212 protein-coding genes, 1 tRNA gene, 4 pseudogenes and 2 riboswitches (2 of these 219 cut by a window edge) are annotated in these 230,686 nt (G+C 45.3%); of the genes and pseudogenes, 64 read left to right on the top strand and 153 right to left on the bottom strand.

All coding sequences use genetic code 11. The annotated features are described in order from the left end of the window. The 6 genes from FO441_RS01650 to FO441_RS01625 all read right to left on the bottom strand — a co-directional run. On the bottom strand, positions 1–1,233 hold the 5' portion of the coding sequence (locus tag FO441_RS01650; RefSeq protein ID WP_145284856.1) for a metal ABC transporter solute-binding protein, Zn/Mn family. 381 nt of this gene lie to the left of the window's left edge; 1,233 of the gene's 1,614 nt are visible here — the first part of the coding sequence; its start codon is at positions 1,231–1,233; its stop codon lies off the left edge, out of view. Positions 1,234–1,415: 182 nt separating this feature from the next. Beyond that, entirely contained in the window at positions 1,416–2,153 is a 738-nt protein-coding gene (locus FO441_RS01645) for an SDR family NAD(P)-dependent oxidoreductase (protein ID WP_145284853.1), read from the bottom strand. 102 nt (positions 2,154–2,255) lie between these two features. Continuing rightward, positions 2,256–3,179 (bottom strand): AEC family transporter, encoded by a 924-nt coding sequence (locus FO441_RS01640; protein WP_145284851.1) that lies wholly within the window; start codon positions 3,177–3,179, stop codon positions 2,256–2,258. Between the two features lie 84 nt (positions 3,180–3,263). Next, on the bottom strand, positions 3,264–3,821 hold the full coding sequence (locus FO441_RS01635; RefSeq protein WP_145284848.1) for a pentapeptide repeat-containing protein: 558 nt from the start codon (positions 3,819–3,821) through the stop codon (positions 3,264–3,266). Continuing rightward, positions 3,761–4,231: a hypothetical protein gene (locus FO441_RS01630; protein WP_186365445.1), complete on the bottom strand. Its 471-nt coding sequence runs from the start codon at positions 4,229–4,231 to the stop codon at positions 3,761–3,763. Before FO441_RS01630 ends, FO441_RS01635 begins: the two co-directional genes overlap by 61 nt. A gap of 8 nt (positions 4,232–4,239) precedes the next feature. Next, positions 4,240–4,704 (bottom strand): hypothetical protein, encoded by a 465-nt coding sequence (locus FO441_RS01625; RefSeq protein ID WP_145284842.1) that lies wholly within the window; start codon positions 4,702–4,704, stop codon positions 4,240–4,242. A gap of 186 nt (positions 4,705–4,890) precedes the next feature. Continuing rightward, a riboswitch (TPP riboswitch) is annotated at positions 4,891–4,990 on the top strand. Between the two features lie 72 nt (positions 4,991–5,062). Here FO441_RS01625 and FO441_RS01620 point away from each other — a divergent pair. Beyond that, positions 5,063–5,653, top strand: a complete 591-nt coding sequence (locus tag FO441_RS01620; RefSeq protein WP_145284841.1) for a YkoF family thiamine/hydroxymethylpyrimidine-binding protein — start codon at positions 5,063–5,065, stop codon at positions 5,651–5,653. 43 nt (positions 5,654–5,696) lie between these two features. Here FO441_RS01620 and FO441_RS01615 read toward each other — a convergent pair whose 3' ends face one another. Together FO441_RS01615 and FO441_RS01610 are read right to left on the bottom strand one after the other, a co-directional pair. Then, positions 5,697–6,356, bottom strand: a complete 660-nt coding sequence (locus FO441_RS01615; protein WP_145284838.1) for an O-methyltransferase — start codon at positions 6,354–6,356, stop codon at positions 5,697–5,699. A gap of 108 nt (positions 6,357–6,464) precedes the next feature. Continuing rightward, on the bottom strand, positions 6,465–6,986 hold the full coding sequence (locus tag FO441_RS01610; protein WP_145284835.1) for a DUF1572 family protein: 522 nt from the start codon (positions 6,984–6,986) through the stop codon (positions 6,465–6,467). A 481-nt stretch (positions 6,987–7,467) separates the two neighbouring features. On the opposite strand from FO441_RS01610, the gene FO441_RS01605 reads away from it, so the two are divergent. From FO441_RS01605 to FO441_RS01575, 7 genes are all read left to right on the top strand, one after another. After that, positions 7,468–8,172, top strand: coding sequence for a class F sortase (locus FO441_RS01605; protein WP_145284833.1), 705 nt, complete (start codon positions 7,468–7,470; stop codon positions 8,170–8,172). Positions 8,173–8,268: 96 nt separating this feature from the next. Next, positions 8,269–8,847, top strand: a complete 579-nt coding sequence (locus FO441_RS01600; protein WP_145284830.1) for an RNA polymerase sigma factor — start codon at positions 8,269–8,271, stop codon at positions 8,845–8,847. Next, the gene (locus tag FO441_RS01595) at positions 8,837–9,562 is read left to right on the top strand and encodes an anti-sigma factor (RefSeq protein ID WP_145284827.1); all 726 of its coding nucleotides are present in this window, start codon (positions 8,837–8,839) and stop codon (positions 9,560–9,562) included. The genes FO441_RS01600 and FO441_RS01595 overlap by 11 nt, the downstream gene beginning before the upstream one ends. 119 nt (positions 9,563–9,681) lie before the next feature. Continuing rightward, the gene (locus FO441_RS01590; protein ID WP_145284825.1) at positions 9,682–11,013 is read left to right on the top strand and encodes a copper amine oxidase; all 1,332 of its coding nucleotides are present in this window, start codon (positions 9,682–9,684) and stop codon (positions 11,011–11,013) included. A gap of 184 nt (positions 11,014–11,197) precedes the next feature. Next, positions 11,198–11,380, top strand: coding sequence for a helix-turn-helix transcriptional regulator (locus FO441_RS01585; RefSeq protein WP_145287285.1), 183 nt, complete (start codon positions 11,198–11,200; stop codon positions 11,378–11,380). A 23-nt stretch (positions 11,381–11,403) separates the two neighbouring features. Next, complete coding sequence (locus FO441_RS01580; protein ID WP_145284822.1) at positions 11,404–11,901, top strand: hypothetical protein; 498 nt, start codon at positions 11,404–11,406, stop codon at positions 11,899–11,901. A 54-nt stretch (positions 11,902–11,955) separates the two neighbouring features. Then, entirely contained in the window at positions 11,956–12,297 is a 342-nt protein-coding gene (locus tag FO441_RS01575) for a hypothetical protein (RefSeq protein WP_186365443.1), read from the top strand. A gap of 34 nt (positions 12,298–12,331) precedes the next feature. On the opposite strand, the gene FO441_RS12555 is transcribed toward FO441_RS01575, so the two are convergent. Both FO441_RS12555 and ric read right to left on the bottom strand, forming a co-directional pair. Beyond that, positions 12,332–12,490, bottom strand: a complete 159-nt coding sequence (locus FO441_RS12555) for a hypothetical protein (RefSeq protein WP_186365442.1) — start codon at positions 12,488–12,490, stop codon at positions 12,332–12,334. A 61-nt stretch (positions 12,491–12,551) separates the two neighbouring features. Continuing rightward, positions 12,552–13,244: an iron-sulfur cluster repair di-iron protein gene (gene ric, locus FO441_RS01570; RefSeq protein ID WP_145284817.1), complete on the bottom strand. Its 693-nt coding sequence runs from the start codon at positions 13,242–13,244 to the stop codon at positions 12,552–12,554. A gap of 176 nt (positions 13,245–13,420) precedes the next feature. Between ric and FO441_RS01565 the strand changes: the two genes are divergently transcribed. Next, a complete protein-coding gene (locus FO441_RS01565) occupies positions 13,421–14,281 on the top strand; it encodes a PPK2 family polyphosphate kinase (RefSeq protein WP_145284814.1) in 861 nt (286 codons plus the stop codon). Positions 14,282–14,349: 68 nt separating this feature from the next. Here the strand turns inward: FO441_RS01565 and FO441_RS01560 are convergent, their stop codons facing one another. Continuing rightward, positions 14,350–15,132, bottom strand: a complete 783-nt coding sequence (locus tag FO441_RS01560) for a glucose 1-dehydrogenase (RefSeq protein WP_145284811.1) — start codon at positions 15,130–15,132, stop codon at positions 14,350–14,352. Between the two features lie 157 nt (positions 15,133–15,289). Here FO441_RS01560 and FO441_RS01555 point away from each other — a divergent pair, with 157 nt between their 5' ends. The 5 genes from FO441_RS01555 to FO441_RS01535 all read left to right on the top strand — a co-directional run bounded on the left by FO441_RS01555 (position 15,290) and on the right by FO441_RS01535 (position 20,205). After that, positions 15,290–15,952 (top strand): DUF1028 domain-containing protein, encoded by a 663-nt coding sequence (locus tag FO441_RS01555; RefSeq protein WP_145284809.1) that lies wholly within the window; start codon positions 15,290–15,292, stop codon positions 15,950–15,952. A 288-nt stretch (positions 15,953–16,240) separates the two neighbouring features. Beyond that, the gene (locus FO441_RS01550; protein WP_145284807.1) at positions 16,241–17,335 is read left to right on the top strand and encodes an iron-siderophore ABC transporter substrate-binding protein; all 1,095 of its coding nucleotides are present in this window, start codon (positions 16,241–16,243) and stop codon (positions 17,333–17,335) included. A 46-nt stretch (positions 17,336–17,381) separates the two neighbouring features. Then, complete coding sequence (locus FO441_RS01545) at positions 17,382–18,365, top strand: FecCD family ABC transporter permease (RefSeq protein WP_246095032.1); 984 nt, start codon at positions 17,382–17,384, stop codon at positions 18,363–18,365. Then, on the top strand, positions 18,362–19,393 hold the full coding sequence (locus tag FO441_RS01540) for a FecCD family ABC transporter permease (RefSeq protein ID WP_145284804.1): 1,032 nt from the start codon (positions 18,362–18,364) through the stop codon (positions 19,391–19,393). The genes FO441_RS01545 and FO441_RS01540 overlap by 4 nt, the downstream gene beginning before the upstream one ends. Further along, positions 19,393–20,205: an ABC transporter ATP-binding protein gene (locus FO441_RS01535; RefSeq protein ID WP_145284801.1), complete on the top strand. Its 813-nt coding sequence runs from the start codon at positions 19,393–19,395 to the stop codon at positions 20,203–20,205. The genes FO441_RS01540 and FO441_RS01535 overlap by 1 nt, the downstream gene beginning before the upstream one ends. Positions 20,206–20,269: 64 nt before the next feature. On the opposite strand, the gene FO441_RS01530 is transcribed toward FO441_RS01535, so the two are convergent. The 3 genes from FO441_RS01530 to FO441_RS01520 all read right to left on the bottom strand — a co-directional run bounded on the left by FO441_RS01530 (position 20,270) and on the right by FO441_RS01520 (position 23,234). Beyond that, complete coding sequence (locus FO441_RS01530) at positions 20,270–20,824, bottom strand: GNAT family N-acetyltransferase (RefSeq protein WP_145284798.1); 555 nt, start codon at positions 20,822–20,824, stop codon at positions 20,270–20,272. A gap of 83 nt (positions 20,825–20,907) precedes the next feature. Then, positions 20,908–21,462 (bottom strand): DUF6241 domain-containing protein, encoded by a 555-nt coding sequence (locus FO441_RS01525; RefSeq protein WP_145284796.1) that lies wholly within the window; start codon positions 21,460–21,462, stop codon positions 20,908–20,910. 119 nt (positions 21,463–21,581) lie between these two features. Beyond that, positions 21,582–23,234: a YhgE/Pip family protein gene (locus FO441_RS01520; RefSeq protein ID WP_145284793.1), complete on the bottom strand. Its 1,653-nt coding sequence runs from the start codon at positions 23,232–23,234 to the stop codon at positions 21,582–21,584. 159 nt (positions 23,235–23,393) lie between these two features. On the opposite strand from FO441_RS01520, the gene FO441_RS01515 reads away from it, so the two are divergent. Then, positions 23,394–23,990 (top strand): TetR/AcrR family transcriptional regulator, encoded by a 597-nt coding sequence (locus FO441_RS01515; RefSeq protein WP_186365441.1) that lies wholly within the window; start codon positions 23,394–23,396, stop codon positions 23,988–23,990. 37 nt (positions 23,991–24,027) lie between these two features. On the opposite strand, the gene FO441_RS01510 is transcribed toward FO441_RS01515, so the two are convergent. Next, entirely contained in the window at positions 24,028–24,585 is a 558-nt protein-coding gene (locus FO441_RS01510) for a GIY-YIG nuclease family protein (RefSeq protein ID WP_145284787.1), read from the bottom strand. 160 nt (positions 24,586–24,745) lie between these two features. On the opposite strand from FO441_RS01510, the gene FO441_RS01505 reads away from it, so the two are divergent. The 3 genes from FO441_RS01505 (at position 24,746) to FO441_RS01495 (ending at position 27,263) form a co-directional block, all read left to right on the top strand. Continuing rightward, a complete protein-coding gene (locus FO441_RS01505; RefSeq protein ID WP_145284785.1) occupies positions 24,746–25,024 on the top strand; it encodes a DUF5052 family protein in 279 nt (92 codons plus the stop codon). A 125-nt stretch (positions 25,025–25,149) separates the two neighbouring features. Beyond that, the gene (locus tag FO441_RS01500; RefSeq protein WP_145284781.1) at positions 25,150–26,283 is read left to right on the top strand and encodes a M24 family metallopeptidase; all 1,134 of its coding nucleotides are present in this window, start codon (positions 25,150–25,152) and stop codon (positions 26,281–26,283) included. Between the two features lie 143 nt (positions 26,284–26,426). Further along, positions 26,427–27,263 (top strand): YsnF/AvaK domain-containing protein, encoded by an 837-nt coding sequence (locus tag FO441_RS01495; protein ID WP_145284778.1) that lies wholly within the window; start codon positions 26,427–26,429, stop codon positions 27,261–27,263. 61 nt (positions 27,264–27,324) lie between these two features. On the opposite strand, the gene FO441_RS01490 is transcribed toward FO441_RS01495, so the two are convergent. From FO441_RS01490 to FO441_RS01410, 18 genes are all read right to left on the bottom strand, one after another. Beyond that, positions 27,325–27,513: a CBS domain-containing protein gene (locus tag FO441_RS01490; RefSeq protein WP_281287268.1), complete on the bottom strand. Its 189-nt coding sequence runs from the start codon at positions 27,511–27,513 to the stop codon at positions 27,325–27,327. 54 nt (positions 27,514–27,567) lie between these two features. Beyond that, positions 27,568–27,759: a hypothetical protein gene (locus FO441_RS01485; protein WP_145284772.1), complete on the bottom strand. Its 192-nt coding sequence runs from the start codon at positions 27,757–27,759 to the stop codon at positions 27,568–27,570. A 123-nt stretch (positions 27,760–27,882) separates the two neighbouring features. Further along, positions 27,883–28,038, bottom strand: a complete 156-nt coding sequence (locus tag FO441_RS12550) for a hypothetical protein (protein ID WP_186365439.1) — start codon at positions 28,036–28,038, stop codon at positions 27,883–27,885. A gap of 112 nt (positions 28,039–28,150) precedes the next feature. Beyond that, the gene (locus FO441_RS01480; protein ID WP_145284769.1) at positions 28,151–28,972 is read right to left on the bottom strand and encodes a PhnE/PtxC family ABC transporter permease; all 822 of its coding nucleotides are present in this window, start codon (positions 28,970–28,972) and stop codon (positions 28,151–28,153) included. Then, a complete protein-coding gene (locus FO441_RS01475; RefSeq protein ID WP_145284766.1) occupies positions 28,972–29,784 on the bottom strand; it encodes a PhnE/PtxC family ABC transporter permease in 813 nt (270 codons plus the stop codon). The genes FO441_RS01480 and FO441_RS01475 overlap by 1 nt, the downstream gene beginning before the upstream one ends. Positions 29,785–29,795: 11 nt before the next feature. Further along, on the bottom strand, positions 29,796–30,677 hold the full coding sequence (gene phnC, locus FO441_RS01470; RefSeq protein WP_145284764.1) for a phosphonate ABC transporter ATP-binding protein: 882 nt from the start codon (positions 30,675–30,677) through the stop codon (positions 29,796–29,798). A 52-nt stretch (positions 30,678–30,729) separates the two neighbouring features. Then, positions 30,730–31,767, bottom strand: a complete 1,038-nt coding sequence (locus FO441_RS01465; protein ID WP_145284761.1) for a PhnD/SsuA/transferrin family substrate-binding protein — start codon at positions 31,765–31,767, stop codon at positions 30,730–30,732. Between the two features lie 100 nt (positions 31,768–31,867). After that, positions 31,868–32,674, bottom strand: coding sequence for a PHP domain-containing protein (locus tag FO441_RS01460; protein ID WP_145284759.1), 807 nt, complete (start codon positions 32,672–32,674; stop codon positions 31,868–31,870). Continuing rightward, positions 32,671–33,369, bottom strand: coding sequence for a phosphonate C-P lyase system protein PhnL (phnL, locus tag FO441_RS01455; RefSeq protein ID WP_145284756.1), 699 nt, complete (start codon positions 33,367–33,369; stop codon positions 32,671–32,673). The genes FO441_RS01460 and phnL overlap by 4 nt, the downstream gene beginning before the upstream one ends. A gap of 2 nt (positions 33,370–33,371) precedes the next feature. Then, positions 33,372–34,565: a phosphonate metabolism protein PhnM gene (gene phnM / locus FO441_RS01450; protein ID WP_145284753.1), complete on the bottom strand. Its 1,194-nt coding sequence runs from the start codon at positions 34,563–34,565 to the stop codon at positions 33,372–33,374. Positions 34,566–34,580: 15 nt separating this feature from the next. Next, a complete protein-coding gene (locus FO441_RS01445) occupies positions 34,581–35,423 on the bottom strand; it encodes an ATP-binding cassette domain-containing protein (RefSeq protein WP_145284749.1) in 843 nt (280 codons plus the stop codon). Next, the gene (locus tag FO441_RS01440) at positions 35,420–36,262 is read right to left on the bottom strand and encodes an alpha-D-ribose 1-methylphosphonate 5-phosphate C-P-lyase PhnJ (RefSeq protein ID WP_145284746.1); all 843 of its coding nucleotides are present in this window, start codon (positions 36,260–36,262) and stop codon (positions 35,420–35,422) included. The genes FO441_RS01445 and FO441_RS01440 overlap by 4 nt, the downstream gene beginning before the upstream one ends. Then, positions 36,259–37,335: a carbon-phosphorus lyase complex subunit PhnI gene (locus FO441_RS01435; RefSeq protein ID WP_145284743.1), complete on the bottom strand. Its 1,077-nt coding sequence runs from the start codon at positions 37,333–37,335 to the stop codon at positions 36,259–36,261. The genes FO441_RS01440 and FO441_RS01435 overlap by 4 nt, the downstream gene beginning before the upstream one ends. Next, a complete protein-coding gene (phnH, locus tag FO441_RS01430) occupies positions 37,336–37,893 on the bottom strand; it encodes a phosphonate C-P lyase system protein PhnH (protein ID WP_145284740.1) in 558 nt (185 codons plus the stop codon). Positions 37,894–37,904: 11 nt separating this feature from the next. Then, positions 37,905–38,324: a phosphonate C-P lyase system protein PhnG gene (locus tag FO441_RS01425; RefSeq protein ID WP_145284737.1), complete on the bottom strand. Its 420-nt coding sequence runs from the start codon at positions 38,322–38,324 to the stop codon at positions 37,905–37,907. Between the two features lie 144 nt (positions 38,325–38,468). After that, complete coding sequence (locus FO441_RS01420; RefSeq protein ID WP_145284734.1) at positions 38,469–39,140, bottom strand: hypothetical protein; 672 nt, start codon at positions 39,138–39,140, stop codon at positions 38,469–38,471. 365 nt (positions 39,141–39,505) lie between these two features. Continuing rightward, on the bottom strand, positions 39,506–40,246 hold the full coding sequence (locus tag FO441_RS01415; RefSeq protein ID WP_145284731.1) for a GntR family transcriptional regulator: 741 nt from the start codon (positions 40,244–40,246) through the stop codon (positions 39,506–39,508). Positions 40,247–40,357: 111 nt separating this feature from the next. Beyond that, a complete protein-coding gene (locus FO441_RS01410) occupies positions 40,358–41,149 on the bottom strand; it encodes a LolA family protein (protein ID WP_186365438.1) in 792 nt (263 codons plus the stop codon). 322 nt (positions 41,150–41,471) lie between these two features. Here FO441_RS01410 and FO441_RS01405 point away from each other — a divergent pair, with 322 nt between their 5' ends. Further along, complete coding sequence (locus FO441_RS01405) at positions 41,472–42,368, top strand: phosphotransferase family protein (protein ID WP_222927797.1); 897 nt, start codon at positions 41,472–41,474, stop codon at positions 42,366–42,368. Positions 42,369–42,423: 55 nt separating this feature from the next. Here FO441_RS01405 and FO441_RS01400 read toward each other — a convergent pair whose 3' ends face one another. From FO441_RS01400 to FO441_RS01385, 4 genes are all read right to left on the bottom strand, one after another. Next, complete coding sequence (locus tag FO441_RS01400) at positions 42,424–42,786, bottom strand: hypothetical protein (RefSeq protein WP_145284723.1); 363 nt, start codon at positions 42,784–42,786, stop codon at positions 42,424–42,426. A gap of 12 nt (positions 42,787–42,798) precedes the next feature. Beyond that, complete coding sequence (locus FO441_RS01395) at positions 42,799–43,323, bottom strand: acyl-CoA thioesterase (RefSeq protein WP_145284720.1); 525 nt, start codon at positions 43,321–43,323, stop codon at positions 42,799–42,801. 117 nt (positions 43,324–43,440) lie between these two features. Continuing rightward, positions 43,441–44,319 (bottom strand): LysR family transcriptional regulator, encoded by an 879-nt coding sequence (locus tag FO441_RS01390; protein ID WP_145284717.1) that lies wholly within the window; start codon positions 44,317–44,319, stop codon positions 43,441–43,443. A gap of 158 nt (positions 44,320–44,477) precedes the next feature. Further along, a complete protein-coding gene (locus tag FO441_RS01385; protein ID WP_145284715.1) occupies positions 44,478–44,903 on the bottom strand; it encodes a CBS domain-containing protein in 426 nt (141 codons plus the stop codon). A gap of 201 nt (positions 44,904–45,104) precedes the next feature. Between FO441_RS01385 and FO441_RS01380 the strand changes: the two genes are divergently transcribed. Then, positions 45,105–46,421 (top strand): S8 family peptidase, encoded by a 1,317-nt coding sequence (locus tag FO441_RS01380; RefSeq protein WP_145284711.1) that lies wholly within the window; start codon positions 45,105–45,107, stop codon positions 46,419–46,421. 94 nt (positions 46,422–46,515) lie between these two features. Here FO441_RS01380 and FO441_RS01375 read toward each other — a convergent pair whose 3' ends face one another. The 3 genes from FO441_RS01375 to nadX all read right to left on the bottom strand — a co-directional run bounded on the left by FO441_RS01375 (position 46,516) and on the right by nadX (position 48,741). Next, positions 46,516–47,250, bottom strand: a complete 735-nt coding sequence (locus FO441_RS01375) for an MBL fold metallo-hydrolase (RefSeq protein WP_145284707.1) — start codon at positions 47,248–47,250, stop codon at positions 46,516–46,518. 84 nt (positions 47,251–47,334) lie between these two features. Further along, positions 47,335–47,892, bottom strand: coding sequence for a dihydrofolate reductase family protein (locus tag FO441_RS01370; protein WP_145284704.1), 558 nt, complete (start codon positions 47,890–47,892; stop codon positions 47,335–47,337). Between the two features lie 69 nt (positions 47,893–47,961). Next, a complete protein-coding gene (gene nadX / locus FO441_RS01365) occupies positions 47,962–48,741 on the bottom strand; it encodes an aspartate dehydrogenase (RefSeq protein ID WP_145284702.1) in 780 nt (259 codons plus the stop codon). A gap of 169 nt (positions 48,742–48,910) precedes the next feature. Between nadX and FO441_RS01360 the strand changes: the two genes are divergently transcribed. Beyond that, complete coding sequence (locus tag FO441_RS01360) at positions 48,911–49,951, top strand: acyltransferase family protein (RefSeq protein ID WP_145284699.1); 1,041 nt, start codon at positions 48,911–48,913, stop codon at positions 49,949–49,951. Positions 49,952–50,003: 52 nt separating this feature from the next. Here the strand turns inward: FO441_RS01360 and FO441_RS01355 are convergent, their stop codons facing one another. The 30 genes and pseudogenes from FO441_RS01355 to FO441_RS01210 all read right to left on the bottom strand — a co-directional run bounded on the left by FO441_RS01355 (position 50,004) and on the right by FO441_RS01210 (position 81,768). Beyond that, positions 50,004–51,938, bottom strand: coding sequence for an aconitate hydratase (locus FO441_RS01355; protein WP_145284696.1), 1,935 nt, complete (start codon positions 51,936–51,938; stop codon positions 50,004–50,006). Positions 51,939–52,290: 352 nt separating this feature from the next. Continuing rightward, positions 52,291–52,713: an RDD family protein gene (locus tag FO441_RS01350; protein WP_145284694.1), complete on the bottom strand. Its 423-nt coding sequence runs from the start codon at positions 52,711–52,713 to the stop codon at positions 52,291–52,293. A gap of 142 nt (positions 52,714–52,855) precedes the next feature. After that, a tRNA-Thr gene (locus FO441_RS01345) sits at positions 52,856–52,926 on the bottom strand. A gap of 220 nt (positions 52,927–53,146) precedes the next feature. After that, positions 53,147–54,175, bottom strand: a complete 1,029-nt coding sequence (locus tag FO441_RS01340) for a M42 family metallopeptidase (protein WP_145284691.1) — start codon at positions 54,173–54,175, stop codon at positions 53,147–53,149. A gap of 292 nt (positions 54,176–54,467) precedes the next feature. Beyond that, positions 54,468–54,716 (bottom strand): helix-turn-helix domain-containing protein, encoded by a 249-nt coding sequence (locus FO441_RS01335; RefSeq protein WP_145284688.1) that lies wholly within the window; start codon positions 54,714–54,716, stop codon positions 54,468–54,470. 90 nt (positions 54,717–54,806) lie between these two features. Then, a pseudogene (locus FO441_RS12740) lies at positions 54,807–54,998 on the bottom strand (type II toxin-antitoxin system RelE/ParE family toxin); the annotation flags it as partial. A gap of 155 nt (positions 54,999–55,153) precedes the next feature. Beyond that, positions 55,154–56,203, bottom strand: a complete 1,050-nt coding sequence (locus tag FO441_RS01325; RefSeq protein ID WP_145284685.1) for a type II TA system antitoxin MqsA family protein — start codon at positions 56,201–56,203, stop codon at positions 55,154–55,156. Between the two features lie 91 nt (positions 56,204–56,294). Continuing rightward, positions 56,295–56,639 (bottom strand): type II toxin-antitoxin system MqsR family toxin, encoded by a 345-nt coding sequence (locus FO441_RS01320; protein WP_186365437.1) that lies wholly within the window; start codon positions 56,637–56,639, stop codon positions 56,295–56,297. Between the two features lie 197 nt (positions 56,640–56,836). Beyond that, positions 56,837–57,976, bottom strand: a complete 1,140-nt coding sequence (locus FO441_RS01315; protein ID WP_145284679.1) for a M24 family metallopeptidase — start codon at positions 57,974–57,976, stop codon at positions 56,837–56,839. Then, positions 57,969–59,384 (bottom strand): sodium:solute symporter family protein, encoded by a 1,416-nt coding sequence (locus FO441_RS01310; RefSeq protein WP_145284675.1) that lies wholly within the window; start codon positions 59,382–59,384, stop codon positions 57,969–57,971. Before FO441_RS01310 ends, FO441_RS01315 begins: the two co-directional genes overlap by 8 nt. A 223-nt stretch (positions 59,385–59,607) precedes the next feature. Then, the gene (locus tag FO441_RS01305; protein ID WP_145284672.1) at positions 59,608–60,177 is read right to left on the bottom strand and encodes a YdcF family protein; all 570 of its coding nucleotides are present in this window, start codon (positions 60,175–60,177) and stop codon (positions 59,608–59,610) included. A 118-nt stretch (positions 60,178–60,295) separates the two neighbouring features. Continuing rightward, the gene (locus FO441_RS01300; RefSeq protein ID WP_145284669.1) at positions 60,296–61,300 is read right to left on the bottom strand and encodes a GNAT family N-acetyltransferase; all 1,005 of its coding nucleotides are present in this window, start codon (positions 61,298–61,300) and stop codon (positions 60,296–60,298) included. 55 nt (positions 61,301–61,355) lie between these two features. Then, positions 61,356–62,510, bottom strand: a complete 1,155-nt coding sequence (locus tag FO441_RS01295) for an aminotransferase class I/II-fold pyridoxal phosphate-dependent enzyme (protein WP_145284666.1) — start codon at positions 62,508–62,510, stop codon at positions 61,356–61,358. A gap of 169 nt (positions 62,511–62,679) precedes the next feature. Further along, entirely contained in the window at positions 62,680–63,849 is a 1,170-nt protein-coding gene (locus FO441_RS01290) for a glycosyltransferase family 4 protein (protein ID WP_145284663.1), read from the bottom strand. A 78-nt stretch (positions 63,850–63,927) separates the two neighbouring features. Further along, entirely contained in the window at positions 63,928–65,229 is a 1,302-nt protein-coding gene (locus tag FO441_RS01285) for a hypothetical protein (RefSeq protein WP_145284660.1), read from the bottom strand. Positions 65,230–65,241: 12 nt separating this feature from the next. After that, on the bottom strand, positions 65,242–66,450 hold the full coding sequence (locus FO441_RS01280) for a lipopolysaccharide biosynthesis protein (protein WP_145284657.1): 1,209 nt from the start codon (positions 66,448–66,450) through the stop codon (positions 65,242–65,244). Then, a complete protein-coding gene (locus tag FO441_RS01275; protein ID WP_145284654.1) occupies positions 66,440–68,287 on the bottom strand; it encodes a polysaccharide biosynthesis protein in 1,848 nt (615 codons plus the stop codon). Before FO441_RS01275 ends, FO441_RS01280 begins: the two co-directional genes overlap by 11 nt. A gap of 558 nt (positions 68,288–68,845) precedes the next feature. Further along, positions 68,846–69,562, bottom strand: coding sequence for a CpsD/CapB family tyrosine-protein kinase (locus FO441_RS01270; protein ID WP_145284651.1), 717 nt, complete (start codon positions 69,560–69,562; stop codon positions 68,846–68,848). 12 nt (positions 69,563–69,574) lie between these two features. Further along, positions 69,575–70,249, bottom strand: coding sequence for a YveK family protein (locus FO441_RS01265; protein ID WP_145284648.1), 675 nt, complete (start codon positions 70,247–70,249; stop codon positions 69,575–69,577). A 249-nt stretch (positions 70,250–70,498) separates the two neighbouring features. Then, complete coding sequence (locus FO441_RS01260; protein ID WP_145284645.1) at positions 70,499–71,152, bottom strand: PIG-L deacetylase family protein; 654 nt, start codon at positions 71,150–71,152, stop codon at positions 70,499–70,501. A gap of 13 nt (positions 71,153–71,165) precedes the next feature. Beyond that, complete coding sequence (locus FO441_RS01255) at positions 71,166–72,071, bottom strand: methionyl-tRNA formyltransferase (RefSeq protein ID WP_246094973.1); 906 nt, start codon at positions 72,069–72,071, stop codon at positions 71,166–71,168. A 4-nt stretch (positions 72,072–72,075) separates the two neighbouring features. Continuing rightward, positions 72,076–72,669: a sugar transferase gene (locus tag FO441_RS01250; protein WP_246094971.1), complete on the bottom strand. Its 594-nt coding sequence runs from the start codon at positions 72,667–72,669 to the stop codon at positions 72,076–72,078. A gap of 45 nt (positions 72,670–72,714) precedes the next feature. Further along, entirely contained in the window at positions 72,715–73,482 is a 768-nt protein-coding gene (locus tag FO441_RS01245; RefSeq protein WP_145284642.1) for a formyl transferase, read from the bottom strand. Continuing rightward, entirely contained in the window at positions 73,482–74,453 is a 972-nt protein-coding gene (locus tag FO441_RS01240) for a polysaccharide deacetylase family protein (RefSeq protein WP_145284639.1), read from the bottom strand. Before FO441_RS01240 ends, FO441_RS01245 begins: the two co-directional genes overlap by 1 nt. Positions 74,454–74,850: 397 nt before the next feature. Further along, positions 74,851–76,407, bottom strand: coding sequence for a hydantoinase/oxoprolinase N-terminal domain-containing protein (locus tag FO441_RS01235; protein ID WP_145284636.1), 1,557 nt, complete (start codon positions 76,405–76,407; stop codon positions 74,851–74,853). A gap of 15 nt (positions 76,408–76,422) precedes the next feature. Further along, entirely contained in the window at positions 76,423–77,490 is a 1,068-nt protein-coding gene (locus FO441_RS01230) for an S-methyl thiohydantoin desulfurase family protein (RefSeq protein ID WP_145284633.1), read from the bottom strand. 4 nt (positions 77,491–77,494) lie between these two features. Further along, positions 77,495–78,565: an S-methyl thiohydantoin desulfurase family protein gene (locus tag FO441_RS01225; RefSeq protein ID WP_145284630.1), complete on the bottom strand. Its 1,071-nt coding sequence runs from the start codon at positions 78,563–78,565 to the stop codon at positions 77,495–77,497. Continuing rightward, positions 78,552–79,913 carry a purine-cytosine permease family protein gene (locus FO441_RS01220; RefSeq protein WP_145284627.1) on the bottom strand — a complete coding sequence of 454 codons (1,362 nt, stop codon included), beginning with the start codon at positions 79,911–79,913 and terminating at the stop codon, positions 78,552–78,554. Before FO441_RS01220 ends, FO441_RS01225 begins: the two co-directional genes overlap by 14 nt. Before the next feature lies 1 nt (position 79,914). After that, positions 79,915–80,502: a TetR/AcrR family transcriptional regulator gene (locus FO441_RS01215; RefSeq protein ID WP_145284624.1), complete on the bottom strand. Its 588-nt coding sequence runs from the start codon at positions 80,500–80,502 to the stop codon at positions 79,915–79,917. Positions 80,503–80,610: 108 nt separating this feature from the next. After that, a complete protein-coding gene (locus FO441_RS01210) occupies positions 80,611–81,768 on the bottom strand; it encodes an iron-containing alcohol dehydrogenase (protein ID WP_145284621.1) in 1,158 nt (385 codons plus the stop codon). Positions 81,769–81,945: 177 nt separating this feature from the next. Here FO441_RS01210 and FO441_RS01205 point away from each other — a divergent pair, with 177 nt between their 5' ends. Beyond that, positions 81,946–82,836, top strand: a complete 891-nt coding sequence (locus FO441_RS01205; protein ID WP_145284618.1) for a LysR family transcriptional regulator — start codon at positions 81,946–81,948, stop codon at positions 82,834–82,836. 32 nt (positions 82,837–82,868) lie between these two features. Further along, positions 82,869–83,996: a M20 family metallopeptidase gene (locus FO441_RS01200; RefSeq protein WP_145284615.1), complete on the top strand. Its 1,128-nt coding sequence runs from the start codon at positions 82,869–82,871 to the stop codon at positions 83,994–83,996. A gap of 197 nt (positions 83,997–84,193) precedes the next feature. On the opposite strand, the gene nhaC is transcribed toward FO441_RS01200, so the two are convergent. From nhaC to FO441_RS01180, 4 genes and pseudogenes are all read right to left on the bottom strand, one after another. Further along, positions 84,194–85,621 (bottom strand): Na+/H+ antiporter NhaC, encoded by a 1,428-nt coding sequence (nhaC, locus tag FO441_RS01195; RefSeq protein WP_145284612.1) that lies wholly within the window; start codon positions 85,619–85,621, stop codon positions 84,194–84,196. Between the two features lie 24 nt (positions 85,622–85,645). Further along, positions 85,646–86,740 (bottom strand): NAD/NADP-dependent octopine/nopaline dehydrogenase family protein, encoded by a 1,095-nt coding sequence (locus FO441_RS01190; RefSeq protein WP_145284610.1) that lies wholly within the window; start codon positions 86,738–86,740, stop codon positions 85,646–85,648. 113 nt (positions 86,741–86,853) lie between these two features. Beyond that, positions 86,854–86,955: pseudogene (locus FO441_RS01185) on the bottom strand (2-keto-3-deoxygluconate permease); the annotation flags it as partial. Then, entirely contained in the window at positions 86,952–88,103 is a 1,152-nt protein-coding gene (locus FO441_RS01180; protein ID WP_342782179.1) for a glycerate kinase family protein, read from the bottom strand. The pseudogene FO441_RS01185 and the gene FO441_RS01180, both read right to left, overlap by 4 nt. A gap of 150 nt (positions 88,104–88,253) precedes the next feature. Here FO441_RS01180 and FO441_RS01175 point away from each other — a divergent pair, with 150 nt between their 5' ends. Then, positions 88,254–89,342 carry a CdaR family transcriptional regulator gene (locus tag FO441_RS01175; protein WP_186365436.1) on the top strand — a complete coding sequence of 363 codons (1,089 nt, stop codon included), beginning with the start codon at positions 88,254–88,256 and terminating at the stop codon, positions 89,340–89,342. Between the two features lie 70 nt (positions 89,343–89,412). On the opposite strand, the gene FO441_RS01170 is transcribed toward FO441_RS01175, so the two are convergent. From FO441_RS01170 to FO441_RS01090, 17 genes and pseudogenes are all read right to left on the bottom strand, one after another. Next, a complete protein-coding gene (locus tag FO441_RS01170; RefSeq protein ID WP_145284601.1) occupies positions 89,413–90,273 on the bottom strand; it encodes an NAD(P)-binding domain-containing protein in 861 nt (286 codons plus the stop codon). 11 nt (positions 90,274–90,284) lie between these two features. Then, positions 90,285–90,557 (bottom strand): YciI family protein, encoded by a 273-nt coding sequence (locus tag FO441_RS01165; protein ID WP_145284598.1) that lies wholly within the window; start codon positions 90,555–90,557, stop codon positions 90,285–90,287. Between the two features lie 280 nt (positions 90,558–90,837). Further along, complete coding sequence (locus FO441_RS01160) at positions 90,838–91,527, bottom strand: sugar transferase (RefSeq protein WP_342782173.1); 690 nt, start codon at positions 91,525–91,527, stop codon at positions 90,838–90,840. Continuing rightward, the gene (locus tag FO441_RS01155; RefSeq protein ID WP_145284592.1) at positions 91,454–92,386 is read right to left on the bottom strand and encodes a hypothetical protein; all 933 of its coding nucleotides are present in this window, start codon (positions 92,384–92,386) and stop codon (positions 91,454–91,456) included. The genes FO441_RS01160 and FO441_RS01155 overlap by 74 nt, the downstream gene beginning before the upstream one ends. Positions 92,387–93,315: 929 nt before the next feature. Beyond that, positions 93,316–94,458: a glycosyltransferase family 4 protein gene (locus FO441_RS01150; RefSeq protein WP_145284589.1), complete on the bottom strand. Its 1,143-nt coding sequence runs from the start codon at positions 94,456–94,458 to the stop codon at positions 93,316–93,318. Between the two features lie 668 nt (positions 94,459–95,126). Continuing rightward, a complete protein-coding gene (locus tag FO441_RS01145) occupies positions 95,127–96,401 on the bottom strand; it encodes a nucleotide sugar dehydrogenase (RefSeq protein ID WP_145284586.1) in 1,275 nt (424 codons plus the stop codon). Further along, positions 96,391–97,542 carry a glycosyltransferase gene (locus FO441_RS01140; protein WP_145284583.1) on the bottom strand — a complete coding sequence of 384 codons (1,152 nt, stop codon included), beginning with the start codon at positions 97,540–97,542 and terminating at the stop codon, positions 96,391–96,393. The genes FO441_RS01145 and FO441_RS01140 overlap by 11 nt, the downstream gene beginning before the upstream one ends. Then, positions 97,539–98,555: an NAD-dependent epimerase gene (locus tag FO441_RS01135; protein WP_145284579.1), complete on the bottom strand. Its 1,017-nt coding sequence runs from the start codon at positions 98,553–98,555 to the stop codon at positions 97,539–97,541. The genes FO441_RS01140 and FO441_RS01135 overlap by 4 nt, the downstream gene beginning before the upstream one ends. Before the next feature lie 2 nt (positions 98,556–98,557). After that, entirely contained in the window at positions 98,558–99,655 is a 1,098-nt protein-coding gene (locus FO441_RS01130; RefSeq protein WP_145284576.1) for a glycosyltransferase family 4 protein, read from the bottom strand. Beyond that, positions 99,652–101,001: an O-antigen polymerase gene (locus tag FO441_RS01125; RefSeq protein WP_145284573.1), complete on the bottom strand. Its 1,350-nt coding sequence runs from the start codon at positions 100,999–101,001 to the stop codon at positions 99,652–99,654. Before FO441_RS01125 ends, FO441_RS01130 begins: the two co-directional genes overlap by 4 nt. Before the next feature lie 246 nt (positions 101,002–101,247). Then, positions 101,248–102,074, bottom strand: a pseudogene (locus tag FO441_RS01120) (IS30 family transposase). A 144-nt stretch (positions 102,075–102,218) separates the two neighbouring features. After that, the gene (locus FO441_RS01115; protein ID WP_145284571.1) at positions 102,219–103,442 is read right to left on the bottom strand and encodes a lipopolysaccharide biosynthesis protein; all 1,224 of its coding nucleotides are present in this window, start codon (positions 103,440–103,442) and stop codon (positions 102,219–102,221) included. Further along, positions 103,426–104,667, bottom strand: a complete 1,242-nt coding sequence (locus FO441_RS01110; protein WP_145284569.1) for an asparagine synthase-related protein — start codon at positions 104,665–104,667, stop codon at positions 103,426–103,428. Before FO441_RS01110 ends, FO441_RS01115 begins: the two co-directional genes overlap by 17 nt. Beyond that, positions 104,667–106,472 (bottom strand): polysaccharide biosynthesis protein, encoded by a 1,806-nt coding sequence (locus tag FO441_RS01105; protein ID WP_145284566.1) that lies wholly within the window; start codon positions 106,470–106,472, stop codon positions 104,667–104,669. The genes FO441_RS01110 and FO441_RS01105 overlap by 1 nt, the downstream gene beginning before the upstream one ends. Before the next feature lie 20 nt (positions 106,473–106,492). Further along, on the bottom strand, positions 106,493–107,287 hold the full coding sequence (locus FO441_RS01100; protein ID WP_145284564.1) for a tyrosine-protein phosphatase: 795 nt from the start codon (positions 107,285–107,287) through the stop codon (positions 106,493–106,495). Continuing rightward, positions 107,284–107,994: a CpsD/CapB family tyrosine-protein kinase gene (locus FO441_RS01095; protein ID WP_145284560.1), complete on the bottom strand. Its 711-nt coding sequence runs from the start codon at positions 107,992–107,994 to the stop codon at positions 107,284–107,286. The genes FO441_RS01100 and FO441_RS01095 overlap by 4 nt, the downstream gene beginning before the upstream one ends. A 21-nt stretch (positions 107,995–108,015) precedes the next feature. Then, a complete protein-coding gene (locus tag FO441_RS01090; protein WP_145284556.1) occupies positions 108,016–108,687 on the bottom strand; it encodes a YveK family protein in 672 nt (223 codons plus the stop codon). Positions 108,688–108,947: 260 nt separating this feature from the next. Between FO441_RS01090 and FO441_RS01085 the strand changes: the two genes are divergently transcribed. From FO441_RS01085 to FO441_RS01065, 5 genes are all read left to right on the top strand, one after another. Beyond that, positions 108,948–110,018 carry a YkvI family membrane protein gene (locus FO441_RS01085; RefSeq protein WP_246094969.1) on the top strand — a complete coding sequence of 357 codons (1,071 nt, stop codon included), beginning with the start codon at positions 108,948–108,950 and terminating at the stop codon, positions 110,016–110,018. A gap of 102 nt (positions 110,019–110,120) precedes the next feature. After that, on the top strand, positions 110,121–110,738 hold the full coding sequence (locus FO441_RS01080; protein WP_145284553.1) for a flavodoxin family protein: 618 nt from the start codon (positions 110,121–110,123) through the stop codon (positions 110,736–110,738). A gap of 96 nt (positions 110,739–110,834) precedes the next feature. After that, positions 110,835–111,275, top strand: coding sequence for a YtoQ family protein (locus FO441_RS01075; protein ID WP_145284549.1), 441 nt, complete (start codon positions 110,835–110,837; stop codon positions 111,273–111,275). After that, on the top strand, positions 111,275–111,757 hold the full coding sequence (locus FO441_RS01070) for a pyrimidine dimer DNA glycosylase/endonuclease V (protein ID WP_145284546.1): 483 nt from the start codon (positions 111,275–111,277) through the stop codon (positions 111,755–111,757). Before FO441_RS01075 ends, FO441_RS01070 begins: the two co-directional genes overlap by 1 nt. Positions 111,758–111,913: 156 nt before the next feature. After that, entirely contained in the window at positions 111,914–114,583 is a 2,670-nt protein-coding gene (locus tag FO441_RS01065; RefSeq protein ID WP_145284543.1) for a CDP-glycerol glycerophosphotransferase family protein, read from the top strand. Here FO441_RS01065 and FO441_RS01060 read toward each other — a convergent pair. Together FO441_RS01060 and tagD are read right to left on the bottom strand one after the other, a co-directional pair. After that, the gene (locus tag FO441_RS01060; protein WP_145284540.1) at positions 114,580–115,743 is read right to left on the bottom strand and encodes a CDP-glycerol glycerophosphotransferase family protein; all 1,164 of its coding nucleotides are present in this window, start codon (positions 115,741–115,743) and stop codon (positions 114,580–114,582) included. The genes FO441_RS01065 and FO441_RS01060 overlap by 4 nt on opposite strands. Next, complete coding sequence (tagD, locus tag FO441_RS01055) at positions 115,736–116,131, bottom strand: glycerol-3-phosphate cytidylyltransferase (RefSeq protein WP_145284537.1); 396 nt, start codon at positions 116,129–116,131, stop codon at positions 115,736–115,738. Before tagD ends, FO441_RS01060 begins: the two co-directional genes overlap by 8 nt. Before the next feature lie 154 nt (positions 116,132–116,285). Between tagD and FO441_RS01050 the strand changes: the two are divergent. The 4 genes and pseudogenes from FO441_RS01050 to FO441_RS01035 form a co-directional block, all read left to right on the top strand. Beyond that, positions 116,286–117,446, top strand: a pseudogene (locus FO441_RS01050) (CDP-glycerol glycerophosphotransferase family protein); the annotation flags it as partial. Positions 117,447–117,482: 36 nt separating this feature from the next. Continuing rightward, positions 117,483–118,304: an ABC transporter permease gene (locus FO441_RS01045; protein ID WP_145284531.1), complete on the top strand. Its 822-nt coding sequence runs from the start codon at positions 117,483–117,485 to the stop codon at positions 118,302–118,304. Positions 118,305–118,315: 11 nt separating this feature from the next. Then, entirely contained in the window at positions 118,316–119,650 is a 1,335-nt protein-coding gene (gene tagH / locus FO441_RS01040; protein ID WP_145284528.1) for a teichoic acids export ABC transporter ATP-binding subunit TagH, read from the top strand. 43 nt (positions 119,651–119,693) lie between these two features. Then, the gene (locus tag FO441_RS01035) at positions 119,694–120,479 is read left to right on the top strand and encodes a WecB/TagA/CpsF family glycosyltransferase (protein WP_145284525.1); all 786 of its coding nucleotides are present in this window, start codon (positions 119,694–119,696) and stop codon (positions 120,477–120,479) included. 3 nt (positions 120,480–120,482) lie between these two features. On the opposite strand, the gene FO441_RS01030 is transcribed toward FO441_RS01035, so the two are convergent. Continuing rightward, a complete protein-coding gene (locus tag FO441_RS01030; RefSeq protein WP_246094967.1) occupies positions 120,483–121,628 on the bottom strand; it encodes an O-antigen ligase family protein in 1,146 nt (381 codons plus the stop codon). Positions 121,629–121,779: 151 nt separating this feature from the next. Between FO441_RS01030 and FO441_RS01025 the strand changes: the two genes are divergently transcribed. Continuing rightward, the gene (locus FO441_RS01025) at positions 121,780–122,736 is read left to right on the top strand and encodes a hypothetical protein (protein ID WP_145284522.1); all 957 of its coding nucleotides are present in this window, start codon (positions 121,780–121,782) and stop codon (positions 122,734–122,736) included. A gap of 120 nt (positions 122,737–122,856) precedes the next feature. Here FO441_RS01025 and FO441_RS01020 read toward each other — a convergent pair whose 3' ends face one another. The 3 genes from FO441_RS01020 to FO441_RS01010 all read right to left on the bottom strand — a co-directional run bounded on the left by FO441_RS01020 (position 122,857) and on the right by FO441_RS01010 (position 126,389). Further along, positions 122,857–124,881: an acyltransferase family protein gene (locus tag FO441_RS01020; protein WP_145284519.1), complete on the bottom strand. Its 2,025-nt coding sequence runs from the start codon at positions 124,879–124,881 to the stop codon at positions 122,857–122,859. Between the two features lie 373 nt (positions 124,882–125,254). Continuing rightward, positions 125,255–125,887, bottom strand: a complete 633-nt coding sequence (locus tag FO441_RS01015) for a P-loop NTPase family protein (protein ID WP_145284516.1) — start codon at positions 125,885–125,887, stop codon at positions 125,255–125,257. Between the two features lie 10 nt (positions 125,888–125,897). Next, entirely contained in the window at positions 125,898–126,389 is a 492-nt protein-coding gene (locus FO441_RS01010) for a hypothetical protein (protein ID WP_145284513.1), read from the bottom strand. 323 nt (positions 126,390–126,712) lie between these two features. Here FO441_RS01010 and FO441_RS01005 point away from each other — a divergent pair, with 323 nt between their 5' ends. Then, positions 126,713–128,701, top strand: a complete 1,989-nt coding sequence (locus FO441_RS01005; RefSeq protein WP_145284510.1) for an acyltransferase family protein — start codon at positions 126,713–126,715, stop codon at positions 128,699–128,701. A gap of 154 nt (positions 128,702–128,855) precedes the next feature. Beyond that, complete coding sequence (locus tag FO441_RS01000; protein ID WP_145284507.1) at positions 128,856–129,965, top strand: glycosyltransferase family 4 protein; 1,110 nt, start codon at positions 128,856–128,858, stop codon at positions 129,963–129,965. Positions 129,966–129,987: 22 nt separating this feature from the next. Here the strand turns inward: FO441_RS01000 and FO441_RS00995 are convergent, their stop codons facing one another. The 5 genes from FO441_RS00995 to FO441_RS00975 form a co-directional block, all read right to left on the bottom strand. Then, entirely contained in the window at positions 129,988–131,220 is a 1,233-nt protein-coding gene (locus FO441_RS00995) for a hypothetical protein (RefSeq protein WP_145284504.1), read from the bottom strand. Between the two features lie 11 nt (positions 131,221–131,231). Beyond that, positions 131,232–132,896: a heparinase II/III family protein gene (locus FO441_RS00990; RefSeq protein WP_145284501.1), complete on the bottom strand. Its 1,665-nt coding sequence runs from the start codon at positions 132,894–132,896 to the stop codon at positions 131,232–131,234. Between the two features lie 355 nt (positions 132,897–133,251). Next, complete coding sequence (locus tag FO441_RS00985) at positions 133,252–134,307, bottom strand: ATP-grasp domain-containing protein (RefSeq protein WP_145284498.1); 1,056 nt, start codon at positions 134,305–134,307, stop codon at positions 133,252–133,254. A 41-nt stretch (positions 134,308–134,348) separates the two neighbouring features. After that, the gene (locus tag FO441_RS00980; RefSeq protein WP_145284495.1) at positions 134,349–135,947 is read right to left on the bottom strand and encodes a heparinase II/III domain-containing protein; all 1,599 of its coding nucleotides are present in this window, start codon (positions 135,945–135,947) and stop codon (positions 134,349–134,351) included. A 23-nt stretch (positions 135,948–135,970) separates the two neighbouring features. Beyond that, the gene (locus FO441_RS00975; protein WP_145284492.1) at positions 135,971–137,815 is read right to left on the bottom strand and encodes a hypothetical protein; all 1,845 of its coding nucleotides are present in this window, start codon (positions 137,813–137,815) and stop codon (positions 135,971–135,973) included. A 184-nt stretch (positions 137,816–137,999) separates the two neighbouring features. Between FO441_RS00975 and FO441_RS00970 the strand changes: the two genes are divergently transcribed. After that, positions 138,000–139,478 carry a hypothetical protein gene (locus FO441_RS00970; protein ID WP_145284489.1) on the top strand — a complete coding sequence of 493 codons (1,479 nt, stop codon included), beginning with the start codon at positions 138,000–138,002 and terminating at the stop codon, positions 139,476–139,478. A 206-nt stretch (positions 139,479–139,684) separates the two neighbouring features. Here FO441_RS00970 and FO441_RS00965 read toward each other — a convergent pair whose 3' ends face one another. The 4 genes from FO441_RS00965 to FO441_RS00950 all read right to left on the bottom strand — a co-directional run bounded on the left by FO441_RS00965 (position 139,685) and on the right by FO441_RS00950 (position 145,911). Then, on the bottom strand, positions 139,685–141,241 hold the full coding sequence (locus tag FO441_RS00965) for a hypothetical protein (protein WP_145284486.1): 1,557 nt from the start codon (positions 141,239–141,241) through the stop codon (positions 139,685–139,687). A 56-nt stretch (positions 141,242–141,297) separates the two neighbouring features. Beyond that, the gene (locus FO441_RS00960) at positions 141,298–141,999 is read right to left on the bottom strand and encodes a hypothetical protein (RefSeq protein WP_145284483.1); all 702 of its coding nucleotides are present in this window, start codon (positions 141,997–141,999) and stop codon (positions 141,298–141,300) included. Positions 142,000–142,043: 44 nt separating this feature from the next. After that, complete coding sequence (locus tag FO441_RS00955; protein WP_186365435.1) at positions 142,044–144,500, bottom strand: CgeB family protein; 2,457 nt, start codon at positions 144,498–144,500, stop codon at positions 142,044–142,046. 157 nt (positions 144,501–144,657) lie between these two features. Then, positions 144,658–145,911 (bottom strand): nucleotide sugar dehydrogenase, encoded by a 1,254-nt coding sequence (locus FO441_RS00950; RefSeq protein ID WP_145284477.1) that lies wholly within the window; start codon positions 145,909–145,911, stop codon positions 144,658–144,660. Between the two features lie 282 nt (positions 145,912–146,193). Between FO441_RS00950 and FO441_RS00945 the strand changes: the two genes are divergently transcribed. Then, positions 146,194–147,408: a hypothetical protein gene (locus FO441_RS00945; protein WP_145284474.1), complete on the top strand. Its 1,215-nt coding sequence runs from the start codon at positions 146,194–146,196 to the stop codon at positions 147,406–147,408. 31 nt (positions 147,409–147,439) lie between these two features. Here FO441_RS00945 and FO441_RS00940 read toward each other — a convergent pair whose 3' ends face one another. The 13 genes from FO441_RS00940 to FO441_RS00880 all read right to left on the bottom strand — a co-directional run bounded on the left by FO441_RS00940 (position 147,440) and on the right by FO441_RS00880 (position 167,779). Continuing rightward, positions 147,440–150,070, bottom strand: coding sequence for a glycosyltransferase (locus tag FO441_RS00940; protein WP_145284472.1), 2,631 nt, complete (start codon positions 150,068–150,070; stop codon positions 147,440–147,442). An 11-nt stretch (positions 150,071–150,081) separates the two neighbouring features. Further along, the gene (locus tag FO441_RS00935) at positions 150,082–151,110 is read right to left on the bottom strand and encodes an SH3-like domain-containing protein (RefSeq protein WP_145284469.1); all 1,029 of its coding nucleotides are present in this window, start codon (positions 151,108–151,110) and stop codon (positions 150,082–150,084) included. Between the two features lie 12 nt (positions 151,111–151,122). Beyond that, positions 151,123–153,930, bottom strand: coding sequence for a glycosyltransferase family 4 protein (locus tag FO441_RS00930; protein ID WP_145284466.1), 2,808 nt, complete (start codon positions 153,928–153,930; stop codon positions 151,123–151,125). A gap of 137 nt (positions 153,931–154,067) precedes the next feature. Further along, positions 154,068–155,246: a glycosyltransferase family 4 protein gene (locus tag FO441_RS00925; protein ID WP_145287262.1), complete on the bottom strand. Its 1,179-nt coding sequence runs from the start codon at positions 155,244–155,246 to the stop codon at positions 154,068–154,070. Positions 155,247–155,436: 190 nt separating this feature from the next. Next, positions 155,437–156,624, bottom strand: a complete 1,188-nt coding sequence (locus tag FO441_RS00920; RefSeq protein WP_145284464.1) for an ATP-grasp domain-containing protein — start codon at positions 156,622–156,624, stop codon at positions 155,437–155,439. A gap of 32 nt (positions 156,625–156,656) precedes the next feature. Then, positions 156,657–157,472 (bottom strand): alpha/beta hydrolase, encoded by an 816-nt coding sequence (locus FO441_RS00915; protein WP_145284461.1) that lies wholly within the window; start codon positions 157,470–157,472, stop codon positions 156,657–156,659. A gap of 68 nt (positions 157,473–157,540) precedes the next feature. Further along, positions 157,541–159,259, bottom strand: a complete 1,719-nt coding sequence (locus FO441_RS00910) for a hypothetical protein (RefSeq protein WP_145284458.1) — start codon at positions 159,257–159,259, stop codon at positions 157,541–157,543. 133 nt (positions 159,260–159,392) lie between these two features. After that, positions 159,393–160,304 (bottom strand): ABC transporter ATP-binding protein, encoded by a 912-nt coding sequence (locus FO441_RS00905; protein ID WP_145284455.1) that lies wholly within the window; start codon positions 160,302–160,304, stop codon positions 159,393–159,395. Between the two features lie 26 nt (positions 160,305–160,330). Next, positions 160,331–161,617 carry a glycosyltransferase gene (locus FO441_RS00900; RefSeq protein ID WP_145284453.1) on the bottom strand — a complete coding sequence of 429 codons (1,287 nt, stop codon included), beginning with the start codon at positions 161,615–161,617 and terminating at the stop codon, positions 160,331–160,333. A gap of 45 nt (positions 161,618–161,662) precedes the next feature. Beyond that, positions 161,663–163,408: a heparinase II/III domain-containing protein gene (locus tag FO441_RS00895; RefSeq protein WP_145284450.1), complete on the bottom strand. Its 1,746-nt coding sequence runs from the start codon at positions 163,406–163,408 to the stop codon at positions 161,663–161,665. 4 nt (positions 163,409–163,412) lie between these two features. Further along, positions 163,413–166,034 carry a glycosyltransferase gene (locus FO441_RS00890; RefSeq protein ID WP_246094965.1) on the bottom strand — a complete coding sequence of 874 codons (2,622 nt, stop codon included), beginning with the start codon at positions 166,032–166,034 and terminating at the stop codon, positions 163,413–163,415. After that, on the bottom strand, positions 166,034–166,954 hold the full coding sequence (locus FO441_RS00885) for a hypothetical protein (protein WP_145284448.1): 921 nt from the start codon (positions 166,952–166,954) through the stop codon (positions 166,034–166,036). The genes FO441_RS00890 and FO441_RS00885 overlap by 1 nt, the downstream gene beginning before the upstream one ends. Before the next feature lie 15 nt (positions 166,955–166,969). Beyond that, positions 166,970–167,779 carry an ABC transporter permease gene (locus FO441_RS00880; protein ID WP_145284445.1) on the bottom strand — a complete coding sequence of 270 codons (810 nt, stop codon included), beginning with the start codon at positions 167,777–167,779 and terminating at the stop codon, positions 166,970–166,972. A 286-nt stretch (positions 167,780–168,065) separates the two neighbouring features. On the opposite strand from FO441_RS00880, the gene FO441_RS00875 reads away from it, so the two are divergent. Then, positions 168,066–170,726, top strand: a complete 2,661-nt coding sequence (locus tag FO441_RS00875; RefSeq protein WP_145284442.1) for an N-acetylglucosaminidase — start codon at positions 168,066–168,068, stop codon at positions 170,724–170,726. 33 nt (positions 170,727–170,759) lie between these two features. Here FO441_RS00875 and FO441_RS00870 read toward each other — a convergent pair whose 3' ends face one another. Beyond that, positions 170,760–171,929, bottom strand: a complete 1,170-nt coding sequence (locus tag FO441_RS00870; RefSeq protein WP_145284439.1) for a glycosyltransferase — start codon at positions 171,927–171,929, stop codon at positions 170,760–170,762. A 197-nt stretch (positions 171,930–172,126) separates the two neighbouring features. On the opposite strand from FO441_RS00870, the gene FO441_RS00865 reads away from it, so the two are divergent. The 8 genes from FO441_RS00865 (at position 172,127) to FO441_RS00830 (ending at position 180,377) form a co-directional block, all read left to right on the top strand. Then, positions 172,127–173,596 carry an LCP family protein gene (locus FO441_RS00865; protein WP_145284436.1) on the top strand — a complete coding sequence of 490 codons (1,470 nt, stop codon included), beginning with the start codon at positions 172,127–172,129 and terminating at the stop codon, positions 173,594–173,596. Positions 173,597–173,608: 12 nt separating this feature from the next. After that, a complete protein-coding gene (locus FO441_RS00860) occupies positions 173,609–174,073 on the top strand; it encodes a DUF2538 family protein (protein ID WP_145284433.1) in 465 nt (154 codons plus the stop codon). Between the two features lie 11 nt (positions 174,074–174,084). Continuing rightward, entirely contained in the window at positions 174,085–174,513 is a 429-nt protein-coding gene (locus FO441_RS00855) for a GNAT family N-acetyltransferase (RefSeq protein WP_145284430.1), read from the top strand. Between the two features lie 120 nt (positions 174,514–174,633). Then, positions 174,634–174,732: riboswitch (TPP riboswitch) on the top strand. Between the two features lie 112 nt (positions 174,733–174,844). After that, positions 174,845–175,846 carry an ABC transporter substrate-binding protein gene (locus FO441_RS00850; RefSeq protein WP_145284427.1) on the top strand — a complete coding sequence of 334 codons (1,002 nt, stop codon included), beginning with the start codon at positions 174,845–174,847 and terminating at the stop codon, positions 175,844–175,846. 16 nt (positions 175,847–175,862) lie between these two features. Then, on the top strand, positions 175,863–176,645 hold the full coding sequence (locus tag FO441_RS00845; RefSeq protein ID WP_145284424.1) for an ABC transporter permease: 783 nt from the start codon (positions 175,863–175,865) through the stop codon (positions 176,643–176,645). After that, complete coding sequence (locus FO441_RS00840) at positions 176,635–177,393, top strand: ABC transporter ATP-binding protein (RefSeq protein WP_145284421.1); 759 nt, start codon at positions 176,635–176,637, stop codon at positions 177,391–177,393. Before FO441_RS00845 ends, FO441_RS00840 begins: the two co-directional genes overlap by 11 nt. Then, complete coding sequence (locus FO441_RS00835; RefSeq protein ID WP_186365434.1) at positions 177,386–178,462, top strand: acyl-CoA dehydrogenase family protein; 1,077 nt, start codon at positions 177,386–177,388, stop codon at positions 178,460–178,462. Before FO441_RS00840 ends, FO441_RS00835 begins: the two co-directional genes overlap by 8 nt. Positions 178,463–178,643: 181 nt before the next feature. Next, positions 178,644–180,377, top strand: coding sequence for a CotH kinase family protein (locus tag FO441_RS00830; protein ID WP_145284415.1), 1,734 nt, complete (start codon positions 178,644–178,646; stop codon positions 180,375–180,377). 44 nt (positions 180,378–180,421) lie between these two features. On the opposite strand, the gene FO441_RS00825 is transcribed toward FO441_RS00830, so the two are convergent. Both FO441_RS00825 and FO441_RS00820 read right to left on the bottom strand, forming a co-directional pair. Further along, positions 180,422–181,111 carry a DUF4956 domain-containing protein gene (locus tag FO441_RS00825; RefSeq protein WP_145284412.1) on the bottom strand — a complete coding sequence of 230 codons (690 nt, stop codon included), beginning with the start codon at positions 181,109–181,111 and terminating at the stop codon, positions 180,422–180,424. Further along, entirely contained in the window at positions 181,108–181,851 is a 744-nt protein-coding gene (locus FO441_RS00820; RefSeq protein ID WP_145284408.1) for a polyphosphate polymerase domain-containing protein, read from the bottom strand. Before FO441_RS00820 ends, FO441_RS00825 begins: the two co-directional genes overlap by 4 nt. Before the next feature lie 121 nt (positions 181,852–181,972). Here FO441_RS00820 and FO441_RS00815 point away from each other — a divergent pair, with 121 nt between their 5' ends. Then, positions 181,973–182,911 (top strand): leucine-rich repeat domain-containing protein, encoded by a 939-nt coding sequence (locus tag FO441_RS00815; RefSeq protein ID WP_145284405.1) that lies wholly within the window; start codon positions 181,973–181,975, stop codon positions 182,909–182,911. Between the two features lie 23 nt (positions 182,912–182,934). Here FO441_RS00815 and FO441_RS00810 read toward each other — a convergent pair whose 3' ends face one another. The 9 genes from FO441_RS00810 to FO441_RS00770 form a co-directional block, all read right to left on the bottom strand. Next, positions 182,935–185,085 carry a glycosyltransferase family 2 protein gene (locus tag FO441_RS00810; RefSeq protein WP_145284403.1) on the bottom strand — a complete coding sequence of 717 codons (2,151 nt, stop codon included), beginning with the start codon at positions 185,083–185,085 and terminating at the stop codon, positions 182,935–182,937. 8 nt (positions 185,086–185,093) lie between these two features. Further along, complete coding sequence (locus FO441_RS00805; protein ID WP_145284400.1) at positions 185,094–185,306, bottom strand: hypothetical protein; 213 nt, start codon at positions 185,304–185,306, stop codon at positions 185,094–185,096. A gap of 23 nt (positions 185,307–185,329) precedes the next feature. Further along, on the bottom strand, positions 185,330–186,238 hold the full coding sequence (locus tag FO441_RS00800; RefSeq protein ID WP_145284398.1) for an ABC transporter ATP-binding protein: 909 nt from the start codon (positions 186,236–186,238) through the stop codon (positions 185,330–185,332). An 11-nt stretch (positions 186,239–186,249) separates the two neighbouring features. Then, positions 186,250–188,343 carry a hypothetical protein gene (locus FO441_RS00795; RefSeq protein ID WP_145284395.1) on the bottom strand — a complete coding sequence of 698 codons (2,094 nt, stop codon included), beginning with the start codon at positions 188,341–188,343 and terminating at the stop codon, positions 186,250–186,252. Further along, entirely contained in the window at positions 188,343–188,978 is a 636-nt protein-coding gene (locus FO441_RS00790; protein ID WP_145284392.1) for a hypothetical protein, read from the bottom strand. The genes FO441_RS00795 and FO441_RS00790 overlap by 1 nt, the downstream gene beginning before the upstream one ends. Continuing rightward, positions 188,971–189,351 carry a hypothetical protein gene (locus tag FO441_RS00785; RefSeq protein ID WP_145284389.1) on the bottom strand — a complete coding sequence of 127 codons (381 nt, stop codon included), beginning with the start codon at positions 189,349–189,351 and terminating at the stop codon, positions 188,971–188,973. Before FO441_RS00785 ends, FO441_RS00790 begins: the two co-directional genes overlap by 8 nt. Further along, positions 189,338–190,489 carry a glycosyltransferase family 4 protein gene (locus FO441_RS00780; RefSeq protein WP_145284386.1) on the bottom strand — a complete coding sequence of 384 codons (1,152 nt, stop codon included), beginning with the start codon at positions 190,487–190,489 and terminating at the stop codon, positions 189,338–189,340. Before FO441_RS00780 ends, FO441_RS00785 begins: the two co-directional genes overlap by 14 nt. 13 nt (positions 190,490–190,502) lie before the next feature. Further along, a complete protein-coding gene (locus tag FO441_RS00775) occupies positions 190,503–191,312 on the bottom strand; it encodes an ABC transporter permease (protein ID WP_145284383.1) in 810 nt (269 codons plus the stop codon). 238 nt (positions 191,313–191,550) lie between these two features. Continuing rightward, positions 191,551–192,309, bottom strand: coding sequence for a MerR family transcriptional regulator (locus tag FO441_RS00770; protein WP_145284380.1), 759 nt, complete (start codon positions 192,307–192,309; stop codon positions 191,551–191,553). A gap of 158 nt (positions 192,310–192,467) precedes the next feature. Here FO441_RS00770 and FO441_RS00765 point away from each other — a divergent pair, with 158 nt between their 5' ends. After that, positions 192,468–192,695, top strand: a complete 228-nt coding sequence (locus FO441_RS00765) for a spore coat protein (protein WP_145284378.1) — start codon at positions 192,468–192,470, stop codon at positions 192,693–192,695. Positions 192,696–192,722: 27 nt separating this feature from the next. After that, positions 192,723–193,022, top strand: coding sequence for a spore coat protein (locus tag FO441_RS00760; RefSeq protein ID WP_145284376.1), 300 nt, complete (start codon positions 192,723–192,725; stop codon positions 193,020–193,022). 45 nt (positions 193,023–193,067) lie between these two features. Here FO441_RS00760 and FO441_RS00755 read toward each other — a convergent pair whose 3' ends face one another. The 4 genes from FO441_RS00755 to FO441_RS00740 form a co-directional block, all read right to left on the bottom strand. Then, positions 193,068–193,484, bottom strand: coding sequence for a MarR family winged helix-turn-helix transcriptional regulator (locus tag FO441_RS00755; protein ID WP_145284373.1), 417 nt, complete (start codon positions 193,482–193,484; stop codon positions 193,068–193,070). A 192-nt stretch (positions 193,485–193,676) separates the two neighbouring features. Next, positions 193,677–194,471 (bottom strand): hypothetical protein, encoded by a 795-nt coding sequence (locus tag FO441_RS00750; protein ID WP_145284370.1) that lies wholly within the window; start codon positions 194,469–194,471, stop codon positions 193,677–193,679. After that, a complete protein-coding gene (locus tag FO441_RS00745; protein ID WP_145284367.1) occupies positions 194,449–196,002 on the bottom strand; it encodes a hypothetical protein in 1,554 nt (517 codons plus the stop codon). Before FO441_RS00745 ends, FO441_RS00750 begins: the two co-directional genes overlap by 23 nt. A gap of 95 nt (positions 196,003–196,097) precedes the next feature. Next, a complete protein-coding gene (locus FO441_RS00740; RefSeq protein WP_145284363.1) occupies positions 196,098–196,604 on the bottom strand; it encodes a competence protein ComK in 507 nt (168 codons plus the stop codon). Positions 196,605–196,813: 209 nt separating this feature from the next. Here FO441_RS00740 and FO441_RS00735 point away from each other — a divergent pair, with 209 nt between their 5' ends. The 4 genes from FO441_RS00735 to FO441_RS00720 all read left to right on the top strand — a co-directional run bounded on the left by FO441_RS00735 (position 196,814) and on the right by FO441_RS00720 (position 198,284). Then, on the top strand, positions 196,814–197,293 hold the full coding sequence (locus FO441_RS00735; RefSeq protein ID WP_145284360.1) for an RNA polymerase sigma factor: 480 nt from the start codon (positions 196,814–196,816) through the stop codon (positions 197,291–197,293). An 84-nt stretch (positions 197,294–197,377) separates the two neighbouring features. Further along, positions 197,378–197,584: a spore coat protein gene (locus tag FO441_RS00730; RefSeq protein ID WP_145284357.1), complete on the top strand. Its 207-nt coding sequence runs from the start codon at positions 197,378–197,380 to the stop codon at positions 197,582–197,584. A gap of 18 nt (positions 197,585–197,602) precedes the next feature. Continuing rightward, a complete protein-coding gene (locus tag FO441_RS00725) occupies positions 197,603–197,953 on the top strand; it encodes a spore coat protein (protein WP_145284354.1) in 351 nt (116 codons plus the stop codon). A gap of 139 nt (positions 197,954–198,092) precedes the next feature. Continuing rightward, complete coding sequence (locus tag FO441_RS00720) at positions 198,093–198,284, top strand: YkvS family protein (RefSeq protein WP_145284350.1); 192 nt, start codon at positions 198,093–198,095, stop codon at positions 198,282–198,284. Between the two features lie 516 nt (positions 198,285–198,800). On the opposite strand, the gene FO441_RS00715 is transcribed toward FO441_RS00720, so the two are convergent. The 7 genes from FO441_RS00715 to FO441_RS00685 all read right to left on the bottom strand — a co-directional run bounded on the left by FO441_RS00715 (position 198,801) and on the right by FO441_RS00685 (position 207,209). Next, positions 198,801–199,655 carry a bifunctional UDP-sugar hydrolase/5'-nucleotidase gene (locus FO441_RS00715; RefSeq protein WP_145284347.1) on the bottom strand — a complete coding sequence of 285 codons (855 nt, stop codon included), beginning with the start codon at positions 199,653–199,655 and terminating at the stop codon, positions 198,801–198,803. A gap of 36 nt (positions 199,656–199,691) precedes the next feature. Further along, the gene (locus FO441_RS00710; RefSeq protein ID WP_145284344.1) at positions 199,692–201,047 is read right to left on the bottom strand and encodes a TrkH family potassium uptake protein; all 1,356 of its coding nucleotides are present in this window, start codon (positions 201,045–201,047) and stop codon (positions 199,692–199,694) included. A 217-nt stretch (positions 201,048–201,264) separates the two neighbouring features. Beyond that, positions 201,265–202,824, bottom strand: a complete 1,560-nt coding sequence (locus FO441_RS00705) for a S1C family serine protease (RefSeq protein WP_145284341.1) — start codon at positions 202,822–202,824, stop codon at positions 201,265–201,267. 44 nt (positions 202,825–202,868) lie between these two features. Next, a complete protein-coding gene (locus FO441_RS00700) occupies positions 202,869–203,672 on the bottom strand; it encodes a TerC family protein (protein WP_145284338.1) in 804 nt (267 codons plus the stop codon). A gap of 256 nt (positions 203,673–203,928) precedes the next feature. Next, the gene (locus FO441_RS00695; RefSeq protein WP_145284336.1) at positions 203,929–205,485 is read right to left on the bottom strand and encodes a peptide chain release factor 3; all 1,557 of its coding nucleotides are present in this window, start codon (positions 205,483–205,485) and stop codon (positions 203,929–203,931) included. A gap of 10 nt (positions 205,486–205,495) precedes the next feature. Further along, the gene (locus tag FO441_RS00690; protein WP_145284333.1) at positions 205,496–205,735 is read right to left on the bottom strand and encodes a YueH family protein; all 240 of its coding nucleotides are present in this window, start codon (positions 205,733–205,735) and stop codon (positions 205,496–205,498) included. Further along, positions 205,722–207,209 (bottom strand): UDP-N-acetylmuramoyl-L-alanyl-D-glutamate--2,6-diaminopimelate ligase, encoded by a 1,488-nt coding sequence (locus tag FO441_RS00685; protein ID WP_145284330.1) that lies wholly within the window; start codon positions 207,207–207,209, stop codon positions 205,722–205,724. Before FO441_RS00685 ends, FO441_RS00690 begins: the two co-directional genes overlap by 14 nt. A 160-nt stretch (positions 207,210–207,369) precedes the next feature. Between FO441_RS00685 and FO441_RS00680 the strand changes: the two genes are divergently transcribed. After that, complete coding sequence (locus tag FO441_RS00680; RefSeq protein ID WP_145284328.1) at positions 207,370–208,566, top strand: MFS transporter; 1,197 nt, start codon at positions 207,370–207,372, stop codon at positions 208,564–208,566. Positions 208,567–208,650: 84 nt separating this feature from the next. Further along, entirely contained in the window at positions 208,651–209,796 is a 1,146-nt protein-coding gene (locus tag FO441_RS00675; RefSeq protein WP_145284325.1) for a CapA family protein, read from the top strand. A gap of 738 nt (positions 209,797–210,534) precedes the next feature. Here FO441_RS00675 and FO441_RS00670 read toward each other — a convergent pair. Continuing rightward, positions 210,535–211,521, bottom strand: coding sequence for a nuclease-related domain-containing protein (locus FO441_RS00670; RefSeq protein WP_145284322.1), 987 nt, complete (start codon positions 211,519–211,521; stop codon positions 210,535–210,537). A gap of 355 nt (positions 211,522–211,876) precedes the next feature. On the opposite strand from FO441_RS00670, the gene tatC (FO441_RS00665) reads away from it, so the two are divergent. After that, positions 211,877–212,695 carry a twin-arginine translocase subunit TatC gene (gene tatC / locus FO441_RS00665; RefSeq protein WP_145284320.1) on the top strand — a complete coding sequence of 273 codons (819 nt, stop codon included), beginning with the start codon at positions 211,877–211,879 and terminating at the stop codon, positions 212,693–212,695. 71 nt (positions 212,696–212,766) lie between these two features. On the opposite strand, the gene galU is transcribed toward tatC (FO441_RS00665), so the two are convergent. The 4 genes from galU to FO441_RS00645 all read right to left on the bottom strand — a co-directional run bounded on the left by galU (position 212,767) and on the right by FO441_RS00645 (position 217,178). Beyond that, positions 212,767–213,651, bottom strand: coding sequence for a UTP--glucose-1-phosphate uridylyltransferase GalU (galU, locus tag FO441_RS00660; protein WP_145284317.1), 885 nt, complete (start codon positions 213,649–213,651; stop codon positions 212,767–212,769). Between the two features lie 126 nt (positions 213,652–213,777). Next, positions 213,778–214,647: a twin-arginine translocase subunit TatC gene (tatC, locus tag FO441_RS00655; RefSeq protein ID WP_246094963.1), complete on the bottom strand. Its 870-nt coding sequence runs from the start codon at positions 214,645–214,647 to the stop codon at positions 213,778–213,780. 9 nt (positions 214,648–214,656) lie between these two features. Beyond that, positions 214,657–216,387 (bottom strand): GMC family oxidoreductase, encoded by a 1,731-nt coding sequence (locus FO441_RS00650; protein WP_145284314.1) that lies wholly within the window; start codon positions 216,385–216,387, stop codon positions 214,657–214,659. Next, positions 216,387–217,178: a gluconate 2-dehydrogenase subunit 3 family protein gene (locus FO441_RS00645; protein ID WP_145284311.1), complete on the bottom strand. Its 792-nt coding sequence runs from the start codon at positions 217,176–217,178 to the stop codon at positions 216,387–216,389. Before FO441_RS00645 ends, FO441_RS00650 begins: the two co-directional genes overlap by 1 nt. An 82-nt stretch (positions 217,179–217,260) precedes the next feature. Between FO441_RS00645 and FO441_RS00640 the strand changes: the two genes are divergently transcribed. Beyond that, positions 217,261–217,665 carry a hypothetical protein gene (locus FO441_RS00640; protein WP_145284308.1) on the top strand — a complete coding sequence of 135 codons (405 nt, stop codon included), beginning with the start codon at positions 217,261–217,263 and terminating at the stop codon, positions 217,663–217,665. A gap of 108 nt (positions 217,666–217,773) precedes the next feature. On the opposite strand, the gene FO441_RS00635 is transcribed toward FO441_RS00640, so the two are convergent. After that, positions 217,774–218,565, bottom strand: a complete 792-nt coding sequence (locus tag FO441_RS00635; protein WP_186365433.1) for a M23 family metallopeptidase — start codon at positions 218,563–218,565, stop codon at positions 217,774–217,776. Positions 218,566–218,686: 121 nt separating this feature from the next. Here FO441_RS00635 and FO441_RS00630 point away from each other — a divergent pair, with 121 nt between their 5' ends. Genes FO441_RS00630 through FO441_RS00620 form a run of 3 tightly spaced genes read left to right on the top strand, consistent with a single transcriptional unit; the run spans position 218,687 to position 221,762 of the window. Further along, entirely contained in the window at positions 218,687–219,310 is a 624-nt protein-coding gene (locus tag FO441_RS00630; RefSeq protein WP_145284302.1) for a TetR/AcrR family transcriptional regulator, read from the top strand. A gap of 2 nt (positions 219,311–219,312) precedes the next feature. Next, positions 219,313–220,203, top strand: coding sequence for an ABC transporter ATP-binding protein (locus FO441_RS00625; protein ID WP_145284299.1), 891 nt, complete (start codon positions 219,313–219,315; stop codon positions 220,201–220,203). Further along, positions 220,200–221,762: an ABC transporter permease gene (locus tag FO441_RS00620; RefSeq protein ID WP_145284296.1), complete on the top strand. Its 1,563-nt coding sequence runs from the start codon at positions 220,200–220,202 to the stop codon at positions 221,760–221,762. The genes FO441_RS00625 and FO441_RS00620 overlap by 4 nt, the downstream gene beginning before the upstream one ends. Positions 221,763–221,851: 89 nt before the next feature. Here the strand turns inward: FO441_RS00620 and FO441_RS00615 are convergent, their stop codons facing one another. Both FO441_RS00615 and FO441_RS00610 read right to left on the bottom strand, forming a co-directional pair. After that, the gene (locus FO441_RS00615; protein WP_145284293.1) at positions 221,852–222,586 is read right to left on the bottom strand and encodes an MBL fold metallo-hydrolase; all 735 of its coding nucleotides are present in this window, start codon (positions 222,584–222,586) and stop codon (positions 221,852–221,854) included. Between the two features lie 121 nt (positions 222,587–222,707). After that, complete coding sequence (locus FO441_RS00610) at positions 222,708–223,808, bottom strand: AI-2E family transporter (RefSeq protein WP_145284290.1); 1,101 nt, start codon at positions 223,806–223,808, stop codon at positions 222,708–222,710. 155 nt (positions 223,809–223,963) lie between these two features. On the opposite strand from FO441_RS00610, the gene FO441_RS00605 reads away from it, so the two are divergent. From FO441_RS00605 to FO441_RS00595, 3 genes are all read left to right on the top strand, one after another. Beyond that, positions 223,964–225,523: an alanine/glycine:cation symporter family protein gene (locus FO441_RS00605; RefSeq protein WP_145284287.1), complete on the top strand. Its 1,560-nt coding sequence runs from the start codon at positions 223,964–223,966 to the stop codon at positions 225,521–225,523. A gap of 66 nt (positions 225,524–225,589) precedes the next feature. Then, positions 225,590–226,315, top strand: a complete 726-nt coding sequence (locus FO441_RS00600; protein ID WP_145284284.1) for an alpha/beta hydrolase — start codon at positions 225,590–225,592, stop codon at positions 226,313–226,315. Between the two features lie 64 nt (positions 226,316–226,379). Further along, positions 226,380–226,892 carry a YjcG family protein gene (locus tag FO441_RS00595; protein WP_145284282.1) on the top strand — a complete coding sequence of 171 codons (513 nt, stop codon included), beginning with the start codon at positions 226,380–226,382 and terminating at the stop codon, positions 226,890–226,892. A 111-nt stretch (positions 226,893–227,003) separates the two neighbouring features. Here FO441_RS00595 and fabI read toward each other — a convergent pair whose 3' ends face one another. From fabI to mgtE, 3 genes are all read right to left on the bottom strand, one after another. Then, positions 227,004–227,771 (bottom strand): enoyl-ACP reductase FabI, encoded by a 768-nt coding sequence (gene fabI, locus FO441_RS00590; RefSeq protein WP_145284279.1) that lies wholly within the window; start codon positions 227,769–227,771, stop codon positions 227,004–227,006. Positions 227,772–227,952: 181 nt separating this feature from the next. Next, complete coding sequence (locus FO441_RS00585) at positions 227,953–229,812, bottom strand: cation:proton antiporter family protein (protein ID WP_145284276.1); 1,860 nt, start codon at positions 229,810–229,812, stop codon at positions 227,953–227,955. A gap of 10 nt (positions 229,813–229,822) precedes the next feature. Beyond that, on the bottom strand, positions 229,823–230,686 hold the 3' portion of the coding sequence (mgtE, locus tag FO441_RS00580) for a magnesium transporter (protein ID WP_145284273.1). 510 nt of this gene lie beyond the right edge of the window; 864 of the gene's 1,374 nt are visible here — the last part of the coding sequence; its start codon lies off the right edge, out of view; its stop codon occupies positions 229,823–229,825.

Below are 230,686 nucleotides of genomic sequence, written 5' to 3'. Positions count from 1 at the left end.
CTCTTCAGCTGTCATGTCGCCTTCTTCAGCTTTGTGCTCGAATACTTCATCCAGAGTGCCGTCTTCAAGGTAAGGGTATACGGACTGCCAGTCGCCGGACCAGTCGGACAGTTCACGGTCTTCAACTTGCGCGTCTTCGAAATATCCATTATAGACATCTTCATCGATATGCGCGTGTCCATGGCCGTCATGGGAATGATCGTGTCCATGGTCATGCGAATGGTCATGTGCTTCTGCATTTTCAACCATCTTTTCAGCTTCTGTTTCATTATAGTCATTCAGTGCCTGATCCAATACTTCGATGTTGCCTTCCATCAGCGACTGGTAGGTCGCATCGGTATTATCTTCATCAATCAGTACAGCGAGGTTATGGAACTGCAGCGGTTCGATGTCTGCTTCATTCTGGATTGTATCTGTCAGGTTGGAGGAAATATTCTGTTCAAGCAGCAGATACTTGGCACCGTCTGATTTTACCCCTTCAAGAATATCAATCAGTTCCTGCTGGGATGGCTCTTCATTATTGATGCCTGAAACACCGACCTGCTGGAAACCGTAGCGGTCGGAAAGATAACCGATGGATTCGTGTGAAATATATACATTTTCAACCGGTGTATCTGCAGTGGCATCCTGCAGTGAACTGTCGAGATCTGCAAGGTCTTCTTTCAGTGCATCTGCATTGCTCTGGAAATTTTCCGCGTTATCCGGGTACATTTCGCTCAGCTTCGCTTCAATATTATCGACCATTTCACTGGCAATGACCGGATCGAGCCAGATGTGCGGATCCATGCTGCCGTGGTCATGGCTGTGGTCATGGCCTTCACCTTCTCCATGACTATGATCGTGTGCGAATTCAAGCAGCTGATCCGTATTTTGAATTGCTTCAAGGCTTTCAGTCTGGTCGCTGATTGTATCGAGGATGCTTTGAGATACTGTGTCCAGCTCACTATTTGTAGTTACGAAAAGGTCGCTTTCTGCAAACTTGATCATGTCCTGCTGTGTTGGTTCGAATGTATGTATATCCGTACCATTCGGGTAGATGGACTCAACTTGTGCAAAATCGCCTGTAATCTGTTCTGTCAGACTCTTCAGCGCAAAGACAGTTGTATAGATGGTCGCTTCGCCTTCGGCAGAAGCACTTTCCGTTTCAGTATCTGCAGTTCCTGTTTCTCCGCCGCCACAGGCAGTCAGAAAAAGCAGCATGAAACCGAAAAGGCCAAAATATAGTTTTTTCATATTTAATATCCTCCTTGATTCAATTCGTAATAGTTACGCTTTAAAATTATAGTCGTAATCGTTCCGTTTTGCAATAGGTATCGTAAAGTTTTTATCAATATTATCAATAGAGTAGATATACATACTAAAAAAAGCACCGGATCAAAGCAGATCCAGTGCATCTTTCAATTTATTCCATCTCATTACTGGGTAGTATAGCCGCCGTCAACGAGAAGTGTTGTACCTGTAGTAAATTCATTTTCAGCCAGGAATATAACCGCGTGCGCAATCTCATGCGGTTCGCCGAGTCTGCCGATCGGGTGCTTGTCGACCAGCTTGTCATAATAGTCGCCGAGTGCATCCCTGTTGACCATGCCGGATTCAACGTAGCCTGGTGCGACTGCGCTGACACGGATATTATCTTTCGCATACTGCAGTGCTACGGATTTCGTCATCAGATTGACTGCACCTTTGGACGCGTTGTACGCAAATGCTGTCGGCTCACCGACACTGCCGAGAATGGAAGCCGTATTGATGATGGCACCGCCCCCGACTTTCTGCATTTCAGGAATCGCATGCTTCGAACCGAAGAATACGCTGTCCTGATTGACTTTGATCACCTTATGGTAATCTTCATAGGACAATTTGTGCGTCTCGCCCTGCACACCGATACCGGCATTGTTGAACATGACATCCAGTCGGCCGAACTTATCGACTGCTGTCGCGATGACGTTCTTGACCTGCTCCTCGTCGGATACGTCCACTTTTTCAAATATTACATCGCCGTATTGGGAAAGATCCTCTGCTGCCTTGCTGCCCGATTCTTCGTTATAGTCCGCGATGACAACTTTCGCACCTTTTTCAAGGAATGCCTGCGCTGTTGCCAGACCAATTCCTGAACCGCCACCTGTAACAATTGCAACTTTGTCTTTAAGATCCAAATCCATTTCCTCCTTTGATGACCATGAATGTTTCATAATACATATACCTCGGAAACAGGAAGATGAAACGATGCAAGTATGTCCAAATTGAGGCAGAACCCCCTAGAAAAGCTGCATGGAAAGATAGATGACGAACGTCACTGTAATGCTGCTGAGTATTGTGGAATACAGTACCACCTGCGCATGCAGTTCCGGTTCCACGTCATATTCAAGCGCCAGAGTTGCAGTGTTCCTTGATGTCGGAAACGCACTGGCAATAAACAGCGACTGCGCGATGATACCGTCGATGCCGAGCAGCATGATCAGCAGCAGCGCGACTGCGGGGCCCACAATCAGCCGTCCGAGCGCACTCCATGCGATGACCCTGTGGAAGGAACGGATTTCGATCTGTGCCAGCTGCATGCCGAGCAGAAGCAGTGCCAGTGCCGCAAAGCCGCCAGCCAGCTGTTCGATCGGCACCATGACGAATCTCGGCACCTCCGCTTGGAACATTTTTAAAATGAATGCAGCGGCCAGTGCATATATGACAGGCAGCCTGAGCAGTTCGCGCAGGACTTCCAGCAGTGATTTCGAGCTTGATCTCAAGTTGTAAAGTCCATATGTAAATGTCAGCAGGTTCTGGACGACAAGAACGATGATCTGGACCGATACCCCGACCGGATTGGCACTGAAGACCAGCTGACTGACCGGCAGCCCATAATTTCCCGAGTTCATCAGCGAGATGCTGTTCTTAAGCGCCGCCTGCTCCCCGCCTTCGAGTCTGAGAAACCGGGACAGCCATTCACCGAACAGGGCAATCACAAGCACAAACAGCGCCAGATAAACCACAAGCTGCCCAAGCAGGCCTGCGTCAATTTCCGCCCGATAGAGATTCAGAAACACTGCAGAAGGCAGAAAACAGTATGTCAGCAGGTTCGCAATCGGCCTCAACCGGAATTCGAACTTCTTCTGAAGCAGCACACCGATGCCGAGCAGAATCAATAGCGGCACAATGACGTCCACGAAAATAAGAGAGATGTAAGCCATGATTCCCTCCTTTCACAATTCGTTAACCATATATTACATTCTACCATTAATTCTGTTCATCCAGACCGCTTTGATAGGAAAAAATCAGTCTTTGACAACCAGTCCAAGCATCGATGCAAACTGCAGCAGCTGCGCGCTCGAAACGATGCACCCTTCGAGATCCTCCCGCTTGATATCAAAAGTGTTGAAGTGTGAAGTACTGATATCGATGCCTTTCAGCGGGGTGTCTACAAACCGCGCTTCATTCAGGTCGCAACCATCGTATACCACCTTTTTCATTTTGCAGTCGTAGAAGTCGATACTCCCCATTCTGCAGTTTTCAAAGAGCGTATTCTCGAGCTTGTCTTCTGATAGTACTGCCAGATTCAATATGGAATCTTTGAACAACAGGTTTTTAATGGAGCATTTATCAAAACCGCTGCCGACGAGCTTGCAGTTGGTGAATTCCACCCGATGGATGGACGCTTTGGAAAAATTGACGTTCGACAGATCACAATCCATAAAATGAACATCCAGCAAATCTGCATCTGTGAATGTACTGCCTGAAAAATTGCATCCTTTGACGACAGAACCATATATTTTCAAGCGGTCCATTGTTTCATTGATGTATTCCGAATCAACCACCTCTCGATTTTCGAGCATCTGGTCTTCATCTTGGTGTCATCATAAATATAAGCGGATTCCGGGTCTTCCGGATCCGTGTAGAGGAAGTTCTCAAGCAGATGGTCGATTGTGAGTTTTGCCCACTCTATCCCTTTTTTATCGTTCAAATACTCCAACCCTTCAAGAAGGGAGTATGTTGTGGAAGTATGTCTGAGCACGTTATAGAACCCAATCCGTTTATCGAAATGGGGAAATTTGCCGTATTCATATCTGCCGTCAGTGTCTATCTGAACTTTCAAATACTGAGTTGCGGTCTGTATCAGTCTGCGATACTCGGACTTTTTCTGATGGCCACCGATCTTTCTGATGCCATGCATACTGCCTCCGGCATTCAGTTCGAACATCTTGTCCCCTTCAACGAGATAGCCTCTGGTCTGAAAACGGATCACGGATTTATTCATGTATTTTTTGTGAAAATAAATGCCTTTATAGGCCTTGTACTTCTTAAAATATGTATTGATATTCCTCTCACATACAAACAGGTTCTTTTCTTATCTCCCGGGACTGGTCTGACAAAAGCATTCGCGTTGATTTCTTCGGGCAGGAAAGCCAGACTATAGTGCTTGTCATAGGCAATGCCATAGTCGATATAATTGCGGCGTGTCTGCTGAATACTGCTAAGCACTTGCGAGAAAGGCACCTCTTCTTCCGAAATGATGAAGTCGGCTTTAAGCCACTCAGTAGAATGTCCAAGGTCAGATAGTTTCTTCATCTCATCCTTAATTTTCTTCTGGAAAAAATTATTGTTCTTCACCTTGAAAACATGCGCCCTTCTGTTCTTGAATCCGAGCGATATGATAATCCATTCAGAAGTCAAAAGGTCTTTTCTAATGCGTAGATCCTCTATCATTTCAATATTCACTGCTTCTACCTCTCTCCTGCGAAATATAGTCAGAATCTTTATTTTTTTGAACACGCCCCATTATATGCATAATAAGTAAAAATTGTAAAATATATCGGTGGAACCGCATTCAGTAAATCATTGCGTTGCGCTTTACATTTTTCGCCGGTTTCCCTATCATTGAAGGTGAAATGAAAACTGCATACCGATGTGCACTAGGGGAGCTGTCAAAGGCTGAGACGGAATTTCCGGACCCTCAACACCCGATCTGGATAACACCAGCGTGGGAAAGTGCGGCGGGTATGAGCACCATACCTCTGCTGCATTCCCTCGGGGAGTGCAGTTTTTTATTTTCAATCAGACTTTGGAGGTATGATGTATGGCAACAGAATGCGGCACGGAAAGAATAGCAGGCTGCCAGTTCAACTTGAGTGTAATGAGCGATGATTTTGTGGATGTCATCCTGGGTTCGCTGGATGCGGTGGACATGTCGAAAGTCTGGCGGGATACGGATGATGTCACAACATGTGTGCGGGGACGTGTCGAGCATGTATTCGATGTGGTCAAGGCGGTATATCTGCATGCGGCAAAGACCGGAAAGCATGTGGAGATGAGTGGCACATTCTCAATCGGATGTCCGGGCGATTCCTCCGGTGATACGTATATGGATGCTTCGGCAGAACGCATGAATGAACCGGCTGTTGCAGATATCCAGCAGAAGGCCGGCTGCAAGTTCGCGCTCTACCCGATGAACACGACCAGCTACATGGATGTCATCTATGAGCAGATCGACCTGTCGAAGGCGCGCGGCGTAGAAGTCAGTCCGAGCCACTATTCCACTCGATTGGATGGGGAAGTGAATGATATATTCGGTGCGATCGAGGAGGCTTTCACCAAGGTGCAGGAAGTGGTCAGTCATACGACGACGACATTCACCATCTCGGCGAACAGCCCCTCAAGCAAGAAATAGATGCACGATGAAAACCCTGGGTGAATGGTCACCCAGGGTTCCTTTATTTTACGACGCCCATCAGAAATCCATCGTAGCCTTTCTGGCCGACAGTCTGGATGGCAGTCGTCTCGATACGGTCGTCCTTCGAGAGCTGGTCGAACATGTCGCGGATCTGCGGCACTGCTTTTTCGTCTGTATCTTCGATGATTTTTCCGCGGCGTACCACATTATCCACGATGATGGTTGCGCCTTTTTTTGACAGCTTCAGCGCCCAGTCGAGATATTCGGAATTGTTCTCCTTGTCCGCATCAATGAAAATGAAGTCAAAGCGTGGGTAGCCTTTTTCAAGGATTGAGGGCAGCGTCGACAGCGCCTCGCCTTCAATGACTTCGACTTCCGCTGAAATACCAGCGGATTCGATATTTTCCCTTGCCATTTCGGCATGCTCCGGATTCACTTCAAGCGTTGCCATGCGACCTTCCTCGGGCAGTGCGCGTGCAAGCCATACAGTACTGAATCCACCGTGCGTACCGATTTCAAGAATTGTCGTTGCCTTCGCCATCTTGGCCATGAGATGAAGCATCTTGCCATGCGCACGCGATACTTCGATCGACGGCATCTCTGCTTCCTCATTCTTCTTCAGAATATGCTCCATCGTTTCATCCGTCGTCGCCAGCTTTTCCTCGAAATAAACATCCACTGCCCGCCATGTCTCTTCCATTTGAGAAACCTCCATCAATCGATTTCTGTACACTTACCCGCCCAGACGGTGAAAGGAAACGTTTAATTGGGCTGTTCGACTTATTTTTCTTACATGCATGCTGCTTCTTTATTTTCCAGGGTTCAGATACTGTTCAGACTGCCCTTTCGGAATGCTCAGCGACTGCCAGTCCGACCCCTTGATCTGCTTGCCGATGAACATCATCTGGCCGATATGCATTGCGTAATGAGAATGCTGGCGTTCGAGTGCATCAAGAATCATGTGGTCTTCGCCGCGGATTTTCTGGGTTCTGAGCAGATCTTCCACATTGAATCCATCCAGTATATCGAAAAATAACTGCCAGCCATCCTCCCACGCTGCTTCAACATCTTCCATTGTCTGCAGATCATCCTCAAATTCATCATCCCGGTTCCGATCCGGCTTCTCGCCATCCGTGGTGAACACATCCGTCCATCGGGAATACATGTTTCCTCTCAGATGCTTGACCAGCACCGCAACCGAATTAGAATCTTCATTATACTGCCAATGCAGATCTTCATTTGATAGCTGATCAAGAGTACGATCGCCCAGCCGCTTTATTTCTCGGAACCTTGATTTGATGACAGTGAGATATTCCTGTTCAAATTTCATACGTTCTCCCCCTTATATGTAGAAACTGTTACTTTTAATATAGATGATTTGTGACGATGTGCCAATGAAATGATTTATGACAGGTTAATTGACGCTCGTAATGTGGACGAATGACAATTAGGCGTCCAACTGACACTCGTGATGCCGACGAATGGCAATTAGACCTCCAACTGACGCTCGTGATGACAACGAATGACAATTAGACCTCCAACTGACACTCGTGATGCCGACGAATGACAATTAGACCTCCAACTGACACTCGTGATCCCGACAAATGACAATTAGGCGTCCAACTGACGCTCGTGATGTCAACGAATGACAATTAGACCTCCAACTGACACTCAACCAATCACTCAGTGCACGTTGGACACAGAATGTTCACGGATGTATGCTGAATGCATCTCAAAATGTGATCCGATCCCGCACAAACTGCGTATACTGGGCAAATACTAATCGAATCTACAAAAAGGAGCGGATCACAATGCGCTATTTGATTTTTCTGATGATATTCCTGCTTGCCGCCTGCGGCAGTCAGGCAGACAACAATGAAACCAGCACAGAGGACACTGTCGCTTCAGACGGAGCTGTCTCTGAACCATCAAGCGAGGAAGCGGCCCCGACCGAGTCATCGGAACAGACGGCAGAACCGGTTACAGAGCCTTCTGAAAATAAATCGAGTGAACCGATTCCACCTTCAGAAAAGGTTGAAATCATCAAGGATGAGCGTTCAGGCATCGTCCCTGAAAGAATCGAAATTCCGGCCATAGATGTGGATGCATCGGTCAAGCACCTGGGCCTGTTGGATAATGGGGAGATGGCCGTACCGGAATCACTGCATGACACATCCTGGTTCGAGCCGGGCTATAAGGTCGGCGCCCCAGGCAACTCAGTCATTGCCGGTCATGTGGACGACACGGTCAATCCGGGTGTCTTCAAGCAGCTCCATACACTGGAACCTGGGGATGAGATTATTGTCCATGGTGAATCCGGTAAAAAACTGACATTCAAAGTATATGACAAGCAGCTGTTCGATGCCGATAAGGCACCGGTGCAGGAGATATTCGGCTACTCGCATCGCAGCCTCCTTAATCTGATCACTTGCGAAGGCCCGTACAACTACGATGTCGGCGGTACACCAAACCGCTGGGTAGTCTATACTGAACTGGAACCTTCTCAGGAAAGCTAGACTTCATGTGTCTTGGCTTTCTTTTTTATTCCTTATTCACGCGCGTTCCATTGTATGTATATAATAGTGGGAAGACTTCAAACAAAGGAGAATACTATGACACGGATCGAAGCGGAACTGTACGAGCGGATTCAGTCGGGGGATCGCAATGCACTTGAATCGCTCTACATTAGATATGAAAAACTGCTGTTTTCCTATGCATACAAAATGACATCGAACCGGGAGATGTCGGAGGAGATCGTGCAGGATGTGTTCATCAAAGTATGGCGTAAGAAAGGGGCCTATGACCCAAGTAAGGGCAAGCTGTCCACCTGGCTGATTACATTGACGAGAAACTCCACCATCGATGTTCTAAGACGACAGAAAATGGAAACCTATGAATACGATGAACGGGATGACATCGATCCCACGCAAAGTGAACAGAACTCACCTGTCGAGGCCGCGGTTGAAGCGGGAGAAGACAAGGCAATGATAAGGCGCGCAATGGAAGGATTGAGCCGGGAGCAGCAGCGCATCATTACTCTATTCTATTTCAGAGCATGTTCACACTCGCAGATAGCAGAGTCGCTCGACCTGCCGATCGGTACCGTAAAGAGCCGCATCCGTCTTGCACTGCAGCATTTGAAGAAAAATATTGAAACCGTTAAGAAAGGGGGGACAACAGATGAATCATAATGAAGCATACGATCTGCTGATCGACTACTATAATGACCAGCTGGCACCAGAAGAAAAAGCAGCATTCGAACAGCACCTGAAGACATGTGAAGCATGCCAGGAAGAACTGGCTGAATGGGAGGCGCTGAATGCTGAACTGATAGATACAATTCCACTTGTCGATCCCCCGGAAGGCATGAAGGACCGTGTACTCGGCAACGTATTCTCCGAAGAAGCGACGGAACAAGAACAGAAAGTGCAACCGATCAAAAAGAAACACCGATCATTCAAAGTACCGTTCATCGCTGCTGCGGCTGCCCTGCTCCTTTCAGTTCTCGGCAATGTCTACATGCTGGCCGGTCGTGAAGAGACTGCGGACCTTGCAGAAGTGCTGCTTGAAGAAGAAAGTGCGATTTCACTGTCCCCCACTTCAGAAACACTCGATATGGATGCGAAGGTCGCACTGCATGAAGGTGAGGACGGCCAGACACTCGTTCTTGAAGCCAGCAACTTCACCAATCTCAATGAAGACGAGGTCTATCAGGTTTGGCTGCTTGAGGAAGGAAAGCCATATCGTGCAGGTACCCTGGTTCCAAATGAAGAAGGCAAAGGATATGTCGTATTCAATCTCGATGATAAAGCTGAGATCAACTGGGATACGGTCGCTATTACAGTCGAACCGTCCCCACACAACCAGCTGCCTGAAGGCGATATCGTCATGTCGGCAGAACTATAGACAGGACCGTTCCGAAAAATTTTCGGAACGGTTTTTTATTTTTTTTATAAAAATAGTGATCCAAATAAAAACTGCCCGCGTATACAGGGTGTAAACAAAACAAAGGAGTGTGATTTTGAATGGATTTCAAGAAATTGCTTGTCGTACCGACAGCAGCAGCTCTACTCGCAACGAATGCGGGTCTTGCACAGGCCGATACTCACCAGGAAGAGATGATGGTGACTGTAGACACTGAAGCCGCAGAACTCAGATCGACACTGGATCATCTACTCAGTGAGCACGCCTTCCTCGCAGTCGAAACAATGAGAAAAGGTGCTGACGGTGCAGAAGATTTCGAAGAAAGTGCCGCTGCATTGAGTGAGAACACGGACGAACTTTCCAGCACAATCGGCTCTGTATACGGTGAAGAAGCCGGACAGCAATTCAAGACAATGTGGAGCGAACACATCGGCTACTTTGTTGATTATGTAAACGCGACAGCTGCAGGTGATGAAGGTGCCAAGGAAACTGCACTGAATGAACTTGCACAGTATCGCCAGGACTTCTCCCAGTTCCTTGAAACAGCAACCGATGAACGCCTTGAAGCAGGTGCATTGGCAGACGGTCTGCAGATGCACGTCAACCAGCTGATCGGTGCCTTTGATGCGTACGTCATGGGCGACTATGAAACAGCCTACCAGTATGAAAGAGAAGCAATCCACCACATGTACATGGTGAGTAAAGGACTTTCTACAGCCATTGCCGACCAGTTCCCGGATCAGTTCAATAACACGGATCCAGCAACAAAAGCAGCTGACCTCCGTTCCGATCTGAACTACCTGTTCAGTGAACACGCTGGCCTTGCAGCCATGGCCATGCAGAACGGCATTGACGGCGCTGAGGACTTCGAAGCATCCGCCCAAGCTTTAAGCAACAACACACAAGGTCTGACAGAAGCAGTTACAGGTGTCTACGGTGAAGAAGCCGGACAGCAGTTTAAAGCAATGTGGGCTGAGCATATCGGCTACTTCGTCGACTACGTTAATGCCACAGCTGCAGAAGACACAGCTGCACAGGAAGAAGCACTGAATAATCTCAATATGTATAAAGAAGAATTCTCGAAATTCATGGAAACAGCAACAGAAGGCAACCTGGCAAGTGACGCGCTTGCAGAAGGACTCGAAATGCACGTCAACCAGCTGATCGGTGCATTCGATGCCTACTCCAGCGGTGATTATGAAGTCGCATATGACCAGACTCGCGAAGCATATCATCACATGTTCAATCCAAGTAAAGGGCTCGCCAGTGCAATCGTGACACAAATGCCAGACATGTTCATGTCCGAAATGCCTGAAGAAATGCCGAATACCGCAATGGCTCCAGAGCAGAACAACGCACTATTGATCAGCATCATTGCTGGTATCGCACTGCTCTCAGCCGTACTGTTCAGACTCAGAGCAAGAAACCAGTAATCAAGCGTTCCAACCCATACCAATAGATTGAACCATCAGCCGTCCCTCCCTCCAGGGGCCGGCTGTTTTATATTTACATATTCGAATAACGTCTATATATAAATTAAAGTAATATATATTTTACTTTTAGAATGGTATAATATACTTATAAAGAAGAGGTGATTTCTTGGCAAAAAATTTGAAAATGAAAAGCGCACGTGCCGCCCTGGATCTCACCCAGAAGGACCTGGCACAGAAAACAGGTGTCAGCAGGCAGACCATCAACCTGATAGAAAAGGGAGAATACAATCCTTCGCTCGCCCTGTGCCTCAAAGTCTGCAAAGTCCTCCACTGCACACTCGACGACTTATTCTGGGATGAAGAATAAAACGATAAAGGATGGGAATTTTCATGGAAAAGCTGCTTGATCGTTTCATAGGGGATGAACGTAAAAGGAAATCCGCAGGTAACGCCGCACTCATCACCCTGCTGCTCATATGGAGCTATATGATCATCCGCATGCTGCTTGTCGCAATGGATATCTGGAATACGAACATGGTTCAGAATGATCTTTATTTTGTTATGGTGTCATTCATAGTCTTCTCCGTAATCGCATTCAGAAATGAAACCGATGATCTGATCTACTCACCCATCTCAAGAAAAGAACTGCCTTATAAGAAAGGGCGCTTCGCCGGACGATTCGGCATCTACCTTATGGAATCCATTGCCGGTGCGATCTTCATTACCATCGTTGAACTACTGGTTAAAAGCCTCATCGACCGCAGTTTCAACTTTAATCTGTTGATGTTCATAAGCAGCATACTCGCATTCACAATTATTCTGATTTTTTTTAATATTGTATCAGGTGAAATACGCATCAGACGCTTTCGAAAAATGGAAGACGAATAAGGGGATGATGTCATCAGGATTCACAGTATACTTACATTGTTGAGTATCGTTTTCTTGTCGCTCATGGTTATCATGGATCAGTTCTCTGGACTCTCCATCTCCACCCGGCAAAGCCAGACAGCCGTCTTCGCGCTGCTCATCATATTGGCAATCGCAGATATCATCGCCAACCACATCCATTACAAAGAGACCGGCATAAAAAGACAGGAGTCATGGCGGTTTGTTCTTCTCTTCGAGATGTACATTCTGTCCCTGGTCGTAGTACTGGATCAGTTCGGCGGCGCGTCCCATATCGGCTTTCATCCGGGTTCAGGCATGTTCTGGATTGCGATGGGCACCGCAATAACAAGCACGTTTTTTACGTATCGCAGAAACCAGAAAGCCGCTGCACAGTAAAAGGGAAGGCTGAATGCCTTCCCTTTCTTGTTCTCTAGCGGATGATCAGGTGTTTGATGAGCGTCCACATTCCCCAGAATGCAAACTCCATGATCGTGTCGGGTTTTCTTTGAACGTTCAGCTGCAAAGGTTCGTAGTCGTTTTTGCGATACTCCATCAAATAGTCCTCTCGCCCAGTGTAGTGTCTATTCATTCATCACACCCCTTTTGACCATCATAACATTAACTGAATATTCCAACAAATAATATGGAAGCTAGATTGCCTTTCTTACTCTTTCAAACAGTACATTATTTTCAAGATGCACATGCTCGAATGTGTCCTTCTCAAGCTTTTCCAGTCTGGCATATACAAGTCTATACGTGCCACATGCCGATTCATGTGGTGTGAAATCATCCGTGATGTCCCGCATCTCCTTCAAAATATCGCCGACCGCTTCATGGTCCGCTTCAAGCCCTTCAACATGCGGTTTTACTGTTTCCACAAGATCAGAAGTCGTATCCTTCATGAATTCCATGATCAGCGGAAATACATTTCTATCCTCATCTTCCGTATGTGCCAACATTTCATTTTTCAACGTCCGGTACAGTTCCTCAAGTCTCACGAGGTGCGGCTCGTCCGGTCCATGCTTTCTGGCAAGTTTCCTCACATAAGGTGCCAGTGCTGAAAGTTCATTCATCAGCTCCTTATGGTATCTGTTCTGGATAAAGGTGATGATGGCTGCCGCATCCAGATATTTCACATCGATGCCACCGCCTTCATGCTGATCGATATTATCGATCTTCTCCATCATGCTCTCGAGATCAAGACCCCGTGCTTCCACCGCTTCTGCCATCGGCATCCTGCCACCACAGCAGTAGTCGATCCTGTTTTTCCTGAATATATCTGCGCTCTTGGGAATTTCCTTGACGATATCACTGACCCACATCTTTTCACTGACTGCTGTCATAATAACACTCCCACTTAAACATATATTTTTTATACATGTTTACTGTATCACACTATTCTGATTTTTAGTCACAACGATCATGTCAACTATTGAACGTTTAGTGACAGATGGTTCATATGTATTCTGCGTTTAATTGGAACCCTTATGGGTACTACTCTAAAAAGGAGCGGATAGGGATGGATCTTAATTATTACAAAGTAACAGGTGATGAAAAAATAAAGCTCAGTGACTACCCGACGACTGAGAATAAGACGAATGACAATGAGAAGATCAGAGATGAAATCATCCCCCCATTGGTAAAAAAGCTCAAGGACCTGCATATGAAAATGAATGCCGAGGAGAAGCACGGAATCCTCGTTGTGCTGCAGGCGCTGGATGCTGCCGGGAAAGATGAATCGATCAGCCATATATTCGTAAACCTCAACCCCCAGGGTCTGAAGACGACGACTTTGAGCAAGCCGACTGAAGAGGAAATGAAGCATGATTATTTGTGGCGCCTGCATAACGCCCTGCCGGCGCGCGGTGAAGTCGGCATTTTGAACCGTTCCCATTATGAGGAAGTCATTGCGCCCCGCATCCATGATGTTCTGCTCGAAGGAGATTATCCTGAGGGTGCAGATGAGACTACAATCTGGTCCCTCCGTTTTGAGCAGATCAGAAATTTTGAGAAATACCTTTACCAGAACAATTTTCATATCGTCAAATTCTTCTTTCATATGTCTAAGGATGAACAGAAAAGACGTCTGCTGGAGCGGATGAAAAATCCGGATAAACAATGGGAATTCTCCTTCTCGGATGTTGAAGAGCGGGAGCACTGGGATGAGTATCAGAAAGTATTCGAGGATATGCTGAACGAAACATCAACCGATTACGCGCCATGGTTCGTCTTGCCAGCAGATGACGAATGGCACAGCCGCCGCCTGGTGAACGAGATCATGCTCGATCTGCTGGAGCGGCTTGATCCGAAATATCCAGAAACGACCGGTGAAGACAAGGAAAAGCTCGAGGAATATATCAAGAGGCTTGAGAAAGAGTAGTACTCAGCAAAATAAGAAACCCGACTCCTTAACTGGAATCGGGTTTCATCTGCATCATCGTTTACTGCTTAATATTTATAGGATTGTCCACCATCGATCGGAATCGTTGCACCATTGATGAACTGGGATTCCTGACTGAGCAGGAAGGATACGAGGGCAGCGACTTCTTCTGGTCTGCCGAAGCGTTTCATCGGATTGACGCTGACGAATTCCTTGCCGGCTTCCTCCCAGTTGTCGCCGCCTATCTGACGCAGTGATCCTTCGACCATGGCTGTCATGATGGCACCCGGTGCGATGGCATTGATGCTGATACCGAATTCACCATACTCCACTGCGGAGTTGCGTGTCAGACCGACGACACCGTGCTTGCTTGCTGCATAGCCGGACTGGTTGCCGACACCGCGGATGCCCCCGACGGATGCAGTGTTGACGATGGATCCTGAGCCCTGCTTCTTCATCACTTCAAGTACGTACTTCATACCATAGAATACGCCGTTCAGGTTGATGCCGACGACTTTGCCGAATTCGTCACTGCCATAGTTCTCTGTCAGATTCTGTTTGCCTTCGATACCGGCATTGTTGAAAAATCCATCAATGCGTCCGAAATCGGATACCGTCTGGTCGACATAAGTTTTCACTGCCGCTTCATCGGAAACATCAGCGGTGATCATCAGCACTTCTGCATCGGATACACTATCCTTGATGATTTTCTGTGTCTCTTCCAGTGTTTCTGCATTCAGATCGACAAGTGACAGTTTTGCGCCTTCTTTGGCTGCCTGGATGGCAGCCGCCTGTCCAAGTCCACTTGCTCCGCCAGTAATCAGAATAACCTTGTCCTGCAATCTTCCCATTGTATGACCTCCTATAGTTGTGTAACCGTATTCAAACAGTTTCAACTACTACGTTAGGGCAAAAGTTACAAAAAGTAAACTGATTGGCACTTGTTACAATCTAGTGTAGATTGGTAATAAGAAGAATATCAAATAAACACATAGAGGTGGATGATCCATGCTGGAACTAAATACTTTCTCCATTACAGCCAGATGTCCGAAAACGGGGCAACTGGGTGTGGCTGTCTCAACAAAACTGCCGGCTGTCGGTATGCTGGTCCCATTTGTAAAGGCTGGAACGGGTGCGATTGCGACACAGTCATTTGTCAATCCGTATATCGGTATCAGGGGGCTTCGGTACCTCGGCTCCGGGATGACTGCTGCGGAAGCGAAGAACAAAATCATTTCTGAAGAACAGGACTTGGAGTACAGGCAGTTTGCGATTGTGGATGCCGATGGTAATACTGCTGCTTTCTCGGGTGATGAATGTGAAGGCTATTACAACCACTTGGAAGGGGACGGCTTTGTTGTTGCCGGCAATATGCTCGTAAATGAAAAGACGCTCACCGACATGCAGCGGACGTTTGTCATCCATTCCGACCTGGAATTATCGGAAAGACTGCTTCGTGCACTGCAGGCAGGTCAGAAAGCAGGCGGAGACAAACGCGGCAAGCAGTCTGCGGCACTCAAAGTCTACGATACGGAGGACTACCCGCTTGTGGATCTCCGTGTGGATGAGCATGAGGATCCGGTAGCGGAACTGACGCGTGTGTATGAAGTGGCAAAAGAACAGCTTCTGCCTTTCATCCCGGACATGCCGAAGAAACATAATTTCAAGTAGTATAGCAAAATATGTACTGGACGACTCGCCACCATTTCCATGGTGGCTTTTATTTTTCCTTCTATATAAATGCACTTTACATCTATATTTGCCTTCTATTCTGAAATATTCAAACTTTCGCCTTAAGATCTTCTCCTCATCCTTGACAGACGATTGGGAAAGTTATAGATTAAACTTAATTGGAAATGAGAATCATTTTCAATTAAGTTTCAGATGCTACATATCACAAGGCGGACAACAGTTAGAGGGCAGTTTTCGCCCCATTATAGAACGGAAAGGAAGAATAGAATGCACACATTTGGTAAACGACCATTTCTCCCCCTACTTATCGCTGCGTTGATTTTCGTATTCATTGTCGGTTGCTCCAACCAGGAAGAGGCAGCCTCCACTGAGGAAGCAGGCAGTGGCAGCGCATCAAATGAAGAAAGTACTGAAGAAAGCACAGAGGCATCATCTGAGGAAAGTGCGAGCTATCCAATCACGGTTGAACATGCATTCGGCGAAACAGTGATCGAAGAAAAGCCTGAGCGTGTTGCGACCATCCAATGGGGCAACCAGGATGTTGCGCTTGCTCTGGGTGTCGAGCCTGTCGGTTTCTCCGCAGCGAACTTCGGCGTGCAGGATGACAGCGGTCTCCTCCCTTGGACGAAGGAGAAGCTCGATGAACTCGGTGTGGAAGACCCCAATGTCTTCCAGGATACGGACGGTCTTGATTTTGAAGCCATCTCCGATTCCAATCCGGATGTCATCCTTGCAGCCTACTCCGGCATTACACAAGAAGACTACGACCTGCTGAGTGAAATTGCACCGGTTGTTGCATATCCTGAAGCGGCATGGGCAACATCTTGGCGTGAACAGGTGACGATGAATGCCAAAGGCATGGGCATGGAGGCAGAAGGCCAGCAGCTGATTGAAGATACTGAGGCTATGGTTCAGGAAAAAGTTGCAGAATATCCGCAGATTGAAGGCAAGCAGGTCGTCTGGACGAACTTCTCTGCAGATGATCTGTCCCAGATGCACATCTACACACCTGCTGATTCAAGAGTGAAATTCCTCGAGGAACTCGGCATGACAGTCCCTGAAAGTGTCACTGACATGATTGAAGATCCGGAAAGCTACTCACTCAACTTGAGCAGTGAAAATGCACAGGCGCTATACGATGCAGACATCCTCGTCGGATACGGCAACCAGGAACTGCTTGAAACATTGCAGGCGGACCCGCTGCTCGGTGAGATTCCAGCGATCGAACGTGGTTCTGTCGTCTTCATCGAAAGTGATTCTCCAATTGTAGCTGCCGGCACACCAACACCCCTTTCAACCTCATACACCATCGATGAGTATCTGCAGATGATTGGTGACGCAGTTGACAAGGCGGCCGAGTAGCGCCCTCCCACTGATACGAAAACAGAAGACACATGTTCCCGCACTCCTGATCAGATGGTCATTGATATTTTCCATCCTGCTTGTCCTCTCCTCCGCCGCTTCGCTGGCATTCGGCTCGCGCATGGTCGGCATGGACGGATTGGTGGATGGCCTGTTCAATCCATCGGTGGAAACATATGAAGCAAATATCGTCAGAAAAAGAATCGCAAGAACAGTGTTCGCCCTGCTATGTGGGGCGGCACTTGGCGTTTCCGGGGCGTTGATGCAGTCAGTGACCCGCAATCCGATTGCCGACCCGAGCATACTCGGCGTCAATACGGGCGCCTCACTTTTCATCGTCTCCGGCATTGCATATTTCAACATCAGCAGTGCAGCGAGCTACATGTGGTTTGCTTTGGCAGGAGCAATCATCACTGCTGTTTTCGTATTCGGTATCGGATCACTCGGGAAAAATGGCGCAACGCCTCTGAAACTTGTGCTGGCAGGTGCGGCGACAAGTGCCGCGCTGTCTTCCCTGGTGACGGCAGTCATGATTCCCCGCTCACACGTCATGGACCAGTTCCGCTTCTGGCAGGTCGGCAGCGTCGGATCGGGCAGCTGGGATAACATCGTATTGTTCTCCCCGTTCCTCTTGTTCGGCATCATCATCGCAGTGATCTGCTCTGCTGCACTGAATGCAATGGCACTCGGGGATGAAGCGGCGAAAGGACTCGGTGTGCGCACCGGCCTGATTCGGCTCGTTTCGTCACTCGGGGCAGTGATACTGTGTGGTGCGGCAACTGCACTGGCCGGACCGATCGGATTCATCGGACTGCTGTCGACACACCTTGTCAGGCTGATTTTGGGACCGGACCTCAGAATGGTCATTCCCGGAGCTGCGCTGCTCGGCGGTGTCATATTGACCGCCTCCGATGTGATCGGCAGAATACTCGGCAGTCCGGGCGAGCTTGAAGTCGGCGTGGTCACTGCATTTGTCGGTGCGCCATTGCTTATTGCGCTCGCCATCCGCTCGAAAGTAGGTTCATTATGACACACGACACCATTACACTGATCAAAGTAGGCAGACGAAAGCGACAGCGCCGCTGGCTGATTGTCACCGGGCTGCTCACGATCATGACGCTGGCACTTTCGATGATGATGCTCATGCTCGGCAACACCATCCACCCTGTCGGTGAAGTCATCCGGGCATTGTTTGGTGAATCCATCGAGGGTGTATCGTTTACAGTAACAACGCTGCGACTCCCGAGAATGCTTGCCGCCATACTCGTCGGATTTGCATTCGGCATCGCTGGTGATGTATTCCAGACGATGCTGCGCAACCCGCTCGCCAATCCGAATGTACTCGGCGTCACTACCGGTGCCAGCATGGCGGCGGTATTCTGCATTGTCATACTGGGGGCGAACAACTCCGTAATCTCTACGGCATCCATCATCGGCGGACTTGCCACAGTCATCGTCATGTATGTATTATCAAGAGGAAAGTCATTCTCGATCGGCAAGCTGATCCTGATCGGCATCGGCATCCAGGCCATGCTGAATGCAGCGATCTCCTACATGATGCTGATCAGTGCAGAACAGGATATTCCATCGGTACTCAGATGGCTGAACGGCAGCCTGAACGGCGTGACCATGTCGGCGATCCCGCCGATTGCGATTGCGGTCGCCATTCTCGTCCCGCTCATCCTGCTCTTTAGCAGAAGTCTCAGCATGCTTGAGCTCGGCGAACAGATGGCGACGACACTCGGTGTCAGAACAGATTTAACGAGAGTCATCCTGATACTCGGTTCAGTGGCCATGATTTCCATTGCCACCTCCATTACTGGTCCGATCGCCTTCATATCGTTCCTCGCAGGACCGATCGCAAAACGGCTCGCAGGACCAGGATTTTCAAGCCTTCTGCCGGCGGGGCTCGTCGGTATCGTGCTCGTACTGGCTAGCGATCTTGTCGGCCAGTTCGCCTTTGCGACAAGATATCCGGTAGGCGTCATCACCGGCATCATCGGCGCCCCCTACCTGATCTACCTGCTTATAAGAATGAATCAAAAAGGAGAATTATAATGCCAGAACATATATATAGAGCCAATGGCCTTGTCGCCGGCTATGAAAATAAACCGATTCTTCACGATATCAGTCTTGAGATTCCGAGCAATAAGATCAGCGTCATCATCGCCGCCAATGCCTCCGGCAAATCGACATTGCTAAAAACGATGGCCAGGCTGATCAAGCCGTCGCAGGGCGCACTTGAACTCGATGGCAGGCCGGTATCGAAGATACCACCGAAGAAGTTCGCGCAAGTACTCGGCATGCTGCCCCAGTCACCGATCGTGCCTGAAGGCATCAAAGTATCGGACCTCGTCGGCCGTGGCCGATTCCCCCACCAGTCCATGTTCGGCGGCTGGTCGAAGGCAGACTATGAGGCCGTCGCAGATGCGATGGAGGCGATGAACATCACGGAACTCGCAGACCGCAGCATCGACGAACTCTCAGGCGGACAGAGGCAGCGCGTCTGGATTGCCATGGCACTCGCCCAGCAGACCGATATCCTGTTCCTCGACGAGCCGACGACATTTCTCGATATCACCTACCAGATCGAGATTCTCGACCTGCTGATGGACTTCAACAAGATTCACGGTACAACCATCGTCATGGTGCTGCACGACATCAACCTGTCGGCACGCTACGCCGATCACATCTTTGCGATGCAAAAAGGTAGACTGGTTGCGGAAGGTGCACCGGACGATGTCATTACATCCGACCTCATCAAGCAGGTCTTCGAACTCGAATCCGTCGTCGTCGAAGATCCGATCTCAAGCACACCATCCGTCGTTCCAGTCGGCAGACACCATACGAGAAGTGCCGTGATGGTGTAGAAAATTTTCATACCATATATTATAAGAGCGGACATCCAAGGCTAGGATATCCGCTCTTATTTTGCTACTCCAGATAGTCGCTCCGGATCATGCCGTAAAGTGCCGAATCGCATATCCCCTGATTGTTCACATCAGACCCACGCGTCGTTCCTTCATACAGCAGACCGCACTTCTCCATCACTTTGCCGGAACCGGTGTTTCTGACATCATACTTCGACTCGATGCGGTTTACACCCACTTCATCGAAGAAGAAGCCGATGAGATGACGGAACGCCTCCGTCGTATATCCTTTGCCCCACCAAGACCGGCCGATGCAGTAGCCGATATGGACCATGCCGACCGAATCATCATGATCCACCACGCTGATGGTTCCGATGGGGGTTTCCATGCCTTCCGGCACAATGCCCCATTGGTAGAAATCCTTCCTGTCATACTGGGAGATCCAGTACTTCAGGCTCAGTCTTGTGACATCCATCGACTGGTGTGCCGGCCATGTCAGATACTTCGTCACCGCGGGATCCGATGCCCAGTTGCCGTACATTGCTTCCGCATCTTCAATCAGAAGTGGTCGGAGTAGCAGGCGGTCGGTCTTCATGGTTTTTGTACCAAGGTGTTTCATGAGCATCTCTCCTTCAGTTTGTTAAGAGCATTATACCGATTCTGAAGCTTTAATGTAATAAAAAACAGGCCTTTCGGCCTGCCCTATTCAAAATGCGCGTTCTTGTATTCCATTTCTTCTTTCGGTGACATCAATCCGGTCGCTTGGCCGACACTGCCGTTGCGTTCGTTCCAGATGACATTATGTACTTCGACGGCATTGGAGAAATCCCCATTCATCCATGCTTTCAATGTCTCCATGTAGAATGCCCTATACTCATAATCGGATGTCTTCGCTGTTTCGTATTTCTGCTTCAGCCGTTCGTCGGTGATCTCCAGATGGCCCCACTTTTGTGCTGCCTCGACTTTCTGATGGGTCATATGGTGGATGCTGTCTGCAAACATCTTCTCACTCGGTATGCCTGTGCTGGTTGCCTCGTCTGATACTTCAAACTCCTCCTCGGATGCTTTTAATGAATCCAGTTCTTTGGAGTCTGTATCGCCTTGTGAAGTTTCATCAGAATCATTTCCAGCGGCTTCTGATGAAAACAGATTCTGTGCGTTGTCTGAGAACATCAGCACGATGACACCTGCCGCAATCAGGCCGATGACAAATATGGATGATAGCCCCCACATGATGATTCTGGTCGATTTTTGCAAAATAAAACGTCCTCTCCTGATGTATAGTAATATAATGAACTAAATCCATATAATGGTTTTTATTTTACCATCATTCATTATTACTATGAAACCCCATCAGAAAAGAACGGTTCTAATTTCTAATATTCCACACGACTCATCGTACGTGTAATGTTCTCGAACTTCGTGTATCTCCATTTCAATGCTGTGATGACTGCAAATAGTACCAGTCCGAGAGCGATGACCACAATCAGGTAGATGAGTGCATCACTTGTTGCCAGTGCGGCTTCGAAATCGAAGACGGCTTCGCGCATGGCGGTCACAACGTAGCTCATCGGAAGTAGCGAGTGCAAGTACTGGTAGAGCGGCCCGGTCGTCTGGATCGGAAATGTGCTCGCACTGGAAGATATCTGCAGTATCAGAAATACAATGGCGATGAATTTACCCACGTTGCCGAGCAGTGCCACCAGTACACTGATAAACATCATGGCAGCCAGGTTCCAGAGTACAAGAATCCATAGAAACATCGAGAGGTTTTCGATTTCGAGGTGAAAACCGAATATCAGTACAGCACTGAGCAGCAGTGACGTGACCAGTGTCTGGGTCAGTATCAGCAGCAGTTTGCTGACTGTCATATGCATGAAGCTTCTGTAGTGTTCAGCAGCACGGTTGATTGGATACAGGACACTGAAAGCGACACTGCCGAGAAACAGGCTGACAGAAATGATGAATGGTGCAAATGTCTGTCCGTAGTTGCCGATGTGCGTCAGTTCGGATTCCACCACTTCCACTGGATCTGTGATGGAGGATGCATTTTCCTCATTCAGTGACAGCGCTTCGAGCTGCGCATTGCCGTCTGCCACTTCTTCGATCATCTGTGTCAGGGAATCATCAAGCTCATTCAGACCGTTTGTGACAGAAGTGTTGCCCTGAGCCAGTTCATCTGTGCCGGAAGTCACACCATTGCCGAGGTCTTCTATCCCCGTCTGGACGGACTGGTTGCCTGAAATCAGTTCAGATACGCCTGCCTGCATGGCGGCAACCGGCTGGGCCAGCTGTGGTGGCACCTGATTTTCGTACCCGGTCAGGTTTTCATCCAGTGTGTTCAATCCATCCGTCACCTGCTGGTTGCCTGCTGCAAGGTCTGATGTGGACGTATCGACTGTCGAGCCGATATCTTCAATGCCGGTTTGGACTTCTTCAGTACCCGCTATAAGCTCATCGACACCCGACTGCATTTCTGTCAGTGCATCAATCAGTTCATTATTGCTTGTTCTGATATCATCGAGGGTTTCAAGCAGATTTTCAGTATAGAGACGTGTAATCGACTGGCCGATCTCATCCTTTATTGCCGTCCCTGCCTGGCCGCCCATGACAGATCCGAGATAGTTGTACCCTGGATTGGTCTCTATTTCGATGCCCACCTTCTTCGGTGATGCATCCAGAAGTGTTGCAGCGTCGCTCGAGGCAGTTTCCGGAATGACAACAACCGCGTACGATTCGCCTTGCTCCAGTGACTGGTCGGCGGCTTCCCGGTCTGCCATCTGCCAGTCGAAGTCATCGTTTTCTTCCAGTGCTGCTTCAATATCTGCACCAAGATTGATATCTTCTCCGTTCACAGTGGCCCCTTCATCATGGTTGACCACCTGTATCGTCAATTCATCCGTATTGGAATACGGATCCCACATCGATCCAAGAAATATCGAGGTATAGATGGCAGGAATTGTCGCTATTGCCAGTAGTGAAATAATCAGTATGGGTCTTTTCATCAGATGCCTGAAATCTTCGAACATTGCTTTTCCTCTTTCCAAAGTTTAATATGTTAACAAACACCGTGTTCATTATTCTACTCGGTACAGCTTATAATTCAATCATCAATAATTAGCAGATAGTTGCTTATTCAACACATGATACCCAACTGTCGCTTATATGGAAAGAAGAGAAAAGTTATGATGAATGATAAAAAAGACCTGAGAACTATAAAGACGAAGCGTGCCATCGATGCCGCTTTTACGAAACTGATCCGTGAAAAGGGATTTGAAGCGATGACCATCAAGGATATCGCAGAGGAGGCACTAATCAACCGGGGCACCTTCTACAAGCACTACCTGGATAAATATGATCTGCTCGAGTCATATGAAAACACCCTGCTCCAGGGACTTGCTGAAATTCTGACACGCAATATTGAAGACGAACAGCCGCTCGGCATCGGCATGCCAAAGAAGATTGCCACTGAAACATTCCGCTATGTCGATGACAATGCCGATAAGATCATCACCCTGTTCAACAACCATGGCGGCAACCAGTTCGAATACAAGGTGCGGACGTACATGTTCGACTACTACCAGACCCACAGCCACCAGCTCATTGATGAAAGCAGACTCCGTGTCGACAGGGAGTATCTGATTGCCTACATTACGAACGCCCACGTTGGTCTCATCCGGACATGGCTGGAAAATGGCAGAAGGGAATCTAGTGAAGTACTTGCTGATGTACTTGAAACACTGACCGTCAAAGGCCCTTTCTATGCTGCCGGCCTGATCGATTAGAAAAAGGAGCCGGATTCGGCTCCTTCATTTATAGCAGTTAAGCGGTTGTACGCTTGTGGCTCGTGCGGGTTCTCCGTGTAGTGGTCCGCTCATCCTCCGGGTTGCCAAGCGTCTGTTTCAAGTATTCAGGCACCTGGGTATACGTAATGATCCGATCCAGCGTCTTTCTGAACATATAGTTCTGCTCATCCGTAATTCTGTAGATGGCAATGCTCATATTTCTTTTCTCCAACACTGTAGTGAATGGTTTATTCCGCTTCTCCTCACGGCTCACCTTCTTTTCGAACGGTTTGCTGAAATGCCGCTTCAGACGTCTCGCAATATTGGTACTATGTCCGACATAGAAAAGATCCGATCCTTTGAAGATCAGATAGACACCGGTCAGTGCCTCCTCTTCCGACAGATTGAAAGCCTTCTGGACCTTCTCGTCCAGGTCCTTGTGGTCGACTGCCCTTCTGCCATCATTGGTTTTAAGAATGGAAGGGGAAATCTGTTTGGATTCGATCCCCTTTTTCCAGATGCGGTTCGCATCCTTGCCGAACGCTTTCATGATACCGTCGAGCTGCTTATTCATATTACGTAGTTGCCTTGCCATTTATAATCACCTCACTGCTACTATTCCCCAAAATCATAGAATGATACATTTCACTTCCAATTGGGAAATATATGAAGAACGCATTCATGAATTGACACTTCCTATGATAGAATAAAAATGTAATATTCAATCATATCGCATACATAAAATGGAGGAAATAATGAAGAAACTAATAGTATCTACAGTTCTGGCAGGCAGTATGCTGCTTAGCGGTTGTACAATGTGGGACGACACTGTCACCAACTTCAAGTCCAATACGGAAGGCCTCGATCGCAAGATTACCGTCTACAGCCAGACCGGTGAAGTCATTGCGGAGTACGAAGGTAAGAATGTACGGACCGAAGTCAATGACGGCGGACAGCTGATCATCAATCTGAATGGCAAGCGCGTCCAGGTGCTGAATGCCAATGTCATCATTGAAGAGAATACAGCAGAATAAGATTAATACCTACAGGTGCAATTGCCGATTTCGGCGGTTGCACCTTTCCTGTATTCGATAACATGCGATAAACATATGATAATATTTCCGTTTATTGTTACAATTCAGAAAAGGAGATGATTACATTGAATATCAAACAACGGACACAACGTCTGAAATCGTTTATGAAAGACAATGCCATTGACGTCGCTCTCATTTCAAATTTCGAAAACCAGTTCTACTTCAGCGGATTGAAAGCCATCCTCTACTCAAGACCCATCCTTCTGGTTATCGAGAAAGATCAGGAAAGCCTGATCATCCCGGCACTTGAAGAGGAACATGCCAAGGAAAAGACAAATGCAGATCATCTGTATATTTATAACGAAGTGGAAAACAGAACAGGTGGCCGTTCCTATCTTGAGCAGGTCGATACTGTCCTGTCGAAGCTTGAAAAAGGCAGTACGGTCGGCATTGAATATAACGCCCTACCGACGGATATCACACTGAAACTGATGGAAAGTGGATTCGATATCCGCAACATCCAGGATGAAGTTGCGACAATGCGTGCAGTGAAAAGTGACGAGGAGATCGAAGCGATGCGCCATTCCGGAAGACTGGTCAGCAATGCACTTGAAAAGACGATTACAAATACAAAGATTGGCATGTCTGAACTTGAAATCGACTACTACGGTAATGAATACCTGTTCAAGGAAGTGCCGAAGCATTTTCCGAACTCCACACTCGACTATTTCGTCATGTCCCCTTCCGGTGTGGAACGGACGAATATGCCACACGTCTTCTCCAATACCAGACAGCTCGAAAACAAGGATATCATCATCCATAGCCGGCAAGTAGGTCTGAACGGCTATCGCGCAGAATGCGAACGTACATACTTCGTCGGGGAGCCCACGCCAAGACAGCGGGAAACATTTGAAGTCATGGTACAGGCCCAGCAGGCGGCGCTCAATTTCATCAAAGTGGGTGTCACGGCAAGAGAAGTGAACCAGCAGGCACTGGATGTCATCAAAAAGGCGGGGCTTGAGGAGTATGTCGTCCATAGGACCGGTCATGGCATCGGCGTCGGCTTCCACGAAGAACCATCACTCCGGTTCGATAACGACCTTGTCCTTGAACCCGGCATGGTATTCTGTATTGAACCCGGCATCTACATTCCAGGTGTCGGCGGCTTCAGACATTCGGATACAGTGGTGCTCACAGAATCAGGCACAGAAGTCATTACGGACTATCCAAGAGATCTTGATTCATTGGTCATCAAGTAGCATGAACACAATCCGCATCAAGCAGATGTACTGATCGACACCAAGCAGTCTCACTCCCTTGCATCCAATCGTTTAACAAATAGCTTCAGGGGTATTTAACTATTAAATCAGATAAGCACTAGTAGACATTGGAGGCGTAATATATGGGAAGAATAGAATCATTCGCAAGTGAGACGGATCTGCTTGGCAGAATAGAGCACCTGAAACTTAATGGCACGCGGGAAGATCAGATGACTGTAATCTCCCGGGAGAGCCTCGAGGGCACGAAGCTCGAGTATCTGGAAGTGAACAAGAAAAGTACTGAAGCGGACACCTGGGACAGGATTGTTGCCTGGTTTGCTGATGAGGACCCTGAACAGCAGGTGATGAACAGCATGCAGCTGTCGCCAAAGGAGCAGGAGGAGTACAAGTCTGCACTGATGGATGGCAAACTGCTGCTGCACATCGATGAGCGGACAGGTGCTGTAGATGAGAATCCAAGAACCACAGGCAGCAGCTATACCTACAGGGATGAGGACACCCATACAGCAGATCACACAACAGCGGATCTCACTGCCGACAGGTCTTCATCATCTGCGGAAGAGACAATGCCGCTTCATGAAGAGAGATTGAATATCGATAAGCGGAATGTCAAAGTCGGCGAAGTCGGCATCGATAAGCATGTGGTGACTGAACTTCAGGAATTCGACGTGCCGGTCGATCGTGAAGAGGTGACTGTGGACAGACTGCCGGTTGAAGGCGCACCGACACTGGAAGCATACAGCAGGGATGATTCAGATGACGAAGATGGTGTCATGCGCATTCCGCTTACTGAGGAACGGGTACGCATCATCAAAGAGCGGGTCGTCACGGAAGAGATCGTCGTCCGCAAGAAGATTGTTACCGGTAAAGAGCACATTACAGAAGAAGTCCGCCGTGAAGAAGTGGATATTACAGAGACGGATGACAGCTCCATGCACTACGATGACCGGAGAAGATAGATTCTGAATATTAAAGGGCAGTGCCAATTCATCTGGCACTGCCCTCTTTCAATTGATCGACCTATATTTTCGAGTCTGGATACCTGGAAATCTCTCCAAGCGCAATGTCCGAGCCGAATAGATCATTTTCATCCACTGCTACATTTCCAAGTGATATGATGCCGACAAGACGGTCTTTTTCAACAATCGGCAGACGCCGGACCTGATGCACTGCCATCAGGTTCGCCACTTCTCTGCAAAGGCTAACCATTGGAGCAGCAACCATAAAAGCACCCGAACCTTCATGGTCCGGGTGCTGGTAAACCTAGTCTTCTTCGTCCTCGTCGCTTTCTGTTTCATCTTCACTTTCATTATCTTCCGTTTCTTCTGCATCACCTTCACTTTCTTCCACTCCGGCGCCACCCGAATCCGGATTGAGTTCGACATCCTCCTCGGAGCATGCAGAGAGTGCGAAAATGAATACAGGTATCATCATGAATCTCAGTATTTTGGACATTACATTCACCTCTCGTCGTAAAAACACTCTGATATGAAATGTACCCGTCCCATATCCATATAAACACCCGAATCAGCTGATCCGGGTATCCAAGACTCTCTTTCGGCTTTAATGAAGGACATTCTAGTCTTCTTCACTGCCTGCATCGGTCTCTTCCATTTCTTCCTCTGCTTCTTCTTCTTCCACTTCCGTCTCGTCCACTTCGACAGTTTCTCCATTGCATGCTGCGAGTGCAATCGCAAACAGCGGTACCATCATGAACTTCATTTTTCTGGACATCGTGCTCCCCCCTCGTTATAGCTGCTTTTGTTTAGAAATACCCTGAATTCTTACGAATAAACCCCCGGCCACAGGACGTGACGAGGGGGATATGAAAGGTTCCGTTATAGTATCAGGCTGCTGCCTTCAGCTTGTTGGCTATGACTTCGAGGATGATGGCAACAATCAGAATCATGTAGGTGATGGCTCCGACTTCATTCATATCGTAGTAGAATCCACTCGACATGAACAGCTCATATCCAATGCCGCCGGCGCCTGCTGCTGCGCCCATTGCGACGGCAACGCCGAAGTTGATTTCAAACCTCAGGAATGTCCAGGCGATGAGGAAGGACTTCGTCTGCGGAATCACCACGTGGAACAGGATGTGGGTATAGCTGGATCCCGTCGCTCTAAGCGCCTCGATCTTGCCTTCATCTATCTCCTCGAATGCTTCCGAGTAGGCCTTGACCAGATAGGCGATGGAGTGGAAGACCATGCCGATGACGGCTGCGACGGAACCGAGTCCGGCCGCAATCGCAAATATGAGTACCCACAGCACTGTCGGTACGGCTCTGACAACGGTGATGAATGCCTTGATGGTATTGCTGAGCCACGGCTTCGACAGGTTCATCGCAGTACCGAATGCCAAGAATAGCGACAGGACGGCACCAAGCACTGTGGACAGGAATGCCAGCGACAGTGTCACGATGACCTGCCATACTGCATTGCCGAAAGTAGTCTGGTTGAACTGCGGCGAAAGGAACATATCCTTGATGTTCTCGATGGTTCCTGTAATCGCCGGCCAGAGTTCGAGCCCCTTATAGTCCATCATGAAAAATCCGGCGATAGTGAAAAGCACGGTTGCGATGAGTAGAATGCGGAATCGCATCTGACCCTTGTTCGGGCGGCTGATCTTGATGTTGCCTTTACTGTTGCGGTCGACGTATGTGCTCATTACAGGATTTCCCTCCTTATCCAGTTGGAGACGACTTCAATGGCAAGCACCGCAACGACAATCGCAAGCGTGATGAGCGATACCATCTCATAGTTCAGCTGCTTGTAGTAGAGGTCGAACAGATAGCCGATGCCCGTACCGGTCAGGAGTCCAACGAGTGTGGCACTTCTGATGTTCGTCTCGATCATGAAAAGGACCCAGCTGAACATCTGCGGCATGCTTTCCGGGATGACAGCTTTCGAGATGACTTGCGGATATGTCGCGCCGGTCGCCTTCAGTGCTTCGACCGTATCTCCGGAAGTTTCGTCGATGGTTTCGATGAATGCCCGGACGAGGAATCCGAATGTGCCGAAAAACAGCGCCAGAAATCCGGTCGCTGCATTCGTACCGAAGCTGAGTACCAGGATGAGCGCCCAGGCGACAACCGGAATGTTACGGCTGATGGATGCCACGAGCTTTGCGAAGTACATCAGAAACCCATTGACGCTCGTACGTTTCGATCCGACAATCGCAAAGAGCATCGCAAAGAATGCTGCGGTTGTCGTCGATACGATCGAGATGAGGACCGTTTCCCAGAGCAGACGCAGAACAGTCGGCAGACGGCTCAATGTACTGCCGCTGAAATACATGTTGGCAAACAGCCACTGCAGTGCCGCCGGTACCGATACGAGACCGTCGATATGGTTGTAGTTCGTGATGGTGCCGGTCACGACGATCAGAGCAAGCAGAATAAGACCCGCAATGAAGAGCCGCATATGCTTCTTTCTTATAATATTGATATCACTTGCGTGAATTGAACTTGTTTTTTCCATCCGTATCTCACCTATTCCACAATCAGCTCATCGAGTTTCGAGCCGTATATGCGATTGATTGATTCAGCGGTAATTGCCTCTGGCGCATCATTGAAGACGATGCTGCCATCGTTCAGTCCGATGATCCGGTCCGAATACTGCTTTGCGACATCCAGCTGGTGCAGATTGACGATGATCGTGATGTCCCGCTCGCGTGAGATGCGTCTCAAATACTCCATGATGATCTTGGAGGAGTTCGGGTCGAGTGAGGCGATCGGTTCATCACACAGGATGATCTTCGGATCCTGGATCAGGGCACGGGCGATGCCGACACGTTGCTTCTGTCCCCCACTCAGTTCATCACAGCGCTTGTAGATCTGCTCCTCGATGCCAAGTTCCGAAATGATTTCGACAGCCTTCTCCTTCTCCGCTTCCGAGTACATGGAGAAGATGCCCTGCAGGCTGCTCTTATAGCCGAGGCGGCCATGCAGTACATTTTCAAAGACACTCAGGCGATCGACAAGGTTGTAGTGCTGGAAGATCATGCCGATGTCCGTACGCATATTGCGAAGCGATCTGCCCTTCATGTTGAGCGTATCCTTATCCTGGAAACGGATGCTGCCACTATTCGGTTCGATCATGCGGTTGATGATCCTGAGCAGTGTGGATTTTCCGGCACCTGAAGGACCGATGATGGAAAGCACTTCACCTTTTCGGATATCGAAAGAGATATCTTTAAGTACTTTCTTATTTGCTGAATACGACTTGTCGATGTTGCTGATCTCCATGATGACCGGTTTGTTTCTGTCGGCCTGTCTGGTGTCATCCGCCTTTTCCTCGGGAAATGGAAAGACGACTTCCTGCGTCTTCTTCCCGGTCGTCTGCTCCGGTCTGGTCAGCGTTTCTACGTTCATCTGTTACCCTCCAAAATAAAGAAGAGAGGCGTGCCCCCCTTCAAAAGTTTTATTATTGTCCAAGCTCTCTGATTGGATCGAACCATGCGTCGTCAACGTGTACAAACTGCTCATCCGCTGTTTTTGAGAACAGGCCGTTCGCTTCGGAATCTTCCGGCAGGAAGATGTCTTCGTTGTTTGCCACTTCTTCAGCTGTGAATGCTTCCGTGATGGCTGTAATCGTTTCTTCGTCCACTGTATTGCCGTTGGCGATGAATGGTGCATTCAGAACTGGTGTTGCAGACAGGATACCGAACTCTTCGCCAGCAAGATCCTCAAAAGGTGCTTCTGCATTTTCAGCGACTGTGTAGATGGAACCTGGCGCATTTGCTTCGCCTTCTGAAAGTTCAACGTAGTTGGCAACACAGCTGTCACAGAATGCTGCGACATCCGCTTTTCCTGTAAGCAGGTTGACTGCTGAACCCTGGTGCGTGTTGCCGAACATTACTTCTCCGAAAAGTGTGCCGCTTTCAGCAAGCTGGTCGATTTCAAGGTTTTCATAGCCTTCCTTTTCGCTGAAGTGGCTGACAAGTGTTGTTCCTGGTACTTTGAAACCGGAAGTGGAGCTTGTCGATACGAATGAGAAGTTCTTGCCTTCAAAATTGTCCAGACCGTATTCGCCTTCAGCAGTTTCATATTCACTCATGTTTTCAGGCGTTGTTGCGAACCAGCTGTGGTAGAGGGCATCTTCTTCCGTACCACTTGGGCCGGAAGCAACAGCGATCGGTGTCAATGCGTCATTTCTTTCTTTTGCCTGTATGTATCCTTCAGCACCGGTGAAGGCAATATCTGCATTGTCGTTGACCAGACTTTCGATTGCGATTGCGTAGTCGGTAGTCAGTTCATGTTCAACTTCGCGGCCTGTCGCTTCCTCGATGATGCCGCCGATTGCGTCACGTGCGCCGGAGAGTTCATTACCGGATTCATTCGGGTACCAGACCATCGTCAGCGGTTCTTCGCTTGATGCGTTTGCTTCTCCTTCGCTGCTTTCACTATTACATGCGGAAAGGACCAGAGTAAGTGATGCCAGACCTACTAACCATTTTTTCATCAATTGACAACTCCTAAGTTTTATTTTCATATCCATTTAACCTGATTCATTTCACTTGGTAAACATGATTTACATACTATTAACACAACTTTGCACAACGTTAATCAAACAGATCATCCATTAACAAATCCTTATCGATTCCAACATTGACTTTATCCCCGAAATCGCCATGATAGTCTGATCCGCCGGTGGAAAATAAATGATGCTTCCGGCACAGTTCGGCCACTCTTCCAATGTCTGCTTCATCATGATCCGGATGGTACTGCTCGATGCCGTCAAGCTGATCAGCCGTTTCCTCGATCAGGTCATAGCTGTCGAGCTGGCCGGGATGGGCGATGACCGCCTGACCACCGTCCGCCCGGATGGCGCGGAGGGCATCATGGATATCGATATACCGGATATCGCCAGAAGCCGCGCCCTGTCCCTTGAACAGGCTGCGGTACAGTGCCTTGTATGCATCAGAAGTATAATGTGCGTCTGTAATGTCCGCCATGATGTGCTGCTTGTAGATCGACTGGCCGGGCTCGAGTCTCCCTCTTATGCGCTTTGGATCGACATCGAAGCCGGCTGCTCTGATCTGCTCGATCTGCCATACGGAATGAGCATCCCTGCGCTCGAGCAGTGGCCTGCACAGCTCGTGGATATGCGGTGCATCCAGATCATAGTTGTAGCCGAGCACATGCACCTTGCGGTCCCGTTTGAAATCATATGCAGAGATCTCGATGCCGGGAATGAGCGCGATGCCAAGCTGTCTGGCATATGGCAGTGCCTTCTTAAAAGTGCCGGTCATATCATGATCGACGAAGCTCAGTATGCGGACATCATTCCGGACCGCCTGATCAAGCACCGCCTGGTAAGTATCCGAGCCGTCGGACAGGCTGCTGTGGACGTGCAGATCGACCTTCATGCCAGTGCATGCCTCATTTCCTGATTCGTCATGTCATAGACGGAATCACACAGTCCTTCCATGAATTCGAGATCATGGAAGATGCCGACCAGTGTCGTGCCCTCCGCTTTCAGTTTGGCAATGGCTTCGCGCACCTTCACTTTCGATGCATTGTCGAGGGAGGCGGTCGGTTCATCGAGCAGCAGCAGCCTCGGTGCCTTGACGGTCGCCCGTGCAATATTGAGCCTCAGCTTCTCCCCGCCACTGAATGTATTCGGATAGTTGTTCCATAGCGATTCCGGAATATCATAATGTTCAAGTGCGGCTTTCGCCTGTGCTTGCGCTTCGACGTGACCGACACCCATTTCAAGCAGAGACTGGGTGACGAGTTCGAGGCTTGTTGTTCTCGGCATGACCTTCAGGAACTGGGAAACATAGCCGATCTCTGTCTTTCTCAAGTGGATCAGTGCATGATCGCCGATCTCCATGATGTCGATTGGGCCATGATCTCTCGAATCATAGAGGATTCTGCCTGTATCGGGACGGTATGTGCCGTAGATGCTTTTCAGAATCGTCGACTTGCCGCTGCCGCTTCTGCCGACGATGCCGAGGAACCCGCCCTTTGCCACATCAAGGTTGATGCCGCTGATGGCTTCCCGTGTCTGGCCGAGGTGGTGGATGGTGAATGATTTCGATAGATTTTCAACACGCAGCATGGTTACGCCTCCTCGTCGATTCTGTAGTGGTACTGCGAAATGATCGCCCCGTCCACAATGCATTCGGTGATGACCGGATAGTCATTGTGGAACTGGATGACATTCAGATCCGCCTTCTTGCCGATGGCAACCGATCCGATTTCGTGGTCCATATGGACGGCTTTCGCCGGATTGATGGTGATCAGCTTCATCGCGTCTTCAAGCGGGTGATTGTATTCCCTGTGCAGCTTGTAGATGGAATGGAGCATCGCTGCCGGATAATAGTCGCTGCACAGTATGGAGATGCAGCCGGCTTCGATTGCGTCCTTGGCGTTCAGATTGCCGGAATGGGACCCGCCGAGCATGATGTTCGGTGCACCAGCCATCGTATGCTGGCCTTTTGCATGTGCATACTTCGCCACTTCCATCGTGATCGGGAACTCGCTGATTGTCGTGCCGATGGTTTCATTGAAGTCGATGCGTTCCGTCCGGTCATCATCATGTGAGGCCACAGCGATATTGCTGGCGAGAGCGAGGTCCGCGACTTCCTTCATCTCGTCATAGCCGATCTGCGCATAGCCCGCCTTCTCGACGATCTTCTGCTCGATTTCCGTATCACTCATATTCTGATAGCTTTTCATCGTATCGCGGTAGATGGACAGGTTTCTGTACTGCCCCTGCCCCGGAGTATGATCCATGAAGCTGAGCAGATGGACATTCCCGTCTTTGATGTGCTGCTTCAGTATCGGCAGCATATCGATCGCATCGAGTTCGAAGCGGGTATGCAGCCGGTGCCGGATCAGGTGCTTCTCGTGATGCGTGCGGGCGATGGCCTGGATCAGCTTTTCCACATTGCGGGGTTCGCGGATCGGCTTATGCCCGAACAGATCCTCACGGTAGATGGACAGTGAATGGAACATGGTCGTTATGCCGTGTGAGCTCAATATGCGTTCCGATTCACGGATGCCCATGTTAACGTCCATCAGCGAGGTCGGCCGGGGTGCCACAATGCCTTCGATGTAGTCCGAATGGATGTCGATGAATCCAGGGGACACGTAGCCGCCCCTCGCATCGATCACTTCCGTGACCTCGGAGAGTGCCTCCTGAGATTCCGCCATCGGCACGATATCGACGATGTACGGTTCATCGATGATGACTGCCGAATTTTCAAGAATCTCGTCTTCTGTAATGATATTGCCGTTGATGATTGCCTTCATAAATAGTGTCCTCCCTTAAAGGATTGAATATACCAGCTGCTGGGTGTAGGCGTGCTGTGGGTCTTCCAGTATCTGATCGGTGATGCCCGCTTCGATGACGGAACCGTTCAGCATGACCATCGTGCGGTCGCACAGCATGCGGATGATGGCCAGGTCATGCGAGACGACGACCATGCTGATGCCGAGTTCGCGTTGGATCTCCTTGATGAGCTCGAGCACATCCGCCTGGACGGACAGGTCGAGACCTGTCGTCACCTCATCGAGCAGCAGGATGGGTGGATAGTTCGACAGTGCCTTGGCGATCTGCACACGCTGCTGCATGCCGCCTGAGAAATTGACCGGTGGATCAAACTTGCGGTTCAGCGGAATATTCACCTTACCGAGGAAATGGTCACCGGTCGCTGTCATGTCACCGACATTGCGCGAACCGCTCGCAATGAGCTTCTCTGCGATATTGCTGATGGCTGAGAAATCCATCTTCAGTCCATAGACCGGATTCTGGTACACCATGCCGAGAATTTCATTTCTGATCTGTCGCTTCTGGCGGCTCGACAGTTTCAGCACATCCGCTTCGCCATCCAGGAAATCCGCCAGGTGGTATTCACCGGAAGATGCCTCCTGGTCGAAATAGAGCATCTTCATCAGTGTGCTCTTGCCGCTGCCACTCTCACCGACGATGCCGAGAATCTCCCCTTTATGGAGATCGAATGAGATATCGCTGCATGCATGGATGGTGCCGCATTCGGGGCAGATGTTGCGGTCCAGTACCGCATCACTTTCCATGCAGTAGGCGCATCCCTCTCCGTAGTGCTTGCTGAAGTTTCTGACACAAAGTGCCACATTATCCGCTGTCTTCATTTTACAGATCCTTCCTTGTTCATTTCTTCGATCATATAGCTCGTATCGTTCGTCATATAGTATGTCTCACCTGTCGTCTCATCGATCAGCTCATCCATATAGACACCAGTCAGTCCGGACTCACGGCACGTGACATCATCGAATGATTCGACTTCGAATGGATGATCTTCAAATGCCAGGGAAGCAACCTTCGTGTAGGGCGGCACGGCATAGATCTTCTTTTCACGGCCGGCACCGAGCAGGATGAGTCCGTCGTTGTCTTCAAGTTTCGGGTTGTCGAACCTCGGAATCGGGCTCGGTGCCATGACATAGCGGCCATCGACAAGGACCGGATAGTCGGCATCATCCGTAATGGAACCGTAGCGCATGATCTGCTCGAAAAGCCTCAGCCAGGCACCACTGTATTCCTTATCTGCATGAAGCTGCTTGGTGATCCGTTCGGATGGCTCCACCGGCCTTAGTGGTTCAGGCAGCGGCACCTGCAATACGAGAATCTGGTACGGCTTGAGTGGCACTTCCGGTATCCGGTGCCTGGACTGGATCAGTGTCGCCGCGTCTGTGTGGATGGTGTCCTTGACGCCTGTCGTGTCCTGGATCAGGCGTCTGATGTTCACCGCGTTGACCGATTCATCCGACCCCTGGTCGATGACCTTCAGTATGTCCGCCTGCCCGATCAGGGACAGTGTCAGCTGCAGTCCACCCGTTCCCCAGCCACGCGCAATCGGCAGTTCCCTTGAAGCGAACGGCACCTGGTAGCCCGGGATGGAAATGGCCTTCAGCGTCTTTCTTCTGATTTCCTTCTTTGAATGCTCATCAAGAAAAGCGAAATTCTGTCTCATTGTCCGTGCTCCCCTTTCGTCTGGCGTACCCGGTCCAGTACAGACTGGAATGTGACGTAGTGCGGCAGCTTCAAGTGTGAAATGAACCCGGTGGATTCCACACTGTCAATGTGCAGCAGCACAAACTCATCATCACTGGTCGCGGCGTCCCCTACCGGGTGCTCGAGACTGTAGTCGAGTACACTCATGGCAATCGCCTTTGTCTCGTTCTGGCCGAACGTCAGTCCGTAGCCGATCTTGAATGTCTTCTCCGTATTGCCCAAATCATCCATGTCATCTTCATCCGCCGGCATGAATGCTTCCACTTCCGTCAGTTCAATGTCGCCGATATAGTATGCGTCGCCCGTATCGAATGGATCGATGTGCACCGGCTGCTGGCCGACACGCACTTCCCCGATATTCGGATGGGAGGAATAGCCGTACCCACGGATCTCGGCATACCCCAAGGAGGTGACAGCACCTGTCTGCCCCCGGGTCAGCGACTGGAGCCGCTCGCTTCTCGAGCTTGGAAACTCGATCGACTGCTTCGTGATGTCATCCGGTTCCCTGTCATCTTCCGGCTTTTTGGAAAATAGACCTTCCTGCTCGAGATAGTCGATGACTTTCGGCAGTGCATCGAGTGCATGGGTGTGCGGAATTTCCGTATAGGCTTCCGCTGTTTTATTTCCAGCAAATGACTGGTCGTCATCCAGCAGACGATGGGTGAAGTCCGGTGACGCACCAAGAATCTGGCCACCCGGGATGTCCTTGAAGCTCGCCGACACCCTGCGCTCGACAAACATGTCACGCGTATTCGTCACTGTGGAATAATGGAGTCGCGGCAGTGTCGAACGGTGCGCGCGGAGCAGGAACACCGCCTCCTCCATATTGCCTTCCGCCTGCAGGATCGACAGCGCAGCGAGATCGCGGTCATACAGGCTCGCCTCCGACATGATCTGGTTGATCAGCTGGTTCATGTTCGCCTTGATGTGCTCCACTTCGATTTCATATCCTGCTGCATGCTGCTTGTCCTTGTACATGCGGACCGACGCCTGGATGGCCTTCGTGCCACCTTTTACTGCAACATAACCCATCTAGACCACCTCCACAGTTGTTGTTCTTGGAATGACTGTCATATGGTTCTCCCGGTCGACCAGTATCAGATCGATGCCGATCGGGAACTCGGCACAGCGCACGTCGCGGAGTGCCATCCATTTCGGATCGAGCGTCATGCCGAGTGCATTGACTGCCTTGATGCCCGGCCCCTGCAGCTGGTAGGCATGTCCGCTTCCGATCGCCTCCACTTCGATGATGAGTGTCGCCGACTTTTCGGGAGAAGCCAGCGTACCCACCTTCATTGTCTCCATCATCTCCGCGGTCAGTTCACTTTCCTTCACGACAATAAAATCCGCCTCGCTGTTTTGAGCAGCCTTTGCACCGGTCAGCGTCATGAACTCCTCGCGGTCACCTTGCTCAATCGTAGAAAAACTGACTTCGTTATCGAACAGTGTCAGCACCGTTGCCAGCACCGCATCAGAGAACCGGGTGAAGTTCGGTATTCCAAGCGTCCCCGCTTCCATTTCACCGGGTCTTGAAAAGAGATCGATCAGCTTTCTGTAATGCTGCTGTGTTTCATGTACCATCGTTGTCATGGAATTGCCTCCTATTCCGCCATCATGTCGAAATCGACTTTGGTCTTGAGAATTTCATTTGTCCTGCTCTTTATGAATACAGATTCCTTCAATTCCAGCTTGGCCAGAATATCTTCGAGCGCTTCAAGAAGTACTTCGAGTTTGAAGCACAGGTCGATGAAACTGAGTGCCTCGCTCAACTTTGCATTCGAACCCTTCACAACACCGAGCCCGACCGTCTGCCCCTGCCTGATCTTCGTTTCCGTCACGAGCATCTCGCCGATGTAGAACAGGCTGTTCTCCGCATGCTCCCTGACCTTGATCATCGTCAGCCCTTCAGCCGGTTCGGAAATGATGTCGAAATCGACCTGGCTCTGATATGTATTGAAAAACTCAATTGCTTCCTGTTCTCCATATTTGATGAATAAAGACGTCCAGCGTTTTCTTTCCATTGTCATCCCTCCATAACTCCATCCTAACTTGTTGCCAAGCTGGCGAATTTTAAAAACCTGTAAAGTAAGTAAAATAAAAGTAAAATAAAAGACTTTCTGTTAATTGTTTAACAGAAAGTCTTTTATCTAGGCTAGAAGAGTATACTATGCCTTTTTATTTTGGTTATATCTACTTACAAACTTATTAAAGTAATCCTCAACGTCTTTAGGAGTATTAAATGCAGTGCTTTTCCATTCGGAATCTGAGTAAAAAGTTTCTAACTTATCATAATTTATATGGCAGCACTTAATAACACTTAATTTTATTTGATTTTTGTATTGTTGTGGTATGTACTTATAAAAACTTAACTTTATCCAAATCAATTCATATATTGAATAAACTAGCAGACAATATATGAAAGGGATGACCCATATACTAAAAACTATAAGCATTAAATATTCTTGAAGTATATCAATAAAGACAATTAACTCAAAATTCACTACAAATTTAATACTAGAAAATGTCACCAGAGTTAACCCAATAATGGAAAGTACTAAATTAAAAAAATTTAATTCTCTAGTGTATTTCTTACCTTTATAATTTCTCAGAAAACCTGCAAAAAATGAACAACAAAGCAACATAAATATTAATATCAATTCAATAAAATAATTAAAGTTATAGGTGTTTATAATTATAATTAACAAAGCAGAAATTGATATTGTTTTTACTACAAAATATTTAAAGTGACGTTTTAAGTCCATTGCCTTTTTAAATTCACTTGCAGTAAATATAAGAATAAAACCCTCAAATAAGAACCATAAAATTGTCATTTTCAATAAATGAAGATTCCATAAATTAATTTGATAAGATATATAAATGATTAGTAGGAACCATATCAAATACATAATATTCGGTATTAGTAATTTATAACTAAAGAAAATCTTAAACACAGAACTAACTGTGTGTAGTTCATTCTTTTTTATAAGTGCTAAAACACAAAACAAAACAAAAATTAAAACCCACGTAATAATGGCCCACTCTCTTGTTGTTGGGGTTAGGGTAGTTAAAATATCGTTTAAACGGTCGTGACTTAGTGTAGACTGTATAAATATTTCTTGTATGCTTTCACCTTCTCATGAATAGGTTGACTAATAAAACGTGAAGAAATAACGATTAGGTTCAAGTATATATAATAGCAAATTCAGTTCACAGAACCAAGGGAGTGCTTGAACAAGTCACTTCGATATAGAATCCTCGTCTGCTCGAGCATAATATCTCTGTCGACATCCGCTGTATGGGACTCGTAGACGATCAGCGGCACCAGTTCAAGGCACTCGAGCTGCCTCTGTTCATTAAGCGTTGGAAATGTCGTATGGATCTGCGTGCCACCGGACGTCAGATTGGTATACCCTTTACTACTGTAGTAGTTGAAAATGGAAGACAACTGATCCGTCTCCCTGCTGATATCCGGCACCATATCCTCCCTGATGAAGGAGATGTGGATGGCACACGGGACGTGGTTGACGATGCGCAGCCGTGCGACCTTATATATGGAAACATCCGCCCCAACACCTAGCGTAGCGCGGTACTTCTCCTGCTCCTTGCCACTCGCATAATCCGCGAAGATTACCCGACTTTCATACGGTACACCCTGCTCCTGCATCTTGCCGGAGAAACTGCGTTTTCCCGTCATATCAAGTTCAATGACCGGCATCTTCTCCTTCACGAAACGGCCGATGCCCTGCCGGCTGTCAAGCAGTCCCATCTTCTCCAGCTGAAGCAGCGCATTCCTGACGACAATGCGCTTCATTTTAAAAGAATCCGCCAGTTCGTTTTCACTCGGCAGCTTGTCACCCGGCTCCAGTTCGTGGTTCATAATCATCTCCTGGATGGCGTTCCTTACGATGCTTTCGTTGGATACGCTGAAATCAGGCTGGGTCATAATGTGCCTCCCTCTGTACTCTAGTCATAAGTAATCATATAACATTCATAGGCACACTCCAACTGTTTCCCATAATGATGATAATACGATGCAAAAACCGATCAGACCATCCTATTGGTCGATAACCTCCACGCCTTCGGGCAGATCCATCTGGAACAGGTCCATCGGCGGTTCAATGCCCTCCACCAGTGCAAGCACCTCGTACTCCATCGATCGCTCCCCCTGATTCAGCACTTCCTTCAAGACCAGCCAATGCTCGGAATCTATCCATAGATCTATTGTAGTCCCGCTTTCAATTGCCTCTTTTTTCGGAGTGAACCTCATATGATGAGCATTTCTCCCGTTAACTTCATCTTTCCCCACTACACTGACATTATGGGATTCTTTATAGCTCGCAATCCTCTGTTGTACAACGTCCGCCTGAGATGGCAGGTCGATGCTCTGCACCAAGGTCTCACTCCGTATCGCCATCTCATCCCCTTCCGTGTAGATGATCGAATCCCGGTCATTCCCTACTATATAATGGGTGGGTGCATCTTCCCGCTCTATTTCCTTGCGAAGATGCTGCTCTCCGTTTCTCCAGTAGAACCATTCCCTGGACACCGTTTCATCTGTTTCATCCCCCGCATACATAGTCACTCTCGATTCAATATAATAGTTCTCCAATAGCTGCCCCACCTCCGATGCGTTCTGCAGCAATATCTCCTTGGTGATGCTCCCAGTCCCCTCCATCTCTACTTTTCTGTTCTCCAATGTCGCTGTCTGCTCAATGCTCTTTACTACTTCAACATCCGGCTTACTCTTTGTCACCGGCTTTTCGCTCTCATTCTGAGTAGTGCACCCGACCATCATGAGCAGTAAAATCCCAATCACCATAATCTGCGATACGGCATATCGTTTCATTCCACTGCCCCTTTCAATAAAAGCAAGTTCATTAATCCCTCTGATAGCTTCCCGCTACCCCTTAATTTTTCTGACTATTCTATTTATTTTCATTATACATTAAACCGTGTTACATATTACAAAATATAGAAAATAAGTATGCTTTATTATGTAATTTATTGATTATTGATCAGTAATACCAGTATCCATTATGAATTTAAATATAAAAGCACCCCCAAAATTGAGATGGACTCAACTTCGGGGAATCACATACTGACTATATGATTTTGGACTATGCTATAATTTTCTGTACTATTTTCAAATTGGCATGGGGGCGAAAATATTGAACATAAAGAACCATTTCACCCATCTCGGCATAGTTTCCATTGAGAAACTGAACAAGGGCTGGTCGGGTGATGAAAAATTCATTTTGACGGATGATAAGGGGAAAAGGTACCTGCTGCGACTGGTTGACATCAAGAAGAAGGAACGGAAAATAAAAGAATATGAGCTGATTGAAAGATGTGACTCTGCCGGCGTCCCGGTTCAGAAACCACTGGAGCATGGTGCATTGGATGACAAATACTACATACTGGTGGAATGGATTGATGGTGCGGAGGCTTCTGAACTGCTGCCGGCACTTACGAGTCAGCAGCAGTATGATCTGGGAGTTGAAGCCGGGGAGTATTTGAGAAGAATCCACGCGCTGCCGAATGGGCAGCCGGAGTCTCAGTGGGAGGAGAAGTTCAATCGGAAGATCGACAGTAAAATCCGGATGTATGAACAATGTGCATACAAGTATGACAAAGGGCACCTCTTCATCGAATACATAGAAAATCACCGGCATCTCCTTGATGACAGAGAGCAGGTGCCCCACCACGGGGATTACCATTGCGGCAACATGATCATAGACGATGAGCTCGATCTGCATATCATCGACTTCAATCGCCATGATGTCGGGGAGCTGTGGGAGGAGTTCAATCGGATTGTCTGGTGTGCGGGCAGGAGTTCTCGATTTGCAGCGGGACGTGTGGATGGCTACTTCGACGGACATGTCCCGGATGATTTCTGGAAGCTGCTGCTACTGTATATCAGCACAAACACACTCTCGTCACTGCCGTGGGGCGTGCCATTCGGCGAGAAGCAGATCGAAGTCTTCATGAATCAGGCCAAAGAGATACTGTCCTGGTATGATGATATGAATACAGTGGTACCAAGCTGGTATCGTGAAAATAAATAGCCGGATACAAAACAAATGACAGACCAGGGAGACGCTGGCCTGTCATTTATTTATTTCAGCTTATAATCGCATTATTCACAACGGATTCAGGCTTTGCACCCAAGATGAGCAGGAAGATTTCTGGTGCATCAGCATGGTCGTGCCGATTGAGCAGATCGAGGAATGTCTCAAACCCTTCCATGGTCTGCAGTTTCTGAACTTCCTGGATAAGAATGTCCAATACAGATCCCTTGATGAACTTCGGATCGGGTTCGCGATTTCCGCCTGTAATGAGGTCAGCCAGATAGCGGTACTTCACCTGCAGCTGCCGGGACAGGCTCGTGACGTGGACGATTTCTTCGTAGAGTGCCGGGTTTTTGATGCTGATCGTTTCAAGTTCCTGCTGGACTTCGGTGATGGTTTTCTGATTGACGTACATATGATCGACCTCCTATTGATTCCACGGTTTTTCGATGCTGATCTTCGTCGTAAGCTCCTTGCTGTGTTCGCGGCGCTCCCGGCGCATCGTTGTGCGCTGGGCGTTGGATTCGAACAGATACTTTTCCTCGTCCGTCTCCGGAATGATGCCGGGTACTGCAATCGGCCGCTTCGTCTCTTCGTCCAGTGCAACGAATGTCAGAAAAGCGGTGGCGGCGACTTTGCGTGCTTCGGTTACGAGGTCTTCCGTAATCACCTTGCAGAATATTTCCATGCTCCGCTTCCCTGTTGAAGAAACGAATGCTTCGATGCATACGGATTCCGACTGGGTGATCGGGTGCAGAAAGTCGATCGAATCGATGGAGGCTGTCACACACTCCCGCACCCTTGCATGCCGTCTTGCCGCAAGGGAGGCGACATTGTCGATGCGCTTCATCAATACACCACCAAATAGCGTGTCATAGTTGTTCAGGTCATTGGCAAATACCTGGTCGATACTGATTACCTTGCTGTCTTTCGGATTTTTCGCTTCCACCATTATTCTCATACCTCTCAATCACTTGATGGTTCCATCATACGACGTCGACATCCGGGTGAAAAATAGCGGTTATTCATGATGTCCATAGATAAAAACTATGATAGCGGTATCAGCGCCCTACTCATAGTACTGCTGGAAGAACTTGAGCCACTCCTTGACGATGAAACTCATGTACCTGTCGCGGTTCCATATGACACCGAGCCGCCACTTGAGCACAGGGTCCGTAATCTCCAGTGTGACCGAATCCCCATTGAGCAGGGAGGCGACACTCTTCGGCAGGATGCATATGCCAAGTTCTGCACTGACCATCTCCTCGATGAAGTGCCACTGCGCGGTCTCGGATATCACTTTCGGTGTGAATCCTGCGTTCTTGCATGCCGAAGTTATGATTTCATTCAGATAGAAATCTTCGTTGAACATGATGAAATGTTCATTTTCAAGTGCAGCCAGTTCAACCGACTGTTCACCGGCAAACTTGTGATGCTTATGTACGATGAGGCTGAGTGATTCGGTCAGAAAATTGAATGAATCGAAATCATCCCCTTCCGTCGGCAGGACAGCAATGCCGATATTGATATCATCCTGCCTGAGCCGCGTTTCGATCGTGCCGCTGCCACTCTCGATCAGCTGGAACGTGATTTCCGGATAGAGCGTATGAAAGTCCTTGATGATCTTCATCAGCCGGCTCACATCCATAATGGGTGGCAGGCCCATCTTGATCTGGCCCTGGCGCATGCCGACCATGTTTTTAAGATCACTGTGCAGTTCGGCATGGCGGCGCAGTATTTCCTCACACTGTCCGTGGAACACCCTGCCCGCATCCGTCAGTACAAACCGTCTGCGGTTGCGGTCGAACAGCTGCATGCCGAGCTCCACCTCCACATCATGGATCGCCTTGCTGATGGTGGGCTGCGAAATATACAGCCGGTTCGAGGCTTCCGTCATGCTGCCATACTTTACAATGGCGGAAAAATACTTCATATGTTTGATGTCCATGTCGAGGCCCCTTTCCATATAGTATAAAAGACTGGTCTACCAAGCGGTATTTCTTCATTTTAAAACAATATCAGTGTAGGCACATCATATTATTTTAAAGATACGCAATCACAAAAAAATTCCGGGGTGCTTACCCCGGAACGCTCATGCATACGATTCTATTTATCTGGTTCAGCCGGTTTGGAAATTTCCTCGAGGGCGATTTCAGAGTCCTCAGGGTCTTCTTCGTCCACTGCTACGTCACCAAGGGACACGATGCCTACGACTTTGTTATCTTCAATGATTGGTAGACGGCGAATCTGCTGCTGTGCCATGAGGTTTGCCGCTTCTTCCACGTCCATATCGGGCGTGCCGGTTATATTGTCGGATGATATGATGCGGTTTACCGGTGTGTCGAGTGAAAACTGGGCAGCAATACCGCGTATGACCAGATCCCGGTCTGTGATGATGCCTCTCAGGTTGCCACCTTCTGTAACAGGGATGGAGCCTACATCCAGTTCCATCATTTTTGACGCGACTTCCTGGATTGTCGTTTCAGGTCCGCATGTTTCGACTTCAGTCGTCATAATCTCACTGACTTTCATCAATAATGCCTCCTTCTGATCTGCATTCATCTTGCATGTTTTATATGTACCACGTTCCAAAAGCACTTAACCATTTTTTCAAAGCCTCATCAGTTTTCAGAATGTTTGATTAACTGTATTATGAAAATTAACGAGAAACACTTATCCATACTAAAGATTCAATGGCTATTCGTAGCCATCGGATACAGGGAGGAACACAAAATGAACAGAAGACAAAGAATCTGGTTCGAAGAGAGTGGCAGCAGACTGGATCCCGGTCTGATCGAACAATTGCGCATCAGCCGAAGAAGCACCGTCCAGACAGCAAGCAGCAACGAAATACCCGTCATCATAAAGTACAGAAGTCGCTGCGGCGAAGATGAAAAAGATGATCTGCTCAAGCAGTGCAATATCGATTCCCATAATCATCTGGAGCAGGAGATCCGCATCATCAACAGCACAAAAGGCCGGCTGACGCCCGAGAAGATCAAAGAGATCAAGGACCATCAGGCCATCGAAAGAATCTATTATGACCGGCCTGTTTCGGCGTATCTTGATATTACGGATTCCCAGATCGGAAGCGGTAAAGTCAGGGAAGAACACAATCTCAGCGGGAAAGGTGTCACCATTGCGGTGCTTGATACAGGCGTCCATCCCCATGCCGATCTGACGACTCCTGACAACCGCATTATTGCATTCCATGATGTAATCAATGGACAGACTGAACCTTATGACGACAATGGACACGGGACTCATTGTGCTGGGGACGCAGCCGGCAATGGTGCACTGTCTGATGGACAATTCAAAGGTCCGGCACCTGAATCTGCCATCGTTGGTGTGAAAGTGCTGGATGGTACCGGCAATGGCAACCTGTCCCACATCATTGCTGGCATCGAATGGTGCATGAACAATAAAGACGCATATGATATCCGGATCCTCTCCCTTTCTCTCGGTTCCAAGGCACTTGAGTCCTACCGGAACGATCCGCTTTCACTTGCAGCCCAGGAGGCATGGCATGCCGGCATGATCGTCTGTGCTGCTGCCGGAAATGATGGACCGGCGCCATCGACCATCGGCACACCGGCCATCAATCCATTCATCATTACAGTCGGTGCAGCAGACGACCGGGATACGGTCGAACGCGCTGATGATACAATCGCCGATTTCTCCAGCCGTGGACCGACCATCGATCAGCTGATCAAGCCTGATATTTATGCACCCGGCAAGAATATCATCTCCCTGCTTGCACCAGGGTCTGCTGCCGAAACGCAATTCGCCGACCAGGTCATTGAGGAAAATTATATCCAGATGTCCGGCACCTCAATGGCAACACCCGTATGCGCCGGTGTCATCGCCCTGATGCTTGAAGCCAATCCCAGTCTCAGTCCAAATGATGTAAAGAGCATACTGCAGATGACCGGTGAGCCGGTATTCGGCAATCAATGGGGATATATCAATGCAGAAAGCGCCGTCGAAATGGCACTCCGGTACGCGGAAAACCGTCGTCAATCCGCTTCAGTGGACAGTCAGTCATCATAATCCCACTGCTCTCGAAAACTAATAAGCCGATCGGTTGAATTCTCAACCGGTCGGCTATCTCCATTATCCATGGTTACCATAATACAGCTTCGTTTTACACTTCTATCACCATGCCCGCTTTCGCAAGAGAAACGTTCTCCCCGCCGGCTGCTTTTGCTGATGCGGCAAGGTCATCCAGGTTGCCATAGTGTGGCAGATGGGACAGAATCAGTCTTTTCACGCCTGCTTTGGCCGCCAGTCCGCCGACTTCCTCGGCGTTCATATGCCCCATCTTCTCCCCGTCTTCACCAGCGTACAGACTGCATTCGGATATGAGCACATCCGCATCTTCAGCAAAACGGACAAGGCTCTTCCGGTAGCTGGTGTCTGCGGTGTAGACCAGTACATGCCCCTCATCATCCGTAACCCGCATGGCGTAGGTTTCGACCGAATGGGCATTCTTATGGAACGTGATAGAGAACGGGCCGATTTTGAAGGTGCTGTCCCTACCGTATGGATGGAACGTACTGTTCTTCACTTTGTTCACCTGATCCTTCACACCTTTGTCATCGGGACCATAGAAGTTGAGCGTCTTATCCACTTTGCCGAGCTGCGTACTGATCATGCGTCCGAACAGGAATGATCCGATGTCGACAGAATGGTCGTAATGATAGTGTGTAAGGAATATATGGTGCAGATTATTCAGGTCGATATAATTCTGTACATGTGCTGCCACCCCGCTCCCTGCATCAAGCAGTATCGAAAATCCGTTCTTCTCGACCAGATAGCCTGAAGTCGGTTCGTTCTTTTTCGGGAAACCGCCCCACATGCCGACGACTGTACATTTCATAACACTGCCTCCGCTTCATCAATATAGTATATTTTCTTCTAACCTCATGGGGCGGCGTTCAAACTTTTCCCCATCGAGCGTGCGCTACCCCCTGGCATAGATCAGCTGTACGACACCGGATTTGAATACACGTGTATCCTTCAGTTCCAGGTTCAGACGCTCATCAAGATTACTGAATAGCGGCTTGCCTGTACCGAGCACCACCGGATGGACGGACAGCCGGTACTCGTCGACAAGGCCTTGATTGATGAATGCTGTAATCAGTTCAGCACCCCCATACAGCCAGAGGTCTTTTCCAGACTGCTGCTTCAATTCATCGATCATCTCAGGAATGCTCTCATTAATATATTCTACATTATCGTGTGAGTGGTCCTGTGTTCTCGAAAACACGTACTTCTCCATGCCGTCCATCATCCGCCACATTTCAACTTCCTCTTCATCAGCATCCGTTCCGGGTCTGAGTGCTTCAGCCAGTTCATAGCTCTTTCTCCCATAAAGGATCGTATCGATCGAGTCCAGAAAATGTGTGAAATCCATATCCGGGTCCATGATGCACCAGTCGATCTCCCCATTCTCCCCTTCAATAAACCCATCGAGCGTTACAGCCAGATCAAGCACGACCCGACGCTTTTCATTTTCCATATATGAACCTCCATCCAGTTTCATTCTAAAAGAGACCAGCCCCTGCTGGAGCTGGTCTGAACAACTGTGCTATCCACCGATAACAAAATTGCGGTTTATTCTTTCCAGTGTGCCAAGTATGCTGATGGCAGCAAGATAACTCGTTTTCGGGTTTTCAGGAAGCGGATTGTTTTCTATTGTAAATGAAGCTTTGCCGAATGCGCCTTTCACCTCGATATGGTGAGTATTTCTATCGGTACGCGGATCGGCAATCAGCAGAACCTGGGTCCGCTCCATACCGATGCCGGCCATGGCCAGGATGACTGCAACGTTCATGTTCTTCGGGAAATGCTTGATGGCATCGATCGCCTTCCCTTCAAAGACCGCTTTTTCCGCCTCCGTCGTCTCATAGGTCAGCGAAGCTGCCGGTTTCCGAGAGGTCAGTTTGACACTCTCCAGTTCTCCGTAAGCCTGGGCATTCTGCAGGAGATCGAGACCTCCGATGGCACCGGACGGCAGATGCAGTGTCGTATCATGTTTCTTCGCAATCTGCATCAGCTGAGCGACAAATTTTCCTTCGGCCAGTGCACCGACACTTATCAGCATCGCATCTTTCTCGCCCAGCACTTGCGGCAGCACCGATTTTGCCACTTCAACATTCGCCGCTTCAACAACAATATCCATGTCCGAGGCCAGAAATGCATCCAGATCGGCATGGAGCTGTACATCAAAGTCCTTCTCAAGATGCTGGTACTTCTCCTTATCTCTGACAAGCACATTCGTAATCTTCAGATTTTCATGCGCGTCATGATTGACCCGTTCAAGCATTACGTTCGCTATCGCACCTGCCCCAATGATTCCTATATTCATGGCAATCATCCTTTCGTCATTTGAGTATCCATTTCTACTCTACCCAAACTGGATGAAGGCATACATTTAAATCGAAGGACCTGCCATCAGATTGTAATAATAATGAAATGTATAGTTATCTTGTTCGCGGGTATAAACTCTAAATCACGAAATGATGAGAGGTCATTCCATGTCACAGCGTAAAAGATTTACTGAGCTGGATTCAATGCGCGGTCTAGCTGCTCTGATTGTTGTTTTCTATCATTATACCGTCTACTACGATGAAAAATTCGGTCATGAACAATGGGGACAGATCGACCTGTTCACCTTCGGCCACTATGGCGTACAGCTTTTCTTCATCATCAGCGGTTTCGTCATATATATGTCTTTGATGAAAGTGAAATCCGTGTCCGATTTTGCCATAAAACGGTCAATCAGACTGTACCCGGCATACATGTTTTCTGTTGCGCTGACATTTCTCATCGTTTCCCTGGCTTCAGCGGAATCCCTTCGAACGACATTCCCGGAAGCAATGGTCAACCTGACGATGCTGCAGGACTTCATACCGACTGTAAAAAATGTCGACGGTGTATACTGGACACTCAGAGTCGAGATGACCTTCTATGTCATCATGGCCATTCTCCTGTCCATGGGACTGGCAAAGAAAACAATGTCGATTGCGATTATTTGGCTTGCTGCATCTGCTGTGATCCAACTGGCAAACACCGTTCTTGCAACGGATATGACGGCTTTCATTGAAAAATATTCAATGTCCAACTACAGTCAGATGTTCATCATCGGCATGATGTTCTATGGCATATGGCAAAATGGTAATCACAAAAAGTATTTTTACATGATCGGCCTGGCCATCGGATACGACTTCATCTTTGAAGGGGTCACAAATGGGCTGTTCTCCATACTGTTCGTCATCCTCTTCCAGCTGATACTGATGAACAGGATGCAGTGGCTGAACTCCCGGATACTGCTATTCTTTGGTGCCATATCCTATCCCTTGTATCTGGTCCACCAGAACATCGGCTATGTCATCATCTACAAGATGGAATCCGCCGGATTCCTGAACATCTCTTATATCCTTGTCCCATTCCTGGCGAGTGTCCTGATCGCCTACGGCATCCACCAGTACATCGAGAAGCCAAGTCAAAGTGTACTGCTCAGTATGCATAAGGACAGACGGGAAGGATATTTGAAACATCCTTTAGTAAAAAAATAGCGTTCATGCAAGGTGAGATATCCCACCGCGCATGAACGCTTTTCATTTTATGCTACTGGCGCTGCTTTGCCCAGTTGATGATGCCGCCGGCCAGCAGTATATCGAGATGGCGACTGGTCATACTGTGCCTGACGGTAATCTCTTCGCCGGAGTTCTTCAGCCGGATGGTGAATGTGTTCCCATCCCGGATGGCCTGATGGACATTTCTGAACTCGATGACATCTTCCTGTTCAATCTTCCCATGGTCTTCTGCGTCCACAAAAGTCAGCGGCAGAATACCGAAGTTGATGAGGTTCTGCAGATGGATTCTGGCAAAATTCTTGACCAGCACCACTTTCAAGCCGAGATACCGGGGGGCGAGTGCCGCATGCTCACGACTGGATCCCTGCCCATAGTTGTTGCCGGCTACAATCATGTGCCCGCCTTCTTCGAGCTTCTCCTCCGCCCTTTCCGTATATGTCTCATCGATGCCTTCAAATACGAACGTGCTGATTTTTGGAATGTTGCTGCGGAATGGCAGTACCCTCGATCCACCGGCGAGTATTTCATCCGTCGAGATATTGTCCGCCATCTTGAGCAGCACCGGCATATCGAAGTTGTCCTCGATCGGATCGAAATCAGGAATGGATGTGACGTTCGGCCCCTTCGTGATTTCTACACTGCTCGTATCTTCCGGAGGAGCTTCGAGCATTTCTTCCATTTTGATGGCTGCCGCCTCCGCTATTTCGGGATGCTCCATATCAAGTGTGCGCGGATCTGTAATGACACCGCTCAGTGCAGAGGCGGCCGCGGTTTCGGGACTGCACAGGAAGACACTGTCCTCCTTCGTGCCGGAGCGTCCCGGGAAGTTCCGCGGCGTCGTCCTGAGACTGTTCCGCCCTGTCGCCGGTGCCTGGCCCATGCCGATACAGCCGTTGCAGCCTGCCTGGTGCAGTCTGGCACCCGATGTCAGCAGGCTGCCGATATGTCCGTTCTCCACCAGCTGCTGGAGCAGCAGGCGTGATGTCGGATTGATGTCGAAAGAAATGCCGTTCGCAATCTGCCTGCCTTTGACAATCTCTGCAGCAATCGCGAAGTCCCGGTATCCCGGGTTTGCAGAAGAGCCGATGTATGACTGGTAGATCTCCTCCCCGGCGATCTCCTCGACCGGCACGACGTTATCCGGACTGGTCGGCTTCGCAATCAGCGGCACCAGTTCGGACAGGTCGATCTCATCATGATCATCATATTCCGCACCTGCGTCGGCCTTCAGTTCATTCCACTCATCCACGCGACCCTGCGTACCCATGAAACGCTTCACTTCCTTGTCTGATGGGAACACCGATGTCGTTGCACCAAGTTCTGCCCCCATGTTCGCGATGACGTGCCGGTCCATTGCAGAAAGGTCATCGAGACCTGGGCCGTAGTATTCGATGATCTTGCCGACACCACCATTTACCGTATGACGGCGCAACATCTCAAGGATCACATCCTTCGCACTGACCCAGTCCGGCAGTCTACCTGTCAGTTTCACTCCCATGATGCGGGGCATCTCCACGTAGTACGGCTCTCCCGCCATGGCCATCGTCACATCGATGCCGCCGGCCCCCATCGCAAGCATGCCCATGCATCCGTTCGCACATGTATGGCTATCCGAGCCGAGCAGCGTCTTGCCGGGTATCGCCAGCTCCTGCATATGCACAGGGTGGCTGACCCCGTTCCCCGGTCTGCTGTAGTGGACGCCGAATTTCTGTGCTGCACTCCTTAGGAATAGATGATCATCCGGATTACGATGATCATTCTGTATCAGGTTATGGTCGACATACTGTGCAGAAACTTCCGTCTTCACCTTGTCTATCTCCATCGCTTCCAGTTCCAGCATCACCATCGTCCCTGTAGCATCCTGCGTCAACGTCTGGTCGATCTTCAGACCAATCTCTTCCCCGGGCGTCATCTCTCCCGAAACCAGATGTTCCTGGATCAATTTCTGAGTCACATTCAATGGCATGTTCCCGTCCCCCTTGTAGTGTTTTACCGTTCTGCTGTAAACATCCTCTACAGATACTATTACACCAATCGGGTAATTATAAACTGAATATTCCAAACACTGTTGCTGAGCTCTCAAAAATACTGTCTGTCCCAAACTCATCGGCTCCTCGAGCTGTAGACTTTTTTAGCACAGTATATAATGTAATAAAAGACGGCGATTAAAATGGGCAGGCACTTGCGGCTTTCGAAGAGTGGATAAAATAGCTTCAGAAATATAAAAATGCGGCGAAGGTCCTGTCATAGACCTTTGCCGCATCTTTCTCTAAATTAATAAATCATATAGTGTTCATAAAGATTTCCATCTTGCTATTCTACTCCCAATGTTCCGCCCTGTCATGCGTGACATATGTGCCGGCAATGAGATCATGAATGGCGCGCTTGTCTTTTCTCAATCCCACCATGAATGCTGAGACGATCAGCGCAAGACCGAAAGTTACCGCGTATATGATACCGCCGAGAACTTCACGCAAAACCATCGTACTAAGATTTACATCCGTTCCGTCCTTTTTTACGATTCTGATATTGAGCAGACGCTTGGCAACTGTATAGCCATACACAAATGTTGGAAACAGTACGAAATAAAGTATGCTGGCCACACTCTCGATTGCCTGTGTCAACCGACTCTCTGTATCCATCCGAAACACGAAAACAAGCGTTCCGATGACCATGCCGATCAAGAGCGCATCAAGCACTCTCGCCCCAAGTCTGACCCAAAATCCTGCTACGTTTGACATTTCTGAACCTCCACACTATTTCTCTTTCTTCCATTGTAGCATTGACACACTGTAAATATATACATTACTACAACAAAAAAAGTCACCGCTTCAACCACTGCTGGTGCAATGATTGAAACGATGACCATCGTGTAGCTATCTAAGCCGACAACGAGAATCGAACTCGTATTGCAGCCTTACCATGGCTGTGTTCTACCATTAAACTATGTCGGCGTATTGGAAAAGAATCGAATTTCATAATATCATACTTCGATCACTTATGTATAGAAGATGAGAAAATCACGATGCAAATCTATGTCGAAATTCTCTTCTTCTATAATACTACACTGCAATCAGATTTCCACCGTTTTCTTGTATAATATTTCACCATGAAACAAAACCTCCAGCAACCCGGATTCACCTTCGGATTTCTGGAGGTCTTAATATTTGCTGCCTAATCTTCTATATACGCCATGATCAGTTCAAACGTATTTCTTATCGCATCCGTATGTGTCCGTTCCATGCCATGGCTGCTTGCGACACCCGGGCCGATCAGTGCGGCTTTGATGTTGGCGCCGGCACCGAGTGCTGCGGAAGCGTCACTGCCGTACATCGGATATATATCGACGGCATAGTTGAGCTTCTTATCTTTCGCATGATTGATCAGCTCTGTCGTCATACCATAATCATAAGGTCCGGACGAATCTTTGGCACAGATGGAGACGTCGTACTCCGTACATTCCAAATCGAGCCCGATGCATCCCATATCGACAGCGAGCAGTTCCGTAATGGCTTCCGGAATCCAGGCTGCCCCGTGGCCGACTTCCTCATAAGTGGAGAAAATGAACTTCAGGTTGGTCGCAGGCACAATGTTCTCCGTCATCAGTGTCTTCAGCACACTGACCAGGATGGCGACGGATGCTTTATCATCCAGGAACCTGGATTTCACAAATCCTGATTCCGTAACGACAACTTTCGGATCATAGGCAATGATATCGCCGTTCTGGATGCCCAGCTCTTTCACATCCTCTTTGCTTGTGACACGCTCATCCAGCCTGACAACCAGATTATCGATGTCCCGCTCCTTCGTCGATGCATCCTTATAGACGTGGATGGATGGTGACTTTGACAGGATCGTTCCAGTGAATACTTTATCATCACGTGTAATAATATCGCAGTACTCACCATCAAGTGTCGGTGTAAGTGGTCCACCGAGCTTGGTCAGTGATAGTGTGCCGTCGTCATTGATGGAACGCACCATCAGACCGAGTGTATCGATATGACCACTGAGCCCGCGGGTACGTGTCGTATCCTGCCCTTCAACACTGACAACCAGGTTGCCCTTCGGCGTTGTTTCGGTCTCATAGCCCACCGCTTCAAGCGTCTCACACACGAAGTCCACCGCGTTTTTCGTATACCCTGACGGGCTGTTGATCGACAGCAGTTCTGTCAGAAATGAAATCGTCTCTTCTTTTTTAAACATATTAGTATGTATGAACAAAACACAATTTGTTCATACCCTCCCCTCTTTATTATGTAAAACTTCGACAACTAGAATATTACCATACTCGCACTGAAGAGAACCTTGAAGAATCCAATTACGAATTTATTTACTCGAGAGATACCATGTATCAGCAGGATATCTACTCTTAAAAAATAGCACAGTATCCGCGTGATTCAGCAGATACTGTGCTTTCTTGTCCAGATGGTGTATAGATATCAGTTGTTTTAATTTATACATACTATTTTTCGTCTAGCTTTCGTTTTAAATTCGTTTATGAAAGTATAAGTTCTTTATTTAATGCTCTAGCTATTTTATTTATCGTTCCAAATGAAGGGAGGCTTTCCAGGTTTTCAATTCTTGATAATTGACCTTGAGTAATACCCGAGAGATCCGCGACTTCTTTTTGAGTCATTTTCAAACGTTTGCGTTCACTTTCAAGCTGAGTAATGAGTTCGATGATTTTCTGATCTTCATCGCTTACACCCCATTCTTCAGGATTGAATACTTTTCCTACCTCCATGTTGATCCTCCTCTTTAAGTTATTTTATTTGTATAACCCTACAGGGGGAAATATATTGTGGAGTTTCAATCTCCCCTGTATAGTTAAAGCTTATTTGTTTGAAATCTTTTTCGAACGCTTAATTGCCAAGTCTATGCATCTGCGTGGGATTTCGGATTGCTTCTTTTCACATAGTACAAGCACAACCGCCATGTCCTCTACATATGTGTATAGCACCCTATAATACAAAGGCCTTAATTCATATATACCCTTTTCTACCTGGTCGGCTTTCGGTCTTGATACATCATGACCTTGCTACCTCAAATAAACCAGATAGTTAATGATCACTTTGGCTACTTCCGGATCTATATCGCAACAAGTGAATATAAAGAAAGCTCTGGAGAACTCATATTCTCCAGAGTTTTAGTCAATTTAGTTTTATACTTGTCTTAAATTATTCAATCTCTAAGTGAGTCTGCAAACTCATAGGATATATAGTCTTTATCTTCTGTTTCAGTATATGCCTTTTCGGTATGGGAATACTCTGATATATCAGTAGCATTCATATTTTTGAAATCATTGATTACGCCATCCAGTATTTCCAATTCATCTTCATCAAATGAAGAAAGGTCAGGTTGGCCTACCGGAATAAGGTATTCACCTTCATAATCAGCAAATGGCTCCAATTTTACATGTTCCATTTCTGACAAGGCATCGAGAATAAGGTAATGGTGATCAGGTACTGGTCCATAAGGAAGATGACGGTAGGTCAAACCACTTATGGAGAGCCCTGTCTCTCTGAAGTTCCTGAAGTCAGAGTAGAACAGAAGTTTCATCAATTTAGTCTTTGATACCTTATCCAGTTTGTCGGTCAGATAAACGACCATTCCAACCAGTTTATTAAAATCAAATTCAGCGTAACCATGAAGTACCGGGTCATCATCGGATTTTATCTTCTTCGACAATAAAGCGATTGTATCACGCTCTTCAGATTTCTTTTGCTCGTCTTCCAATCTATCATGCATTCTTTGAAGATCCAGCTTCTTAAGCTTATCCTTGTTCTCATTATATAATTTATGTGCAAAATCAATATCATTTCTTAAATTAAGCAGCATTGTATGGTGGGAATTTGAAGGGATTGCTCCAGACTCATATCGGCCTACTGTAGCCATGCCCCATCCCAGTATGGTAGCCAAGCCCCGTTGAGAAAGACCATACCTTCTTCTGAGTTCTACAATTTCTTCAGAAGACATGATATTGTTCTGTTCCCGGTAAACTTGAAAAGCATTATTGATATTAAGTGAATCAAGTTGTTCATCATAGATTGCTTCATTGCAGACACCACACACTCTTACTTCGCTTTCAATCTCAATGTTTTTGCCTCTTATATTATAAACTTCACTTCTGATTTCCGTATGTGTCTGTCTCACCTCATTACAGTTATCACAATAAACACTTCTCTTCGCTTCTCTGTCATGTCCTTTACTTTGTTTTTTGGTAACAGTCATTGCTGCTCCCCTCTTTTCTAGCTATATAAAATCTTAGATTATCTTCTCTTAACTTATTTTAATCTTTCTTAGCTTATCTTCTTTTTATCTACTACTTCTTGTAAGGTAGGAGCATCGGTTTCTCAGCTGGTTTAAACGACAAACATTTACAAAGACCATCATTTGAAATCTTCAATTTTATATATGCCATTTCACCATCGATCAATTTGCCGAATACCCAGATATCGGTACCATCACCATTATGGTCGGGAGATGGTCCTTTATAGTAATCCGTGTACTTCAAAGTACTTACAATACTTTTTGCCTGCACCAGTGTCAGACCCAGCATTGTAAAATCGAATTCTCTCCGCACGAACCTGAAGTTGTGCGGCTTGTGCATGTACTTTCTAAAACGTTTCAGAAAATGGTTGATTTCATCTTTTGATGCATTCCGCACTTGATCACGACCTTGTAATATTACGCTTAAAATTATCTTCCATAAAACCACATCCTTGTTTTGATGTAAATTCATTATAAGAGCTATTCTACATTTTTGCAATCAATTGATATCAAAAATAAAGTGATTTATAAGATTATGTACTTTAAAACATAATAAAACCAGCCGAATATTTTAATCCGACTGGTACTATGGTTTTACTCTCCAACAATCAAACTCTCCAGATCTCTCGGATAGTCCGTAATGATATCTGCGCCGTCTTCTGTCAGTACGACGGTATCGGAGTGTCTGAATCCGCCGATGTCCGGGATATAGATGCCGGGTTCGACACAAAATACCATGCCCGGTTCGAGCACAAGATCATTATCGAATCGGAGTGATGGTTCTTCGTGCTGTCCGATGCCGATGCCGTGACCGGTCCTGTGTGAGACGGATGACTCATACCCCTCTGACCGGATGACGGCGAGGGCCGCTTCATTCACTTCTTGTGCTGTCACGCCGGGTTTGATGAAATCGAGTGCGGCAAGATGGGCTTCCAGCATGACCTTGAACGCCTTCTCCTGCGCTTCTGTCGGCTGGCCGACGAAGTATGTCCGTTCGCATTCTGCCCTGTAGCCATTCAGACCGACCTGCCGGCTGTGAATGATGACATCCCCCTTTTCCAGCTTCCGTGTGTTGGAGAAGATATGCGGCATGTTGGTCCGCTCCACCCCTGAAGGGGACATGACGAAAAAGTCCAGTGTGGAATCTGAATAGCGTTCCGACACCATATCGAAAAGGTACTGGTTGCCGTGATAGTCGATTTCAAGTTCCGACTTGCCGGCGCTGGAGTTTTCAATCGTATGCTTGAGTGCGCCACTTACCAGTTCTCCGGATTTCCTGATCAGTTCAATCTCCGCGTCACTTTTGATGGCGCGCATCCGGGCGACATCCTTCTGGATATCAACACATTCAAGACCCCGTTTCTCCATACTGCGTCCGAAGTCGAGTGGCAGTGAGCCGGATTCGACACCGACCCTGCTGCCAGTCTCAAACCCTGAAAGCACTTCGTCGAACAGTTCGTGGTAATCCGTACTGCCACCGTCATTACCTGCGACTTCATGATAGACATGGATATGATCTGCATCCGTCTTCTCTCTGGCATGCTTTTCTTCGAGCTTCGGAATGATCAGGCTGTGCTGGTCCGTCTCGACGACCATGATGATGGGCCTCGAATAGGTGATCGCCCGGAGGCCACTGAAATAGAACTGGTTCTCGAAGTTGAAAATGATTGCTGCATCGAGCTGCTTCTCTTGCATGATGGCTCTCAAGTGCTCAATTCTCTTCGCTCTATCCATTTTCAGGCATCTCCTTCATTTCGTTATGCTGGCCTTTCGTAAACATTGCGACGACGAACAGTACAATGAAGGCAACCGGTACGGAAATGATTGCGGAGTTGATGCCTGTCGACTGGACGTAGAAAAATTCCCAGAACAGTGTGGAGACGAGACCCGATGCCATGGATGCAAGTCCTGCAGCCTTGGTGACTTTCGGGAACAGGAAGACTGCGAGCAGTGCTGGCGTAATGCCGGCTCCGTATACAGTGTACGCATACATCTGCACGGACAGTACCGTCGGGAAATACATCGTCAGCAGGAATGAGATGATGCCGAGAACCGGAATCAGAATTCTCGTATAGATGAGCTTCTGATGATCATCGATGTCCTTCTTCATGTACTTTCCGACAAGGTCATAGACGACACTTGTTGCGGCGGACAATAGATAGGAGTTTCCTGTTGTGACGATGAATGCAGTCAGTGCCGCAATCAGTATGCCGCCGATGACGACCGGCAGGACGCTCGTGATGGCGATCAGTGCCATGCCCGGTTCAATTTCGGGAAACATGGAGCGTGAAATGAATGCCAGAATGGAGATCAGCGGTGTCACGATGATCAGACCGATGATCCAGCCGGCCGTACCGAGCTTGGTCGATTTGTCATTCATTGAAGAGGACATCCGCTGATAGATGTTCTGGTCACCGAGCAGCAGGAAGAGCGTCGGGATATAGTAGCCGAGCAGCTGGATGAAGCTCAATGATCCCGTTGCGCTCAGATGGCTTTCCGGTACATTGGATGTAATCTCTCCCCAACCGCCGCCGACAGACAGTGCGATCGGCAGTGCAATGATGAGCCCGAATATGACGAGGAATGCACTGAATGCATCCGTCGGCGCAACCGACATCAGACCGCCGATGCCGGCCAGAAATATGATGATGACTGCAGCAATGATTGTTGCTGTGCCGACAGGGATGCCGATTGATATATTCAGGATGTATGCCAGCCCCTGGTACTGGTATGAAACGATGCCGACAAAGGCCAGGATGATGATGAAGGCAGCGAGCAGGCTTGCCGCCTTGCCGTATTTGACTTCGAGTATTTCTGCGACAGTGTATTTACCGTAGTTTTTGATCTTTGATGAAATCAGGAAAATGGTCCCGATACCGATGAGTGATGGCAGCGTCGACATGAGCGCCGGCCATATGCCGTATGAATAAGCCAGTGAGTTCTGTCCACCCGTGACAGATCCGCTTCCCACCCATGTGGCAAGCAGCGTTCCCATCAGAACGACAGGGCCGAGCGACTTTCCGGCGAGTATGAAGTCCTCGCTTGAACTGATCTTCTTCGAGTAGTACATGCCGAGCAGCAGCATGAACACACCGTAACCAACGACAAACCAGATGAGTACAGGTTGATTCGTAAATTCCATTTATAGTTCCCCCTTTGTTTTGATGCTCCCTATAACAACCTAACACATCGGCATTTTTATTTCACCCTGTGATCTAGTCATAAAATTCATAAACCCAGCAATGTCAACGGATACGCTCAGAAAAATATTTTGGAAAACATGATTACAGTAAAATATTTACATGCACAATAAAAAACATCCTGAAATTGTATGCCAACTTCAGGATGTCCCGTATTCAAATGTACTACTCACTGAACCAGTATATGCCCATCCGGTAGACCCATAGCTTGGTATATTCATTGGCCCAGACATAGAATGCACTGTCGTCTTCATGCCATCTCGTATCCTGCTCCGATAGTGAAGAGATATACCGGAAGTCGAAGCTGCCGTCATTCAGCCTATCATAGATGTATTTCGACCGTTTCACATGGTAGTCACTTGTGACGATGAGTGCAGATGTCATATCCCGGTCTTCCATGATATCGATCGTAATGGTAGCGTTGGTGTACGTGCTCACGGCCTCATCCTCCAGTATCAGTGCTTCTTCCGGGATACCATATTCCATGGCGAGTTCGGAACTCTGAGAGAGCAGATCGGACTCGACGACCGGAGTGATCAGGACATGGTCTGCATAGCCTTCCTGATACAGTTCGGCAGCTTTCTGCATCCGTGCTTCATCGCCCCCGCCCAGCATGACAATCAGATCACTCTCTACAGGATCATCTGAATAGTTGTGATTGAAACTTTCAATCAATGATATGACAAACAGCATCAGTACAATGCAGACCACAATAATGATGATTCTTATTTTCATAAGTCCTCCCAGGTCGAGCAGAATGGTGCAGATGCATCCTGTGCCACTATCAGCCCAATCACTTTAATGACAATCAGAACTGCATTCTAAAAAACGTTCTGGAATGCAGTCTTTAATATCAATTCTTTTTTACGGCGATTCGCGGTGCACGATAGGCAGGGAAGTAGTCTATCTCACTATCAATCCCCTTCTTCCGGCACAATGCCTCGTATACTGCCGGATTCCATATTTTCCTGCCGATATGGAAATCGAAAGCGGTATGGTTCGAGAAGCGCTTTTTGAATTTCAGTACGGAATCGTCTTCCGCATTCGTGACACCCCCACCATAGTGGATGAGGGAATAACCATTCACTTTCGCCCAGTTCATCATTGTGTATTTCAGAAGGTAGGCGGGAGAATGATGCAGATGCGTGGCCAGCGTACCATTCAGATGATCGTGGATGATATCTTCTGAAATAAAGTACAGTCCCATCGCAATGATCTGGCCTTCATAATAGACGCTCGTTGTCACCAGCTTGTTTCCGAATTTCCTTTTCAGACCTTCGAAATAGGCACGGTCGAAATAGTAGAAATCGGTCGCATCAAGGCGATTCATCGTATCGTTATAGATTGCGATGAAATCTTCGATATCATTGAAGCCCCGGGCGACTATGCAGGAGAATTTCTCATCTTTAACCAGTTTCCTTACACGTCTGCGTGCCGTTGCACAGAACTCCGTCTGGAATATGTCCTCCGAGCTGAGCAGGTCTGTACCGACCGTCTTTCTCATATACTTCACATCATAGACACTTCTGAATGGCTCCTGGTTCTTGAATACAGGATGGAACCTCACAAACTCGGATACGATATTGTGTGTGCTGCAGTAGTCCATAAGTGTTTCTTCGAAAACTTCAATCAGTTTTTCCAGATTCACATATTCATGCACGACTGGTCCTCCATACCCATATGGAGTGACCAGATCATAGTACTTTTCCCCATCTATTTCAGTATCGATTTCTCTTTTGATGGCCGTATGGGTGATATGTCCATACTGGCACTCGATGTCAATGGAAATTGCTTCTCCATGCTCTATCAGTTCATTGACCTGTGCATATTCTTTTGTAAAATAGATATCTCTATTCACTGTCCGCCCTCCAAATAAGTAGATTTACCGTTTATCATTTCCATAAGTTCCGTCCTCAGGCGAAAAGTTCCTGGGCAAGGATGCGTTCCCTGCATAGGCTGATGACTTCATTGATCTCCGCCTCGGTCATCTTCGTATCCGATGGCAGGCACACGCCATGATCGAACAAATATTTCGCATTGTCCGCTTCACCATGGAAATACTCGGAGCCATCAAACAGCGGCTGCATATGAAGCGGCTTCCAGACGCGCCTTGCTTCGATGTTGCTCTCTCCAAGATGTTCGATCAGTTCGCTTGCGCGGACGCCCAATTTCTTCGGGTCGATGAGCATTGTGGACAGCCATCTTGTATGGTATGACCCTTCAATCTCCGGCATGAATTCGATGCCATCGACGTCCCCGAGCCCTTCCACATACTTATCAAAAATATTACGTTTCTGCTGGATGCGCTCCTCCAATACTTCCATCTGACCGCGTCCGATACCTGCACAGACGTTGCTCAGGCGATAGTTGTATCCTACCGATTCATGCTGGTAGTAGGTCGCATTCTCCTTGCACTGGGTCGCCTTTTTCAACGCTCTTTCTACGAGCATCTCATCATTCGAGATGATCATCCCGCCCCCTGATGTCGTGATGATCTTGTTGCCGTTGAAAGAGAAGATGCCGAACCTTCCGAAGGTCCCGCTCATCCTTCCCTTGTATACTGCACCCAGTGATTCCGCTGCGTCCTCGATGATGGGGACGCCATACCTGCTGCATATTTCATCGATTTCATCCATGCGGGCCGACTGGCCGTATAGATTGACGACAATGACCGCTTTAGGCTTTTTGCCGAGCATCTTATAGTACTTGAGAGCCTTCTCCAGAGACTTCGGACACATGTTCCAGCTGTCCAGCTCCGAATCGATGAACACCGGCTTCCCGCCATGATAGAGAATCGGATTCGCGCTGGCGACAAACGTCAGGGATGAACAGAGTACGATATCATCCTGTTCAACCTTCAGCAGATCAAGGGCGATGTGGATGCCCCCCGTCCCACTGCTCAGCGCACATGCTGCATTTGCTCCTGTATATTCCTTGATCTGTTCCTCGAATATATCAACATTTTCTCCCAATGGTGCAATCCAGTTTGTACTGAACGCTTCCTGGACATATTTCGTTTCAGTGCCACCCATATGAGGTGATGACAAGAGGATTCTGCGCTTCGACATAATCTGGTCACCTCTCCCTTAATTGAATTGTCTTACCCGTTCAATTCCGCATGCCATCAGCTTCCCGACAAAGCCGATGATACGCACCTTATAAATATATGGGGCGTCCGCGTGACCTGGTTTCATCTCTCTATTCAAGCACGCCTTCCACCGATCAGAGCCCCATGCCCTATGCTTTGAGATACGCCACTTCTTTGTCGTCTGCTCTACCCAGTGTATTATAGAAGTCGAGTACCTTCTGCTGGATGAGTTCCCTGTCAAAGTTCTCTTTGACGAATATGCGGGCATTCCGTCCCATCTGCTCTCTTTTTTCAGGGTGGATGACCATGTCTTCGATGGCTTCTTCCAGGCCTTTGGCATCGTTTGTTCTTACGATCAGGCCTGTTTCGTTATCTACAATCGTGTCTTTGACACCTGTGGAATCAAAGCCGATGACCGGTACATGCATCGCCTGCGCCTCGATACTTACAGTACCGAACCCCTCGCGATACGTAGGAAATGCAAATACGTCCATCATGCTGTAGTAGTATTCCGGTTCTTTTGTATATGCACAAAGAAGAATCCGCTCATGTGTCTCTATGATCTTCTTGTTTTCCGGTCTGATCGGATCACCCGATTCGATATCTCCCACGAGGAGCAGTTTGACATTGTCATGTCTCGTGCTGAGTCTCATGAAAGCTTCCACAAGTTCATTGGTCCCCTTGTCTCTTGTGATTCTTCCCATATAACCGATGACGAAGTCCGTCGGCTTGATATTCAGATCTTCCTTCATCCGTGTCAGCCGTTCCTGGTCTATCACATGCGGGCTGAACCGCTCCATATCCAGACCATTGACACTCCCCTTGCCGATTCGGACCACTTTTTTCGGGTCTACGAGCTTTCTGCCGACCATCTCCGCTTCCAGACTGTCGGACAGTATGATGACATGCGTACTCAGCAGACACGTCAGCTTCTCTGTCGTCTGCAGGATCAGTTTTTTTACCCCTGTCACTGTCTCCAGACGCAGCCCCCACTGGGCGAAGATCCGTGTTTCAGTACCATTCAGGTAGCCGGCGATCATGCCGAGCAGTCCTGCTTTCGGTGTGCTGAAAACAATGATATCCGGTTTTTTTCGTTTCAGATATCGATACAGCGCATAAAGTGTGGTCACATCCTTATGGATGCTGATTTCGCGCTCGAAAGGAATATGCGCGAGCTTTAGACCTTCATAATGTCTTTTTGGTATATTGTTGCATACCACTTCCACCTGGTAGCCATTCTTCTCAATGAAGTGTATCTGCTCATGGATGAACAGTGCACTCATGGAAGAGGTCACCCCATGAATAATTTTTTTCTGCATAAGCTACATCTCCCAAACCCTTGTTTTTTGCAGCCGCACCCCTGTGGCTACTGGCAAGACGTCAATTAATGCTGATGCTTATACTTGCTTCCCCTTTATCGGCAACCCCGGACTTTTCTTCTCTTTTTCTTTTTTCGACCATATGACACCGAGTGCTACGATGATGATATAGAATATTTTGAAGCGGTGTCTGAGTGCCGTCCCGGCGTTTGAAATACCGATGCCAAAAATGATCCAGGTCACAACAATACTCAGCAGGATAACACCAAGTATCGGACGTCTTTTGATGAGCCCGAAATTTTTGATGAATACAGCAAGTGCCAAAAGATAAAAAGTACCATCGAGCAGGAAAGCGATCACATCATTCATATTCCTGATCGTCCACGGCATCGGTGAACCGATGAAATAGAGCATCTTGATCGGTGAAAATGCAATCGCCTGGTAGATGTTGCTGACCACAAGACTGCTCAGGTAGGCACTGCCGCCGATATCATCCGTAAATGCATCGAAAAGGCTGTCATTGCCCCTTTGGACCTGGTCGATCTTGTCATAGATCGGCAGTGCTTCTATACTTTCCGGAAAGACCAGAACATATGTCGTGGCCAGTGCAAAAAGGCTGAAAGGAATCGTCGATTTCAGTGTAAACCTGAACGCATTCTGCTTATGCTGGTAGAATATGAAACCGAACATATACCCGACGATGACGCCGATGACTGCCGTATGGAATGATGCGCCGATCAGAACGATGATTACACTGAAAATCGCACTGCTCCACTCCCGTTTCTTATACCATCTGACAAAAAAGTAGAGTGACAGGGCCATCATCAGCGTAATGACAGCTTCCCTGACCAGTATGCTCGAGAATAGTATCGAATGCGGGAAGAATGACATGACCCCGACCAGTATGATCTGCACTTTTGGCGGAACATCCAGCATTCTGAATATGTGTATGACGAGCAGTATGGCGGACAGTGTCATCAGTACATTCAGAAACTGTGCGAACAGCCGGTCGTCGCCATACATATTGAAGATGACTGCCAGAAATTTCGTATATATGCCGCCATACATTTCCGCATTCATCAGGTCCATCTTCTCGCTGATATACTGCGCTGTCTTATAGTAGTTTTCAGAATCGATGCCACTATGCGGCAGTTTCGGCACCTTCGGCTGCAGGTCGTAGAGTACCGTCCCGAGCCTTACAAGGAATCCCGCATAAATGATCATGAGAAACTTCGTATATTTCAGATACAGTATGAAGAACAGCATCAGTGCTGTGATGACGATGAATGAAACAGTCAGTAGATTTGTATCTGCGATATAGAATCTGAACAGATAGCCCATTACCACGTATACCAGTGCGATCAACCAGATGATCAGCATATGCTCCGCCTCCTAGGAACTTACTTTGTATTTCCAATGGTAGACCAGCACGCCGATCTGGCCTAAAGCCAGAATCAAATAGTTGATGATCACCACGATAAATGCGCCGGATAAGCCGTATGGAATAATGATGATGAATGAAAATATGATTGCTGCGATGAAGGTGGTCCCTTGCAGCAGCAGCTGAAGATTATAAATATTGAATATGCTCAAGGCCATCTCGAACAGTTTCGTATAGACGGTGAAGATCAGCAGGATGCCAAGGAGCAGCATCTCCTTCTCGAATCCCATGAACTGTTCCCCATAGACGAGCACGAGTATATCGTTGCCGAAAAGGAGAAGTATCACTTCCCCTGCGATGATGATGAGGAGAAACATGCCGCATAGCCTGAAGAATGAACAGTAGAACTTTCCAGCACTATTCTGTGCTTCCTTCGCAAGTCCTGCCACCACACTCTGGTTGATGGCGACGACGACATTGTTCGTGATGATCACGAAGTACATGATTGTCGCGAAAATACCGAGTGTTTCAACAGCGTGGTAGTGTTCAAGAATATACCTTGGTATGTTGGAAACAAGCGAGTTGAGCAGTTCGACCGTGGATAGGCCGATACCAAGTATGAAAATGTTTCTGAACTCCATCCATCTGATGCCGATTTTCACCCGAGTCGCCGAAAATGAAAATCTGCGATCATAGAAGTAGTAGATGAGCATCTGCGACACAAGCAGGCTCAATACCGTCAGCAGAAGCGATCTGAACATGAATGAGGCTGCTGTAAACAGAACGATGGTGACGATGCTTTTATAGATCTTTGATTTTGCCATGAAGCCGATTCTTGCCTCTGCAATATTCTCCGTATAGATGAACTCTTCCTTGTTCTCATAAAACTTGAAGAGCACAAAGATCATGAGACATAGACTTTCATATACGTTCAGGTCGACAAACAGCATGACGACGACTGAACCTAGAATAAAAGCATAGTTGGTGATTTTCCTGAACTCGTGAAATATCACGTAGTCATAGGACAGCTTCCTCTGCGTCGGTACCAGTACCGACAGCATGAAGCGGCTGAACAATACAAGCGGGCCTGTCAGAGCCAGAAAATATGAGAACAGGCCCACTTCGTAGAGACCGAGCAGACGCGTAATCAAAATGACCTGTACCCACTGGTTGATGGCAAACAGCAAGGTCCCTACGATGTTCATGATTTTAGCTTGCATGTTCCTGACCGATTTCTTCCGGATTCATATTCTCCTGTTTGACGAACTGGATGATACGCTCCTTCATTTCCTGCTCGTCGATGGAGAGGAATGCTTTGATCTGTGTTTCAATCAGACTGAGCGATGATTCGGAAACCCTGCCACGGTAGATCTTTTCATAGACCTGCTCCGGATGGATCTCCTCTTCCTTCAGCAGCTCTTCATACAACTTCTCTCCTGGACGAATACCGACGAATTCAACACCGATGTCATCTTCTGCAAACCCGCACAGTCGAATCATATTTTTGGCCAGGTCGACAATCTTGACCGGCTCTCCCATATCGAGTACGAATACTTCGCCGCCTTCTGCGATGGTTCCCGCCTGGATGACGAGCCTCGACGCTTCCGGGATGGTCATGAAGTATCGTGTCATTCTCGGATCCGTCACTGTAACCGGACCACCCGCCTGGATCTGCTTCCTGAACTTCGGAACTACCGATCCACGGCTGCCGAGCACATTGCCGAATCGTACCGCAACAAGTGTCGTATCCTTGCATCCGCGGTCCAGCGCCTGAACAATCATTTCAGCCATCCGCTTCGTCGCTCCCATGACGTTCGGTGGGTTGACCGCCTTATCAGTCGAAATCATGACGAACTTCTTCGCCTTGAAATGGCAGGCCGCTTCCGCTGTGTTCTTCGTCCCGATGACGTTATTCTTCACCGCTTCGCGCGAGTTGTACTCCATCATCGGTACGTGCTTGTGCGCGGCTGCATGATAGACGATGTCCGGCTTATATTTCTCGAACAATTCGAACATCCGCTGACGGTTCTGGACATCTGCAATGATCGGCACGTAGCTGATGTCATCGTTCTTATTCTGCAGCACTTCTTCGAGTATCGTATAGATACTGTTTTCGCCGTGACCGAGCAGCAGTATCTGCTTGGGTTTGAACTTGCCGATCTGCCTGACGATCTCGGAACCGATACTGCCGCCGGCCCCTGTCACAAGAATCGTCTTGTCCGTCACCTGGTCCTCAATGCCTTTGATGTCGAGTTCCACCGGTTCACGTCCGAGCAGGTCCTCGACCTGGACTTGCCTCAGCGCATTGACTTCGAGTTTTCCTGAAAGCACGTCTTCAATATTCGGCATTGTCAGCACATCGACATCTTCCGTTTTGGCGAGTTCATGAATCTCTTTCAGCTCAGCCTTGCTGAGGGAAGGAATGGCAATGACCACTTTCTTGATATCGTATGTCTTGATCAGCCGTCCAATATCATGGCGATCGCCCTCCACTTTGACACCGCCGGCAAGTTCCATGTTCCTTTTGGCAGGATCGTCATCTGCAACAACGACCGGGTTCATTCCCATCTCCGGATTATCCAGCATCTGCTTGATCAGGATGGATCCCCCTTTGCCACTGCCGAACACAAGTGTCCGTGTCATCTTGATCCCATGTGATCTGCGGCCATTCATCTCGTAAGTAATGATCTTCCAGAACAACCTGGATCCACCGATGAATATCAGGTGCATCATCCATGTGACAAGCATCAGTCGCATGAATACTGTATCGAACAGCAGGTACGTCAGAATGATTGTCGCCATAAGAGATCCGCTGACGGCCTGCGTGACCGAAATCAGTTCCCTGACACTCGCGTATACCCATGCCCTATGGTAAAGGTTGAAAATGTAGGCAAACAGGTGATGGTTCACGAGCAGTATGACGGATGTGATGCCGAGCATTGTCAGTGAATTGTCCGGGAAAAATGGTATGAGAATATAGTAGCCGATGAACACTGAGAAAGTGACGATCAGCGAGTCGATAAGTAGAAAGAGAAAGTAACGCCTTCTAGCATCCATAGTATCCTCTTCTTTCCTTTTTGGATTACCCTATATTAAATTGTCCTTGTACTGCACCTTTTGTACTGTCTGGACTTCAAACTCCGACTCCACCATGACCTCCCAAGGTGAAATCATCAGTCCATCTGAAAATTTTCCCACTCCGGTTCATTTTCAATATGCTTTAATACTGATCTGCTTCCGATCATCCATCTGCCATCCCGTCGGCAGCACCCCTGTTGCCAACCGGATGTATCGCAATGGCATGATCGTCTGCTGCCGATATCCCGTATCACCTGGTAAGGATGATCCGGTATCGACTGTCTGAACCACTGTCCAGTAGTGCTTATTAGGGAGATGCGTTCCCTCAACCTAATAAATTCATGCTTTCCTACCCAATTACGCCTTAATTTAACGATGGTCATGTCTAAAACAGTGCTTCCACGTTTTCGACCACCCCCTTTAATATTCCGCTGGCAGCACCCCTGTTGCCAATCGAAAGTATTGTTGTAAAGGTCGTGCATTCTTGTCTGTACCCGTCTCATCTGGTAAGGATGATTCCGGCATCTTTTGTATGAATCAGCTTTCAGCAACTGCTTCCGTATAGTAGTACTGCTCCTCTGCGCCGTGCTTCAGTTCACGATGGTTCAGCACGACCCCGATGATGTTGGCCCCCGCCTTATCCAGCAGATCCTTCGCTTCCACCAGCTGATCACGGTTGTTGTTCTCGACATCCGTCACAAGCACTACACCGTCCGCCTGCTTGCATAGAAGCTGAGGATCCGTTACGGACAGTATCGGTGGCGAGTCCATGATGACCATTTCGTAGCTTTCGTTCAGTGAATTCATGAACTGTGCCATCTTCTTCGAGGACAGGAGTTCCGATGGATTCGGTGGAATCGGTCCTGAAGTGATCAGATCGAGTGTATCGAATTCCGTCTTTCTGATCAGATTTTCAAGTGGTATGTCATTCACCATCGCTGAGGAGAGCCCGACTCTGTTTGATACTTCGAACGTGTAATGGCTCGTCGGCCGTCTGAGATCTCCATCGAGCAGCAGCGTCTTGATGCCGGCCTGTGCATAGGCAATGGCCATGTTCGCTGCAATGGTCGACTTGCCTGCTCCTGATATTGCGGAAGTGAATAGTACCGACCGGATGGGATCATCGACACCCGCGTACATGATATTTGTCCGTATGGTCCGGAACTGTTCGCTTGCAGTGGCGTGCGGCTTGTTGGCAACGATGACATTCCTTGGTTCGACAACTTCGCTTTTCTTCTTTTTCCTCTTGAACATGGTGTTTCCCCCTTAATCCTCGAATTTCGCGATTGACCCGACCACTGGTAAACCGAGAACGTTATATACATCGATTTCATTCTTGACCGACTTGTCGAAGTAGGCTTTTGAGAATGCCCATATCAAGCCGAGTATCAATCCGGCCACAAGACCGATTGCGATGTTGATCAGAGGCTGAGGAGACACTGGTTCAGCATTTGCTGGCACATCCGCTGGTGCGTAGATGGAAAGGTTGTCAACGTACATGATTTCTACAATGCGCTCCTTGAAGACGACCGCAACTTCATTCGATATCCGTTCTGCTTCCTCGGGAGATTCATCAGTGACGACAATCGAAAGCACTTGCGACTGGTCCTGGTTGGTGACGTTAATCTGCTTTGATAGTTCCTCCACAGTCTGGCTGAGTTCAAGATTGGTGATCACATCTTCAAGTATCGTCTTGCTGAGCATGATGTCCCTGTAGGTGTGGATCAGCTGCAGATTGGTTTCGATGTTCTCGAAGTCCACGATTACACTGTCTCCCGGCGAACTGACAAGCATCTGCGTCTCTGCTTCATATTTTGGCGTCATTACAAAGTAGGTGATGAGCGTAGCGAGTACACCGACCAGCAGCATCGAAGAAATGATCGATAGCACATTCCGCTTCATAATGTCCAAAACTTTTTCAACATTTACAGACTCTTCCATATTTTCCCTCCCAAAAATAAAATCAACTTTATCTATCTCTATAAGTTTCACCAAATATACCACGCTTCTATAATTTTTGGAATATTCAAATTGAAGTTTTTACAAATTTTATGTATTTTTTCACTTGAATAGACACCTTTCAAATAACGATGAATGTCGTCAAACCCTTGATAAATAAGACAAAACGCCTCGCTTTCGGAATAAAAACCGGGCATAAGGCGTTTGTAAAGATTATATGAATTTTGAATATTATCTTCTGATCGAACGGATCATCATGAAGCTTTCGGCATGCTCAGTGCAGATGGTCGACCCCCGGACCATGGACAGAGCCCGGATGGCTTCAAGTGATCTTGGATGTGGATAGATTCTGAGCTGGGACTGGTAGCATTCCATTGCTTCGAGTTTCCTGTCGATTGTGCTTGAAATGTCGATATAGACGTTCGGAATGAAAAGGTTGTCCACTGTCGGCGTATTCCACTCCGTTTCGGACAGCGTTTCATACACCAGAATTTCACGCAGAGCCGGCACATTGAATGGACGCAGTGCTACCATGGCTGCATAGGTCGTCTCCGCGTGGTCAAAGTTCATGTCCCCTTTATGCGGCAGGAAGACGACTTCGGGATTGATCCGCGTGACAACGTCATGGATTCTGGCATTGATCTCGCTTGTCTCCATATGGCGCAGTCCGATCATGGGCAGGTGAAGAAAGAACGCTTCCTTCACACCGAGCACTTCATGGGCTGTCTTCGCCTCGCTCCGGATCGTCTCAATCTCCTCGGGATCCGGTCCGCTGGTGACGCCGCATAAGTACACATCATGCCCTTCGTCTGCATACTTGGCGATGACACCGCCTGCCCCCAGCACTTCATCATCATCATGTGGTGCAAAAACAAGAATGTTCATTTCCCCATCTCCCCTATTTGAATTTGTTTCCATCGACGAATTTGAAGTCCGCGACCGTCTCATAGTCCTCAATACGCAGTATGCCATCGGTGCACAGGACATCGATCACACTGGCATCCGACTGGATGATCTGCCCGGGCATGCCGATATACTGCGTATTTTCATGCACACTTGCTTCCCAGATGATGATCTTATGATCCTTGTAGAATGAGAACGCACCCGGGTACGGCCTTGAAGTAGCACGCACCAGCCGATATATATCGTGAGCCGATGCATTCCAGTCGATTCTGCCATCTTCCGGCGTCCGCTTCAGCAGATAGGTGGCTTCATCCGCGTTCTGCTGGGTCGCTGTGACCGCGTCATGCTTCATTTTCTCAAGCACCCGCCCGAGCATCCGTTCGAGTGCTTCGTTGGATGCATGATAGACATCATGTGCGTAATCCTTTTCACCGATCAGATACGTCTCCTGATCGATGATATCACCGGAATCCATGCCTTCATCGATGAAAAAGAGGGACGACTTCGACTCCTGTTCACCGAGAAGCACAAGCCACGGCAGTGCCGCCCTGCCCCGGTACTTCGGCAATGCTGTCGGATGATAGCCGATCACTCCCCGCTTGGCTGAATCGATAATATCGGCTTTGATCAGCTGGGAGATACCCACGACAAATATATAATCGGGCGCAATCGCCTGGATCTTTTCCACACACTCCGCATCATTGATGTTCTTGAAAGTCATATACGGCATATCATTTTTTCGGGCTATGATGGACAGGTCCACGTAGCCTGAAACATTGGTTGAATACTGTCGATCGAGACCAAATACCATCTCCGGCAGATAGTCGTTGCTGATCATCGCATCGAGTACCACTCTGCTTGATTCCACAGAGCCGATCAGCACTGTCTTTATTTTATTCATGCCTTCACCCCTTCGAGACCTTTCCCGCTGTTTTCTTAAAATTGCCCTCTCCAAACAGGACGATCAGAACCGTCTTCAAAATGATCATCAGATCGAGCTTCGCAGAATGCGTGTCCACATACTGGATATCATATTCGATACGTTCTTCCCAACTCAGATACGTATTTCCGTTCACTTGGGCAAGACCGGTCATGCCGGGCTTTACATCGAGTCGCCTCCGCTGATGCGCATCATATTCAGCCACCTGCTGCTCGATGGTTGGACGCGGCCCGACCAGACTCATATCCCCCTTCAGCACATTCAACAGCTGCGGCAGCTCGTCAATTTTAAGACGTCTGATGAGTCTGCCGAAAGCCGTAATCCGCTCTTCGTCCTTGTCGAAATCGAAACGCTCCTCTGCCGAGCGGTCCACCTTCATGCTTCTGAACTTCAAAATGTCAAACAGCCGCTCATGCATGCCGACCCGGCGCTGTCTGAAGAAAAGCGGCCCTGGCATGGTCACTTTGATGATCAGTCCTGTGATCAGCAGGAGTGGCGAGAGTATGAACAGGCAAAATGAACTGACGATAATATCCATGGATCTTTTGATACTTGGCAAGACTACCCCCTTCTTTCATCGTTATTTTTCGGCGTGTGCGACATACTACTTGACTTTCCGGACAACCCTTCCATAAAAATAGCTCAGTATGGTCGGATGTGACCAGAGCGCACTTTCTGCTGTCAGCGGCTGCTTGACCGTAAACCGGTTGTTCAGTACGGACTGGATGGTCTTGTTGTAGTCCTTCAGTGCATGCCCGAGCTGAAGGTGCGAGTATGTCAGAAAGTTATCATCCTCCGTCACTCTGACAACTTTCTGATCCAGTACCGCACCGGAATCGATACCCTTGTCCACGAAGTGTGTCGTCACACCGACCAGATCCTCATCTTTGTTGTAGAGCGCCCAGTATGCTCCGTGCACCCCTCTGTATTTCGGCGTAATACCGACATGGATATTGATGAACTTCGCATCAGTCGCATCAAGAATATCCGCTTTGATGATCGGCGTTCCATTGATGATGATCAGGTCAGGATCCACTTCTCTGATTTTCTGTTTCATCTCTTTAGAATTCACCGAAGAAATATGTGTGATCTTCTCTTTCGGAACATCGTCAGGATCCAGATTGAACTGCCGCTGTATCGCGCGTATTCTTGAAGCCACCCGCTTCGCCAGGAAGACTTTCGAATAGAGCACAAATATGACCTGCCCGATCACCTTCCAAAGACCGAGCCGCTTTATCCGCTTCTTCAGGAATACCAACCTGTCCTCCTTATTGACGACGATGACGTCATTCACATCAAAGTCCCTGCTGACATGATTATAGACATAGCTGGTGCTTGGTCCTAAAGTGCAGATCATCATTATCTTCTCCATTACGCATTCACCTTCTCTACATAGGACTCCATACTTTCAGAGCAGAACCCGTACTTCTCCTCCAGTACTTTGTAATGGGCGATGATTTCCTCGAGGAACTTGAAGTTCTCCTCCGGTGAAACCGTAAAATTATGCGGATGCCACCACAAGTGATAGTAGTGGTTGTTCTTCGCAGCTGCAGTCATCTCCTGCCTGATCCTTCTCAGCTGCAGACTTCTAGAAATTCTGTTCGTCCGGTTCAACGGTCTGAGGAAGCGGCTCGCCTTGATATCGTACAGTGCCTCGGAAGGCACAGCATGCGGATGCGTATGGTTGCCGGTAATATTGAAATACAGATCCACCAGCCGCAGTCCCCTGATGAAATAATTATGCTTGCCCCGGGGCTTGTAGATAAAATGCTCAGGCGTCCCCCTGAAAATATCGATACCAAACTTGCTGATAATCTCAAGATGCTTCTGTTCGAACTGGTTTCTTGGGAATACGATACTCCTGAACGCTATATTCCGATCATCCGCAACCGCTTTGGCCATTTTCATATCATTATAGAACTCCGCTTCACTCTGTCCCGACTCCAGACAAAGGTAGTGGGAGAAAGTATGCGTGCCTATCGTCTGGTAGCTGCTGTTTTTCAACGCCTCGACAATATCGCTCGCAAAAAAGACACCTTCACAGAAGTTCTCTTTTTCAAGAAGGTTTTCGTAGTTATGGTAGTTGTCTATCACCCGCCGCGTGTAGCTCGGCTTAAGGATGCGCGGCATCATACGGTTCAGTTCATCATTGCCTTCAAGCATCAGGAAACCCACTGTCGCCCATGTCACCTTCATTTCATTTTCTTCAAACGTTTCTATCATCCTTGAAGCAACATCCCGCGTCAGATGGAACCGATCGACACATTTGTCATAGTCCGTGAAACCCAAATAGCCCCAATACAGTTCAAAATCCACTGAGATAATAAACGTACCATTCTTCATTGAACACCCCTATTGTGTCGTATTGAATTGTACTCAACTTCCAGTGTGATTCCACTCTGACCCCTCGGAGTGAAACCATGTTCCGTTCTAATAAATTCATGCTTTCCTACCCGACCGCTTTCTGTAATGCACCCTTGTAAAGCATTAATACTTAAACAGTATCTCCCTATTCCACCACCCCCTTTAGTGATGCTACTTGTAACAGATACAGTAAATCTTTTTACAAATATATCATGCACTCTATTTTTTTGGAATATTCAAAAATAAATTATTACAAAAATAATATAATTTTTCACTAGGGAGAAGCCCAGCCATGACAAAATAAAAACCGTACCAGACTCGTTTGAGTTGGTACGGTTTAAGGGATTCAATGCTATTTTTGATACGTCTAATTCCATTAGTCTTCCTTCAGTGGCCCTGCTGCCTTCACCTTGATCCTTGTGGCATTACCAGGCAGGTATGCAAGCGGAATATCCTCGAAGCTGATGATTTCTGTCCTGTCCTTGTCAGCGCCTGCATTGACTGCTTCGTCAATGGCGAACTGCTTGATTTCATCCAGAATCTCACTTCTTCTTGCCGGATCGATGTTGTAGATTTTCTCCACTTCACCACTGATATCGGAAATGGCAGATCCGATGGCATTGGCGACGCCGCTGTTTTCTGGATTGATGACTTCGCTTGCACCCTCGATGTCTCCTTCTATCAAGGTACTGCCACCGCCAACCAGCACGACCGGGACTTCCTTGTCACTGGTCTTCATGCGCTCTATCGCCACTTCGATCATATTGATGATTTCATCATATATACGGTCGACAAGTTCTGTATCCAAGTCATTGACTTTTTCTGCATCTCCAAGTGAAAGTACACCTTTGGCGACTGCAATATCCGTTACAGTCAATGTATCTCCACCGAAAACTTTTGCCTTCTCCGGCAGTCTGTAGCCGACACTGTCCGGCCCAATCTTGAAGTTTTCACCTTCCAGTGTAATGATTGTACCGCCTCCGAGTGCCAGTGAGTAGATGTCCGGCATTCTGAAGTTGGTCTGGACACCTCCAAGTTCCACTGACAGCGAGGACTCCCTCGGGAAACCGTTGTTCAGTACACCGATATCCGTTGTAGTACCGCCGATATCTGCAATGATGGCATTGTCGTGACTGGAAAGGAAGCTTGCGCCCCTCAGGCTGTTGGTCGGACCACATGCCACAGTAAGAATCGGATACTTCAGCGTATACTCCTTCGACATCAGTGTGCCATCGTTCTGGCAGAAATATACTTCACAGTCGACGCCATGCTGTTTGAGCGCCTTTTCAAAGCCTTCCGTCGTCCGTTTGGCTACGTCGATGATGGCTGCATTCAGGACAGTTGCATTTTCACGTTCGAGCAGGCTGATGCTGCCGATCTCGGAAGAGAGTGAGAAAGCGACATCTTCCCCAACAACTGCTTCAATGATTTCCTTGGCACGTGTTTCATGCGCCTTGTTGACCGGGGAGAAAATGGAGGAGATGGCAATGGAGTTGACTTTCCCTTTCAGTTCCCTGGCGATGTCTTCAAGGTGTGCCTCATCGAGCTCGGCAATCAGTTCACCATTGAATTCATGTCCGCCCCTGACCTGATATATATGCTGTCCGATGATGGCCTTCAAGTCATCCGGCATGCTGTAGATCGGTTCGATAGCTGTACCGGCAGGTGCCCCGATGCGTATGACCCCGACGTCGTTCAGACTCTTGCGTGTGACAATCGCATTGGTACACTGCGTTGTACCGAGCATGCCATGGTCGATCAGTGATTTGTCGAGCCCCGATTTTTTGAGCAGTGCTTCCACTGCGCCGGCAATACCTGTTTCAATATCATCTGTTGTTGGATGCTTGAATGCAGTCAGCACGTTCATATCGGAATCAAGAATCACACCATCCGTATTTGTACCGCCCACATCGATGCCCAGTTTATATCTCATTTAAAATTCTCCTTTTCACTGATTTAATGCTTCAATCGTCTGATATTCGAAGTCATAGCCGAAGTAGCCGGGACCCACCGTTTCTATGCCTTTGTCCGTACGCCATTTCGGATCGCACGGCATGCCGAGTATGACGACACGCATGCCGAATTTCAGACCTTCTGTTGTAATCGGCATCCCGGTTTCCGCATCGAGTACAGTGATGAGGTCCGGTGTGAGGCATTTCGGCTGTCCATCCACAAGACAGATCAGGTTTTCATTCTGGAACTCGAGTGTACACTCGGATGACTTGTTCTGATTCATCCCTTCAAACACGGCCTTCCCTCGCACAAAGCCGCCATCCGTGGCGCGTTCCACATCACGGATTTTCCCTTCAAACAGGATGTAGCCATTCGTTGCCTCGACCAGGTCATCGATCGGCTGCTTGGAGGTCATGATGATGTCACCAAGTTTCTCTTCAAACGATAGTGAACCGATGATGGATGATTCCCTTGCCTGCTTTCCACTCATCGGATAGATGGCATTCATCAGGGAACCGCCCATCGTCATTGTCGCGGCACGTGCAATCTTCTCCGTCCATACACCGTCAACAGCATTCAGCACAATCGAGTTGTCCTTCTCATCCGCCAGCACCATTGGTGAGGCATTGATGCCATCGAGATAGTATGTCACCATCTGCAGTTCAGGGAATGCACGGCCCATGCCGTCTGCATCCACTACCGGCAGACCGACTCTCGCTGCCAGTGCAAAAGGCAGCAGGGAGTTGACGCCACCTGCTTCAATCGGCATGGTTGCTGTAATTTTCCTGCCAAGGTATTCTTCAAGTGCATTGAACGCAGCAATCGATTCATTGCCGCTTGGCACCTTTTCGACCATGACCGTCGGTGCACCCATCATTGCTGAAGGAACTACGAGTGCTTCATCATCGAGTTCATCTGCACTGAGCAGTTTGACAGGGCCATACTTTTCAATGGCCTGCAGTGCCATCAGCTTGCCGATGAACGGGTCACCGCCACCCCCTGTTCCAAGAAGTGCGGCGCCAATTGCCATCTTTTCTATTTCTTCTTTACCGATATAACGCATCATGTCACCCTTTAACTGTTTTTTCGAGTGGGATATAGTCATAATCATAGCCGAAGTATCCGGGACCCACTGTCCGGATGCCCGCTTCCGTCTTCCATTTGTCGTCTGCCGGCTGTGCAAACACAACGCAGCGTGCGCCGAATTTCAAGCCTTCGGTCGTAATCGGCATGCCCGTTTCGAGATCAAGCACTGTAATCAGATCCGGTGTTGTACAGCGCGGCACATCATCCACCAGACATACCAGATTTTCGTTCTGGAATTCAATTTTGCATGTCGCATCCTTATCTGCATCGAGACCCGTCAAGGTGGCAGTACCTTTTACAAATCCACCATCCGTCCTGCGCGCCACATCCTGGATCTTGCCTCGGAATAGAATCGTGCCGCCAAGCAATACTTGCAGATCTTCAATCGGCTGCTTGGAAGTCATCAGCGTCTCACCAATCGCAATGGACGTCGATACAGTATGATGGATGGCATAATCGTGGAGTTCCTGCCTGCTGAGCAAGTAGACACCATTCAGTATGGATCCGCCCATGACAGTCGTCAGACTGCGTGCAATCTTCTCCGTCCATAGTCCGTCACTTGTATTCAGAATGGCCGTATTTCCCTTTTCATCAGCGAAGACAGCCGGTGTATTGTGGATGCCATTGACGTTGAATGTATCCATCTGCATTTCCGGGAATGCACGTCCCATGCCATCGGCATCGACGAGCGGTACCCCTTTGATGGCTGCGAATATGATCGGGATCATGGAATTGACCCCGCCCGCTTCGATCGGCATGACAGCATCGATCTTATCACCATTGTATTTGACAAATTCGTCATAGAGGATATCAAATGATTCGAAGTTCGGTATCTTTTCAACGAGCACAGTCGGTGCACCTACCATCGCAAATGTCGCAACAGTGGCATCCGTTGCCAGTTCATCGATTGTGATCATCTGTACCGGCCCGTATTTATCGATGGACTGCTGGGCCATCAGTTTACCGACGTACGGATCACCACCCCCGCCGGTGCCAAGAAGCGCTGCACCGATTGCAAGCTTATCCATATCCTGCTTATCAAGATACTTCATTGCCGACCTCTTTCCCGTCATCCATCAGCCATTTGCTCGCACCAATCTGAAGAATGAAGGCGACGATGAAGGCATCGATTGCCGGTGCATTGGTCAATGTGAACCATGCAAAGCCAAGTGGTGGCGCTGAAGTTGCGAAAGCTAAGAATATGGCGATTGCCCATATGCCGATACTATAATAGTTCACCTTCTTGATCAGGTCGATCTTGGCAAAGTCATAGGCATGTCTGCGCATGATGAAGTCCGCTGCATAGATGCCGCCGACCGGCGGAATCATGATGCTCAGTACATTCAGAAATGTGATGAAGTTCGTATAGATGCCGGTGATGGCAAAGACCGTACCGACAATGCCGGCAAAGATGGTGATGATGTATTTCGGTACCGATCTGAATACAACCGAGAAGCCGAGTGCTGATGAATAGAGGTTCGTATTATTTGTCGTCCACTGGGCCAGTATCAGTACAAGCATGCCGCCTGTACCCCAGCCGATGCCGATCATGATGGCCACTACGTCGACTTCTGTTGTTGCTTTGGCCAGGAGGATCGCAATCAGCAGGACAATCGAATAGCCGATGAAATAGCCGAGCAGTGAAGAGATGACTGTGTCCTTCGTCCCTCTTGCATACCTGGAAAAGTCCGGTGCGATGATGGCACCGACAGCCAGTGAACCGATGACGAGCGAAATGCCTGCACCGAGTGTGATCGGTTCTGCAGCCAACGCCGCGCTGTTCAGTTCAGACAATGAGTAGTTGTTCAACACGATGATGGTGGAACCGACAAGTAGGATGCCGAGAAGCGGCACTGCCACGATGCTCAGTTTCTCAATCGCCTTGTATCCGATCATCGAGGTCACCGTCATCAATATACCTCCGATGACCATAAGTAACGTACGATTCACTTCAATCCCGAAGACCGACTGGATGACGTTCAGCAGACTCGATCCGAAAAGGTCAAGCTGGACGCCGAACCATCCGAACAAGGAGATCGCGATGACGACGGATACGAGATAGGCACCGTAACGCCCCATTGCGAAAGACGAGATCATAGATGTCGATAAGCCGGTCTTGTTTCCTGGAATACCGCACAAAATGTTCAGGATGGCGAGCAGGAATGTTCCGACAAGCGATACGATAATTGCCTGGGAAAGGCTCATGCCACTGCCAAGTGCGCCGCCAAGTGCAGTCGCTGACAGAGCGATGATGCCCGCAATCCACACCATTGTAAGCTTTAACCAGCCCTGCCTTTCCGATTCCGGTACCGGGCGTACTTCATAATCCTCGATCAGACGCTGTGCTTCCTTGTTTCTTACATTGCTACTAATGGTGCTATCAACTGCTTGTGTTTTCATATTATGCCTCCTTCAGCATGGCTCGAAGAGCCAGATTCATCAGTTTTTTTGCATGAGCGATTTCCTTTTCCATCCGTGCATCGGAATAGATGATGCTGCCCCAGAAGATCCCATTCCCAATCAGCAGGAACGTTTCAAGCAGGTCGCCGGCAGATGTATCATCCACTTCCCTGTACTCGGCTTTGATATCGGCATACAGTTTGTCGTAAAGCCAGTGGTTATATTGTTCCAGGTACTGCTCCACTTCCATCTTGAAATCGTCGTTTGTACTCTCCATCAGTCTGAGATAGACCGATGTCTCTGAGCGGTTTTCACGGTGGTGGGCTGCAATCTTTGCAAGCATGGCTTCCAGACGGACTTCGAGGCTTGCATCCTCATGCTTGAAATACTCGTCCGTCATCGCTTTGAAATGGTTGGATAGCACTTTCAGCAGTACATCATTGACAAGCTCATCCTTGTTCTTGAAGAAGTAATAGATGGAAGCGGCCTTGATATCGCAGTCCTTTGCGATGTTCTTCATTGTCGTCCCTTCATATCCATAGATTGAAAGATGCTTGAGCGTTGAAGCGAGAATCTTGTCTTTGGTCACATCATCACCTACCTAATATTTGTTAGGTAGCATACCACAAAAAATTAGATTAGTAAATATTTTCTGACATATTCGAATTAAAAAAAGTCCTGTCAATCATCCGATACCTTAGAGAAATGCCTGTTCCAGTATGTTCAGATAGTCCACTTTCGCAATCGGACGTACATTGCTTGGCGTCGATCCGTTCCGTTCTGCAATTTCCGCCATGTGTTCAAGATCCGACGCTTTGACATACGATAATTCTCCAAGCGTTGGTATATCGAGTTGTTCTGTGAATGCATAGAGTCCCCGTACCATCTTATCGATCGCCACCGTCTCGGAATCCAATTCATCTGCAAAGTTCATGATTCTTGAGAGTTCGGCGTGCAGTGCCCTGTCTTCTTCGGCATTGTACTGGACGACGTATGGCAGGAATATGGCATTGGCAATACCATGCGGCGTATCATACAGACTGCCCAGTGCCTCGGCCAGGCAGTGGACCGCAGCGACATCGGCAGAACCGAAGCAGAGTCCAGCGAGCAGGCTGCCTTCCTGCATCTTCGATCTGGCTTCAAAATCTGCACCATTCCTGTAGGCTTTCGGAAGATATTCCACAATTTCCTTCATTGCCGCTGCACCCATCGCTTTGGACACCGGATTCGTCAGCTTGCATGTATAGCCTTCAATCGCATGAACCAGTGCATCGACACCGGTTGCTGCGGTGATGGACCCGGGCACCGATACCGTCAGTTCCGGATCAAGTATCGCTACGTCCGGTCGTAGCAGTTCATGCTTCAGTGTAATTTTCGTATGCGTTTCAGCCAAAGTGATGACAGCGGAACGGGTGACTTCGGATCCAGTACCGGCTGTTGTCGGGATGCAGATGAGCGGTGCGACATTGGCATATGTCACCCTGCCTTCAATATAGTCCTCAAAGCTGCCGCCATTCGGGCCGAGAAGTGCAATGGCCTTGGCAACATCCATCGGACTGCCTCCGCCGATCGCGACAAGTGCAGTGGTACCTTCCTGTCTGAACACTTCCGCTCCTGCAAGACATTCGTGATCTCTCGGATTCGGTGACACTTCATTGAAATGAACAACTTTATATCCTGAACCTGTCAGATGCGCCTCTATCGGATCTACCAGTCCTATTTTTCTGACCCCCGGGTCACTGACAATCATCACCGTCGCATCCGGATTGATCATATCAGCCATGATGGGTGCAAGTGCATTCGACGCCCCAGCTCCCATCTTGATTCTTGTATTGCAGAAATACTCGAAATTCATATAAGTTTTCCTCCCTGATCATATTTCCATTTGGAGGATCGCTTTCATCCTCAAATCTTTCAATGTAATGGATGCGTAAAAGTGATATAGTCATTATATTCAAATAATTTAAATAGATATATAGAAACTTTTCGATCAAATCAATCGTCTAGACCGATTATGAAAGGAGATAACCGCATGGAAATTAAACAGCTTCTCATATTTCAGACTGCCGCCAAGGAACTGAACTTCACCCGGACAGCCCAGATGCTTGGATATGCTCAGTCGAGCATCACGGCAAACATTACAGCACTCGAAACAGAGCTTGGGGTACAGCTATTTGAAAGGCTCGGCAAAAGAGTCATTCTTACGGAAGCAGGTAGAAATCTGCAGAACTACGCAGACAGGATTCTCGATCTGACCATGGAAGCTTCCGCCATCATCGGCAATAACAGCGAGCCAAGCGGTATTCTGACAATATGTGCTTCGGAGACCCACTGTACATACCGTCTGCCTGCAATTCTCAAGGATTTCCAGGAAAAATATCCGAAAGTGGAACTGATATTCAGGCCTGCTGTCTATGAAAAGGAAATCCTCTCCCTCATCTCTGAAGGACAGATCGACGTCGCTCTCCTGTCGATGAAGACGCTGACAAGTGATTCCCTCATTGTGAAAGAACTGAAAGAGGAAACGATGGCACTCATCTGCAGCACAACCAATCCGCTAGGCGATCAGAAAAGCATCCGCAGTGAGGATTTGTCCGGCCAGCAGCTGCTACTGACAGAAGCGTGCGACTACCGTACTGCATTCGAAGAAATGCTGCTAAAGATTGGAGTAGAAACGAAGCGCAGGCTTGAACTCGGAGATATAGAAGCCATCAAGCAATGTGTCATGGCGGACCTTGGTGTGGCAATGATTCCGGAGGTTGTGGTAAGAAAGGAAATCCAGGAAGGACGTATAAGGAAACTGGATTGGGAAGGGAACGACCTGGACATAGTAATCCAGATGTTCTGGCATAAGAACAAATGGATATCGCCCGCACTGAAGGCTTTTATAGATGTTGCACACGAGCATATTCAAAGCGTATGAATGACGCATTCCAAAACAAAGGAGCAGTACATATGGATGAAATAAGAACATTCATGGAAGAGAACAAGGAACAGATTATCAAGGATATCAAATTTATCGTGGAAGCTGATTCCCCCACCGACAACAAGACACTTGCGGATGAATGCAAAAAGAGAATCCAGTTGCTGCTGAAGGACTACTTCGGGTATGAGGCGGAGGAAATCGTACAGGATGAGTACGGCGACCATCTCAGATTCGAGTATGGTACAGGAGATGAGACGATCCTGATCCTCTCCCACTACGACACTGTGTGGAATAAAGGCGATCTGGAGCTGGTGGAGGAGAAGAATCGTATATATGGTCCAGGCATACTGGATATGAAAGGTGGACTCGTCCAGACAATATGGGCCTTAAAAGCCATTAAAGATCTGGAACTGTCCTTAAACAAAAAAATCGTCTTTCTCTGTACAAGCGATGAGGAGGTGGGCAGTCCTTCTTCTGAAGAACTGATCACCGATGAAGCATTGAACAGTACTGCCACGCTTGTAACGGAACCCCCTGTAGCTGGAACCAAAGCGCTTAAGTCCGGCAGGAAAGGTTCTTCCAGATACTATGTCGACATCTACGGCAAAGCAGCCCATTCCGGCAACAACCATGAGGATGGCGTCAATGCGATCAAGGAAGCGGCACAGCACATCGTGAAACTCGAGTCGCTGACCGACTATGACAAGGGAACGACGATCAACGTCGGCAGCATCGAAGGCGGTGGGAAGCTGAACGTCATCCCGGACCATGCCAGATTCGGTGTTAACGTACGCGTGGAGACGGAAGAAGAGCAAAAGAGGATAGATGACTACATGAACAGCCTGTCCGCCTACACGGAAGGCATCGCGGTGGAAGTGTTTGGCGGCATAAATAGACCTCCCATGACGAAAAATGAAAACACTGTCGACCTGCTCGAAGTTGCACAGGAAGCCGCTGATGACATCGGGATGGGTGAAATTAAAGACGAATTCGTCGGTGGCGGCAGTGACGCCAACTTCACTGCAAACCTGGGCGTGCCCACTCTTGACGGTCTTGGAGCAGTCGGCGCAGGCATCCATGCCCAGAATGAACATATTGTAGTGGATGAAGTACCCGAAAGAGCGAGCTTTCTATGCAGTTTGATTGTTTCACTGTAAAGAGAAAGATATGAAAAGTAAAAGGCTTACTCGCAGAAGTTGGTTAAATATCAAATGATTAGTGAACAGCTAAAAGCCCCTTCAAAAACTCCACTTACCAAGTGGCCATTTTGAAAGGGCTTATAAATTCTAAAACTTCTCTGTAAGGTTATTATTTTTTCTTCGAATCAGACAAGCAGCTAAAAAATCTTTTCGGATCATTTTGTATCTAGCACTTCATTACTACTTCGTGATTTGGCAATCCCAAGACCCGTGGATGCGTTAATCATGGCGAATACGATACATAAGTAACATGGTATTGCCCAAATCCAGTAATCTGCTACTGAAACCTCGAGCACTTCCATATAGTATATTCCGGAAACGCCCCACGGTACCAACGGCAGGATCATAGTACTCGAATCCTCGAGACTCCTGGACAGATTCTTATGATGCAATCCTTTTTCAGTATAGGCATCCTGCAGGAGAACTCCCACCATGATGATGGCCACTGATGCCACACCCGCCGTAAGGACAATAATCAGACTGCTTAGAACCGTAATACCGACCAGTTGCCATGTCGATTGGATGGAGGAAGAAAACGTTGAAAGAATTTTATTAAGACATCCCGAAGCTTCTACAATGCCCGCAAAAGCATATCCACAAAATATCGTCACCACGATGGTGGTCATTGAGAATAAACCACCTCTTGTAATAAGTGAGATTACACTTTCCGATAAATTGTCCGGATTAAAATTTGCCGCTTCAACCATTCCAATGCTGAATCCGTCGGCCATGGCTGTAATACCGTTAACTAAGGAAAATCCATTAGAAAATATTCCTATCAGGACTGCAACGACTGAAGATAAAAGCATCATGGGTACTACAGGTTTTTTGGCCATTGCACCCCACAGCACGAAAATGAAAGGAAGTAGCATGAAAATGTTCCAATCGAATATCATAGACAGTTCTTCGGTCAGCCCTGTCCTGCCACCCGTTGATCCGGTGGAATAATCGATGTTTATACCGACAAAAAACCAGACGATCAGACCAACAAGCGAAGCAGGCACCGTTGTCCATAGCATATGTTTGATGTGATCGTATAAATTCACTTGGACTACCAGGGCAGCCAAGTTAGTGGTATCCGACAGGGGTGACAGTTTGTCCCCAAAAACACCTCCGGAGATGATTGCTCCAGCAGCAATACCGAGTGGTACATTCAATTCCATTGCTATGCCGATCAGCGCCACACCAGCAGTTGCCACCGATCCCCAGGCAGTACCTGTTGCAACAGATACTACTGCCGTAATTATGAATGCAGTAACCAGAAAATAAGCAGGATCTATGATCTGTAAGCCGTAATAGATCAACATCGGTACAGTGCCAGAGTATATCCATGTGCCGATGATGATGCCGACCGTGAAAATGATGAAAATAGCGGGCATGGCAGTCGTCAGTCTTTTGATTATGCCTTCCTCCATAGCTTTCCATCCCAACCCCACACGGTAGGCAATGAATGCAGCATATGCTGCAGAAATTAACAATAGTGGCTGAATCGGAATACCATATATCCCAAAACCTACACCAATGACTATTCCTAGAACGATAAAACATGAGATTGCTTCAAAAAATGTCGGTTCCCTTTTCATGTATGCATCCCCTTTATGGTTGAGTTATACGGTACTGATCAACTGACTCAATGTAAAATCACCGAAACCCAGTTTGTCCAAATTGATTCCGGTTTCAAAGAAGTCCTCTTCCAATATGGTGCTACCCAAAGTGATAACAGAATCAATGTTGGGCGTTTTGACACCGGCCACTCTTCCCAAGTCGGACCATAAAACCAGTCCGGTGGAAATGTCTTCAGTGAAATACCTTGAATTGACAGCTACAGGTCCTTTGATCTTGGAATAAACCTCACTTGTATTGAAAAGAGTTTGTAAATCCTTACCATTATCGGAAAAATAACCTCTCCCAGCTCTGCTCTCTATAGCATTCTCCAGCCTAAATCCGAAAGCTTTGCCGATGGCCAGCCGTTCCTGTTCGATTGCTCTCAACACTTTGACGGTATGTTCCGTAATGCCTTCTTTGTATAAATAAAAATCCCCGTTTGAATAATCAATCCGGCCTGCATTCAAAAGCGCTGGTCCGGGATGCACTTCGGGATTCCCATTTTCCAAAGTCGTATGCCATATATTTTCTGCAGGAACAAGGCAATCGTATATTTGCGAACATATATTCATCAGTTCCTCTGTTTCAGTTGCAGGAAATGCGGAAAAGAAAATTTTCTTCACATATAATGATATTTCAACCCTGGCCTCCTCGGGAAACGCGCGGGTGCCATAAGTCAGTGAATTAGTTTCACATATCCTGTACGTTTTATGTATTCCCATCTGTTCTGCTTTGTTTAAAAACCTCAGTGACCCCATGGTACCGGCCCCGTTGATAAAAATGACCTGATGCTCTTTCACATGTTGCGCAAGAATTTCCGCAATATCTTCAATTGCAAAACTTGGCACAGTCAACATGATGACTTCCGCATCTTGAACGGCTTCTGCAATATTGGTGGTCACACTGGAGAATTCGATGAACTTCTCACGGTTTTCATCTTTTAAATTTATCCCTCCCTGATGTCTGATACCCTCGAGATTCTTCTCATATAAAGGAATTTCGAATAACTGAATATCGAATCCCCTGTCCGTTAAGTCAGCTGCAGCAGTAATTCCACCGTTGCCAGCGCCAATAATCGTCACCTTGTTAACTTTCATAAAATACTCCCCTTTGATAGTAAAGACTCATAAAATAAATACTAGCACAGTAAATATTCTGAATAAAACAAACAGCTTAATTTGTATATTAAACTGTTCTTTATAAATGTTGATGGCAGATGCAGCTGATCGATCGTATTCAATGTCGCTCCGAGCAAGAGTGGTACTACCATCAGTCCGCCTGGTACTTTTTCAACAGTGTCTTTAATATTCATACATGTAATCCCCCTTTTTCTACTGTTTCCTTATAAAAATGAGAGCGCGTCACTTGAAATGCTGTATTCTCCAATAATCGGCTTGTATTCTCCATCGCCTGTTCCAACGTCATGGGTTCATTGATGATGCTGTGGATGCCGATGACTCCAAGGTCGTGCAGAATATCTGCCCCTTCACCGACAGATCCTGCAACAATTACCGTCGGGATATCCAATCGCTGTGCTCTTTGTGCCACACCCATCGGTGTCTTGCCGAAAATGGTCTGGTGATCCACCCTGCCTTCCCCGGTGATGACCAGGTCGGCAGATTCAAGCTGTGCATCAAGTTTGATCTGATCAAGCACAACGTCGATGCCACTCTGCAGGTCACTTGGAAAGAAAGCCTGGAAGGCACCGCCGATGCCACCGGCTGCTCCTGCACCGCGACGGTCATGCAGTTTCACTCCCGTAGTCTTGAGAACACAGTCAGCCCAGTTCGACATGCCTTTATCCAGTGCAGCCACATCCGCTTCCGTTGCGCCTTTTTGAGGTCCAAAGATATGTGAGGCGCCTTCCGGTCCGATAAGTGGATTCTGTACATCCGAAGCAATAATGAAGCTGCAGCCACTGATGCGGTGGTCTAATGTTGACGGGTCCAGTGTCTTTACTCTATGTAGCTCTCCCCCGCCGAAACCGATTTCAGAATTCTGTTCGTCGTAGATCTTCATACCGAATGCCTGCAACATGCCGACACCACCATCGTTTGTCGCCGAACCTCCGATGCAGATAACAAAACAAGAAAAACCTTCGTCAAGTGCGTGTCTGATGAGTTCCCCCGTACCGTAGCTTGTCGCTTTCAATACGTCCATATTGTCTGGTGAAACGAGATGCAGTCCTGAAGCAGATGCCATTTCAATGACACATGTCTCTCTGTCTCCCATAATGCCGTAAGACGCTTCTACACTGTTACCCAAAGGACCTGTTACCTCCAGTGTCCTTATCTCGCCGCCAGTCGCTGCTACGAGAACGTCCATCGTACCTTCACCACCGTCACCGACTGGCAGTTTCAATGTGTCGGCTTCGGGATATGCCCGCCTGACGCCTCTTTCAATCGATTCTGCGACTTCTATTGCGTTTAAGCTGCCTTTGAACGAATCCGGTGCTATCACAACCTTCAAAATACCCCTCCTAGAAAACGCTTACAAACTAATGTCTAAATTATATAAATATTGACTAAAGTTGTATATGGACATAGTATATGAATTAATAGCGATGTAAATATCAATTTTCGTATACTATGACCAATGAGGAGAAATACTATGGTGATTACGAGAAAAATAGCAAAGGAAATTGTCAGAGAGACATCCAACCGGCTGGATCGAAATATCAATATTATGGACACTGAAGGCATTATCATCTCTTCCATTGATAAAAAGAGACTTGGTAGCATTCACCAGGGCGCGCTGGAAGTGCTAAGAACAAATCAGACACTCGTCATCCATTCCAACGAAGAGTGGGAAGGCACACAGCCTGGCATCAACCTGCCTATTGTCTTCATGGAAGAGACCATCGGTGTAATCGGCATTACAGGGGATCCTAAAGAAGTGGGAAATATCGGGGAGCTGGTCAAGATGACAACAGAACTGATGATCAGGCAGGACTATCTGGATCTGCAGACAGAGTGGAAGCAGCATGCGAGAGATACACTGATCGATCAGCTATTGAAACAGGCGCCTTCTCAAAGTATCATCGATCAGAACCAGAAACTGCTCGGCCTGAAGCTGGATCCACCATTCACTTCCCTGACCGTCCAGATGGAAGAGAGGGATATATCCAACAGGCAGATTATAGAAATGGTGGAAAAGAACATCAATCTGAACCGAAGCATCATTGGCTTTACCAACCTCAATCGTCTGCTCATCACAGTCAACAGCGAAGCAGGCAATAATATAGATGATGAGATAGAGGTCATAGTCAATCTCTTCAGAGAGAACAGCATTACATTTAGAATCGGTATCAGCCTTCCCTTCCATACACTTGCTGACTTCAACCAGGCGTATAAGGAATGCGAAATCGCTCTGGATATCGGCAACCCGAACCATCAGGTCATTCCCTTCTCTAAAATAGAAGCAAAGTCAATCTTCTATCAAGTAGATCAGGACATCGGTGAAAGATTTTCAAACCGGGTGCTCGGTAATCTGGATGAACGGCAGATTGATACGCTTGAAACCTTTTTTAGGAATGATTTGAATATCCAGAAGACATCTGATAAAAATTACATGCATAGAAACTCGCTGATCTATCGGTTGAATAAGATTATCGAGGATACGGGCTATAATCCCAAAGTATTTGAAGAAGCGCTCGTACTGCAAGTTGCGATATGGATATATAGACGATCCAATAGATAGCGGAATACAAAAAGTACTTATCAGGTTCAAACAAACTTGATAAGTATTTTACTCATACTACGTGACAGTCTCAGTCCTTCTCGTAATATCTATACAGCGCACCATGGTCGAGTTCCTGCATGTCTTCGTCAAGAAGGGCATTCATTATTTCACTTGTCTTATCGGTTACAGGAAGATTCACATCATTGTCATCCAAACTTTCGAAAACGTTATTCAGGTCTTTCATATGTAGCTTCATCTTGAAACCGGGACTATAGTCGCCGCTGATGATTCGATGCGTTTTGGCGTCCATTACACTACTGCCCGCCAGGCCACCACTGATGGCATTGTAGACTCGTTCCAGATCAAGCCCGAGTGTTCGAGCGACCGACATCCCTTCCGACAGAGAAATGATGTTGTTGGCAACAATAATCTGGTTGACCAGTTTCGTTGCATTGCCAGACCCGACCGGTCCCATGTGTGTGATGCTGCCACTCATAATTTCCAGTAGAGGCTTCACTTTACTGAATGCATCTTCATCACCGCCGGCCATGATTGATAGCGTCCCTTCAATCGCCTTTTCCTCTCCCCCACTGACAGGTGCATCGATGTACTGGTGACCTAAAGGACTGACGACGTCTGATACTTCCATACTCATCTTAGGCGTGATTGAACTCATATCCACAATGATGGTTTCAGGATTCAACGATTTATACAGACCACTTTCCATAATCACTTCGTAGACATCTTCGGAATTCGGCAGCATGGTAATAAGCACATCCGAATTCTCGGCAACCTGTAGTTGACTCTCCACTACGACTGCACCGTTCTCTTCGAGCTCACGATTTGTTTTGTCTTTGCTACTGCTTATAAATACTTTTATCCCCTCAGACAGTAAATTGGCACACATCGGCTTTCCCATGATACCCAGTCCGATAAACCCCACATTCATAAGAACACCCCTTAGAAATTATGATTTGATACCATTTCCCATTCATGAATCTCATAATCTCGCGCACCATGGATGATGTAAGGATCCGTCTTAACAATCTTAGTCACTTCTTCCAGACTGTCTCCAGTGTAAATTACCAGACCCCCTGCACCATCAGAAAACTTGCCGTTCATAAAAACAGTCCCTTTGTTTCTAAGATCAGACAAAAAGTTGAGATGGTCGTTTCTAAACGTACTGCTTTTCTCCTGATCTTTCATAGGTAAAAAAACTGCAAAGTACTTCATATAAGTTTCCTCCTTATAGTTGATACATGCTAATAATAACAGAAATTTTAGTATTATCTATTATATTGTTTTTATAAATAAACATAATAAAAAAACTCTAGTATGAGTAAATGCACTGAGAAGTACAATGTTCATAAAAGAGATTGGTAAAGAACTATTATTGTATATAGTATAATTGGCCTGTCACAAAGAGCGTTTAAAATCCGATTAAACATACTAAAAATTCGATAATTTTAAAATGTATATGTAGTGATTACTTACTAGTCTATCCGTCTTACTTCTATACAGACCCTTTACCTTTGACCACTTGGACAAAAGTGAGCCATAAAATTTTTATATCTAACCAAAAGTTTTCATTCTCTATGTACCATAAATCATAATCAATTTTTTTTCCATGGTTCATATCACTTCTACCATTTACTTGAGCCCATCCGGTTATCCCTGGTTTTACTTCGAGGCGCCTTTTCTGCTCTTCATCATAGTGATTCGTTATTTGTATTATCTCAGGTCGCGGACCCACAATGCTCATTTCGCCCTTCAACACATTAATAAGTTGAGGCAATTCATCAATGGAGTACTTTCGTATAAACTCCCCTGTCTGAGTTACATTAGGGTTATGCCCAGAGGCACTTTTAAAAACAAAATTATCAGGCACTCTACCTTTCCAATCTGCATAAGGATCTTCATTCCGAGTTGAGTGTGTACCTATTATTTTATTATTGACCTTCATTGAACGAAACTTATACATCTCAAATGTTTCATCATTTAGACCGCTTCGCTTCTGTTTAAACAAGATTGGACCATGATCTTCTTTTTTTATTTTAAATGAAGTATAAGCTACTATAGGACTTACAATTACAAGGGCTACTGCACTAACTCCTACATCAAGCAGTCTCTTAGATGCCCTGTTCAATATACGATTGAACTGCTTTGATTTTCTCTCTTTCTTCATTACTGAGATCTGCATCATTTTTAACCCCCCCTATACCATTTGCGACACCTACAACCTTCGATGGCTTTGTTATTCTATCGACAATCAACTCTCCATCAAGACCCATTATGCCACCCGCTACTACTGATATACCTTTTATTCTATCTCTACCTATTATATTGTTAAATCTTGAACTGAAACGTGACTTGATGTAACCCTCCATAATTTCCTGTGACTGTCTAACATCAAGTCTCCTCACTTCATGCCCTACTTTTAATGCTGTTTTAATAAATTGCTTAGAAAAGTTTCCTATACCGCCATCAAGACAAATAGATGTTTGATTAAGAATAGCTAAAAATTCTTCGCCAATAATTTCCTCAGCACTTACAAAACTAAGTAAACCATCTACTTTCGTTTTATTGTTTCCGTATTCTATCAAACTCGAATCAAAGCTGACCTGTTTCAAAGCATCTATACAAACCCTAATTTTATCCTTGTTCCGACCATAAAGAAAAACCTTGATATTTCTTTCAGAGAGTCTGAGCGCCACTTTAAAAGCAATATTACCAGTCCCGTATATTGCCACGGCTTTACTCTGAATATTATCTCCAAAATAATTAATTACAGCTAGGTCTGCCGCTTCCATTGTTAAATCGTTAGGTTTATAATCAATTTTATTAGAAATATCCGCTTCGTCATATAATGATAAACCTTGTTTCTTTTCAGTATCTAATAAAAATAGGGTCTCATTTTTATCATGTTTTTCTATTATCTCTTCAAGTACTTCTAGATTGCTAACAAGAAAGTTTAAACTCGCTCCTTCAAAAACCATTTTATTCGGTAATTCTAAATACTCTTTATTATGTTTTGAAGTTGTACTAACAAATATAAAATTCATTGTTTAACCACACTTTCAAATATTGTTAGTTGACGACTTATAATATGTTCCTTGTTATAAAATGCGTGGACTCTATTATAGCTACTTTCCTGCATTTTATTCAATTTTACTTTATCATTATATAAATCTAATATTATTCAGATATTACTCTTGTTTTGCCGTCAATAAGGAAACCAGAATCTCTATCATTACTTCTTCTCTTGAACCTCGGATTTTCGTGGCTATAATAGCATTTTTCATTGGCATTGCTTCTATTATGAATCTATGCATTCATTCACGATACGAAGGGAAGCAAAATACATCACTTGCATAAAATATTCATTCATATGCTAATTTATTCTGCGAAAACTAGATTTTCACTTCTCTTATATTACTTTACCTTCTCATTAACAGTTGTATCCCATTCTTTTTCAGGCAATACTCCTATAATGACTACTTTGATATTATCAGGTAGGTTCATATAGCTTCAAGTAGATTCAGAACGCCTTTGCTTTTACAAGTCTTTCTATAAACGTCACTATAGAGTCATTATCGTTGAATTATAAGTCTTTTTTCTCAAGTTACTATTTGCAAATTTAGCATACTCGAATTTACCCTTTAACTCTATACCATTACTTATCCATAGCATTCTCCCTTCGGAGCGAAACTTGGGTTTCACAGCTAGATTATAATTCTCTTTACTTTGTATAAGAATTATAATCTAGCTGTGAAATATCTCAATCATTTTTTCTACTGAAAAGAAGAATTTGCAGTTATTTTTGGACACATCATCATGAAAGGAAATCCATGAGCAGTATATATAATAGATTGAAAATCAATTCAATCAAAACTAACATAATTAAATAAGTTTTGACCAAAAATATTCTTATCCACCGTTTTTAAGCTTTACGTATTTGGAGGTAGTATTAACAACTAAGAGTTGTTTCATGTCACTTCACTTCATTGATTCTTTTTTGATAGAATTGATCCATCTCATCCCAAACCACTTCATTACTAAAATTATTTAATACGAATTCCCTTGAATTTTCACCATATTTCTGTAGTATTGCTCTATTATTATAGAAATAAATAGCTTTCTCAAGAACTTCTTCAACGTTGCCTTTGTCTATAATAAAGCCGGTCTTTCCATTTTGAATCGTGTCTTTTGCTCCAGTGACATTATAAGCTATCACAGGCGTACTTGCAGCTTGCGACTCTATACTAACATTGCCAAATCCTTCTCTGGCTGTTAGAAAAAGAAAGACATCAATTAAATAATAATATTTACTAGGATTATAAAGATGAGGTAAATAAACTATGTTTTTGTCCTCTTTTATAGCATCATAAGATTCTTTACTTATTGGATCGCCTTCTTCTATGCTTCCCACTAGTAAGAGTTGGCACGAATATCCAAGATTTTTAAAACTTTGGTAAACTTGTATTACATCATCAATACCTTTGTCTTTAACTAGCCTTCCAATGTATCCCAAAGTGAATAGATTGTGGTTATAATTATCTATAACTAACTCCTTCGTGTTAAACTTCTCAGGATAAAGACTTATATTAATTCCATTACTGCTACCATTACCTAGTACAACTGTTTTATCTCTAGTTACCAGCTTCAACTTTATAACTTCTTCTTGAATGCTTTTCGATATACATAAAACATCTGTTGCTAATGTACAACACAATTTTTCCATCAACCATAGGACATAAAACTTAACACCTTTTGTTGTTTGTAATTTCAAACCTCTCATAGTATATATTCTAATTGGCACATTAGTTAAGTAAGCACTTAATATCCCCAGCAAACCAGCTTTTGGAGTACCACTGTTGACAATAAGAGGTTGCTTGTTCAAAAAAAGTTTTAATAACCGAATGAGTGAAAAGACATCTTTAAAAACACTGATTTCTCTTTCCATTGGTATAGTATATTTTCTAGATGTCTCATTAAAATCCGTAAGTTCCTTGCCCGGACTGGAAGCAAGTGATATTTTATATCCTTTATTTTTTAGGTATTCTAATTGGCCTCTTAAAAGATATAGACTTTTTGAAACAGTTACTAGATGTATAACTTCATTTCTTTTTTTCATAATTGAAATACCACTCCATATTTGTCTTGCAAATGTATAAATAGAAACATTTTTAAATTTAACTTTTTAATACAAAGCTATATTTTAAATAAAACCTTGATGCTATTATAGCTACGCAAATTATAAGTTAATTTGCCAATAAGGTATAAACTTAAACCAGAGCTTATGAAAGTACTATGGTGGCTGAATTCTCCTATCTAGAGAGGGAATAGAAACATTTAGCGCATGACACTTTGTACCTGTTTTATATTTTGGTTACATTGACGAAACACTCATGTCATTTTTAGTAGTCAAAAATTTTCTTGGATTACCACTTGTCGTTTGATGCGTTATATCTGTAAGTCATGAAATAAATTTAAGTGAGTCTTCTTGCCACTATTGCTAATTGAGAGACAATCGGTATAGGTAGATGAAAGTATAAGTCCCTATTCTTTTAACCTTTCTAGATAAATTTTTCATAGCTTTTAAGTTGCTTATGGGTTTTACTTGCCTATCGATATTAACTTCATGAATCATATAACCTTGAGACTCTAATAAATTTTATGAGGGTCTCGACTAGTTATAATATGAACTTCATCGATCGCATCATTTAGAGCTTTAATTAGATTACTCATCAGTTTACTTATTGAGTAATCCATAGCAACAACTTGTATCACTTTAGACTTCATTTAAAGTCTCCAGATAGACTGTTTTTCTTTTATATCTGCATCTGCAACAATACCTTTTATATCAAATATTATTCCATTTTCGTTAACTTGATCTAAATACTCTCTTATGTTGTTTCTATACTCATTGTGTGGTACTGCAAATAAAAGAATATCTGTAGTTGCTAGTTCGTTTTTTTCCTTTAAATCGATATTGTAATACTTCTTTGCTTCCTTGGAATCTGCTTCGGAATCGTGGACTGCTACGTTTAAACCGAAATCTTTAAGCTCATTTATAACATCTATAACTTTAGTGTTTCTTAAATCAGGACAGTTTTCTTTAAATGTTAAACCAAGGACGCTTACTGTATTATTGACAACACTAATTCCTTTTTTCAGCATTTCTTTAATTATTGATGATGCAATGTGATTTGCCATATTATCATTGATTCTTCTACCAGCGAGTATTACTTCTGGGTGGTGCCCAAGTTCTTCCGCTTTATGTGTAAGATAGTATGGATCGACACCGATACAATGCCCACCAACTAGACCAGGAGTAAACTTCAAGAAGTTCCATTTCGTACCTGCAGCCTCTAGAACGTCCTTTGTGTCTATTCCTACTTTGTTAAAAATCACAGCCAACTCGTTCATTAGAGCAATGTTCAAGTCTCTCTGTGTATTTTCTATAACTTTTGCTGCTTCTGCTACTTTGATATTTGCTGCTTTGTGTACTCCAGCTTCTACAACAGAACTATACACATCTGCCACTATTTCTAGTACTTCTGGCGTCTGTCCACTAACAACTTTAGTAATCGTTTCAAATGTATGTTCTTTATCACCTGGATTAATACGTTCAGGAGAATAACCTACAAAGAAATCTTGACCACATTTAAGTCCCGAAGCCCTTTCCAAAACCGGCATACAATCTTCTTCAGTAGCCCCTGGATAAACAGTTGATTCGTATACGACAATGGTACCCTCTGTAAGAGCAGATCCAACTGTTTCACTCGCTTTAAGAAGCGGTGTTAAATCTGGCTGGTTATTTTTATTTATTGGAGTTGGTACAGCAACTATAATAAAATCAGCTTTCTTTAGATCTTCAGTATTAGCAGTGTAATTAACATTCGTTATTTCCAAATCTTCTTTTTCTACTTCATTTGTACGATCATAACCAGATTGTAGCTCTTTTATACGATTTTCATTGATATCAAATCCGATAACCTCTTGAGTTTTTCCAAACGCCACCGCAACTGGTAACCCTACATACCCCAATCCAACTACTGCAATTTTACGTTCCATAATATTGAGACTCCTCATAAATAGATTTGATAAATCTTTCTCTTTCCGCTTGTATATTTTTACTTAAGTAATTATTCGCCTTTAGTATATTTTCTAATGACATTTCTTCTCTCAGATTTTTATTATTAAGTACTTTATCAATTTGTTTAGCAAAACTTTTAAAATCTTTAATTTCATGAATATACTTCTTATCTAGTAATTCTGGAATTCCACCTGCTTGAGACCCAAGACAAGGAACACCATTTGACATTGCTTCAATTAATGCCCTTGGCAAACCTTCTGTATAACTAGGTTGGATATATAAATCTAAAGAAGATAGCCACTCATTAACCATATTCCCGTTTTTTAAAGTGCCTTTTAACTGCACTTTGTCTTTTAAGCCACGTTTATTTATTTTTCTTTGCCATTTATCTTTAGGACCATTACCAACGATCTCAAATACAAAGTTGCTTTCTACTATAGATAAACTTTTTAAAGCAGTATCAATGCCTTTATACTTGGTATCTAGACTTCCTATCAATCCTATTTTTTTAACAGTTCTATCATAAACTTGATAATCTTTTCTTATTTGGTTTATAAAAACATTAGAGGCGATAAAATTTGACCCTTTTGAAGGATACCTTTTTTGCAAGTATTCTCTTGTTACATATATATTATTTTTAGATTTTTTTAAGCTTTTCTTCACTTTATTTTTGTTAGTAAAAGCCATTAATTTACCTATAAGAGAACCATGAAACCATAAGGCATCCCAAGGATCTCCAACTAATTCTATTCCATAAGGAATATTTCCTTCTTCCATTATCTCTGCTGCAATATAACCTATTTCACTTGGAAGTCTAATAACAACTACATCTTTATCAGATATATTATTTCTTAAAAAACTCTTTATAGCTCTTTTTTTGGTAATAAAGTGGCTCTTCCTTTTTAAAAATTTCATTGGATTCACCTTTATATTATCGCTTGACGTAACACTTAAAGAACTAATATCATACAAATTTTCTTGGACTCTTCCGATAAACTGTATTTCACTTACTGGTCCTACCATATATCTTTCTAACATCTGTTTAGAAAATTTTCCTGACGAATAGTAATGCCCATTGTCAAAAACAAACTTATGATCATGGATAAATGTCAATCTCATTGATTATCATTTACCTCGTAGTACTCTAAGTACCAATCCACAAAGTTGTTTACTCCATCCTGTATCCTAGTTGATGGCTTAAATTCGATATCGTTGTATAAGTCTTCGACGTTTGCATAAGTTTCAGGAACGTCCCCTGCCTGAAGATCCATATAATTTTTCTTCGCAGTCTTACCTATTCTGTTCTCAATAGCTTCTATAAAATCCATAAGACGTACAGGTGAATTATTACCTATGTTATAAACTTTATAAGGAACATAACTATAACTTGGATTAGGATTATCTCCGCGCCATTTAGGATTAGGTTGTGCAGGGCGATTTACTAGTCGAGTTATTGATTCGACAATATCATCAACATATGTGAAGTCTCTCATCATATTCCCATGGTTATAAACATCAATTTCTCTATCATTTACAATAGCATCAGTAAATTTAAAGAGAGCCATATCAGGCCTACCCCAAGGACCATACACAGTGAAAAATCGTAAACCTGTTGTAGGTAAATTGTATAAGTGACTATAAGTATGAGCCATTAATTCATTGGACTTTTTAGTTGCTGCATATAAACTGAGGGGGTGGTCAATGTTATCTGAAGTTGAGAATGGCTTAGAAGTGTTAGCACCATAGACAGAGCTCGACGATGCATAAATTAAATTGCCAACGTTATTATGTCTACAACCTTCAAGAATGCTCATAAATCCATTTATATTGCTCGTAATATACGCATGAGGGTTTTCCAAACTGTATCTCACACCAGCTTGTGCTGCAAGGTTAACTACTACTTCTGGTTTTTCCTTATTAAATATTTCCATTACTTCTTCACTATCTGAAAGATTCGTCTCATAATTTTTTACACTATCTTCAAGTAGAGTATTTAGGCGGTTGCGTTTTAAATTTACATCATAGTAGTCGTTTATATTATCAATACCTACGACATCATGATTTTCTTTAAGTAATCTTTTTGCAAGATGTGATCCTATAAAGCCCGCTATTCCGGTAATAAGTATTTTCATAATTAGTTTTGCACCTCTTCTATTATTGATACTGCTCGTTTATCCCATGTATAGTTTTCAACCAAGGTATTATATGCATTACTTTTTATTTCAGCATGTGTGCTTTCATCTTTATACAGTAAATCAATTTTTCTTGACCATTCTTCGATATCGCTTGGATTAGCTATCAACCCATTAAAATTATCTCTAATTACTTCTTTTAAGACTGGTAAATCAGAAACTATAATTGCCTTCCCATATGACATATATTCGAATAGTTTGATTGGAGACATCCACCTAGAGGTATCTATTCCTTTTTTAACAACTCCAACTTTTTCTTGATAAGGTGCTAAAACAACATAAAATTTCTCAACTAGTGTTTTCACTTTTTTTTGAGATAAATAACCATGACAAATGAGATTTTTAGGAATCATATCTATTTCAAGTTTATTTCTCAAATCATTTTCAGTGCCTCCAACAATGTGGAATTTTTTATCGGAATGTATTGTCGCTAATTCTACTATCAATTCAATACCTCTACCTCGATTCACACTTCCAATGTATCCTATTTGATTTTTATCTTCAAATTTTGAAAAAGAGTGAATATCTGATCCATCATGCAAAACAATTATTCTATTTTCTTCAATTTTTGTGAGATTAATTAAGTCCCTTTTTAGAGAATCAGTTATAACGACCACTTTTTTAAACTTATTATACTTTACTGCTTTTTTTAAAATAAACTTCTTAATTAAAGATTTAGGAATATCATGAACTTCAATTGCTATATTTCTTGTGAATAATGATAAACCAGCTAATGACAAAAGATCTCTACCAAAAAAGTATGTATCTTGCTCCTTTGTTAATTTATAAAAATTAATAAACACTTTGGACATATACATGAAAGGTGCCAATATTTTGTGCTTATACACGTTAAAATTTATCACTTTAAAATTCTGTGTTACATCATAGTATTCATAATAGTTTTCTTTATTAAGAACACCTCTTACTACTAAAGTAACATTATTAACATTTTTAGAAAGACTGTTGGCCATTTTCATAACATGAAGTGAGTTCGCACTTCCAGAAAATAGTATCGAGCTTGAAATATACACTAACTTCATATTTTTATCCTCCTAACAGATATGTATTTCCTGAGAATTTTTTCACTTATTTTATATAATATAATAAATGTTAAAAGTACAAAAATATCTAATCTTAGTTTACCTAGCCATGCTTCAATATTTATTCTAATCATATAGAAAAGATCAATATAAAATATTGTAGATATTACAAATAAACTTATGCTTCGTGAAGTTAGGATATTAATTATGAAAAATGCTATTAAATAGATTAAAGGAATTATTATTACGGATAACTCTATATAAGGTAACATACTCACAGGTAAAGTCGGAACATAAGTACTATAAGAAGAAACAGCAAAAGAATTATCTATTAATGTCGTCATTGGTATATGTTCATAATTGATAAAATTCAGGATTGACCCAGGGAAAAGTCCTAATACAAAATCTATCAATCCATAGCTTTCTATAATGTAATCTGAATTCAAAAGTATCAATCCTGAAATAAAGCCAGTGACACTTTCAAAAGTAGTTAAATCAGGTAAACTAAATATTGTGAAGTTATCGGTTAAATTTAATTTGTATTCTCTATATGTTTCAGAAACATTCATTAGGACAAAGAAGATAGGTAGAATAACAATAATATACTTAATCGTTTTAGCTACGTTAACTTTATCGAAAGCTTTTCCGATGTAAACAAACGCTATTATCATTAATAATACTTGAAGAGTAGTTCCCATATAAAAAACTACTAGACTAGCTACTATAAAAAGAAAAATAATGCTTGTTTTAAGCCCTTTATTATTGGAATTAAAAAACGCAATAAATAAGAAAATAAAAGAAGCCATATATAGATTTATGTAGCTAATTAAAGAGCTAATGTTATTGCTTTCAATTCTTTCAACTTTATCGAAAATTAAATTGGCATTTATATTTACTAAGCTATTATAACTATAAATAAACATTACAACAGCCAGAGCAAATAAGAAAAATCCTATATAGAGAACTGCTAAACTTTTTGAGAGATTTATCTTCAGCTTTAATTTTTCTTCTTTCTTATCTTTTAAATAATATAAAATAAATATTTCGCATAATAAGATGAGAATTGCAACAAAAGTATATAATAAGTATATTTTCAAAAAGTCATTAAAATTATATAGCGAAAGAAAAATTTGATTAGAAATATTAGTAATATTAACAAATAATAAATATATAGGTGTAATCTGGCTATAAAGAAAAAGGGATACTAAAATAATCCAACCAGGGTGAAGAAATTTTAATTTACTTTGTGATTTAAGTAATAAATTTCCTATGATTAAAAAAATAAGAAAGTTAAACATAATCACACAAAATAAAATTATTTTTTCATTATTTTCTAATAAACTCATTATTAAAATCCCCTTTAAATCTTATTAATTATATCATTTAGCACTTTCTACTATTTATATAGACCTCCTTATACAATATATATTATAAATTAGCGTGATAACAATTCTTAATAACTAGTATTTTCATTAAAATTATAATCCATATAATTATAAAACTATAAAACTTGTTTTATAAATCAGAGAACACCATCTTATTTCTCATTATATAATTGCTAATATACTCTCTTTTTTGTGTCTTTTCGTTTGTCAAAATAAGCTAGATAGTTGCTTATCACCCATGTAACTAAAAAACACTTCCAACGGTAACGGTAGGTAGTCCAATGATTTCTCGGTACGTAGTTTCTTCTTGCAACTACGGACGAGACAAAAGTCTCATCGGCCGTGGTGAAATCCATGTCTTTAGGCAGTTCGGCTTTTCTGAGCAGTCCATTGGAATATTCATCCAATCCTCGGTGTGACGGCATTCCCGGATCAGTAAAGTAGATGGATAGATTATTCTGGTTGCTCATCGAGTGCCAGTTTGAGAATTTCTTACTACAGTCGAAGGCGATGAATATGAACAAATTTCTGGTAATTCCGTGTCAGCAAGCGTTGATGGCGGTTTTGATGGCCTTGCCCGTCCGGCTTTGGGGTTTTATCGTGATAATAATCTTGGATTGGCGTTCAACCAGTGTGATGACAGCACTCTTGTGTCGCACCCTGACAATGGTGTCGCCTTCGAGTTGGCCAAATTCCTTATTATTCGTCGCATAGTCATTTATTCTTTCGGAGATGTTTCGTCTGAAGGCCTGACATCCCGCCGATGACATCCGGCGTCCAGTCCTGAGCCACCTACTTAAATAAATTTTTCTGGTCGATTGGTAGGATAATCCGTTTTCTATCACAGCGTTTTTGTTTTTCTTTTGACGCTGATAGCATTCTATAACGATGCGCCCCGCCTTGAAATGCATGGTGACAGTGTGGACTATCTGCCGGGCACGACTACGTCGTTTCGCAATCTAGTACACGGGGGTGCCGTGATAGAAATAGGCTTCTATGAATACCAGTTCATCAGTAGCAAGATAGGTGGGTATGGGTCGTGCATGATCACTCCTCAGATTTCTTTTGTCGGAAAATCATTTTGAGTGTATCATACGCAAACCTTTTTATGTTTATAGGTTAATTTTACAATCGTCATTTATTAAAAACTTTTTTAAGCTAAATAATATTGGAAGAATTCATTTATATTTTTTATAAAGTTCTTTTACAATAAAATAGTGTAAAAGAATATAAAGACAACTCATTAAAATAGAATATATTAGTATTAGATTATTAAATTCTATAAATTTAATCGAAGCCATGAAAAATAGGGCTAGTGTTATAAATAATTTAATAATATCCCAAGCTAGTTTAATATTTTGCTTATTCAAAATAGTTAAGATTTCTGAGAGAGGTATTACAGAAAATTGAAAAATCATCATAAATAATAAAGGGGTTATTATTTTGTTAACATATGCCCATTCTTCACCAAAAAAGAAGGTAAATATATTAATTTTAACACTAAGAAAAATCAAAAGTATTAAACTAATAAAAATTGCAATAGAACTTGCCGTAATTAGATATACTTTTCTCAATTGATGAATATTACTATCATGCGAAAATTTATAAAGCGCATTATTGAAACTTTTACTGATTAACTGAGAAGGTGCATTTATAATCCTCATAACAAACCCGTATATACCAGCGTAAAACCCGCCATAAACTACTAAAATTAAAATAACAACTATGTTTGAGGTAAACGCATTTATCAGCGAAGATGGTAATACATATAACGGAAATCTTCTAAACTTATATGCAACTTTTTTTAACTCTTTTTTGCTAAGAAGTTTTATATTAAGGTGGCTATAAGTTTTATTAGCTAATAAGGTTAGACCATTTGCTTTTCCGAAGGTATATCCTAAAAAGAGAAAAAATGAGTTTTCTTTAAAAAAATATCCTACCAATTGTATTAAAACTTGTGTAAAAGATTGGGAAAACTTTGTGAATGAAACTACCTTAAACTCATTGTAACTCACCCCGATATTTGTAAATATTTGTAACAATCCGATTAAGAAAACACTTATTACTATATAAAATATTATAAAATAACTAAACATTGAAAAGAGAAAGTTTACAAGAAGTAAGATGATTGCAAGTGCTATAGTAAAAAGTACATTTACAATTAATGAAAGTGAAAATAATATGTAGCGTTCTTTGAGATCTTTACTAATAGCTATTGCTATTTCGTACCTTAATGTTGTAGCTACTGCAATAATATTAATTATCGCAACTGTGGATGAATATATTCCAAAGCTTGCAGGTGAATATATTCTACTAATAATTGGCATAGTCAATATTATTATAGCTTGACCGGCCAAAGTACCGGTCATTAACGTAAATAGGTTTTTAATGAATACTTTCATCTAAAGTCATTCTACCTTGTTTTAAATATATCTCTAGCGAGCATAGTAATAAATAATTATAGGGATGTGTGATATTGTTCGTGTTAATTTCCTCAATTGCTCTTTCTATTTCACTATTATAATTATTCACACCTCTTTCTCTTAAGTCTCCTAATAGTCCTAATAACAATCTTTTGAAATTCTTGTCTAATATTATTTTTTTTCTGAAATCAACATAGTTTATATAAGGACTATTAAAGTGGTTAGACTTTTTGCTAATCCTATGTTTGATTGCATTCTTAGTTCTATGGAAATAGCGAGAATAATTTTTAGAGTAGTATTTTGTTCCATAGAAGTTTTTAAGAGGAACTTCATTTAAATACGTAGACGCTTTTTCGAATATTAATTTTTTGTAATAGCTTTGATTTTGTCTATAAGAAGCTGGTAGTGATAGTAAAAAATTCATGAAGTCCGTGTTATAAAAAGGAGTATATACTTTATCCATATCAATGTAACCTAAAACATGGTTGTAATTAGATTTAAGATTATAGTCTAATATGTATAGCTTTTCAAACTCAGTTAAATTATCTAAATCCTCGTAATTTGTATTCTCGGACAAATAATTTATGATATCTTCATTTTCAACATCAAACTTATTTCGTAGTGTCATATTTCTAAAGTATCTTTTTCTGCTTTCTAATTTACTTTCGTCGAGGAATTCTAGACGTTTACCGCTTACCACATCACCCAAAAATCCACTTACTAAAATTGAACTTTCACTTAAATCCATAAGACTTAAAGATAAATTATGAAACATTACTGTTGGATTATCGACTTTCTGACTGTAATCTATTAAATCTTCATATTTGTATTCAGCACTTGATAAGTCTAAGTTTCTATGGTTAGTACCTGTGGTAGCAGCAATTTTATTGCCTATTTCGTAGTCTAGTGTACCAGGAGTTCCATAAGTATAAGTTTTTATACTATCTGCATTTTTAAATTCTAAAATTGCAGATAGTATAAGCCTACTGTCTAAGCCTCCACTAATAGGAACAACTAAATCCTTACCCACGTTTATTTGCTTCTTAATATCCTTACGTAAGATATCGTATCCTTCGTTCAATAATTTTCTTTCATCCATTTCACTAAAATTGCCATTATATTCATAGTTAAGACTGATATTGTCTTTAACACTGTATGATTTTGAAATAAATCCAAGCTGTAAAAACTCATGATATTTCTTCATTATAATCTCCTTTCATTTGCAAAACTAATTAAATCTTCTTTGTTTAGTTTTTTTGAGTAAAACGCGTTAATTTTTTTTTCTAAGACCTTATATGGTATTTTCGGTGACTTACCTCGATATATCTTTTCATAAACTTGTTGAGGATGAACTTCTTCCTCATTTAATAGCTCTTCGTATAGTTTTTCTCCTGGCCTTATACCTGAAAAATTGATGCCTATCTCTTCTTCTTTAAACCCACTCAAATGTATCATTTTTCTAGCAAGAGTTACTATTCTAACTGGCTCTCCCATATCCAAAACAAATACTTCTCCTCCTTTAGCAAGCATGCCAGCTTGTATAACGAGCCTTGAAGCTTCTGGTATAGTCATAAAATACCTTGTCATTCTCGCGTCTGTCACAGTTATAGGACCACCCATTTCAATTTGCTTTTTAAATTTAGGGATTACTGACCCACGACTTCCTAATACATTTCCAAACCTCACTGCCACAAGCGTTGTATCTTCGTACTCATCATTAAGCGATTGAACAACCATCTCAGCAATACGTTTAGTAGCTCCCATTACATTTGGAGGATTAACTGCTTTATCTGTTGAAATCATCACAAACTTACTAGCTTTATGATAACACGCAGCTTCTGCTGCATTCTTCGTTCCCATAATATTGTTCTTTACTGCTTCTGTCGGATTAAATTCCATTAATGGAACATGTTTATGGGCAGCTGCGTGATATATAATATTAGGTTCATACATTTCAAAAATTGCAAAGATTCTTTCACGATCTTGTACGTCAGCAATTATAGGTATATATTCCGTATTATTTTTGAGGAGTATCATTTCTTCCAAAATTGTATATATACTATTTTCTCCATGTCCAACTAAAATTATCTTTCTCGGCTGAAACTTAGTTATTTGTCTAACTATTTCAGAACCTATGCTCCCCCCAGCACCAGTCACCAATATAGTTTTATCTCTAATCTCGTCTTCAATACCTTGCGCATCCAACTCTACTGGTTCACGACCAAGTAAATCTTCTACTTCTACTTTTTTCAGTTCATTAACCTCTATACGGCCAGACATTACATCGTCAATATTTGGCATAATCATTACTTCTACACTTTCGTCATTTGCCATATCATATATGTTATTAAGTTCAGTTTTACTTAAAGATGGAATTGCAATAAGGACCTTCTTAATCGCATATTTTTTAATGAGATGGGCAATATTTTCTCTAGCCCCTTCAACTTTAACCCCCCCAGCAAGTTCCATTTTTTGTTTTGATGGATCATCATCTACCGCAACGACAGGTGTCATTCCCATTACTGGAGTATCAAGCATCTGTTTAATTAGTAGTGACCCACCCTTACCGGCACCAACTATTAAAGTCCTTTTCATTTCTTTATCACCATTTGTCTTACCAGTCACGCGATGTCTTGCCACTCTCCAAGAAAGCCTAGATCCACCTATTAGTATAAGATGCATCATCCATGTAATAATCATCAATCTAGTAAATGTCGTTTGAAATAGTAATATATTTAAAATATATGTAGTAATAATTGAGGCTGTTACTGCTTGAGCAATCGCCATTAGCTCCCTTACACTCGCATACTCCCATGCTCGGTGGTATAAGTTAAACACATAAGCAAATACATGATGACTGATGAGGAGAATTAATGATGTAACCAGCAATACAGGCCAAGTGTATTCCAAGAAAAAGGGTGCCAATATGTAATAACCGATAAATACTGAAAATGATACTATGATTGAATCAATGATCAGGAGAAGAATATAACGTTCTTTCGCTCCCATAACTTCACGCTTCTTTCCGTTTAAAATAGTCCTAAAAACTTTTTCTTCTTTTGCTTCTTGCCTTTCTTCTGTTGTGTTTCCATCTTCTGTGGTGGCTTTACTCTCACTTCCTTATTATGAAGGATAGCGTCAGCATTAAACTGTAAAACTTCTGTAAAGTTTTCTCCGAGCTCTTCAGATACCACATCATATGCTTTTTTTAGAAGGAAAGGCCTTATCTCGGCACTATGTGCATCACTGGATATGACGTGTGCCAGATTGTTTTCAATCATTTTGAGACTCACTTCTTTCAAATCATCTCCTAAAGCTCCTGTAATGGATGAGGCGGTTATTTGGGCAATCGCCCCTTTCTCTACAATTTCGTAAAGTCTATCAGGATTCTTAATGATTGGCTTACATCGTTCTGGGTGTGCAATCACAGGAATGTAGCCCTTCATCTGCAAATCATATAACAGGCTCTCCACGTAATTAGGTACATCTGTAAATGAAAACTCAACCAGCACATATTGCGATTGGTTGAGTGAGAGACTGACACCAGACTGCAGTTCGCTCACCATATCTCCGTTGATACGTATTTCCTGACCTGGATGCACTTTGATGTCTAGTTGATGTTTTTCTATTATCTTTGTAAGCTCTTCCATTTTTTCTATAATCTTACTTTCGGAATTAAAGAAAGCCCCACTGTGATGGTGGGGAGTTGCAATGATGTCTGTTATTCCATTATCAATGGCTTGCTTTAATAATGCGACTGCCGCTTCTTCAGTCTGCGGTCCATCATCAATACCAATCAGTACATGGTTATGAATATCTATCAAGATTCATCACTTCCATAATAGTAGTAATAGTTATCATTTTTAGTATTCATCTTCTTGTTGTTCATGACGACACCTAGAATGTTCGCATCTGCCTTTTCCAACAACTTTTTAGCATCCTGCAGTCGGTCTCTATTATTGCCAGTCACATCAGTCACCAGTATTGTACCATCTACAACTTTACTCAGCACCTGAGCATCCGTTACCGCAAGAAGCGGCGGTGTATCTATGATGACCATATCATAGTGCATGGAGAATGTCTTCAACAGATGTGCCATTTTCTTCGAAGATAGAAGTTCTGACGGGTTCGGTGGTATGGGCCCACTCGTCACGACATCCAGATTTTCTATGCTGGTTTCCCTGAGAATGTTCTCCACTGGCATATCATTGACGATTGCTGTTGAAAGCCCACGCTGATTTGTCAATTCAAATGTGTAGTGCATTGTCGGACGACGCAGATCCGCATCTACTAGTACAGTTCGCTTACCCGACTGAGCATATGTAAGCGCAATATTCGCTGCAGTCGTCGATTTGCCTGCACTTGGCGTTGCAGAGGTGAAAATTACCGTCTTAATTTCTTTATCCACACTTGAATACATGATGTTTGTTCTGATGGAACGGAACTGCTCACTGACGGGTGATTTCGGTTCTTTTTCCACAATCAATTGTCTGGGACCGGACGTATATGAATGCTTATCTCTTCTGAACATAACTCTATTTCCTTCCTACTATTAGAATTTGGCGATGGTTCCGAGTACCGGCAGATCCAAGTGTTTTTGAATTTCTTCTTCTGTCTTCACGCGCTTATCCAGGAATTCTCTCAAGAACGCGATTCCGAGTCCGAGCAGTGCGCCGAGGATCATACCAATTGCGACGTTGATCAAAGGTTGTGGAGATACTGGGGAAGGATCTTCACCGATGTCAGCAGGTGCAAGGATGGAGACGTTATCGACGTTCATGACTTCCGTCACTCTCTGCTGGAACACATTTGCCACTTCATTGGCAATCGTTTCCGCATTTTCCGGACTGGCATCTGACACTGTAACAGTTACAACTTGTGACTGGTCCTGATTGTTGACGGTGATCTGTTCAGATAGTGCACTGGTCGATTGTTCCAGATTAAGGTTTGCGACAACATCATCAAGCACGGTCGGACTTTTGATGATGTCTCTATATGTATTGATCAGTTGAAGGCTGGCTTGAATGTTCTGGTTATCCACAGCTACTTCGGAATTGTGTGACTGGCTCACAAGTATTTGTGTGTTGGCTTCGTATTGTGGAGTCATTAGAAATGCAGTGGCGAATGCGGCGATGGAACCGAAAAGCAGTACAAGGGCGATGATCATCGCCAGGTTTTTCTTGATTACTTCCAGAATGTCTTCCAGATTCAATGTTTCTTCCATATTGGCCTCCATAATTTATATGTATATATGTTATGTATGTTTACATTTCCTTACTATATCAGAATATGAAAGATATTGGCATAAATATTTCAAACTTTTTGGAGAAAGCGCTACCTTGTTCTTATTAGTATTAATCGAAGATAAATGAATTGCCGTGGACACATTGTTGCACGGATCTGCACCATTATCAAAATATTGTTTAAGTTTTCGGAAAGTGTCTATAGTTATAGAGTGTCAAAACAAAATACGGAGGAGATTTTTTGAGCTATCGACGTGAATCGATGATTATTGGATTTGCCTACACAGGTGTCATTGTAGGTGCTGGTTTTTCTACTGGACAGGAAATGCTCCAGTTCTTTACCAACTATGGTACGTGGAGCTACGCTGCCATACTGCTCTCTGCACTGATCGTCATATTTGTTGGACGTCAGGCGGCTAAACTCGGCTATCGACTTAAAGCCGATTCCCACGAGGTACCCATCAATACAATGTTTGGAAGTATTATCGGAAAAGGCATCGACTACATACTCGTCTTTTTCCTATACGGCATTGCGGTCATCATGCTTGCCGGTGCAGGCTCGGCATTCTATGAAAGTTTCGGCGTGGCGCCATGGCTCGGTGCACTGATCATGATGATTGCGGTATTCGCCACGCTGCTGCTCGACTTCAACAAGATCATTGCGGTGCTTGGTGTGGTGACGCCATTCCTTATTATATTCATACTCATCATAGCTGCATTCAACATATTCAACCCTGATATCCCATTCAGTGAAGTCAATGCGCATACGGACATCGACCGGACGCCTTCAGGTCTATGGTGGTGGGACGCAATTACTTATAGCGGACTTGTACTGGCCAGTGCTTTCAGTTTCCTGTCCATCATGGGGTCTGAGGCATCCAAACACAAAGCTGCAAGACGGGGTGCGCTTGTCGGCGGCATCATCATCCTGTTGCTGATGCTTCTGATCAATGGCGGACTGCTCGCGAATCTGGACATCGCCAATGAAGCCGCACTGCCTACACTTGTGCTTGCCGAGAGCATCCATCCGATACTCAGTCTTGGGCTGTCGATTGTCATGCTGCTCGTCATCTATAATACCGCAGTCGGTCTGATGTATCCATTCCTGACACGGTTTTCAGCACCCTATTCCAAAAAGTATAAGATCATGCTTACTGTTGGACTATTATTCGGCTATGCACTGAGCTTTGTCGGATTTGTGGATCTGGTCAACATCTTCTATCCGATATTCGGCTATATCGGACTGTTCATCGCAGCCGGCTTGACCGTCCGCTGGGTGATGAACAAGTTCACCCAGAAGAAGCTGGTATGATTCTTTGGGCACTGAAGATTTCTCTCCAGTGTCTTTTTGTGTTTCCATTCCGGCAACTTCGGGCATAGTAATATGTATAGCTAAACGAATGGAGGAATATTTGTGGCATTGAAAGCACTGATACTCAACACAACATTGAAGTATGGAGATGAAGCATCCAGTACAGAAGTCCTTGCGAGAGAAGTCATGGATATACACGAGAAGGAAGGTGTCGAGACGGAAATCCTTAGGGTGAACGACTACGATATCAGATACGGGATTGCGGATGACATGGGCGATGGTGATGAATTCCCCCATATTCTCGAGAAAGTGAAGGCAGCGGACATCGTCATCATCGGCACACCGATTTGGCTCGGCGAGAAGAGTAGTGTTGCGACACTGCTGATTGAACGTCTCTATGGCAGCGCATCATTGACGAACGACAAAGGTCAGGCCATCTTCTACAACAAGGTCGGCGGCGTGGTCGTCACCGGTAATGAAGACGGCGCGAAGCATGCTGCCCAATCCATCCTTTATGGACTGTCCCATATCGGATTCACCATCCCACCGAATGTCGATACGTACTGGGTCGGAGACGCTGGTCCAGGCCCTTCATATATCGATACGGAACGGGACAACGACTTCACGAAGACACACGTACAGATGCTTGCCTATAATACGATGCATCTGGCAAAAATCTTGAAGGAAAATCCGATTCCAGCAGAAGGCAACACGATGTAATATGTGAGGTATCGCCCCGCTTCGGCGGGGCTTCTTTTATTTTAAAGGCTATCGATTTACGGTATCATTGATGGAAACAGCACTAGGAGGATGATTATGGAACTTACAGTATACTTGGCAGGCCAGATCCACGACGACTGGCGCGAGGAAGTCAAAAGTCTGGCGAAGGATAGGAACCTGCCGCTCACTTTCGTCGGCCCGCAGACGAACCATGACCGTTCGGACAATATCGGAGAGGTTATCCTAGGCAAGCAGCCGGGGCCTTTCTTCAAGGATGATGCCGCTTCCGCCGTCAACAATCTGCGCACACAGGTGCTTATGCAGAAGTCGGATGTCGTCATTGCGCTCTTCGGCGAGAAGTACAAGCAATGGAATACGGCGATGGATGCGAGCGCTGCTGTGACACTCGGCAAGCCGCTCATCATCGTGCGTCCGGAAGAACTGATCCACCCGCTTAAAGAGTTGTCCAACAAGGCGAACATCACGGTGGAGACCGTGGAACAGGCGCTCGATGTGCTCGCCTACATCTACGAATAATGCAAGTATTCAGAGTCAGCCCTTCGCATGAAGTGAGCGCGCGGTATCTCGACAACCGCAGGTTGAGCAAGCAGGTGCTCGAACTCTATCAGATTCTGCGGGTCAATCTGAGCCTGCTTGAGATACTGGATACGAATACGCGCTATCGGCACCACCCGATTGTGAATCATATATACAACAACGGCTATCCTTATATTACCGACACATTCGAACTGCTTGTTGCATGTGACCTCGAGCACCAGCGCCGTGGCGGCAAGCGGAGTCCGAAGTTTCGTGAGGACCTCGAAGCACTGAAGCAGCTGATCACCCACTTCTCCCATGAGGACCTATGGAGTGACGAACCATTGCCACCCTTCTATGTATTTGGAGAGGATAAGATCTATGGCAATGCGGCATACGATCTCTATGTCCAGCTGCTGAATGACAAATGGATGAATGATACCATTCCGCCAAGGTGTGGGGTAAAGTTCGAAATTGAATAGTATCGTCTATAAGGAGCATCTGGTAAGCCAGTTGCTCTTTTCTAATGTATGGATTGGGGTGGTCGTGCCACTCTCCTATTTTCAAACTGCTTTGTACTTGAATCGTGAAATGAAGTAGAATATGGATAAGACACCATACATACAGGAGGTGTGGCTATGAACACATTCAGGAGAAAGATGGGCAGCAGGCTCCGGAAGCGGGTGCCCCGCAATATACGGGAGTATCTGATCAAGAAGGTGACACTGCATGATGTGGAAACCCATGCACACCACTTCACCGTCAACCTGACATTAAAGAATTTCATGAAGTATCAACTGGAGCATAAGCTGGAGATAGAGCTGTCCTCTGCTGGTACAAAATACGGCCTCGATTACCGTATCGAGCAGAACCGGCTGCAGATCAAGGTCCCCTACATAGTGCTCGATGATATGGACGGTCGAGCATCCATCGAGGTGAAACATAACCAGAAGCAGATGATTGTTGGACTGGATGGGAATGAAGAGCGCCAGAAGCTGTCCTTCTTCTCAAACGATAAATACTTCAACGTATCGACACAAGGCAGTCTGGTGATCGAGAATTTGTTACCTGGCTACCGCTTCAATATGGCACAGCCGGCAGAGGTTGAACATCTATCTGCAGCTTATGGGCATCTGAAGTTGGAAGTTAAAGAGACAGTGGATTCAGAGTGTCGCCTGGCATGTCTCTACCAGAGCAGGCTCAGAGTGCTGGAGCATGTTTCTCATGATGCCAACACTATGGAAGTCGAAAATTTCAACATACTAACTGAGGGGCATCCGACGCTCTACCTGCTTCATGGCCATGAACTGGCACCGCTGACCTTCAGCGGAGATGCTCTGACGATGGATACAATGAACCATGAGATTACATATCTTTCCGAGGATGGATATTTGACTGCAGAGATTACGAAGCATGAGATTGAGCTGACCCGGTTTGATGCCAGTGTGGAAGATGATCATATTAATATGCAATTCGCATTCAATTCACCCGCCACATTGCAAACACTGATGATTGTCGATGCCACTACGGGCGAAACGGTTGAAGTACCGTTTTTAAGCTCTGAAGAGACAATGGCGACTGAGATCCAGGTGCCCCTTTCCGCCCTGATCGATACTGTTTCAAGAAAGCGGCTGGTACTAGAAACCAGTGGGCCGGAACCGATTCGTCTTCAGCCGAATATCAGCAACCTCAACGCCATCGGGTTTCCCGGTCGGATTCAGGCGGAATATCAGCACGAGATTTTTAAAATCTGGTTCTATGGACGCCGCGATGGACTACTCGGCTTCAATGTGGCACAGCGTCCACTCAGACGGCAGGTGGTACAGGTGGATGACTTTACGATTCATGGCTATATAAAGGGGCAGGATGCATTTATCGACTGTACACCCTACCTTGCATTCGTCGACCGGTATTCACAGGAATATGCCCGGGTGGAGATTGATGAACGATTTCGGGTGGACTTGAGATCAGTTGATATCATCGACATCAAAAGCAAAGATAAGACGGTCATCGACCTGTTCGTTGAAATCGTCCATTCCAGTGGGAACGTGCTGCGGAAAGAGAAGATCAAACTGAAAGATGCCGTCTATAAGAAGGATACCCACTACGGCCGGCAAGAAGTAATGGATTCTCTTGGGAACACGCACTATCATCTGATTACAATCACGCCATTCAACAATCTGAAACTCGAGAGCTTCATGATTCCCGAGAGCATCGAGCTGCCTAAAGGTTCAATTGAAAAGGATATGAATATGTGGCTGCTCGGCGAGCGGTATGATACCGCCCAGGATAATGGCTATGCCATGTTCAGATGGCTGAAGGCACACACGGATATTGAGGCATACTACGTCATCGAGGATACATCGGAGGACTATCAGAAGATCAGGGAGGAATCAAACGTCCTCCGCTTCGGTTCAAAGATGCATTTCGATGTGGCATTTCGTGCAGGCGTGCTGCTCGGTACTCATGACCTTGAAAATCTGCTGCCCTATAAGGCAGCTCGAGGATTCTTCGGATATGAAGACACGGTCAAAATCTTTCTCCAGCATGGCGTACTTGGCCGCAAGCCGGTGGAATACCATCGGAAATACTATGACCTGCCGTTCAATCTGTTCATCGTCAGCAGTGAAGTGGAGAAGCAAGATGTCGTCATGAATAAAATGGGGTACAGTGATGAGGAAGTGGCTGTTACAGGACTCGCCCGCTTCGACCTGCTCCCTTATGATGATCATCCTAAGGACATTCTGCTCATGCCGACATGGCGGGACTGGATTAATACGGACGAGGCGTTTCTCGCGAGCGAGTATTTTTCCCGCTATAACAGCTTCATCCACAATGCACGGCTGAACCGGCTGCTTGAAGAAAACGATGTACAACTGAACTTCTATCCGCACTACCGGGCACAGGGCTCTTTCAACAATGAACATATGGACCTTGGTCCGAACATCCGCTTCATCCGGCTCGGTCAGCAGACGGTCCAGGACCTGCTGATACAGCATGCCTTACTTATTACCGACTTCTCAAGTGTCAGCTTCGACTTCACTTTGATGCAAAAGCCGGTCGCCTACTATCATTTCGATGCGAAGCGGTTCTTCAGACAAGGCAGTCTCAGGCCAATTCCGGAAACTTTCATCGGAGATATTGCCCATACGGAAGAGGCACTGGTGGATGCGATTGAGACATACATTCATAACGGCTTCCAGCCGAAGACCAATGATTTGTCGGGAATATTCACTTATCAGGATCATAAAAACCGCAGACGAATTTATAATGCAGTCATGGATAAAATAAATAGCATCGGGGATTAATCTCCGATGCTATTTTTGTATATTGATTGAACCAGCCGGCGCGTGGCATTGCCATCGGCGTAGGTGTTCCATTTCCGGTCGAATGCTTCGATTTCTTCATTGTCGAATGCCTGGTTTGTGATGGATTCGATGATACCTTTTGTATTGTGAACAACCGGTCCAGGGACAAAGGATTCGTAGTCGAACCAGATGCCCCTTTTCTCTTCATACTGTTCAAGGTCATACGGATAGAAGATCATCGGTCTTTTCAGTGTGCTGAACTCGAATGGAATCGATGAATAGTCCGTAATCAGAATATCCGTAATGCTGAGCAGTTCGAATATGTCATACCCCTTTGATACATCCGTCGCAAAACTGGTATTGTCGAATCCTTCGAAATCCACTGCCGGATGCAGATGGATGAGCAGATGGTACGTGCCACCCAGTGCAACCTCCATGGCATCGATATCAAGCGGCAGTGTACAGACTTCAAAGTCGTCATCCCGGAATGTCGGTGCATACAGGATGACCTGCTTGCCCTCTATTTGCGGCAGCCTTCCAGTTACCTTGTCTTTCGCAGCATCGAGCGCGGTCTGTGAATGGAAGAAGTCCGTCCGTGGAACACCGGCTTTAAGCATATTGTCACCTTTCAGGCCAAATGCAGCCTTGAAGATCTCCGCCATGGCATCGGAGCTGACCGCCACCTTATGGAATCTTTGGTACACGCGTCTGAACCGTCTATGTGCGGATCTCGACCGCTCCTTGATTGTCTTATCCCGAAGACCGAACAGCTTGACCGCTCCATTGGCATGCCACAGCTGGATGCATGTCACATCCTGTCTGAAATCGCATGATGCGAGGATGACGTGATAGGAATCGACAAACACCACCTTCGATGTGGCAAGATGGTAGATGCCCTTAAAATGATTTGTTATGGACTTCGGCGAAAACTGGATGATGTCCGATTCCGGCACATCGTGGAAGGTGCGTCTGCATCCCGGTTCCTTCAGCACGATGATCCGGGACGATGTCTCCCGTGATACTTCACTGATCACCTGCTGGATATTGTCCCCGAATGCCGAGAGCATGACGGTCTTATTTTTCAGCGGCAGTACACTGCAGACAGTGAACAGGACGCGCACCACAGCCAGGTAGAGCGAAAGCCCTGCTTCCCTAAACATTTCTGTGCGACAGGTCCGTTTTGGTCTTCGTCGTGGAGATGCCTTCAGTACGTGGCAGGTACTTCACTTCACAGTATTCCTTGAGGAAGTCGAACTCCCCTTCCCAGTCGCCACCCATGACGAAGAGATCGATGTCATACTTCTTTATGTCCTCGATCTTCTGGTCCCAGCTGCATTCGGGAATCACTTCGTCCACAAAACGCAGGGATTCGAGTATCTCTTTTCTGTCCTCATAGGAATAGTATGCCTGCTTATGCTTCAGTGTATTGAAGTCATCCGACGATACTGCCACGGTCAAATGGTCTCCGAGCGCCCTTGCCCGGCGCAGTATATTGATATGGCCCATATGAATCAGATCGAATGTGCCATAGGTGATTACTTTTTTCATGCTTTGCCCCCTGATATACCCCGTTGATGATATAATGTTGAAGTTATGGTTAATATGGTAAAGATAACGTAAAGATTATACCATAAATACGCAAATTAACATTAATACAGGTGTGGTGAAAATGAAAACTTTGAAAATCTTATCTCTGAAAATGTATAAAATACTGTTCCGGCTGCTCGGCAATTCATTCCATAAGGACTATCGGCTGATCATGTTCGAGAGCTTTCTCGGCAAGCAGTACAGCGACAGCCCGCGGGCGATCTACGAGTACATGTCGATCCAGTATCCGGAGTACCGGCTGATGTGGAGCGTCGACCGCAAGCATGCACGGATCTTCAGAAAATATGGCATTCCCTACGTCTCCCGCTTCACGCCGAGCTGGATGATCTACATGAACAAGGCGACGCTGTGGGTGACCAACAGCCGCCTGCCGCTATGGATCCCGAAACCGGAAGGCACGACGTATCTGCAGACGTGGCATGGCACGCCGCTAAAGCGGCTCGGTACAGATATCGATACGGTACATATGCCGGGGACGGATACTGAGCGGTACAAGCGGAACTTTACGACGGAAGCCAGCAAATGGGACTATCTGATTTCGCCGAACCGCTATTCGACGGATATATTCAGACGGGCGTTCCAGTTCGATAAGGAGATGCTCGAGACGGGCTATCCAAGGAACGACCATCTGTTTACAAACAACGACGAAGCGGCGAGGGAGAACATACGAAAGAAGCTCGGTCTGCCGGCTGATAAGAAGGTCATCCTCTACGCACCGACATGGCGCGATGATTCCTATCACGAGCGCGGCAAGTACAAGTTCGACCTGCAGTTTGATACGGAGAAGATGCGCCGTGAGCTGTCCGATGACTATATCATCATTCTGAGACTGCATTACCTCATTGCGGAGAATCTGGATCTGACTGGATATGAAGGCTTCCTCTATGACCTGTCACAGTATGAGGATATCCGCGACCTCTATGTCATCTCCGACATGCTGATCACCGACTACTCCTCCGTCTTTTTCGACTATGCGAACCTCGAGCGTCCGATGATCTTCTATACGTACGATATCGACAACTACCGCGACAAGCTGCGCGGCTTCTATTTCGACTTCGATCAGGAAGCACCGGGACCGCTTGTGAAGACGACGGATGCGCTGATCCATGCGGTGTATGAAGGCGAATCCGGAAGATTCAATGAAAAGTACAACACGGCGGCCTTCAGGGCGCGGTTCTGTGCGCTTGAGGACGGGAATGCTACAAAGCGTGTGTGTGACGAGATTGTTTGTCATTTGAATGATAAAATTGTATAATTCAACAACGATGAATGAATGGTTGTGAAATAACAGATGAAATCCATATGGATCATTTTGCGTGAGCAGCTGTCCCACCTCTATCTGGTGAGACGGCTGTCCATGTATGACATAAAGAGCAAGAACCAGAACAACTACCTCGGTATCGTGTGGGAGATCCTCACACCGATGATCAGCATACTGATCTACTGGTTCGTATTTGCGACACTGAGACAGCGGGAGCCGATCGAGATGGGCGGCATGGAAGTGCCCTTCTTCTTCTGGCTGTTCATCGGCTTCGTCGTATGGACATTCTTCTTCCAGGGCAGCATCGAGGCTTCAAAGTCGATCTACAAGCGCCTGAAGATGCTGTCGAAGATGAACTTCCCGCTCAGCCTGATTCCGAACATTACGATATTCTCTAAATTCTATACGCATATCCTCATGCTGGTGATCGCTTTCGTTGTCTTCCAGTTTGCCGGATACTACATCAATATATACTACGTCCAGCTGCTCTACTTCGTGTTCGGCACATACGTGCTAGTGTTTTCATTTTCACTGATCACGTCAACATTGTCGACACTCGTCCGTGACGTGCACTTGCTGCTCAATTCACTGCTGCGCATGGCACTCTATCTGTCCGGTGTACTGTGGCCGCTGTCACTGCTGTCGGACTTCCCGACACTGATGAAGATCATGCAGCTGAATCCGCTCGTCTACCTGATCGAAGGCTACCGTTCCGTATTCTTCGGCACCGAATGGTACCTCGTCACCCACTGGGAGCTGACACTCTACTTCTGGGGGCTGATTGCCGTGCTGCTTACAATCGGCTCGGTACTGCACGTGAAGTTCAGACGGAATTTCATCGACTACCTATAAGAGGGATATAAATGACTAAAGCAATCATTACCAGAAACCTGACCAAGCAATATACATTGTATGACAGCCAGAAGGCACGCATCATGGGGCTGCTCAGTCCGCGCAGTCATGGCCGCACATTCCATGCATTGAACGGTGTCGACTTCGAAGCGGACAAAGGCGATGTCGTCGGCTTCATCGGCATCAACGGCTCCGGCAAGTCCACCCTGTCGAACATCATTGCCGGCATCGTACCGGAATCCGGCGGCGAAGTGCACGTCAATGGACAGACAGCACTGATTGCGGTGGCCTCGGGGCTGAATGATGAACTGACGGGCCGGGACAATATCGAGCTGAAGTGCCTGATGCTCGGCTTCTCCAAAAATGAGATCAAGGCACTCGAACCGGACATCATCGCCTTCTCGGAACTCGAGAGTTTTATCGACCAGCCGGTCAAATCCTACTCGAGTGGAATGAAGTCGAGGCTTGGCTTTGCCATCAGCGTCAATGTTGACCCTGACATCCTGATCATCGATGAGGCACTGTCGGTCGGTGACAAGGCATTTGCCGAGAAGAGCCTCAGGAAGATGCTTGAATTCAAGGAACAGGGCAAGACGATGATCTTCGTCAGCCATTCGATCAGCCAGATGAAAAGTTTCTGCGACAAGATCCTGTGGCTTGAATTCGGACGTGTCAAGGCATTCGGTGAAGTGCGGGATGTCCTTCCGCTCTATGAATCGTTTCTGCTGAAATGGCAGGCGATGTCGAAGGAGGAACGCGACGACTACCGCACGCGTGTAATGGACCGGGATCCGAACGCATACAACTACAAGCAGTATGGCAACCTCAAGATTCTCGATGACGGGGATGAGCTGTCTGCGGCACACGGCTACACTGTGGATCCCGTCAGCCGGCTCGCGCACCTCAAAGCCGACTGCACCGACATATACGAGACACCCGACAGCAACGCCAACATACGCGATGCTCAAAAGTATAAAAACCGGGTATATTATGTAAAAAGGGTCGCCACCTACCAGTTCGAAAGCTACTACCTGCTCAGCACAAAACCGAGTGGCACCGAAGGCGTCATCGGCTGGATCAAAGCCATCGAGACGACGTCCCACGTCCACATCCTAGTCGACTACGACCAGAAGGATTTCATATTACGCGGCAGAGGCTACGCATCCACCGACCCGTGGGGCGGACACAGGCAGTACGTCCATGAATCACTGGCAGATTACGCGGGCACTTCATTTTATGTCTCGGAAACAGTACTGATCGGGAACAATGTATGGTACAGAGGCCGTATTAAAGGGGAAGATGCGGACGTCTGGATCCACAGCAACAACGTCATCAATAAAGGATAACCGGTCTGTGACCGGTATTTTCCTATGAACAGAGGGGATTAATATGACAGACCAATTCAAGAACGTCCGGGTGATGGATATCGACTTCACGAGTACGACCATGGATCTGTTTCTAAGCAATGCAGTCTATCCACGTCTGGCACAGTCGCAGAAATGTTTTATTGTCACTGCCAATCCGGAGATCGTCATTGCCACGCGCCACAATGCCCGATTCAAGGAGACCGTCCAGTCCGCCGACTACGTATTGCCCGATGGCATCGGCATCATCAATGCGGCAAAGATGATGGGCACACCGATTGACGCGCGACTGTGTGGCGTCGATGTCATGCATCATATGCTCGGCCATGCTGCTGAGAAAGGCTACAGTGTCTACTTCATCGGTGCCAAAGAAGACTCGAACAGAAAAGCCGTTGAAAATGCACTGAAAAAATACCCGGGACTGATCGTCGCGGGCAGACAGCACGGTTACGCAGATCTATATGACGAAGCGTTTATCAGAACCGTCGTCGAGGCGAAGCCCGATATCGTTCTTGTGGCACTTGGCATGATGAAGCAGGAAGGCTGGATCAGAGATCATATCAATCGGTTCGACAAAGGCGTCTTCATGGGGGTTGGCGGCAGCCTGGATGCATTATCCGGAATGAGCAAGCGCGCACCTTCCATCTGGATCCGATTCCAGCTCGAGTGGCTATACCGGCTGATCAGACAGCCGAAACGCATCATCCGTGTCGTCAAGGTCGGCCAGTTCATGCTGATGCATATCCCCATCATCCGACACCTTGGAAAAATCATTGGCTACAATAGAAGCCGGGCACGCAAAAAGCGCTGAGATCTAATCAAATCTCAGCGCTTTTTTCAGTTCTATAACATTCGTATGGGCTTCCCTCAATGTCAGCAGATAGGCAGTCAGTATGAAGAACAGGACAATCGGTGAGAAGTAGACGAACATGAACAGATAGTTGTACTCGAACATGCCGATCAGCATGTAGGCACTCATGAACAGGAAGATGCTGACTGTATACTTCGTGATGGACAGGACCCAGATGCTCGCGAGTACCAGGATGAACAGGATCACCGCAATGATGCCGTAGCGTCCGAGTGTATCGAAGAGGATGTTATGGGCATGCAGCAGATCGGTGAAATCGAAGTAGCTGTGCCCCTCCCCGAACCATTGTCTATTGTGCCACACCGTTGCCCATAGTTCGTAGCGTGATGATGTCAGTTGGTTCCAACTAAATCCGCCACTACCGAGATTTCCACCGATGAAAAACTGATAGATGCGTCCTGCAAACAGGACCAGTACAGCCGCTACTGCACCAATTGTGACCCATAAGAACCATCTCTTCTGTCTTCCTGGTGTCTGATACAGGTTGATCCAGGCCAGCTGGAATACTGCAATCAGCAGGAATACTCCCATTGCGGTCCGGCTTGTTGTTATCAGGTTGAGTACCAGGAAGGCAGGCAGCAGATAGAGGATCATCGCACGGTTCGTTCTCGGTACAATCAGGAAGCCGGCTGTGATGACCATCACCAGTGTTGCCCCCGACTCATTCAGAGTATGATCGATGATGAGCAGGGATGGCAGACTGATCAGTGCAGCGAGCACCAGATAGATGATCAGCTGCTTTGGTATCTTATAAGCAAGGATAACCGTCACCATAAGCAGTATCAGGGCTTCTGTAGCAACGAAGTGGTCGGCGATGAACATGCTCAGGAATACAAAACCGATATAGAGTCCCCAAAGAGCAAGGAAGGCTTTTCTGAGTGGCGCAAATGACAATTTGGAATTCTTATATAAGTAGGCAAGAATCGCCCCCAGTATCAGAATCATGAACGGATCCTGTGAGGAGATAAGATTCTGTATGCCACGGTAGTCCATCATGACAATGTTCGTCATTGTAAACAGCAGTGTGAACACAATGGTGAACAGCAATGCTTCATATGTAAAATAAGAACGTTCCATTTCTATTCTGGCCATTACTGTCCCTCTCCCATTTGTCTGATACGTTATTCTATCATGTCTTGATGGAAAAGTAAGTTGAAAAGGTATTTTGAAAACTTATGGTGAAAAATGTATCTTTTATTTTCTCGTTCCATTACACTGAGAAAAAGGAAATAAGGGGGGCATAATGAATAATCTGAGCTTCTATTTGAAGATGATGTTACTGGTAGCCAGCATTCTGCTTTTCATGACTGCCTGTAACGGTGACAACGAACCAGAAGCATCTTCCGAAAGTGAGCAAGCTGATACATCCATGGCAAGTTCTGAAGAAAGTACACTGGAGGATACTGACGCAGAAAGTGTGGAAGAGATTACATCGGAAGAACCGGAGCCTACAGAAGAGACAACTGAGGAACAGTCAGAAGAGACAACTGAAATGGAATCGGAGGAATCTGCTGAACCATCCACAGAAGCTTCTTCCGAGGAAACAGCCGAGCCATCGACGGAAGAAACAACAGAAACATCGACGGAAGAGACGGTTCAACCACAAGAATCATCTGCATATACCGATGCTGAACAGTGCATCATGTCCCAATTGACTGAATGTGAGAATGTCCCGTTGAATGCACAATTTGACGCATATAAAAAGCTGGTGGCTGATGGCACGCTGCCGCAGGCGCCAGGGAGTGGATGCCTGCCATGCGCTGTTAAATATTCATTCGAGATGAAGTACGGTGAATCACGTGACATTGTGAGCCAGGAAGGCGAAGCTGTACCCGACACGGCACCGGACGCTGAATACCCAGAAAACTTTATAACCGATTATCTATTTGCCTTGCCTGGTTATTTCGGTGGTGTGAGCAACCAGGCAGAGAGTTACTTCTATCCTGGATCAGAAGGACATGAACGCCTTGTTGCCAACAAAGCTTCCGGCCAGTTCGCAAATCATATGACCTACTCCGTCCAGATTGATAGAGTTGAAGAGGCTGCAGATGGCACCCTACACGTCTACGCCTATCGAGAGTACTCCCATGCAACATCCGATGGTGTAAATGAGACCTACATGAGATATGACGTGATTGAGCAGGATGGACGCTATTACATCGTCTCCTATGAAGAATTGGACAATGTACCCGTCCAATAACTGAAATAAGTGATGCAGCATGTTGGCTGCATCACTTATTTATTTTCCCCAAATAATTCCATCATTTTTCAATATGGAATTACTGGAAAGTGTTCTACAAAACTATCATTCATCAAACAACTAGCGATCCATCTCCTCGAGCTTTGCCACCAGATCCTCTCTTACAATCGGTCCCAATGATTCAGCATAGCTTCTCGACATATGGAAGCCGTCGAAGTATACGATCCGCTTCCCGATGATGGCTGGACATGTGCCATCCGGGCAGAAGTATTCGGAGTAGTCATATTCTGTGACATTCGGCGGCTTATTTTCCACCCTGTCCCATTTGCTTGGCATGGGCACGTATTCCTCTGCAACAATCGAACATTCTTCATGATCTATATTTGCAGGATCTGCACACACATTCATATCGAACAGCGGACGCGGGTTGTTCCTGATGCCGAATATTTCAAGATCGTGGGTATCGAGTTCCCTGTACAGCTCCACCCGCTCAGGCTCGACGACCGGGGAAGTCGGTATGCCGATATCCGTATTGACGATGACCAGATCAGGATCGAGTTCGATGACCTTCTCCTTGGCCATCTGGTTCCACTTGGGACACTCCTCCGACATATCTTCTCCTGTGCCTGTGCCGTTGAAACGGCAGCTTATTTTAGTGATGTTGTATATCTTGATCTTTTCCTCTTCTGCGAAAGTTTGTATGGTGCTCAGCCAAGGGACAACATGGGACCCGCCCACCAGCACCACTTCGTATTCCGGATTCTCCAGTTCCCCGTATTCACATACCGGCAATTCTTCCTGGCCCTCTTCATGGTGGCATCCGACTTCGTAGGTGATCGCCATATTGATATCCAGGTTCGCAGGACTCGGCAGCAATTCCGTATTTTCATCATAGGAGATGTCCAGATCATTCACAATGGCCAGCGCTCCTGGAAATTCCTCCGATCCCTCGGCAGTACTTGCAGCCACATCCTCCTTGATGGAACCACTCCATAGTGTATTGGCAACGAAAACAGGAACAGCCACTATGACCAGCGCGGCAATTGCTTTCGAATGGTAGCGATTCTTTTCCTTGATGCTCCTTATCGGCTTCTCGATGATAGTTGTCACTGCAAAGGACAGCATGAACGATGCGAGAATGATCAGGATGCCATGGTGGACCGGTACATTTCTCGTTTCCATCACGGCATAATAGAATGCCAGTATCGGCCAATGCCATAAATACAGCCCATATGAATAGCCGCCCAGTTTCATCATCGGTTTTGAGCCGAGGAACTTCTCCACCCCGAACCTTGTCGGGTTCTGTCCGGCAACGAGGACCAGGATGGCTGCCAGTACCGGCCAGAGGGCGATGAGTCCGGGGAACTGCCCGCCCACATCAAGCAAGAGACCACAGCTGATCAGAGCGATGAAGCCGAGCCACCCCGCTGCACTGCTCAATGCACTTGAAAGCTTGATTCTTGTAATGAACAGGAACAATATGCCGCCAAGTGCGAACTCCCATACTCTCGCACCCGTGTCGAAATATGCCCACGGCTGGTTTATCGCTGTAATATGGACCGAGTAGCTGAGAGAGGCGACCGTCAGCACCGACAGAATGATGAATAGCGTCTTTCTGATGTTTCTAGTGAACTTCTGGCTGATCCAGAGTGCAGAAATGATGATGAAGAACCAGATGATATAGAATTGTCCCTGGATGCTCATCGCCCAGAAATGCTGCACCGGACTCTTTTCATTGGTCTGATCCAGGTAATCGGTATTCGATAAGGCAAGCTGCCAGTTTTCGTAATAGAAGAGTGACGCAAATACTTCCCCTATCGTCTGGTTCCATTGCGTCTCGGGCAACAGGAAGTAGCTGGCTATGATGACGGTAAGCAGTACGATCAGCGCCGCAGGGAGCAACCGTTTTGCGAGTCCCAGTATGAAGTCGAAGAAATTGACTGTACCATTCTTCCCTGCTTTGGATAATAGGGAAGCTGTAATAAGAAAACCGGATACGACAAAGAATACATCCACGCCACCAGATACCCTCTGCATCCATATGTGATAGATTGCAACAAGTAGGGCTGCGACAATACGCAAGCCTTCAATTTCCGGTCTGAACTGCTTTTGCTGCATGTCCAACTGCACATTTGATTTTGACATAATATGACCTTCTTTAAAGTTTTCTATAAACTCGATCTGTCATTATATCGTCGACTGGAAATTCAGCATCACTGTTATATGGAATTCAATTATGGCCCTTGGCTTGCCATCCTTCAATTACATATTTTTAAATATTTTGAAAATGTAATATGTTATTTTTATAATATAGAATAATATGTGAGGTGGCAATATAAATCTTAGCCTACTAAAAAATTGCAATGACCAGCATCTACTGTTTCAGCAATGTCTCAACATATGGTCGACAGCAAATGAAAACAGCAGATTGATCACTGCAATAGTATTGAGTGTGTATTAAGCGAACAGAAAATGATAATGCAGAATAAAACACTGGTAGATTGGTTTTAGCTACTCTCTACCTATGTCGAATCACGCCCAGGCTATAAAGTTTGAACAAGTCCGATTCATTCAAATATGTTCTGAGTTTTCTATAATCACTGGTATTATCTTTTGAAATTGTTACGAGACTGTCTGCAGTTTCAAATATGCTTGAGTAACGCTCATACCTTTCATAGTCGGGGCCGATAATGATAATGGTGTCGAAGTAGTTTCTCAAAGGATTGAGTCTGGAATCAAGATTACTACCATCGATTATATCCATCAATTCTTTATCATCTACATCTTCTATTCCAATATAATTCAGCTCATCGTACTGTGTCTGCTTGATTGCTTCGCTCATGTAGGGGGAACCAGCCAAAGTTTTAAGAAGCTTGTCCCCTTTTTCAGGTTGCAGTCGTGACACAACATGTTCTTCCATTGTACAATCCATGTTGATCAGTAATATTCTCTGCCCCAACTGCACCATCAGATAAGCAATGTGAGTGGCGGCTTCGGCTACTCCAGAACTGTCATTAACAGAACTGACCAGTAATGTCTGCAAGCCATTCCTGCCCATGGTATTCCTAATGACCTTGGTGGCAGTCTGCAAGTTTTCCAGTATTTCGTGATCCACACCTTGAAAGTTGTCGACCTCACTTTGCTTTCGCATAATTTTCCTCCTAGAATGTACCAAGAGTCTTCTGTCCCAGATAATGCTTTACATCTTCGTCACTCATTACTCTACGGTTGCCTAATGCATACACTACTCCAATAATTGTACCTATAAGTATCGAAATGATAATCGTCACTACTTTAGGCAGAAAATTATTTATTGGATTCCACTGCGTCCCATTATCATCTGTGAATGATAGTCCCATGGTGCTCAATATTTCATCAAATTCAGTTTTGACACCTTCTATTGTCCCCTTATTGGCATCATTGATTTTCAACTCAATGGTATTCGATCCTTCCCTATGGACGGTCTCAGCGAGTCTGGTCTCATCATTATTGATCATCTCATTTACTTGAATGGAAATATTAGAGTACTGTTCTGCTGACAGTTCATTATCGAGTAGATAAAATTCTTCATAGTCAAATGTTTGCGGAAAGACAAGGGCACTTATGAATGTTCCCGCAGAACCAACAATCAATGCAAAAACAAGAATGTCCATCCAGTTTCTCTTCAGAAAATACATCTAATCTTCCTTTCGATTTTACATCGCTCTTCTATATACAATAACGTATGGAAAACGTTTATTATAGTTTTCAGTATAACGTGCTCTTTAAATGTATAAGAAAATCTCTTACCAGTATTTTATCATTCAGCCTCATCCATTTCTCTCAATTTTTATAAGTATTGAAAGGATTTCTTATATTTTCTGTTGTGGATCATGTGATTTTCCGTATATTTTCCGTTTACATAAGAAAAACATGTAAAATCTTATACATTTCCAGTATAATGGATAGCTGAATTCAGTTTAAGGAGTACAGTGCTATGCATCAGACAATTGATATAGAAAGAAAGTTTCGCCCTGAGATTGAAGGACTGCGCATCATTGCAGCTCTGCTTGTTGCGATCTATCATATCTGGCTTGGCCGGGTTTCCGGGGGTGTGGATGTCTTCTTCGTCATCTCAGGATTTCTGATTACAACATCCATCGTTTCAAAGTACAACAAAACAGGAGAATTCAAATTTTTCCCTTACATCATCAACCTATTAAAGCGTCTCTTACCTTCAGTTGTTACAGTCGTACTAACTGTTATCATACTTAGTATCTTCTTTCTGCCAAGGTCCATAATGGACAAGACTTTCCAGGAAGTATTCGCTTCCCTATTCTACTATCAGAATTGGCAATTGGCATTATCAAATACGGATTATCTCGATCGTGAACAGATGAAAACGCCACTCGAACACTTTTGGGCAATGTCCATACAAGGACAGTTCTATATTATATGGTTCATCCTGTTCACTCTGGTTTTCTTCATTTTGAAAAAGAACAGCAGAATTAATGGCGTGAAACTGATCAATATATTTTTAACCATCCTTTTTGCTGCATCCTTGATATATTCCATCTATTTGACGGAAGTCAACCAGCCTTGGGCATACTTTGATGTCACTACACGTGTATGGGAGTTCTCCCTTGGGGGACTGCTCGCCATCAACCTGTCAAGAATCAACATACCAGGAGTTCTTGCAGATATCATCGGTTGGCTTGGACTTGTCGGTCTGATACTGACAGGCATCATATTTGATGTCTCTACTTTGTTCCCTGGCTATATAGCCCTATGGCCAATGCTTTGCGCGGTGGCGATACTTGTCTCCGGCAACATGGATACGAAATATGGCGTAAAATCCTTCCTTGGCAGGTCATGGATGATGAAAGCAGGCGGGCTTGCTTTTGGCCTCTACCTCTGGCATTGGGTTCTGCTATCATTCTATCAGTACCATCATGAAGAAATACCGACTGTGTGGATTGGTACAGGCATCATACTGCTTTCATTCATATTGTCATGGTTTGTTACCCGCTTTATAGAAAAACCGATTCGTTCCATGAGTATCAGCATAAAACCTGTAATCATAATCGCAACCGGTCTCCTCATAAATGCAGCAGTCGCATCGAGCCTATACTACTATTATGAGACTACGATACCAAGCAATGATGAAAACTTCAGTTTTGAAAATTATCCTGGCGCCTATGCTTTAAAAGAAAATCGGCCAGTCAATACAAATCCGGAGGAATATATCCCTTCTGCAGCCCAGGCCCAGGAAAACCTTGCTGATTCCTATGAAGATAAGGTCCACCAGCCAAAAACCAAAGGAGAGCTTGAGATTGCCGAATACGGGGTAACTGAAAACTACGCGCACACGATTGTTCTGGCAGGGAGCTCTCACTCTGCCCACTGGCTGCCAGCCCTCCAGCAGTTTGCTCAAGAGGAAAAGATCCGGATCATCAATATGACTCAGCTCGGCAGCCGATTTTCAACGCGCCATGAAAGTGGCCCTCAGGCGGAATGGAACAAGAATGCAATCAACTATCTAAGAGAAAATAAAGACCAGATAGACCTGGTAGTTGCGACTGCAGATCTTGGATTGGCCGATTATCCAAAGCCACCCGAAGGCATGGTGAAACAGCTGAATAAAATCGGAGATGACGTAGGATTGCCAGTGCTGGCAATAAGGGACAACCAGCGTTTCGGTTTCAATATACCCGAGTACCTTGACCAGTATGGATACGAAGCCACTAAAGAGAAAATGCTCAGTGTAGAACCGATGGATGAAACAATGCCATGGAAACGCGTCGAGTACAAGTCCCCTAATGTCCATCCCGTAGACTATACGGAATATTTCAAAGTTGATGGCGTATATGAACCGATTATCGGTAAAGTGCTTATCTACTATGACGGAGGCCACATCAACGAAACCTACGCCACTACAATGGGACCAGTAATAAGAGAAGACGTAATGAAAATAATAGAAAGCTAGATGAAGCGCACTCTGATGTCGTATGGACGTCAGAGTGCGCTTTGTTTGGAACTATAATGGTATGGGGGAGATTAAGAAAAATCGATTTTCTTTATCCACCTTAGTTTTTATAGTTTAATAGAACAAAGCAACAAAATCATTCAAGGGGGATATTATGAAACTTCTATACATTGTCTTTTTTAATGCACCGATGGGCGGATTACATGAAAACGTATATGCCTCTGCCCTATATATGAAAAAACATGGGTGTGAAGTACATGTGGTTTCAAAACCCGGACTTCTGCAGGAACGTCTGGAAAGCCATGGAATCAACACGATACCAACCGACTTCTCCAGTGTCGAAGAGACTCTGGAGAGTATAGAAAATACCAGTGTCAATTTTGACCTGATCCACTTCCATCCTGGGCGCTCAAAACATGCCGCTCTGAAGTACGGCAGAAAATATGAAATTCCGATGGTCGAAACCTACCATGGTATGTGGGCAGATGAATTAAGAAAACATATACGCCACCTGAGTGCAGTTATCACTGTTTCAGAAGGTGTTAAAGGCTATCTTCAAAATAGCATCAGCAAATACCATGAGAGGTATTATGTGATGCCTAATGGCTATGATACAGAACGATTCAATCAACCAATATTCCACACAAATGACTCGAGCGAACTCAACATCGGATTGATTACACGACTTGACCAGGATAAGCAATTCATCATGGATATAATGCTTCTCGCGGTCAATCACTTAAGAAAGAATACAAGATTCAAGTTGAACATACATATCATTGGTGACGGCACCCTGAAAGACGAATTTGTGGAACTTTGTACAAGCTTGTTGAAAAATAGTAACCATGAAATCATATTTAAAGGCTGGCTCGTTGATAAGGCCTTGGAGAAAGCATACCTCGACTGCGATATCATTATTGCGCCAGGGAGATCAGCCATCGAAGGAATGGCATGTGGTAAACCAGTCATTTCTGTGGGCAGCAAAAACTATGTTGGTCTGATCAAAAATGATAACTGGCAGAAAGGTGTCCATAATAATTTCGGCGGCGCTGGACAAAGGTTTCTAAACTATGAAATTGGCCATGTTGAAAACGATCTGGATCACCTGTTGGAAGCTCCCGAAAGAATCAGAACACTAGGCGAATTTTCACGCAAGATTGCTTTACAGTTCTTTGATGCTGATAAGATCAACCAGGAGTTATTTGATCTTTATAAAATCATTTTAAAAGCAGAAGAAGTCAAAAAAACTTTGGGATATGATTGAATACTATCTCTTATACATTAATCTATAATTCATCAACATTCCCAAATTGGTCTAACTTGTTCTTCAATTCTTCGTTTTCTTCCAATAAAGAACGGATGCTATTTTCCTGGGACTTCTGTTTCTCATAGAGAAATCTGTACCGTTCTTTGATGACCTCCAAATCATCTGAACTTACATTGCTTGCCGATATTTTGTCTCGTAAAACTCTACTTTCAATAAAAAAACTATTAAAAATACTATATAAAGGATTTCTTGGCTCTCCAATTATAGGATAGTAGGTCATTAAAAACTCTGGTGCCTTATTAACTTCAATAACCGTTCCTAACTCGTCACTAAAATCATCTATCATGATGTCTATTCCAGCTGTATGTAAACCTGGTAAAGCTAAGACAGCATTTCTGGCTTGCTCGAGCACATTCCGATTGAGTAGATTTGTAACCTCATAATTTTCTCCACCTTGTACCATATTGGATTGAGGATATAAGACGCATAACTCCTCGTTTGCTAAAACGTATTCCAATGATCTACCCTTCTGGTTGAGAATATTTTCGAGATGGCTGTTGATTTTAATTAGTTTGTTTTTAAGAAAAGGGTCTTTTTTTCTCGCAGCATTCTTAAGATTTATAAGTTCTTTTATCGTACGATTTCCATCCCCTTTTACATGTGACGGTACGCGTAGTGTCGAAGAATAGATTTTCCCTTCAGTAATGTTAATCCTTACTTCAAATCCTGATACCTGTTCCTGAACTATCATTCTAGGTTCTTCTACCTTTTTGTCTTTCTGTATACTACGACATTGGTTCCAAGCGTACTCGAAATTTAGAGCGGTAACATTCAAATGGACACCCAATCCTCCCATAAGATTAAGTGGTTTTACAACCATCGGTCGACTTCTTTCTAAAACGTATTTATATGCCTTATCGAAATCATTTTCAGAAAAAAGTCTTGAATTGGTTGTAGCTATGTTGTTGTATTTCATAAATCTTTCTGTCAACAACTTGTCGTTGGCAATTTTAAAACCCAACTTGCTATTGTTGTGATAGAAGCTCCTGTTATATCTATAAAGAAATTCATCTCCATCGTAGAGGTCTAGTCTTTCTTTCCCTCTATAGTCAACGGTTTTATATTTTATTCCGAGTCTTTCCAGTTCTCGCTTGGTAATATCTATGAGATTTACTGATATATTCTCAGAGTATACATTTCTATTTTGAGTCTGGAATTTCTCATAGATTCTTCTCAATGTTTTTTCATCCATTCATAACACTCCTAAACGAGATTTTGTGCTTGTAAATACACTGTATGCTTTTCGCCATTGACTTCTATTGAAAGCACTTCATCAACTAGTTCTAGGTTCGCAAAGTGAATTGCTTTCTCTTCATGCAATGTAGTAATAAACTGGTTTTTGTATGACTTTTTAATAAATTCTATTTGTTGAGTTTCTATAAACTGACCGAATTTTCTAGAAATGAATCCTCTTTCCTTATGGCTATGACCGTAGTATCTATTAACTGTACGAGGTGTGTGCTCTTTCAAAACGAGTTTCACATTATTAGGTGTAGATATCTTATATTCGTTACCTTCTCCTTTTTTAACAGTCAATTCTTCATGAAGGTTGAAATTCTGAGCTACCAAGCGTGCTGTATCAGTCAAATACCTGTCTATGACGATAAAGCCCTTTGATTCGAAATATATTATATCTCTCCATACATTCATGTTTTCATATAAATGGTTAATTGCTGCCATATGTACGAATGCTGGTGTCTCTTTTATAAACACTAATCTCAGATAATCTATGTCATCAAGTGGATTAGTTAATGCATAGATTTTTTCTTTGGACAAAAAAGTAGAATGCGCTATGGGAGACCTTACATACTGTTTCATCGGATCTTTTCTATCATAATTGTACTTACCGGAGTCAACCAGTATATCCTCTCCTTGGTGATAATAATTAATAGATAGATCATCCAACTGTTTATGAGATTTGCTGACATAACCTGCCTTGAAAGAGAGCCATGAAGAGTTGATTTCTTGCTCTTTGTTTAAAGTATTTATGATGGCCAAGCCTGCCTGATAATCTATAAAATTATCATAGCTTTTTTTAATATGGAGTGTTCTGAGTCCCGTATCCCCTATTAATGGATATGTATTATTTGGCTTGATAATCAAACTGTCTATTTTTAGACTGTTCGCTATGATATCTTTGCATTTTTGGTCAAATTCTATTCCCATGATTTCTGTCAATTTTATAAATTTTCTTGATAATATTTGTGTCAACTTATGATATTCAGGTGAATTTTCCAAATTCATACCTTTGGAAGAAAAAAGCTTGTAAATTATGCGTTCCATTCTAAGAACAGAAATCTCCTTGAATCGTGCTGATAACTCAGGAGATTCAATAAAGTTACTTATAAGAAGAAGTGCTTCATCGCTCATCATCCCATGATTATTCTCAGAATAATGCTCTCTATCGCTTAAATAATCGCCATGAAGTTTTAATTGAATTTCTATTGTACTCTTTTCAAGTTTCAGATTATCCGGTGCCAGTAGCTGATAGAATATAATATTTTTTACACGGCTTGCCACACTATGATCTTTCCAGCTGGCATTTTTAGTACTATCATAAGTATTCTCCTCAGAATCAATCCAATCTTTAAGAATGTCACGTGCCTTACTTATGTACTCTATTTTACTTGTTTCATAGAAGCTATTAGTTAAAAAACCTACTATGTTTAAAGTATGCATATATACTTGATATGTATTTTGACTATGCAGATGCTTATAATTCCAGTTGAATTTGTTTGAAAATATCACTTCGTCAAAATTTCCAAAAAAAATGTATTTATTTTTTAGAGCCAAATTGGCAATTTTATTATTCTTTCGGCTTTCACTTATATACTTTTTCAGCTTATCTTTCTCTTTTAAATTCTCCATGCCTTGCTCCCTTAAAATTTTTTTTATTAATTTTAGTATTATCGTTCATAGCCATTATTTACTATCATTATATCGGAAATGACAGAAAAGTAATGATTTTGAAAGTAGGTTTTTATTTATATGAGTAAATTCAGAGTGAATCTCAATTTTCACCTTCACTATATTAATAAAAGTACCAATAAAGCAATCTATGCTTTTTAATTTTCTTTGCCTAATTCAATTAAACAATATAGTTAAATATTTACTATTGGTAGATACAATTTTGCCCCCTGATCATCAAGTTAACATCTGATTCAAGGGGCAACTCATATTAAAACATTATCTTTGTATACCACAATACACATACACTACTAATTTATTTCAATCCACTTTTATAGCTCGAAAGCATGCTGTCTATTAAATCATGTACAGGAGATTTTGGCGTACCTTTCCATGGATAGTGATGCATTCTCAAGTTTGCGCCTGGATTAATCTCCAAAACTGCCGGCTCTTCATCATGAAACGATCTGAATAGAATGTCTACTCCTGCAGTAGATAATCCCGAAATAGCGGCTACTGATTTTTCTGCCAACTTTTTCATACTGTCGTTTATCAGATGACTAACTTCATAACTGTCGCCTCCAAGAGATATATTGGAAGAGAAGTGCAAAAAAATCAATTCGTTTTTTTCTGGAACTGTGTGTAGATTATTTCCATTTAATTCAAGGTTGTATTCTAATGTTTCACTAATTTTAATGGGGAGGAGTTTTAAATGTGGATTTACACGCCTTATATTGTTTTTCTCATCAATCAGCTCTTTAATGCTCAGTTTCCCATCCCCTATAATATTGCTCGGAACCCTTAAAATAGCTGAATTAAAATGTCCTTCAACTATCAGCATTCTTGTTTCAATACCAGGCAGCATAGGTTGTATCAGAACTTTGAATTTTTGAGTGGTTTTCTCATATGCTTTCAAAGCTTGCTTCCACGCAAAATCAAAGTTGGTAGGATCTACATTCAATGTGATACCCCGTCCTGCGTTCAGGTTATATGGCTTTATTACCATAAGGTGCTTACTTTCATTGACCATAGACTTGGCCTTTTCGTATTCTTCCATTTCGAATATTGTAGAACGTGTCGTATTTATGTTTCCATCAGCTAGTATCTTTTCTGTTTTCAACTTATTGTTGGCAGTGCGTATAGCTTTTGTGGTATTGGTTGAGGGACTCTGTCCATGTAAGAAACCAAATGGCTTATTCCTATAAATCATCTCAATAGAAGCTTTTTCCACCCTTTTGGAAGAACAGTATTCTAGATTACTCAGATACTTTTCAGCCAAGCCAAGCGTTCCACTCGTACCTTTATCATAATGATTGATTTTCATATCAAGCAGTTCATTTTGTAGAACTTGCCTCAAAATATTAAAGTCCATAAGCCCCCCTGATTGGTGTCAATTTTTTTATATTCACTTTTTTATACATGAACTTTACGGTATTCCTTCAGATAGGTGTAACTCAGCACTCCATTACTCAGATTCACATTAGTAACGGAACCTTTATTGCAGTTGTATAGAGCGGTTATAAAAACATCTTTCTTTGTAACCTTGCTAAAAGACACTTTATTGATTTTATCATAATTTGAAAAACTTCTAGAAACCTTGCCTTCTAATAATTCAGTGCCACTGCTTTCTTCGTTTAACATAAAGGACTTCAATATATATTTATCGTTCCCAATATGTATTTCATATGCGAAATCTTCGACTTTATCTACATTCGCTTCAGTATTAAAGTGAAAATTCTGCTTGAATATTTCGACCTCTGAGCCCGAAACATGATCTATGATAAATAGTATATTGTCTTCAGTAAAGACAGAATGACGGATGATGTTTATATCAGTATAAAGCTTATTTACACCTGATATAATTTTATGCTTCCCTTTTTTCATGTATTTACTGATTTTCAGCCCGAATTGCTCTTCCATGGGATTACTCAGATGATAATCTTTTCCGCTGACACTAACGGTATTATGAGCATCAGGAGATACAAGGTACTGCCTGATTGGATCATCCTTTTTATAGCTGTATTTTCCCGAGTCAATCAAAACATCGTGTCCATCCAAGTACAAGGTAACAGAAAGATCGTCCCTATGCTTATGCGTCATACTGTGGTAACCAGATTTAAAAGTCATCCATCCACTATTAATTCGCTTTTCATTATTTTTATTTTGAAGTATAGCTATACCTGCATCATAATCTATAAAGTCTGCATAGTTTTTAGTGACATTCTTTTCTTGGATCGTTCCTGTGTCGCCGATAAGAGGATAACTACAGTCAGGTTTCATGATATAAGTTCTATATAATCTTGCTCTTTTTAGGAGTGCAGTTGCATCTTTACCCAAAGAAAGAGCCAACTTATCTAGCGTCTTTTCTATATTGGTTAGTAGTATAAGAGCCACTCTATGGTACTCAGGAGAATTTTCCAGATGTACACCTTTTCTTGAGAAATCTCTGTATAAAGCATATTTAATTCTATACAGAACTTTATCGACATATGCAGTTTTCAAATTCTCATCGCGTAAATGACGACTTGCGTATAACAAAGCATTATCCATCATCAGTCCATGGTTATTTAGTTTATAGTTCTTTTCATCATTCAGGTATTTACAGTGTGCAAGCAACATATCATTGAACATATTTCTTTCAAGACCTTCGCTCTGATGGCTTTCTTGAAAATCTATAATATTTATGATTCTGGATGACACTGCATGCTCATTCCAGGCGTGGTTCAGACTGTTTTCTTCTTTATTATTCTCAATCCAGTTTTCTATCAAGGCTTTTCCATATTGCGTATAATTGTTTACCCCAGTGCTACAAAGTCTTGTAAAGTCCTTTAAAATATTTAAACTGTGCAGATACGTCTGATAAGTATTTGAATTATGAGAATGGACATAGTCCCAGTCAATTCCATCAGTTACATCTATAGTGTCCAGGTTATATTTTACCGTTAAAGCCCCCTTTAAATATGAATCTATTCTTTCTTTGGATATCTTTACATTCTTATCATATTGTGACATGGCTAACTCCTATTTGAAATGGCCTAATTATTAAAATCCAGATAGAGCCGTGCTGCCTTTATCCACGATGCTTTTTCTTTTCTTGTATGCACTTTGATTTCAATATCAAAGTATTCTTCCGAAGGTAGGTCATATTGTCTAGAGTTGAAGAAATCCAAAACATCCCTCTCCACTTTATCGATTTCAACACTGACGTTTCCTCGACCTTTTTCGTTCTCGTACATCGAGTTTATAGAGATAGACACTTTTTTCACACTGAAGTTAATTAGTTTTATCTTGTATGTCTTGTTTGGATCTAGTGGTAATTCTTCAGGCTCTATCACATACATATTATTTTCCTGATAAATTTTGACTCCTTTTGAGTCGGCTGGTAGTACTTTGTAGTGATCAAACATTTTTTTGCCAACTTGATTACTACCTCCTCTTTTAAGAAGATAATATTTTTCTTCAAGTCCTGGGGCAGAGTTTAAAGGGAAATAATTCAATACTGGCCAATATGACGATATTAGATACTTGCCCACGCTCTGGTTTTGTCTATCTTCAAGTGGTACAGATAACAATAATTCAATCAATTTTCGAGAATTGAATAAATTAAATACTTCCATTGTGTTGTCCGTTTCCTGAGTAATATTGCTTTGGAAATTCCCTAACCTTGACTCCAGAAAAACGAGATCTAATAAGTGATAATTCTTCGAAGTATTCTGGTTTAAATCAACCCTTTTCAGGTAGTCGCTTATTTCATCAAAATACTTACTATAATTCTGCTTCTTCTTAAATTCTTCCGGAACCCATTTTTTTATTCCAGATAGTAAATTTTCCATATTATTAGCACTATAAAGCTTTGTAGGAAACGATGATTTACCTATAGATTGAACTGTAGATTTTATATGTAATGCACCGTCAAATTCACTTGTTCTATTCAACAAATAACTTAGTTGATAAGAATGCTGGGAAGACATGGTCTCTTTAAAAGTTCTAATATAATGCAACTGTTCGATTTCATCATTTGTAGGTATAATATACTCTTTATGTTTGAGGTTGAGGTTATGAGCGATATTTGAAGTGATCTCTCTATCTTTTTGATAAGCGTTTAACATAGACTCGGATTTAATGCTCTTTTGCTGCTTTATGTACGTAAAAAATTCCATATCGTATACCAAAGGTTTCAAGATGGCTAAACTTATCCTTGAATCGACCCCACCTGTTATACTGACCTTCTTATTTGGTTGCAATGAAAGCCATTTTATTGTTTCTTCTAAGTATGGTTGCATTGTTTGTACGACATCTGCTACAGGTTTTATACTTTTATTAGTTCGAGGAAAAATTCTCTTCATTTTGAATGCATGGTACTCCAGCTCAATAGAGGGATTAAGCTTGTAAATACCCTCTGTGTCTGTCCAATCCATCGCATTTTTCCTAACATAAGAAGAAGTCTCGATTTTTTCATTATAATGTTGAGATAAAGCCTCCTTTATAATATATTCGTGACTTGAAACAATTTTATGTGTTTTATTATAAAATATAGGTTTCATACTTGTTGCATCAGGATAAATCAATAATTCATTGCTAGTAAAAATAATTATGATATATCTACCATTAAGATAATTCATATAGTCATACCAATCATTTTTGCCATCTAATTCAGTCATATTTTCTATAACCTTATAGTCAAAAATATTTGAGTCATTAATATCAAAACAATAACCTAATAAGAATATTGTAATATTGTCTTTCTGTACCATATGGTAGTTATAGTCTGAGGAAACAAAAAAATTTACCTTCCCGAATTTGTATTTGCCAAAACCATTAAGTTGTTGTATTTGTGAAGAGATAACAAAAGCCTTATAAGTTTTTCTATCTAATTCCATAAACTTTCCTCACTTGTCAATTTGTTTAGCACATTTTTAAAACTGTAGAATTAATCTATAAACTTAATATTCATATAGAAATTGCAAGACTATTATATCAAATATATAGGATATTTTAGGAAGATAGCAATCATTAGTCATAAGTGTTAGTATCTTATATATAATCTTATAAGGAGTAGTTAAAATGCTCTCAAAACCACCAATTTATCCATTCGGATACATCTTTTCCGACGAGGTTATAGAAACTGTCCCTGAAAATTACGACTATATTATGCTATTGGAGAAATACTATTATTACTATGATGAAAGTATGACTACAAATATTCTTGAAAAACAAGATTACTTTATTATTATTCATGGCGATTTTGTACATGTTGGTATAAATAGTGAAATGAGCAAACAAGTATTGCTTAATCATTTATTAATAAGTTATGAGAAAAATTATGATGAGTTCCTGGATACATTAGATTTTATAGGTGGACGCTTTGTAGTCATTGTGGGTAATCGTGAAACTGTTAATATCTATCCCGATGCTACAAACACTAGATCTACCTACTATACTACCAAAAAAAATATTGTTGCGTCCCATGCATTTATATTACAAGATATATTCAAGTTCGATCGGGTAGATTTTTTTAGTACACTGCCTTCAGCTACAAATGCATTATTAAACACCCCTTTTAAGGGTATAAAGAGCCTTATTCCTAATCATTATTTTAATTTTTATAGTAAAAAGCATAAGCGATTTTTCCCCAGGAAAAACAATAAATATTCCGAATTATCAGAAGAGAAGAAACTTGAACTTCTTGAGCATTTTTTAAAAGGTCAACTAGATTACTTCTTTTCAGAAGACACTAACTTTATCCTATCTCTTACAGGAGGTGGGGATAGTAGAGTATTCCTAGCTCTTACGAGAAGCTATATGGATAGAATACATTACTTTACTTATGCTACCACAGACGGAACAGATAACAGTACTTTCACATCAAGTACGTTGAGTATGGATTACAATATTGTAAAAACAATACTAAAAGACATTCCGATAAATCATACATTCTTTTTTTACAAAGACGATAATAAGCATCTTACTACCGCTGAAGAACAAGCTTTAATCAAGAATACTATAGGAAGACACTCAGCATTTTTAATACCTTACCTGCGCGATATGTATCCAACAGATAATCTCAAACACATCAGAGGTAACTTGATGGAAATAGGGGAGACCTTTTATTTTAAAAAGGACTATCAAAATAGTAATATAAAGAACGCAAGAAAAGTGTTTAAAAATGAGCATAGAACTGAGAGTGCTCACAATCAAGAAAAGACTTTGGATGAGATGTTTAATGAGTATATTTCAGAAATCCAATATGACCAGAATTTGTTTGATTATCATATTTTAGACATGCAATATTGGGAGTTAAGAATGGGGCGTTGGCACACAGAAATACTTAATACTCATGATATAGTATGTGATACCATTAACCCTTTTAATCATAGAGCAGTAATTGATCTATCACTATCTTATTCTTATCCAAAACGTAGAAGCAGATATTTTCAATATGAACTTATAAATAGAAATTATCCTGTGTTAAATTTTTATGGCTTGAATAATAATAAGAATTTATACGAACAATTCAGGGACACCATTCTGAATCTTAAATAGCGATAATATAAAGCAGCCTATTAAGAAATTATATATTTAACATAGTTAAATTATTTTATGATTTCTTCAATATCTACATGTTCAGATATTGAAGAAATTATTTGTATATACATCTTTCGCATCTAAGATTAATATATTTATTCATTAATATTTAGAAGACAAAGTAAGATAATAGTAAGTAAGATACAAATTTTAAACTTCCGGTGCTAAATAGAAAGAAAAGTCTGCGGATCATGATGTGATTCTATATTGGCATTTTTCATGAATTCTAAGTCAGTTATTTTCCAAGTATGTGATTCAAGATTGTTAGATCTATATATACAGAAATTATAGGGGTGATCTGCATAAATCACAGCTTTATCCTCTTTTATTCTTCTTAAAAAGTCACTATCTTCACCAGTAGGTAAAAAGGAAAACATATATTTTTTCATAGTGCTGCTTTTGCAGAAGAATGTAGCTCCCATTACAAAATCATAATATTTTCTTCTAGTGTTTTTATGCCTACTTACTACTAATCCACTTCCCTCAAAAAATGTATAAGTAGAAAACTTTCCCACCAAGTCAGCATTACTATATTTAGCTGATATCCATGAGTCTATTAAATAGTTGCTGTAATAGTAATCGTCATCATCCATTTTGGCTACATATGGATATTTTGTTCTTGCAATAGCACTATTTAAGCAATAACCTAAAGGCATTTGATTAGGCACTTCAAGGATCTCCAGGTCAATATCTTTTGCCTTTTTATATATACTACTTTTTTCTTGTTTACTAAGTTTAAAACCATGCGTAACAAGAATAACTTGTAGTTTGACAATATTTTGTGAAACTAGACGCTTGATATAATCATTAAGATTACTTTTTCGATTTGTAGACGTAATTACACTTACTTCTATTTCTCTTTCTGTCTTTAAAGCCAATTCATATAATGAGTTATAATGAATAAATGTATTATTAATAAATACTTTCCTTTGTAATGGTAACAATGCTTTATCCATATAGTATTCGTCTTCTTTCATAATTGTAACAAAGTTCAATATAGCTTCTTCCTCATCAACAAATGAGAATTCCGTTGACACTCTGTTATCAAAGTAGAATACAACAGTATTTTGTAATATAGCTATTAACTCAAGGTATTTTAAAAAAACCTTATCAAATTGATGAGCGTTGTAAATATACAAGCATTTGGATTGTTTTATTTTTTCAAATATTTCCAATAGAAGTTTACGTGAAAGATTATCAAAAACTATTTCTTCTCTTTTGGGATTTAGAACACTATGAAATTTTTGTATATTCTCTGTTCTGCTTAGCTTACCTTTATTTAAATAGATGACGTCTATTTTTTTTATGGATTTAATGGGATTGAATTTATGCTCATTTAGAGCAATAGGGATTGTTACACTGTTATAATTCTGAGTTTTTTCTTTGTGATCAATATCAATCTCTATAATAGGATATTCATAAAATAAATTAAGTATACTCTTTTGAGAATTTTTAATAACAATCACTTTGATTTCATGTAATTTAAGATGAGCAAGAAAGCCACCAAGCTCTTTGCCAAACCAAATGTGATCATTTTCATATATATCATTATCAATAAGTAGTAACTCTATCTCGTTAATTTCCATATATTCTCTAAAATTTGAGTTGGGAACCTGAAAAATATTAAAATCCTTTTCTAAAAATTGTTTGCTTAGATAGTTAGCGATAATACCTATATTTTTATAGTTCTCTTTAAGTTCTTTTAGAAAACTTGGATTCACTCAAATCAACCCTAACCTATAAATAGTTATTTTTAAAGCGCATCGTTACCGTGGGTTTAACATTTTTCACTATTAAATATTCGCATTATATGCTTATTCAGGAAAGCATGATATTCCTCTTCTTTTGAGTACCCATCGTGCAAATCACTGATAGATTTATATTCTGGTATAATATAAACTTTTTTCAATTTTTGACTTAATAAGTCTTCAAAAGTTTCTGTATAAAAATTCAAAAAGTTAATTTCTTCTATGTTTTTCTTTAAAGTCCTTTTACCATCGTCATTTAATTCATATTTAGGAGATCTAGACTGATTAAGTATTATCAATTCATATGAAGATAGATAATCTACAAGAATGTCGACATATTGATTGATATTTATAATTTTCTCTTCATATGAAAGGGTTTTGCCATCGCTCCATTGATAACCGTACCTTTTTAGAACCGCTCTTTTAGTCAACACTCCTTCTTCAAACTTAATTAGAGGTTTTCCTTCATGCAATAAATCTAAGACAATAATGCTACTTTTAGAAAATTTATGAAACCTTCGTAACCTCTTATGGAAATCAGTTTTGATTTCCAAGAGTTCGTAGTTACTTGTAAAGCTATTAAGTTTACTGTTATCAACTCTTACGGCTTTTTTTACCTGACTATCTATAGTAGTACCTATAAAGGCATTATTTATTTCAACATTTAAGTCAAATCTAAGATTAAGCATATTTATTAGTAATAACCGGCTTCCATATACATCAACCTTCATTATTTACCTCCTTATTAGAATAACATTTAAAACAGATAAGCACATTAATGGAAAAGCAAATCACTTATTTCATTATATTTAATATTTCCACTCTTATAATATGGTTTATATATTTGGTGTATTTTCTCAATTAGACAAAATGCTTCTGCTTTATCTTCCTTTGCAGTTTCTCTAAAATAGCTAATATAATCTTCCATAAAACTTGTTGGGTATATATTGTTGGCATAGAAATCAATTAAGTCAATGACTAGCAATTTCTCTACACGCTTTTTCTCTTTTTCAAATGCTATATGAAGTTTTACCAGATTTGATTTAGTACTTTGCGTGCCAAGTGATTTAAAATTAGTATAATATCCTTTATCAAATTTGAAAGTCTTTGGACTTTTTTCTTTCATATTTAATAAGAAAATTTCATCATCATTTTCCAAATCTGTGTCGAATTTAACATTATTGTTTCTTACAAACGAAGTTTTTAATATCATTCCTTCGATAGATGTGTTAAGGAAAAGTAAATCATCATTTAATTGGTAGCTTATCTCTTGTGAACTATTATCATTTTCTGCATATACCAAATCCGACCAATTGTCTTCCTTTAAATATTTATATAAACGTTTGAAGTTATCAATATGAATTTGATTCTGCTCACTCATAAATGTAAAAAACTTTGTTTCCATATTATCAAGGAGGACATTATTAACAGAATTTAAGTTCATGCTTTCTTCTTCCAATCTATGTACATGCAAGTTATTGTACCTAGTAAGCAATCTATTTAAAATCATATTTTGCTGTTTATCCAGAACTTGATTATTAAGTAAAACCACCTTGATAAGCTTATCTAATCCAGCATTCTTTAAACTTAAGAGTAGTTTATCCTCAATATATTTATACTCACCATCCATCCTAATAATTATTGTAAGTAATCCCTCTGGCTCAATATCTTCATAATTATTTATTTCATTAATTTCTGTAGCTGGTACATTAAAATAACTTAAGCTAGAGCTCGAATCTAAATAGGTATTCAATGAACTTGATTTAAACATAGACTTGCTTTTATCAAACTCCGCATTAGTTACATACTGATACTTGTCTTCGCCCATGAAAACGATATCTGCATTAGTGTAAGCGAAGGTAGAAAGTAAATTTTCAATATAGTATTCTCGATAGCTAATATTATTATTAAAAAAAGCTACAAAATCATATCTTGAGTTATCTACTGTGATATCATTGAATTTTTTTCTATCAATGTAACTTACATGTTTATAACTCTGTCTGTTATAAGACTTCTTTGCATTTTCTCCATCACCTACGATTAATACCGAAGCATTTTTTAAACTAGTTGTCATACCTAAACTATCCAACATTTTTTTTACTCTGTGAAATGCAGAGTGGTTGAGCATTACATCACTTATTCCTTTGGCTATCAAACGTTTCTGTTCTTGAAAACTTATCGTTGTCAGAAATTTCTCTACATCTTTTCTATCGCTAGGAAATTGAATATGCGGAAAATTACTATGGACACCTTTATTAAAGTTACTTATTATTATGTTACCCATCGCTTGTAATTCATAGACTCTATTTGCAAACATAGTAGAAGAATCTTTAACAGAATTAAGATTGATGCCCCACATAGTCGCTTTATGTAACTTCATAAGCCTTTCATGAGGTAATGTTGCAGAAATGTTTCTTATTAGATATGAGGGGAAATGATATCTTTCCATCTTTCTTTCATACTGACGATCAATAATACATAGATCGTAATTTGTTTTATTTACTCCTTCAAATATATCTAAAGCGTCTCTATTTCTTTCTGGATATCTTTTCATCCAACTGCCCGCAAAAGTAATTTGTTTATTCAAGTAGTCATTGGACATGTCTTTACCTATAGGATTATGATATAAGGGATTGACACCAAATTCTAAATAATCTACATTCTCATTTTGTGTATCTCTTTTATAATCATCGACTGATTCAATTGCTGATGTAAATATAAAATCACATTCTTTTGCTAGAGATAAATACTGGTTATAGCTTACCGGATCCTCTTTAGAGTAAAATACAGTTACAATGTTATTCTCTTTATAGCTTCTAACCAATTCTATTAAAGCTTTTCTCTTCTGACCATTAGGGTTTGCAACATAGTCCCAAGAGTAATCTAGACCTCTCCAACTTGAAACTACTAAAAGAATATCAAAAGTTTTATTTACTTGAATATCACCAGTATATGGAACATAAAAAAAGTTCGCGGTATCTTTTAATGAATAAAACAAAAATTCATCACATATTATACCAATGTTAATATTGTTTTTCTTATATAATCCTGACTTCACTGTATCTGGACTTTCAAAATTGTCTATTATTTTATTTAGTTTATCAGTAATTCCAAATTTAGTAATAGATGAATAGTATAAGTCAGAATTTTGTTCAGCTTTAGCCATTCCAACTTCTTCTTCAGTATTCTCAAGGATTTTTCTCATCACTTGTTTATTAGACATATTATTCATAATTTCCACCCTTTTAATATGACCTTGTTAATTTTTCTCACCAGCTTTAGAAAGTAATTAGTACAATTATCTTAAATTAAATCTAATAGATGGAAGATATATATTGGTTCTTATGTAAAAAGACAGTCATAATAAGACTGTCTTTTTAACTTTATTTTTAAAGTTTTTGTATGTTGCCATAATTATAATATTTTACTTCACTGAAGTCATTCTTCATAACATTTTTAGTATCAAAAATGAACTTGTTTTTCATAGTAGAAAAATCTGCATCGTTCATATCTCTAAATTCACTGTGATCACTCAGTACAAGCACAAGTGAGCTATCCTCAACAGCTTTATTCACATCTTTTTCTACCCAGTCGAGTTTGACATGAGGATCATATGCGACGACTTCAAGTCCTTCTTCTTTTCTAAGAAGTTCATAGATGTCGAATGCTGGAGATTCACGAATATCATCAACATCCCCTTTATATGTCAATCCGAACACAGTGACTTTATCGCTATCCATCTTGCTGAGAATCTCTTTCGTATAGTCCACAACATACTGAGGCATGGAGACATTAATATCACGTGCGAGTTTGATAAGTTGAGATTTCTCAGGTGCTTCTGCAATGATAAAGTATGGATCGACTGCCAAGCAGTGGCCGCCTACACCAGGCCCTGGAGTATGAAGATTTACACGTGGATGCTTGTTAGCCATCTCAATCACTTCATGAACGTTGATGTCCAGCTCATTACAGATCTTGGCCAATTCGTTTGCAAGTGCGATATTTACATCACGGTAAGTATTCTCCATGAGTTTGGACATTTCTGCCGTTTTAGCATTTGTCTCAATCATTTCGCCTTTAACAAAAGTACCATAGACTTTCTTACCTGCCTCAACACACGCAGGTGTCATACCTCCTACAATCCGATTATTGTAGATTAACTCATGCATGATTTGACCTGGCAATACACGCTCTGGGCAGTGTACCACAAATATATCTTCACCGATTTTGAAGCCCTGCTCTTCCAGATAAGGTGCAACGTGATCATCCATTGTTCTTGGAGCTATCGTTGATTCTACGATTACCGTATCCCCTTTTTTCAGAAGTGGTACAATACTTTTAACACCTGACATCACTATGGAAATATCGCAGGATTTAAATTCATCATCCTTGTTTGGTGTAGGTACTGCGATGATATATGCATCTGCCTCTTCTGGTGTAGTTGATGCCTTGAATGTACCTTTTTCAATCACTTCTTCCAAAGCTTCCTGCAGTCCTGGTTCTTCGATATGGATCTGACCATTGTTCAGGCTATCTACTGCTTCCTGTTTAATATCCACTCCAAGAACTTGTACGTCATGTTTGGCGAACATGATGGAGGTTGGAAGTCCGATATACCCAAGACCAATTGTAGTTAGTTTCAAATCGTGACACCTTGCTTTCTCAATATTATTTGCTGATTACTATTATACCAAAACTGTTTACATTAAAAACCCCTAAATATGCTAAGGTATCAAGTTTACAGTAACATTCAGAGCTCCAATACAGATACAAAATTATTTGCAATAATTGCAATTATAAGATACTCATCTATCCAAGTAAAATGTAGTCTAATCTTCAGCAACTACTAGCCACATGATGCTTCTTAATATAGTATAGAGTGACAATGATTATATCATTTAACCCAAAAATTTAAGAGGTGCACAGTGGATATAGATATTATTGGCAGTTCTCTTACTAAAGAACTTACAGATTTTAAAAATTTTCCTTATAAAGTAAAACATATTATTGAAAATCAGAGTATCAATTCTTTGTTCTCCAAACCATTCAATATAGAGATGGCTGAATTGAATACGGATGATCTGGCAGAAATCACTAATGCATATAGAGATTTGAATAAAACTCACGTTAAAAAATTGGAAAATGATCCAGCTCAAAATATGATGATCGATCTGACAAGTGAATTGAATGATATATGCGAAATCAACGGCTCATTCTACAACGTTTCTTCGGTATCTTTACTTTCACAGCCTCCTGAGTATTGGAACCTTGCGAGGATACAGAAGTTCAGAAATCTTAAGTTATACTTGGATAAACTGGTCAATCTGCTTGGCAACTATGAAAAAGTAATATTATTAAAAGTTTCAGTTCATTCAAAAGAGGACCAGGAATTCCTTGATTCACTTTATACATTATTGCAGAACAAATTGGATAATTTGCTAGCAATTACACTACCCGAACTACCTGAAAATAGAAACTTGTTTGATGCACCACTTGAATACTACAATGATATAAATAACATGATTAGAAAGCTGGCATCAAATAACTATAACGATCAGCTATTATTTGATGAAATTCATAGCGATGATCACTTATCCGTCTTTATAAACTATATTGAGTCGAGAGAATATATTTACGATATATACAAAGATGGTAAACCGATATTCTCATCTGCACCAACAACTTCAAGGACTTTTGGATTTACATTCGAACAACCTGGAAAGTACAGAATCAGGGTCAACCCTGTAAATAGCAATGTTGAACCCAGGTTTTCCAGTACTTATGACTGGCCAGGCAAAATAGATCAGCTGCAGAAATTCAATTACATCGAATTACCTGAAAAAAATAATGACTGGAAGATAGATATCTTATGCTATCATTATGATATTCTTGGACTAATTGGCAATCCATATAAGTATCCTGAGGGTTATAATAATATCCCTGTCTATTTGGAAGCGGAAGTTGAGCAGCAAGATATACTCTATTCAAGTCAGATTACCGACCAAGTCCTGGTAATGGCAAATGATTTAGATAGCATCTCTTTTAAAGTTATCATGGATAAGTTTACTGGACAGAGTCAAGATGAACCTCTTGTAAAATACCTGTACCATTTAATTGAAAACCCTGAAGCTGATGTATAATCCAGCTTTCAGGGTTTTCAGCTTATATTACTTACAAATATTGTTTAATTTGGGTTTCAATCAGTTCGTAATCAGTCCCCAGGTATGGTTCATAGAGCTTATAGATATCCATCAGCTTTTCTGCTGCTGCTGACCTATTCTCTCCTTGCATTCTTTTGAGTCTTGGCAGATACCAATTCAGCATATAGTATTCAAAACGATTCTCAATGTACTCGTCGAGCAAATCATTAGATTTTAGGAAATCAATTCTGTATCTTTCAAGTTTCATATACTTCTCAAAAAATGAAATGCTGATTACATTAGTGACAGAATCTGCCACGGCACCATAGTACATATGAACCACTTCATCAATTGCTTTTACTTTCGATGAGTTTATAAGCAGTTCCTGGTAATAGATTGTATCCTGTCCAATTGCACCTTCAACCATTTTAATATTATTGTCTATGATAATATCTTTTCTTACGACTAAAGCTTGTATGCTTTGTGCTTTTAGGAAAGAGCGTTTCAAAAAGCCTTTGGCATCTTCAATAATATCCTTTTTATAGTTGTAAAGCTTTACCACTTTATAGTAATCAAATATGCTTCTTTCATTTTGGTCTTCTTTGACCATGTTCCCCACTACCATATCCAAGCTATCATCCGCTTCAATTGTATTAAGTAGTGAGGCATATCCATCTCCAGTTGCTTCGTTATCAGGATCCAGGAAGGAGATGTATTCTGTTGTAGCAATTTCAACACCCTTATTCCTTGGTGTCGATGCACTACCAGAAGGATTTTCAAATTCGTAATACAATATATCAGGATTCCTTCTTCTCAGTCGGTTTATGATATCAATAGTTTCCTGATCTGTAGAACCATCATTGACGAATACAATTTCCATATGCTCGAATACAGAAGAACGCTGCAGGCTTCTGAAACATTTGCTCTCCAGATACCTACCATTGTTATGGATGGGGATAACTATGCTCATTTTGAATTCATTTGAAGCTTTCACTGTATTAGTACCTTTAATGGATACTATTTCTGTATCATCAATATTCAGTCCATTGAAGTTTCCAGGTACTACATTTAAAATATTGTTAATCTGCTCACCAGAACTTTGAATTTTTGCACCATCTACCATTGATCTGTCGAGGCCTGGATAATTGGAGGTGAAATTGTATTTTTCGTCCTCTCCATTCTTACTCACATAATCCACATCAGCGTATTTAAACCCACTTACAAGTTCTTCAAGGTAATATTCCTCATAGTAGTACTTGGTAGTGTCAAAATACGCAATAAACCTGTATGAGTTGAGGTCAACTTCGTCAATATTATCTCGAGGAATCAGTTTCTTATTCCTATACGATTGGTGGTTGAACATTTCTCTGGCCATTTCACTATCTTCGTTTACAATGACAAGAACAGATATTTCGTCCATTACACTTCCTTTGCCAAGTATTTGATTCAAGTATTGAATACGGTGATACGTAGTTTCATAGTTCATTGTCTGCCTGATGCCTGCGGCCGAAATTTCTCTCAATGTCTTGTCATCAGTATGATTTAGGAAATGAGGCAAGTCGGTCTTATGATTAAATATAAATACATTAGGAAACTTGGAATTGACGCCTATTGAGAAATTGGATAGAAGGATGTTTCCGAAAGCTTGCAATTCATATACTCTATTCGCAAACATGGTGTTTGAGTATTTTACGGAATTTACATTAATAGCGTATTTGAACATCTTATGTGTTTTCATAAGAAGTTCATGTGTTAGCGGATAAGAGAGATTTTCTATATACTTTGGCGGAAAGTGATAGCGCTTGTTTTCCAACTTCAAGTTCCTATCAAAAATTTTTAAATCTCTTCCTGCTTTTTTAACACCTTCGAATGCCATGGCGGTTTCTTTATTTCTAATTGGATACTTGACCATCCAGCTTCCAGCAAAAATGACTTCATCTCTAAACTTCTTGAATGCTGGGTGATCAGTTCCTATTGGATTATGATAATGCGGGTTAATACCAAATTCCAACTTGTGGACATTCTTATGCCCTACTGCTTCTTTATACTTTGGAATCATTTCTTCTGCAGATGTGAATACATAATCACATTCTTTTGCGATGCCGATAAACACATCATAATTCACAGGGTCTTCTTTGGAATAGAAAAGAGTTGGTATATTTCTATCTCTCAGGTATCTTATCAGTTCATAGAGTTGGTATCTCTCTTCCGTTTTTTCCTTTGATATGCCTTGCCAGCTGCCATCAATTCCTTTCCATGTAGATGCAATAATGACAAAGTCATACTCATGATCCTTTTCCTCCCACTGCCTTCCAACGTATTTCAGATTGACAACATCTTTATATGACTGATAGAGAAATTCATCACAAATAATACCAATATTCAAATCAAGCTTCTTATAGATGCGAGAACCGTTGGAATGGTTTACATGTTCTGAAAGCTGTTCCAACTCGTTAACGAGATTCGGATGCCCTTTTTTATTGAATAGGTTGTAATATTCACTGATGGAGAGATCATGGTATTTGTCTGCGGCACTTACATCTTTTTCAAAGAGGTTATCATATGTATCAAGATCATGATGTTTTGCCATGTGGTACAAACCAAGTAGGTAATTACTCGACATTTTGACATTAGGAAGTATTGTTTCATTTTCTTTTGACATTATATATACACCTACTTACGCATTTGCCAATATTTTGTTTGCATTTTTCCCAGCGTGGAGTTCTTCAAATTTTTATACTTCTGTTCCAAAGCCATATTCCTCTTTTTCAATTGCTCATTTTCTTTCAACATCTGTTCTTTTTCTGTTTCATCAATTATCTCAGGAATATGCTTTAATTGTTCTTGTTCCGATTTGAATTGATCACCTGGTTCGATCTGTACCTCACTATTAATATATTGGTTATTCAATCTTTCTACGAGATTCATTATCATTTTACGCTCTTCAGAAATATTTTGAATAAGATCATAAACAACTGTTTCATCAAAATTATAGGCAGGTTCATAATCTGGGATATCAGAAAGGTTATATTTCAAATAAGTCATATCAGTCCAAAAACTTCCCATACCTGTCTTGACTTTTGCGAGATTAATTTCTCTAAACATATGCACGATAGTTATTGGAAATATCTTATCCTCGTCGATTTTCACTTCACTCGTCAAGTTGTTGAACTCGAATAACTGAAGTTGTTTATCGTAATCGTTTACTTTTATATTGGCCTTTTCCGATCTTATCAGGGTATCCGAAGAAAACCATCCTTGATGTCGGTTTTTTTTGAATAGCGCTTCATACTGAACACCATCTTTAATCATCGTAAATCTTGAATCCAGCATTTGATCTTTAATCAGACTGAGATTATTTTTAGAAACGATGAAAATCTGCTTCTCCTGGTTTTCCATAAACTTGTCGATATTCAACTTGACGTGCTCTTTCGGTTTGGAGTAGATGACTGGTGATGTTTTTAGTTCTGCCCATCCAATTTCTTTACCATCTGCTTCAAGATAATAATAGTTCTTTTTTTTGTGAGATTTAAATGCGAGTACCCTAGCTATTTTCTTTTGATAATGCTTAAGGTCACCAACCTTCTTTATTGAATGGATAGATTGCAACAGCGGTCTGTTTTGAGATTCGTATATCCATACATGATGACTTACATTGAAATTTCTTATAAACCGGAAGTATTTATCAACTTTATGTTCCATTATTTTCCCCCTTTAACTTGCTTTCTCATAGAGTGGAATCAATTTACTTAACAGTATCTTCCATTCTCTATGTTTGACTACCCAATCTCTTGATTCGGCGCCGATTTTTTTATCTTCAGCTATTTTCAATATCGTTTCTTTTAATTCATTTACATTTTCCGCTTTAAAAAGCCTGCCATTTACACCTTCTTTAACCATCTCTTTCAAAGCATCCACATCACTGACAATTACTTTCTTTTCCATTGCCATGGCTTCATAAGTTTTGATTGGTGTGACAAGTTGACAAACGGGGTCATTCTTTCTCGGAAATGGTGCGATATCAATAACAGAATAAAAATCAATCACTTCTTCCCGTGGAACCCTACCGACAAAGATCACATCTTCTTCAATTTCCAGTTCTTTTACTTTCTGTTCCAATTTCGATCGATAGCTGCCGTCTCCTACAATAAGGAATTTGAAGTAATTTTTTTTCTTTTTCCTATTATTGATTTCTTTCATTGCTTCAAATATAAACTCTATACCTTCATAACTAGTCAAAGAACCGATAAAACCGATGACTGTACTGTTTTCAAGTTCATACTTATCAATGATATCCACTGCTTTGGGTATCGGTTTCAATACGTTTGTGTCTACACCATTCGGAATTACAGTGATCTTCTCTTTTGGAATACCTTTTTCTACCAGATAGTTTTTGAGACTTTCACTGATGCATGTCACTTCATCAGCCACTTTGCAACAGATGATTTCATAATCATCTTGCATTTTAAATCTCTCAGACCTATAAAAATCAGGATTTTTTTCGCTCTGAGTATAGTGCCACAGTCCCCTTACTTCATATATGGATTTTAAACCAAGTGATTGCGCAACTTTAAGTGCAGGTAAAGCATTCTGAAAGTTCGATGCAGCGTGGATAATACTCGGCTTTTCTTTTTTGATCACTTTATATACTTCATCAGCATATACACTGAAGTATCTACTTAAGGGTGTTTTATTGCTTAAGTATTTTTCAGAGCGATCAAGATAATAGGTAGGTATATCCCCAATTTGCTTGTCGGGCTTCTTGTAACCATCATGTTCTGGTGACCACCCCAGACGCGTTGCGACAATCGGCCTGTAACCCCTGTTCCTGATACCTGAAATCATCTCATGAGAGCGTATTGTATAACCATTAAGGACAGGCAGTGCTTTATTAAGGACAAATAATATGCTTTTATCATCCGTTCCTTCTACAGGTTCGTATGTTTTGTTAAGCTGCCACTCGTGATTGAACAATTCGTATTCATGTTTTGCTATTTCATATTCACCTTGATAAAGCCTTGCAGAATGGCTTTTTTTCATTTTCAGTACACTCTTATACCGTTCAGTGATATTGCCCATGATATGGTAATTTCTTATGAAGTTACGAATTACGTCCGGATGATTCGGTTTGATCAATGATGCTTGCTTCGTTTCATAAAGTGACTGTTCGTACATTTTGAAATGAAAGAGGTACTTCGCCAAGTATAGACGGAGTTTAAACTGCTTATCTACCGTTCGCCCTTGAATCATCTCTTCTCTTGCTTCTTGGTCTGGAACATTATAGTAATGACGTGCCAGAACATATGCGTTGGCCAGACGTTTATCATGGGTACTCTCCAAGTAGTCGACAAAATGTGAAGGCAGCTTCATAGGCTGCTTAATCAGTATCAGCTGCTTTATAACATGGGTATATATCTTCTTTCGATCTCTTAACGGCAAATTCTGGTGTATAAATGAATCGACTTCATCTTTAACGCTATTTTCCAGAAACAGCTTCGGATAGTGGAAAATAGTATGCAACCTCCTATCCTTTTTGAAAAGTGATTCGAAGCCTTTATCTCTTATATTCAAATGACCTTCTACAATCATTCTTCTTAAAGACATCAGGTGCTGATGGTTCAGGTTGACTTCCGGAATCAGTTCCAGTATCGACTTCATCATGTGTTTCGAGTGTGTTTCTGTATGATAGTAGTTTAATATTTTCTGCAGTTGAAGTCCTTTAGTGTTATCTTCATCTATTTTGAAATCGAAAGTATGTAGCGCAGCAGGCTCTATATATTGGTAGAGCTCGACCTTATCTTTGAAGAAAGGCACTACTTCGTTATTCAGGGTATTAAAGTAGGCCTCCTTTTGATAGTAGTGATTCACAAGAAGGACGTAGCCAAGGTTTCTCATCTGACTATCTTGTGCATCGATCTTGTTTCTATATGTTTTGACACTTAACGGTATATGACTATGTATTTCCAAGACTTTCTCGACATACGAATTCCACGAGTATTTCAAATATACATTCTCTCTGTCGGCTTCAAGCTGTTGAATCAAGTATTCTTTATCTGCTTCGGACTGCTGGATCATCTGTTCGACTGTATCATACATGTTCCTGGAAGTCAGATAGCTGACCAGGTTGACCTGCTGCTCTGCCGTTAACTGAGCAAGCACATCCTCCCCTTTGTTCGATAGAGCCACGAGACTGCTGATTGCTTTCCTGTCATACAGTAACCGCGTTTTAAAATTGATGATTTTACTATCATCAATTTTTGCAATCAATGAGGAGGCTTCCTTATAATTCTTCTCATGTTTTAGAACAATTGCTTTCAAATAGGATTTATAGTTCTCTTCAATATTCAGATTGCTCAGGTAGTCAGTTAGTGTAGTGTGAAGTGATTTTCTCAGATATATACTTAGTACCGGCTCTCTCAAGCCCAGTTTTCCTGTGAGACCACTTTGTAAGAAAAATCTGGAGATGGAATTCATATTCATTTTTAATGTTGTATAGGATAATACGCCTATCAGGTATCTCATATTCTTCTCTATCTCCTCTGACACTATGTTGCTGCTGATACTGCAACTTCAATTTATAAAATTTAATTTGAATATTCTATATGCATATTCTACCATATTATTCTATTATCCAACGTTATACTTTATAAAACATATGCTTATTTCATGATGAATTGAGACAAGCGATTCATATTCTTTTCCCACAAGAACTTCTCATTCAACAGTTTCCTGGAATTTTCTCTGTAGCGCTTCTCCAGCAAATCATCTTTTTTAATCTCTTCAATAGCTGCAACAATTTCTGCTGCTGTCGCCTTTTCTTTTGCAAACCCTACCTCGTAGTCATTGATCAGTCTGTTAGTATACCCCCCAAGATTCGTTACAACCGGGATGCCACAACCGATACCGTCCACCACTTTTCCAGGAAGCACGTTTAAAAAGACATCACTTTCTTTGAGAAGAGAAAGCTGGATGCTGTGCGTACGAATCATTTCCAGACACTCCGAGCGATTCTTTTCATGAAATGTATGAACATACTTGTAATTATTTTCTTTTATAAAGTTGTTGAATTTGTGAGCATTTACGCCGTAGCCGATAACATTGAAGGTGATTTCTTTGCTTTCCAAAAGACCAGCCACTTCAATTAGCTGTTCATAACTTTGTGCGAAGCCGATATTTCCTGTGTAGATCACTTTAAAATCATCAGGTTGTGGCCTGAAATCCACTTCTTCCTGTGAAAATCCATTGGGAATGAAGAGTTGTTGTTTCAAAGGTGCCATCTTGGCAATATGTGCTCTGAACCCTTCATTATTAATCACAATCTTATCCGCTTTTTTATACATCTGTTTTTCCAAAAACTTCAATAGCGGATATATTTTGTCTATATTCATTTTTTCAATGTCTTTTACGCTATCTGGCCATAAATCCCTGACTTCAAGGATTCTTTGCGTCTTTTTAACTTTCTTCTGAAAGAACAGAGAAGCCCATGGGATGAAAATATTAGGAGTTGTTATATAGATTGCATCATATTCCTGCTGATATTCCTTAATGTAGGTTCTTATCTTATAGGAAAGCTCAAAATAGTATACCAGACGAGACACCATCGAACTCCCCTGCTTATCACTTCGCATCTTCAATCTCATAATATTATTTGAGTCGTTGATATCAGGCTCGTTCCAGTATTTCCAATCTTCATACATGGAAGGATTCGGATATGAAGGATGCGTAGTCAGAACATCGACCGTATGATTTTTGGCAAATTGCAAGTATAGATTCTTAAATCGATTTGCTCCCGACCCTATTTCCGGATAAAAATTTTGAGTTACAAGTAGTATTTTCATATGCACCTTCATCATTTCTTTTTTATATGCTGGCAAGGTTCTTTTACGTCCGACTTGGAAAATAAAAGCTCAAACGATGTTTTCGTATGATCATTCCATATGTATATTATATTAGTAAAGCGTCAAAATATAAAACCAGCAGCTACTCGGATCGATAGGCTACTGGTTTGATAATAGAGCAAAATAAAGGTTACTGCTGGTTGTTGGTTGCAAACTGATTCAAGTACATGCGCTGCTGCCTGTCATGATACCGCATGTAGTTACGCACATATTTATCTACACCATCAGAATCGGCTTTACTCTGATATCCATTAATCAAAGCATCTTTAGTATAAAAAGCATTTACAAAGTAGTCAGCCGGTTTCGCAGGTTGGCCATATGTCGGAAACATGGTCAGCGAAAGTACAGGGAATGGATTGATTTCAATGACACCCGGTTCTGTATCATCAAAGTTTCTGACCATGATGTCGATGCCTCCACAGTACATGCCCGGCAGTGCAGCTAAAGCATTCAAAGCCAGTTCTTTTATTTCTTTACTCACCAATTCTGTTATCTCTATCACTTCTCCACCAAGAGAAGTGTTCGATACGGAGATCAAAAGTATATACTCATCCTTCTCAGGAATACTGTCCAAGGTAAGCCCGGAATTTTTAAGAAAAGTTTTAACTGAATCGCTCTTCTTGATCTGGTGTTTACTTAAATACCCACATTCCTTTCTGGATTCGTTCTTCTCATCAATGAGGACATCTATGGATTTTGCACCATCGCCTTTTACAAAAGCTGGCACTCTGGCAACTACAGAGATGAGGTTGCCTTCAATAATTGTTGCACGGACCTCAAACCCTTCCATGAACTCCTGCACCATTATATGATACGTTTCCCTGCTTGTTTTAGCCATTACTGCAGTGCATTCTTTCCAGTAGAAATCAAAATCATCTTCAGCAACATTGACAAATACACCTTTGCCAAGCGACATATCCAAAGGTTTGATCACTACACCTTCAGCTCCACTACTGTAAGCTTCATTCCTGGCTCTATCCATTTCATCAGACGTATATACTTTGGATTTTGTTGTACGGAGACCCGCTTTGCTCAGAAAATTTTCAGTCTTGTATTTATCAATTGCAATCTTACGTCCTGCCTGTGAATTCGTCGGATAGATCGGATTTTTCAAAGTAGCAATTCTACTGCCATCTTCCCTTTTCATATCAATAGCAAAGTGGCCCGTCTTCAGTTTCTTCACTTTATTTTCAAACCCATACTTCTTCATGGCATCGTCCACTTGAAGTATCGTGTTGGTATTGAGATCCGATGGATAGATATTTTTCTGCTGGTAAGGTATCGTTTCATATACATAAAGTAAATCTTTACTTTTCAAAATCAGATTCCCCTCTCATCTGCAGAGTTTTCCTACTGCTCATCTTGATATTGAAGAAAAACACTTTTGATTAAATGAATCGTTCTTTCTTTGCCAAGCGGATTATGCCCGGCTTTCTTGTCATGATATAAATAAAGTTGCAGCTGTCCCAGACCAAGTTTCCTTGTACTCATGTCAGCAAGGAAGGGAGTATAGTGCCGCTTCATATCTGAGACACACAATCTGTTCTGACAGTAGTGTACCTCGGGAGTATTCCCATAATGTTCAAATGCATCTGCTACTCTTAAGCGATGGACATATTGATCATAAGCTGCTTCAATACTGCCATATATCTCTTCAATGAGAGGTTTCGAGAGAGGTTCGTGATACCTTTTTACATCTGTCTGGGGGTTGTTTACAATTGCTTTTGTGCCTTTATGCATTGAAGCAAGAACCATGGACATGAACCCACCAGCAGAAGAACCATAATAGTATATATGATCTGTCTCAACACTGTGTAATGCTGCAATCTTCTTTATGATCATGTCATACACTTCCAATGCAAATTCTTCTTGTCTTCCCTGTCCCCAACCAAGTTTCATACCGATATCATGAATGGTTGGATCATCAAGGAAAACCAGAGAACATGGCAGGTCTTCTATCCATTTACTCCTCATGAAAACGGGCGGTGTCTTTTTCGTAATGTCGACCGCTCCGTTGGATAGCACCAGAAAGTTTTCATATTGTTCTTTCAGATACACTAGAAAATTGTATTGCATCATGCCGCTGTCGAAAACAATGTGAATCTGCTCATCATATTTCCATTCCAATGCGTCGAGCTGGTCTATATCATCAATCGTATATTTCATCGTCTACCTCACATGATAGATATTCATATGGATTGAATATCTTATTTAAAATGCGAAAATGTATTTCTCTATAATCTTTCTATTTCCAATTTACCTGCTTCTTGCCACGACTTCTTATCATAGTCTCTATTATAGAGTACCATTACTGTGTAAGAAGATGGACCGACCTCCAGCATTAATGGTTCATTCAAACTTGTCATGTCATAGACATCATGTGTATCAACACTTCTGATAATCACCTTTATGATGCCTTTGCCTTTTGGATTGCTATACAAACCCTTCACTGATACCTTTACTGGCATTTCATTACTGCTTCTCATTGTAAAATAATTGATGTTTTCTGCTTTTGTTCGGTTATCCCCAGGTCTGATGTGATATTTATTTCCTTCAGAATGTTTGATTTCCATACTTTCATCAGTATGAATCACAAGGCCTTCGATTGCTATTGAACGCTGGTCGTCCATCCCCTTATCCCGAGCACGTTCATATGCATTTTTTTCCTGGTTGATACCGAAATGCAGCAGAACCGGCCAGAAGTGATTGATGATTGTTTTGTAGAATTCAAAGTTTCTTCTTTCTCTCAATCCAGGTTGCTGCATCAAATCAATCATCTTTCTGGTATTCATAAAGATAAATTCATCCACTTCCGGATCTGTTTCCAATGTTAAAGTACTATGCCAGTTACCCATTCTGGATTCCAGGTGGAAAAGGTCAAAGTAATGTCTGCCTTTTGTAACGTTCGCTTCTACAAGGTTTCTTTTGAAATAATTTTCTATTTCATGTTCGACATCATAGTTTTTTTCGAAGTTTTTAGGTAGACCATGTACACATTTCTTATAGAAATCAAGCGTCTCTTCACTCTGATCCAAACTCTTTTTGAAATCCGCTTTGCCCATGCCAAAAACTGTGGACTTGATATGGAGCGCATGCTTATATCCCTTTTCATCTCTATAATAGTTGATCAAACCATAAGCATGCCTTGAATTGAACCGTTCCTCGAGTATCGAAGCAACTTGCTTATCCGGCTTATAATCACTTAAGTTGACGATTGAATGATTCCAGCCCATATTATTTTTCATCTGCTCTGCTATGCTCTGGTCTATTCTGTGTATCTCTTTAGCCATTGGGGTAGCCAGAAACTTGCGTGGCGTAAAGTAAGTGAGATACTCCACACTTTCGTGAAAATCTCTTGTAAGCGATGCAGATACTCTGGAGTCAATCCCTGCAGTCAATGTCAGGAAAATATCTTGTCCCCTTTCCCTGATCCACTTCCGGCTTTCTTCAAGATAGGGACGGGAAGCTTCAAAAGTTTCTTCAACAGACACTCTTTCCAATTGGGTTCTTGGATAGATTCTTCTGAAACTCATATCATCCACTTTGATTTCCAGACTTGGGTTCACTTTAAAGATTTCTTCAAATCTTGTAAAATCAAGCTCCGTGTGAAGACTTCCTGGTCTTTTTGAGACAGAAATTCCATTCTCTCCAAGTGATTCGGCAAGCAGTCTATCATGTGAGGCAAATGTACCTGTCGGTCCATGATAACAAAGCGGTTGAAGTTGCGATGCATCAGAATAGATGAATATCCCGGACTCTCTATTGATCAGAAGAATATATCTTCCATTGATGTACTCAAGTTCATCTATAAGCGTTGAGCTTGATAGAAGCATTTCCACCACTTCATGCTGGGATTTTTGAGCATTTCTCGTATCAAAGCAATACCCGATCAGCAATGCTTCGCCAGTTGAAGTGCCATAACGGTTAACGTATACATGGTCGGAATAATACATTGAATAGTGTCCGATACTGCACTTCTGGTGCTCTTTCAGGTGCTCTACATTATAACTGGACGGTGCAAGCAGATAAGATGCCGGATACACGTGTTTTAGATATTTCATGGCAGGGCTCCTTTACAAAAGAATATCAAAGAAAATTGAGCTGAGCCAAAAAGCTGTATATATAAATTCCCAACAAGGCAAAAGCAGGAATATATCTTAATAGAGGACGTCTGTATTTTTTTACAACAGCTTCATTTCTTCCTTTTTCTTGCTGCTGTTTAATCATCTTATCCTTATATTGAAGCTGCTCTTCTTTAGTCATTGCATTGAAATCATTGATGAATCTCGCATACTCATTGACTATCGGTGTACACTCGCCATAGTCTTTTGTTTCGCCATAATGGATCCATATTGCTTTGTTGCACATCCTTGCGACTTGTTTTGCAGAATGCGAAACGAAAAAGATGGTTTTTCCCTCTTTCTGAAACTGCTTCATACGTTCAATACACTTGTTAGAGAAAGTCTCATCTCCAACTGATAATGCTTCGTCAACAATCAGAACATCAGGATCTGTGTGGATTGCAATTGCGAATCCCAGTCTCGACCGCATACCGCTGGAGTAGGATTTGATCGGTTGCTGTATGAAATCGCCCAGTTCACTGAAATTGACGATATCCTCATAGCGCTCATTGATGGTTGCTTCTGAAAGCCCATGCATCAGACACTTCATACGGATGTTTTCTTCACCCGAGAGATCCTGGTTGAGTCCGGCACTGATGGCAATCAGTGAACTCCTGCCATTGATTCTGATTCTGCCGCTCGTTGGTACTGTCACCTCTCCAAGAAGATCAGACAGAGTGGATTTTCCTGAACCATTCAAACCGATGATACCTACGGAATCACCTGGCTGTACCTCAAAGTTGATATTTCTGAGCGCATAGTATGGTTTTTCTTTGTAGAAGTGCCCCATAGTAAACAAGGAAAGCAGTTTGGCTATCCTGCTTCGATTCAGATCGTATACTTTGGAAACATTTTCAACTTTAACTTTATAAGTCATTTCGATGACCTTCCTTCAAATATTCCTTAAAGATTCTCATATATCCTGAGCAGTTTTTTCTGTTCGTTATTCCAGTTGTACTTAAGCTTTGCTTGCTTGCAATTGTCGCTATACTGGTTGCGAAGGCCTTCATCATCCAGCAACGTGTTGACTGCCCCAGCCAAAGCATCTACGTTTGAAGCATCAATGGCAATACCAAGCTCCTCACCCTGGACAACCTTCTTGATTTCAGGGAAATCACAACTGACTACTGGCACATGTGCCATAATATACTCGAACAGTTTATTGGATGATGCTGAGTAGTGATTGAAGCTCGTATTTTGCAGTACCTGGAATCCCAAATAGGCCTCTTTTGTATACGATGGAAGATCACTCAGATCGGCTTTACCGAAAAACTTGATCCTACTCTCCAAATCTTCCTCGGCAGCCTGCTCCATCAATGCATCTTTAAGCCTGCCATCTCCGATGAATACCAATGTACCTTCTTTTACTTGATGCATCATCTTTATAAGCAATTCCAACCCTCTGCCAGACTGCAAGCCACCTTGATAGAGAAGAATTTTTTCATCAGAAGGCAGAGAAAGCTGATCACGGAGATCAAGATCAGCTGTATCATCAATATCACAGTATGCCGAATAGTTATATAAGGTTTCAGGATAATTGCCATAGATCGCATCATGGTGTTTGGCACGCGTATGATTTTCTACGATTGTCTCATCTACGAATTTCAGCAGGCAACCTTCCCATATACTTGCGAACCTTGGATTATATCCTGTTCGGTCGGTCTGTACTTCATGCGAATCATATATGAGCTTCTTGCGATTCACCCTTAACTTTGAACAGATTACGCCTTGTGTCAAAGTGTTCAGATCATGAGAATGATATATATCAGCTGCATGCTTATATCCCTGAATAATCATTTTGAAGCTACGAATCACTTTGATCATATTTCGTCTGACTGCATTGTTCTTCACACTTGTGTATGCAGCAGCCAGGATAATGAAATAACTGGAAAGCAATACCCAGGATTTATAGAAAAGCACAGGGGCAACAACAGTCGTAGCTCCTGCAACACTGAAAATGAATGCTTTTTTATTGTTCTGATAAAGTTCGAGAAGCCAAGGATACATTGGTACCCGATGTACTCTAAACCTGTCATTGATCACTTCATATCGAGGGGCCAGAGCATCTTTTTTATTCTCGATGGCAATGAGATTGATATCATAGTTATTCTGACTAAGTGCCATACCTTCTCTCATCACCCTGGCATCATTTGTGAAATGATTCCAAACGAACATCGTTACTTTTTTCATAAGTTCACCATACCAACTTCTAAATATCTATAATAGAAATTACCTTTAAAGAGTAATCATGATCTCCTCATCATCTATGATCATTTGAAGCCTCTCATTTTCAACTTTAAAATGGCTGATTTTGAGATTCTGATTCATATTGATCAAAGTTTGAAATGCGTATATCTTATCTTTCAGATTGGTTATCTTGAACCGCATCTGATGTGTCGGTGTGGTTTTCCCGAAACCTACAGTATTCACAGCGGAAGCTGGTTTGGCTGTAGAAGATTCTACATTTACAAGTCCATCCACCTGGCCCATCTGGCTGAAAGAAACCAGATGCCCTGATGGCAATCTAACAACAGAATGTCCAATATTGTATTCAATAAGCTCGACATCCTGGTGCAGGTTGAAATTCTGAAAAACTTCATCATCAGTGCTTGCCTCATCTAGCAGGATGACAATCGGGTACCGTTTCAGAAGAATAACGGTACGCCCGAGTTCGGATTGTTCAAATCCCCTATTTCTTCCCTTGATGATGGTGTAGTCTGCTGCATCATAAAATCCTGTCATCTCTACAAGATGTGTAAATCTATTATCATGCTCTTTTATATAGTTCTCATTTTCAAAGTACAATGTACTATGTGCTTTAGCTGAGAGCATGTAGGTGCGGATCGGATCACGGCTGTAGCTGAACTTGCCGGAGTCCACAAGAACATCTTCTCCCCCATAATTCAAAGTGATACTTAGATCGTCATAGTGTTTATGAGTATTCGTTGAAAAGCCTGCAACAAAAGAGACGTATACAGGCGTTGGTTTTTCGTACTGCAATACGCCTATACCTGCTTCATAGTCGAAGAAATTTCGATAAACTTTCTGTCTTGTCCCCCTGCTGTTGCCGGAATCACCAAGTGGTGGCAGGAGACCATTCGGTCTTGAAACTATATCAAGATACTCTTTCGACATTTCAATATAACCATTGATATTCTTGCCAAATGAATAGCCGTAGCCTTTCAGATATTCTTCCATCTCAATATACATCTTTCTGACCATGACATGGTAATCAGGGGAGTTCTCCAAGTGGACTCCTTTAGCACTGAAACTATACCAGAATGTATCTATGGCACGATAGTACCCTACATTGAAAAGATCAATTCTGCCGAGTATTCTTCCGACTATCATCAATGAGCGGTCCATCATCAGTGAATGGTTATTATACTTGTATTCAGTAGGATTGCTCATGAATTCAGCATGTCTGACCAGTACATTGTAGTACCTTTGTTCGTCTATTTCGAGACGATCTTTTGCCAAATAGAGGAAATGAATGATGTTCTGTGCTCTATTTGCTGACGGATGGTCATACCATATCATATCGTTTTCCGGTTCCGTATCCATAAAATCCATCCAGGATTCAATGATCTGCTGTGCTTTTTCCAAGTACTGGATTTTGCTGCTCCGTTCAAACTCAATAAGAAGGCTGCTGACAATACGCAATGATTGCAAGTAAAGCTGGTAGCTTGGACCGAATCTATCACTCTTGTCCACCTGCCAATCGTATCCCTTGGAAAAGTCCACCTCTTCAAAGTTCGGAAATGGAACGATGATATCCTTTAGTGCAAGGTCTGCATTTTTCTTTGTGTGCTTATCATACTTGAGCAGACGAATTACATCTTTCTCGCCTATATTTCTGGTAAAGTTCAACCCACTGTTGTTGGAAAAGAGATGGGGGGTTACATTCTCCTTACTTGAAGACAGTGCTTTCACCATCTGCTTGAGCCTTCTTAATTGCATGAGCCTGTTCAATCGAGTCATCTACTCACCCTCTGCCATAATTCACTTCTTGTTTCAGTTCTTCAATTGTTTCTTTCAGGTCATTATCTATCGTCTTATCATATTCCTCATAAAGAGAATAGATGTCCAGGAATCGAGTGATCGCTTCATGTCTCTCTTCAGGGACGATACGGTCGATACGCGCCAGATACCAGCCTTTTACATAGAAATTGAAACGGCCATGCATATAGGTTTCAAGAAGGTTGTGTTTTTTCAGGAATGGGATGCGTTCAATTTCAAGTTTATAGTATTTGTCAAAGAATTTCTTACCGATTGTATTCGTCACTGAGCCGCTCACTGCCGCGTAGTATACATGGACGAAAGTATCGACAGCCAAAGCACTATTTGAATTGAGCATGAGTTCCTGGAAGAATACTGTATCTTGACCCGCAGCACCTTCGACCATCTGAATGTTATTTCTTCTGACGACATCCGTCTTAATAATGACTGCCTGGATACTTTGCGCCCTCAGGCCACTTTCCTTCATGAAGTCGTGCGTATCCTCTATATAGTTGTTCTTATTATTATACTTTCTGACTGTCTGGGAATACTGGAATACTGCTCGACGCTTGTTATCTTCCTTGATGATATTACCAACTACCATATCCACTTCCGGATTTTCCTGCAGCTGGTTCAGCAGATCAGCGTATCCGTCGCCAGTCGCTTCATTATCTGGATCCAGATAAGTCATATATCTAGTGGAAACCAGTTCAGCTCCCTTGTTTCTCGGCCTGGAAGCACTACCTGAACCTTCCGGGAACTCGTAATATACGATATCCGGATAACGTCTTCTTAATCGATGGATGATTTTGATTGTTTCTTCGTCCGTACTACCGTCGTTAACGAATATGATTTCCATATTATCAAAGATGGAAGAGCGCGTAAGGCTTCTGAAGCATTTATCTTCCAGGTAGCGACCGTTATTGTGAATTGGAACAATGACCGAGACGAGCTTTTCAGCAGTGGTATCAGGTTCAGAACGGTATGCACCAATCTCAGACATTGTCAGCACGTACCCTGATTTCTGCATGGGTTCCAGGTCACTGTCCAGTATTTTGGCATCGAACATCGTGAGTGATTTATCCGAGAAGGAATTTGTATAATCATGATGTCCTTGATGTGCTTTGGTTACGAAATCCGAGTCCGTATACACAAATGCCGACATCAGATCTTCCAGGTAGTACTCTTCATACAGATGTACATCACTGAAGAAAGCAACAAAATCAAATCCTGCCAGAGTATCTTCATCGACTTCTTTTTGTACCATGAGTGTTTTATTTGTGTACATCTGCCTGTTGAAGCTTTCCTGCACCTTATCAGACAGTGCATCCGTAATAACCAGTATGCTCTTCTCCTGGATATTGGATTCAATATCGAATTGTTCTGCAAACTGCCTGATCCTGTCATAAGCAGTATCATTCAGCATCACTTGGCGGATTCCTTTGGATCGCATATCCTCATAGTCCACTTCGAGATGATTTCTGATCATCGGACCGACATCTTCTTTAGTGTTGACCATCAGCAGGTTGGGAAACTTGTTATTGACTCCGACACTGTAATTCGTCAGTAGCAGGTTCCCCATGGCCTGCAATTCATATACACGGTTCGCGAACATCGTTTCGGAGTATTTTACGGAGTTGACGTTGATCGCCCAGCGGAATAGCCTGTGTGTCCTCATAAGATCATCATGCTGCATCGGGTAGGTCAGGTTCCCGATGTATCGTGATGGGAATTGGTATCTGGAGCGTTTCAAGTTCAAATTTCGATCGATAATGGTCAGATCATATCCATTTTCCAGAATACCATCAAACATCTGGGCGGACTCCTTGTTTCTGACTGGATACTTTTCAGTCCAGCTGCCTGCAAAAATGACGTGGTTATCATTATCAACCGCTTCAGATATTCTTGAACTGATGGGGTTATGATATTCCGGGTTGACTCCGAACTCCATTACATGCACGTTCTCATGTTCACAATAGGTTTTATACGTTTCAACCATCTCTGCCGCAGAAGTGTAGACTACATCGCATACTTTGGCAATATCTTTGAAAAGATGGTAATTGACGGGGTCTTCTTTTGAATAGAAGGCGACAGGGATATCAAGTTCCTGTGCGTTTGCAATCAATGCCATCAGAGTCTGGCGCTTATCACTTCTCGGCGAAGCGACTTGCTCCCAGCTGCCATCAATTCCTTTCCATGATGTCGCAACAATAAGGAAATCCAGTTTCCTGGTCAAACCATCTCCGTCAGCATTGATGTAATGAAGCCTTGCTGCATCCTTATAGGAATGATAAAGAAATTCATCGCATATGATGCCAACGTCAAGATCCAGTTTGCTGAAGTATCTGGAACCATTGCTGTTCTTTTGTTTACTGAAGACAGGTGATATTTCTTCCAGGAAGTCCACTTTGCCCATCGCATCAAACTTCTCATAGTACCTATGCTGTGAGTTGTACATCTTCTCATTGCTCAGATGTTCAATCGTCTGCAAGTAATCTTTATCAAGCATTTTTACATAATGCTTAAGTCTTTCAGATTTATTCATTTCATCCAGGTTCCTGATTTCCGGCTGTACATCTCCGTTCCTATTAATAACGGAATCAGACATCACTTACGCCTCCTCTTCATACGTTCCCATATGCCAACCTGCAATTTGCCAAGTTTGGATTCCTTCAGATTTTTATATCTGATTTCAATACGTTCAAGTCTGTTCTTATAGCGTTCACTATCGTTTTCCAGTTGAATCTGCCTTCTCAGCAGAGCATCCATAATGGATTTGACTCTTGCACGTTCCTCCATAAAATATTGCTTGGCATCCTCAGTGACCGCTGGTGCCTGCAGAGTTTCTGAATCGAAGTCGTAATCGACTTCATGGGCAGACATCCAAAAGGATCGGTTCCCCTGTTGCAGCTTTACAATATCCATGTCTGGAAAATACATCCTGATATGTGCAGTGAAACCTTCTTCTCTGATCGGCAGCTCTATATCAAAGTTGGAGTCTCTGTACCTGTTACTATCAGGATCAACATAATAAGGTTCATCCATTTCAACACCTTTATATAAATCGCTCGTGCGAACATAACCTTGGAGTTTTCCTTTTCTGAAAAGCATTTCAAGCTTCTCTCCACCTACTTCTACAAAAGATTTCGAAGTAAGCAGCCTATCCTTAAGTGCAAGAACCATATCTCTGTTGATACCGATTTCCCTATTGAACGGATGCGTCTTGAAAGTTTCAAGATTGACTTTCACTGATTCCAACTTTTTAGGATATACATAGATGGACTCTGATATCCTGGTCCATCCGACAATATCTCCATGATGCTTGAAAAGACCGTAGTAGCCATCCATTTCCTTCCGTACAGAAATCACTGTAACCAATTGATGCCTATAATTTCCTAAAGTTCTTTTTGTCTGGTTGATATCAAATTCTTCAAAGATTGTCTGGTTGATATCTTCATTTAATATAATTTCAAATAAATGAGGTACCTTTATTATATCTTCTAATTTATTTTCAATTGAAATTACCATCTTGGCACCCTTTCCTTATAGATAATCAACAAGTTTATTTTTAAATCTGTAGTGTATATGTGCACCGACATAAATCAGTAGTAGTGTCAGTGACCAATAGTAGATATGGTCGGTCATCGTTCCATATAATGGAGCGGCCTCCAGTACCATCGCATTTCTGTAATTCATGAGAAGATACGCAAACGGGTTCAATGAAGACAACACTTGAAGTATCTCCGATGCTTCATCGAGCGTCCAGAATATTGGTGTCATGAAGAAAAACATTCTGATCACGTTCTGCAGTATATTTTTCATATCCCGAATCAGAATGACAAGGGAGGACATGATCAGTCCTATACCAAAAATGAGCATGTAAGATGCAAACACAAAGTATAGGAAGCCGATGTAATGTACGGGGGTGGAATAACCACCTGCCAGACTGATGCCTATAAGTATAACAGTGGTCATCGACAGGTTGATGATTGCATTCACAAGCGACATCGATAACAGTATGCTTGATGGGAACTTCATTTTAGTGACCAGGCTCAGCTGACTTTGAATTGCGTTGGAGGCTCCATTGATGCCCTGGGAAATAAAGAGCCACGGAAAGATTCCTGAAATCAGGTGTACGATGAATGGAATGTCCCCCACATCACCCCGATCGCCTCTTAAACCTAGACCGAAAACAATATAGTATAGCAGGATCTGCATCGCAGGCTGCAGTATATTCCAGAAGACCCCCAGATAATGGTTGGCGTATTGGCTCTTCATATTGTAGATTGTCAATTTCCATATCAGATGCCTATGTATCCACTGTTCTTTAAAGATTCTGTAAACATTATTCATTTCCATTTTCCTCAATTCACAAAAATAGCAGAATCCACAGAGTGTCAGGATTCCGCTTTATATTATAATCCTACATATAGTAGACCCTCAAGCTTGCATATTATATTACTTTTCATTGTGAGAATAACATAACCAATTATAAAGCTTATCATGTGAAATGTCATGCATAAGCTGACAGCAGGATGAAACTGGAAACTAATATTACATTTATATTACTTACAAAATTAACATACATTATTTACTATAATAATTATATAATGTTTATATCACCTGAAGGAGGTAATTTATGAAGTACAAGAATCGATTGATTGTACCGACCCTTGTTACGCTTTCCCTACTTGGTATTTCGGCGCAAGCCAGTGCTGATGAAACGGACGGTCAGGACAAAATCGGGCAGCAGCAAGTCAGTACCAAAGAATACATAAGCAACACCAAAGAATCTGAAAAGATCAGTAAGCCAGTAATTGAGGAAAGCTTATCTGATGTCGTAGAGGAAGCATCAGTACCGGATGAACACATAAAAGCAGAGCTTGAATCGACTGAAGAAACACAACAGGAAATTGAAGCTGATGAAGTTGCAGCAGAACCTGTAGAAACTAGCATTGAAGAAACCCGCCCTGAATCAAATGTTTCCGAATCGAAGCCAGCTTCTGAAACAGAGTTTTCCAAGTCGAAGCCAGCTTCTGCAACTGATGAAGAGGAATCCGTTGCACAATCTGAAACAGAACCAATTGAAGAAAGCAACACTTCTGAATCCGTAAAAAGCGACCATGCAGTAGAGAATGAATCAGTTGAAGCACCAGTGCTCAAAGCACCAGGAAAATCCTCGCAGCCAGAAAATAAAACTGGTAATGATCAACAAAATAGTGATGATACGAAAGCTCCTATCACTTCCAAACCAACTGAAAAGTCCTTGGATACTGATGAAGACAGATTGGAAAGTGAAGTAAAGAGTGAAACGAAGGACGAGTCGGTATCTTTGGAAACACCTGTTTCAAAAGATACCAAGGAAAAGAATGTCTTGAAAACAAGCAACAAGAACGATGAAATAGAATCGGCAGATGCAAATAAAGAAATTACTGAAAATGGACCTGACGAAGAAGAAACAGAGCCATCAAAAGAAACACAGGAAAACAAAAAGGAAACTACTGAACCAGAAGCAACTTCTCCAGAATCAAAAGATGAAGAAAAGCTGCAAAAACGTGTCGCCACTCAAAGGTTCTCCCTGATGTCTGATGTTTCCTTCTTGCGAATGGATACTTCCAGTACTACACCTGATTACTCTGTTGTTTCCTATGCTGCTAAAATAGGATCTGATAGAAACTCTGGACTAAGAAGTCCGGTGACAAGCAAAAGAACTGTGTCTGCTGATTTCTTGGAAGACCAAACCATCTTTATAGAGCGCAAGGCAGACTATCAGGGGGAAATATTCTATCGCGTGCATTCGAGTTATGAAGGAGCAATGCAAGGCTGGATGAAATCCAATGACTTGAGATTATTCAATCTTTCAGAAGCAAAAAAACATAGCGAAAATTTCCGTGTAGGTACACCAAACCATTATCTTCTTACTGATCCGTGGGGTTCCAAAGAACAACAGGTCAAAAGACTTGGCGCTTATGAGGACGAATCTTTTAAGAGTGAAAAAGTTCTTACTCTCGGTGCACATACGTATTACTACGGTAAAATAGGTAACGACCATGGCTGGATAGAAAAAAGAAAATTGCATAGTCTTGATATTGCCCCTGTTTACAAAAATGTATCGTATGCAGCGAAACTGAAAAGCAAAGACAACTCAGGGCTAAGAAGTCCTGTAACAAGCCAAAAGTCAGTATCGGCTGATTTTCTTCTAAACCAGACTGTATTCATCGAACGTCAGGCGGATTATGCAGGAGAAACATTCTACCAGGTGCACTCTAGCTATGAAGGTGCAATGCAGGGATGGATGAAGTCCATAGATTTGAATAAATGGGACTTGTCAGAAGAAAAAGTGAATAACGCTTCATACACTTTGCAGACTCGTACAGGTGGACTGCTTGAAGATCCATGGGGTATGAAGGAACAATACATTAATACATTGAATGATTATAAGAAAGGGACTAGCTTCCAGGCACAAAAAACTGTAGATCTTGGAGCACTTACTTTCTACTATGGCAAGCTAGGAAATGACTATGGCTGGATTCAGAATACCAAGGTCCAACAGGTCGAACCTTCCACACCATCTCCAGTTGTAAATACAGTTAAATATAAAGAGTCATTAAATGAAGTACTCGACACTCAGATGAGCTTGAGATCAAAGCCGCAAGCTTGGGTTTCCGGTGGGGGTTGGAGAAATGCAACGCGCGAAGAAGTCAGATATAACCTTGATCCTGCAAATCACCAGTCAGATACTTGGGACTATACTTTCCTTAATCTGAATCAAGCGCAGAACATTTCAAGCTATGAACTTAATAATAAATTATTAAGCGGGAAGGGCACTTTGCATAACCAAGGTTCTGCCTTCCTAAGAGCAGCCAACACGCATGGTGTCAACGAAGTCTATCTCATTTCCCATGCCCTTCATGAAACGGGAAATGGTCAAAGTCAATTAGCTCGCGGTGTTCGCCTCGATGCAAACGGCAATATTTCTTCCAACGGCAAACTCTACTACAACATGTACGGCATTGCAGCTTATGATCATAACCCTATTCTCGCTGGTGCACGCTATGCCCAGCAGATGGGCTGGGATACACCAGCCAAGGCAGTCATAGGTGGTGCACAATTCATCTCAAGTGGCTACTTCAACCGCAACCAGACGACACTTTATGCGATGCGCTGGAACCCGATGAATCCAGGTACCTACCAGTACGCAACAGATGTCAACTGGGCCTACGCTACGGCACGCAATCTTAAGAACTACTACGACCAGCTCGGTATCCGTGGCCAGTACTACACTAGATATACGTTCTAAACAAAAATCGCGACTCATAACGAGTCGCGATTTTTATTTGTCTATTTTTCGATATACCCGCTTCAATACATCTTTCTCTTCATTCCAGTTGTACTTCAGCTTGGCCTGCTTTGTATTTTCCCTGTAGGACAACCGCCACGCGTCGTTTCCAATCAGCTTTTCGATGGCTGTCTTCAGTGCCTGCGTACTTTCCGGTTCAACCGTCAGTCCGACCTGTTCCGATTCGATGACCGCTTCGATCTCCGGCAACCTGGAACCGATGACCGGTACGTGGGCCATGATATATTCGAACAGTTTGTTGGATGATGCCGAATAGTGGTTGAAGTTGGTGTTCTCGAGGAACTGGATGCCGATGTCGGCGGATTTCGTATAGCGTCTCAAATCTTTGTAGGGGACGCGTTCGATGAAGATGACCTTGTTCTCTATACCGAGGTGCTTGTGGTACTCGATCAGGTTCAGACGTTCCTTTCCGTCACCAATCATGATGAGATGTGCACCCTCGATGTCCTTGAAGGCATCCAGCAGCTTGAACAGTCCCCTGCCCTCCTGCATGCCGCCCTGGTAGAGGACGATCTTCTCCTCTGCTCCGATACCATATTCTTCACGAATCGGATACGCTTCTACGTTGTCGATGTCATAGAGTTCGGAGTAGTTGTGCACCGGCGTCGGCCTACTTTTATACAGTCGCTTATGATAGTTGGCACGTGTATCGTTTTCGACGATGACATGATCGACGAATTTGAGCAGGAACCCTTCCAGTCGGTAGATCTTATCGAAAGAATAGTGCGTCCGGCTGGTCTGTACTTCATGGGAATCGTATATAAGCGGTTTTCTGCTGAGCCGTAGCTTGGCGCTCGCAATGCCCTGCAGCAGTGTATTCAGATCATGGGAGTGATAGATGTCCGCATTCGTTTGACGTCCGAGCATCATCATCTTGAACATTTCGAGCATGTTCGGCAGATGCTTTGTGAGTATCGTGGATTTTATTTTCTTCCGGATCCATTTCGGCAGCTCCACTTTGAGCGGCCGGTTGACATAGACATGGGGGGCCACGGTCTCGCTTGAAGCCAGATGCAGCTCATCCATCTCCTTCTTGGCGATGACTGTCACTTCATAGCCCGCTTCCGTCAGCGCTGTCGCCTCCCGGAGCACTCTCGCATCATTCACAAAATTATTCCATACAAACATTGTCACTTTCTTCATACGGCACCTCTTCTGGCTTTCATTGCTTCGTTTATTTCTTGTAGTACGTCTTCATATTCTATATGATTATATACAGTTTTGAAGTTTATGTGAGGATTGCTCATATCTATTCCATTTTATGGCTCTCTCATATTATAATTAAACAATGGCAATATGTCATCACATACTAAATCATAAAAAGTGGGTACTTGAATAATATGAAAAGAAAAATTTTTTACGGTGTACTGATTTTCCTCATCATTGCACTCGTTGTCATTGGCGCATACATCTATAATCTATTCAACTCGTTCGAGCAGGGTGTCAGCGATTCATTCGAGGCAGCGGACCGCGACCAGTCGGAACTGCGGCTTGAAGATGTGGATCCGTCACTCGACAGCTTTACAGTTCTGATTCTTGGTGTTGACGAAAGTGAATCACGCAAGGAGGAAGGTGATCTTTCTACAAGCGATTTCAGAACGGATACGATGATCCTTGCGACGTTCGATAAGGAAGCGGATGAAGTGAAGCTCGTCAGCATCCCACGGGATACACTGACCTACTTCCCGGAGAACAACTACTTCGATAAGATCACGCATGCCCATCGTGAAAACGGGCCGGCGGGCTCCATGAACGCGGTTGAATCACTGCTGAATGTCCCTGTCGACTACTATGCCCGCGTCAATATGGCGGCTGTTGTCGATCTTGTCGATGCGCTCGGTGGTGTCGAGTTCGACGTTCCATTTGAAATGAATGAACCGAACTCCATCGACCGTGGACGCATCATTCTGGAACCGGGTGTCCAGGAACTGAACGGTGAAGAGGCACTGGCTGTTGTCCGCAGCCGGCGTGTGGATACCGACCTCGGCCGTGGCCAGCGCCAGCTCGAGATGGTGCAGAAGATACTCGGCAAAGCGAAATCCACCGGTGCACTGACCAAGCTGGATGACCTGATTGAAGTCGTGGCGGACAATACGAAGCACAACATGACCAGCAAGGAGATCCGCAGTCTTGCCGCCTACTACTCCTTCAACGACATCGAGTTCAACCCGACACAGATACGCGGCAGCGACTTCTGGTACCAGGGCAATGGCGCCTACTTCTACTGGGCGAACGAAGAGCATCTCTATGCGATTTCAAAGACCCTTCGGGAAACGCTGAACCTTGAAGCACCCGAGCCGTACGACCTGATCAATATCCGGCTGTCCGACTACATCGTGCCTTATGAATATGTTTCCGACTACTATCTCGATGAATTTGTACCGGAAACAGTACCGTACTTCATGCAGGAAGGCTATACGAGCGATATCGGCAACGGATTCAACATGGGAGAAGAGGACCCGGAAGAGAGTATCGAAGGTGAAGGCAACATCGAATCCTCCTCTGAGGAGCCGACGGGTGAAAGTACTTCAGAAGAGGCTACTACAGAACAAGGCACCTCCCAGGAAGGTGCGACGACTGAAGAGGACAACTACTGGGCACCTGAAAATGGCAATGGATCCGAGGGCATCCAGGAGGAAAGCACCGAGCAGTACAACTACGAAGAGAGTACTGAACAGTACAATTACGAAGAGAGTACCGAGCAGTACAACAGTGAAGAGAACACTGGCGAATACTACGAGGAAAGCACTGAGGAGTACAACGGCACCGGAAGCTACGACAGTTTTGACCGCGCGCAAAATGAAGTCTAGGAGCGGATTGTGATGAGAAAGACCTATGACAAGGAAACGAATATCAATGAGATGTTCGACTACCTGGATGACCAGATCAAGCATAGCGGCCAGCCTGCGATGGAAGATACGTACTACTACCAGAATCATGAGCACAAGGAGATGTACCTCTCCATCCGGGGGTACTTCGCGGAAGCGCTGAAGAATCCCGAGGTTGATGCAGCATGCTACATCATCGCCATGCCGGACATCTACCGCCGCATCAACATTTTCGAACTGACCTTCCCGATGGACTGGATCAGAGAGGAAGAAAGGCTGTCCCAGGCATTCAAGGCACTGAAGCCGCATATCCAGTACCTCGCACTTGCAGCGGCTGAAGCGAGTGGCATGAAGTTCAACACCAAGCCTGCCCTGTCGCTCGGTCTTGCCTACTGGAACCTGGAACAGCTCAAGATCTTCTGGCAGTTCACCGCCATCCGGCGCAAGAATGCAATGTAGGAGGAATTTCGATGGAAATCAAAGTCGCAGACAACAATATCCTGTACAACCAGTGCCTTGCCATCCGTAAACGTGTCTTCGTGGAGGAGCAGAATGTGCCGATGGACCGTGAGGTTGATGAATATGAAGACGTGGCCACACACATACTGCTGATTGAAGAGGAACCGGTCGGCACTGTCCGTTACCGTCCGGCCGATGACAAAATGATCAAAGTGGAACGTATGGCGGTGCTGCCTGAAGCACGCGGCAGAAGACTCGGCCGTGAACTGATGGCATACGTCCATTCCCATGCAAGTGAAAACGGCTATACCCGTGCCAGGCTCGGTGCCCAGGTGCATGCCATCGATTTCTACAGGAAGCTCGGCTACACTGTCTCCTCTGATGAATTCATGGATGCCGGCATCCCGCATGTGTACATGGAGAGGGATCTGACAGAGTAGAATAATCAGGCGTCTTTCGAGCAATATGCTCGGAAGACGCTTTTTTCATTGTCCGGATTCTGATCCCTGCACCTTGGACTTGATTTGTCGCCATGGTATAATGGACATATCAATTGAATATTTGATGCATAGGGGAGCCGCATGAGGCTGAGAAGGCATGACCTGACCCTTTGACCTGATCTGGATAATACCAGCGTAGGGAATGTGTAGCGCATATACGGCACTCGTGTATCGTCTTACAGTTCTTGACGCCTCCAGATACGGAAGGTGTTTTTTTGTATTCCTGTTTTTATCGGATGCAGGACACCGCCATTTTGAGAGGAGTTTCCATATGAAGAAGATTTTATTCCCCATCATCCTTGCACTGTTTCTTGCCGCGTGCGGTAATGGCGATGATGCCGATGATGGCAGTTCGGCAGAAAACGGAGCACTGGAGGAGATTACATTCGTCCTCGACTGGACGCCGAATACGAACCATACGGGCATCTATGCTGCACAGGCGGAAGGATACTACGAGGAACGCGGACTCGACGTGAATATCGTTCTGCCGGGTGAAGCGGGTGCAGAACAGACCGTGGCCACCGGCAATGGCGACTTCGGCATCAGTGCCCAGGAGAACGTCACCCAGGCCCGTCTCCAGGGTGTCGATATCGTATCACTCGCTGCAATCATCCAGGATAACACGTCAGTCCTTGCCTCACCGGAGGAGTATGGGCTCGAGACGCCGTCCGACCTTGAGGGACAGACATACGGCGGCTACGGCTCACCGATCGAGGAGGAGACGATCGCGTCCATCATGCAGGCGGACGGTGCGGATATCAGCGAAGTGGATATTCTGAACATCGGCGACACGGACTTTTTCACTGCTGTACAGCGTGACGTCGACTTTGCCTGGATCTACTATGGCTGGACAGGGATTGAAGCGGAGCTGCGCGACTTCCCGCTCAATACGATCGACTTCACCGAGTATTCGGATGCACTTAATTTCTATACCCCTGTACTGATGACGAACCAGAATCTGATCGACAGCGACCCGGAGACTGTCCGCGCGTTCACCGAAGCGACGGCGGAAGGCTACCAGTTTGCGATGGAGCAGCCTGAGGCGGCTGCGGAACATCTGATCGAGGCTGAGCCGGACCTTGATCCGGAACTTGTCAGGGCGAGCCAGGAGTGGCTGGTGGACGTCTACCAGGGCGATGCGCCATACTGGGGTTATCAGGCACAGGATGTGTGGCAGAACTACAGCGACTGGATGTATGAAAATGAACTGATCGAGTCGGAACTCGATGTGGAACAGGCATACACGAACGAATTTCTGCCCGGAGCTGAGTAGATTGGAGGAATAGTAAATGCGACGACTTTCATCATGGCGTGTCGGACCGCCGATTCTGGCGATACTTCTGATACTGGTCATCTGGCAGCTTGCGGTAAGTATTTTCAATATTGCCGACTGGATGCTGCCGAGTCCCATCCAGATCATCCAGGAAGGCATTGCGATCTATCCGAGGCTGCTCGGGCATACGCTGTCGACCATACAGATCGCGCTCGGCGGATTCGCCATCGGAGTCTCCGTCGGCATCGTCCTTGCGGTGGTGCTCCACCTCATTCCGCAGGCGAGGCAGAGCCTCTATCCGCTCATGGTACTGTCGCAGAACATACCGATCATCGCACTGGCGCCACTATTGGTACTATGGTTCGGATTCGGCGCTCTGCCGAAGATTCTGATCATCACACTCGTCTGCTTCTTTCCGGTCGCCGTGTCGCTGATCGACGGATTCCGCCAGACCAGTCCGACACTCAGGAACTACATGCAGATGATCGGTGCCAGCCGCCGGCAGATCTTTTTCAAGCTCGAATGGCCGAGTGCCCTGCCCTACTTCTTTTCAGGGCTCAAAATCTCCGCCACCTACAGCGTGATGGGCGCCGTCATCGCCGAATGGCTCGGGGCGCAGGAAGGGCTTGGTGTCTTCATGACGCTCGCCTCCTCTGCTTTCCGTACGGATCAGGTGTTTGTCGCCATATTTGTCATCATGGTCATCAGCCTCATCCTGTTCGGCTTTATTCTGCTGCTTGAGAAGTGGCTTGTTCCGTGGGATACGAATCAGAAGGAGGCACGTGGAGATGGTGAATAAACTGGAGATAGACGGCCTGACCCATACATTTGATGGACAGAACAGAGTGCATGTACTGGACGATCTGTCACTCCATGTCGCTGAAGGTGAGTTCGTCACATTGCTTGGTCCGTCCGGCAGCGGCAAAAGTACGATCTTCAACCTGATCGGCGGTCTGTTCAGACCGGATGCAGGCGATATCCTGATCGAAGGCGAACGCGTCAACGGACAGCGTGGGCATATCAGCTATCTGCCCCAGCAGGACTCCCTGCTGCCATGGCGGACGATCGAGGATAATGTAGTGCTGGTACAGGAGATCACCGGCAAGGTGGATAAGACGGCTGCCCGGGAATGGCTCGAGCGTGCCGGACTCGGCGGGTATGCATCATCGTACCCGGATGTGCTGTCCGGCGGCATGCGCCAGCGTGTCGCCTTCATCCGTTCCCTGCTGAGTCCCCAGCCACTGATGCTGCTCGATGAGCCCTTTGGTGCCCTGGATGAGCTGACCCGTCTTGATATGCAGGACTGGCTGCTCAGAATCTGGGAGATGGACCGGCGTTCCGTGCTCTTCATCACCCACAGCATCGAGGAGGCACTCTACATGTCCGACCGGATCCTCATCCTGTCAGACAAGCCGGCACGTATTGCAAGGGAGATCGAAGTGCCCTTTGCAAGACCCCGCCACCATGACATCACACTTGAAGATACATTCAACCAGCTCAAGCGGGAAATCTATCAGATGCTGAAAGTGGGAAATGAGAATGATTGATCAACAGATGACTGAAACCGTCCGGAAGTACGCTTCCGACATGGAACAGAATGGAAAGCTTGATCAGACGGTACTCGATCTGATCTATGAGCATCGACTCTTCAAGCTGTTTGTTCCGGACACGATCGGCGGCAGGATGACCCCTTTTCCGGAAGCCATCAGATACTTCGAAGATACCGCCTACATCGACGGCAGCTTCGGCTGGCTCGTCCAGATCGGCTCCGGGGCCGGCTTCTTTGCAACAGTCATGGATCCCCGTGCTGTACAGGAACTGTTCAGTGTGCGGAACTTCTATATTGCCGGCAGCGACCGGCCGCTCGGTGTGGCAAGGAAGACGGATGACGGCTATATTGTGAATGGTGCATGGCCGTACGCAAGCGGCGCAGATCATGCGAGTCTGTTCACCGCCACCTGCCGGATCGAATCCGATGATTTCGATGACGGACTGCTGCGTGCCTTTGCGATGCTACCGGACCAGGTCCGTGTGGAAAGTGACTGGAATGCCTTCGGACTTTGCGCCACAGGCAGCCATACCATCCATGTCGAAGATGCACTTGTTCCGGCACACTACCGCTTCGATGTGGCAGACCCGCACTTCCATTACGATAATCCGATCTATCACTACCCGTTCGAGCCGTTTGCAGCAGCGAATATCGCTGCGACGACGATTGGTATCGCGCGGCATTTCTTCGATGCCGCAAGAGCGCATATTGAAGAAAAAGAGACTTCATGGAAAAAGGAACGACACGTGCATGCAGTGAAGGTGCTGGATGACAGTGAAGCGGCATTCCTTGAAGCCAGGAAAAACTTTCATAGTGTAATCGAGTCGTCCTGGGCACAGCATCAGCAGGGCATCAGTCCGGATTCCGACGACATCCCCGTCCTCAGCAAGATTGTCGCGCATCATGCGGTCGGTGGCGCACAGAAGCTATACCGCCACCTCGGCATGGACGTCATCATGGCGGACCATCCGCTCAACCGCATCTACCGCGATCTGCTGACCGCTTCACAGCATGGTCTGCTGACGGATACGACAGGTACTCTGGAACTGGATGGACAGCAGTTTTAAGACAATAGTAAATCAGCATCTCCAAAGCAAAGACTATAAGTCATTGCTTTGGAGTTTTTTTATTAAAACTCGATTAAAAACCACATTCCCCTCGGAGTATCCCTTATAATATAGCCAATGATATAAAGCCAGTACATACCGGTCGGGTGCCCATGACCCGAAGATTATTTGAGGGGGTTCCATGAAACAGTTATCCAGCATTTTCATTCTTTCTGCCTTACTGATATTGGCCGGCTGCAATATGCCTGCTGAGGACCCGGAACAGTCGGTGGCTGCTACAGATGCATTCGAGCCTGAAAATCATCCCGACGATGGTGTACGTACGCTGCGGCTCTACATGGAGGCGGATGATCTCGACTACCTTTATGAAAGAGATCCGAATTCCGATGTCCCCATCGCTGCCCATGCGAAAATAAATGAGGAAGAGACGGTTCTGCAGTTGGAAGGTGTCAGATTCCGCGGAAATTCCACACGCAACCGTGAAAAGAAGCCATTAAGCATAGAATTCGCAGAACCACAGGATTTTCTGCATGGTTCGGACCGGCTGAACTTGAATGCCATGTACACGGATCCTTCCATGATTCGGGAACAGTTGTCCTTTGATATGTTCAGCAGACTTGATATCCCTGCGCCCCGAGCGGAATATTACCGTCTCTATATCAACGATAACTATGAGGGGTTCTATACGAGTGTGGAACGCATTGACGAGGAGTTTCTTGTGGCCCACGGCCTTGATCCTGAAGGGACTCTGGTCAGAGACCAGATGCGTACTCACAAAGGTGAAATCGGTACGACGGTCGATTCCACTTTCGCATTCAATCTCGATTATCACGCTGAAGACAAGGCGGCGGTATTGGAGCAGGTGTATGACTACCGTGGCGAGCCCAACTGGCTGAAGCTCGGCCAGTTCCAGGAGTGGGTCTATTCCACCCCGGCAGGCACCGGATTCGAATCCGGTCTATTCGAATATGTGGATGAGAAGAACTTCATGGACTTTCTCGCCGTCCATTTCATCATTGGTGATATCGACACATTCGGCAACGACTACTGGATGTATCTGGACCACCAGGATCCGGATGCAAAATGGCAGTTCATTCCGTGGGACAAGGACCTTGTAATGGGATCTGACAGCCGTGGCCAGGTCGGCGGCATTGCAAATGACTATTTCAGCTACGAAAACCCAATCATACCGACATGGCAGAACCTGCTCGTCCACAAGACGCTTGCATCCGATGCGCTCAGAAACTCACTTGAAGCACGTATACTGGAGCTGATGGATGGCCATCTTTCCAATGATTGGATCGATGGAAGGATTGCAGAACATCAGCATATTGTGGACGGTGAAATGGCTGCATCATTGAGTGCGGATGCATTTACACTCCACGGGCAGAACTTCTTCGGCAATACTGCAGCGTATGATGAAAGGAAGGAAACTGTTCCCGAATTCTTCGATCTGCGATATCAATTTCTGCCGAGACATTTTGAAACCCCTGAAGCAGCAGCTGAATATTCCGCTGAAGCGGGTCAGATCACCGAAAATGAAGGCGTATATCTGACGAATGCCGACGGTTTCGTCATGGCATATCTTGAACCGGAAAGTGTGACCGGTGATCCCGTGATGCGCCTGACCATAGAGCAGAACAACGACGTCGAAGGCATCAACCGGAGCTACATCCTGGAAACACAGGACGGCTCGGTAGAAGGCAGGCTGACACTCTACTACCGGAACAACACCGGCTGGCTCAGCAGAGGCAACTGGATCATGAACGGCTCGGACTTCGAGGCATTGCATGACCTGCAGGTGCAAAAGGATGGTACAGCAATCGAGACAACCGTCAACCCCTACACCAATAAAGCAGTATTCGATGATACACTGGAAGGCACGGCACGCTATACGATCGAGTTTACACAATAGAAAGGACAGGTTCAGAAATCTCTGAACCTGTCCTTATGTAGATATCAATAACTCAGACTCGATACGTTCAACGTCACCTTCATATTGGCATTCTTTACTCTGATGGCATCCATCAGCTCCTTATCGGGAACATTCTTCTTTGTGCGGACCCTGTATTCGAGGAGGTACATCGTTCCAAGATTCGTCGTTTCAATGTTGACCAGCTGGGCCTGATCGAGGAACTGCTCGAACACATCGTCAAAAACACCTTCGAAGTTCATATTCTCCGGCACGGTGACCTTGAGCACCTTTTCGTCCGTTCCCTTGCTGCCGTAGTTGACCGTATGCATGATCAGGATGAGTGCACTCATCGTAAAAGTGAACAGTACTGCGAGTACATAGAATCCGAGGCCGCAAGAAATTCCGACGGCCATCCCGAAGAATATGAAGGCGATGTCTTTCGGATCACTCATCGCACTTCTGAAGCGGATGATGGAAAAAGCACCGACAAGGCCGAAGGCGACAGCGATATTGTTGCCGATGACGATCATGATGATGGCGACGACGACACTCATGATGACGACTGTCTGGACATAGGACTGCGAGTACCGGACACCATGGTGGGTCCACTTGTAGACCAGTGTGACGATGATGCTCAAAATGAAGCTCAGCAGGATGGCAATCATCAGTTCGACGATTGTGAATGTCGTCGTCTCATTGCCGAGTTCCAGATAGTTCTGTATGAATTCCCTCATCTCTGACCCACCCTGCTTTCCTGGATGGCATGCTCAATCCCCAGACTTTCCACATCGATGCTCGTGCAGAACTTGGAGACACCCTCCTTTTTCAATCCGTATTTCGACAGGATATTTGTAAGCCATAACGGAATGCTTGAAGACATCTTGACTTCCATGACCACCAGATTCCTATCGATGAAGTGTGTCCCATGGGGACCATTTTCAATATTCAGATCATCTGAACGGCATCTCAGGTTATAGTCGAAAGTCACCCTCAAGTCGGCTTCGTGAATGCCATGGAAAGCATGGCGATCATAGCTTACCACCACTTTCGGATCCAGATCATAGAGGTTGCGGAAATAATCCACTTCCTTGTAGATCTGCGGATTGGTGACCGCATGGCTGACATCATTGCGACGGTATATATAGTCATATGCCTCGAATAGCGGCAGCGCCGTCCTTCTTTTATTGACGACATTGTTGTACTTCTGCTTTATCTCAAGAAACGATGTACTCGTCAGATCCGCTTCATCATAGACTCTGAGCCTCAGCTTCTGACGGAACAGCAGCTTGTTTCTTGTTTCCGTATAGATTTTTTCGTCAGCAGAATCGAAATAGAGACTGACGATATTATACTTGCCATCTGTACCGAACTTATCGTATCGCATCCAGTCCATTATTTCCTGCACAATACTTTCGTACGTTTCGAACGGTATCAAGTATTTTACTTCTCTTCGATTGAATACTTCCAGAACCATAGCATCACCTTTAAGATTTTTTTAATTTTACCATTTTAAAAAATTATTGTAAAATGAAAATAATATCGTCTATCTACTCAAAATCAGTATAATGATTAATAATTAAAGGACGGTTAGAGAAATGTTAAAAAATATTCTGCTTGTCTCCATCTTCAGTACGATAGCAGTAATGCTCTGGGTCGGGAGCCTGATGTATGCCCCGGAAGGCAGCCACTTCCAGGATGATAACCTGGAGGATGCCATACGCGATAATCTGAACCTTGCAGATGAAGATGCGATCGTCGTCAATCAGCTGGAGAGCCTTACCCATCTTGACGCTGCAGGCTACAACATCATCGATCTAAACGGCATCTCAAAACTTTCCAACCTGGAAAGCATCGATATTGCCGATAACAGCATCAATGACATTTCAGCATTGTATGGGATGGAACATCTCACAGAGATCAATGCCGGCACGAATGAAATCAGGGATATCGAAGGCATTGGTGCACTCTCCCGGCTTGAAACGCTCAATCTCGAGTACAACCGTCTTGAAGATCTCGCTCCCCTTGCCGAGCTTGGGAATCTTACGGAGCTGAACCTGCAGGGGAATGAGGTCGTCACCATTGCGCCCCTGTCGGACCTGACGTCGCTTGAGCACTTGAATCTGAGGGAGAATCAAATCGCGGACCTGCATCCACTATCCGGACTGACGGCACTGGATCACCTTGATCTGCGTGATAATGATATTGAAGAGGTCACTCCCCTCAATGGACTGGCAGAGCTCGAGTCCCTGGATCTGAGGGATAACGATGTCACGGATATAGAACCTCTCGGAAACCTTATGGAACTCCAGGCACTGAACTTGAGAAACAATGCAGTCATCAGCATTGCACCTCTGGAATCGCTTACTAAACTGGAGGATGTGAATCTGCGCGAAAACAATATCACTTCAGTCGCCCCGCTTCAGAATCATACGAACCTTACCCAGAGACTCTATCTTGCTGATAACAGCATCGAGGATATCGAAGTGCTGGAATACAGTGGCTTCATACTGGAGAAGGATTTCGACGGTCAATAAAATAGAGCGCCCGGATGGGTGCTCTATTTTTTCGTCAGTTTATGGAGATGATCACGGATGGCCGCTTCATCATTGAGTGGATTCGCTATAATGTTTTCATGTCCTTCAAGACTGATTTCATGGAGCACACTGCCCGCTTCATAATGCAGCCATATTCTCGAGCCGGATCCGATGTAGTCTGCATATTTGGAAGGCAGGTATGGATTCCTTGGCTTGTACATTCGCGTATGGGCATCATTGAGGAGCAGATAATCAAAGTCCTGCGTTACATTCAGAAACTCGAAATATTTCAAATAGGGATGCACATTGATCACATCTTTCAGTACTCCGCTGTACAGCTCGCTCTGGACTTGTCTTACATTGGTTGTGAACACATGGATGACAGCATCAATCCCTTCCTTCCTGATCAGCATGGCAATCGTCTTGATATCTTCCGCACCTCTCGTTTCATAGAAGTTTCCAAAGTAGCCGAGATTGATTTTATTTTCATCGAGTTCCACGTGATGCCTTTCATAGTTGTAATATGCCCTGCTGAGTGTCGGATGCCTGGAAATCGTCGCTTTTTCCTTTGCGAGTGCCTGCAGATCATCATCAAAACGTTCAAGCATGCTGGTCATCTGATGGTGGTTTGTAAAAACCAGTTCATCCGCCAGTATGAAGGGCAAAAGCTCGGCCATATTGAAGAGGTTGTCATCCATATATCCATGAAACTGCTCGGGTATGAGTTTTCTGATCTTCTTCAGTTCCTTTTTCGAATAGAACGCAGTCTCCCTTTTGTCATTCTTTATATCCCTGAACAGTGGATCGGAGAACTCGGCAATCCACCTCACTGAACTGTTGCGCCTGTAGATTTCGAACGCCAGCATGTGGGATGCCGGCCACATTGCACGGGAATAGATCTCCTTATACTTGCCGGCATTTAGTTTTTTGAGTGCCGCTTTGATGAAGATCTCAATATGGTTTCTGTTCGAGAATGAGGAAGTCGCATTGACTTCAAACTTCTGATGAATATAAGGTTCAGCCAGACGAGTGAGACTGAGATCGAGCGACCTTACATCATACATGTTGTTGTGCACGACATCGCATGGCACTTTGTCACCCGCAATTCTTTTGGCGAGGACAATGCCGCTTGTATCCGCATAGGGCGGGAAGCAGTAGCTGACATAAAGCCTCTTTGGAAGATCTTCGTTGATACGATCATAGGGGAAGTATTCATCGGAAAGATTTTCGATATCCCGCTGCACCTTATCATAATCCTCCATGTTCTTCTTCAGGTAACGGTTGATGAAACCTGCCTGTGCACGCATCCGATCGATGATCAAAGTTCTGATCTCTTCGTCATCTTCCGTTTTCAGGATATTCTGCAGCCTGCTCAGCACATTGACCCTATCGGTGACGTTGAACTGGTACGTCGGTTTGCTGCGGCTCAGTGATCCATCAATAAGATGGCGATGGTAGACGGCCTCATTCCTATTGATTCTTACTATGGGTTTGAATTCCGATACCAGTGCCATATAGAGGACGACGTCCTCTCCGTTGTTCAGAGACTCTTCGAAACGGGTCTGCAGCAGCAGTTTTGTCGGAATGACCTTTGCTCCGTTCATGGATAGATTTTTGACTACCTGGTAGTAGTTGTCAGGGTACTCATCAGCATCTGCTCTTTCCTTGTTGATGTGGTTGCTGCCGTCATCCGACTTTCCCCCTTTCACTTCGTGGAACTGGTTGAGCAGAATCGTATTCTCCTCGCATGCTTCAAGTGAATGTTCCAGATAATCTGGCGAGAGTGTATCATCCACATCCAGGAAGGCAGTATAGAGGAATGACGCCTCATTGATGCCTGTATTGCGTGCGCGGCAGACGCCTTTTTCCGAGTATTGCACAATATATTTCTTCTTCTTTTCCGCACTGTGGAACAATGCTTCGCTCTTTTCATAATCGCCATTGAAAATGATGATGGTTTCGAATTGATCCGCATCAAGCGTCTGAGCCTCCAGAGTCTCGATCAGCTGCTCCATATACGCTTCTCCCCTATGAATGGGAACGATGACTGTAATGCCATGATCAAGAGGACGGCAGCTGAATTCGTGTTTTTCTTCAGGCCTGATGCCTGTTTGAATGTAACGTTCCAGCTGCTCAATCTCCTGCAGTCTTTTTCTGATTTTTATTTCTGTCATGGAATCCCCTACTTTTTCAGCATCTTCCTTACTTTGAGTGCTGCCTTGATTGGAAGAAAGGTTTTATATTTTCGCAATTCACGCTTCAGCCTTGCATTTTCGTTGCGCAGCGCAGACATTTCCTGGTCGACAATCTTCAGCTCATTGAGCACTCTTGCTTCGTTTCTCAAACTTTTCAAGGATATATCCTTCAATGTTTCATAATCAGGATGGTTTGTCATGTCACTTCACCTGCTCTGGTTATTTATAGATGCCCTGCAAGTTGCAGATAAGCCGCTACGACGATACTGATGCCAGTCGCTCCAAGAAGAAGCGCATTCAGCAGCCCGAGTTTCGTATCATCATTCTTCTCTGCATACTGATCAATTTTCTGACGGCTGATCATTTCTTTCTTATACCTTTGCTGGATATGCTTCGGCTTCTCGTTGTAGCCCCTGATGAATCTTGCATACAGTCCGACAACCGGCACCGCATCACCATATTCCCGCAGTTCCCCATAGTGGATCCATACTGCCTTGTTGCACATCTGCTGGATCTGCGGAATGGAGTGGCTGACAAAGAATATCGTCTTTCCGGATCTACGGAATTCCTCCATCTTCCTGATGCACTTGTTGGCAAATGTATCATCCCCTACAGAAAGCGCCTCGTCGACGATGAGCACATCCGGATCGGTGTGTACTGCAATGGCAAATCCGAGACGGGATTTCATGCCGCTTGAATAGGACTTGATCGGCTGGTTCATGAAGTCCTCCAGTTCGCTGAAGGCGACAATATCGTCGTAGACCGCATCAATCTCCTTTTCATTCAATCCATGCATCAGACACTTCATCCGAATGTTCTCCTCTCCCGTCAGCTCATTGTTAAGGCCCGCGGAAATTGCGATGAGCGATGCTCTGCCGTTGACGTGGATGCTGCCGGAAGAAGGCTCTGAGACACCACCGAGCAAGTTGGACAACGTCGATTTGCCTGAGCCGTTCAAGCCGACAATGCCCACCGAATCTCCGGGCTCTACATCGAATGAAACACCTTTCAATGCCTGGAAATACTCACTTCTGTCTTCAAGGAATGGAAAAAGTATCTTCCACAGCTTCTTTTTGTTTCTGGTGATGTTATAGACTTTCGAGACATTCTCCACTTTCACTTTATATTCCATATTCACACTTCCTAGTCTGTCATGCATTCGATACGGGAAACTCTGTACAGGACCTTGCCCAACTGTTCTGCCATCGCTGCAAAGTCATCCGAATACTCATGATAGTCCAGCTGCCCGGTTGTAATGACCTTGTCTTCAGCCGTTTCATCCAGTATGCTGCCGGGCTCCGTGAATGCCCACACCAGACTGTCGCTGCCACGATAGTCGCTCAGCTTGGAAGGCACATAGGGATTGAAAGGTTTGATGCCGATGGTCTGTGCATCGAAGATCATCAGTATGTCCATCTTGTCTGCCATGTTCAGAAATTCGAAATAGGATACGTAGGGATTCATTCGGATATAGTGGCGGTATTCGCTCGCCTGGTACAGCTGCATTGTATTACGGTTCATATTGGTAAATACATGGATGACGAAGTTGTTGATATTTCGTTTGTACAGCTGCTGGGCGACGAGTTCGATCTGCCTGAACCCGCGGGTATCATAAAAATTGCCGAAGTATGCCAGATTGATGGTGGTATCCTCGATCTTGTAGTATGACTGCACGAGGCTGTAATAGGATTTCCCGGGTACCGGGTGCTGGCTGATGACCGCCTTCGCTCTGACCGTCTCCTGAAGCGCATCTTCAAAGCGTTCGAGCATGTATTCCATCTGGAATCTGTTCGTAAAGATGATTTCATCCGCGTAGATGAAAGGCAGTATTTCGCATAGATTGAATACATTATCATTGATGAGATGATGGTACTGTTCTTCCAGACTTTCAAGAAGAGATTCGAGAAAACCTTCGTCTTCCACCGGCGCGTACCTCAGCTCTGCTTTGACATCCTTATGGAGAGGATCCGAGAATTCAGCCGTCCATTTCAGAGTGGGGTTCTCCATCTTGATCCTGTACCCGAGAAAGTGGGAATGGGGAAACATTGCTCTTGAATAAAGTTCATTATATTTATATGCATACTTGCGATATTCGGCAAAACCATCCTCCATATAGCGTTCGATGCTTGCCCAGCTGCTGAAGGCCTGTGGACCATCGAGCATGACTTGAGTATCGAGAAGGTTGGACGTCAGGTTCAGAAGCTTGTCGTCTCTCTTGCGGATGCGATCCATCGAATTCGATATGACATCCACAAGCAGACCATCCGCCTGGACCCGCTTCGCCATGACATTGCCACTTGTATCGTTATATGGCGGAAAGCAGTAGGCAAGAACGAGTTTTCCGGCATCCCCCCTGTTCAGAACACTGTAGTGGATGTGGCGGATGCCGTTCTGCTCGAGCGCTCTGACCATCTCCTGCTTGGATACCTCTCCCTTGTCCACTCTCATCTTCAGCATCACTGTGAACTGGCGGTTGAAGTCCTCAAGAACATCTGTTGCCCGTCCGTCATAGCGCTGGTTGAGCTTCCTGTCGATATGGGCGAGAATCCGCACTGTCTGAGGAGAATCCAATGACGCCATACGCCGCATCAGACCACACACGGAGATGGTGTCGCATTTTATGACCTCACCCGTATGGGAGACGATCGAAAAAATCTGGTGGAGCCAGACATTCGCCGCAAAAGGCAGCGCGTCATCGTATATATGGCTGTACAGCGTCCCGGAAGGCAGAATCAGAACATTCTCCCAAACAATCTTATCGATGGATGATACCTGGTCGATTTGTGTCTGCTCCGTATCGAATGCGTTGAAGAATGCCTGATAGATGCGTCCATTCAGTGAGACGGCGTCATCCATCCTGCACAACACAGTATCATCCGGCTGCCAACTGAAGGAACAATCTTCTGGAATACCAAGTGTCTGATGGGCATCCAGGAGGATGTAGTGGCCGAATTTCACATACAGTTTCGCCTGCTCGATGCTGTTCGCAAGGATGATGTTTTTCTGTTCCGCTTCATGGACTGCCTCCTGAACCGCATCAGAACGGCTGGCGATGATCAGCTCGGCATTCGTGCAACGCTTCATGCGCTTCATATTCATTGCGACATGGTGATTCATATCCTCTGTCCACTGGATGATCGAGAGACCCGACGGCCTGTCATTCTTGTATTTTGCTGCCTGCTGGTTGATGTAGTCGGAGTTGACATCACTGATATTGATTCTATAGTCTAATTTCATCAGCGTCGCCTCCTCTGTCGCCAATAGAACATCTGAAGCCGGCCAAGCTTGGATTGCCGCAGCTTCTCAAGACGCTGAAGTGACTGCTTGTACTTTTCCATGAGTTCAACATAGCGTTTCTCAAGGTCCATATCCCGTCCGCCCATCCGGGCTGCCTTCAAACTTTCATACCGGGATTGCAGCAGTTCATACTTCTGACGCTCCCTATTCGATTCTCCTATCAGACTTTCAATGATTTCCATCTCATAGGATTTATGCTTCAGGCTGAAATTGCGTTTCAGGATATCGAAAGTCTCCACCGGATCGGATGCACGTGCCCCCGCAAGATGGAAAAGGAAGCCGTCGCCCTCCGGCTCGACTTTTGAAACCCAGTCCAGTTTCTCGAATTGGATCCGGTCCATTTCTTCGGCTGGTATGAAGATGGCACATCTGTGCCTGTAATCGGAAGAAACAAAATGATCCATATCAGCCCGATGATGAGGTGCAAGTGCGGTGATGTCGATGGTAAGATGCGGCGGATCATACCTTCTGAAAACTTCTTTAATATCCGCTGCGAGTGAATCGGCGGAATTCGCGTCAAGGGCATACTCGACTGTGCGGTACTCCAGGTCCTCTGTTCTGATGAGCCTATTCATCGTCATCCACCCTGTCATGCCTGAAGTTGATCTTCACGCTGGCTGTCTGGTCCGCCGCTCCGTCTTCCTGCACGAAAGCCTGCAGCGTATACTTGCCGCCCGGCACATCCAGAAGGAAAGTATTCGACTGCTGATAAGGCCGCTTGATGGTTTCATGCTTGCCAGTCCGATCAATCAGGTATAGTGCATATTTCATTCTGGCACCTGTTGCATCGATGATGATCTCCAGCAGGCCGTTCTGATCATTACGGGCGACTTCATTGATTCTGAGTTCAGGTACAGCATTATGCACCAGAGTGCTTGTTTCTTTCATTATATGTTCAATATGACTTTCCAGATCATGATACGCTTTCTTCCAGTCAACTCCAGCCATTCTGGATCACCTCCATCTCCTGTTTGATTACAGCCTCCACTCCTGCCTGCCTGTGGATGCTTCTTGATGCTTCCGCACTCATCTCCATAAATGTTTTTGGATGCTTATAAAGATGATCGAAGTTCTCAACCATGGTTTCAACATCATCTCTCGGAGCCAGCATGCCTGTCTTTCCATGTTCGACAAATTCCGGTACGCCGCCCACGTCATTTGAGAGCGGAACCAGTCCCGAACTCATTGCTTCACCGATGGACACCCCTTGGGAATCATGACGGGTCGGACAGATGAAGACGCCATGGGACTCATGGATATCAGGTATTTCGTTCTGTGGCACAAATGATTGGTGCAGGTTCACATTGCCATAGCGTTTCAGAGGTTCTGTGACCACTTCAAACAATGGGCCATCACCGTACAGGTCGAACGTCAGTTTGCTGAAGTATCTTTTTCTGCTCAGAGCCATTATGAAATCCACTGTCAGGTCATTGGCATAGTTTCTGGCCGTATAGGGCCGTATGCTGCAGAGGTTCAACCGGTCCGTCTTCACCTTCTGCCGATATGGGAAAAGCTGATCGTCCACAATGTTCGGAATGATGTAGTACTCTTTTGGCACCACACCGGTGTAGGGATCGACATAGAGTTCCTTGAAACGCCTGGATACGTAGACGAATCTGATGCTGTAGTCGCTGCTTGTCATGATCTCCCTCAGAAAACTTCGCTGGGTTTCGAATACCGTATCTTTTCTTTCAAGCATCGCATCCAGGGATTCTATATCACTTAGAAAATTATAATACCTTCTGTGCCAGGCCTCCGCTTCAAAACCATGCAGCCATACAACGATATTGGGACGTTCCGCTTTTGGAAGCTGGGTGATTCCATGGAACATCTTCGGATTGATGAAATGGAAGAGGACCGTCGGATAGTGGTTTTCTTTCAGAAAAGAAGCCACCTGGTGCTGATCCATGTACTTGATGTGGACGCCATCATGGAACCTATCCTTCATCACGCGCGTTGTCATGACGATGACATCGACTTCGATGCCATATGTCTGATATGCTTTTACCCTTCTGTGGAGAAATCCATTTGCATACACCTTATCCCGCGTCGGATAGGCATTGCAGATCATTAAATATCGTGTCATCAGCCACTCTCCTCTATAAGTAGTCAATCAGCCTGTATCTGAATTTCATGTGCAGATAGCTGCCGAGTATCAGTATGAACATTGTGATGCTCCAGAAATACAAGTGGTCTGCACCATCACCATAGATGATGCCGTCACCGTAGATCATGGCGTTCCTGTAGTTCTGCACAAGATAGGCGAAAGGATTGAGGTCGGAGACAATCTGGAGCAGTCCGCCCCTCTCATCCGCCTGCCAGAATATCGGGGTGAGAAAGAAACCCATCCGGATGAAATTCTGCAGTACATTCCGGAAGTCCCGGACCAGTATGATCAATGTACTCATTACAAGCGTGATTGCGAAAATAAGTGCAAAGGAAGCAATGACGAAATATGCAAGGCTCAAAAAATACAGCGGGTTCACATATTGGTTGACCACCGATACCAGCCCGATGATTACGGTCATGAAAATAAGGTTGATCAGGCTGTTCGTATAGGAAATCGAAAGGAGCACACTGGACGGAAAGCGCATCTTTGTGACCAGACCCAGCTGAGCATATATGGCATTCGAGCCGATATTGATCGCCTGGGAGATGAAGAGCCACGGAAACAGCCCTGAAATCAGATAGATGATGAATGGAATTTCAGCATCCGGTGCTGTTGCCCCTCTCAGCCCGAGACCGAAAATCATGTAGTAGATTGCCGCCTGCATCAATGGCTGGAGAATATTCCAGAAAAGACCCAAATAGTGATTGGAATATTCACTTTTAATATTGTATATGGAAAGCTTCCATATCAGATGGAGGTTCATATACTGCTCTTTCAATAGATTGCTTAAATGATTCATATCCCTACCTCTATCGCTGTGACGTTCTGTTCAAACTTCAATTTATACGGCAGCCTGCACGGACAATTGCCGCACAGATACTTTATAAAGTATTATACATATATTTTTTCACTCTTTCCCCATAAATTAATGATCTAACCCCATTTTGTTTCCTGCGAAAGCAAAAGTACCAGCTGAAATGTCATACATTTCAGCTGGTACTGGTATCAATTTTCCGGAGACAGCATACCCGCATGCTCTACTCATCCATATGATCTACGATCGCATCCCTCAGAAACTGCGCAGCTCCGGGTGCAATGTCATCATAGTATTTTCTGAACCGCGGATCCTCTACATACATCTCGGCAAGTCCCTGATGCGCCGCCTTCGAATAGTCGGTCCAGGTGTACATCAGCCACTCCTTGTGCAGTGTGGCCGCCTGCCGATACATTTCTTCTGACGGTTCAGGGCTCGTTGCGCCTTCCTTCAATATACCAGCCAACCTCTGTTCGAGTACGTTCATCTCATTATGATCCTGTTCGGTCATGTTCATCCATTTACGATTGGACTGGCGGATGGTCTCCTCACCGTATTTCTCCCTGATCTCCTCACCGTACTTGGCTTCGTTCTCTTCAAGCTTCCGTTTTTTGAACCCTTCGAATTTCTCCTGATCACTCATCTGAGCGCCTCCTTTTTTCGACCGGATGGTCTTCTCCACGTTGCTGATCTGTTGTGCGATCCGATCTTGTTCTTTGAGGAGTTCAGCATGATGGTGCTCCAGTGCAGCCAAAGCATCGAAATCCGGGTCATCCATGATGCGCTTTATTTCTTCAAGCCGGACACCGAGCGCCCGATAGAAAAGGATGAGCTGCAGACGGTCGACCGTCTCCCGGCCATAGATGCGGTAGCCGCCTTCGCTGATCCGGGTCGGCTTCAGGAGATCGATCTGATCATAGTATCTGAGTGTCCGTGTGCTGACGCCTGCCAGAGCGGCGAGACCCTTCACTGTATATTCCATTCATTTCCCTCCTCGATTTCCATGATGAACGATGACGCTGCGTCAATGTCAACACCATTATAGCTTCTTTACAGAGCAGTGTTTACATCGAACCGCTCAGGGTAATCCTATTATTAGGCAGACACCCCTGCTTCAGACAAATCAAGAGGAGGATCGACATGGCTAAAAAAGATAGCAAGAAAAAATCAGATAATGTGGATAAACCGGACCTCGCGGTGCATGAAACCATCGAACTGCACGAGGTCATGACAGTCAAACAGGCGTCACTGATGAAAGCCGGCCTGATGGAATCACTCGTCGAGGACAGCAAACTCCGTGAAATCGTCCGCAAAGAGAAGAAACTGTCGAAAAAAGCGATCAATGAAATCCAGGAACTGCTGCCATAGAGGCAGGGAAAGAGAGGAGATGACAGGATGGAAATCGAAGAACAGCTTGAGAAAGCCGGAGAAAATAGAGACGAACTGATTGCGACCGAAATGCTCGTGACCGCCAAAGCGGCTGTACGCACATATGCGGTGGCGCTGACCGAGGCTGCGACGCCGGAAGTCCGCAACGTACTGAAGCGCCAGCTGACACAGGCGATCAATCAGCATGCGCGCATCGCGGATTACATGATGGAGAACGGCATGTACCATGCCCACGATGTTAAGGACCAGCTGAAGCATGACAAGAAGAAAGTGAAGACCGTGAAAAAGCTCGTCAAAGATAAATAGACAGAAGACCCTATGGAAATGGTCATTTCCATAGGGTCTCTTTTGTCATAGATGTATTTTTTCGAGGATGTCTGTCAGTGCTTTCTTTTCGTCACGATTCAAATCTTCAAGTACATCGTCTGTCATTTCACATATACTGTCTTCAAGTTCATCCAGTGCGTCCCTGCCCTGTTGTGTGACCTCCAGGTAGGAAGCTCTCATGTCGTCCCGGTTCTGCCGCTTGATCAGGTAGTTCTGATCAACGAGCTTCTGAACGGCACGCGAAATGGATGTCTGTTCGCGCTTGAGCCGATTGATCAGCACTTTCTGTGTCAAACCGGGCTCCTCTGCAACCATCTCTATGATGTACAGCTGTTCTCTGTTCAGTACGCCCTTACTGGTTTTGAACTCAGCCAGATGATCCACTTTGGCATTAAGCAGATAAATATATCTGCAGACGTTGCGTGTGTTTAATTTACCCATAATTGTCGACCTGCTTTTCTTGACATATTATTCAGTAGTGTACAATATATCAGGATGAAAATTCTGCCGAATGCTGCACATTCAGCAGGGCTCCCTATACACTTCGTGGAAGAATATCCTACTCTGTCTTCATTATACACTGAAATAAGTTGTGCACAATATAGTTTTGCAGAAAGTTTTGTCAATTGTATTTCAGCGGATGTTCTCGAGCTGGGCGCGCTCGATATATCCGATGGAGCACTGCTCGCCGAGCTGTACATATGTCGGCAGATGCATGTCGCTGCTTTCAAGATACGTACCCGAAATCTGGAACTTGCCCATGATGACGACCAGACGATGAATCAGCGTCGCAACGAGGTTGAGGTGGTTCTGTGAAATGGGCGGGTGGTTCAGGTGGATCAATGGATTGCACGGATTGCGGGAAGGGAACATGATCGTCCGCACCCATTTCAGCTCGGAGTCACTCAGCGCGTCCCGTGTCTTCAGTTCTATGTATACGATCGGGTTGCGTCCTGTTTCCCGGAACGCTTCCTGATACTGTGTGCCGAAATGGAAGATTTCGATGCCTGACAGTTCCCGTCGTATCAGGTACTGGTCCGCATCCTGCTGGACGAAGAACACCGTCCCCGGCACCACAGCGAGTGCATTCAATGCCTCATCGTACTTTTCAACCGCCTGGACCACTTTCGAATAGTCGAGCAGTGTCTGATTCGCAAGCGTCGATGCGACATGCTTTGCAGTCAATGTAATGCTGATATGTATATTGCTCATGTAGACCTTGTCGATGTCGCAGAATAGCGTGGACAGTCTGAGACTGTCATGTCCGACACCTTCATGGCCTTTTATAGTCAAGTCTTCTGCCATATTCCATGTTGTAAGATCCGCGCCCACAATATGTTCGATGAGATGCTTCACTGTAGATTCCGCATCGATATGGATGGTTTCTATTTTGAGCGCGGTATCCTTAACTTTTACCTTGAGCTTCATTCAAGGCCCTCTCTTTCTCATACTCTAAGATGTTTGATAATATATCCACTCTCAATCTGACAAGTTCAGGGTCTTCATATAAAGATCGTACTTTTACATTCTTAAGCTGGCTGCCCGACTCGGGCATCCGGCTGGTGACGAATTCGACAAAAGTGATTGCGAAATCCTCTTTCGGGTTGGTTGCCTGGTACGGTTCAAAGAAATCGTTGACGTTGTTGTTGTAGAATGCCTGTCGTTCCGGATCCGACTTGTATTTATTTTCAATCCACGCCTCGCCATACTGGCTCCAGAACCTGTCGATGAAATCCGCCATCAGCGTGTCTTCCTTCAGATATTCAAGCTCTGTATCATCATGGTTGAAATCCTCGATCGGCAAGGAATAGACGTGGGCGAACTCATGAATCAGCGTGCGGTATTCGCTCGGCCGATCCTGATTGTCGCGGATGTCCATGGCGAACGTGACCCCGGCTTCGGTGATATCGACAAACGCCAGCATACTCCCTTCCCCATCGGAGAAGAGTTCGAACCGGTTGATGGTGTCGATATATTCATTCGGGAAGAAGGTGGTGATCCTGTCCCAGATCTCCGCGTATTCTTCCTCGGAACCGACGGGCAGCGGCGTGTGGACTTCCGCATCCGTGAGCGCAAAGTCCCGGACGGTATAGGTGATGTACTCCGTCTGTGTACGGTTTTCCACAAACAGATGCGGCGCATCATCTATATCGATATATGTCCGGAGCGCCTCGAGATGGTCATCGCCGAGCTCCCGGCATTCTCCGATGGTGCTGCAGTCGGCATGGTCCACCGCCTGATCCGGGTCGATATATGTATCATATGTCTCGTCATTGCCGGTGAGCCCGAGTGCATACAGGATCCCGAAGGTGAGCAGTGCCAGCAGGGCGCTGATGGCGACCAGCTGCGTGAGGACGCGCAGGACGGCGTGGTACGGCGGTCTGACGGACTCCCGGCGGGTGCGCGCGACGGGTGTGGATTCAATGATGCCCTGGGCTTCCAGTATCTCGCTGATCTCTTTCATGTGGGCGTGATACTCCGGCACGCCGGAATCCGTCAGCACGTAGTTGTCGATGCCCGTTGTGCTGTAGGATGCATACTCGCTGCACGTGAAGACGATGACTGGAACCGCGCCCCGCCTTGCATGGTTGAGCAGCAGTCTGAAGTCGCGTTCCGATATGTCCGTCGTCAGGACAAGCAGATCGATGTCCTGAAGCTTATCCAGGCGGTTGCTGCTCGCAGTTTCGAACACGTTGCTGCCCGGTACGACGGTGTCGCCGTCGATTGTACCGTAGGATGCGGACACACGGCCGGCAATGCGCGGATCCACTCCATATGTGCGCAGGGACCGCTTCAGCACTTTCGTCTGCTGCGTGGCTTCGGTGCTGAAATTGGTATGCAGATGGACGGTGTGGCGGGAATGGCTGCCGATCAGCTTGGCCACTTCGTGTCCGCCGATGAATGGCACAGTGCCAGCTTTCTGATCGATATAAATGCCGCCGGCTGCAAGAATCTTCATGTCACTGCCTCCATCCATAAATTCATTATGCTAAAGTTTATGCAAAATTTGAAGTAAAATATACAGAAAAATAAATTAACTGGGTGCATTTGCCGTCAGACATTCGGCATCTGGTGGCTGCGTGTGATGTAGAGGGCACTCTGCTCCTTTATTTTCGTCGACCGGTCGAGCACTTTGAGCGCTTTCTCATACTGCTTCTCGCACATTCTGTAGTCGGCTGCCACCCCCTTCATCATACCATGATTGAAGTGGATCATCGTCATGCCATCATCCGATGGCTGAAATTGCAGGAAATGATGCAGATTGACCCAGAACGGATTGCGGGTACGGCTGACGGTAATCGGAAAGAGTACAAACTGGATGCGTTCATCGACGACGATCGGTCCCATCCGGTGGATGCCGTGCGCCGCCTTCAGATGTGCGCGCTTCGCACTCAGATTGGTGGCGTGGCAGTAGATGAGCAGTTCATCGATCAGCGTTTCACTCGGCTGCCTGGACGGGACGGGTGCCTCGCCATGATAGACCGCCTGGCATAGGAACTCCGGATGCTGCAGCGTTTCGATGTAGCAGACTCCGGGATTGAGCAGTGATGTTGTAAGCATGGTTCACCCCTTTGTTTATTTGCAACGTCAATTATACCCTAATTTCACTTTATATAACATAATATTAACAATATTTAATAAAATGTTAACTGCTAGTGGGAGTTAGTGCGTTTTTTTGTATGCTGGTGCGTTCGCCGGTGTCGCGGGTTTATTTTAAGATACAGTCATCCGGAAATAAACGATGTATCGATGCGTCACAGGACGACAGTATGAATGATAAGATAATAGGCTACGAACCGATGATCTACAGCATCATGGCACGGCTCAACATCCAGTTCGACCAGGACGACTATATGCAGGTGGGCCGCATGGCGGTGTATAACGCACTGTCCACCTACGATGATATTGCAGCAAAAGGCGCGACGGAATCACAGTTCGTGTACACCCGCATCTACCAGCGCATGATCGACGAGATCCGCAAAGTTTCGAAATATACGAATGCCGTCAGTGTGACGGTGGACGAGCTGTTGTACGAAAGTGTCGGCGGCCGCGCGGATCATCTCGGCTTGTTCGAACTTGAAGGCGTGCATCACTCTCTCGATCCGAATGAGCTGCTGTGGCTCTCCTATACTGTAAAAGGCTACAGTGTACGGGAGATTGCCGGGATGTCCGGCTATAGCGTATCGAGCGTGAAGAACTGGCGGAAGTCGGCGCGTCTGAAACTGCGCAGGCTGTTTGATGAATTTTGAAAGTTGTGATTATTTTAATGGAGGGTGTCTGATGCGGCAACTCATGGTATTCTTGTGTCCTATAGGGAATTTGGGAGGCAGGTCATGGCAGGGAAAGAGAATGATAATGTTGAACTCGGTATCCATGAAACATTGGAGCTTCACGAAGTGACCACGCAGCGACGGTCCAATCTGCTGAAGGCGCATATGATGGATGCAATTGTGAAAGATCCGGAGCTCAAGAAACTGCTGCGTCGGGAGCGGCAGAACTCCGAAAAAGCCATAGATGAGATTGAAACATTTCTACCATAGATCAGGGAGGCCCCAGTGATGGAACTTGATGATATTTTGAAAAATGCCGGCGGAAAGACTGACGAGCTGATTGCGACGGAACTGCTCGTCTCATCGAAAGCCACCGTCCGTGCGTATGCAGTGGCGCTGACGGAAACAGTCAATCCGGAAATACGCGACATGCTGAAGCGGCAGATGTCCCAGGCGTTGAACCAGCATGCACGCATTACAGACTACATGGTCGCCCATGACATGCTTCACCCGTTCGACCTCGAAAAACAGGTGAAGAAGGACAAAAAGAAGCTGAAGCGTACACGTAAGATTCTGGCAAAAAGCGCGCAACCGAAGTCCCGCAACTTCAGGATGCACCGCCGGCGGATTGAAGTGTAGGCCTATTGTTTCGGAGCTTGGGGCCGGAGACGAAAGTGTAAGCGGTTACTTTTATTTTTGCGAATCAGACCTTGTATGGATTGAAAAATTCGTAAAAAGTAGTATAATGTCTTACATCATTGATGTGGAGGTATGACGCATGGAGGAAGTAGAAGTAGAAGCTGCGAAAGTCGGAAATATCGTGGAATTTGATGGTATGAGAGGCAAAGTCGAGAAGGTGAATGAAAACTCGGTCATCGTCGACATTACAATCAACGATAGTTTCGATGAACATGAGATGTTTGAAAAAACAGTAGTCAACCACAAACGTTATAAAATCATCGAAGGTTAATTTCTCTGATCGTCAATGCCGTTTCGGGTTTATGGTTTAGGGTTTCGGCCTATGCCGAACGTCGTTGAAGCAGCTATAGATGGAGACGAAGCCGCCCCCTGGCAGACTGGATTTGTTCCAGTTTGTGCGGAGGGCGGCTTTTTGTGCTGGTTTGATACGATTTGTTTGGCCGGTGGCAGGGTTATCAGGCTAACTTGCCATGGCGGCAGCTACGATGGTGAATTAACCCTCTAACTCGCCATGGTAACGCCTACGATGGTGAATTAACCCTCTAACTCACAATGGTAACGTCCACGATGGTGAGTTGGCCCTCTAACTCGCCATGGCAGCGCCTACGATGGTGAGTTGGCCCTCTAACTTGCCATGGCGCCGCCCACGATGGTGAATTAACCCGCTAACTCACCATGGTAACGCCCAAGATGGTGAATTGGCCCCGCCGTCTCACCCCACCCCACACCCGACTCCACAAAAAAGAAGCTTACCCACGAGGGGGAAGCTTCTTTTCCGCTCCACATCCTACAGATGATAATGCACAAGATCGAGCATACGCTGGTCATCGCTGAGCTGGGAGATTTCACGGTCGATGCGCGCTACGGAGTGGTTCAGAAATTCGTAAGTGGTGGTGCGTGTCTTGAAGCTGAGCTCGACATGCATGACTTTTCCGGTGTGATGGTGATGATACCTTGGGATGTTCTGTCCGTCTTCGATCGAAAAGGTCTCATATTCATTCTCTTCGAGATCTTCGCCTTCACAGCTGCCGGTGATGAGCAGACCGACACCCTCCATGTCATCGACGATGGCGTCGATTTCATCATCGGCGTCCGAGATGCAGACGATGACGTAGTCCGGATCTTCCGTATCGTATATATAGCGGAGCCAGCGTTTTACCGAGTTGCCGAGTGATGATACGTGGAGTGTCGGGTGTTCATTTTCAGCTTCAGGACGGAAGGACCCGCCATATCCGCTCAGGATGGCGAGCTTCATGCCATTGATGTTGTATATTTCGTACGGTTCGCCGAAAAATGGCTCCTTTGTCATCGGATGGGTGATGTTGCAGTTCATCCATGGGAACTTCGAAAAGCTCATCGTGCGGCGCAGATGGGAGATGTTCGACATATCCTGGTGGTTGAAGACGCCGAAGCTGTAGCCCATGTAGTTCATGGCGGTAATCGACGGGTTGCGTGGCGCGATATACTCCTGGTCGATGCCGAGTGTCCCGCCGAGATCGCACAGGAGGATGTGATGGTTCTCCTCGAGGGAGACTTCCCGCTTGTATCTCGATACTTTGGACAGTGTCACACCGGGCGCCCTCCCCAGTCTGCGGTTGATGTGCTGTGTCAGGATGAGGCTGACACTGAAGAACTCTTGCATAATCTCACTGGCCCCTTTCATATTTCAAAATGAAGTCTAGCCGATCAGGATGCGTTCTTTAGGGAAGTGGTACGACAGTTCCTTCTGGCGTCCGGCCATCGAGAACAGGAATGATATGAAGCCGATCCGGCCGATGAACATGAAGATCATGACGATGACCTTGCTCGGAGAGGACAGATCATCGGTGATGCCGGTCGACATGCCGCACGTTCCGAACGCGCTGGTTATTTCAAAGATGATATCAATAAGGTCGAACCGGCCGTCCTCGAACAGCACGACGGAGAGGATGCCGGTGAAGACGAGCAGTGTTGCGAGCGTAATGACGGCGAAGGCACGATGCAGATCCTCCTTGGCAATCTCGCGATTGAAGATCCGGATGTCCGTCCGTCCTCGACTGAATGCGATGAGGAACAGGATCAGCAGCGCGAATGTGGTCGTCCGGATGCCGCCGCCGGCAGAACTTGGCGAGGCACCGATGAACATGAAGGCACTCATCATAAGCTGGGTGCCATCACTGAACTGGCTCGGATCGACGGTTGTGAGTCCCCCGCTCCGCGTGGTTGCTGAAGCGAACAGGCTGTTCATCATCGTCTTGAACCACGAATCAGTCAGGAAGTAGTGCTGGGATTCCATGACGAAGATGAAGAATGCACCGATGAAAAAGAGCAGTCCGTACGTCAGCGTGGTCAGCTTGGCAAACAGTGTAAAGCGGAAATTCTTATGCTGCTTGCTCAGGAACCGCTGCAATTCGATCAGTACCGGATATCCGATGGCACCAAGGATGATCTGGATCATGACCGGCACCTGCAGTATGTATGCCTCTTCGAATCCGAGCAGCGAGTTGCCGAACAGGTCCATGCCACCGTTGGTTGTCGCGGAAACTGACAAAAATATGCCATGCATGACCGAATAGTACAGATCGTTGGAATTGATCATAAAGTAGGCGAAATAGATGATTGCCCCGACGATTTCAATTACGAGGAGCGTCCGGATGATCTCAAGCACCAGCTTGACCGCACCTGAAAACTTGTACTGGTTGTTGTCCACAGCAATCTGTACACGCTCACGAAGACCGATGCGCCGGCCGAACAGCACCCACACCATCGTTCCCATCGCCATGATGCCGATGCCGCCGAGGTTCATGATCAGCATGATGACGGCGTACCCTGCCGTATTGAATGTCTCGGATATATTGATGGATGTCAGTCCCGTTACCGACAGTGCCGATGCGGCGACAAAGATCGTATCGATCAGTGCCGTACCTTTTTCACCGCGATACAGGATGGGAAGGCTGAGAACGGCGCTCGCTATGAATAATGCAATAAGATAGTATAAAAATATGCCCCGCTGTGGAGTGAGGGAATCCAGAAACCTCTCCAACCACTTGAACATTGCGATCCCTTCTTTCCGATGCACCCGATTCGTCTGATGCTTTCAAAAATACACCTCATTATTACGCACCGCGAACATGCATGTCAAGGTAAGTTTCGAGTCAGTTCTCTAGTACCCTCTCTCTGCTGCTGCCAAGCATATGAAAAACCCCCCTCCAAAGTTTCCACTTTCAAAAGTGTCCATTCCGGAGGGGGATTTTCATTCTGATACTTTCATTCTATTCGAGTGTTGCTGTAGTCGTCTGGAGTTCACCATTGCGGTAGTACTCGATCTCGAGTTCTTCGCCCTGGGCTTTTTCGTAATAGAGGTATTTCCTCAGCTCAAGCATGTTCTCCACCGGCTCGCCGTCCAGCGATACGACGACGTCCAGTGCTTCGAGTCCGGCTTCGGCAGCAGGCGTGCCTTCCTCAACATTGCTGATGATGACACCGGAATTGACATCGTCCGGCAGATTCATCTGGTTGACCAGCACTTCAGCCGGTACAGTATAGAGATCCTGGAGCATGACGCCGAGGTAAGGGCGCTGCACTTCACCGTTCTCTTCGAGCTGGGTGACGATCTGTTCGACTTCATTCACTGGAATCGCGAAGCCAATGCCTTCGACTGTCGGCATGCTGATCTTCATGGAGTTGATGCCGATCAGGTTGCCGGCCTGGTCGACAAGTGCACCACCGGAGTTGCCGGGGTTGATGGCAGCATCAGTCTGAAGGACATTGGCTTCCCAGTCATAGTTGCCGTCGGTATCGATATCGACCGGCACACTGCGGTCAAGACCGGAGATGATGCCTCTCGATACAGAGCCTGAGAAGGCCTGGCCGAGCGGAGAACCGATGGCGATTGCTGTTTCACCGACAAGCAGCTCGTCGCTGTTGCCGAAATCGATCGCGTTTTCAATGTTGCCACGCTCGACACGAAGGACAGCCAGATCGGTCCAGACATCGGTACCGATCAGTTCAGCAGTCAGCTGGTCTCCATTTTCAAGATTGACCTGAAGTTCTTCTGCCCCTTCCACTACGTGGTTGTTCGTGACAATGTAGGCATACTCATCAGTCAGCTTGTAGATGACACCGGAACCGGTGCCCGCTTCCTCGGGTTCACTTTCAGGAACCTCCTGGTAGCCCGGTACAATCTGGCCGGCCTTCTGCAGATTGATGACCGATACGACCGACTGCTTGGCTCTTTGGATCGCAGCAGTTATATCGGAGATCTGCTTGTTCTCGTCACCGCTCTGCTCCTGGAGCTGACCTTTGATATCTTCGATTTCCTGGCGGTTTTCTTCAGAAACGCCGTCGTCCGGATTCCCGGTACCGCCACCGTCATTATTATCATCAAAGACGTTGAACAGGAGGAGCATGGCGAGTGCACCGATCAGACCGGCAAGGAACGGCAGGAGCAGGCTGCCGAGACAGCCTCTTCTGCGGCCGCCTCCGTTGCCATTTCCATCTGATGGACCGCGACCGGACGTATTTCCTGGGGTGCCTCCCATGCTGGCCGGTGCGCTGTTGTCCCTGTAGCCCTCTTCACCGGGAGCATAGTCGCGCGACCCGTCTGCCTGGCTTCCCTCATTTTCACGCTCTGCTGCTGCATACGTCGTGTCCGCTCCATCCGCTGATGGATCCTGGACTGTATCATAGTGGTTTTCTGATGAAACGGTGTCTGTAGTATCTTGTGGTGTCTGATCCGGTCCATTGATTTTCTGTGAACCATCGTCTGAAAATACACGTCTATTCCGACGATACTGATCTTTTGGAATGATGTGCTTCTGTGATCTTTCCAAAGGCGACCCCTCCTAATAAGTTTGTGTCCCTCATTATAGAGATTTTAGTGGAGGCTTTCCACTTTTTTACCGTTATTGTCGTCATTGCTCAGGAACCAGCCGGCTGCAATGATGATGACCATGACTGCCCAGAAGATGAGTTTCCATGTGACAGAGTGCGGGAAATCATGCGGAATGACGTGGATGGCATCGTGTGCGAGTGTCAGCACGGCAAGTTTGACACCAACCCAGCCGACGATGATGAATGCGGCCACTTCGAGTCCCGGCTTCCTGTTGAGCAGTTCGACGAACCACGTGGCAAAGAAACGCATGATGATGACACCGACAAGACCACCGATCAGCATGACCGTGTACTGCCCGGCGTTGATGCCGAAGAAATCTCCTCCGACTTCAGGCAGAGCCAGCGCGATGGCTGCGGCTGCCAGAATGGAGTCGATGGCAAATGCGATGTCGGCGAGTTCAACTTTGAAGACCGTAAACCAGAAGCCGCCGCCCTTCTTCTTCGCTTCGTCAAGCACGACACCTTCCGTACCGGCTGTCGGTTCTTCCGGCTCCTTCTCACCCTGCTTCAGCTTGATGAGGTGTGAAATCGATACATAGAACAGGTAGAGTGCACCTGCTGCCTGCATCCACCACCACTGTACGAGCCAGACGAGCAGCAGTATGGCGACCATACGGAACACGAATGCCCCGAGCAGCCCGTAGAAGAGTGCTTTCTTGCGACGGTCCTTGTCGAGGTGCTTTACCATGACAGCAAGGACGACCGCGTTGTCTGCTGCGAGCAGACCTTCAAGTACAACGAGTACGACAAGTACCCATGCATATTCGAGTAGAACTGCAAAATCCATATCCTTATTCCTCCTTTTTCTGGTATGAACACAAAAAGACCCTGATCCAGGAATGCCTCCACTTGTGGCAGGCATCCGGTCAAGGTCTCACGATACAATACAGCGTATTGCTCAATGTACCGGGAATTATCCGTCATGACGATACATTGATGGGTCGCCCCATTCGTTACTCCCCTTTTCCGATGAAAAGGTGCGTGTTCAGTTTTATTACCTATCTAAATATAGTCGATTTGACGACTGAAGTAAAGCAATTATGCTAGAGCAGGTTGTAGAGTTTTATTTCCGGATATTTCTCGCTGAACCAGCGCATCGCAAATTCGTTTTCGAACAGAAATACCTGGTTGTCATAGCGGTCGAGCACGAGGTTGGCGCGGGCACTGTTCATCGCATCCGTGATCGCTTCTTCATTTTCAATCCAGCGGGCAATCTTCTTGCCGACCGGCTCCATGATGACGTCCGTGTTGTACTCGTTCTTCATGCGGTGTTCGAACACTTCGAACTGCAGCTGGCCGACGGCACCGAGTATCGGCTGGTTGGTGTGCATCGTCTTGTAGTACTGGATGGCACCTTCCTGCACGAGCTGCTCGATGCCTTTGTAGAAGTGCTTCTGCTTCAGCACGTTTTTGGCGGAAACTTTCATGAAGAGCTCCGGTGTGAAGCGTGGCAGCTCCTCGAATTCCACCTTGCTGCCGTGATAGAGCGTATCACCGATCTGGAAGTTGCCGGTGTCGTACAGACCGATGATGTCGCCGGCAAAGGCTTCGTTGACGGTTTCGGTATCATCGGCCATGAACATCGTTGCGCGGTTCAGCTTGCTCTTGCGGCCGGTACGGGCGAGCGTGACCTCCATGCCGCGCGTAAACTTGCCGGAGACGACGCGCAGGAATGCCAGGCGGTCGCGGTGGCGCGGGTCCATGTTGGCCTGGATCTTGAAAATGAAACCGCTGAAGTTTTCGTTCGTCGGCGCGACTTCCGTTTCTGCCTTCGTCTTCCTTGGTGTCGGCATCGGCGCATAGTCGACATACGTATCGAGGAACTCCTCGATGCCGAATGTGGATAGTGCGGAACCGAAGAAGACCGGTGTCAGATCCCCTTTTGAAATTTTCTCACGGTCGAAGGCGTCCCCTGCCTCCTCGACCAGCATGAACTCCTCGATGGCTGTCTGGAATGCTTCATCCGCCTGGATGGCATGATCCTCCTCGAGCTCATAGTCATCATCAAGAGTCAGTTTGTCCGCTTCGCGGTACGGATTGATGGTACGGTCCTTGCGGTTGATGATGCCGAAGAAGCTCTGTCCCATGCCGATCGGCCACGTCATCGGGTACGTCTCGATTTCGAGTGTCGATTCGATCTCCTCAAGCAGCTCGAACGGCTCCTTGCCCATGCGGTCGAGCTTGTTGATGAACGTGAAGATCGGGATGCCGCGCATACGGCACACTTTGAAGAGCTTCAGCGTCTGCGGCTCGATACCCTTTGCAGCATCGATGACCATGACGGCCGAGTCGACGGCGAGCAGCGTCCGGTACGTATCCTCCGAGAAGTCTTCGTGCCCCGGTGTATCAAGAATGTTGATCTTGTAGCCGTCGAAGTCGAACTGCATGACGGAGCTCGTCACACTGATGCCACGTTCCTGCTCGACCTTCATCCAGTCCGAAGTCGCGAACTTGCCGCTCTTCTTCCCTTTGACCGTTCCGGCCTGGCGGATGGCACCGCCGAACAGCAGCAGCTTCTCGGTCAGTGTCGTCTTCCCGGCATCCGGGTGCGAGATGATGGCGAACGTCTTTCTTTTTTCTATTTCATGAGTCAAATCCATAATTTTCTCCTTACTTGGTAGAGGTTGCTTCGGTAATGTCGCGTGCAACGGTTTCGCATGACGCCTCATCCACTACATTGAACAGGTGGATGACAATCTCTTCGAACTGGTCTTTTGTATCGAGCGACCGGCTGTATTCGATGCTGAAATTGACATCCGGTATGCTGACGATATACGTACCGCGGGTGTCATGCGTGAAAATGAAGGCCTCGATCGCCTGTTCTTCGATATGGGTTTCAATCTGTTGCATATTCTTCACTCCGGTACTTGCGGTAGGCGCGGTCGAGCGCAATCAGATCGTCGCGGTGGGGGATCTTGACGTAGTTCTCCATGATCTGGTACGGTTCGCGCCCCTTGCATGCGAGCACAATCGTATCGCCGGGCTCTGCGATATCGATGGCATATTCGATGCCTTTTGTACGGTCGGTGAATGAATGGTAGTTGTCATGTGCAGCACCGGCTTCGAGCGCACGGACGAGCATTCCGGGATCATCGTTCGCCGGGTTGTCGGGCGTGAATATCGCCACATCCGCCCGTGTTGATATGCGTCCCATCTCCGCCGCCTTCGACAGGTCGCGCTCGCCGGTCATGCCGACGAGGAAGATCAGCCGGCCTGTGACGAACGGCTCGATCGTATCGATGATCTTATCAAGCGCGTCCGGCGTATGCGCAAAGTCGATGATGATATCGACCGGCAGCGTCTTATCGAGTACTTCAAGACGTCCCTCCACCGGCGCCATCGTGCTGACGGCCTGGACGACGCGCGGCAGCCTGTAGCCCTGGAGCCATTCGCTGATGATGGCGCACATCAGGTTCTGTATATTGAAGTGGCCGATGAACGGCGATTCGACGTGGAACGGCCCTTCCGGTGTATTGAGTGTGAAGTTGAAGCCTTCGAGCGTCCCTTCGATTTCGGACGGCCAGAAGTCCGCCTCATCCGTCATGCCGTATGTGATGGCTTCATGCGCGGTCATCGTCCGGTAGCGCTCCGTCCAAGGATCATCATGGTTCAGCACGAGGTATTTGCGGTCCTTCATGTTCTGCCCCATCTGTGAGAACAGCAGGCCCTTCGTGTAGCCGTATTCATCCATCGTATTGTGGAAGTCGAGATGGTCCTGCGTCAGGTTCGTGAATATGGTGATATCATAGTCGATGCCGTACGTCCGGCCGATCTTCAGTGCATGGGAGGAGACTTCCATCGTAAATACTTCCGTTTCCCGCTCATGCGCCTCGTGGAGCCGCTTGTGCAGGCGCGTCGTCTCCGGCGTCGTATTGGCGCTGTCGTAGCGGTCTTCATTCAGCATGAAGCCGTTCGTTCCGAGGTAGGCACTGTTCTTGCCGAGTGCCCGGCTCAGATTGTGGATCATGGTTGCGACTGTCGTCTTGCCGTTCGTGCCGGTGACACCGATCATCGTCTGGGTCTCGTGCGGGAATTCATATATATATTCCGCAAACAGCGCCGCCACTTTGCCCGGGTCCCTGACGACCAGCAGGCCGATTGTATCCGGCAGTGCCGTGTAGCGGTCGCTCACGATGAAGCGGCATCCCGATTCGATCGCCTGGGGGATGAAATCGAAGCCATCCCGCTGGTAGCCTTTGATTGCGACGAAGACGGAATTCTGATCCACTTCGCGCGAATCCACTGTAATATGGGAGACAGTTTCCGGGAAACTGCCGTATGTCTGCTTTATTTTCAAAAGGGAAATCAAAGTCCTCGAATTCATGTTCCAAGCCACCTTTCAACTTTTATATTATACAATATAAGGGGGCGCTTTAATAGTAGTAATTGACAGAGGGTACCCGTCGTAAGTATCATCAAAACGTACTACAATACTTTATAGGATACACGCTTTGCGACAGGCATTGCGTCATATAGGTGATAATATGACTACGAAAGACCATAAGAAAAGATTCTGGAAACTTGCTTTCATACTGTGCCTGACGGAAGTTGTGCGTGGCATGTTCATACTGAGCTACCTCCCTGCCCTGCCGACCATCGGCATCATATCAATCGGCCTCTCATCCATCGTCATTACGATGCACTATGTATTCGACGCGGTGACGAACATCTGGCTCGGCTTCATCATGCGCAAGATCGGTGCATGGTGGACGATGTTCCTGAGCTACCTTGTCGGCATCGGTGCCATGGTCGTCGTCATGTTCGACCAGAGCTTCTACGTGCTGCTCATCGCGGCCTGCCTGCTCGGCATCAGCGTCTGTCCGATATGGATCATCGCGCTGTCGAACGTGCAGGATGAGAACCGTGGCCGTGAGATGGGGCTCATCTTCTTCGCATGGCTGTGCGGACTCGGCTCCGGCATGGTCGTCATGAACTTCCTGATCGGCATATTCGATGCCCGGTCGGTGTACGCCATGGGTGCTGTCTTCCTGGTGAACTTCATCGTCTTCCTCATCATGCCGGGCGACTACAAGGTCGAGACGAAAACAGGAGAGGCGGACGGCCGCAAGAAGCGCAGGCTGCCGCTTGGGGAGACGTGGACCATCCTGCGCCAGCATATGAAGAACATGCCCGGCATCATGCTGCAGGGGCTTGGCGTCGGCATGCTGCTGCCGATCCTGCCGACATATATCACATCGCTGCTCGAACTCAACTATTTCGAGTACACTTTCTTCATCCTGCTCGTGTTCGGCATCGTCGCCTTCAGCATGACCGTGCTGAGCCGCGCGCTCGATCTGCATACCGAAGGCTTCACCCGCACCATCATCGTGGGCGGATTCCTCGTCTATGCCGTCGGCGTCATCTGGTTCAGCACACTTGAAACCGTCTGGCTGATCTTCATCATTGCGAGTCTGATCGGCCTGTCCTACGGCATCATGCTGCCAGCGTGGAATAAATTCCTCGCCGGTTCCATCGCCCGGAGCCAGAAGGAGGAATCATGGGGCGTCATCAGCTCCATCCAGGGCATCGGCGCCATGATCGGACCGATGCTCGGCGGCCTGACCGCCGACCTGTTCGGCACCGTCACCGCCACACTCATGACGAGCGGCATCATATTCCTGATCCTGTTCGCCTACTACGCCGTACTGTATATGATGGAAAGGCGGACTGCCAAGGGGTAGTTCCGTGCAAGGATGGCCTGGCAATCTGCCGACCATTCTTTTTTTGCCTGAAACCAGTATAATACATGTAAATGGGGTGATTAAATGATAAAAGTATTCATGCTTGTACTGCTCAGCTGGCCTTTCGGGGGAGGGGCTGATACTGCAGTCCATGAAGCATATTCAAAAGAAATTGAGCCGGTTGCGGGAGAAGTGATCAACCACGTCGTCAGTACACACTTTGAAAAGTCGTTCAGTTTTGCAGCCGCCGGTGATGTGCTGATCCATGACCATCTGTATGAGGATGTCGCAACGGAATCGGGCTATGATTTTATTTCGCGTGTCGATGAAGTGGCGCCCTACTTGCAGAATCAGGATCTGGTATTTCTGAACCAGGAGACGCCGATCGGCGGGGAAGAACTGCGATTGAGCGGCTATCCTGCCTTCAATGCACCGCTTGAGACGGCCGATCTGCTCGAGTACTTGAACGCCGATATCGTCTCGCTCGCCAACAATCATACGCTTGACCGGAGTACCCGTGGGGTCGAGAAGACGACGGAGATTCTGCAGGAGAAAGGCATCGAATATGTCGGTGCCAATGCCAGTGCGGAGGATGCCGCGCGGGAGCGAGTGGTTGAGGTCAATGGCGTCACTGTCGGCTTCCTCGCCTATACGTATGGCACGAACGGCATCCCCGTGCCCCAGGGCCAGGACTATCTGGTGAACTTCATCGACATGCCGACGATCGTGTCCGATATGGAAGCACTGCGTGACGAAGTCGATCTCCTCGTCGTCAGCATGCACCAGGGCGTCGAGTACGCCCCCTATCCACGGGAGGACCACGTCGTGCAGTTCGAGCAGATTGCGGAAGCCGGCGCCGATATCATTCTCGGCCACCATCCGCATGTTCTGCAGCCTGTCGATATATACGAGCGGGAAGATGGCGGTGAAACCGTCATCGCCTACTCCCTCGCCAACTTTTTCAGCGCCCAGCAGGATCTGGATACGAAGCTCGGCGGCATCATCGAGTTTGATATCAATCATCGTGCTGGTGGCGGTGGGACGACAGTCGAAGACGTCCGCTTCATGCCGACCTACGTCCACAGCAACGAATATACCGATTTCGAACTGGTGCCACTCGCCGATGCTGCGGCGTATGGGTTGGAGGACGCTGACGCTGTCTATTCCGATGTGCAGACGCATATGACATCCTATACTGATGAGCTGGAAGTCGTCGAATATCTGGATTAGGTGAAATAAAACACCGCAAAACCCGGGATTGCGTCGGGTCTTGCGGTGTTTTGGTTGGATGCGGGGCTAACTCGCCGGCGTGCCGCGTGCGCTGGTGAGTTAGCTCTCTAACTTGCCATGGCGACACCTGTGATGGTGAGTTGGCTCTCTAACTTGCCATGGCGACACCTGTGATGGTGAGTTGACTCTCTAACTTGCCATGGCGACACCTGCGCTGGTGAGTTGGGTGTCTAACTTGCCATGGCGGCACCTGCGCTGGTGAGTTGGGTGTCTAACTTGCCATGGCGGCATCTGCGATGGTGAGTTGGCTCTCTAACTTGCCATGGCGGCACACGCGATGGTGAATTGGTTCTCTAACTTGCCATGGCGGCACCCGTGATGGTGAGTTGGCTCTCTAACTCGCCATGGCGGCACACGCGATGGTGAGTTGGCTCTCTAATTTGCCATGGCGGCACACGCGATGGTGAGTTGGCTCTCTAATTTGCCATGGCGACACCTGCGATGGTGAGTTGGCTCTCTAACTTGCCATGGCGACACCTGCGATAGTGAGTTGGCTCTCTAACTTGCCATGGCGGCACACGCGATGGTGAGTTGGCTCTCTAACTTGCCATGGCGGCATCTGCGATGGTGAGTTGGCTCTCTAACTTGCCATGGCGGCACCCGCGATGGTGAGTTGGCTCCCTAACACGTCATGGCAAACTAACCGCCAATCAATCAAACCTCGCCTACCCACTCATCCTAATCCGCCAGAATCTGCTTATCTTTTTCATATTTGGAGGCATAGCCTTTCATTTTCAACAGCTCTCCCAAGTTCAACGTATCGATTGTATAGGCCGAGTGCTTTCCTCTCATTGCGAGTGTACAATATCTGTTCAGATACCGTTCCAGTCTGCGATCACTTACTGCGCCTCCAGTGATCCAGCGGATATTCTGTTTGGTGATGCTCTGTTCGGGAAATAAAGTTGCGAAATCTATGATGGCCTGCACTGCCTGATATTCAAAAGTCTCGGAATGGCCACACCGGACACACCGTGTCCGGAAGTGTTCCAGCTCAAGATCAAAAGAACTGCACCGGCCACAATAGAATCCTGCTTTGATGCGCTCCGCCTCCACTTCCGGCACTGTCATCGGGTCTTCGATCATGTACTCCCGGATGGCTGATGCCAATTCCGACGCATTCTGGCCGGAACGGCTGCGGGTGATATCACGCAAATAATGTTTGAGCAGCGACCGGTCGATGATATGCTTCCGCCCTTCCCCTGAACTGGTAGTGAGGTTGAAGTCGGAATTGACGAAAACCACTTTTTTCTCCACATCAAACTGCTGATTGTCCAGATACTTCAAGCGGACCAGCTTGCCGGCGGTCCGGTTGAGCTGGGCCAGCGGATCTTCGGAAATCTGAAAACTGTTGACCGACCAGGTACCGTCTTCATATTTGTACCGGCCAGTGTAATTCTTGATTTCATTGACGATCAGCTGGCCATCAGTCACAACCAGTGCATCGAGCTGCAGAATCGCGTTCTCGATCCTCATCCATATGCCACGGAATATCATCAGACTGGTATGGCCGATCTCCTCCCAGAGCCGGTCGTAGATTCGTTCGCCTTCCAGCCCCTGGCGCAGTATTTTCAGCCGATTCGCTTCTCCATCCCGCAACACGCATCTCTTCTCAATCACCTCATGAAACAGTAGTTCCTTCGATTCATGCCTTTCTGTCATGAACATGAAAACACCTCCTACCCTATATATGGTGAAAAATGGCCATTTTGATTTTTTATTTTTGAGCAGTTTTACACTATGGTAAAATAAAGCCACACCGGCTGCCCCGCAGTTTTACAAAAACTGTATTATTCCGGAAACTGAATTGCTCTTTTTCTGCTCATGAAAAAGCGCGGAGACGCTCATCGAAACGCCAGTTCCCCTTCCGACAAACCATAATATTCCTTGTATGATGGACTGTCTTGGTTTATTATATAATGATGTAAACAGGTAGACAGAAACAGTATTTTTCTCTGTCGGCACTATCCGAAACCAGCATCGATACGGCACTTATGTTTATAATGAATGATAGGTGATTGCCATGCCCCAAAATAAAAATCAAAATAAAGCACTCGTCAATAAAGCATCCAAAGAGAAAGCTGCCGAGCCGAAGCGCCATAAAGTGACCGTCGAAACGCCGGATGCCACGCTTGTCGAGCACCTGGAAGATCTTAGGGGGACACTGATCAAGTCGATCGTCTCATTCGTGTTCTTCTTCATGCTTATATTTGTGACAATCCAGTACTGGTTCCCCTACCTGTCGAAAGGACATGACCTGATCGTCCGGGGACCGTTCGAGGTCATCCGCTTCTACGTCCGGACGTCCGGGGCACTCGGCATCGGGCTCAGCCTGCCGTTCATCTGCTATTTCCTCTGGCAGTTCATGCGGCCGGGACTGGTGGATAAGGAAACACAGTTTCTGAAAGCCTACTTCCCGCTGATGTTCCTGCTGTTTCTCGGTGGGCTGTCGTTCGGCTACTTCGTCGTCCACCCGATCAGCTACTACTTCCTGATTCAGATGGGCGAACGCAACTTCGATGTGCTCGTCACTGCGGATGAATACATGTCGTTCCTGCTGCTGTCGACCATGCCATTCGGCCTGATCTTCCAGTTGCCGGTCGTCGTACTGTTCCTCCATCATATAGAACTGCTCGATTCCGTACTGATGCGCAAGGTCAGAAAATATGTCTATTTCGCACTGTTTGTCATTACTGCCCTGATTGCACCACCCGACTTCTTCACCCATATCATCACCGTTTCACCGATGATCATACTGTATGAGATCAGCATCTACCTCGTCATGATCAAAGAGCGGCGGGCGAAAAGAAAAGCGAAGGCTGCAGCACAGACAACAGAATAAAAATAAAGCGATATGACCGTCCTTGGGTCCACAAGAACCAGGCGTCATATCGCTTTTTATTTTGTCACAGATCATCTGCCGTTCTTTTTTAATGTCTCTTCCATGAAATCGAGCAGCGTCTCTCTCATATGAGATTTGAGGGCGTACTCAATGGTCGTCTTGACGAAGCCGGTCTTGTCACCGACGTCATGGCGGCGGCCTTCGAAATCGACCGCATGGACATCCCCGCCGGAGTGGATGATTGCATGGATCGCGTCGGTCAGCTGGATTTCCCCGCCGGCACCGATCCTGCCCGCTTCGAGGTGCTTGAACACTTCAGGTGTCAGAACGTAGCGTCCCATGATGGCAAGCGTCGAATCCGTGACTCCTGGTTCGGGCTTTTCATACATGTTGGACAGATGGTAGAGATTGCCTTTCTGGTCATCGAATTCCACAATACCATAGCGCGAAGTCTGCGCCTTCGGCACCTGTTTGACACCGATGATCGGACTATGGCACTGGTCATACTGCTCCATCAGCTGGCCGATTGCAGGCGTACCCTCCCCATTATCGACAATGTCATCTCCAAGCAGCACAGCGAATGGCTCATCACCGATGAACTGTCTGGCAGTATGGATCGCGTGTCCGAGTCCTTTCGGGGATTTCTGTCTGACGTAGAATATATTGGCCAGCCCTGTTGCATGCTCGACTTTCTCGAGCAGTTCGTATTTTTCCTTGCTCTTCAAGTTCATTTCCAGTTCGATCTGGTGGTCGAAGTGGTCCTCTATCGCCCGCTTATGCTTGCCGGTCACGATGATGATATCCTCGATGCCCGCCGCCACCGCTTCCTCTACAATATACTGGATGGTCGGCTTGTCCATGATCGGCAGCATCTCTTTCGGCATCGCCTTTGTCGCAGGCAGGAATCGCGTTCCGAGCCCGGCGGCCGGTATGACTGCTTTTCTTACTTTCTGCATATCTCGATCTCCTTTTCCATAACATCTACTATACTATAACAAAAATATCCATTTATATGGATTCTTTATGCCATTTCGTTCTGGCAGCTGCCAGCATATAAAAATAGAGGGCACGAGGCCCTCCAATCATGCTGTTCTTGATTTTTCCTTCTCGGCAGTCCGCTTCTCCTTGCGTCTGACAAGAATGATGCTCAATTCGTACAGTCCAATCATCGGGAGCAGCGTGATGATATGGGTGAAGAAATCAGGCGGTGCAATGATGGCAGTGATGACAAGCAGCCCGAAATAGGCAAACTTTCTGAATTTAACCATGATTTCGGAATCGAGCAGCTCTATATGGTTCAGGAACAGTACGACAATCGGCAGCTGGAAAATCAGACCAAACGGTATCGTTGTGACGAGCAGGAACGACATGTATTCATCTGCTGTGACGAGCACATCGAAGTTGCGCTCTCCCATCTCAATCAGGAAAAAGTAGCTGAACGGATGGACGACGAAGTAGCCGAAGGACAGTCCTATCAAGAAAAGTCCGAGCATCACTGGCAGTGATCCGCGCAGAAACTGGGTCTGCTTGTCGACGAGGCCTGCTCTGACATACTGCCAGAGGTACCAGCAGATGAACGGTGTACTCAGTCCGAGACTCATTGCTGCCGAAGTACGGATATAGAACCGGATGACTTCGAATGGTCCGAAGACGACGATGTCCGCTCCCATTGAAACAACCGGGAACCACCACCGCACTGTAGTGAATATGATCAGAAACCACAGTACGAAGGTCACAGCCGATTTGATCAGCAGGCTGCGCAGGCTCTCAAGCTGCTCGACCAGCGGCTCGAATGGATCGTCTTCCGGCTGGTCTGGCTTCTGACTTTCCGGCCTGATGACCGTTTTCTTTATTTTCTGATGACCATGAGACACTTCATTTTCGTCCATTTCCACTTTGTTCTCATAATCTTTATTTCCAGAGCTGCTGCCCGTGTCTTCCCTGTGAACCATCTAGATCACCTATTCTTCTTCGAGACGTCCGCCTTCCTCGGCGAACCGGATTACACCTTCTGCGCAGCGGTATGCCAAAGCACCTACTGTTGCGGTTGGGTTATATCCACTATTATGTGCGAAACTTCCGGCACCGACAACAAAAAGATTGTCGCGGTCCCAGTGCTGAAGATAAGTGTTCGTGACACTTGTTTCCGGATCATCTCCCATCACCGTGCCGCCGGTGTTGTGGGTAGACTGGTATGGTGTAATATCATAGTCTGTGCTTGCGGCATCAAGAACGACGTCGTTGGCGCCCATCTCTTCCATGACCTCGCCTGCTTTTTCAGTAACATACTTCTGGACCGCCAGATCCTGATCCGTGAAATTGAATGTCAGCTTCACGAGCGGAACACCATAGACATCGTTGTATGTCTCATCGAGATCGAGGTAGTTATCACGGTGTGGAAGTATCGCACACTGGCCTTGTACGCGCAATGTTCGAGTATAGCTTTCGATGGATTCTTTTTTGAACTCACTGCCCCATGATGGCGTGTCCGGTTTCGTCCGGTTTGTCGCAATCGGACGGTTGCCGGTCTGCGTGATGGCCATATTCCCGCCGTGTAGAAAATCAAGGTCGGAGTGATCGAAGTTGTCTCCATTGAAGTCATCAAATGCCATGCCGAGTGCACCGGCACCCATGAATGTGTTGAACTGTTCGTCAAAGTAGCCCGTTGCGCCACCGAAGATCTGGTAGCAGTAGTTGCGGCCGAGTGTACCCTCTTCCGTTTCCGGATCATACTGCTGACCGATATCGGAGACCCTGAGGAGCTTGTAGTTGTTGAAGACATAGCTTGTCAGTACGACGACGTCCGCCGGCTGGATGAATTCCTCTCCGGTTCTGACGTCAACGTATCTTACACCGGTAACGCGGGAATCATCGTCTTCATCCTTCAGTACTTCCACCACGTTTGCGTGTGTACGCACCTCATAGTTGCCGGTTTTCCTTGCAGTCGGAATGACCGTGACTTCAGGAGATGATTTCGCTCCATATTCACAACCGAAACGTTCGCAGAATGCACAGTATTGGCATGCAGCAATCGATTCTCCGTCCGGATTCTCATACTGCTCACTCAAGTTTGCAGAAGGCATCATGATCGGACTGTAGCCCAAATTGGTTGAAGCTTCCTCGAACATCTGCAGTGTGCGGGTTTTTATCATTGGTGGTGTCGGATAGGCATCCGAGCGTTCACCGGCCATTGGATTGTCCTCTCCGGAAATACCGGCAGTCTTCTCGAACTGGTCGAAGTATGGCTCAAGCTCATCGTATGTAATTCCCCAGTCCTGAAGCCTGTATCCTTCGTCCTCTCTCAGCTTTTCGCTGCCATAACGCTCTTCCGTCATCGAACGGATTTCAAAATCGTAGGGCAGGAAGCGCCATGTCTGACCGTTCCAGTGTGTGCCTGCACCACCAAGATTCTCGCCAAGCAGGAAAGAGCCCAGCTGGCGCATCGGTAATGCACGCTGCTCCCTGTTGTTCCTGAACGTCAGCGTTTCTTTTGAGACATCCTGCATCAGCTCATAGCGGATGGCATACTTGTATTCATCGTGGATATTCTGATAATCCTCCGTACCGCGTTCTCTTCCTCTTTCAAGACCAACTACGCTAAGACCTGCTTTTGCCGCTTCTGCTGCGATGATGCCGCCTGTCCAGCCGACGCCTATGGTCACTACATCTACTTTATCCAGTTCTGTCGCCATTAGTGATTCCCTCCAAACAATGGTTGTGGTTCGATTTCCGTAAAGCTGTCAGTATCGATTTCCTGGATGTATGCATGCTGGTGGCCTGGGAAGTTTTTCATCTTCCAGCCTTCCATATTATGATTGCCCCGGTAGAGTGGGTCGGCATATACACCTTCGATGGTTGCAGAGCGCAGCAGTCTGAAGAAATCCTGCGGTTTTGCTGTAGCCGCTGGCACACCCATGTCCGCTTCACCTTCCTGGAAGCGTGTCAGTATCTCATCCATCTGCCCCCCATCCAGATTGCGGAAGTCGTCGTCGAACATTTCATTGGCTTCGGTATCAAGCCGCTCGATGCCGAGCCTGAACAGTTCCGAACGGATCAGCCTTGACTGGTAGCCCTGAGTCGCCTCTCCTTCGTAGAACGGTCCCTGCATATACTCCCGTGTATTGTTGCCGTATTCACCTGCAAGCTGCATATCGAGGAAGAAAGGTGCACCGAGCGCAATGGCGCCAGGTCCCATGTCATCTTCCGGATAGATTCTTTCCATGGCCTGTGAAATCGTGTCGAAGGTCGTATCATTATGGAAGAACATCCTGCCTGGATTGTAGCTCCCTGAATTGCCGCCACCTTCTGCGCCCTGCTCTGCGCTCTGCTGGCCTGTATCCGCCTCTTCAGTCGGTGAATCGAGCCTGAAGCCGACAAGACCGCCGAGCATGGAACCGCCTATGATGCCTCCAGTCGCCACACCTGTGGTCTTGAGGAAGTCACGGCGTGAGAACTGCTTTTCTTTATTGGTTTTATCTGCCATTTATAAACACCCCTTTGATTTAAATGTCTTTTCAATATATAATGATATCAGAATACTCATAGATAGTGAAGGGGAGAAAATAATGGGTTTTTTTAAATATCTGACGTGGGATAATGCACATATGGATCTGCGCTACGAGCAGGATCCATACGACGGTCATATGAATATAACCAACGTCTACCAGGATTCACGCAAAGTGGATATGACAAGAATCAATGATGAATACTCGGGAACCATACGCGATGCACAGCGTGTCATCAATGCCAACCGCATCGGCATGCTGATCATCTATCTTGCACTTGTATTCCTTCCTGCACTGATCATCAGTGTAATGCAGGAAAACATTCTTCTTCTTGGTGTCATCATCATCTACACCATCCTGGCCTACTTCGTCGTCGAAGCAGTCAACCAGGTGAAAATCAATCAGGTACTCCATAAGCTTGATCAGGACCTGAAAGCATCATCTCATTCGATCAGACAGGGCTGATAATCTTTTGTGAAAGCAACATTTTCAAACATCAATAGCCAAAATCGCAAAAACCGGATGCGCCGTCCTTCTTCTTAAAGAAGTCAGATGGCCCATCCGGTTTTATTTTTATTTTTCCTTTCCTCTCGACGTATCCAGGTTGCTTACCCTTCCCCACAGATCACCGGTCTGGTCGGCCATACGAAAGTTGATGCCTGTACGTCTCTTTCCGATGGCGATGCACTTCAGTTCATTTCTTATCATGATGCGGATCCACCATAGCCCCTCATTGACGAAAAGCTTGTCGAAGCGGACCTTTGCGCCTTTCGGCAGGATGCCATCCGTTGCTGAATGCGCTGATGGATGATGCCTTATGCGGATGCGGCTGTCCGTTTTGAACTGGCCATGCCACAGCCATGCATCGTCGTAGGATTCGCCTCCCACGTCTATCTGGAGTGGATCGATGCCGCTGCATACAAATGCACGTTCATTCGGGATGTAGCCGTATTTCTGGAACTGGATGTGCAGATGGCTTGCCATCCTTACATTGTCGTAGTTTGTGTAGGACTGCAGACCGACGGTGTCGCCCTGTTTGATGGACTGGCCGATGCGGACTTTCAGATTGCGTGCGAGATGCCCGTAGATCACCTGGATGCCGAGTGCTTTATTTGCCACGACGACAGTCCCGCCGAAGTTGCCATATCGGCTGGTGCCCGCAACCACCTCCCCGTTGCATACTGCCGGGACTGGTGCCAGATGCGCCTTGGCAAGATCATATGCCCGGTGGTAGCCGCCGCAGTATGTGTCATAGTTATAGCCGTCGACCGTGTAGTCGCGCTTCCCCCATACGCCGCTTTCGTACTTTGCCGGGTCCGATGTGACGCGAAACCCCTGCCTCTTCAGATACTCGATTGGATTCATGAATGCCCTCCTTACTGTGATACTCCATATATCGAAAATATTGTGTAAAAAGTTATTGACCAGTATGGTCAATAGGCATACAATTAAGTTGACCAGAGTGGTCAAAGTAAAGGGGGCGACCATGAAAAAACCATTCAAGAAGCTCGATGACAGTCAGCAGTACCATATTCTGACCACCGCCATGGCAGAGTTCTCGGCGCACGGCTACAAAAATGCTTCGACCAATCGCATCGTCGGCGCTGCCGGCATCAGCAAAGGGCTGCTCTACTACTATTTCGAAAATAAAGAAACGCTCTATCTGAGTACCGCCGAGTTCGCCTACGATCATTTTACAACGCATCTGCTTTCCCGGTTCACGACAGAAGCGGAAGGTTTCATCGAACGGCTGGCCAGACTATCAAAGCTCAAACATCTCTATTTTACCCAGCATCCGGAAATTGCCCGGTTCGTCACGCATATGTACTATGCTGAAGGGCTCCTTGAGCGCTACCAGTCAAAAATGCAGACTTTGCGCGAGTGGAGCATGAAGTCGATGTATGAAAACGTCGATATGACGCTGTTCCGTACGGATATCGACCGGGAGATGGCAATGAAGATGATCGGCTGGACGTTCGAAGGCTATATCAAAGAGATGGAGCAGTACTTCGAGGCGGAAGGCATCGACTTCGACCAGGTCGATACCTACTTCGAGCAGTTCGACGGCTATCTCGATACAATGCGGAAGCTCTATTACAAGGAGGTATGACAATGACAGTTCTTGAACTGAAAGATTTGACGAAAACGTTTGGAAAGACAGTCGCAGCAAAGGATGTTTCATTCAAGCTCGAGGCAGGCGAGGTCTTCGGTTTCATCGGTCCGAACGGGGCAGGCAAGTCCACTACCCTGCGCATGATCATCGGGGCGCTGACGCCGGATTCTGGAGATATTCTGATGGATGGGCAGACTGTTGCCGGCAATCGCCACTACAGGCAGAACATCGCCTATGTTCCAGGGGATGTGAACTTGTGGGGCAATCTGACGGGCGAGGAGGTCATACGCTTCTTCATGAAAGTGAGAGGCTATACCGATACTGCGAAGAAGGACCACCTGATTGCACAATTCCGTCTGGATTCAAAGAAAAAATGCAGGACATACTCCAAAGGGAACCGCCAGAAGGTCGCCCTGATCTGCGCCTTCCTGTCGGACGCCCGCCTGCTCATCTTCGACGAGCCGACTTCCGGTCTCGACCCGCTGATGGAGCGCATTTTCCATGAACAGCTTGCAGCAGCGAAAGCGGAGGGACGCAGCATACTGCTGTCGAGCCATATATTATCGGAAGTGGAAAAACTCGCCGATCGCATCGCCATCATCCGTGAAGGCAGAATCATCGAGACCGGACGGCTTGAAACGCTGCGCCACATCACCCGCACCGAGTATGTCGTGAAATCTGGACAGAACCTTGCTGAAATGCAGAAGCTGCCATACGTCCATGATTATGAGGAAGCAGATGATGGCACGCATATGCGTGTCGACAATGATTCCGTCGGTGATTTCCTCCAGGCGGTCGCACGCTATCAGCCGCACCACCTGGAAACACTGCCGCCAAGGCTTGAAGATATATTCATGCGCTACTATGAAGATGGACGCGTGTCACCATGAACGCCTTCATCGGTCTGATACTGAAAGATTTATGGCTGCGCATCCTGCTGTGGATTGCCGGCATCAGTGCGCTCACCCTGATCGTCCCCTTCGCATTCGAGGGATTGTACAGCAGTGAACAGGAACGGGAAGTGCTCCGGCAGACACTCGACAACCCGGCACTCATCGCCATGATCGGCCCCGTACCGGAAGGCGCCTATACGATTGCTGTCATGTTCAGCCATGAAATGCTCGTCTTCATGGCAATCATCCACGGTCTTTTCGGCATCATGATCGCCAATGCCATCAGCCGTAGAATGGAGGACCAGGGCCTGATTGAATACGTCAACAGTGCCGGCATCACGAGAGGGGCCATATTCATGACACAGCTTTTGATCGGCGCCGGCATGAACGTACTGCTCGGCCTGGTGATCTTTCTCGGCACATACTTGTCGTCGGACGACTCGTTTACACTTGCCGGATGCACACTCTATGCTGTGGGCACCAGTTTGTTCGGCCTGATGTTCTATACGCTGACACTCGTGTTTGCCCAGCTCCTCGGCAGTTCGGAATGGACATTCGGCATGGCGCTCACCATTCTGCTGCTGCTTTATCTGTACCGTGCCATCACTGACGTGGCACGGCCCGAGCTGTCTGTCATATCGCCCTACAACTGGCTGACACGGCTCGAGTCATTCGCCTCCAATGAAGTATTGTGGCTGCTGCCATTTCTGCTGATCGCCGTTTTCACCGGGCTCGCCTGGGCTTTATTTTCCAGAAGGGACCTCGGGGATGCATATTTCAGCATGGAGAGGAATAAAAAACCGCGGACCATCGGTTCATACCCCCGGCTGATGACCGGCAGCATGAAGGTGCTCGTGGCGAGCTGGCTCGTCGGCATGGCGCTGATCGGTGCATCATATGGTTCGATTTTCGGGGATCTCGATGCGTTCATCAATGAAAATGCATTTCTTGCCAACAGCATGGCCGCGACCGGGGAAGATCCGATCGGCCAGTTCATCAGCGTGCTCATCATGATCACCTCTGTCATCGGTGTGATTCCGGCCCTCATGGTTTCAGGCCGCATACTGCGCGAAGAGAAGCACGGCCGGCTCGAATGGCTGGAGAGCGCCGGAATGCGCCGGACGGTCATGCTGCCGAGCCACGGTCTGTATGCAGTGATCGTCGGAATAGCCGGTGTGCTCATTGCGCTGCTCAGCATGTACGGCGCGAGCATGACGGTCCGAGGCATCGATATGACGGCCGGCGACTACGTCATTGCTGCAATCAACTACAGTGCCGGCATCATCGCATTCGTTGGACTGTCGGTGCTGCTGATCGGGCTTCGTGCAAAGCTGCATTTCATCGTCTGGTTCTACCTGCTCTTCACATTTTTCGTCAACTATCTCGGACTGATCATCGGGCTTGGCGATGAATGGCTGCTGGCGACGCCGTTCCACCATCTTGCGGCACTGCCGGTTGAAGAAATGGCCTGGACACCATGGTTCATCATTGTCGGACTCGGAATCTTGATGATGGGTGCCGGTGTGATGCTGTTCAGGCGAAGGGATGTGGGATGAGTGCTCGGGCGTCAGCCGATCCTCCAGCCGACCCACACAAAAATAGACAAGAGTCCGAACCTCGATCAACGGGGTCGGACTCTTGTTTTCTAGATTTCGATCTTCATTCCGGCTTCAGCCAGCCTGACTACATTCGTCGGATGCTGTTTGGCACTGTCGAGCAGCACTTCGAGTTCTCCGTGATGGGGCAGGTTGGCAAGGAGGGTCATCTGGACATCGGATTTCGATGCGAGCCGGCCGGCCTGCTCGGCGTTCATATGACCATCCACCTTGCCGTCGAATCCTTCGTAGAGTTTGCAGTCGATGATGAGCAGATCTGCACCGAATGCAAACCGCACAAGGCTGCTGCGGTAGCTTGAGTCGGATGTATGAACGAATACACTCCCCTCGTTATCGGTGACTCGCATGGCATATGTTTCGACTGGATGTTCGTTGCGGTGGAATTCAATCTGGAAGGGCCCGACGGTGTAGTGCTTCTGAGCGCGGATCGGCATGAAGGTGCTGTACTTCGCCCGGCGGATAGTCTTGACGATGGTGCCGCTTTCCGGGCCGTAGATCTTGAGATTCCGGTCGACACGTTTCAGCTGCCTGGCCATCTTTCTGGCCAGCATGAATGCCTCGATATCCCCTGCGTGATCATGATGATAGTGGGAGAGGAAGATATGATCGATGTCGTGGATACTGGTGTATTTCTGTACATTTGCAGCCACACCACTGCCTGCATCGAGCAGGATCGAAACTCCGTCTTTCTGGACCAGGTAGCCGGACGTCGGCTCCAGCCCCTTCGGAAAACTGTTCCACATTCCTATAATGATGACTTTCATGGCATCATCCCCTATAATCTTCTATTCATACTCATACCCTTTTTTCATGCACTGCAAGCAATGCCGTCCTTCGCCCCACCCTTATACTACAAAAAAAAGCGGGGTTGCCCCCGCTTTCTGTCTACTGTGGTGGTCCACCTTCACCTGTGGTGGTGAACATTGTTTCCTTGAGGTTGCTGCGGTATCTCCACATATTCTGGATGATCGTCTTGACGACCGCATACGTCGGTATCGCAATCAGCATGCCGATGAATCCAGCTATGTTTCCTGCCGCGAGTACTACAGTGATGACTGTCAACGGGTGCAGCTTGAGCGTCTGTCCCATGACGTTCGGTGTAATCAGATTGCTTTCGATCTGCTGGGCAATCAGCGTGATGAGTGAAACCCAGACCAGCAGGAACGGATCCTGGATGACTGCAAGCAGTGCTGCAGGCAGGAAAGCAATCCATGGACCGATGAACGGAATCAGGTTCATGAACAGTGCAAATATTGCCAGCAATAATGCATAATCCAGTCCAACAATCACATAGCCGATGTACAGGATGATGCAGAGGATGAAGCTGACAAGCATCTGTCCCTGTATGAACGCGCGCAGTGTATGATCGATATCATAGAACAGTTCGGTCAGAAACTGCTTCAAGGTGCCCCTGAATGGAGAGACCATGGAAGGAATGAGCTTCTCGTGGTCCTTCAGCATGAAGAAGAAGAAGAATGGCACCAGGACCAGTGTGATCAGTACGCTCACTGTACTTGTCAGAATCGTAAACGCATTGCTCGCCAGATTGGAGAGCATCTGCGATCCACGATTCAGCGCATCCTGGATGTACTGCTCCGGATTGATCGGCAGGCGATCCCTATACGACAGGATCATATTGAAGACGTCCTGTATTTCATTCTGAATCAATGGCGCACGGGAAATGAGATTCTGCACCTGTTCTGTGACCATCGGCACGATGATCATGGAAAGCATCGTCAGAACGAGCAGGATGATGACGAATACTGCCAGAATGCTGGTCAACCTGCCAGCCTTTCTCTTTTCAAGAAAGCGTTGTATCGGTTCGGTAATATAATACAGCAGCCCACCAAGGAGAAGAGGCACGAAAATTGTCGCCACGATTGTGAAGACCGGCTCGAAAATGACCTGCACCCGAATGACGAGCATGATGATCAGCAGGGTGATGATGATTGCAATACCGGTTTGGAACCAGACTTTTTTTGTCATATTCAACTGCTCCTCCATTGACATTTTTAAAAGGTGTATACAGTGTATCATAAAAATACATGGCGCATTAAATATATATGGACAAATGCGTGAACTAACAGTATCATAAATATTGTCAGAATCTTCAATACAAAGGGGAAAAGGGGAAAATAACTATGCAATCAATTGTAGACTTTCTGAATGGACTGGTGTGGAGTTCGCCTCTCGTGTACGGCCTGCTCGCCGTCGGACTTTATTTCAGTCTGAGAATGCGCTTCTTCCAGATCAGACACTTCAAGGAAATGATCCGCCTGATGTTCCAGGGGGAAAAATCACCAGTCGGCATCTCGAGTTTCCAGGCACTTGCCGTATCACTGTCCGGCCGTGTCGGTACAGGTAACATCGTCGGTGTTGCGACCGCCATCTTCATCGGCGGACCGGGCGCCATCTTCTGGATGTGGCTGATCGCCTTCCTCGGTGCAGGCAGCGCCTTCATCGAGTCGACACTTGCACAGATCTATAAGCAGAATGAAGATAAGCAGTACCGTGGTGGTCCAGCCTACTACATAGAAAAAGGAATCGGCGGCGGTATAGGCAAAGCATATGCCATCGTCTTCGCACTTGTCACGATTCTTGCGACCGGATTCCTGCTTCCAGGCATCCAGTCCAATTCCATTGCTGGATCAATGACCAATTCTTTCCCGGTAGAGCACTGGGTCATCGGTATCGCGCTTGTCGTACTCGTCGGCCTTGTCATCTTCGGGGGAATCCGTTCCATCGCAAACGTTGCCTCAGCGGTCGTGCCGTTCATGGCGCTCGTCTATATCGCGGTCGCAATCATCGTCGTCCTCATAAATATACAGGAAGTGCCTGCAATGTTCGGGCTCATCTTCCGCAGTGCATTCGGTCTTGAGCAGCAGTTCGGCGGCATCGTCGGTGCCATGATCGCAATCGGTGTCCAGCGCGGCATCTACTCGAACGAAGCCGGTCAAGGTACAGGACCGCACGCAGCCGGTGCTGCAGAAGTATCCCACCCTGCAAAGCAGGGACTCGTCCAGGCGTTCTCGGTCTATGTCGATACGCTGTTCGTATGTACAGCCACAGCACTGATGATTCTGATGACCGGCATGTACAACGTGTCGGACGGCAATGACGGCCTTATCGTCGACAGCGGTGTCCACCAGGTATCACCGGATGGTGAGGAGAACTACGGCGGTACAGTCGCCTATACCCAGGCAGGTCTTGATAAAGCATTCAGCGGACAGGAGACATTCGACATCAACTTTGTCGGCTTCGGTTCCTACTTCATCTCGTTTGCACTGCTGTTCTTCTGCTATACGACAATACTCGCCTACTACTATATTGCAGAGACGAACCTTGTCTATCTGACACACGGCCGCTGGCCTATTCTGAAGATCCTGCTTGGTGTCCTTCTGGTTGCCTCCGTGTTCTACGGCACAGTCAGCTCTGCCGGGCTGGCATGGGATATGGGTGACCTCGGGGTCGGGCTGATGGCGTGGCTGAACGTCATCGCCATACTGATCCTGCAGAAGCCGGCACTCGCAGCCCTCAGGGATTTCGAGCGCCAGAAGAAGGAGAAAGGTTCCGGCAAGTACGCAATCTATTCACCGGACGCGTCGACAGTCAAGGAAGCGGATTTCTGGCATCATGACTATCCACAGCGTCTCAAAGAAGAGAAGGAATACAATCCAGATGTCAGAAAGCTCGACCGCTGATATACAATGAATTAATGTTTCGAAGATGCCCCCTTATTGGTAAACTAGCCATAAGGGGGTTATTTTATGGAAATGGAACCAGGAAAGATCCACACTATCGATTTCGAATCGGAAACACTCGGAGAGACTTATGAAATCCAGTATTATCTGCCGAAGAACTTTTCAGACCTATACAAGCACGAGGTGATCATTACGTTCGACTCGCAGGATTTCTTCAGATATGGCCAGATAGAAAGGGCGTATGAGAAGCTTAGGAAAAATGAAGAGATCGAACGTGCCATCATCGTCGGCGTACCCTATCCAAGTGTAGAATGGCGCAATGACTACTTCAGCCCGAATGGGGACCGCCATGATGATTTCGTGACCTTTGTGGCGAGGGAGCTGATCAGCTGGATTGATGCCACATTCCCGACGCTCAAAGTCGGCACATCACGTACACTGATGGGAGATTCGCTGGCTGGCAGCTTCGCCTTTTCAGTCGCAGCCACCTATCCGGCGACATTCTCACAGGCGCTGGCTTTCAGCCCATTCGTCGATGATGCGTTCATCGGGCGCTTCCAGTCGCAGATGTCACTGATGCACCTCGACCTCTATCACACAATCGGGCTTGAAGAGGATGATTTCATCACCATCTCCAAGGAACAGGCCGATTTCCTGACACCAAACCGCAAACTGAACGACTATCTATCATCTGAACCGCTCGAATATACGTACCGCGAGCTTGAAGGCGGACACGTATGGAAGTCATGGAAACCTGAGCTCGAACCTGCACTGAAACATTTTCTCGGGTGACTACTATGCTAACTAGTAAGAAATTTGCTATAATTGAGAATATAATCGATAGGGAGGAATCACGATGAAGTTCGGAGTAGCAATGTTTCCGTCCAAAGAACTGCAAGACAAAGTAAATCAATACAGAAAAAGATACGATACACATTATGCTCTCATTCCCCCACATATTACGATCAAAGAGGGTTTTGAAGCAGACGAGTCGGAGAAGGAAGAGATTGCAAAATACTTGAGCGAAGTTGCGAAACAGCAGCAGCCGACCGAGATCGAAATCAAGAAAGTCTCCAGCTTCTCACCGAACTCTCTCGTCATCTATTTCAAAGTGGAAAAGAATGAGTCACTCGAGTCACTCCATGATGCATTGAACAAAGGTGACTTCTACGGTGAGAATAAACACCCGTTCGTGCCGCACCTGACCATCGCCCAGGGACAGACGACCCAGGAATACGAAGATATTTTCGGGCACTTGAGCATGATCGGCATCCAGCACAAGGAGACGCTGGATAAGATCAGCCTGCTCTATCAGCTGGAGAACGGTGTGTGGCAAGTCTACGAAACATACCGGCTCGGCGAAGGCTAGACCATATCCATATATGAACCTGTACCGTCAAGCAGACGTGTACGGGTTCTTTCATGTCCATTTTCAGACAAAAAAATGCAAAGCCCGCATTCGGACTTTGCATTCTGATATCTAGGCCATGATGTGGTAGCCGGAATCGACGTGGAGCACTTCACCTGTGATGCCGCTTGAGAAGCCGCTCAGCAGGAAGGCAACCGTGTTGCCCACTTCAAGCTGGTCGACGTTGCGCTTTAATGGCGCACGCTCTTCGATTTCCTTCAGGATCGACTTGAAATCGCCGACTGCTGAAGAGCTGAGTGTACGGATCGGACCGGCAGATACTGCGTTGACACGGATGCCGGACGCGCCGAGGTCCAGTGCCAGATAGCGTACGCTGGATTCAAGTGCTGCTTTCGCGACACCCATGACGTTGTAGTTCGGCATTGCGCGCTCGCCGCCGAGGTAGGTCATTGTCACGATGCTGCCGCCTTCATTCATGATCGTCTTGGCATGCCTTGAAACAACCGCCAGTGAGTATGCACTGATATCGAGGGCATTCTTGAAGCCTTCTCTCGTTGTTTCGCTATAGCCACCCTGTAGTTCATCCTTGCCGGCGAATGCAATTGCATGCAGCACGCCATCGATGCCGCCTGTCTTTTCACCGATTTCCTTGAATGAAGCTTCAACCTGCGCATCATTCGTCACATCGCATTCGACGATGATATCGTGGTTGCCCTCAAGTTCTCCGAGGAGTTTATCCAGCTCACGTCTGAAACGCTCGTTCAGAATCGTAAACACCAGTTTTGCACCCAGCTGATCGAGTGCGCGTGCTGCGCCCCAAGCGATACTGCGCTTGTTGGCAACACCCATGATGACAAAAGTTTTACCTTCGAGATTCATAAGTATATACTCCCTTTTCAACTCATTGCGTGCCCCAATGTGCACTGACAATTATAATTTGTTATTAGTACCTACTCCTAATCTACATTTTTTCAAATTGAAATGCAACAAAAAAGATATTTCCGCCGGACATTCATATATTGAAAAAGCGTGTGTCCCCAGACGGGACACACGCCATCGATCAGTAGAGTTCGAGCTCACGCTTCAGTTCCTCGACATACTCCCTTGAACCGGTCATGAAGATCCGGTCGTCGACGAACAGCTGTGTATCCCCGTGCGGCACAAGCGATTCCTGGCCACGCAGAATACGCAGGAAGATGATGTCTCCGGTGAATGGGAAGTCTCTGAGCATCATATCGTCATAGCGGTAGTTGTTCATCTGTATTTCGTAGATGGATGTCTCTTCATCCGACAGGAGCTGCATCATATTCGGAGACTCGATGAGCCCACGCAGCAGTGTTTTTGAACTGAGCATCGTGGAGAACAGCTCGAATCCGCGTTCTTTGACCGCATTTTCCTGAGCCGGATCATCGACACGGTAGATGATCCGCTCGACACCGTGCTTCTCGGCCATCTGGGCGACACGCCAGTTGATATCGGAATCATTCGCCCCGAGGACGACGATATCGGCATCGAAGGCATCGATGCCATCAAGGCATTCCTCCGAGTACTCCGCGATTTCATTGAAGCTCAAGTTTTCAGTACTCTTTTCCCTCGAATCTGTATAGTTCTTATGGAAGACGAGTTTCACATGGTACAGGCCACCGGCGATGCTATGCGCCACCGGGACAGTCAGCTGGTTGTTGCCGATGATCGTCACGTTGATCGAGCGCTCTTCATTTTCCCCTTTCGGATAGAGCTGCTTGAAGACGACCGGCGTAATGATGCACGCGACGACGGCACTCAGTATGAACATGCCGCTCTCGGCACTTGTGATCATGCCGATCTCCTCCGCAATGACCGCAGCTGCGATGATGAGCGACAGCGTCGATGTCAGCAGGAAGCCGGCAGCGGTGACCCGCTTCACGTCGAAATACCGCAGCAGTATGGCCACCGGTATAAGCTTGCTCAAGAGGAACGCGGCAAGCAGTACCGGTATCAGGATGAAGACGCGGCTGTCCGAGAACAGCGATGGCAGATCGAGGTCGACGCCCACCATGATGAAGAAGATGGGGATGAAGAACCCGTAGCCGAATGAGTCCAGCTTGTGCACCGTATCCTGGTCCGGTTTCAGCAGGCTGACGATACAGCCTGCAATGAAGGCACCGAGTATGTTCTCGGCTCCAACACCTTCAGCCAGTGCAACCAGCATGATGATCAGCGCAAAGACGCCGCGGATGCCGATCTGCATCGTCCCGTTATTGAGCTGTCTGATGAGCTGGGACTGGTGCATGACCCGTCCGAGGAAGTAGAACAGTATGGCGAATCCGATCAGGATCGCCATCAGCCAGATCGGCTGGCTCGAATCCGCATAGAGCTGGGAATAGAATGCCAGCATGATCATCGTTGCCAAGTCCGCAATGACGGCAACCAGCAGAATGATCTGCCCCATCTGGGTGGTGATCAGGTTTGCTTCCTTCAATGTCGGCACAACGACACCGAGGGATATCGTCGAAATGATGATGACGAGCAGGAAGATGTCATCAAACACACCAAAGCTCTGCATCATTAAGGCGAACAGGAAGCTCAGTGCGAGAATGCCCAGGAATATACCGACTGTGAGCATCAGAGTATTCGGCAGCGGGCGTTTCAGCACTTTCGATTTCTTCTGGCCGGAGGATTTCTGCGTAAATGCATCGAAATCAATTTCCAGACCACTGAGAAACATCAGAAATATAAAACCCAGCGTGGACAGTATATTCAGCCAAGGGTCGCTGGCATCGACGATATCAAGGAATGATCTTCCGATGATGACCCCGACTATGATCTCTGCAACCACCACTGGCAAAAAGCTTACTCTTAGTCTATTGATCAGTATTGGCGTCAGCAGTGCTGCAAGGACGACAATTGCCAATGATACTACAGATGGTCCATGTTCCATTATTTTCTCCTTATAGCAAGTAAGACATGAATGCATTCGCGAGTGAGAAATACACCAGTAGACTGATGATGTCATTCGCCGTTGTAATGAACGGTCCGCTGGCTACTGCCGGGTCGATGTTCAGACGGCTCATCACGAGCGGTACGAGTGTTCCGAGCAGTGTCGCCAGCGTCATGGCAATCAGCAGACTTACTCCGACGATAATACCAAGAATCGGCGACTGGTACAAGAGACTGATGATGCCGAAAAGAATGAGACCGCATACGAGTCCCGTAATGATGCCGGATCCCGTCTCACGCAGTGCCAGCTTCATCTTGCTCGTATCTTTTATTTCTCCTGTCGCGATACCGCGCACGGCGACAGCGAGCGACTGGGTGCCGCTGTTGCCGGCCATGCCCCCGATGATCGGGATGAAGGCGGCGAGTACAGCCACCTGGGCGAGCGTATCCTCGAAAGTGGTCAGCATCGCTGCTGTGATCATGCCCATGAACGTCAGTCCGACGAGCCATGGCAGCCGCTTCTTCGCCGTTGAAAATGAAGAATCGGAAGTCGGCTCGATCTCCGTCATACCGGCAAGTCTGGAATAGTCCTCGCTCGCCTCTTCATCGATGACGTCCATGATGTCATCCGCTGTGATGATGCCGAGCAGGTGGTCCTGGTAGTCGACAACCGGCATTGCCAGAAAGTCGTAGTCACGCATGATCCGGGCAACTTCCTCCTGGTCCTCGGACACAAGGACGGAGACGACACGCTCGACCATGATATCCCCGATGTAGGCATCATCATCTGCAATGATCAGTTCCCTCAAGGAAAGGATGCCTGCAAGCTTGCGATCGGTATCCACAACAAAGACGTAGTAGATGGTTTCGGAATT

Source organism: Salinicoccus cyprini, from assembly GCF_007713705.1.
In the GTDB taxonomy this organism is placed as follows: Bacteria; Bacillota; Bacilli; order Staphylococcales; family Salinicoccaceae; genus Salinicoccus; species Salinicoccus cyprini.
Note: the sequence above shows the minus strand (reverse complement) of the source record. Positions and strands in the feature narration are given on the sequence as shown.

Bases quoted from the DNA above. Each gene is read 5' to 3' on its own strand.
- FO441_RS01640 (WP_145284851.1), bottom strand. From the start codon at position 3,179: ATGGCTTACATCTCTCTTATTTTCGTGGACGTCATTGTGCCGCTATTG.
- FO441_RS01635 (WP_145284848.1), bottom strand. From the start codon at position 3,821: ATGCTCGAAAATCGAGAGGTGGTTGATTCGGAATACATCAATGAAACA.
- FO441_RS01620 (WP_145284841.1), top strand. From the start codon at position 5,063: ATGGCAACAGAATGCGGCACGGAAAGAATAGCAGGCTGCCAGTTCAAC.
- FO441_RS01615 (WP_145284838.1), bottom strand. From the start codon at position 6,356: ATGGAAGAGACATGGCGGGCAGTGGATGTTTATTTCGAGGAAAAGCTG.
- FO441_RS01610 (WP_145284835.1), bottom strand. From the start codon at position 6,986: ATGAAATTTGAACAGGAATATCTCACTGTCATCAAATCAAGGTTCCGA.
- FO441_RS01605 (WP_145284833.1), top strand. From the start codon at position 7,468: ATGCGCTATTTGATTTTTCTGATGATATTCCTGCTTGCCGCCTGCGGC.
- FO441_RS01600 (WP_145284830.1), top strand. From the start codon at position 8,269: ATGACACGGATCGAAGCGGAACTGTACGAGCGGATTCAGTCGGGGGAT.
- FO441_RS01595 (WP_145284827.1), top strand. From the start codon at position 8,837: ATGAATCATAATGAAGCATACGATCTGCTGATCGACTACTATAATGAC.
- FO441_RS01590 (WP_145284825.1), top strand. From the start codon at position 9,682: ATGGATTTCAAGAAATTGCTTGTCGTACCGACAGCAGCAGCTCTACTC.
- FO441_RS01585 (WP_145287285.1), top strand. From the start codon at position 11,198: ATGAAAAGCGCACGTGCCGCCCTGGATCTCACCCAGAAGGACCTGGCA.
- FO441_RS01580 (WP_145284822.1), top strand. From the start codon at position 11,404: ATGGAAAAGCTGCTTGATCGTTTCATAGGGGATGAACGTAAAAGGAAA.
- FO441_RS12555 (WP_186365442.1), bottom strand. From the start codon at position 12,490: ATGAATAGACACTACACTGGGCGAGAGGACTATTTGATGGAGTATCGC.
- ric (WP_145284817.1), bottom strand. From the start codon at position 13,244: ATGACAGCAGTCAGTGAAAAGATGTGGGTCAGTGATATCGTCAAGGAA.
- FO441_RS01565 (WP_145284814.1), top strand. From the start codon at position 13,421: ATGGATCTTAATTATTACAAAGTAACAGGTGATGAAAAAATAAAGCTC.
- FO441_RS01560 (WP_145284811.1), bottom strand. From the start codon at position 15,132: ATGGGAAGATTGCAGGACAAGGTTATTCTGATTACTGGCGGAGCAAGT.
- FO441_RS01555 (WP_145284809.1), top strand. From the start codon at position 15,290: ATGCTGGAACTAAATACTTTCTCCATTACAGCCAGATGTCCGAAAACG.
- FO441_RS01550 (WP_145284807.1), top strand. From the start codon at position 16,241: ATGCACACATTTGGTAAACGACCATTTCTCCCCCTACTTATCGCTGCG.
- FO441_RS01540 (WP_145284804.1), top strand. From the start codon at position 18,362: ATGACACACGACACCATTACACTGATCAAAGTAGGCAGACGAAAGCGA.
- FO441_RS01535 (WP_145284801.1), top strand. From the start codon at position 19,393: ATGCCAGAACATATATATAGAGCCAATGGCCTTGTCGCCGGCTATGAA.
- FO441_RS01530 (WP_145284798.1), bottom strand. From the start codon at position 20,824: ATGAAACACCTTGGTACAAAAACCATGAAGACCGACCGCCTGCTACTC.
- FO441_RS01520 (WP_145284793.1), bottom strand. From the start codon at position 23,234: ATGTTCGAAGATTTCAGGCATCTGATGAAAAGACCCATACTGATTATT.
- FO441_RS01515 (WP_186365441.1), top strand. From the start codon at position 23,394: ATGAATGATAAAAAAGACCTGAGAACTATAAAGACGAAGCGTGCCATC.
- FO441_RS01510 (WP_145284787.1), bottom strand. From the start codon at position 24,585: ATGGCAAGGCAACTACGTAATATGAATAAGCAGCTCGACGGTATCATG.
- FO441_RS01505 (WP_145284785.1), top strand. From the start codon at position 24,746: ATGAAGAAACTAATAGTATCTACAGTTCTGGCAGGCAGTATGCTGCTT.
- FO441_RS01495 (WP_145284778.1), top strand. From the start codon at position 26,427: ATGGGAAGAATAGAATCATTCGCAAGTGAGACGGATCTGCTTGGCAGA.
- FO441_RS01490 (WP_281287268.1), bottom strand. From the start codon at position 27,513: ATGGTTAGCCTTTGCAGAGAAGTGGCGAACCTGATGGCAGTGCATCAG.
- FO441_RS01485 (WP_145284772.1), bottom strand. From the start codon at position 27,759: ATGTCCAAAATACTGAGATTCATGATGATACCTGTATTCATTTTCGCA.
- FO441_RS12550 (WP_186365439.1), bottom strand. From the start codon at position 28,038: ATGTCCAGAAAAATGAAGTTCATGATGGTACCGCTGTTTGCGATTGCA.
- FO441_RS01480 (WP_145284769.1), bottom strand. From the start codon at position 28,972: ATGAGCACATACGTCGACCGCAACAGTAAAGGCAACATCAAGATCAGC.
- FO441_RS01475 (WP_145284766.1), bottom strand. From the start codon at position 29,784: ATGGAAAAAACAAGTTCAATTCACGCAAGTGATATCAATATTATAAGA.
- phnC (WP_145284764.1), bottom strand. From the start codon at position 30,677: ATGAACGTAGAAACGCTGACCAGACCGGAGCAGACGACCGGGAAGAAG.
- FO441_RS01465 (WP_145284761.1), bottom strand. From the start codon at position 31,767: ATGAAAAAATGGTTAGTAGGTCTGGCATCACTTACTCTGGTCCTTTCC.
- FO441_RS01460 (WP_145284759.1), bottom strand. From the start codon at position 32,674: ATGAAGGTCGATCTGCACGTCCACAGCAGCCTGTCCGACGGCTCGGAT.
- phnL (WP_145284756.1), bottom strand. From the start codon at position 33,369: ATGCTGCGTGTTGAAAATCTATCGAAATCATTCACCATCCACCACCTC.
- phnM (WP_145284753.1), bottom strand. From the start codon at position 34,565: ATGAAGGCAATCATCAACGGCAATATCATTACAGAAGACGAGATTCTT.
- FO441_RS01445 (WP_145284749.1), bottom strand. From the start codon at position 35,423: ATGAAGACAGCGGATAATGTGGCACTTTGTGTCAGAAACTTCAGCAAG.
- FO441_RS01440 (WP_145284746.1), bottom strand. From the start codon at position 36,262: ATGAGACAGAATTTCGCTTTTCTTGATGAGCATTCAAAGAAGGAAATC.
- FO441_RS01435 (WP_145284743.1), bottom strand. From the start codon at position 37,335: ATGGGTTATGTTGCAGTAAAAGGTGGCACGAAGGCCATCCAGGCGTCG.
- phnH (WP_145284740.1), bottom strand. From the start codon at position 37,893: ATGACAACGATGGTACATGAAACACAGCAGCATTACAGAAAGCTGATC.
- FO441_RS01425 (WP_145284737.1), bottom strand. From the start codon at position 38,324: ATGGAAAGAAAACGCTGGACGTCTTTATTCATCAAATATGGAGAACAG.
- FO441_RS01415 (WP_145284731.1), bottom strand. From the start codon at position 40,246: ATGACCCAGCCTGATTTCAGCGTATCCAACGAAAGCATCGTAAGGAAC.
- FO441_RS01410 (WP_186365438.1), bottom strand. From the start codon at position 41,149: ATGAAACGATATGCCGTATCGCAGATTATGGTGATTGGGATTTTACTG.
- FO441_RS01400 (WP_145284723.1), bottom strand. From the start codon at position 42,786: ATGTACGTCAATCAGAAAACCATCACCGAAGTCCAGCAGGAACTTGAA.
- FO441_RS01395 (WP_145284720.1), bottom strand. From the start codon at position 43,323: ATGGTGGAAGCGAAAAATCCGAAAGACAGCAAGGTAATCAGTATCGAC.
- FO441_RS01390 (WP_145284717.1), bottom strand. From the start codon at position 44,319: ATGGACATCAAACATATGAAGTATTTTTCCGCCATTGTAAAGTATGGC.
- FO441_RS01385 (WP_145284715.1), bottom strand. From the start codon at position 44,903: ATGAAAGTCAGTGAGATTATGACGACTGAAGTCGAAACATGCGGACCT.
- FO441_RS01380 (WP_145284711.1), top strand. From the start codon at position 45,105: ATGAACAGAAGACAAAGAATCTGGTTCGAAGAGAGTGGCAGCAGACTG.
- FO441_RS01375 (WP_145284707.1), bottom strand. From the start codon at position 47,250: ATGAAATGTACAGTCGTCGGCATGTGGGGCGGTTTCCCGAAAAAGAAC.
- FO441_RS01370 (WP_145284704.1), bottom strand. From the start codon at position 47,892: ATGGAAAATGAAAAGCGTCGGGTCGTGCTTGATCTGGCTGTAACGCTC.
- nadX (WP_145284702.1), bottom strand. From the start codon at position 48,741: ATGAATATAGGAATCATTGGGGCAGGTGCGATAGCGAACGTAATGCTT.
- FO441_RS01360 (WP_145284699.1), top strand. From the start codon at position 48,911: ATGTCACAGCGTAAAAGATTTACTGAGCTGGATTCAATGCGCGGTCTA.
- FO441_RS01355 (WP_145284696.1), bottom strand. From the start codon at position 51,938: ATGCCATTGAATGTGACTCAGAAATTGATCCAGGAACATCTGGTTTCG.
- FO441_RS01350 (WP_145284694.1), bottom strand. From the start codon at position 52,713: ATGTCAAACGTAGCAGGATTTTGGGTCAGACTTGGGGCGAGAGTGCTT.
- FO441_RS01340 (WP_145284691.1), bottom strand. From the start codon at position 54,175: ATGTTTAAAAAAGAAGAGACGATTTCATTTCTGACAGAACTGCTGTCG.
- FO441_RS01335 (WP_145284688.1), bottom strand. From the start codon at position 54,716: ATGGAGGTAGGAAAAGTATTCAATCCTGAAGAATGGGGTGTAAGCGAT.
- FO441_RS01325 (WP_145284685.1), bottom strand. From the start codon at position 56,203: ATGACTGTTACCAAAAAACAAAGTAAAGGACATGACAGAGAAGCGAAG.
- FO441_RS01315 (WP_145284679.1), bottom strand. From the start codon at position 57,976: ATGGATAGAGCGAAGAGAATTGAGCACTTGAGAGCCATCATGCAAGAG.
- FO441_RS01310 (WP_145284675.1), bottom strand. From the start codon at position 59,384: ATGGAATTTACGAATCAACCTGTACTCATCTGGTTTGTCGTTGGTTAC.
- FO441_RS01305 (WP_145284672.1), bottom strand. From the start codon at position 60,177: ATGAAAATAAGAATCATCATTATTGTGGTCTGCATTGTACTGATGCTG.
- FO441_RS01295 (WP_145284666.1), bottom strand. From the start codon at position 62,510: ATGTCGAAGCGCAGAATCCTCTTGTCATCACCTCATATGGGTGGCACT.
- FO441_RS01290 (WP_145284663.1), bottom strand. From the start codon at position 63,849: ATGCAGAAAAAAATTATTCATGGGGTGACCTCTTCCATGAGTGCACTG.
- FO441_RS01285 (WP_145284660.1), bottom strand. From the start codon at position 65,229: ATGCTGATCATCTGGTTGATCGCACTGGTATACGTGGTAATGGGCTAT.
- FO441_RS01280 (WP_145284657.1), bottom strand. From the start codon at position 66,450: ATGCAAGCTAAAATCATGAACATCGTAGGGACCTTGCTGTTTGCCATC.
- FO441_RS01275 (WP_145284654.1), bottom strand. From the start codon at position 68,287: ATGGATGCTAGAAGGCGTTACTTTCTCTTTCTACTTATCGACTCGCTG.
- FO441_RS01270 (WP_145284651.1), bottom strand. From the start codon at position 69,562: ATGTTCAAGAGGAAAAAGAAGAAAAGCGAAGTTGTCGAACCAAGGAAT.
- FO441_RS01265 (WP_145284648.1), bottom strand. From the start codon at position 70,249: ATGGAAGAGTCTGTAAATGTTGAAAAAGTTTTGGACATTATGAAGCGG.
- FO441_RS01260 (WP_145284645.1), bottom strand. From the start codon at position 71,152: ATGAACATTCTTGTTTTTGCACCACATGATGATGATGAAGTGCTGGGG.
- FO441_RS01255 (WP_246094973.1), bottom strand. From the start codon at position 72,071: ATGAATAAAATAAAGACAGTGCTGATCGGCTCTGTGGAATCAAGCAGA.
- FO441_RS01245 (WP_145284642.1), bottom strand. From the start codon at position 73,482: ATGGAGAAGATAATGATGATCTGCACTTTAGGACCAAGCACCAGCTAT.
- FO441_RS01240 (WP_145284639.1), bottom strand. From the start codon at position 74,453: ATGAAGAATGGTACGTTTATTATCTCAGTGGATTTTGAACTGTATTGG.
- FO441_RS01235 (WP_145284636.1), bottom strand. From the start codon at position 76,407: ATGAGATATAAACTGGGCATCGATGTGGGCGGTACAAATACGGATGGT.
- FO441_RS01230 (WP_145284633.1), bottom strand. From the start codon at position 77,490: ATGCGTTATATCGGTAAAGAAGAAATAGAAAAGATGGCAATTGGCGCC.
- FO441_RS01225 (WP_145284630.1), bottom strand. From the start codon at position 78,565: ATGAAGTATCTTGATAAGCAGGATATGGATAAGCTTGCAATCGGTGCA.
- FO441_RS01220 (WP_145284627.1), bottom strand. From the start codon at position 79,913: ATGAAAACACAAGCAGTTGATAGCACCATTAGTAGCAATGTAAGAAAC.
- FO441_RS01210 (WP_145284621.1), bottom strand. From the start codon at position 81,768: ATGAATTTCGAGTATTTCTGCAATACAAGAATCAAGATGGGAGCTGGG.
- FO441_RS01205 (WP_145284618.1), top strand. From the start codon at position 81,946: ATGGAAATTAAACAGCTTCTCATATTTCAGACTGCCGCCAAGGAACTG.
- FO441_RS01200 (WP_145284615.1), top strand. From the start codon at position 82,869: ATGGATGAAATAAGAACATTCATGGAAGAGAACAAGGAACAGATTATC.
- nhaC (WP_145284612.1), bottom strand. From the start codon at position 85,621: ATGAAAAGGGAACCGACATTTTTTGAAGCAATCTCATGTTTTATCGTT.
- FO441_RS01190 (WP_145284610.1), bottom strand. From the start codon at position 86,740: ATGAAAGTTAACAAGGTGACGATTATTGGCGCTGGCAACGGTGGAATT.
- FO441_RS01175 (WP_186365436.1), top strand. From the start codon at position 88,254: ATGGTGATTACGAGAAAAATAGCAAAGGAAATTGTCAGAGAGACATCC.
- FO441_RS01170 (WP_145284601.1), bottom strand. From the start codon at position 90,273: ATGAATGTGGGGTTTATCGGACTGGGTATCATGGGAAAGCCGATGTGT.
- FO441_RS01165 (WP_145284598.1), bottom strand. From the start codon at position 90,557: ATGAAGTACTTTGCAGTTTTTTTACCTATGAAAGATCAGGAGAAAAGC.
- FO441_RS01160 (WP_342782173.1), bottom strand. From the start codon at position 91,527: ATGATGCAGATCTCAGTAATGAAGAAAGAGAGAAAATCAAAGCAGTTC.
- FO441_RS01155 (WP_145284592.1), bottom strand. From the start codon at position 92,386: ATGAATTTTATATTTGTTAGTACAACTTCAAAACATAATAAAGAGTAT.
- FO441_RS01150 (WP_145284589.1), bottom strand. From the start codon at position 94,458: ATGAAAAAAAGAAATGAAGTTATACATCTAGTAACTGTTTCAAAAAGT.
- FO441_RS01145 (WP_145284586.1), bottom strand. From the start codon at position 96,401: ATGGAACGTAAAATTGCAGTAGTTGGATTGGGGTATGTAGGGTTACCA.
- FO441_RS01140 (WP_145284583.1), bottom strand. From the start codon at position 97,542: ATGAGATTGACATTTATCCATGATCATAAGTTTGTTTTTGACAATGGG.
- FO441_RS01135 (WP_145284579.1), bottom strand. From the start codon at position 98,555: ATGAAAATACTTATTACCGGAATAGCGGGCTTTATAGGATCACATCTT.
- FO441_RS01130 (WP_145284576.1), bottom strand. From the start codon at position 99,655: ATGAAGTTAGTGTATATTTCAAGCTCGATACTATTTTCTGGAAGTGCG.
- FO441_RS01125 (WP_145284573.1), bottom strand. From the start codon at position 101,001: ATGAGTTTATTAGAAAATAATGAAAAAATAATTTTATTTTGTGTGATT.
- FO441_RS01115 (WP_145284571.1), bottom strand. From the start codon at position 103,442: ATGAAAGTATTCATTAAAAACCTATTTACGTTAATGACCGGTACTTTG.
- FO441_RS01110 (WP_145284569.1), bottom strand. From the start codon at position 104,667: ATGAAGAAATATCATGAGTTTTTACAGCTTGGATTTATTTCAAAATCA.
- FO441_RS01105 (WP_145284566.1), bottom strand. From the start codon at position 106,472: ATGGGAGCGAAAGAACGTTATATTCTTCTCCTGATCATTGATTCAATC.
- FO441_RS01095 (WP_145284560.1), bottom strand. From the start codon at position 107,994: ATGTTCAGAAGAGATAAGCATTCATATACGTCCGGTCCCAGACAATTG.
- FO441_RS01090 (WP_145284556.1), bottom strand. From the start codon at position 108,687: ATGGAAGAAACATTGAATCTGGAAGACATTCTGGAAGTAATCAAGAAA.
- FO441_RS01075 (WP_145284549.1), top strand. From the start codon at position 110,835: ATGGAACTTACAGTATACTTGGCAGGCCAGATCCACGACGACTGGCGC.
- FO441_RS01070 (WP_145284546.1), top strand. From the start codon at position 111,275: ATGCAAGTATTCAGAGTCAGCCCTTCGCATGAAGTGAGCGCGCGGTAT.
- FO441_RS01065 (WP_145284543.1), top strand. From the start codon at position 111,914: ATGAACACATTCAGGAGAAAGATGGGCAGCAGGCTCCGGAAGCGGGTG.
- FO441_RS01060 (WP_145284540.1), bottom strand. From the start codon at position 115,743: ATGTTTAGGGAAGCAGGGCTTTCGCTCTACCTGGCTGTGGTGCGCGTC.
- tagD (WP_145284537.1), bottom strand. From the start codon at position 116,131: ATGAAAAAAGTAATCACCTATGGCACATTCGATCTGATTCATATGGGC.
- FO441_RS01045 (WP_145284531.1), top strand. From the start codon at position 117,483: ATGAAATCCATATGGATCATTTTGCGTGAGCAGCTGTCCCACCTCTAT.
- tagH (WP_145284528.1), top strand. From the start codon at position 118,316: ATGACTAAAGCAATCATTACCAGAAACCTGACCAAGCAATATACATTG.
- FO441_RS01035 (WP_145284525.1), top strand. From the start codon at position 119,694: ATGACAGACCAATTCAAGAACGTCCGGGTGATGGATATCGACTTCACG.
- FO441_RS01030 (WP_246094967.1), bottom strand. From the start codon at position 121,628: ATGGCCAGAATAGAAATGGAACGTTCTTATTTTACATATGAAGCATTG.
- FO441_RS01025 (WP_145284522.1), top strand. From the start codon at position 121,780: ATGAATAATCTGAGCTTCTATTTGAAGATGATGTTACTGGTAGCCAGC.
- FO441_RS01020 (WP_145284519.1), bottom strand. From the start codon at position 124,881: ATGTCAAAATCAAATGTGCAGTTGGACATGCAGCAAAAGCAGTTCAGA.
- FO441_RS01015 (WP_145284516.1), bottom strand. From the start codon at position 125,887: ATGCGAAAGCAAAGTGAGGTCGACAACTTTCAAGGTGTGGATCACGAA.
- FO441_RS01010 (WP_145284513.1), bottom strand. From the start codon at position 126,389: ATGGACATTCTTGTTTTTGCATTGATTGTTGGTTCTGCGGGAACATTC.
- FO441_RS01005 (WP_145284510.1), top strand. From the start codon at position 126,713: ATGCATCAGACAATTGATATAGAAAGAAAGTTTCGCCCTGAGATTGAA.
- FO441_RS01000 (WP_145284507.1), top strand. From the start codon at position 128,856: ATGAAACTTCTATACATTGTCTTTTTTAATGCACCGATGGGCGGATTA.
- FO441_RS00995 (WP_145284504.1), bottom strand. From the start codon at position 131,220: ATGGATGAAAAAACATTGAGAAGAATCTATGAGAAATTCCAGACTCAA.
- FO441_RS00990 (WP_145284501.1), bottom strand. From the start codon at position 132,896: ATGGAGAATTTAAAAGAGAAAGATAAGCTGAAAAAGTATATAAGTGAA.
- FO441_RS00985 (WP_145284498.1), bottom strand. From the start codon at position 134,307: ATGGACTTTAATATTTTGAGGCAAGTTCTACAAAATGAACTGCTTGAT.
- FO441_RS00980 (WP_145284495.1), bottom strand. From the start codon at position 135,947: ATGTCACAATATGATAAGAATGTAAAGATATCCAAAGAAAGAATAGAT.
- FO441_RS00975 (WP_145284492.1), bottom strand. From the start codon at position 137,815: ATGGAATTAGATAGAAAAACTTATAAGGCTTTTGTTATCTCTTCACAA.
- FO441_RS00970 (WP_145284489.1), top strand. From the start codon at position 138,000: ATGCTCTCAAAACCACCAATTTATCCATTCGGATACATCTTTTCCGAC.
- FO441_RS00960 (WP_145284483.1), bottom strand. From the start codon at position 141,999: ATGAAGGTTGATGTATATGGAAGCCGGTTATTACTAATAAATATGCTT.
- FO441_RS00955 (WP_186365435.1), bottom strand. From the start codon at position 144,500: ATGAATAATATGTCTAATAAACAAGTGATGAGAAAAATCCTTGAGAAT.
- FO441_RS00940 (WP_145284472.1), bottom strand. From the start codon at position 150,070: ATGTCAAAAGAAAATGAAACAATACTTCCTAATGTCAAAATGTCGAGT.
- FO441_RS00935 (WP_145284469.1), bottom strand. From the start codon at position 151,110: ATGGAACATAAAGTTGATAAATACTTCCGGTTTATAAGAAATTTCAAT.
- FO441_RS00930 (WP_145284466.1), bottom strand. From the start codon at position 153,930: ATGAGATACCTGATAGGCGTATTATCCTATACAACATTAAAAATGAAT.
- FO441_RS00925 (WP_145287262.1), bottom strand. From the start codon at position 155,246: ATGAAAATACTACTTGTAACTCAAAATTTTTATCCGGAAATAGGGTCG.
- FO441_RS00915 (WP_145284461.1), bottom strand. From the start codon at position 157,472: ATGAAATATACGATTGATGATATAGACCAGCTCGACGCATTGGAATGG.
- FO441_RS00910 (WP_145284458.1), bottom strand. From the start codon at position 159,259: ATGTATTATTCCGACCATGTATACGTTAACCGTTATGGCACTTCAACT.
- FO441_RS00905 (WP_145284455.1), bottom strand. From the start codon at position 160,304: ATGACTTATAAAGTTAAAGTTGAAAATGTTTCCAAAGTATACGATCTG.
- FO441_RS00900 (WP_145284453.1), bottom strand. From the start codon at position 161,617: ATGAAAAAAGTAACGATGTTCGTTTGGAATCATTTCACAAATGATGCC.
- FO441_RS00895 (WP_145284450.1), bottom strand. From the start codon at position 163,408: ATGACTCGATTGAACAGGCTCATGCAATTAAGAAGGCTCAAGCAGATG.
- FO441_RS00890 (WP_246094965.1), bottom strand. From the start codon at position 166,034: ATGTCTGATTCCGTTATTAATAGGAACGGAGATGTACAGCCGGAAATC.
- FO441_RS00885 (WP_145284448.1), bottom strand. From the start codon at position 166,954: ATGGTAATTTCAATTGAAAATAAATTAGAAGATATAATAAAGGTACCT.
- FO441_RS00880 (WP_145284445.1), bottom strand. From the start codon at position 167,779: ATGAATAATGTTTACAGAATCTTTAAAGAACAGTGGATACATAGGCAT.
- FO441_RS00875 (WP_145284442.1), top strand. From the start codon at position 168,066: ATGAAGTACAAGAATCGATTGATTGTACCGACCCTTGTTACGCTTTCC.
- FO441_RS00870 (WP_145284439.1), bottom strand. From the start codon at position 171,929: ATGAAGAAAGTGACAATGTTTGTATGGAATAATTTTGTGAATGATGCG.
- FO441_RS00865 (WP_145284436.1), top strand. From the start codon at position 172,127: ATGAAAAGAAAAATTTTTTACGGTGTACTGATTTTCCTCATCATTGCA.
- FO441_RS00860 (WP_145284433.1), top strand. From the start codon at position 173,609: ATGAGAAAGACCTATGACAAGGAAACGAATATCAATGAGATGTTCGAC.
- FO441_RS00855 (WP_145284430.1), top strand. From the start codon at position 174,085: ATGGAAATCAAAGTCGCAGACAACAATATCCTGTACAACCAGTGCCTT.
- FO441_RS00850 (WP_145284427.1), top strand. From the start codon at position 174,845: ATGAAGAAGATTTTATTCCCCATCATCCTTGCACTGTTTCTTGCCGCG.
- FO441_RS00845 (WP_145284424.1), top strand. From the start codon at position 175,863: ATGCGACGACTTTCATCATGGCGTGTCGGACCGCCGATTCTGGCGATA.
- FO441_RS00840 (WP_145284421.1), top strand. From the start codon at position 176,635: ATGGTGAATAAACTGGAGATAGACGGCCTGACCCATACATTTGATGGA.
- FO441_RS00835 (WP_186365434.1), top strand. From the start codon at position 177,386: ATGATTGATCAACAGATGACTGAAACCGTCCGGAAGTACGCTTCCGAC.
- FO441_RS00830 (WP_145284415.1), top strand. From the start codon at position 178,644: ATGAAACAGTTATCCAGCATTTTCATTCTTTCTGCCTTACTGATATTG.
- FO441_RS00825 (WP_145284412.1), bottom strand. From the start codon at position 181,111: ATGAGGGAATTCATACAGAACTATCTGGAACTCGGCAATGAGACGACG.
- FO441_RS00820 (WP_145284408.1), bottom strand. From the start codon at position 181,851: ATGGTTCTGGAAGTATTCAATCGAAGAGAAGTAAAATACTTGATACCG.
- FO441_RS00815 (WP_145284405.1), top strand. From the start codon at position 181,973: ATGTTAAAAAATATTCTGCTTGTCTCCATCTTCAGTACGATAGCAGTA.
- FO441_RS00810 (WP_145284403.1), bottom strand. From the start codon at position 185,085: ATGACAGAAATAAAAATCAGAAAAAGACTGCAGGAGATTGAGCAGCTG.
- FO441_RS00805 (WP_145284400.1), bottom strand. From the start codon at position 185,306: ATGACAAACCATCCTGATTATGAAACATTGAAGGATATATCCTTGAAA.
- FO441_RS00800 (WP_145284398.1), bottom strand. From the start codon at position 186,238: ATGGAATATAAAGTGAAAGTGGAGAATGTCTCGAAAGTCTATAACATC.
- FO441_RS00795 (WP_145284395.1), bottom strand. From the start codon at position 188,343: ATGAAATTAGACTATAGAATCAATATCAGTGATGTCAACTCCGACTAC.
- FO441_RS00790 (WP_145284392.1), bottom strand. From the start codon at position 188,978: ATGAATAGGCTCATCAGAACAGAGGACCTGGAGTACCGCACAGTCGAG.
- FO441_RS00785 (WP_145284389.1), bottom strand. From the start codon at position 189,351: ATGGCTGGAGTTGACTGGAAGAAAGCGTATCATGATCTGGAAAGTCAT.
- FO441_RS00780 (WP_145284386.1), bottom strand. From the start codon at position 190,489: ATGACACGATATTTAATGATCTGCAATGCCTATCCGACGCGGGATAAG.
- FO441_RS00775 (WP_145284383.1), bottom strand. From the start codon at position 191,312: ATGAATCATTTAAGCAATCTATTGAAAGAGCAGTATATGAACCTCCAT.
- FO441_RS00770 (WP_145284380.1), bottom strand. From the start codon at position 192,309: ATGGAATATACAGTGAAGGGTCTCGCCGCTCTGGCAGGCGTCAGCACA.
- FO441_RS00765 (WP_145284378.1), top strand. From the start codon at position 192,468: ATGGCTAAAAAAGATAGCAAGAAAAAATCAGATAATGTGGATAAACCG.
- FO441_RS00760 (WP_145284376.1), top strand. From the start codon at position 192,723: ATGGAAATCGAAGAACAGCTTGAGAAAGCCGGAGAAAATAGAGACGAA.
- FO441_RS00755 (WP_145284373.1), bottom strand. From the start codon at position 193,484: ATGGGTAAATTAAACACACGCAACGTCTGCAGATATATTTATCTGCTT.
- FO441_RS00750 (WP_145284370.1), bottom strand. From the start codon at position 194,471: ATGAAGCTCAAGGTAAAAGTTAAGGATACCGCGCTCAAAATAGAAACC.
- FO441_RS00745 (WP_145284367.1), bottom strand. From the start codon at position 196,002: ATGAAGATTCTTGCAGCCGGCGGCATTTATATCGATCAGAAAGCTGGC.
- FO441_RS00740 (WP_145284363.1), bottom strand. From the start codon at position 196,604: ATGCTTACAACATCACTGCTCAATCCCGGAGTCTGCTACATCGAAACG.
- FO441_RS00735 (WP_145284360.1), top strand. From the start codon at position 196,814: ATGAATGATAAGATAATAGGCTACGAACCGATGATCTACAGCATCATG.
- FO441_RS00730 (WP_145284357.1), top strand. From the start codon at position 197,378: ATGGCAGGGAAAGAGAATGATAATGTTGAACTCGGTATCCATGAAACA.
- FO441_RS00725 (WP_145284354.1), top strand. From the start codon at position 197,603: ATGGAACTTGATGATATTTTGAAAAATGCCGGCGGAAAGACTGACGAG.
- FO441_RS00720 (WP_145284350.1), top strand. From the start codon at position 198,093: ATGGAGGAAGTAGAAGTAGAAGCTGCGAAAGTCGGAAATATCGTGGAA.
- FO441_RS00715 (WP_145284347.1), bottom strand. From the start codon at position 199,655: ATGCAAGAGTTCTTCAGTGTCAGCCTCATCCTGACACAGCACATCAAC.
- FO441_RS00710 (WP_145284344.1), bottom strand. From the start codon at position 201,047: ATGTTCAAGTGGTTGGAGAGGTTTCTGGATTCCCTCACTCCACAGCGG.
- FO441_RS00700 (WP_145284338.1), bottom strand. From the start codon at position 203,672: ATGGATTTTGCAGTTCTACTCGAATATGCATGGGTACTTGTCGTACTC.
- FO441_RS00695 (WP_145284336.1), bottom strand. From the start codon at position 205,485: ATGGATTTGACTCATGAAATAGAAAAAAGAAAGACGTTCGCCATCATC.
- FO441_RS00690 (WP_145284333.1), bottom strand. From the start codon at position 205,735: ATGCAACAGATTGAAACCCATATCGAAGAACAGGCGATCGAGGCCTTC.
- FO441_RS00685 (WP_145284330.1), bottom strand. From the start codon at position 207,209: ATGAATTCGAGGACTTTGATTTCCCTTTTGAAAATAAAGCAGACATAC.
- FO441_RS00680 (WP_145284328.1), top strand. From the start codon at position 207,370: ATGACTACGAAAGACCATAAGAAAAGATTCTGGAAACTTGCTTTCATA.
- FO441_RS00675 (WP_145284325.1), top strand. From the start codon at position 208,651: ATGATAAAAGTATTCATGCTTGTACTGCTCAGCTGGCCTTTCGGGGGA.
- FO441_RS00670 (WP_145284322.1), bottom strand. From the start codon at position 211,521: ATGTTCATGACAGAAAGGCATGAATCGAAGGAACTACTGTTTCATGAG.
- tatC (WP_145284320.1), top strand. From the start codon at position 211,877: ATGCCCCAAAATAAAAATCAAAATAAAGCACTCGTCAATAAAGCATCC.
- galU (WP_145284317.1), bottom strand. From the start codon at position 213,651: ATGCAGAAAGTAAGAAAAGCAGTCATACCGGCCGCCGGGCTCGGAACG.
- tatC (WP_246094963.1), bottom strand. From the start codon at position 214,647: ATGGTTCACAGGGAAGACACGGGCAGCAGCTCTGGAAATAAAGATTAT.
- FO441_RS00650 (WP_145284314.1), bottom strand. From the start codon at position 216,387: ATGGCGACAGAACTGGATAAAGTAGATGTAGTGACCATAGGCGTCGGC.
- FO441_RS00645 (WP_145284311.1), bottom strand. From the start codon at position 217,178: ATGGCAGATAAAACCAATAAAGAAAAGCAGTTCTCACGCCGTGACTTC.
- FO441_RS00640 (WP_145284308.1), top strand. From the start codon at position 217,261: ATGGGTTTTTTTAAATATCTGACGTGGGATAATGCACATATGGATCTG.
- FO441_RS00635 (WP_186365433.1), bottom strand. From the start codon at position 218,565: ATGAATCCAATCGAGTATCTGAAGAGGCAGGGGTTTCGCGTCACATCG.
- FO441_RS00630 (WP_145284302.1), top strand. From the start codon at position 218,687: ATGAAAAAACCATTCAAGAAGCTCGATGACAGTCAGCAGTACCATATT.
- FO441_RS00625 (WP_145284299.1), top strand. From the start codon at position 219,313: ATGACAGTTCTTGAACTGAAAGATTTGACGAAAACGTTTGGAAAGACA.
- FO441_RS00620 (WP_145284296.1), top strand. From the start codon at position 220,200: ATGAACGCCTTCATCGGTCTGATACTGAAAGATTTATGGCTGCGCATC.
- FO441_RS00615 (WP_145284293.1), bottom strand. From the start codon at position 222,586: ATGAAAGTCATCATTATAGGAATGTGGAACAGTTTTCCGAAGGGGCTG.
- FO441_RS00610 (WP_145284290.1), bottom strand. From the start codon at position 223,808: ATGACAAAAAAAGTCTGGTTCCAAACCGGTATTGCAATCATCATCACC.
- FO441_RS00605 (WP_145284287.1), top strand. From the start codon at position 223,964: ATGCAATCAATTGTAGACTTTCTGAATGGACTGGTGTGGAGTTCGCCT.
- FO441_RS00600 (WP_145284284.1), top strand. From the start codon at position 225,590: ATGGAAATGGAACCAGGAAAGATCCACACTATCGATTTCGAATCGGAA.
- FO441_RS00595 (WP_145284282.1), top strand. From the start codon at position 226,380: ATGAAGTTCGGAGTAGCAATGTTTCCGTCCAAAGAACTGCAAGACAAA.
- fabI (WP_145284279.1), bottom strand. From the start codon at position 227,771: ATGAATCTCGAAGGTAAAACTTTTGTCATCATGGGTGTTGCCAACAAG.
- FO441_RS00585 (WP_145284276.1), bottom strand. From the start codon at position 229,812: ATGGAACATGGACCATCTGTAGTATCATTGGCAATTGTCGTCCTTGCA.